The organism is Rhizobium binxianense (assembly GCF_028994275.1).
Lineage (GTDB): Bacteria > Pseudomonadota > Alphaproteobacteria > Rhizobiales > Rhizobiaceae > Rhizobium > Rhizobium binxianense.
Genome location: NZ_CP118713.1, coordinates 2,649,320 through 2,874,174 on the forward strand (window position 1 = coordinate 2,649,320; position 224,855 = coordinate 2,874,174).

General features: G+C 61.5%; 214 protein-coding genes, 1 tRNA gene, 1 other RNA gene and 10 pseudogenes (1 of these 226 cut by a window edge). 83 read left to right on the forward strand and 143 right to left on the reverse strand.

The window, feature by feature from the left end; all coding sequences use genetic code 11:
• Positions 1 to 25 precede the first annotated feature (25 nt).
• The 3 genes from PO860_RS13155 to PO860_RS13165 all read left to right on the forward strand — a co-directional run bounded on the left by PO860_RS13155 (position 26) and on the right by PO860_RS13165 (position 1,113).
• Complete coding sequence (locus tag PO860_RS13155) at positions 26 to 541, forward strand: SspB family protein (RefSeq protein ID WP_047610856.1); 516 nt, start codon at positions 26 to 28, stop codon at positions 539 to 541.
• Between the two features lie 51 nt (positions 542 to 592).
• Positions 593 to 787: a DUF4169 family protein gene (locus PO860_RS13160; protein ID WP_275037873.1), complete on the forward strand. Its 195-nt coding sequence runs from the start codon at positions 593 to 595 to the stop codon at positions 785 to 787.
• Between the two features lie 107 nt (positions 788 to 894).
• Entirely contained in the window at positions 895 to 1,113 is a 219-nt protein-coding gene (locus PO860_RS13165) for a ribbon-helix-helix domain-containing protein (RefSeq protein ID WP_183608235.1), read from the forward strand.
• 12 nt (positions 1,114 to 1,125) lie between these two features.
• On the opposite strand, the gene PO860_RS13170 is transcribed toward PO860_RS13165, so the two are convergent.
• The 3 genes from PO860_RS13170 to PO860_RS13180 all read right to left on the reverse strand — a co-directional run bounded on the left by PO860_RS13170 (position 1,126) and on the right by PO860_RS13180 (position 7,736).
• The gene (locus PO860_RS13170) at positions 1,126 to 4,818 is read right to left on the reverse strand and encodes an AsmA family protein (RefSeq protein WP_183608234.1); all 3,693 of its coding nucleotides are present in this window, start codon (positions 4,816 to 4,818) and stop codon (positions 1,126 to 1,128) included.
• A gap of 203 nt (positions 4,819 to 5,021) precedes the next feature.
• Positions 5,022 to 6,434: an FAD-binding oxidoreductase gene (locus tag PO860_RS13175; RefSeq protein WP_273881095.1), complete on the reverse strand. Its 1,413-nt coding sequence runs from the start codon at positions 6,432 to 6,434 to the stop codon at positions 5,022 to 5,024.
• Between the two features lie 267 nt (positions 6,435 to 6,701).
• Positions 6,702 to 7,736: an aldo/keto reductase gene (locus tag PO860_RS13180; protein ID WP_183608232.1), complete on the reverse strand. Its 1,035-nt coding sequence runs from the start codon at positions 7,734 to 7,736 to the stop codon at positions 6,702 to 6,704.
• A gap of 93 nt (positions 7,737 to 7,829) precedes the next feature.
• Here PO860_RS13180 and PO860_RS13185 point away from each other — a divergent pair, with 93 nt between their 5' ends.
• Both PO860_RS13185 and PO860_RS13190 read left to right on the forward strand, forming a co-directional pair.
• On the forward strand, positions 7,830 to 8,732 hold the full coding sequence (locus tag PO860_RS13185) for a LysR family transcriptional regulator (RefSeq protein WP_183608231.1): 903 nt from the start codon (positions 7,830 to 7,832) through the stop codon (positions 8,730 to 8,732).
• Between the two features lie 210 nt (positions 8,733 to 8,942).
• Entirely contained in the window at positions 8,943 to 10,037 is a 1,095-nt protein-coding gene (locus PO860_RS13190) for an AbrB family transcriptional regulator (RefSeq protein WP_273884227.1), read from the forward strand.
• Here PO860_RS13190 and PO860_RS13195 read toward each other — a convergent pair.
• Entirely contained in the window at positions 10,034 to 10,912 is an 879-nt protein-coding gene (locus PO860_RS13195; RefSeq protein ID WP_272782130.1) for an AraC family transcriptional regulator, read from the reverse strand. The genes PO860_RS13190 and PO860_RS13195 overlap by 4 nt on opposite strands.
• 35 nt (positions 10,913 to 10,947) lie before the next feature.
• Between PO860_RS13195 and PO860_RS13200 the strand changes: the two genes are divergently transcribed.
• The gene (locus tag PO860_RS13200) at positions 10,948 to 11,355 is read left to right on the forward strand and encodes a DUF2000 family protein (protein ID WP_183608228.1); all 408 of its coding nucleotides are present in this window, start codon (positions 10,948 to 10,950) and stop codon (positions 11,353 to 11,355) included.
• Between the two features lie 229 nt (positions 11,356 to 11,584).
• On the opposite strand, the gene PO860_RS13205 is transcribed toward PO860_RS13200, so the two are convergent.
• The 11 genes from PO860_RS13205 to PO860_RS13255 all read right to left on the reverse strand — a co-directional run bounded on the left by PO860_RS13205 (position 11,585) and on the right by PO860_RS13255 (position 26,129).
• The gene (locus PO860_RS13205; protein ID WP_049733608.1) at positions 11,585 to 12,250 is read right to left on the reverse strand and encodes a YiaD family glycine zipper/OmpA-like lipoprotein; all 666 of its coding nucleotides are present in this window, start codon (positions 12,248 to 12,250) and stop codon (positions 11,585 to 11,587) included.
• 419 nt (positions 12,251 to 12,669) lie between these two features.
• Positions 12,670 to 13,668 (reverse strand): flagellin N-terminal helical domain-containing protein, encoded by a 999-nt coding sequence (locus tag PO860_RS13210; RefSeq protein ID WP_273881102.1) that lies wholly within the window; start codon positions 13,666 to 13,668, stop codon positions 12,670 to 12,672.
• Between the two features lie 269 nt (positions 13,669 to 13,937).
• Entirely contained in the window at positions 13,938 to 17,093 is a 3,156-nt protein-coding gene (locus PO860_RS13215; RefSeq protein WP_273884228.1) for an efflux RND transporter permease subunit, read from the reverse strand.
• Entirely contained in the window at positions 17,090 to 18,313 is a 1,224-nt protein-coding gene (locus PO860_RS13220) for an efflux RND transporter periplasmic adaptor subunit (RefSeq protein WP_183608225.1), read from the reverse strand. Before PO860_RS13220 ends, PO860_RS13215 begins: the two co-directional genes overlap by 4 nt.
• A gap of 255 nt (positions 18,314 to 18,568) precedes the next feature.
• On the reverse strand, positions 18,569 to 19,501 hold the full coding sequence (locus tag PO860_RS13225) for an adenylate/guanylate cyclase domain-containing protein (protein WP_273884229.1): 933 nt from the start codon (positions 19,499 to 19,501) through the stop codon (positions 18,569 to 18,571).
• Positions 19,502 to 19,679: 178 nt separating this feature from the next.
• Complete coding sequence (locus PO860_RS13230) at positions 19,680 to 20,093, reverse strand: type II toxin-antitoxin system VapC family toxin (RefSeq protein ID WP_272782126.1); 414 nt, start codon at positions 20,091 to 20,093, stop codon at positions 19,680 to 19,682.
• The gene (locus PO860_RS13235) at positions 20,090 to 20,353 is read right to left on the reverse strand and encodes an antitoxin (RefSeq protein ID WP_272782124.1); all 264 of its coding nucleotides are present in this window, start codon (positions 20,351 to 20,353) and stop codon (positions 20,090 to 20,092) included. The genes PO860_RS13230 and PO860_RS13235 overlap by 4 nt, the downstream gene beginning before the upstream one ends.
• Positions 20,354 to 20,477: 124 nt before the next feature.
• Positions 20,478 to 22,028 carry a SpoVR family protein gene (locus tag PO860_RS13240; RefSeq protein WP_273884230.1) on the reverse strand — a complete coding sequence of 517 codons (1,551 nt, stop codon included), beginning with the start codon at positions 22,026 to 22,028 and terminating at the stop codon, positions 20,478 to 20,480.
• Positions 22,025 to 23,299: a YeaH/YhbH family protein gene (locus PO860_RS13245; RefSeq protein ID WP_183608222.1), complete on the reverse strand. Its 1,275-nt coding sequence runs from the start codon at positions 23,297 to 23,299 to the stop codon at positions 22,025 to 22,027. The genes PO860_RS13240 and PO860_RS13245 overlap by 4 nt, the downstream gene beginning before the upstream one ends.
• A 12-nt stretch (positions 23,300 to 23,311) precedes the next feature.
• On the reverse strand, positions 23,312 to 25,255 hold the full coding sequence (locus PO860_RS13250) for a PrkA family serine protein kinase (protein WP_183608221.1): 1,944 nt from the start codon (positions 25,253 to 25,255) through the stop codon (positions 23,312 to 23,314).
• A gap of 397 nt (positions 25,256 to 25,652) precedes the next feature.
• Positions 25,653 to 26,129 (reverse strand): VOC family protein, encoded by a 477-nt coding sequence (locus PO860_RS13255; protein WP_183608220.1) that lies wholly within the window; start codon positions 26,127 to 26,129, stop codon positions 25,653 to 25,655.
• 231 nt (positions 26,130 to 26,360) lie between these two features.
• On the opposite strand from PO860_RS13255, the gene PO860_RS13260 reads away from it, so the two are divergent.
• Positions 26,361 to 28,838: an ATP-dependent helicase gene (locus PO860_RS13260; RefSeq protein WP_183608219.1), complete on the forward strand. Its 2,478-nt coding sequence runs from the start codon at positions 26,361 to 26,363 to the stop codon at positions 28,836 to 28,838.
• Positions 28,839 to 28,877: 39 nt separating this feature from the next.
• On the opposite strand, the gene PO860_RS13265 is transcribed toward PO860_RS13260, so the two are convergent.
• Positions 28,878 to 29,225, reverse strand: coding sequence for a hypothetical protein (locus tag PO860_RS13265; RefSeq protein WP_273884231.1), 348 nt, complete (start codon positions 29,223 to 29,225; stop codon positions 28,878 to 28,880).
• A 396-nt stretch (positions 29,226 to 29,621) separates the two neighbouring features.
• Between PO860_RS13265 and PO860_RS13270 the strand changes: the two genes are divergently transcribed.
• Positions 29,622 to 30,122, forward strand: a complete 501-nt coding sequence (locus PO860_RS13270; protein WP_183608217.1) for an EF-hand domain-containing protein — start codon at positions 29,622 to 29,624, stop codon at positions 30,120 to 30,122.
• A 315-nt stretch (positions 30,123 to 30,437) separates the two neighbouring features.
• Positions 30,438 to 31,064 carry a bifunctional nicotinamidase/pyrazinamidase gene (gene pncA, locus PO860_RS13275; RefSeq protein WP_273884232.1) on the forward strand — a complete coding sequence of 209 codons (627 nt, stop codon included), beginning with the start codon at positions 30,438 to 30,440 and terminating at the stop codon, positions 31,062 to 31,064.
• A 72-nt stretch (positions 31,065 to 31,136) separates the two neighbouring features.
• Here pncA and PO860_RS13280 read toward each other — a convergent pair whose 3' ends face one another.
• Positions 31,137 to 31,400 (reverse strand): DUF2164 domain-containing protein, encoded by a 264-nt coding sequence (locus PO860_RS13280; protein WP_273884233.1) that lies wholly within the window; start codon positions 31,398 to 31,400, stop codon positions 31,137 to 31,139.
• A gap of 132 nt (positions 31,401 to 31,532) precedes the next feature.
• Here PO860_RS13280 and PO860_RS13285 point away from each other — a divergent pair, with 132 nt between their 5' ends.
• Together PO860_RS13285 and PO860_RS13290 are read left to right on the forward strand one after the other, a co-directional pair.
• A complete protein-coding gene (locus PO860_RS13285; RefSeq protein ID WP_273884234.1) occupies positions 31,533 to 32,264 on the forward strand; it encodes an AzlC family ABC transporter permease in 732 nt (243 codons plus the stop codon).
• A 3-nt stretch (positions 32,265 to 32,267) separates the two neighbouring features.
• On the forward strand, positions 32,268 to 32,576 hold the full coding sequence (locus PO860_RS13290; RefSeq protein WP_183608213.1) for an AzlD family protein: 309 nt from the start codon (positions 32,268 to 32,270) through the stop codon (positions 32,574 to 32,576).
• 31 nt (positions 32,577 to 32,607) lie between these two features.
• Here PO860_RS13290 and PO860_RS13295 read toward each other — a convergent pair whose 3' ends face one another.
• Positions 32,608 to 34,443: an aminopeptidase P family protein gene (locus PO860_RS13295; RefSeq protein ID WP_273884235.1), complete on the reverse strand. Its 1,836-nt coding sequence runs from the start codon at positions 34,441 to 34,443 to the stop codon at positions 32,608 to 32,610.
• A gap of 279 nt (positions 34,444 to 34,722) precedes the next feature.
• Here PO860_RS13295 and PO860_RS13300 point away from each other — a divergent pair, with 279 nt between their 5' ends.
• Complete coding sequence (locus tag PO860_RS13300; RefSeq protein ID WP_183608211.1) at positions 34,723 to 34,896, forward strand: hypothetical protein; 174 nt, start codon at positions 34,723 to 34,725, stop codon at positions 34,894 to 34,896.
• 434 nt (positions 34,897 to 35,330) lie between these two features.
• On the opposite strand, the gene PO860_RS13305 is transcribed toward PO860_RS13300, so the two are convergent.
• Positions 35,331 to 36,209, reverse strand: coding sequence for a 50S ribosomal protein L11 methyltransferase (locus tag PO860_RS13305; protein ID WP_273884236.1), 879 nt, complete (start codon positions 36,207 to 36,209; stop codon positions 35,331 to 35,333).
• 68 nt (positions 36,210 to 36,277) lie between these two features.
• Positions 36,278 to 36,880, reverse strand: a complete 603-nt coding sequence (locus PO860_RS13310; RefSeq protein WP_183608209.1) for an SCO family protein — start codon at positions 36,878 to 36,880, stop codon at positions 36,278 to 36,280.
• Positions 36,881 to 37,200: 320 nt separating this feature from the next.
• Here PO860_RS13310 and PO860_RS13315 point away from each other — a divergent pair, with 320 nt between their 5' ends.
• A complete protein-coding gene (locus PO860_RS13315) occupies positions 37,201 to 37,671 on the forward strand; it encodes a chemotaxis protein CheW (protein ID WP_085737779.1) in 471 nt (156 codons plus the stop codon).
• 260 nt (positions 37,672 to 37,931) lie between these two features.
• Here PO860_RS13315 and PO860_RS13320 read toward each other — a convergent pair whose 3' ends face one another.
• Together PO860_RS13320 and PO860_RS13325 are read right to left on the reverse strand one after the other, a co-directional pair.
• On the reverse strand, positions 37,932 to 38,423 hold the full coding sequence (locus PO860_RS13320) for a CreA family protein (protein ID WP_183608208.1): 492 nt from the start codon (positions 38,421 to 38,423) through the stop codon (positions 37,932 to 37,934).
• Positions 38,424 to 38,500: 77 nt separating this feature from the next.
• A complete protein-coding gene (locus PO860_RS13325; protein WP_097620909.1) occupies positions 38,501 to 39,091 on the reverse strand; it encodes a 3'-5' exonuclease in 591 nt (196 codons plus the stop codon).
• Between the two features lie 271 nt (positions 39,092 to 39,362).
• Between PO860_RS13325 and PO860_RS13330 the strand changes: the two genes are divergently transcribed.
• Positions 39,363 to 39,899: a GNAT family N-acetyltransferase gene (locus tag PO860_RS13330; protein WP_183608206.1), complete on the forward strand. Its 537-nt coding sequence runs from the start codon at positions 39,363 to 39,365 to the stop codon at positions 39,897 to 39,899.
• Between the two features lie 34 nt (positions 39,900 to 39,933).
• On the opposite strand, the gene ligA is transcribed toward PO860_RS13330, so the two are convergent.
• From ligA to aqpZ, 10 genes are all read right to left on the reverse strand, one after another.
• Positions 39,934 to 42,090 carry an NAD-dependent DNA ligase LigA gene (ligA, locus tag PO860_RS13335; RefSeq protein WP_273884237.1) on the reverse strand — a complete coding sequence of 719 codons (2,157 nt, stop codon included), beginning with the start codon at positions 42,088 to 42,090 and terminating at the stop codon, positions 39,934 to 39,936.
• 110 nt (positions 42,091 to 42,200) lie between these two features.
• Positions 42,201 to 42,728 (reverse strand): DUF6886 family protein, encoded by a 528-nt coding sequence (locus tag PO860_RS13340; protein WP_183608204.1) that lies wholly within the window; start codon positions 42,726 to 42,728, stop codon positions 42,201 to 42,203.
• A gap of 91 nt (positions 42,729 to 42,819) precedes the next feature.
• Positions 42,820 to 44,493: a DNA repair protein RecN gene (gene recN / locus PO860_RS13345; RefSeq protein WP_273884238.1), complete on the reverse strand. Its 1,674-nt coding sequence runs from the start codon at positions 44,491 to 44,493 to the stop codon at positions 42,820 to 42,822.
• A gap of 5 nt (positions 44,494 to 44,498) precedes the next feature.
• A complete protein-coding gene (locus PO860_RS13350) occupies positions 44,499 to 45,368 on the reverse strand; it encodes an outer membrane protein assembly factor BamD (protein ID WP_183608202.1) in 870 nt (289 codons plus the stop codon).
• Between the two features lie 268 nt (positions 45,369 to 45,636).
• The gene (lpxC, locus tag PO860_RS13355; protein ID WP_183608201.1) at positions 45,637 to 46,593 is read right to left on the reverse strand and encodes a UDP-3-O-acyl-N-acetylglucosamine deacetylase; all 957 of its coding nucleotides are present in this window, start codon (positions 46,591 to 46,593) and stop codon (positions 45,637 to 45,639) included.
• Between the two features lie 260 nt (positions 46,594 to 46,853).
• Positions 46,854 to 48,587, reverse strand: coding sequence for a cell division protein FtsZ (gene ftsZ, locus PO860_RS13360; RefSeq protein WP_183608200.1), 1,734 nt, complete (start codon positions 48,585 to 48,587; stop codon positions 46,854 to 46,856).
• 55 nt (positions 48,588 to 48,642) lie between these two features.
• Positions 48,643 to 49,974: a cell division protein FtsA gene (gene ftsA / locus PO860_RS13365; RefSeq protein WP_003565034.1), complete on the reverse strand. Its 1,332-nt coding sequence runs from the start codon at positions 49,972 to 49,974 to the stop codon at positions 48,643 to 48,645.
• A complete protein-coding gene (locus tag PO860_RS13370; protein WP_183608199.1) occupies positions 49,971 to 50,903 on the reverse strand; it encodes a cell division protein FtsQ/DivIB in 933 nt (310 codons plus the stop codon). Before PO860_RS13370 ends, ftsA begins: the two co-directional genes overlap by 4 nt.
• Entirely contained in the window at positions 50,891 to 51,817 is a 927-nt protein-coding gene (locus PO860_RS13375) for a D-alanine--D-alanine ligase (protein ID WP_273884358.1), read from the reverse strand. Before PO860_RS13375 ends, PO860_RS13370 begins: the two co-directional genes overlap by 13 nt.
• Before the next feature lie 272 nt (positions 51,818 to 52,089).
• Positions 52,090 to 52,776: an aquaporin Z gene (gene aqpZ / locus PO860_RS13380; RefSeq protein ID WP_275037874.1), complete on the reverse strand. Its 687-nt coding sequence runs from the start codon at positions 52,774 to 52,776 to the stop codon at positions 52,090 to 52,092.
• A gap of 203 nt (positions 52,777 to 52,979) precedes the next feature.
• Here aqpZ and PO860_RS13385 point away from each other — a divergent pair.
• Positions 52,980 to 53,744: pseudogene (locus PO860_RS13385) on the forward strand (MFS transporter); the annotation flags it as partial.
• Between the two features lie 53 nt (positions 53,745 to 53,797).
• Here PO860_RS13385 and PO860_RS13390 read toward each other — a convergent pair.
• The 6 genes from PO860_RS13390 to PO860_RS13415 all read right to left on the reverse strand — a co-directional run bounded on the left by PO860_RS13390 (position 53,798) and on the right by PO860_RS13415 (position 57,793).
• The gene (locus PO860_RS13390) at positions 53,798 to 54,676 is read right to left on the reverse strand and encodes an SDR family NAD(P)-dependent oxidoreductase (protein ID WP_183608197.1); all 879 of its coding nucleotides are present in this window, start codon (positions 54,674 to 54,676) and stop codon (positions 53,798 to 53,800) included.
• Entirely contained in the window at positions 54,673 to 55,458 is a 786-nt protein-coding gene (locus tag PO860_RS13395) for a hypothetical protein (RefSeq protein WP_183608196.1), read from the reverse strand. The genes PO860_RS13390 and PO860_RS13395 overlap by 4 nt, the downstream gene beginning before the upstream one ends.
• A gap of 10 nt (positions 55,459 to 55,468) precedes the next feature.
• Complete coding sequence (locus tag PO860_RS13400; protein WP_183608195.1) at positions 55,469 to 56,062, reverse strand: protein-S-isoprenylcysteine O-methyltransferase; 594 nt, start codon at positions 56,060 to 56,062, stop codon at positions 55,469 to 55,471.
• Positions 56,063 to 56,135: 73 nt separating this feature from the next.
• Positions 56,136 to 56,720: a hypothetical protein gene (locus PO860_RS13405; protein WP_272782102.1), complete on the reverse strand. Its 585-nt coding sequence runs from the start codon at positions 56,718 to 56,720 to the stop codon at positions 56,136 to 56,138.
• Positions 56,721 to 56,874: 154 nt separating this feature from the next.
• Positions 56,875 to 56,994: a hypothetical protein gene (locus tag PO860_RS13410; protein ID WP_018243378.1), complete on the reverse strand. Its 120-nt coding sequence runs from the start codon at positions 56,992 to 56,994 to the stop codon at positions 56,875 to 56,877.
• Positions 56,995 to 57,163: 169 nt separating this feature from the next.
• Positions 57,164 to 57,793 (reverse strand): L,D-transpeptidase, encoded by a 630-nt coding sequence (locus tag PO860_RS13415; protein WP_409518673.1) that lies wholly within the window; start codon positions 57,791 to 57,793, stop codon positions 57,164 to 57,166.
• A gap of 175 nt (positions 57,794 to 57,968) precedes the next feature.
• Between PO860_RS13415 and PO860_RS13420 the strand changes: the two genes are divergently transcribed.
• Together PO860_RS13420 and PO860_RS13425 are read left to right on the forward strand one after the other, a co-directional pair.
• Entirely contained in the window at positions 57,969 to 58,724 is a 756-nt protein-coding gene (locus PO860_RS13420) for an SDR family NAD(P)-dependent oxidoreductase (protein WP_183608192.1), read from the forward strand.
• 337 nt (positions 58,725 to 59,061) lie between these two features.
• Positions 59,062 to 59,991: a UDP-glucose 4-epimerase family protein gene (locus PO860_RS13425; RefSeq protein ID WP_273884240.1), complete on the forward strand. Its 930-nt coding sequence runs from the start codon at positions 59,062 to 59,064 to the stop codon at positions 59,989 to 59,991.
• Between the two features lie 3 nt (positions 59,992 to 59,994).
• Here the strand turns inward: PO860_RS13425 and murB are convergent, their stop codons facing one another.
• From murB to PO860_RS13515, 18 genes are all read right to left on the reverse strand, one after another.
• Positions 59,995 to 60,969 (reverse strand): UDP-N-acetylmuramate dehydrogenase, encoded by a 975-nt coding sequence (gene murB / locus PO860_RS13430; RefSeq protein WP_183608190.1) that lies wholly within the window; start codon positions 60,967 to 60,969, stop codon positions 59,995 to 59,997.
• A complete protein-coding gene (gene murC, locus PO860_RS13435) occupies positions 60,966 to 62,381 on the reverse strand; it encodes a UDP-N-acetylmuramate--L-alanine ligase (protein WP_273884241.1) in 1,416 nt (471 codons plus the stop codon). The genes murB and murC overlap by 4 nt, the downstream gene beginning before the upstream one ends.
• Positions 62,378 to 63,502 (reverse strand): undecaprenyldiphospho-muramoylpentapeptide beta-N-acetylglucosaminyltransferase, encoded by a 1,125-nt coding sequence (murG, locus tag PO860_RS13440; RefSeq protein ID WP_183608188.1) that lies wholly within the window; start codon positions 63,500 to 63,502, stop codon positions 62,378 to 62,380. Before murG ends, murC begins: the two co-directional genes overlap by 4 nt.
• A 6-nt stretch (positions 63,503 to 63,508) precedes the next feature.
• Positions 63,509 to 64,663 (reverse strand): putative lipid II flippase FtsW, encoded by a 1,155-nt coding sequence (gene ftsW, locus PO860_RS13445; RefSeq protein ID WP_097620895.1) that lies wholly within the window; start codon positions 64,661 to 64,663, stop codon positions 63,509 to 63,511.
• 1 nt (position 64,664) lies between these two features.
• On the reverse strand, positions 64,665 to 66,077 hold the full coding sequence (gene murD / locus PO860_RS13450; protein WP_183608187.1) for a UDP-N-acetylmuramoyl-L-alanine--D-glutamate ligase: 1,413 nt from the start codon (positions 66,075 to 66,077) through the stop codon (positions 64,665 to 64,667).
• Between the two features lie 7 nt (positions 66,078 to 66,084).
• Positions 66,085 to 67,185, reverse strand: a complete 1,101-nt coding sequence (gene mraY / locus PO860_RS13455) for a phospho-N-acetylmuramoyl-pentapeptide-transferase (protein ID WP_003593357.1) — start codon at positions 67,183 to 67,185, stop codon at positions 66,085 to 66,087.
• A 22-nt stretch (positions 67,186 to 67,207) separates the two neighbouring features.
• Entirely contained in the window at positions 67,208 to 68,641 is a 1,434-nt protein-coding gene (locus PO860_RS13460) for a UDP-N-acetylmuramoylalanyl-D-glutamyl-2,6-diaminopimelate--D-alanyl-D-alanine ligase (protein ID WP_183608186.1), read from the reverse strand.
• Complete coding sequence (locus tag PO860_RS13465) at positions 68,638 to 70,158, reverse strand: UDP-N-acetylmuramoyl-L-alanyl-D-glutamate--2,6-diaminopimelate ligase (protein ID WP_183608185.1); 1,521 nt, start codon at positions 70,156 to 70,158, stop codon at positions 68,638 to 68,640. The genes PO860_RS13460 and PO860_RS13465 overlap by 4 nt, the downstream gene beginning before the upstream one ends.
• 6 nt (positions 70,159 to 70,164) lie before the next feature.
• On the reverse strand, positions 70,165 to 71,922 hold the full coding sequence (locus PO860_RS13470; protein ID WP_272782084.1) for a peptidoglycan D,D-transpeptidase FtsI family protein: 1,758 nt from the start codon (positions 71,920 to 71,922) through the stop codon (positions 70,165 to 70,167).
• Positions 71,922 to 72,452 carry a cell division protein FtsL gene (gene ftsL / locus PO860_RS13475; protein ID WP_183608183.1) on the reverse strand — a complete coding sequence of 177 codons (531 nt, stop codon included), beginning with the start codon at positions 72,450 to 72,452 and terminating at the stop codon, positions 71,922 to 71,924. The genes PO860_RS13470 and ftsL overlap by 1 nt, the downstream gene beginning before the upstream one ends.
• A gap of 1 nt (position 72,453) precedes the next feature.
• Positions 72,454 to 73,479, reverse strand: coding sequence for a 16S rRNA (cytosine(1402)-N(4))-methyltransferase RsmH (gene rsmH / locus PO860_RS13480; RefSeq protein WP_273884242.1), 1,026 nt, complete (start codon positions 73,477 to 73,479; stop codon positions 72,454 to 72,456).
• Between the two features lie 17 nt (positions 73,480 to 73,496).
• On the reverse strand, positions 73,497 to 73,934 hold the full coding sequence (gene mraZ / locus PO860_RS13485; protein ID WP_273884243.1) for a division/cell wall cluster transcriptional repressor MraZ: 438 nt from the start codon (positions 73,932 to 73,934) through the stop codon (positions 73,497 to 73,499).
• Positions 73,935 to 74,362: 428 nt separating this feature from the next.
• An RNA gene (rnpB, locus tag PO860_RS13490) (RNase P RNA component class A) lies at positions 74,363 to 74,760 on the reverse strand.
• A 55-nt stretch (positions 74,761 to 74,815) separates the two neighbouring features.
• Complete coding sequence (locus PO860_RS13495; protein ID WP_273881121.1) at positions 74,816 to 75,991, reverse strand: NAD(P)/FAD-dependent oxidoreductase; 1,176 nt, start codon at positions 75,989 to 75,991, stop codon at positions 74,816 to 74,818.
• A gap of 10 nt (positions 75,992 to 76,001) precedes the next feature.
• Positions 76,002 to 77,189, reverse strand: coding sequence for an NAD(P)/FAD-dependent oxidoreductase (locus tag PO860_RS13500; protein ID WP_273884244.1), 1,188 nt, complete (start codon positions 77,187 to 77,189; stop codon positions 76,002 to 76,004).
• Positions 77,190 to 77,307: 118 nt separating this feature from the next.
• A complete protein-coding gene (locus tag PO860_RS13505) occupies positions 77,308 to 77,835 on the reverse strand; it encodes a lytic transglycosylase domain-containing protein (protein WP_273881122.1) in 528 nt (175 codons plus the stop codon).
• A 261-nt stretch (positions 77,836 to 78,096) separates the two neighbouring features.
• Positions 78,097 to 78,858 carry an N-acetylmuramoyl-L-alanine amidase gene (locus tag PO860_RS13510; protein WP_273884245.1) on the reverse strand — a complete coding sequence of 254 codons (762 nt, stop codon included), beginning with the start codon at positions 78,856 to 78,858 and terminating at the stop codon, positions 78,097 to 78,099.
• The gene (locus PO860_RS13515; protein WP_097620884.1) at positions 78,855 to 79,562 is read right to left on the reverse strand and encodes a J domain-containing protein; all 708 of its coding nucleotides are present in this window, start codon (positions 79,560 to 79,562) and stop codon (positions 78,855 to 78,857) included. The genes PO860_RS13510 and PO860_RS13515 overlap by 4 nt, the downstream gene beginning before the upstream one ends.
• A 514-nt stretch (positions 79,563 to 80,076) precedes the next feature.
• Here PO860_RS13515 and PO860_RS13520 point away from each other — a divergent pair.
• The 3 genes from PO860_RS13520 to PO860_RS13530 all read left to right on the forward strand — a co-directional run bounded on the left by PO860_RS13520 (position 80,077) and on the right by PO860_RS13530 (position 83,029).
• Positions 80,077 to 81,288: a pyrophosphate--fructose-6-phosphate 1-phosphotransferase gene (locus PO860_RS13520; RefSeq protein ID WP_183608176.1), complete on the forward strand. Its 1,212-nt coding sequence runs from the start codon at positions 80,077 to 80,079 to the stop codon at positions 81,286 to 81,288.
• A 57-nt stretch (positions 81,289 to 81,345) separates the two neighbouring features.
• Positions 81,346 to 81,981 carry a LysE family translocator gene (locus PO860_RS13525; RefSeq protein ID WP_183608175.1) on the forward strand — a complete coding sequence of 212 codons (636 nt, stop codon included), beginning with the start codon at positions 81,346 to 81,348 and terminating at the stop codon, positions 81,979 to 81,981.
• Positions 81,982 to 82,096: 115 nt separating this feature from the next.
• Positions 82,097 to 83,029, forward strand: coding sequence for a transglycosylase SLT domain-containing protein (locus PO860_RS13530; protein ID WP_273884246.1), 933 nt, complete (start codon positions 82,097 to 82,099; stop codon positions 83,027 to 83,029).
• Between the two features lie 46 nt (positions 83,030 to 83,075).
• On the opposite strand, the pseudogene PO860_RS13535 reads toward PO860_RS13530, so the two are convergent.
• Positions 83,076 to 84,498 (reverse strand): annotated as a pseudogene (locus PO860_RS13535) (serine hydrolase domain-containing protein).
• 214 nt (positions 84,499 to 84,712) lie between these two features.
• Between PO860_RS13535 and PO860_RS13540 the strand changes: the two are divergent.
• From PO860_RS13540 to PO860_RS13560, 5 genes are all read left to right on the forward strand, one after another.
• Positions 84,713 to 85,957 (forward strand): BtaA family protein, encoded by a 1,245-nt coding sequence (locus PO860_RS13540; RefSeq protein ID WP_273884247.1) that lies wholly within the window; start codon positions 84,713 to 84,715, stop codon positions 85,955 to 85,957.
• Positions 85,954 to 86,628 (forward strand): class I SAM-dependent methyltransferase, encoded by a 675-nt coding sequence (locus PO860_RS13545; RefSeq protein ID WP_272782078.1) that lies wholly within the window; start codon positions 85,954 to 85,956, stop codon positions 86,626 to 86,628. Before PO860_RS13540 ends, PO860_RS13545 begins: the two co-directional genes overlap by 4 nt.
• A gap of 125 nt (positions 86,629 to 86,753) precedes the next feature.
• Positions 86,754 to 87,551: a glycoside hydrolase family 25 protein gene (locus PO860_RS13550; RefSeq protein WP_183608170.1), complete on the forward strand. Its 798-nt coding sequence runs from the start codon at positions 86,754 to 86,756 to the stop codon at positions 87,549 to 87,551.
• A gap of 81 nt (positions 87,552 to 87,632) precedes the next feature.
• Entirely contained in the window at positions 87,633 to 88,850 is a 1,218-nt protein-coding gene (locus tag PO860_RS13555; RefSeq protein ID WP_273884248.1) for a lytic murein transglycosylase, read from the forward strand.
• A 144-nt stretch (positions 88,851 to 88,994) separates the two neighbouring features.
• Positions 88,995 to 89,882 carry a DMT family transporter gene (locus PO860_RS13560; RefSeq protein ID WP_273884249.1) on the forward strand — a complete coding sequence of 296 codons (888 nt, stop codon included), beginning with the start codon at positions 88,995 to 88,997 and terminating at the stop codon, positions 89,880 to 89,882.
• A 458-nt stretch (positions 89,883 to 90,340) separates the two neighbouring features.
• On the opposite strand, the gene metF is transcribed toward PO860_RS13560, so the two are convergent.
• The 4 genes from metF to PO860_RS13580 all read right to left on the reverse strand — a co-directional run bounded on the left by metF (position 90,341) and on the right by PO860_RS13580 (position 94,918).
• Positions 90,341 to 91,243: a methylenetetrahydrofolate reductase [NAD(P)H] gene (gene metF, locus PO860_RS13565; protein ID WP_183608167.1), complete on the reverse strand. Its 903-nt coding sequence runs from the start codon at positions 91,241 to 91,243 to the stop codon at positions 90,341 to 90,343.
• A 1-nt stretch (position 91,244) separates the two neighbouring features.
• A complete protein-coding gene (locus tag PO860_RS13570; protein WP_183608166.1) occupies positions 91,245 to 92,270 on the reverse strand; it encodes an ArsR/SmtB family transcription factor in 1,026 nt (341 codons plus the stop codon).
• A gap of 159 nt (positions 92,271 to 92,429) precedes the next feature.
• Positions 92,430 to 94,079, reverse strand: a complete 1,650-nt coding sequence (gene ettA, locus PO860_RS13575) for an energy-dependent translational throttle protein EttA (protein ID WP_183608165.1) — start codon at positions 94,077 to 94,079, stop codon at positions 92,430 to 92,432.
• Positions 94,080 to 94,177: 98 nt separating this feature from the next.
• Positions 94,178 to 94,918 carry a ribonuclease T2 family protein gene (locus PO860_RS13580; protein ID WP_273884250.1) on the reverse strand — a complete coding sequence of 247 codons (741 nt, stop codon included), beginning with the start codon at positions 94,916 to 94,918 and terminating at the stop codon, positions 94,178 to 94,180.
• A 159-nt stretch (positions 94,919 to 95,077) separates the two neighbouring features.
• Between PO860_RS13580 and PO860_RS13585 the strand changes: the two genes are divergently transcribed.
• Genes PO860_RS13585 through PO860_RS13600 form a run of 4 tightly spaced genes read left to right on the forward strand, consistent with a single transcriptional unit; the run spans position 95,078 to position 99,856 of the window.
• The gene (locus tag PO860_RS13585; protein ID WP_273884251.1) at positions 95,078 to 96,007 is read left to right on the forward strand and encodes an alpha/beta fold hydrolase; all 930 of its coding nucleotides are present in this window, start codon (positions 95,078 to 95,080) and stop codon (positions 96,005 to 96,007) included.
• 17 nt (positions 96,008 to 96,024) lie between these two features.
• Entirely contained in the window at positions 96,025 to 96,981 is a 957-nt protein-coding gene (locus tag PO860_RS13590; RefSeq protein ID WP_183608162.1) for a DMT family transporter, read from the forward strand.
• A 17-nt stretch (positions 96,982 to 96,998) separates the two neighbouring features.
• Positions 96,999 to 98,201, forward strand: a complete 1,203-nt coding sequence (gene caiB, locus PO860_RS13595) for a succinate--glutarate CoA-transferase (protein WP_273884252.1) — start codon at positions 96,999 to 97,001, stop codon at positions 98,199 to 98,201.
• Complete coding sequence (locus PO860_RS13600; protein ID WP_273884253.1) at positions 98,198 to 99,856, forward strand: thiamine pyrophosphate-binding protein; 1,659 nt, start codon at positions 98,198 to 98,200, stop codon at positions 99,854 to 99,856. The genes caiB and PO860_RS13600 overlap by 4 nt, the downstream gene beginning before the upstream one ends.
• A gap of 50 nt (positions 99,857 to 99,906) precedes the next feature.
• Here PO860_RS13600 and PO860_RS13605 read toward each other — a convergent pair whose 3' ends face one another.
• The 3 genes and pseudogenes from PO860_RS13605 to PO860_RS13615 form a co-directional block, all read right to left on the reverse strand.
• Complete coding sequence (locus tag PO860_RS13605; protein ID WP_273881130.1) at positions 99,907 to 100,251, reverse strand: RidA family protein; 345 nt, start codon at positions 100,249 to 100,251, stop codon at positions 99,907 to 99,909.
• A gap of 72 nt (positions 100,252 to 100,323) precedes the next feature.
• Complete coding sequence (locus tag PO860_RS13610) at positions 100,324 to 100,662, reverse strand: protein tyrosine phosphatase family protein (protein ID WP_138330492.1); 339 nt, start codon at positions 100,660 to 100,662, stop codon at positions 100,324 to 100,326.
• Positions 100,663 to 100,733: 71 nt separating this feature from the next.
• A pseudogene (locus PO860_RS13615) lies at positions 100,734 to 101,572 on the reverse strand (DUF4432 family protein).
• Positions 101,573 to 101,824: 252 nt separating this feature from the next.
• On the opposite strand from PO860_RS13615, the gene PO860_RS13620 reads away from it, so the two are divergent.
• From PO860_RS13620 to PO860_RS13635, 4 genes are all read left to right on the forward strand, one after another.
• Positions 101,825 to 103,225 (forward strand): L,D-transpeptidase, encoded by a 1,401-nt coding sequence (locus tag PO860_RS13620; protein ID WP_273884255.1) that lies wholly within the window; start codon positions 101,825 to 101,827, stop codon positions 103,223 to 103,225.
• Positions 103,226 to 103,415: 190 nt separating this feature from the next.
• A complete protein-coding gene (locus PO860_RS13625; RefSeq protein WP_183608156.1) occupies positions 103,416 to 104,384 on the forward strand; it encodes an aliphatic sulfonate ABC transporter substrate-binding protein in 969 nt (322 codons plus the stop codon).
• A 21-nt stretch (positions 104,385 to 104,405) separates the two neighbouring features.
• Positions 104,406 to 105,245: an ABC transporter permease gene (locus PO860_RS13630; protein ID WP_273884256.1), complete on the forward strand. Its 840-nt coding sequence runs from the start codon at positions 104,406 to 104,408 to the stop codon at positions 105,243 to 105,245.
• Positions 105,245 to 106,000, forward strand: coding sequence for an ABC transporter ATP-binding protein (locus PO860_RS13635; protein ID WP_273884257.1), 756 nt, complete (start codon positions 105,245 to 105,247; stop codon positions 105,998 to 106,000). Before PO860_RS13630 ends, PO860_RS13635 begins: the two co-directional genes overlap by 1 nt.
• A 54-nt stretch (positions 106,001 to 106,054) precedes the next feature.
• Here the strand turns inward: PO860_RS13635 and PO860_RS13640 are convergent, their stop codons facing one another.
• From PO860_RS13640 to PO860_RS13665, 6 genes are all read right to left on the reverse strand, one after another.
• Positions 106,055 to 106,753, reverse strand: a complete 699-nt coding sequence (locus tag PO860_RS13640) for a ParA family protein (protein ID WP_097620860.1) — start codon at positions 106,751 to 106,753, stop codon at positions 106,055 to 106,057.
• Positions 106,754 to 106,982: 229 nt separating this feature from the next.
• On the reverse strand, positions 106,983 to 108,137 hold the full coding sequence (locus tag PO860_RS13645; RefSeq protein ID WP_183608152.1) for an iron-containing alcohol dehydrogenase: 1,155 nt from the start codon (positions 108,135 to 108,137) through the stop codon (positions 106,983 to 106,985).
• Positions 108,134 to 109,519, reverse strand: coding sequence for an aldehyde dehydrogenase family protein (locus tag PO860_RS13650; protein WP_273884258.1), 1,386 nt, complete (start codon positions 109,517 to 109,519; stop codon positions 108,134 to 108,136). The genes PO860_RS13645 and PO860_RS13650 overlap by 4 nt, the downstream gene beginning before the upstream one ends.
• Before the next feature lie 264 nt (positions 109,520 to 109,783).
• The gene (locus tag PO860_RS13655) at positions 109,784 to 111,151 is read right to left on the reverse strand and encodes a glutamine synthetase family protein (RefSeq protein WP_183608150.1); all 1,368 of its coding nucleotides are present in this window, start codon (positions 111,149 to 111,151) and stop codon (positions 109,784 to 109,786) included.
• A 146-nt stretch (positions 111,152 to 111,297) separates the two neighbouring features.
• Complete coding sequence (locus tag PO860_RS13660) at positions 111,298 to 112,860, reverse strand: amino acid permease (protein WP_273884259.1); 1,563 nt, start codon at positions 112,858 to 112,860, stop codon at positions 111,298 to 111,300.
• A 120-nt stretch (positions 112,861 to 112,980) separates the two neighbouring features.
• On the reverse strand, positions 112,981 to 113,751 hold the full coding sequence (locus PO860_RS13665; RefSeq protein ID WP_273884260.1) for an N-formylglutamate amidohydrolase: 771 nt from the start codon (positions 113,749 to 113,751) through the stop codon (positions 112,981 to 112,983).
• 176 nt (positions 113,752 to 113,927) lie between these two features.
• Here PO860_RS13665 and PO860_RS13670 point away from each other — a divergent pair, with 176 nt between their 5' ends.
• The 6 genes from PO860_RS13670 to PO860_RS13695 all read left to right on the forward strand — a co-directional run bounded on the left by PO860_RS13670 (position 113,928) and on the right by PO860_RS13695 (position 119,418).
• The gene (locus PO860_RS13670) at positions 113,928 to 114,800 is read left to right on the forward strand and encodes a MurR/RpiR family transcriptional regulator (protein ID WP_183608147.1); all 873 of its coding nucleotides are present in this window, start codon (positions 113,928 to 113,930) and stop codon (positions 114,798 to 114,800) included.
• Between the two features lie 188 nt (positions 114,801 to 114,988).
• Positions 114,989 to 116,092: an ABC transporter substrate-binding protein gene (locus tag PO860_RS13675; RefSeq protein WP_183608146.1), complete on the forward strand. Its 1,104-nt coding sequence runs from the start codon at positions 114,989 to 114,991 to the stop codon at positions 116,090 to 116,092.
• A gap of 72 nt (positions 116,093 to 116,164) precedes the next feature.
• The gene (locus PO860_RS13680; RefSeq protein ID WP_183608145.1) at positions 116,165 to 117,058 is read left to right on the forward strand and encodes an ABC transporter permease; all 894 of its coding nucleotides are present in this window, start codon (positions 116,165 to 116,167) and stop codon (positions 117,056 to 117,058) included.
• Positions 117,055 to 117,843 carry an ABC transporter permease gene (locus tag PO860_RS13685; protein ID WP_273884261.1) on the forward strand — a complete coding sequence of 263 codons (789 nt, stop codon included), beginning with the start codon at positions 117,055 to 117,057 and terminating at the stop codon, positions 117,841 to 117,843. Before PO860_RS13680 ends, PO860_RS13685 begins: the two co-directional genes overlap by 4 nt.
• Before the next feature lie 12 nt (positions 117,844 to 117,855).
• Complete coding sequence (locus tag PO860_RS13690; protein ID WP_273884262.1) at positions 117,856 to 118,917, forward strand: ABC transporter ATP-binding protein; 1,062 nt, start codon at positions 117,856 to 117,858, stop codon at positions 118,915 to 118,917.
• Between the two features lie 195 nt (positions 118,918 to 119,112).
• Positions 119,113 to 119,418, forward strand: coding sequence for an NIPSNAP family protein (locus PO860_RS13695; protein WP_183608142.1), 306 nt, complete (start codon positions 119,113 to 119,115; stop codon positions 119,416 to 119,418).
• A gap of 69 nt (positions 119,419 to 119,487) precedes the next feature.
• Here the strand turns inward: PO860_RS13695 and PO860_RS13700 are convergent, their stop codons facing one another.
• The 5 genes from PO860_RS13700 to PO860_RS13720 form a co-directional block, all read right to left on the reverse strand.
• Complete coding sequence (locus PO860_RS13700) at positions 119,488 to 120,489, reverse strand: ABC transporter ATP-binding protein (protein ID WP_273884263.1); 1,002 nt, start codon at positions 120,487 to 120,489, stop codon at positions 119,488 to 119,490.
• 10 nt (positions 120,490 to 120,499) lie between these two features.
• On the reverse strand, positions 120,500 to 121,513 hold the full coding sequence (locus PO860_RS13705; protein WP_430523306.1) for a Gfo/Idh/MocA family protein: 1,014 nt from the start codon (positions 121,511 to 121,513) through the stop codon (positions 120,500 to 120,502).
• 41 nt (positions 121,514 to 121,554) lie between these two features.
• Positions 121,555 to 122,394: a carbohydrate ABC transporter permease gene (locus PO860_RS13710; RefSeq protein WP_028755805.1), complete on the reverse strand. Its 840-nt coding sequence runs from the start codon at positions 122,392 to 122,394 to the stop codon at positions 121,555 to 121,557.
• A 9-nt stretch (positions 122,395 to 122,403) separates the two neighbouring features.
• On the reverse strand, positions 122,404 to 123,351 hold the full coding sequence (locus tag PO860_RS13715; protein WP_273881135.1) for a carbohydrate ABC transporter permease: 948 nt from the start codon (positions 123,349 to 123,351) through the stop codon (positions 122,404 to 122,406).
• 214 nt (positions 123,352 to 123,565) lie between these two features.
• On the reverse strand, positions 123,566 to 124,825 hold the full coding sequence (locus tag PO860_RS13720) for an ABC transporter substrate-binding protein (protein ID WP_183608138.1): 1,260 nt from the start codon (positions 124,823 to 124,825) through the stop codon (positions 123,566 to 123,568).
• A gap of 126 nt (positions 124,826 to 124,951) precedes the next feature.
• Here PO860_RS13720 and PO860_RS13725 point away from each other — a divergent pair, with 126 nt between their 5' ends.
• The 3 genes from PO860_RS13725 (at position 124,952) to PO860_RS13735 (ending at position 127,000) form a co-directional block, all read left to right on the forward strand.
• On the forward strand, positions 124,952 to 125,230 hold the full coding sequence (locus PO860_RS13725; protein ID WP_183608137.1) for a hypothetical protein: 279 nt from the start codon (positions 124,952 to 124,954) through the stop codon (positions 125,228 to 125,230).
• Between the two features lie 124 nt (positions 125,231 to 125,354).
• Positions 125,355 to 126,239 (forward strand): glucosamine kinase nucleotide-binding domain-containing protein, encoded by an 885-nt coding sequence (locus PO860_RS13730; protein WP_272782052.1) that lies wholly within the window; start codon positions 125,355 to 125,357, stop codon positions 126,237 to 126,239.
• Positions 126,236 to 127,000 carry a GntR family transcriptional regulator gene (locus PO860_RS13735; protein ID WP_183608135.1) on the forward strand — a complete coding sequence of 255 codons (765 nt, stop codon included), beginning with the start codon at positions 126,236 to 126,238 and terminating at the stop codon, positions 126,998 to 127,000. Before PO860_RS13730 ends, PO860_RS13735 begins: the two co-directional genes overlap by 4 nt.
• Positions 127,001 to 127,003: 3 nt before the next feature.
• Here the strand turns inward: PO860_RS13735 and PO860_RS13740 are convergent, their stop codons facing one another.
• The 3 genes from PO860_RS13740 to metH all read right to left on the reverse strand — a co-directional run bounded on the left by PO860_RS13740 (position 127,004) and on the right by metH (position 131,608).
• Positions 127,004 to 127,405 carry a type II toxin-antitoxin system VapC family toxin gene (locus PO860_RS13740; RefSeq protein WP_183608134.1) on the reverse strand — a complete coding sequence of 134 codons (402 nt, stop codon included), beginning with the start codon at positions 127,403 to 127,405 and terminating at the stop codon, positions 127,004 to 127,006.
• Complete coding sequence (locus PO860_RS13745) at positions 127,402 to 127,635, reverse strand: type II toxin-antitoxin system Phd/YefM family antitoxin (protein WP_183608133.1); 234 nt, start codon at positions 127,633 to 127,635, stop codon at positions 127,402 to 127,404. The genes PO860_RS13740 and PO860_RS13745 overlap by 4 nt, the downstream gene beginning before the upstream one ends.
• A 199-nt stretch (positions 127,636 to 127,834) precedes the next feature.
• Entirely contained in the window at positions 127,835 to 131,608 is a 3,774-nt protein-coding gene (gene metH / locus PO860_RS13750; protein ID WP_183608132.1) for a methionine synthase, read from the reverse strand.
• 168 nt (positions 131,609 to 131,776) lie between these two features.
• On the opposite strand from metH, the gene PO860_RS13755 reads away from it, so the two are divergent.
• The gene (locus tag PO860_RS13755) at positions 131,777 to 133,036 is read left to right on the forward strand and encodes an AGE family epimerase/isomerase (protein ID WP_183608131.1); all 1,260 of its coding nucleotides are present in this window, start codon (positions 131,777 to 131,779) and stop codon (positions 133,034 to 133,036) included.
• 3 nt (positions 133,037 to 133,039) lie between these two features.
• Here the strand turns inward: PO860_RS13755 and PO860_RS13760 are convergent, their stop codons facing one another.
• From PO860_RS13760 to PO860_RS13795, 8 genes are all read right to left on the reverse strand, one after another.
• Entirely contained in the window at positions 133,040 to 133,663 is a 624-nt protein-coding gene (locus tag PO860_RS13760) for a DUF2799 domain-containing protein (protein WP_273884267.1), read from the reverse strand.
• Between the two features lie 147 nt (positions 133,664 to 133,810).
• Positions 133,811 to 134,308 (reverse strand): heme-degrading domain-containing protein, encoded by a 498-nt coding sequence (locus PO860_RS13765; RefSeq protein WP_028756352.1) that lies wholly within the window; start codon positions 134,306 to 134,308, stop codon positions 133,811 to 133,813.
• 97 nt (positions 134,309 to 134,405) lie between these two features.
• The gene (locus PO860_RS13770; RefSeq protein ID WP_183608129.1) at positions 134,406 to 135,017 is read right to left on the reverse strand and encodes a flavin reductase family protein; all 612 of its coding nucleotides are present in this window, start codon (positions 135,015 to 135,017) and stop codon (positions 134,406 to 134,408) included.
• Between the two features lie 3 nt (positions 135,018 to 135,020).
• Positions 135,021 to 135,764, reverse strand: a complete 744-nt coding sequence (locus PO860_RS13775; RefSeq protein ID WP_183608128.1) for an aspartate/glutamate racemase family protein — start codon at positions 135,762 to 135,764, stop codon at positions 135,021 to 135,023.
• A gap of 1 nt (position 135,765) precedes the next feature.
• Complete coding sequence (locus PO860_RS13780) at positions 135,766 to 136,587, reverse strand: ABC transporter permease (protein WP_183608127.1); 822 nt, start codon at positions 136,585 to 136,587, stop codon at positions 135,766 to 135,768.
• A 1-nt stretch (position 136,588) separates the two neighbouring features.
• Positions 136,589 to 137,503 (reverse strand): ABC transporter permease, encoded by a 915-nt coding sequence (locus tag PO860_RS13785; RefSeq protein ID WP_183608126.1) that lies wholly within the window; start codon positions 137,501 to 137,503, stop codon positions 136,589 to 136,591.
• Positions 137,504 to 137,778: 275 nt separating this feature from the next.
• Positions 137,779 to 139,077: an ABC transporter substrate-binding protein gene (locus tag PO860_RS13790; RefSeq protein ID WP_183608125.1), complete on the reverse strand. Its 1,299-nt coding sequence runs from the start codon at positions 139,075 to 139,077 to the stop codon at positions 137,779 to 137,781.
• A 53-nt stretch (positions 139,078 to 139,130) separates the two neighbouring features.
• The gene (locus PO860_RS13795; RefSeq protein ID WP_275038333.1) at positions 139,131 to 140,219 is read right to left on the reverse strand and encodes an ABC transporter ATP-binding protein; all 1,089 of its coding nucleotides are present in this window, start codon (positions 140,217 to 140,219) and stop codon (positions 139,131 to 139,133) included.
• A 267-nt stretch (positions 140,220 to 140,486) separates the two neighbouring features.
• Between PO860_RS13795 and PO860_RS13800 the strand changes: the two genes are divergently transcribed.
• Positions 140,487 to 141,197 (forward strand): GntR family transcriptional regulator, encoded by a 711-nt coding sequence (locus PO860_RS13800; RefSeq protein ID WP_183608123.1) that lies wholly within the window; start codon positions 140,487 to 140,489, stop codon positions 141,195 to 141,197.
• 64 nt (positions 141,198 to 141,261) lie between these two features.
• On the opposite strand, the gene PO860_RS13805 is transcribed toward PO860_RS13800, so the two are convergent.
• Positions 141,262 to 141,675 (reverse strand): DUF4174 domain-containing protein, encoded by a 414-nt coding sequence (locus tag PO860_RS13805; protein WP_183608122.1) that lies wholly within the window; start codon positions 141,673 to 141,675, stop codon positions 141,262 to 141,264.
• 123 nt (positions 141,676 to 141,798) lie between these two features.
• Positions 141,799 to 142,182: a BRA0787 family protein gene (locus PO860_RS13810; RefSeq protein ID WP_097620834.1), complete on the reverse strand. Its 384-nt coding sequence runs from the start codon at positions 142,180 to 142,182 to the stop codon at positions 141,799 to 141,801.
• Between the two features lie 356 nt (positions 142,183 to 142,538).
• Between PO860_RS13810 and PO860_RS13815 the strand changes: the two genes are divergently transcribed.
• The 3 genes from PO860_RS13815 (at position 142,539) to PO860_RS13825 (ending at position 143,590) form a co-directional block, all read left to right on the forward strand.
• Positions 142,539 to 142,745 (forward strand): hypothetical protein, encoded by a 207-nt coding sequence (locus PO860_RS13815; protein WP_097620833.1) that lies wholly within the window; start codon positions 142,539 to 142,541, stop codon positions 142,743 to 142,745.
• 25 nt (positions 142,746 to 142,770) lie between these two features.
• Positions 142,771 to 143,010: a DUF2934 domain-containing protein gene (locus PO860_RS13820; protein ID WP_183608121.1), complete on the forward strand. Its 240-nt coding sequence runs from the start codon at positions 142,771 to 142,773 to the stop codon at positions 143,008 to 143,010.
• Positions 143,011 to 143,293: 283 nt separating this feature from the next.
• On the forward strand, positions 143,294 to 143,590 hold the full coding sequence (locus PO860_RS13825) for a GIY-YIG nuclease family protein (RefSeq protein ID WP_183608120.1): 297 nt from the start codon (positions 143,294 to 143,296) through the stop codon (positions 143,588 to 143,590).
• Between the two features lie 585 nt (positions 143,591 to 144,175).
• Here the strand turns inward: PO860_RS13825 and PO860_RS13830 are convergent.
• Positions 144,176 to 144,370, reverse strand: a complete 195-nt coding sequence (locus PO860_RS13830) for a hypothetical protein (RefSeq protein WP_183608119.1) — start codon at positions 144,368 to 144,370, stop codon at positions 144,176 to 144,178.
• A gap of 123 nt (positions 144,371 to 144,493) precedes the next feature.
• Between PO860_RS13830 and PO860_RS13835 the strand changes: the two genes are divergently transcribed.
• The 3 genes from PO860_RS13835 (at position 144,494) to PO860_RS13845 (ending at position 146,290) form a co-directional block, all read left to right on the forward strand.
• Complete coding sequence (locus PO860_RS13835) at positions 144,494 to 145,219, forward strand: LuxR family transcriptional regulator (protein WP_183608359.1); 726 nt, start codon at positions 144,494 to 144,496, stop codon at positions 145,217 to 145,219.
• A gap of 217 nt (positions 145,220 to 145,436) precedes the next feature.
• Entirely contained in the window at positions 145,437 to 146,102 is a 666-nt protein-coding gene (locus tag PO860_RS13840; protein ID WP_273884268.1) for an acyl-homoserine-lactone synthase, read from the forward strand.
• Positions 146,099 to 146,290 (forward strand): hypothetical protein, encoded by a 192-nt coding sequence (locus tag PO860_RS13845; protein ID WP_097620357.1) that lies wholly within the window; start codon positions 146,099 to 146,101, stop codon positions 146,288 to 146,290. Before PO860_RS13840 ends, PO860_RS13845 begins: the two co-directional genes overlap by 4 nt.
• Before the next feature lie 120 nt (positions 146,291 to 146,410).
• Here PO860_RS13845 and PO860_RS13850 read toward each other — a convergent pair whose 3' ends face one another.
• On the reverse strand, positions 146,411 to 146,779 hold the full coding sequence (locus PO860_RS13850) for a response regulator (RefSeq protein WP_275037875.1): 369 nt from the start codon (positions 146,777 to 146,779) through the stop codon (positions 146,411 to 146,413).
• A gap of 200 nt (positions 146,780 to 146,979) precedes the next feature.
• Between PO860_RS13850 and PO860_RS13855 the strand changes: the two genes are divergently transcribed.
• Positions 146,980 to 147,055: transfer RNA gene (locus PO860_RS13855), tRNA-Ile, on the forward strand.
• 567 nt (positions 147,056 to 147,622) lie between these two features.
• On the opposite strand, the gene PO860_RS13860 is transcribed toward PO860_RS13855, so the two are convergent.
• Positions 147,623 to 147,934, reverse strand: coding sequence for a hypothetical protein (locus PO860_RS13860; RefSeq protein ID WP_273881139.1), 312 nt, complete (start codon positions 147,932 to 147,934; stop codon positions 147,623 to 147,625).
• Between the two features lie 295 nt (positions 147,935 to 148,229).
• Between PO860_RS13860 and PO860_RS13865 the strand changes: the two genes are divergently transcribed.
• Together PO860_RS13865 and PO860_RS13870 are read left to right on the forward strand one after the other, a co-directional pair.
• Positions 148,230 to 148,502, forward strand: coding sequence for a BON domain-containing protein (locus PO860_RS13865; RefSeq protein ID WP_272782038.1), 273 nt, complete (start codon positions 148,230 to 148,232; stop codon positions 148,500 to 148,502).
• A gap of 187 nt (positions 148,503 to 148,689) precedes the next feature.
• Positions 148,690 to 148,977 (forward strand): DUF1236 domain-containing protein, encoded by a 288-nt coding sequence (locus tag PO860_RS13870; RefSeq protein ID WP_273884269.1) that lies wholly within the window; start codon positions 148,690 to 148,692, stop codon positions 148,975 to 148,977.
• A gap of 208 nt (positions 148,978 to 149,185) precedes the next feature.
• Here PO860_RS13870 and PO860_RS13875 read toward each other — a convergent pair whose 3' ends face one another.
• From PO860_RS13875 to PO860_RS13885, 3 genes are all read right to left on the reverse strand, one after another.
• The gene (locus PO860_RS13875) at positions 149,186 to 149,812 is read right to left on the reverse strand and encodes an outer membrane protein (RefSeq protein WP_273884270.1); all 627 of its coding nucleotides are present in this window, start codon (positions 149,810 to 149,812) and stop codon (positions 149,186 to 149,188) included.
• A 137-nt stretch (positions 149,813 to 149,949) separates the two neighbouring features.
• Positions 149,950 to 150,180, reverse strand: a complete 231-nt coding sequence (locus tag PO860_RS13880; protein ID WP_246718322.1) for a hypothetical protein — start codon at positions 150,178 to 150,180, stop codon at positions 149,950 to 149,952.
• Positions 150,181 to 150,352: 172 nt separating this feature from the next.
• Positions 150,353 to 150,517: a hypothetical protein gene (locus PO860_RS13885; protein ID WP_272782034.1), complete on the reverse strand. Its 165-nt coding sequence runs from the start codon at positions 150,515 to 150,517 to the stop codon at positions 150,353 to 150,355.
• 251 nt (positions 150,518 to 150,768) lie between these two features.
• On the opposite strand from PO860_RS13885, the gene PO860_RS22255 reads away from it, so the two are divergent.
• Positions 150,769 to 150,978 carry a hypothetical protein gene (locus PO860_RS22255; RefSeq protein ID WP_097620350.1) on the forward strand — a complete coding sequence of 70 codons (210 nt, stop codon included), beginning with the start codon at positions 150,769 to 150,771 and terminating at the stop codon, positions 150,976 to 150,978.
• 300 nt (positions 150,979 to 151,278) lie between these two features.
• Here the strand turns inward: PO860_RS22255 and PO860_RS13890 are convergent, their stop codons facing one another.
• The 4 genes from PO860_RS13890 to PO860_RS13905 all read right to left on the reverse strand — a co-directional run bounded on the left by PO860_RS13890 (position 151,279) and on the right by PO860_RS13905 (position 153,188).
• A complete protein-coding gene (locus PO860_RS13890; protein WP_246718305.1) occupies positions 151,279 to 151,470 on the reverse strand; it encodes a hypothetical protein in 192 nt (63 codons plus the stop codon).
• Positions 151,471 to 151,934: 464 nt separating this feature from the next.
• Positions 151,935 to 152,486, reverse strand: coding sequence for a hypothetical protein (locus tag PO860_RS13895; RefSeq protein ID WP_336314506.1), 552 nt, complete (start codon positions 152,484 to 152,486; stop codon positions 151,935 to 151,937).
• A gap of 70 nt (positions 152,487 to 152,556) precedes the next feature.
• Positions 152,557 to 152,712 carry a hypothetical protein gene (locus PO860_RS13900; RefSeq protein ID WP_273884271.1) on the reverse strand — a complete coding sequence of 52 codons (156 nt, stop codon included), beginning with the start codon at positions 152,710 to 152,712 and terminating at the stop codon, positions 152,557 to 152,559.
• Between the two features lie 14 nt (positions 152,713 to 152,726).
• Positions 152,727 to 153,188 carry a GNAT family N-acetyltransferase gene (locus tag PO860_RS13905; protein ID WP_273884272.1) on the reverse strand — a complete coding sequence of 154 codons (462 nt, stop codon included), beginning with the start codon at positions 153,186 to 153,188 and terminating at the stop codon, positions 152,727 to 152,729.
• Positions 153,189 to 153,370: 182 nt separating this feature from the next.
• On the opposite strand from PO860_RS13905, the gene PO860_RS13910 reads away from it, so the two are divergent.
• Positions 153,371 to 154,111 carry an SIMPL domain-containing protein gene (locus tag PO860_RS13910; protein ID WP_273884273.1) on the forward strand — a complete coding sequence of 247 codons (741 nt, stop codon included), beginning with the start codon at positions 153,371 to 153,373 and terminating at the stop codon, positions 154,109 to 154,111.
• 368 nt (positions 154,112 to 154,479) lie between these two features.
• Here the strand turns inward: PO860_RS13910 and PO860_RS13915 are convergent, their stop codons facing one another.
• The 7 genes from PO860_RS13915 to PO860_RS13945 form a co-directional block, all read right to left on the reverse strand.
• Positions 154,480 to 154,833, reverse strand: coding sequence for a hypothetical protein (locus PO860_RS13915; protein WP_183608356.1), 354 nt, complete (start codon positions 154,831 to 154,833; stop codon positions 154,480 to 154,482).
• A 167-nt stretch (positions 154,834 to 155,000) separates the two neighbouring features.
• On the reverse strand, positions 155,001 to 155,303 hold the full coding sequence (locus PO860_RS13920; RefSeq protein ID WP_097620343.1) for a hypothetical protein: 303 nt from the start codon (positions 155,301 to 155,303) through the stop codon (positions 155,001 to 155,003).
• 127 nt (positions 155,304 to 155,430) lie between these two features.
• The gene (locus PO860_RS13925; RefSeq protein WP_183608110.1) at positions 155,431 to 155,853 is read right to left on the reverse strand and encodes a secondary thiamine-phosphate synthase enzyme YjbQ; all 423 of its coding nucleotides are present in this window, start codon (positions 155,851 to 155,853) and stop codon (positions 155,431 to 155,433) included.
• A gap of 75 nt (positions 155,854 to 155,928) precedes the next feature.
• Positions 155,929 to 156,282, reverse strand: coding sequence for a DUF1428 domain-containing protein (locus tag PO860_RS13930; RefSeq protein WP_273884274.1), 354 nt, complete (start codon positions 156,280 to 156,282; stop codon positions 155,929 to 155,931).
• 95 nt (positions 156,283 to 156,377) lie between these two features.
• Entirely contained in the window at positions 156,378 to 156,950 is a 573-nt protein-coding gene (locus PO860_RS13935; protein ID WP_210305792.1) for a DUF922 domain-containing Zn-dependent protease, read from the reverse strand.
• 103 nt (positions 156,951 to 157,053) lie between these two features.
• The gene (locus PO860_RS13940) at positions 157,054 to 158,274 is read right to left on the reverse strand and encodes an MFS transporter (RefSeq protein WP_273884275.1); all 1,221 of its coding nucleotides are present in this window, start codon (positions 158,272 to 158,274) and stop codon (positions 157,054 to 157,056) included.
• A 136-nt stretch (positions 158,275 to 158,410) separates the two neighbouring features.
• Positions 158,411 to 159,130: a Crp/Fnr family transcriptional regulator gene (locus tag PO860_RS13945; RefSeq protein WP_273884276.1), complete on the reverse strand. Its 720-nt coding sequence runs from the start codon at positions 159,128 to 159,130 to the stop codon at positions 158,411 to 158,413.
• Between the two features lie 134 nt (positions 159,131 to 159,264).
• On the opposite strand from PO860_RS13945, the gene PO860_RS13950 reads away from it, so the two are divergent.
• Complete coding sequence (locus tag PO860_RS13950) at positions 159,265 to 159,510, forward strand: DUF6894 family protein (protein WP_273884277.1); 246 nt, start codon at positions 159,265 to 159,267, stop codon at positions 159,508 to 159,510.
• A 167-nt stretch (positions 159,511 to 159,677) separates the two neighbouring features.
• Here PO860_RS13950 and PO860_RS13955 read toward each other — a convergent pair whose 3' ends face one another.
• From PO860_RS13955 to PO860_RS14020, 14 genes are all read right to left on the reverse strand, one after another.
• Entirely contained in the window at positions 159,678 to 159,911 is a 234-nt protein-coding gene (locus PO860_RS13955) for a DUF6894 family protein (RefSeq protein ID WP_168255511.1), read from the reverse strand.
• 72 nt (positions 159,912 to 159,983) lie between these two features.
• Positions 159,984 to 160,382, reverse strand: coding sequence for a DUF427 domain-containing protein (locus PO860_RS13960; RefSeq protein WP_273884278.1), 399 nt, complete (start codon positions 160,380 to 160,382; stop codon positions 159,984 to 159,986).
• Positions 160,383 to 160,510: 128 nt separating this feature from the next.
• Positions 160,511 to 161,410 carry a DMT family transporter gene (locus PO860_RS13965; RefSeq protein WP_275037876.1) on the reverse strand — a complete coding sequence of 300 codons (900 nt, stop codon included), beginning with the start codon at positions 161,408 to 161,410 and terminating at the stop codon, positions 160,511 to 160,513.
• A gap of 82 nt (positions 161,411 to 161,492) precedes the next feature.
• A complete protein-coding gene (locus PO860_RS13970; RefSeq protein WP_273884280.1) occupies positions 161,493 to 162,299 on the reverse strand; it encodes an AraC family transcriptional regulator in 807 nt (268 codons plus the stop codon).
• Between the two features lie 78 nt (positions 162,300 to 162,377).
• Complete coding sequence (locus PO860_RS13975; protein WP_273884281.1) at positions 162,378 to 163,175, reverse strand: APH(3') family aminoglycoside O-phosphotransferase; 798 nt, start codon at positions 163,173 to 163,175, stop codon at positions 162,378 to 162,380.
• 102 nt (positions 163,176 to 163,277) lie between these two features.
• Positions 163,278 to 163,439 carry a hypothetical protein gene (locus tag PO860_RS13980; protein WP_273881145.1) on the reverse strand — a complete coding sequence of 54 codons (162 nt, stop codon included), beginning with the start codon at positions 163,437 to 163,439 and terminating at the stop codon, positions 163,278 to 163,280.
• Between the two features lie 101 nt (positions 163,440 to 163,540).
• Positions 163,541 to 164,638, reverse strand: coding sequence for a DUF930 domain-containing protein (locus PO860_RS13985; RefSeq protein ID WP_273884359.1), 1,098 nt, complete (start codon positions 164,636 to 164,638; stop codon positions 163,541 to 163,543).
• An 85-nt stretch (positions 164,639 to 164,723) separates the two neighbouring features.
• Positions 164,724 to 165,464, reverse strand: a complete 741-nt coding sequence (locus PO860_RS13990) for a DUF930 domain-containing protein (RefSeq protein WP_275037877.1) — start codon at positions 165,462 to 165,464, stop codon at positions 164,724 to 164,726.
• A 164-nt stretch (positions 165,465 to 165,628) separates the two neighbouring features.
• Complete coding sequence (locus tag PO860_RS13995; RefSeq protein ID WP_018242976.1) at positions 165,629 to 165,922, reverse strand: GYD domain-containing protein; 294 nt, start codon at positions 165,920 to 165,922, stop codon at positions 165,629 to 165,631.
• A 242-nt stretch (positions 165,923 to 166,164) separates the two neighbouring features.
• Positions 166,165 to 168,222 carry an RNA polymerase sigma factor RpoD gene (gene rpoD, locus PO860_RS14000; RefSeq protein WP_183608100.1) on the reverse strand — a complete coding sequence of 686 codons (2,058 nt, stop codon included), beginning with the start codon at positions 168,220 to 168,222 and terminating at the stop codon, positions 166,165 to 166,167.
• Between the two features lie 221 nt (positions 168,223 to 168,443).
• Positions 168,444 to 168,638: a hypothetical protein gene (locus PO860_RS14005; protein WP_183608099.1), complete on the reverse strand. Its 195-nt coding sequence runs from the start codon at positions 168,636 to 168,638 to the stop codon at positions 168,444 to 168,446.
• A gap of 50 nt (positions 168,639 to 168,688) precedes the next feature.
• Positions 168,689 to 169,036, reverse strand: a complete 348-nt coding sequence (locus PO860_RS14010) for a GFA family protein (RefSeq protein ID WP_273884283.1) — start codon at positions 169,034 to 169,036, stop codon at positions 168,689 to 168,691.
• 10 nt (positions 169,037 to 169,046) lie between these two features.
• A complete protein-coding gene (gene tdh, locus PO860_RS14015) occupies positions 169,047 to 170,084 on the reverse strand; it encodes an L-threonine 3-dehydrogenase (RefSeq protein WP_273881148.1) in 1,038 nt (345 codons plus the stop codon).
• Between the two features lie 180 nt (positions 170,085 to 170,264).
• The gene (locus PO860_RS14020; RefSeq protein ID WP_273884284.1) at positions 170,265 to 171,452 is read right to left on the reverse strand and encodes a glycine C-acetyltransferase; all 1,188 of its coding nucleotides are present in this window, start codon (positions 171,450 to 171,452) and stop codon (positions 170,265 to 170,267) included.
• 172 nt (positions 171,453 to 171,624) lie between these two features.
• Between PO860_RS14020 and PO860_RS14025 the strand changes: the two genes are divergently transcribed.
• Both PO860_RS14025 and PO860_RS14030 read left to right on the forward strand, forming a co-directional pair.
• Positions 171,625 to 171,867, forward strand: a complete 243-nt coding sequence (locus tag PO860_RS14025) for a type II toxin-antitoxin system VapB family antitoxin (RefSeq protein ID WP_183608096.1) — start codon at positions 171,625 to 171,627, stop codon at positions 171,865 to 171,867.
• Positions 171,867 to 172,073 carry a PIN domain-containing protein gene (locus tag PO860_RS14030; protein ID WP_430523280.1) on the forward strand — a complete coding sequence of 69 codons (207 nt, stop codon included), beginning with the start codon at positions 171,867 to 171,869 and terminating at the stop codon, positions 172,071 to 172,073. The genes PO860_RS14025 and PO860_RS14030 overlap by 1 nt, the downstream gene beginning before the upstream one ends.
• Here the strand turns inward: PO860_RS14030 and PO860_RS14035 are convergent.
• The 4 genes from PO860_RS14035 to dnaG all read right to left on the reverse strand — a co-directional run bounded on the left by PO860_RS14035 (position 172,063) and on the right by dnaG (position 177,254).
• A protein-coding gene (locus PO860_RS14035) for an IS630 family transposase (protein WP_273885870.1) occupies positions 172,063 to 173,011 on the reverse strand; the annotation gives its coding sequence in 2 pieces (ribosomal slippage) (positions 172,063 to 172,674 and positions 172,676 to 173,011; 948 coding nt in all). The two genes, PO860_RS14030 and PO860_RS14035, sit on opposite strands and share 11 nt — an antisense overlap.
• A 99-nt stretch (positions 173,012 to 173,110) precedes the next feature.
• Entirely contained in the window at positions 173,111 to 173,323 is a 213-nt protein-coding gene (locus tag PO860_RS22260) for a hypothetical protein (RefSeq protein WP_342466557.1), read from the reverse strand.
• 56 nt (positions 173,324 to 173,379) lie between these two features.
• Positions 173,380 to 175,245, reverse strand: a complete 1,866-nt coding sequence (recQ, locus tag PO860_RS14045) for a DNA helicase RecQ (protein ID WP_273884285.1) — start codon at positions 175,243 to 175,245, stop codon at positions 173,380 to 173,382.
• On the reverse strand, positions 175,245 to 177,254 hold the full coding sequence (gene dnaG, locus PO860_RS14050; RefSeq protein ID WP_273884286.1) for a DNA primase: 2,010 nt from the start codon (positions 177,252 to 177,254) through the stop codon (positions 175,245 to 175,247). The genes recQ and dnaG overlap by 1 nt, the downstream gene beginning before the upstream one ends.
• 668 nt (positions 177,255 to 177,922) lie before the next feature.
• Between dnaG and PO860_RS14055 the strand changes: the two genes are divergently transcribed.
• Positions 177,923 to 178,810: a hypothetical protein gene (locus PO860_RS14055; protein ID WP_273884287.1), complete on the forward strand. Its 888-nt coding sequence runs from the start codon at positions 177,923 to 177,925 to the stop codon at positions 178,808 to 178,810.
• Positions 178,811 to 178,816: 6 nt separating this feature from the next.
• Here the strand turns inward: PO860_RS14055 and PO860_RS14060 are convergent, their stop codons facing one another.
• Positions 178,817 to 179,269, reverse strand: a complete 453-nt coding sequence (locus PO860_RS14060) for a GatB/YqeY domain-containing protein (protein ID WP_183608091.1) — start codon at positions 179,267 to 179,269, stop codon at positions 178,817 to 178,819.
• A 273-nt stretch (positions 179,270 to 179,542) separates the two neighbouring features.
• Here PO860_RS14060 and carA point away from each other — a divergent pair, with 273 nt between their 5' ends.
• Positions 179,543 to 180,748, forward strand: a complete 1,206-nt coding sequence (gene carA / locus PO860_RS14065; protein WP_097620370.1) for a glutamine-hydrolyzing carbamoyl-phosphate synthase small subunit — start codon at positions 179,543 to 179,545, stop codon at positions 180,746 to 180,748.
• A 227-nt stretch (positions 180,749 to 180,975) separates the two neighbouring features.
• Complete coding sequence (locus PO860_RS14070) at positions 180,976 to 181,296, forward strand: antibiotic biosynthesis monooxygenase family protein (RefSeq protein WP_183608090.1); 321 nt, start codon at positions 180,976 to 180,978, stop codon at positions 181,294 to 181,296.
• Between the two features lie 17 nt (positions 181,297 to 181,313).
• On the opposite strand, the gene PO860_RS14075 is transcribed toward PO860_RS14070, so the two are convergent.
• Together PO860_RS14075 and PO860_RS14080 are read right to left on the reverse strand one after the other, a co-directional pair.
• Positions 181,314 to 182,717 (reverse strand): MATE family efflux transporter, encoded by a 1,404-nt coding sequence (locus tag PO860_RS14075; RefSeq protein WP_183608089.1) that lies wholly within the window; start codon positions 182,715 to 182,717, stop codon positions 181,314 to 181,316.
• Positions 182,718 to 182,859: 142 nt separating this feature from the next.
• A complete protein-coding gene (locus PO860_RS14080) occupies positions 182,860 to 184,104 on the reverse strand; it encodes a TCR/Tet family MFS transporter (protein ID WP_183608088.1) in 1,245 nt (414 codons plus the stop codon).
• Positions 184,105 to 184,475: 371 nt separating this feature from the next.
• Here PO860_RS14080 and PO860_RS14085 point away from each other — a divergent pair, with 371 nt between their 5' ends.
• Entirely contained in the window at positions 184,476 to 185,468 is a 993-nt protein-coding gene (locus PO860_RS14085; protein WP_273881151.1) for an aldo/keto reductase, read from the forward strand.
• Positions 185,469 to 185,512: 44 nt separating this feature from the next.
• Here the strand turns inward: PO860_RS14085 and ypfJ are convergent, their stop codons facing one another.
• The gene (ypfJ, locus tag PO860_RS14090) at positions 185,513 to 186,433 is read right to left on the reverse strand and encodes a KPN_02809 family neutral zinc metallopeptidase (protein WP_183608085.1); all 921 of its coding nucleotides are present in this window, start codon (positions 186,431 to 186,433) and stop codon (positions 185,513 to 185,515) included.
• A gap of 520 nt (positions 186,434 to 186,953) precedes the next feature.
• Between ypfJ and carB the strand changes: the two genes are divergently transcribed.
• Entirely contained in the window at positions 186,954 to 190,442 is a 3,489-nt protein-coding gene (gene carB / locus PO860_RS14095; RefSeq protein ID WP_275037878.1) for a carbamoyl-phosphate synthase large subunit, read from the forward strand.
• A gap of 59 nt (positions 190,443 to 190,501) precedes the next feature.
• On the opposite strand, the gene PO860_RS14100 is transcribed toward carB, so the two are convergent.
• Together PO860_RS14100 and PO860_RS14105 are read right to left on the reverse strand one after the other, a co-directional pair.
• Positions 190,502 to 191,956: a UdgX family uracil-DNA binding protein gene (locus PO860_RS14100; protein ID WP_273884289.1), complete on the reverse strand. Its 1,455-nt coding sequence runs from the start codon at positions 191,954 to 191,956 to the stop codon at positions 190,502 to 190,504.
• Entirely contained in the window at positions 191,956 to 193,188 is a 1,233-nt protein-coding gene (locus tag PO860_RS14105) for a putative DNA modification/repair radical SAM protein (RefSeq protein ID WP_273884290.1), read from the reverse strand. Before PO860_RS14105 ends, PO860_RS14100 begins: the two co-directional genes overlap by 1 nt.
• Positions 193,189 to 193,455: 267 nt before the next feature.
• On the opposite strand from PO860_RS14105, the gene greA reads away from it, so the two are divergent.
• The gene (gene greA / locus PO860_RS14110; RefSeq protein ID WP_003565408.1) at positions 193,456 to 193,932 is read left to right on the forward strand and encodes a transcription elongation factor GreA; all 477 of its coding nucleotides are present in this window, start codon (positions 193,456 to 193,458) and stop codon (positions 193,930 to 193,932) included.
• A 27-nt stretch (positions 193,933 to 193,959) separates the two neighbouring features.
• On the forward strand, positions 193,960 to 195,018 hold the full coding sequence (locus tag PO860_RS14115) for a glycosyltransferase family 4 protein (protein ID WP_273884291.1): 1,059 nt from the start codon (positions 193,960 to 193,962) through the stop codon (positions 195,016 to 195,018).
• A gap of 69 nt (positions 195,019 to 195,087) precedes the next feature.
• Here PO860_RS14115 and PO860_RS14120 read toward each other — a convergent pair whose 3' ends face one another.
• Positions 195,088 to 196,419, reverse strand: a complete 1,332-nt coding sequence (locus PO860_RS14120; protein ID WP_183608081.1) for a dicarboxylate/amino acid:cation symporter — start codon at positions 196,417 to 196,419, stop codon at positions 195,088 to 195,090.
• 225 nt (positions 196,420 to 196,644) lie between these two features.
• On the opposite strand from PO860_RS14120, the gene PO860_RS14125 reads away from it, so the two are divergent.
• Both PO860_RS14125 and PO860_RS14130 read left to right on the forward strand, forming a co-directional pair.
• Positions 196,645 to 198,516, forward strand: a complete 1,872-nt coding sequence (locus tag PO860_RS14125; protein WP_273884292.1) for a sensor histidine kinase — start codon at positions 196,645 to 196,647, stop codon at positions 198,514 to 198,516.
• 4 nt (positions 198,517 to 198,520) lie between these two features.
• On the forward strand, positions 198,521 to 199,867 hold the full coding sequence (locus tag PO860_RS14130) for a sigma-54-dependent transcriptional regulator (RefSeq protein WP_273884293.1): 1,347 nt from the start codon (positions 198,521 to 198,523) through the stop codon (positions 199,865 to 199,867).
• A 6-nt stretch (positions 199,868 to 199,873) separates the two neighbouring features.
• Here the strand turns inward: PO860_RS14130 and PO860_RS14135 are convergent, their stop codons facing one another.
• Entirely contained in the window at positions 199,874 to 200,341 is a 468-nt protein-coding gene (locus tag PO860_RS14135) for an Lrp/AsnC family transcriptional regulator (RefSeq protein ID WP_049736233.1), read from the reverse strand.
• A 231-nt stretch (positions 200,342 to 200,572) separates the two neighbouring features.
• Here PO860_RS14135 and trxB point away from each other — a divergent pair, with 231 nt between their 5' ends.
• The 6 genes and pseudogenes from trxB to PO860_RS14165 all read left to right on the forward strand — a co-directional run bounded on the left by trxB (position 200,573) and on the right by PO860_RS14165 (position 206,637).
• Positions 200,573 to 201,547, forward strand: coding sequence for a thioredoxin-disulfide reductase (gene trxB / locus PO860_RS14140; RefSeq protein ID WP_273884294.1), 975 nt, complete (start codon positions 200,573 to 200,575; stop codon positions 201,545 to 201,547).
• A gap of 22 nt (positions 201,548 to 201,569) precedes the next feature.
• Positions 201,570 to 202,466, forward strand: a complete 897-nt coding sequence (locus PO860_RS14145; protein ID WP_183608077.1) for a LysR family transcriptional regulator VtlR — start codon at positions 201,570 to 201,572, stop codon at positions 202,464 to 202,466.
• Positions 202,467 to 203,017: 551 nt separating this feature from the next.
• On the forward strand, positions 203,018 to 203,311 hold the full coding sequence (locus PO860_RS14150) for an ArsR/SmtB family transcription factor (protein WP_183608076.1): 294 nt from the start codon (positions 203,018 to 203,020) through the stop codon (positions 203,309 to 203,311).
• Position 203,312: 1 nt separating this feature from the next.
• Positions 203,313 to 204,478: pseudogene (locus PO860_RS14155) on the forward strand (MFS transporter).
• Between the two features lie 25 nt (positions 204,479 to 204,503).
• Entirely contained in the window at positions 204,504 to 205,628 is a 1,125-nt protein-coding gene (locus tag PO860_RS14160) for an alkene reductase (protein WP_183608074.1), read from the forward strand.
• Between the two features lie 208 nt (positions 205,629 to 205,836).
• Complete coding sequence (locus PO860_RS14165; protein WP_183608073.1) at positions 205,837 to 206,637, forward strand: aminoglycoside phosphotransferase family protein; 801 nt, start codon at positions 205,837 to 205,839, stop codon at positions 206,635 to 206,637.
• Between the two features lie 120 nt (positions 206,638 to 206,757).
• Here PO860_RS14165 and PO860_RS14170 read toward each other — a convergent pair.
• From PO860_RS14170 to PO860_RS14180, 3 genes and pseudogenes are all read right to left on the reverse strand, one after another.
• Positions 206,758 to 207,342, reverse strand: a pseudogene (locus PO860_RS14170) (Rossmann-fold NAD(P)-binding domain-containing protein); the annotation flags it as partial.
• Between the two features lie 6 nt (positions 207,343 to 207,348).
• Positions 207,349 to 208,297 (reverse strand): IS630 family transposase gene (locus PO860_RS14175; RefSeq protein WP_273885870.1). Its coding sequence is split into 2 segments (ribosomal slippage): positions 207,349 to 207,960 and positions 207,962 to 208,297, totalling 948 coding nucleotides; the frame shifts between segments, so codons are not numbered across the junction.
• An 88-nt stretch (positions 208,298 to 208,385) separates the two neighbouring features.
• Positions 208,386 to 208,829 (reverse strand): annotated as a pseudogene (locus tag PO860_RS14180) (NAD(P)H-binding protein); the annotation flags it as partial.
• Between the two features lie 94 nt (positions 208,830 to 208,923).
• Between PO860_RS14180 and PO860_RS14185 the strand changes: the two are divergent.
• The gene (locus PO860_RS14185; RefSeq protein WP_273884296.1) at positions 208,924 to 209,826 is read left to right on the forward strand and encodes a LysR family transcriptional regulator; all 903 of its coding nucleotides are present in this window, start codon (positions 208,924 to 208,926) and stop codon (positions 209,824 to 209,826) included.
• 189 nt (positions 209,827 to 210,015) lie between these two features.
• Here the strand turns inward: PO860_RS14185 and PO860_RS14190 are convergent, their stop codons facing one another.
• Positions 210,016 to 210,297: a DUF2188 domain-containing protein gene (locus PO860_RS14190; RefSeq protein WP_183608070.1), complete on the reverse strand. Its 282-nt coding sequence runs from the start codon at positions 210,295 to 210,297 to the stop codon at positions 210,016 to 210,018.
• A gap of 229 nt (positions 210,298 to 210,526) precedes the next feature.
• Between PO860_RS14190 and PO860_RS14195 the strand changes: the two genes are divergently transcribed.
• The gene (locus PO860_RS14195) at positions 210,527 to 211,624 is read left to right on the forward strand and encodes a calcium:cation antiporter (RefSeq protein ID WP_273884297.1); all 1,098 of its coding nucleotides are present in this window, start codon (positions 210,527 to 210,529) and stop codon (positions 211,622 to 211,624) included.
• An 18-nt stretch (positions 211,625 to 211,642) separates the two neighbouring features.
• Here the strand turns inward: PO860_RS14195 and PO860_RS14200 are convergent, their stop codons facing one another.
• From PO860_RS14200 to PO860_RS14220, 5 genes are all read right to left on the reverse strand, one after another.
• The gene (locus PO860_RS14200) at positions 211,643 to 212,512 is read right to left on the reverse strand and encodes a 3-deoxy-manno-octulosonate cytidylyltransferase (RefSeq protein ID WP_273884298.1); all 870 of its coding nucleotides are present in this window, start codon (positions 212,510 to 212,512) and stop codon (positions 211,643 to 211,645) included.
• 47 nt (positions 212,513 to 212,559) lie between these two features.
• Entirely contained in the window at positions 212,560 to 213,465 is a 906-nt protein-coding gene (locus PO860_RS14205; RefSeq protein WP_183608067.1) for a glycosyltransferase family 8 protein, read from the reverse strand.
• A 179-nt stretch (positions 213,466 to 213,644) separates the two neighbouring features.
• Positions 213,645 to 214,031 carry a type II toxin-antitoxin system VapC family toxin gene (locus PO860_RS14210; RefSeq protein WP_273881161.1) on the reverse strand — a complete coding sequence of 129 codons (387 nt, stop codon included), beginning with the start codon at positions 214,029 to 214,031 and terminating at the stop codon, positions 213,645 to 213,647.
• Positions 214,028 to 214,294 (reverse strand): type II toxin-antitoxin system Phd/YefM family antitoxin, encoded by a 267-nt coding sequence (locus PO860_RS14215; RefSeq protein ID WP_183608065.1) that lies wholly within the window; start codon positions 214,292 to 214,294, stop codon positions 214,028 to 214,030. The genes PO860_RS14210 and PO860_RS14215 overlap by 4 nt, the downstream gene beginning before the upstream one ends.
• Before the next feature lie 100 nt (positions 214,295 to 214,394).
• Positions 214,395 to 215,597 (reverse strand): pyridoxal phosphate-dependent aminotransferase, encoded by a 1,203-nt coding sequence (locus PO860_RS14220; RefSeq protein WP_273884299.1) that lies wholly within the window; start codon positions 215,595 to 215,597, stop codon positions 214,395 to 214,397.
• 240 nt (positions 215,598 to 215,837) lie between these two features.
• On the opposite strand from PO860_RS14220, the gene PO860_RS14225 reads away from it, so the two are divergent.
• The 4 genes and pseudogenes from PO860_RS14225 (at position 215,838) to PO860_RS14240 (ending at position 219,798) form a co-directional block, all read left to right on the forward strand.
• Positions 215,838 to 217,598: an ArnT family glycosyltransferase gene (locus PO860_RS14225; protein ID WP_430523281.1), complete on the forward strand. Its 1,761-nt coding sequence runs from the start codon at positions 215,838 to 215,840 to the stop codon at positions 217,596 to 217,598.
• Positions 217,599 to 217,834: 236 nt separating this feature from the next.
• Positions 217,835 to 218,107 (forward strand): annotated as a pseudogene (locus PO860_RS14230) (marine proteobacterial sortase target protein); the annotation flags it as partial.
• A gap of 178 nt (positions 218,108 to 218,285) precedes the next feature.
• Positions 218,286 to 218,534, forward strand: a pseudogene (locus tag PO860_RS14235) (class GN sortase); the annotation flags it as partial.
• Positions 218,535 to 218,655: 121 nt separating this feature from the next.
• Positions 218,656 to 219,798 (forward strand): PQQ-dependent sugar dehydrogenase, encoded by a 1,143-nt coding sequence (locus PO860_RS14240; protein WP_273884300.1) that lies wholly within the window; start codon positions 218,656 to 218,658, stop codon positions 219,796 to 219,798.
• Positions 219,799 to 219,802: 4 nt separating this feature from the next.
• Here the strand turns inward: PO860_RS14240 and PO860_RS14245 are convergent.
• A pseudogene (locus tag PO860_RS14245) lies at positions 219,803 to 220,275 on the reverse strand (DUF3052 domain-containing protein).
• Between the two features lie 97 nt (positions 220,276 to 220,372).
• Between PO860_RS14245 and PO860_RS14250 the strand changes: the two are divergent.
• The 3 genes and pseudogenes from PO860_RS14250 to PO860_RS14260 all read left to right on the forward strand — a co-directional run bounded on the left by PO860_RS14250 (position 220,373) and on the right by PO860_RS14260 (position 222,584).
• Positions 220,373 to 221,262 (forward strand): annotated as a pseudogene (locus PO860_RS14250) (DMT family transporter).
• A gap of 487 nt (positions 221,263 to 221,749) precedes the next feature.
• A complete protein-coding gene (locus PO860_RS14255) occupies positions 221,750 to 221,965 on the forward strand; it encodes a cold-shock protein (protein WP_003561293.1) in 216 nt (71 codons plus the stop codon).
• A gap of 142 nt (positions 221,966 to 222,107) precedes the next feature.
• Positions 222,108 to 222,584: a BA14K family protein gene (locus tag PO860_RS14260; protein ID WP_273884301.1), complete on the forward strand. Its 477-nt coding sequence runs from the start codon at positions 222,108 to 222,110 to the stop codon at positions 222,582 to 222,584.
• A gap of 186 nt (positions 222,585 to 222,770) precedes the next feature.
• Here the strand turns inward: PO860_RS14260 and PO860_RS14265 are convergent, their stop codons facing one another.
• Positions 222,771 to 223,643, reverse strand: coding sequence for an oxidoreductase (locus tag PO860_RS14265; RefSeq protein WP_273884302.1), 873 nt, complete (start codon positions 223,641 to 223,643; stop codon positions 222,771 to 222,773).
• A 35-nt stretch (positions 223,644 to 223,678) separates the two neighbouring features.
• Here PO860_RS14265 and PO860_RS14270 point away from each other — a divergent pair, with 35 nt between their 5' ends.
• Complete coding sequence (locus PO860_RS14270) at positions 223,679 to 224,137, forward strand: winged helix-turn-helix transcriptional regulator (RefSeq protein ID WP_273884303.1); 459 nt, start codon at positions 223,679 to 223,681, stop codon at positions 224,135 to 224,137.
• On the opposite strand, the gene PO860_RS14275 is transcribed toward PO860_RS14270, so the two are convergent.
• A protein-coding gene (locus tag PO860_RS14275; protein ID WP_273884304.1) for an ATP-binding protein crosses the window boundary here: on the reverse strand, positions 224,134 to 224,855 show its 3' portion. It continues 655 nt past the right edge of the window; 722 of the gene's 1,377 nt are visible here — the last part of the coding sequence; the start codon falls outside the window, past its right edge — the gene reads right to left on this strand; its stop codon occupies positions 224,134 to 224,136. The two genes, PO860_RS14270 and PO860_RS14275, sit on opposite strands and share 4 nt — an antisense overlap.

Consider the following 224,855-nt stretch of genomic DNA (forward strand, 5'->3'; position numbering starts at 1 on the left):
CGAACCGACGAAAGACAGGAAAAGCATGGGGCAGGATCATATCCGCTACGACATTCTGGCACAGGATGCACTTCGCGGCGTCATCCGCAAGGTTTTGGCGGAAGTCGGAGCGACGGGCCGTCTGCCCGGCGATCATCACTTCTTCATCACCTTCCTCACGGGTGCTGCCGGCGTGCGCATCTCCCAGCATCTGAAGTCGAAATATCCCGAGCAGATGACCATCGTCATTCAGCATCAGTTCTGGGACCTGAAGATCACCGAAACGCATTTCGAGATCGGCCTTTCCTTCTCGGACGTTCCGGAAAAGCTGGTGATCCCGTTCAATGCGATCCGCGGCTTCTACGATCCCTCGGTCAATTTCGAGCTCGAATTCGACGTGCCGCTCGCCGATGGCGAAGAGCTGCCGTCCGGTGAAATCACCGCCTATCCTGTCGATGCGGCCGCAAAGCCCGATGACGCAGCGGGCGCAAAACCCGCCGACGGCGAAGAGAAGAAGCCGGGCTCGGTCGTCTCGCTCGACTCCTTCCGCAAGAAGCAGTGATTTGAAGGGGAGGGCAAGCCTCCCTTTTTCATAGGGAATTCAGGCAACCGCATGAGCGCCGAAATCATCAATCTGCGCCAGTTCCGCAAAAAGCAGGCCCGCTCCGAAAAGGAGAAGAAGGCCGAGCAGAACCGCATTTCCTTCGGCCGCACCAAGGCTGAAAAGCAGCTGACCCGCAGCCTGAACGACAAGGCCGACAAGGCTCATCGCGACGGCCGGATCGAGACGGATGACGACGGCGCGTGAGGGTTTCGCCGACTGCTTGAAGAGCCGGAATGGAGTCTGCGATCAACCACTTGCACGGTCGCCTTGAATCGATCTTTGAGTCCGATCGAAACGCGAAACAGTCCTTCATGATCCGCAAGCATTCGGCGACACTGCACGGCCATCGCACCAGTTTCTCGCTGGAGGATGAGTTCTGGGACGAGTTGAAGACGATCGCCGCAGGCCGTTCGATGCCGCTTGCCACCCTGATTTCCGAAATCGACGACCACCGTCCTGCCGACAGCAACCTGTCCTCGGCTCTGCGGCTCCATGTCCTCGCCTGGGTAAAGGCCGACGGCCGGTCTTGACAGCCGCCTGGCTTATTGCGCCTGAACACCCGGCAACTGGTCGAAGTTGAGTTGGCCCGGCTGGGCCTGCTCGGCGCGCCGCGCCGCCTCTGCTTCCGCGGCGGCTCTCGCTTGCGCTTCAGCCTTCGCCTTGGCTTCCGCCTCGGCCGCGGCCTTTTGTTCGGCCGCTGCCTGCGCCAATGCGCGCAGCCGCTCTTCCTCCGCCTGTCGTTGTCGCTCGATTTCGGCCGCCTTGACTCGCTCGGCGTCGTTGAACCGGTAGAGCGACACCTCGCGGCGCAGCCGCTGCTTTTCGAGCACGATCGCCTGCAGCCGCTCGACGCGCCGCCGCTCGCGCTCGAAGGCGCGCAGCGACAGATAGCTGGTGATATCGGTCACATCCATCGTCTTGCCGGGCGACGGCAGCATGCCGGAAAAATTCAGCCTGAGCGCCGGTTCGGCGCCGGAAAGCGCCTCCGTGCGGGGATTGAGCCCAACGCCCAGCGTGGCGCTGATCCGCTCCTCCGGCAGCACGATCTGCGCATCGGCGGTGATGCGGGCGAGATCGTTGGCGACGGTGACATTCTGCACGCGCAGTGTCCCGTCGGTGATATTGAACGGGATGCCGAGCGGCGGCAGCTTCGCCTCGCCATTGCTGAGCAGTGTCTCGACGATCGGATGCACCTTGCCGGCGTTGATCTGCTCCTGCATCGTATCGGTCGCGGCAAGCAGCGGCGCAAGGATGGCAAGGTTCAGCCCGCGTATGCTGGTATCGCCGAGCCTCAGTTCGCCAGAACCGTTAAGCGAGCTGGCGATTTCGCCGACCGTCTTGCCCGAAGCCTCCATCGAAAGCGACAGGCCGAACTTGCCGTTGGCAATCGGTGCGCCGTCACGCAGCCAGACGACGCCGGCAAGATCGGAATCGGCAAGCGCAAGCTTCGTCTGCAGGAAACCGGTGCCGTCGGCATTGGTGAACAGCAGATTGCCGGAGAGCTTTCCGCCGTCCCAGTTGCCGGCCATATCGTTGAGCTGCAGCTCGTCGCCCTTATAGGCGACGTTGCTGGTGAAGTCGGACACCGCCGTTTCCGGCAGGCCGGGCCAGAACTGCTTGGCCGTCAGTTTCACGTTGACGTCAAGGTCCTTGAAGACCGGCAGCCCGAGGGGCGCCGTCGTCAGCGCGCCATTGGCGGGATCGACGATCTGGCCGAACACCGCCTCGCCAAGCCAGCCGGCATCCGCCTTGGAGAGTGTCAGCTCGCCGCTGGCGGTCGTTTTCGCAGCCTTCCGGTCGAAGCTCAGTGCGCCTGAAAAGTCGTTGTCGGCGGCATGGCCCTTGAGATCGGAAAAGACGATCTTGTCGCTATCGACGCGGGCATTGACCTGCAGACCGAACGGCAGCCCGGTTCCCGTCTGCGGCAGGGCGATCCCGTTCATGATGAGATAGGGGTCGATATCGGCACTGTCGAGCGAAAGCGCGATCTTGCCGTTCATGAAAGTCTCCGGCCGGACATCGACCTTGCCATTGGCGGTGAACGAGGTCCGGTCGGTGGCAAAGGTCAACGCAGCATCGGCGGGATCGTTGTCCGATGCCTTTACCTTCAGCGTCAGGCGGCCGTTGGCGCCGACATCGACCGGCAGCGGGTCGAGCCCGGCCTGGCCGAACAGGATTGATGGCACGGCATTTTCGAGCGTCGCCTCGAGGCTCGTGGTACCGTTACCGGTCAGCGCCAGGAGGTCGGACATGCGGTAATCGAGATTGACGCGGCTGCCGTTCGACACGCCGGCAAGCGTCACCGTCAACGCATTGCCCTCGTCGCCGCCGAGCGTCAATGCGCCGCGCAGCGCCGTATTGCCGTACCAACCCGCATTGCGCACCAACCGATCGAGCACCGGATGATGCGGCAGATGCTCGCGCAGCATGGTGAAAAAGCCGCCGGGATCGGCCGATTTGAAGGTGATCTCACCCGCACCCTTGTAGTCGAGCAGCGAGCCTTCCGCCCTGCCCGTTGCCGTCAGTTCGGCGCCTGCGATATTCTTGATCGACAGCCGGTCGACGGCCAGCGCCCCATCGGCGATAGTGAAGGTGGTCTCGACATTCTCGGCCTCGACGCCGAAGGCCGTGAATTTGTCTGCCTTGAGCTGGGCGGCGATCTTGTGGTCGAGCACGTTGTCGCCGGCATCCTGCCCGGTCATAAGCCCGCTCAGCGCCTGCAGCGCGTCGAGATCGAGCGTATCGCCGTTCAGCGCCACCGACAGGGTCGGGGTCTGGCCGGAGATCGCCTGCCGCTCCAGCCGGCCCTTCAGCGTCGCCGGTCCGATGGCAATCTCGAGATTTTCGAAACGCTGCAATTCATGCGTCAGGCTGACATTGGCGGAAAAACCGGCCTGCCGCAATTGGCGGATGGCGGGATCGACCGAGCCGGCAAGCCAGGAGGCAAGCCCGGTCGGCTGGCTGGAGGCTACCACGATCTGGCCATTGAACGAGGGCTCGCCCTTGAGCAGGAGCTTACCCTTGCCTTCGACCTGGGTGCGTCCCGGCAGCGTACCGGTAGCACTGTCGATCATCCAGCCGGTACCGGCCGGCTCCAACTCCAGCTGGACGTCGCGCAGCGTCGTATCGCCGGCGACGATCGCCGGCAGCTTGACGCTCGCCTTGCCCGGCACCTGCGGGATCGGCACCTGCCCGATGACATCGATCAGTGAACTCAGCCGCTGGCGTGCCGAAACCGCCGGATCGCGCGTCGTCTTGCCGGCCGCGCCCTGATTGCCGAGGCGGTTGACGTCGATCTGCTGCCCGTCGGCAGTCAACAGGAATTCCGGCGCATTGCCGGTATCGAGCGTCGCTTCTCCCGTTATGACATAGGGATCGTCGGTCGGGCCGATCTCCATCCGGTATTCGGGAATCCGGATGCGCTCGTTGGTGAGCTCGAAGCGGCCCTTGACGCGGGGCGGCTGCTCGTTCTTGTTGGCGGGCCTGGCGCTGTTGCGGGTCTCGATCGCGGCCGAAAGCTGGCCCTGATAGTTCGGCTTGCTGTCGACGAGCTTCAGCTCGCCGTCGAGATCGACGCTGACGGGGTGCTTGTCCGGCGAAAGCTTCGTGCGCATGCGCAGCACGCCCTTCTCGTCCGGCTGGCTGCTGGAGATCGAGAAGCTGCCATGCTCGCCGTCGAGCGCCGCATCGCCCTCGATGCGCCAGGGGCCGGCCAGCGACTTGGCCGACATTTCCGCATTGAGGCCAGTGATGCGGCGTGAGCGGCCCGACTGGTCGTCGATGAACTCGACTTCGCCGCCATTGACATGCACGTTTTCGAGAACGACGGTTTTCGCCGGTATTTCGGCGCGGCTGCCGCGCATCCAGTCGAGCGTGCCGTCCTTGAGCAATCTCAGGCGCACCTTCGGATTGACGACGCGCATGTCGAAGATCAGCGCCTCACCCGACAGGAAGGGCGCGAGCTCCGCATCCATGGAGAATTGCTCGACCTTGACGATCGGCGTGCCGTCCGCTTCCTGGCCGACGCGAACGTCATGCAGCGTCACCGACGGAAACGGCAGCAGGCGCGCATCCACCGTGCCGAAGACGGTGACTTTCTTACCGATGATACGGCTCGCCTGATCCTCGAAATTCTTGCGGAAGTCCGTCCAGTCGATGAATAGCGGCGCAAGCAGTGCCATAAACAGCACTACGACGATCACTCCCCCCAGAAAGACGAGGAACCGGCCTACCAATGCAAGGAGTCTCCATTCGGGATTCTGTTGCCGACACTAGAACATGATGCCGAAAAGTGTGCGGGGTTTTCGGACGACATCATGCTCTAACTCTTTAATTGAGAACAGGATTCGGATTTATGCCCGACCAGCCTAAATCCGAATCCTGTTCTAGCGCTATTCATGCCGGGGGCAAGGCCCAACTTCATGAGAATATTCCGCTTTCAGCCACGGTGGAAAATCTTGCCGGGATTGAAGATATCGTCCGGATCGAGCGCCTGTTTCACCTGTCGCATCAAATCCACGGCGCCCCCGAGCTCCTGTTCCAGAAACGCCATCTTGCCTTGCCCGATCCCGTGTTCGCCGGTGCATGTCCCGTCCATGTCGAGCGCCCGCCGGTTGAGCCGCTGCACGAAGCTCTCGGCCATGGCGATGTCTTCGGCGCGTTTGTCGTCGAACAACAGCAGCACATGGAAGTTCCCGTCGCCGGCATGGCCGACGATCGGTCCCAGCAGCCCGTGCGCCTCGATATCCGCCTGCGTTTCGGAAACGCAATCGGCAAGCCTCGATATCGGAACACACACATCAGTCGAAAGTGCGGCAAGCCCGGGCGCCAGCGCCCTTGCGGCCCAATAGGCATCGTGGCGCGCCTTCCACAGCCTCGTCCGCTCCTCGGCATTGGCGGTCCAGAGGAATTCGCCGCCGCCACATTCCGCCGCGATCTCGCCAAAGGCTGCCGATTGTAGCGGCACCGTCTCGTCGGTGCCGTGGAATTCGAGGAAGAGCGTTGGGCTTTCGGCATAGGAAAGCTTGGAATAGGCATTGCAGGCCCGCATCTGCACCGTATCGAGCAGTTCGATGCGCGCCACCGGAATGCCCATCTGGATCGTCATGATGACGGCATCGCAAGCGGCCTTGATGCTCGGAAAGGCGCAGGCCCCGCCGGCGATCTTCTGCGGGATCGCCTGTAGGCGCAGCGTCACCGAGGTCAGAATGCCAAGTGTGCCCTCGGCGCCGACGAAGAGCCGGGTCAGATCGTAGCCGGCCGAGGATTTGCGGGCGCGCCGGGCCGTGCGGATCTCCTCGCTATTGGCGGTAACCACTGTGAGGCCAAGGACATTGTCCTTCATCGTCCCATAGCGCACGGCATTGGTCCCGGAGGCCCGCGTCGAGGCCATGCCGCCGATCGAAGCATTGGCGCCGGGATCGATCGGGAAGAACAGGCCGGTATCGCGCAGATGGATGTTCAGCGCCTCGCGTGTGACACCCGGCTCAACGGTGCAGTCGAGATCTTCTGGATTGACCTCGAGCACCCGGTTCATGCGGCTGAAATCGATTGCGATGCCGCCGTTCGGCGCATTGACCTGGCCCTCCAGCGAGGTGCCGACACCGAAGCCGATCACCGGCACCTTGTGGGCAGCGCAGGCCTTGACCGCCGCCTTCACGTCCTCGGCGCTCTCGGCAAAGAGCACCCCGTCCGGCAGCTGCGGCGGGATATAGGTGGTCGTGTGGGCATGCTGTTCGCGGAAGGACTGGCCGGTCTGGAAGCACTCGCCGAAGCTCTGCTTGAGAATGCCGAGCACGGCAGTGATACCCGCCTCGTTGCGTGTGCCGGCCTTTGCGTCCTTCAGCGCCATCCCTTCGATCTCCCTGCCATTCCGCAGAAACCACATCATGTCCCGCAGGCTACAGCGCCGCGCATCCTTTCAGACGCGCAAAGGACGCTGTAGAACTTTAAAATTGCTGGATAATTTCATCCTTAAATCGATTCCGGTTTAAGGAATTATGCAGCAGGCTGGGTATGCGGCAAGTCAAAGCGGCTGTCCAGTTAAGATTGGCAGAAGATTTCATTCCCCCTTTGTTGTAAACCGGTCGCTATACACAGCTCCGCCGTCCCCGGCACCTCAGACGATCGGCGGGTTGAGCCGCGCAAAACCCTCCTGCCGCCGATAGGGGAAATAGGGATAGGGCGCCGTCACAGTGCTGACGGCGTCGAGCCTCTCGATCTCATCCTTCGACAGGCTCCAGCCGACCGCGCCAAGATTCTGCCTGAGCTGCGCCTCGTTGCGGGCGCCGATGATGACGCTCGATACCGTCGGCCGGCCGAGCAGCCAGTTGATGGCGATCTGCGGCACCGTCCGGCCGGTCTCGGTTGCGATGGCGTCCAGCACCTCGACAATGTCAAACAGCTTCTCATCGTCGACAGGCGGACCGTATTGCGCCGTCTGGTGCAGCCGGCTTGCCTCCGGCAGCGGCTGGCCGCGGCGGATCTTGCCGGTCAGCCGTCCCCAGGCAAGCGGGCTCCAGACGAGGGCGCCGACACCCTGGTCGGCGCCGAGCGGCATCAGCTCCCACTCGTAATCGCGCCCCGCCAGCGAATAATAGACCTGATGGGCGACGTAACGCGGATAGCCCCGGCGCTCGGCCGCGGCGAGCGACTTCATCAGCTCCCAGCCGGCGAAATTGGAAACGCCGACATAGCGGATCTTGCCTGCCGTAACGAGCCCGGCGAGCGTCGACAGCACTTCTTCCACCGGCGTCGAGGCATCGAAAGCATGAAGTTGCAGGAGGTCGATATAGTCGGTTCCGAGCCGGCGCAAGGCAGCCTCGATGGCGCGGATCAGCCGCGCCCGCGACGCTCCCCAATCCTGCGGCCCCTCGCCCATCGGCAGCGCCGTCTTCGTCGAGATCAGCACGGCATCGCGCCGGCCGCGGATCGCCTGGCCGAGCACCTCCTCGGAAGCGCCGCCCGAATAGACGTCGGCCGTATCGAACAGATTGACGCCCGCTTCCAGGCAGATGTCGACCAGCCGCCGCGCCTCTTCGGCATCGGTATTGCCCCAGGCGCCGAATAGCGGGCCGCTGCCGCCGAATGTGCCGGCGCCGAAGCTTAAAACCGGCACCCTGAGGCCGGATGCACCGAGATTTCTGTATTCCATGGATTTGTCTCCTTCGGTTTCCCATCAGATAGACCTTGGTTGCCTGGTGATATAGATTGCCTGTCAGCACTTCATCTGTGACCTGAATTCATCATGAGCCGTCAGGACATCAACCGCTCCGGCGAAATGGAAGTTTTCGTCAGCGTCGTCGAGCGCGGCGGCTTTTCGGCTGCCGCAAGCGCCCGGCGCATGACGCCGTCGGCGGTCAGCAAGCTCGTCGCCCGGCTGGAGACGCGCCTCGGCGCCCGCCTCGTCAACCGCTCGACCCGCAGGTTGCAGCTGACGCCGGAAGGCTGCGCCTTCTATGAGCGCAGCATCGCCATCCTGGCCGATATCGCCGAGGCCGAACGCCACGCCTCGACCGGCGAAGAAGCCGCCGGCCGCATCCGCATCAACACCAGCGGCTCCTTCGGCAACCATGTGCTGGCGCCGCTCGTGCCGGCCTTCATGGCGCTTCATCCCGCCGTGACGCTGGATATTTCTCATACCGACAGGATCGTCGACCTGATGGAGGAGCGCGCCGACGTCGCGATCCGCACCGGCCCGTTGAAGAGTTCCAGCCTGATCGCCCGCAAGCTCGGCGCCACCGGCAAGATCATCGTCGCGTCGCCGGATTATCTCAAGCGTCACGGCGAACCGCTGGCGGTGGCCGATCTACGCCGCCATTGCCGCATCGGCTTTTCCTATGCCCGGGCCGTCGAAGGCTGGCCGCTGCGCGAAGACTGCGAAACGGTGACGATCCCGATCACCCCTGGCGTCCAGGTGGGAGACGGCGAAGCCATGCGGCATCTCGCACTATCCGGCGCCGGACTTGCCCGCCTCGCGGCCTTCACCGTGCGCGCCGACATCGATGCAGGCCGCCTCGTGCCGGTGCTCGAAGAGGCCAATCCCGGTGATCGCGAAGAATTCTACGCCCTCCATATGGGCCAGGGCGGCCCGCTGCCGGCGCGCGTGCGCGCCCTGCTCGATTTCCTCGTCAGCCACGTGCGTCTCTAATAGATACAATGACTTAAAGCGACCGTTTGAATCAAATTCGCATTCCCGGGCGCTACGACGTCAGATTTTGCAATTGACCCTGCGCCTCGCACCTACCTATACAAAACCCGCGCCGGCCGGCCCTTGCAGCCGGCCTCTCCTAGTCATGCCGGAGCTTCCTCCCATCTTCAGCCTCAGGGCTTGGCACCGGCCGGGAAAGATACGGGGATCATGTCATTCAGCGACGCACGCCGCCTGCTGCGCGATGCCGGCCTGCCGAAATGGGCGCTGCTGCTGGCGCTTTCTATAGCGCTTGTTGTCTTCCTCGAACTTTTCGCTCTGCCCGCCTCGCTGCTGATCGGGCCGATGGCTGCGGCCATCCTGCTGGCGCTGACGGTCGGCAAGGGAAAGCTTCGCATTCCCAGCTGGCCGCTGCAGTTCGGCCAGGTCCTCGTCGGCCTGATGATGGCGCGCACCATCACTCCCGACATTCTCGGCACCATGGCGAAGGACGCGCCGCTCTTCCTGCTGTTCATCTTCTCGGTCATCGCCGTCGCCACCGGCCTCGGCTGGCTGCTGACGCGCTGGCAGGTTCTGCCGGGAACGACCGCCGTCTGGGGCTCTTCGCCGGGCGGTGCTTCGGCCATGGTCATCATGTCGGAGGCCTATGGCGCCGATGCCCGCCTCGTCGCCTTCATGCAATATCTGCGCGTCGTCTTCGTCGCTGTCGGCGCCTCGGTGATCTCGCGCCTTTGGGTGGCCGCCGACGGCGCCGCGCCGCCGCCACTCATCCTCTTCCCCGAAGTAGACTGGCCGGCCTTTACGGCGACCATGGCCTTTGCGGCCATTTGTGCCTATGGCGTCCGGCGCCTGCGCATCCAGGGCGGCACGATCATCGCGCCGCTCTTTCTCGGCGCCTTCCTGCAGGGCACGGGCCTCCTGAAGATCGAGCTGCCGATGTGGCTGCTCGCCATCGCCTATGCGCTTGTCGGCTGGAGCATCGGCCTGCGTTTCACCCGCTCGACCCTCAAGCACGTGGCGCGCGCCCTGCCGCGGGTGTCCGCCTGCATCGTGTTGCTGATGGCGCTCTGCGGCTGCATGGCGGCAGCACTGCATGTCTTCGCTGGCATCGATCCGCTGACGGCCTATCTCGCGACCAGCCCCGGCGGCGCCGATTCCGTCGCCATCATCGCCGCCTCCAGCGATGTCGACGTACCCTTCGTCATGGCGATGCAGACCGGCCGCTTTCTTGTCATTCTGATGATCGGCCCGACGCTCGCCCGCTTCATCGCCCGCCGCTCCGGCCTTGCGGAGAACCCGGCCTAAAACGCCGCACATCCGGCGTTGTGCGCCAACGCTACCCACTGGCCTGGCGTCATGCCGTAGGCCTTCTTGAAATGCCGGTTGAGGTGGCTCTGGTCGGCAAAGCCGGTGGCCGCCGCCGCGTCCGAAATCCCCTCGCCCGCGCCGATCATCGCCCGTGCCTGCTGCAGTCGCCGCATCAGGAGGTAGCGGTGCGGGCTGGTGGCGAAGGCCGCCCGAAAGTGCCGCGACAGCGCGAAACGATCGAGCCCCGTCACCGCCTCTAGTTCCAGGGAACGCACCGCCCGCGTTGCGTGCGCTTCGAGATAATCCCGCGCCGCCCGCGCCTGCCGCCAGGCGACGCCTCCGAGAGACCGGCGCGGCAGGTGCGCATGCCGTGACAGCCCGCCGGTCACCTGGCTAACAAAATCGTCGACGAAAAGCTCGTCCAGCTCGCGATCGAGTTCGCCGAGTGCGGCAAGCAGCACACCCGCCAGCGCCGGATCGCCGATCACGGGATCTTCGACGAAAGGCAGGCCGACACCGTCCGCCTCCAGGCATTCGAGAAGCAGCGACGGCTCGAGATAGAGCATCCGGTATTGCAGACCGTCCTCGGTCCCCGCCCCGCCATCGTGCTCCTCATCGGGATGCAGCACGATCACCTGCCCGGGCAGGCTGAAACGCCGCTCGCCGCGATAGCGGAAGGTCTGCACGCCCTTCAGCGTCACGCCGAGCGCATAGGTATCATGCCGGTGCGGTTCGAAGGCATTGCCCGAGAACTGCGCCCCGATGCGCTCGATGCCGGGAAAGGCCGGCGCCGTCATGATGCCGTTGCCGGATCGCACCACGCACAAACGTTCAAGACCTTCGAAGACTTGCGGATGTAGATCCTGGCTCAAACTCCATGTCCCGTTGAGAGGTGAAAGACCATCCGATGTTTGATACCAAAATTGCCGTCGTCCTGCGAAACAATCTTGCCGGTTGGCAGAAGCTGAACGTCACCGCCTTCCTGATGACCGGCGTCGCCGGCGGCCATCCCGAAATCATCGGCGAACCCTACAAGGACCGCGTCGGCAATCTCTACAATCCGCTGTCGATCCAGCCGATCATCGTGCTTTCCGCCGACGATGCGACGATGTCGGCCATCCACCGCCGCGCGCTGGAGCGCGCTGTCACCGCTTCGCTGTTCATCGAGGAGATGTTTGCAACCGGCCACGACACCGCCAACCGCGCCGTCTTTGCCGAATATGCGCCCGAAGACGCCAAGGTCGTCGGCATTGCGCTACGCGCCGAAAAGAGAATCGTCGACAAGATCACCAAGGGCGCAACGTTGCAGCACTGACGTAACGTTGGGCCGGGCAATAACCCGGCCTCAGAATGCCGACGAACTCGGACTCTTACGGCATGCTCGGGCTTGTCCCGCGCATCTGCAGTTGGTGCAGCAGATCCTCGGTACCAGGCAGCACAACGCAGCACAAGGCCGAGGATGACGTCACGTGAAGAACAAGCTCTGTCAACAAATAGAGGCCGGGTAATGACCCGGCCTTCCTGTTGTCTTGAAAAGCCTAGGATCAGCCCTGCGTGATCGGAGCGATCTGGATCTCGACGCGGCGGTTCTGCGCGCGGCCGGCCTCGCTCGCATTGGAGGCAACCGGCTGCGACGGGCCGAAGCCGACGGCGGAGACGCGGCGCTGGTCGATGCCCTGACCGCCGAGATAATCGGCAACCGAAAGCGCGCGGCGCTGCGACAGATCCTGATTGTGCTGCAGGCTGCCGGTCGAATCCGTATGGCCATTGACGTCGATCAGCGTGCGATTGAACTTGCGCAGCACGATCGCCACCGAATTCAGCGTCGGATAGAAGCCCGGCTTCACCGCATCCTGGTCGACGTCGAAGGTAATATTCGAGGGCATGTTGAGGATGATGTTGTCGCCGTTGCGGGTCACCGAAATGCCGGTGCCTTCGAGCTGGGCGCGAAGCTCGGATTCCTGCTGGTCCATGTAGTTGCCGATCGCACCACCGGCGAGTGCGCCGACGCCGGCGCCGATCAGCGCTGCATTGCGCTTGCCGTGGCCGCCGCCGCCGACAGCCACGCCGACGAGAGCACCGCCGAGGGCGCCAAGTGCCGCACCACCCGCCGTATTGGAAACCTTCTGTTCACCGGTATAGGGATCGGTCGTCGTGCAGGCGCTGAGATAGCTTGCGGCAACAGCCAGAAGTACGAATTTCTTGATCATGGACAGGACGGTCTCCGTTCAAAGCTGATGCGAGCAAATGGCAAGGATTGCGGCAAGAAAATGAAGATGCACTCTTGATAGGGGAATTTCAGGCGCCGAAACAGAAGCCATGTTGCGGGAATGCGCAGATATCACCAGTTTTGGCAACTCGACCAAGCTTATGGGCAGCAAGCACAACGATAAGTCGTCATGGTGAGGAACGGCCCGCGGAGCGGAGCAAATCGATCCGGTGAGTCGATTGCAGCGACAAACGCAGCCGTCTCGAACGACGAGGGCGGATGACTGGTGACTGCGGGCTACATGCCGATATCACCTGGGCGCCGGTGGCCGGCCCCGTCCTTCTAGGCCCTTGCGGGGCTCAGGATAGGGCCGGAGGTTGCGGCTCGCCAAACGGAAGACGCAGCTGCAAGGCACAACAATTAGAAATTCTGGAACAGCTGCCTGACCGTGTCGTAGGTCGCATTGGCGATGTTCAGCGATTGCAGCCCGAGCTGCTGCTGCGTCTGCAACGCTTTGAGCTTGCTGGACTCCTCCTCCATGTCGGCATCGACGAGCCGGCCGATGCCGGCGGTGTTGTTGTCGTGCAGCTTGGTGGCGAAGTCGTTCTGCAGGTTGATGCGTTTTTCCAATGCGCCGAAGGCCGAGCCGACCGTCGTCAGCTGCGACAGCGCGGCGTCGACGACGCTGATCATTTCGCTGACCTGGCCCTCCGTCGTGCTTGACGAGAGCGAGATCACCACTTGGCCCGTGGTCGTGCCGTTCTTGCTCGTCATCAGCACGTAGTTCTGCGAGGCGCCGAGTTCGGTGGCGAAATGGTCCGAGGTCAGCACGCCGTATTCGCCCGTACCGGTCGCGCGATCGTCGATCAGGTAACGCGCATCCTTGGAGGACGTGGCACCGACCGGGGTCGTGTCGATGTGGTAGCTCAGCATGCCCACAGAGACCGTGCCATCGGCGTTGCGGATGAAGGAGGCCGGGATCTGGCGCGGCTGCGTCGGCGTCGCGTCGTTGTTGAGGATCACCCAATTGTCGCTGTTGAAGGTCGCCGATTCCGACACGCTGCGCAGCTGCTCCTGCAGCTGGCTGATCTCTTCGTTGATCTTGTTCTTGTCGACCCCGTCTTCGGTCGCGGCAACCAGCTTGGCCTTGATCTCGGAGACGACGTCGATGACGTTCTGAACGCCGGTATAGGCCGTTCCCATCGTCGCCGCGGCCATGCCGAGCGCATCCTGGACCGCCGATATCGCCTTGTTGTCGGTTCGCGCCGTGGTGGCGACCGACCAGTAGACGGCATTGTCGCTGGCTTTTGCAACACGCATACCGGTCGTGACGTGGTTTTGCGTGACCGTCATGTTCCGATTGATATCGCGCAGCACATGAAGCGCCGCGTCCACGGAAACGCGCTGATAAATACTCACAGGAACCAGACTCCAAAAACACAACAGACGCAAACTGTACAAAAATGAACCGTGCCGCGCGGACGCTCATGTCCGGGGTCGCTGGCGCTCCAGCGCTGCGGCCTTCAAGAAACGAAGAAGACCAGTCGGTGTCTGGGACGATCATTGCCGTTTATGCTTAACAAACGGCAAAACTCCAGAAGTAATTCATCGTATTTTTCAAGGTTTCATACACCATAAGAAACGCCGCCGGACGAAGTCGGGCGGCGTTGCAAAATCGGATAAAAGCCTTATTCGGCAGCCTGCAGCTGCTCCTCGTCGGGGGCCGTGCGCGGCCGGGTAGCGACCGCCATCTCCTCGTGCAGGCGCGCTTCCTCGTGGGCATGCGGCTTGGCGAAGCGGGCGAGCAGCAGATAGGCGACCGGCGTGATGAACAGCGTCACCAACGTCGCAAAGCCGAGACCGCCGACGATCACCCAACCGAGCGCGACGCGCGCTTCCGCGCCCGCACCATGGGCAAAGACCAGCGGCACGCCGCCGAGGATGGTGGCGATCATCGTCATCATGACAGGGCGAAGGCGCAGCGCGCAGGCCTTCTCGATCGAGGAGCGCACGTCCTCGCCCCGGTCGCGCAGCTGATTGGCGAATTCGACGATCAGGATGCCGTTCTTCGCCATGACGCCGACGAGAAGCACGAGGCCGATCTGGCTGTAGATATTGAGGCTGGAGCCGGTGATCACAAGCGCGAAGACAGCGCAGGCAAGACCAAGCGGCACTGTCGACATGATGATCAGCGAGGACAGCACGCTTTCGAACTGCGCGGCCAGCACCAGGAAGATGATGACGATGGCAAAGCCGAAGGTCAGCGCCATACCGCTCGAATTCTCTTCAAGCGTTGCCGCTTCCGCCAGTGGCAACAGGCGCGATCCCGCCGGCAGCAGCGGCGCGGCAAGTTCCGTCACCTGTTTGACGGCGTCGCCGAGCGACATGCCATTCTTCAGGCCGGCGGTGATCGCCACGGAAGCAAGCTGCTGCTCGCGGTTGAGCTGCGGCGCGACCGAGCCTTCCTTCATCGTGGCGATGACCGACATCGGCACGATCTTGCCGTCGCCGGTCTTCAGGAACACGTTCTCGAGGTCGGTCGGGTCGTCGATCGGCCGCGTCGTCGAGGTCAGAAGCACGGGATAGGATTCGCCGTCGACAAAGACGTCGACCACCGAGCGCCCTTCGAGCAGCGACTGGATCGCCGTCGAAAGCCCGGTGATGTCGATGCCGAGATCGGAAGCGCGCTCGCGGTCGATCGCCACCGACACCTGCGCCTGGCTGGGCTCGTTGGTCAGGCGCGGCGTGTCGTACTGGCCGGTGGCGTCGAGCGCCTGAACCAGCTTGGCCGCCGCCGCCGTCAGCGCCTCGTGATCATTGCCGATCAGCGCCATCTGCACACCGCTGCCGGCACCGCGGATGCGCAGGCTGTTGGAGGAGATGGCGTTGCCGCGCAGTGCCGGCACCTTGGCGGCCGCCTGATTGATGTCGCCGACGATCTCCGCCTGCGTCCTGTGCCGCTCTCCCCAGGGGGCAAGCGTCAGCACCATGAAACCGCTATTCAAGGAGCCGCCCTGGCCGGAGATCGAGAAGACGTTGCGGATGTCGCCGCTATTGACGAGCGGCTGCAGATATTCCTCGACGAGCTGCATCTTGTCGCGGGTATATTCGAGGCTCGATCCCTGCGGCGTCGTCAGCCGCATCATCACCATCGATCGGTCTTCTTCCGGCGTCAGCTCGCTCTTGACGGTGGAAAAGGCGATAACAGCCGCACCGGCGAAGGTCACCGAAAACAGGATGACGACGAAGGGCGCGTTGAGGCAGCCATGCAGCGCCCATTTATAGAGATCGGCAAGCGCCCCGCCGAAGCGGCCGAGTACGCCGTGATCCTCGAGCATCGGCTTCGTCAGCATGCGCGAGGCGAGCATTGGGCAGAGCGTCAGCGCCACGAGCGACGACAGCCCGACCGAAAAGGCAAGCACGAAGCCGAATTCGCGGAAGAGGCCGCCGACCTGCCCCGGCAGGAAGGAGAGCGGAATGAAGACGGCCGCCAGAGTCGCGGTCGTGGCGATAACGGCGAAGAACACCTCGCGCGTGCCGAGCACCGCGGCCGCGCGCGGCCCCATGCCCTCGGCGCGCCGCCGCACGATGTTTTCGAGCACCACGATCGCGTCGTCGACGACGAGGCCGGTCGCCAGCACGATCGCCAGCAGCGTCAGGATGTTGATCGAGAAGCCGACCATGTAGATCGCCGCCAGCGTGCCGATCAGCGCCACCGGCATGCTGACCGCCGGGATCAGCGTCGCCCGCCAGTCGCGGAGGAAGAGATAGATGACGGCGGTGACGATGACGGCGGCAAGCACCAGGGCCAGCACCACCTCGTGGATCGCCCCCTGGATGAAGACGGCATCGTCGCTGGTGATCGCGATCGTCGTTCCCTCCGGCAGTGTCTTCGACAGCTGGTCGACGGCGGCCTTGATGCCGGTCGAGATGTTCAGCGTGTTCGATTGCGCCTGGCGGATGATGCCTAGGCCGATGCCCGGCTTGCCGTTGGAGCGCAGCGCCGTTTCGCCGTCTCGCGGCCCGAGCGTCACCGTCGCGACGTCGCCGAGCCGGACGCGATCCTGCAGCATGACGTTGGAAAAATCTGCCGGCGTCTGCAGGTTGGCGGTGGCGCGCACCACGATGTCCTGCGTATTGCTCTTCAGCGATCCCGCCGGCACGTCGAGTGCGGCATTGTCGAGCGCCTTCGTCAGATCGCCGATGGTCAGCCCGCGGCTCGCCAGCGCGCCCTGGTCGACATCGACGCGGAAGACCTTCTCCTGGTCGCCATATTCCTCGACGTCGGCGACACCGTCGACGGAGGCGAGACGATCGATCACCTCGTTCTCGACCAGCTGCGTCAGGTCGTCCATGTTGAGCTTGGTGGAGGTGACGGCAAGGCGCATGATCGCCGAGGAATCCGAATCCGCCTTGACGATCTGCGGCGCATCCGCCTCGTCGGGCAGGTTCTGGGTGATGCGGCCGATTGCGTCGCGCACGTCGTTGGCGGCAACCGCGAGATCGATTGCATCCGAGAATTCCAGCGTCACCCTGCTCTGGCCGAAGGACGAGGTCGACGAGATCGACTTCAGGCCGCTGACGCGGGCGACAGCACCCTCGATGACCTTGGTCAGTTCCTGGTCGATCGTCTGCGGCGACGCACCGTCGAAGCTGGTGCGCACGGTGACGACGGGACGGTCGACATCAGGCAGTTCGCGCACTTCAACGCCGACATAAGCCGCAAGGCCGGCGACGACCATCAGCGTGTTGAACACCAGCGCCAGGATCGGCCGGCGAACGAAAAGCGCGGTAAAACTCTGCTTGCTCGAGGCTCTGTCCTGATGAATCTCGGTCACGCTCATTGGGTAGCGACCCCCGCATTCGCGGCGACATCGGCGCTCACCCGCACCGCCCCGCCCTCACGCACACGCTGCAGGCCCTGCGTCACGATCTTGTCGCCGTCCTTGAGATCGGCTTTGACGAGCACGAAATCCGGGTTGCGCTGCACGACGCTGACCCGCACCTTGCGCGACTTGTCGTCGTCGACCAGCCAGACGAAGGACCCTTGAGAATCCCACTGCACGGAAACCGGATCGACGGCCGGATATTTATCGCCGGGAAATTTCATGCTGACGCTGAAGGACATGCCGGCGCGCAACTCATCCGAGCTGTTGTCGATCTTGGCGCGCAGGCGAAGCGTGCGGCTTGCCGCGTCGATGCGGTTATCGACGGCCTCGACCATGCCCGAAAACACCTGTCCGGGCTTTGCCACCGACATCGCCTCGACCGGCTGGCCGACCGACACCGTATTGGCGAAGCGCTCCGGCACCCAGAAGTCGACGAGGATTTCCGACCGATCGTCGAGCGTGACGATCGGAATGCTTGTCGTGACGTTGTCGCCGATGTTGACCGGCACGATGCCGACGATGCCGTCGATCGGCGCGATAATGTTGCGCCGTGCGAGATTGAGCTCGGCCGCCTGTAGCTGCAGCCGCGCCCCCTGCTCGGCGATCTCGGAATCGAACACGTCCATGCGCGACACGCTGGACTTGATGTTGTGATAGAGATTGGATTTCTCGACGGCGGCCTTGACCGCCACATCCGCCTGGCCGCGAGCGATTACCTGCTCCTCACTGTCGAGCTTGGCGAGCACCTGGCCGGCCTTCACCTTGTCGCCCGACTTGATGAGGATTTCGCGGATCGTGCCCGATGCCTGCGCCGTCACCGCGACCGAACGGATCGCATCACCCGTGCCGATGGCGTTCAGTCGGTCGTTGACGACGCCCTGGACCACGGCCTGCGTCGCGACGAGAATGGCGCCGTTGCGCCCGCCGCCATTGCGGCGGTTCTGCCCCTGTCCCGATCCTTGGCCCTGCCCCTCGCCACGCTGCTGCCCTTGCGCCCGGGTGGGCGTGTCGGCATCCGCCGTCTCCTCAGCCTTCGGCGCGATTCTGGAAACGATGCCGTCTGGAATACCTGCATCGCGCATCGTATCGCCGGCGCCGGGCACAAAAAAAACCCACGCGGCAAAGCCGGCAATAATGACGATGAGCGAAAGTATAAACTGCTTCCAGAAGGCCATGCACGTCTCCGGAGGGACTCGAGGTTGGACCAGGGTCGGTCGAAAGAGGCGCTGCGGGATCAAGATTCCCCGTCTGATGCGACAATATCGCGCGTTTACAGCTTACCGGCAAGCATAAGCAGCCGGCATTACCGATTTGTAATATCAGCAAAGAATGGGAATAACCCGGTCGCTCACTTTTGCTTGAACGGACACTCACGCCGCCGCTTTCGGGCGAGATGCGGTGGCAAATCTCTGACGATGCGGGTTGGATGCCTATCGGCGCATCGACCATCGCAGGCCCATGACGGCCGCAATCCCGAGGATCGGCCATACCGCCCAGAACTGCCCCGTCCAGGTCAAAAGGTTGATCCCGACAAGGCCGAGCGCGAGGATCGCCAGCAAGGTGATCTTGCGGTTGAACTGGCTCTGGTCGCGGTTCCAGGCGAGCGCCGCAACGACAGCAAGCGCAAGCACCGGAAACCGCGCCCAGAAAACGCCCTGCCACGATAGAAGATTGATGCCGATTAGAACCGCGGCGACGACGCCGAGCACGCCGTACAGCTTGCGTCCGCCCGGTGCCTGCCTTGCCTCGGCCATATCGCCCAGCATAATCGGCTGCGGCTGCGGCTGCGGCTGCGGTCGCGTCGGACCGTATCCTCCGGCAGGCGGCGTCTCGTCCCTGGCATCGCCGATCTTCACCGCATAGCTCGGCACGCCTTCATCGACGTTCTTCACCATTAGCGGCCCGAGAAACTCGAAACCGACCGCCACCTTATTGCGGACCTGGTCGTAAACGGTGCTGGATATGACGATGCCGCCGGCCGCAGCCGAGGCCTGCAACCGCGCCGCAATATTGACGCCGTCGCCATAAAGATCGTCGCCTTCGACGATCACGTCGCCGAGATTGATGCCGATGCGAAAGAGCATGCGCCCGTCGGCCGGGCGGCGGGCGTTGAAGCCCGCCAGTTCGTTCTGGGTGTCGACGGCCGCGCGCACCGCTTCGACCACGCTCGGGAAATCGGCGATCAGCCCATCGCCCCAGGTATTGATGACGCGGCCGCCATGGCTTTCGATCAGCCGCCCCATCGCCTCCCGGCAGCGCTTCAGCGCCGCAAGCGTCCCCTCCTCGTCAGCCCCCATCAGCCGGGTATAGTCCTGCACGTCAGCACAGAAGATCGTCGTCAGCTTGCGCCGCGTGTCACTCATGGTCTCTCGTCTCCGCGCTATCGGTCCCGGAAAGATCGCTGCAAAGGTTGAAACTGGTCGATAGGAGATCGTAGGCGATTGCAACGGCCGTAAGTTACTAAGCCTTTGTGTTCGTTGCCACCGATAATTGCTGATCGTCGACCCGCGTTTTCCAGGTATGCGAGGCGGCCGGGACGATTCAACTTCCTTCATTCGCCCAGCCATCGAGCTTCAAAGGCTCCGAAACGCGGGCAAAAGCCTTGTCGCGTGTAACGAGGGTTGCGGCAGTCGCGACGGCGTGGGCGGCAATCATCATCTCGAGGGGCGCCAGAGCCACGCCTTTGACTTCGCAAGCAGCGCGCAGATCGCCATAGGCTCGCGTGACGTCGTGATCCCAGGGGAGAACATCGACCCTGAGGAGGAATTGCCTGACCCGCTCGGATAGCGCCTTCGGATAGCCACGCTTGGCAAGACCGTAGAGCAACTCCCCTTCCGTGACCGATGAGATGACGATCTCGTCCATCGGAAGCGCCGCCAGCCTTTTAAGTATCTCCGGCCGATCGCCCTTGATGACATGGCTGGCGATATTGGTGTCGAGCATCCACGCCGTCATTCCCTCCAGCCTTCGAACGGATCATGATCCTGCGAAGGCTGGCTGCGATCGGCCGGCCCCATGAAATCGTCCGGAACCTGATCTCTCCCATGGAGTTCGAAAAGGCCATCCCATGAATCCGACTTGCGCGATAATATGACATCGCCGGTCTTCGGATCGCGACGAACGAACACCTCGCTCTCCTCGAAGCGGAAGTCCGCAGGGAGCCGCACCGCCTGGCTGCGGCCGGTCGTAAAAATCTTGGCCGTTTTCGATGCCACGATAGCCTCCGCATTGCGATAGCTATCGTGATACATACCGCCAGCAGGAAGCAAGCAAGACCTTCCCCGGCCCGCCATCGGCTCCCGAGCCTTCCAAATCCTACACTTCAAGAAAAACGCTGGATCACTGCACGATCTTGCGCGGGCTCGCCGTGTGTTCTCTCGCCACCGTGCTGGAACTGTCGATTTCCTGAAGCAAGACGTCGTAGCCCCAGAGATCGGCGAGATGTTGCAGGACAAGCTTCGTATCGTCTTCCTGGAGATAGCAGCCATTCACGACGATGTGCTGCAGCAACAGACGCCGGTCCCCGGCAAGGTCGACATCGACGATATCGATTGCCGGATCGGTCCAGCCGATATCGTATTCGCGAGAGAGCTGGCGGCGAATGCGGAGATAGCCGCGCTCGTTGTGAATCGCCGAAACGAGCACTCCCTCGGTCTGTTCCGGATCGTCGTAGAGATGGAACAGCCGCAGCTGCCGGATCAGGTTGGGGCTCAGGAACTGGCTGATGAAACTTTCGTCCCGGTAATTGGCCCAGACGTCGCGCAGGACACCCATCGCATCGCCGCGTCCGGCGATATCGGGGAACCACGCGCGATCCTCTTCCGTCGGTGTCTTCACGATCCTCTCGATGTCCTGCATCATTGCAAAACCGAGCGCATAGGGATTGAAGCCCGAGAAGCGGCGGTCGTCGTAATTCGGCTGGAACACGACATTGGCATGCGACTTCAGGAATTCGAGGAAGTTGCCGTCGCTGATCTGTCCGCGTTCGTGCAGCCGGTTCATGATCTGGTAATGGACGAACGTGGCGGTTCCCTCATTCATCACTTTGGTCTGCCGCTGGGGATGGAAATATTGCGCGACATGCCGGACGATGCGAAGGATTTCGCGCTGCCACGGCTGCAGCCGCGGCGCCGTCTTCTCGAGAAAATACAGGATGTTATCCTGCGGAAGGCCGAGGGCGGCGCGGCGCTTTTCGAGGCCTACGTCGCCCGCCTTCTTGGCCTTGCCGACGGGAACCGTGCGCCACAGATCGTTGAACATCTGCTCTTCGTGGGCGCGGCGCTCTTGTAGCCGCTTCTCCTCCTGGCGCAGGTCGAGCGTGTTCTTGCCGGCATATCGATGCACCCCGTGCGACATCAGCGCATGCGCCGCGTCGAGCGTGCGCTCGACGGCCACGTCTCCATAACGTTCCTCGCAGCGTGAGATATAACCCTTGGCGAAATCGAGGTAATCGAGGATGCCTTCCGCGTCGGTCCAGAGCTTGAAGAGATAGTTGTTCTTGAAAAAGTGGTTATGGCCGAAAGCCGCATGTGCGATGACGAGCGTCTGCATCGTCGCCGTATTCTCCTCCATCAGGTAGGAGATGCAGGGCGAGCTGTTGATGACGATCTCGTAGGCAAGGTCGCGCATGCCGCGGCGGTAGAAGGCTTCGTGATGGGCAAAGTGCTTGCCGAAGGACCAATGGCGGTAGAAGAGCGGCATGCCTGTGGAGGAATAGGCATCCAGCATCTGTTCGGAGGTGATGACTTCGATCTGGTTCGGGTAGACGTCGAGGCCGAGTTCACCGAGCGCGATTGCCTCGCAGGCGTCGTGGATCCGCTGCAGCGTTGAAAAGTCCCAATCGGCACCTTCGAACAGAAGCAGCTCTTTCGACCTCAGCATCGTGGTCATGGCGTTACCTTCGACTGGGCTTCACGTTTCTGGAAGAGATCGTGGAAAACCGGAAATATCTCGCTTCGCCGGCAGACCTTGCGTATCGAGAGCGGCAGCGGTTCGGACCGGATCCCGTCATAGAGCATCCAGAGAGGCGAACGGGATACCGAGGAATCGCCGCCTTCTTCCCCGACCTCGATATAGGCGAAATACTGGCACAGCGGCAAAATCTCGCGCACCAGCTGGCCGGTCAGGTTTCCGTCCGAATGGGCGTTGTCGCCGTCCGAGGCCTGGGCGCCATAGATGTTCCACTCAGCCGGATCGAAACGCGCCGCGATAATCGCCCGCATCGCAGCAAGGGCGCTGGATACCAATGTGCCGCCCGTTGCAGGACCGTAGAAGAAAGTTTCCTCGTCGACCTCCTCGGCCCTGTCGGTATGGCGGATGAAGACGATCTCCACTTTCTTGTAGCGCTTCGACAGGAAGAGATAGAGCAGCAGGTAGAACCGCTTCGCCAGGTCCTTCATGTGTTCCGACATGGAGCCGGACACGTCCATCAGGCAGAACATCACAGCCTTTGCCACGGGCTTCGGCTCGTTTTCGAAACGGCGATATCTGACGTCGAGCGGATCGATATAGGGAATGCGCCGGCTTTTATCCGTCAGGGATTTGAGTTTTGCCTCAAGCAGCAGGCGGCTCTCATCGTCCTCGCATTCCTCGATCTGCCGCTGCAGCGCTTCGATCTCTTCGCGGCGCGGGCGGTGAAGCGCAACACGGCGCATCATCGCGAGCTTCGTCGTGCGACCGACGGCAATGTTGGACGGCGATCCGGAGACGGAATAGCCGGCCCGGAACGGCGTTTCCTCCTCGGTTTCGGCCAGCCGCCGCTTGGCAAGGTCCGGCAGTTCCAGATCGTCGAGGAACACGTCTAGGAATTCTTCGCGCGTCAGCACGAAACGGAAGCCGTCCTCACCGTCGCCTTCGCCCGCATCCTTGGGTTTTCCGCCCCGGCTCCCCGGCGGGCGAGGAAGGATGTCGCCTTCGACGAAGGCCCTGTTTCCAGGCAGGATGTGATCGCGGATGCCGCCGCCGCCCCGTCGCAAGTTCGGTTCGGCCATTCCATCGATCGGCAGGCTGATCTCCCCGCCGTCGAGCACGTCGCGGATGTTGCGGTTTTGCAGGGAGCGTTTCACCGCCTGCTGCACGGCGCCCTTCATGCGTCGAAGGAACCGCTGCCGATTTTCCAGACTTTTACCGCGCGGATTTAGCCGCCGGTCGACAATGTGCATAATGGCTCCGCATTAACTTGCCTGTTTGACGCGCATGTACCATTCCACAAGGCGTCGAACCTGCCTCTCGGTGTAACCCCGCGCGGCCATGCGCGAGACGAATTCGCTGTGCTTCTTTTCCGTTTCGGAATCCTTTTTCGACCCGAAGGAAATGACCGGCAAAAGATCCTCGACCTGCGAAAACATCCGCTTTTCGATGACTTCCCGGATTTTCTCGTAGCTGGTCCATGACGGATTCTTTCCGCCGTTGGCTGCCCGCGATCTCAAGCAGAACTTGACGATTTCGTTGCGGAAATCCTTCGGATTGGCGATTCCCGCCGGCTTTTCGATTTTCGTCAGTTCCTGATTGAGGAGCTCGCGGTCGAGAAGCTGACCGGTATCGGGATCCTTGAAGTCCACATCTTCGATCCAGGCATCGGCATAATCGACGTAGCGGTCGAACAGATTCTGTCCGTAGTCCGCATAGGATTCAAGATAGGCCTTCTGGATCTCATTGCCAATGAACTCTGCGTAACGCGGCGCAAGATCGGCCTTGATGAATTCCAGATAACGCTTCTCGACGTCGTCGGAAAACTGCTCGCGGCGGATCGACTGCTCCAGCACATACATCAGGTGAACCGGATCGGCGCCGATATCCGTGGTGTCGTGGTTGAAGGTGGAAGCGAGCACCTTGAAGGCGAAGCGGGTCGATATGCCGTCCATGCCCTCGTCGATACCGGCAGCATCCCGGTATTCCTGAACGCTGCGGGCGCGCGGATCGGTTTCTTTCAGGCTCTCGCCGTCATAGGTGCGCATCTTCGAGAAGAACGTCGAATTCTCATGCTTGCGCAGGCGTGAAAGCACGGAGAAGCGGGCGAGCATTTCGAGCGTCGCCGGGGCGCATGGCGCATTGGCGAGTTCCGATCCCTCGATCAGCTTCTCGTAGATCTTCTGCTCTTCCGTCACGCGCAGGCAATAGGGCACCTTGATCACGCAGATACGGTCGATGAAGGCCTCGTTGTTCTTGTTGGCCTTGAAGGTCTGCCATTCCGCTTCGTTCGAATGCGCCAGCACGATGCCCGAGAAGGGTATGGCGCCGATATTCTCGGAGCCGATATAGTTGCCCTCCTGCGTCGCGGTCAGCAGCGGATGAAGCATCTTGATCGGCGCCTTGAACATCTCGACGAATTCGAGGATGCCCTGGTTGGCGCGGTTGAGCCCACCGGAATAGCTGTAGGCATCGGGATCGTTCTGGGAATAGGTTTCCAGCTTGCGGATGTCGACCTTGCCGACCAGCGACGAGATATCCTGATTGTTCTCGTCTCCGGGCTCGGTCTTGGCGATGGCGATCTGGCGCAACCGCGAAGGCTGAACTCTGACGACACGGAAGCGGGAAATATCGCCGCCAAAGTCGTCGAGCCGCTTCAGGCACCAGGGGCTCATCAGCCCGTTCAGGCGCCGCAGCGGGATGCCGTATTGCTCCTGGAGCAGCGACCCCATCGTCTCAGGATCGAAGAGGTTGAGCGGACTTTCGAAAACGGGGCTGATCTCGTCGCCCGCCTTCAGCACATAGATCGGATGAACTTCCATCAAGAGCTTCAACCGCTCCGCCAGCGACGACTTGCCGCCACCGACCGGGCCGAGCAGGTAGAGGATCTGCTTGCGCTCCTCCAGCCCCTGCGCGGCATGACGGAAGAAGGAAACGATGCGTTCAATCGTCTCTTCCATGCCGTGGAAGCCGGCAAAGGCCGGATAGATCCGAATGGTCCTGTTCATGAAGATGCGGCCGAGGCGCGCATCCCTCGCGGTGTCGACCATCTGCGGCTCGCCTATCGCGGCGAGCAGGCGCTCCGTCGCATTGGCATAGGCGATCGGGTCTTTTTTGCAGAGATCGAGATACTCCTGCACCGACATATCGGTTTCGCGGCGCGCTTCGTAACTGCGCGTAAACGCATCAAATACGGATCCGTTCAGCATGGGCCCTCCAGTAAGGTTATGCCGCAGGCTCAAAGTCTATAACCATCGAGATGGCTACGACGTTCCTAAGAATCAATAATTTCGCAGGTATATTCGACGCTCACCGGCCGTTTCTTGCAACGCACAAAAACGTGCATGCACCGGTTATTTTTACTCTACGAAACTGTTTCTCATGATAGTTGAAAAAAGCACCATTGCGGTATCAGCACATTTCGCGACGTGACAGAAAGATGAAAAGGGTGTGCAATGTCGCCCGTGATTCGAACTCTCGAAAAATCGACGATTGGCAACCAAATCTGCGCAAAGTCGATGCTGGACAGCATGTGCCGATCCGCCCCTGACAGATGGAATCGGGCACATCCCGGCCGCCGCCAATTCGTGCGCCCGCCGACCCGATTCAGCCATTGAACGCCTTTTCCAGCGCAGCGACATCGATCTTGACCATGCCGAGCATCACCTCGGTCACGCGCTTCGCCCGTTCACGGTCGCTGTCGGCGATCATTTCGGAAAGAATACGCGGAACGATCTGCCAGGAAAGACCCCAGCGATCCCTAAGCCAGCCGCAGGCCTCCGGCGCGCCGCCATTGGCGAGGAATGCCCCCCATATCCGATCGATCTCGGCCTGGTTTTCCACAAGAATCGCGATCGAGAAGGAATGGTTGAAGCTGTCGAGCGGGCCGGCCTTCATCGCCAGGAAGGCCTGGTCGCCAAGCGTGAACTCGATCAGCTCGACGCTGCCGGGAGGCCCGCTCGGCGTTTCCGCCGGCAATATAGTGGTGCGGTCGATCTTGGAATTCGGAATGATCGACACGTAGAATGCGACGGCTTCGCGGGCTTCCTCCGCAAACCACAGATTTGAAACGACCTTCGGCATGAACAGCCTCCTTGTTGATGGTTGATCCGGACGTTGTCCCATGATCCAAGGACGGCCGACGTGGATCAGCTCCGACAGGCTGCATCAGGTTTTTTTCAGCCGCCTCCGCTCTATGGACGTCACAGCCGCGACTTCCGAGCCTAGGGAAACCCCTTGGGATTGCGGCAGTTCGGGAATGAAAGCAGAACATCTTTTCTGGTCTTTCCTTCCCGAATCACTACATTACGCGCCATGAGCAATAGTTTCGACGATATTCCCTTTTTCGACGAAGAGCCGGGCGAGATGGCGCGCAAGCCGCAGCCTCCTGCCCCCCCCGCCGGAAGAGCGCCCGCCGGTGGCGGCATTGCTGCGCGCGCCATGGCGGCCCGTGACGGCGGCAAGCGGCCGGATTATCTCGCCGGGCTGAACCCGGAACAGACCGAAGCCGTCGAAACGCTGGAAGGCCCGGTGCTCGTGCTTGCCGGCGCCGGCACCGGCAAGACGCGGGTGCTGACCACCCGCATCGCCCATATCCTCAATACAGGCCGCGCCTTTCCCTCGCAGATTCTCGCCGTCACCTTCACCAACAAGGCGGCCCGCGAGATGAAGGAGCGCATCGCGCTGCTCGTCGGCGGCGCCGTCGAAGGCATGCCCTGGCTCGGCACTTTCCACTCGATCGGCGTCAAGCTGCTGCGCCGCCACGGCGAACTCGTCGGGCTGCGTTCCGATTTCACCATTCTCGATACCGACGACGTCGTCCGCCTGATCAAGCAGCTGATCCAGGCCGAAGGCCTCGACGACAAGCGCTGGCCAGCCAAGCAGTTCGCCGGCATGATCGACACCTGGAAAAACAAGGGGCTCGGCCCCGCCGATATTCCCGAGGGCGACGCCCGCGCCTTTGCCAATGGCCGCGGCCGCGATCTCTATTTTGCCTATCAGGCGCGCCTGACGACACTGAACGCCTGCGACTTCGGCGACCTGCTGATGCATCCGATCGCGATCTTCCGCAAGAATCCGGATCTCCTGAAGGAATATCACGGCCGCTTCCGCTATATCCTCGTCGACGAGTACCAGGACACCAACACCGCCCAATATATGTGGCTGAGGCTGCTGGCCCAGCGCGCCAAGGGCGAGCCGCAGAACGTCTGCTGTGTCGGTGACGACGACCAGTCGATCTATGGCTGGCGCGGCGCCGAGGTCGACAATATCCTGCGCTTCGAGAAGGACTTCCCCGGCGCCAAGGTTATCAAGCTCGAGCGCAACTACCGCTCGACCGAACATATCCTCGGCGCTGCCGCCCATCTGATCGCCCATAATGAAGGCCGGCTTGGCAAGACGCTGTTCACCGATCGCTCCGATCCCGACGACGTCAAGGTGCAGGTCCACGCCTCCTGGGATTCGGAGGAGGAAGCGCGCGCCATCGGCGAGGAGATCGAGCAACTCCAGCGGAACAAGCATCTCTTGAACGACATGGCGATCCTCGTGCGCGCCTCCTTCCAGATGCGCGAGTTCGAAGACCGCTTCGTCACCCTCGGGCTCAATTACCGCGTCATCGGCGGCCCGCGCTTCTACGAGCGCTTGGAAATCCGCGATGCTATGGCCTATTTCCGGCTGGTCGCTCAAGCCTCCGACGATCTTGCCTTCGAACGCATCATCAACACGCCGAAGCGCGGCCTCGGCGATACGACGGTGCGCGCGCTGCACGACTATGCGCGCGCCCGCGATATCCCTATGCTTGCCGCCGCCGCCGACATCATCGAAACCGACGAGCTGAAGCCGAAGGCGCGCAAAGCCCTCTTCGATGTGATACAATCTTTCCGCCGATGGCAGGAACTGCTTGAAAACACACCCCATACCGAACTTGCCGAGCAGATCCTCGAAGAGTCCGGCTATACCGACATGTGGAAGAACGACAAGAGCGCCGAAGCCCCCGGCCGCCTCGAAAACTTGAAGGAACTCATCCGCTCGATGGAAAGCTTCGAGTCGATGCGCGGCTTCCTCGAACACGTCTCCCTCGTCATGGATGCCGAGACTAACGAGAACCTCGACGCCGTTTCGATCATGACGCTGCACTCGGCCAAGGGCCTGGAATTCGACACCGTCTTCCTACCCGGCTGGGAAGAAGGCCTCTTCCCGCACCAGCGCTCGCTGGATGAGAGCGGCCGCGCCGGCCTGGAGGAAGAACGCCGCCTCGCCTATGTCGGCATCACCCGCGCCAAGCATCGCTGCCACATCTGGTTCGTCTCCAACCGCCGCATCCACGGCCTCTGGCAATCGACCCTGCCCTCGCGTTTCCTCGACGAACTGCCGGAAACTCATGTCGAGGTCGCCGAGATGGAGCAGAGCTACGGCGGTTACGGCCGCGGCGGCTACGGCCAGTCGCGCTTCGACAAGGCCGAACCCTTCGCCAATTCCTATTCCACGCCCGGCTGGAAACGCGCCCAGGCCAACAAGACCGACGCCACCCGCGACAATTGGGGCAGCCGCTCCGGCCATGCGGTCGAACGCATCGGCTACGGCGAAAGCGGCCCGAAAGGGCGCACGATCGAAGGCGAGCTGGTGGCGAAATCGACCTCGTCGGAACCGTCGAGGTTCACCCTCGGCGACCGCGTGTTCCACCTGAAATTCGGCAACGGCAACATCACCGGCATCGAAGGTAACAAGCTGACGATCGAGTTCGACCGTGCGGGGCAAAAGCGCGTCTTGGACGGGTTCGTCGAGCGCGTGTGATATCAGGCGGCCGGCATGCAGGCCTCGCCTCCTAAACCTTCACCCGAGCATCCGCATGCTTCCGAGACCAAGAATATCATTCATCAGAGCGATGCCCATTCCCGCGGCGACGATGCTCAATCCGATCAGGAAGAGCCGCCGCGATCGATCATATTTGACGGCAAGCAGCGAGTCGCGCGCCAAAAGATCGGCAAACACCTTCACCTGAATGGCGATGCCAACGGTCAGGAAGGACATCGGCAGCAGGTCGATGCGGCTCCAGTCATTGGGATTGGAAACCCAAAGACTGATGAAGTTGAGGGAAAAACCGAGAATGATCCCGGTCGCCGTCAGCGATCCGTTGCGGAACGTCGCATCGATCTTTTCGTCTGGCCCGGGCTCGGACATTGCTTCGCTTCCCGCTTCTGAGGCAAGAAAGGCAGAAATCGCGGCCGCGAGCAAGATCGATCCGGCATCGCCTGCCGAGCAGATGGACGAAATGCCGCAGCAGCACGAAGCAGGCCGCATCCGCCGCCGCTCGTTCCGCCAGCCGCGCCGGCGCGATCTCATCCGATAAACGGCATAAATTCGCGCGCGCCAGAACATACCGGCGTTCAAAAAATCCAATATTTTCAATGAAATGATTTTGGTAACCGAAAGGTTAACGTGCGTTGCCCCGCCTCGTCAATCGCACTTCTTCCCTGTCAAAACGTCGCTTTGACGCTTTCCGCAAATCAGCTTAGCCCGGAGGCTGCCCCCCCATGAAAGGCGGGCTTCACGACGAACTTTTCGAAGGAGGTTCAAGTGACCAGTGTTTCATCTCTCGGCAGCACATTGACCCAGTACCAGTCTCCGCTTTCCAGCCTCGACAAAAATGGCGACGGCGTGATTTCGCCGGACGAACTCGCCGCCGCTTCGCAGTCCCCGACAGCAAGCACGGCCTCGACCGGCGACAGCGACGACAAGAGCAGCGATATCGTCAAGAAGATCACCGCCGACATCCTATCGCTGATGCTGTCCCTGCAGAAGACCGACGGCAGCGATGATCAGAGTGAGGGCAGCGATCAGAGCGGCGACTCTTCCAAGGGCGTCTTCGCCTCGATGGATACGAATGGCGACGGCAAGTTGACCGAGTCCGAATTCCTCGCCGCCGATACGAGCAGCATCAAAACGTCAGGCGACAGCGATCCGCTCCTCACCAAGGTGTTGAGCGATATGCAGACGGCCCTTCAGGCCTACCACAATACCTACGGCTCTTCCGCTGTGGCGGCAGATACGGCAACCGACGACGTGGCCGCGGCCTGACCGGCTGAGATGAGGCTCCGCCGGGGGAGCCTCGATCCATCGATCTGCGAAAAGCGCCTTGTCGGGCAGCCGAGTTTGACTGCGATCGCCGCCTCTGCCGGCTGGCATCTACCCGCGACCCCGCATCATTGCCGTCCATTTCAACACGAGAACCTCCGGATTCTCTCAATGATTGCATTAGGATATGCTTTTTCAGCCGCTTGCTACCGCTGGCGCCAGAATTAGCACTTGCATGTGCGCTCCCGGAAATTCACTAGTTGATGCGTTCAATGTGCTTGGCGTCTTACACTGAAATAAGCGAAGGGATTGGCCTTGATGAAAGCGCTGCTGCTCGTCGATATTCAGAATGGCTTTTGCCCGGGCGGCAATCTGCCGGTGCCGGATGGCGACAAAGTGGTTCCCATCGCCAACAGCCTGATCGACAGCGGCAAATACGACCTGATCGTCGCCTCGCAGGACTGGCATCCGCCTGGCCATGGCAGCTTCGCCTCTGCCCATCCGGGTGCCGTTCCCTTCGAGATCGGCGAACTCTCGGGCAAGCCGCAAATGATGTGGCCCGACCACTGCGTTCAGGGAACGCTTGATGCCGAATTGCATCCCGCGCTCAAATCCGAAGAGATCGACCTGATCCAGCAGAAGGGCGAGCATCCCCATATCGACAGCTATTCGGCTTTCCGCGACAATGACCGCGATGCCTCGACAGGCCTGTCCGATTTCCTCACGGACCAGGGCGTCACCGACCTCGACGTCTGTGGGCTGGCGACCGATTATTGCGTCAAGTTCTCCGCGCTCGACGCATTGGAGATGATGCCCGATGTCCGCGTACGCTTCATCAAGGATGCAAGCCGCGGCATCACCCCCGAAGGCGTCGCCGCCGCGATTGAGGAGATGCGGGCGCACGGCATCGCGATCGTCGATAGCGCTGAGGTCCTGGCCGGCTGATTCACGAAAACAATGACTTAAAGCGCATTGCATGAATCAAATTCTACGTCCCGTCGCAAGGAATGCTGTAACCTATGCAGCAGTGCCCTTGTTCTTCTCCTCGCGCTCCAACAGATAGATGTCTTCCGCGAGGTCCTCCATCTTCCTGAGAAGGGCGGCTTGCGCATCGCGAAGACCCTGATTGTAATAATGGGCGCCGATCTCGTCTGCGAAGAAATCGAGCAGGAACTCCGCCGGCAGCGCGCCAATCGGCTGGTCGAGTTCCGTCTCGAAATAGCGGCGGATGCTTGAAACGATCGCCGCCTTCGCTTCCTTGGAAAATTCGATCTTCTTCATGGTTTCCTCTTGGCCGAATGCGCTCGGGATTTTGATGGTTCAGCGAAATCGATTGGTCAATCAAGGAAATTCAATTGCCGTTGCAAGCCATAGACCATAAGGGAAACCTGAATTCCAACTGGACAAGATCGCATGAATCGCGCCGACTTTGTTGAAGGTTTGCGGGGCGGCTTTGCCGTTGCGCTGGCATCGGCGCCCTTTGGCGCCCTGTTCGGAGCACTCGCCGTCGAAAACGGCATGTCGCTCTCCGAGGCCGCCTTCATGAGCGCCACCGTCTATGCCGGCGCCAGCCAGATGGTCGGCATCGAACTCTTCGGCCATAATGTCCATGCCTGGCTGATCGTGCTGTCGATCCTCGCCGTCAATTTCCGCCATGTGCTCTATTCGGCGGCGATGGCCCGCTATATCGGCCAGTTCACGCCGGTCCAGAAATTCTTCACCTTCTTCCTGCTCGTCGATCCGCAATTTGCCGCAGCGGTGAAACGCGGCGAGTCCGGCCTGCCGGTGAGCTTCGCGTGGTATTTCGGCTTCGCCATTATCATCTACGTCCCCTGGATACTGACCAGCGTCGCCGGCGGTTTGCTCGGCGGTTTCATCGGCGATCCCAAGGCGATCGGCCTGGATATCCTGCTGCCGGCCTATTTCCTCGGCATCGTCCTTGGTTTCCGCAAGCGCGACAATTTCCTGCCCGTGGCGCTCGTCAGCGCCGTGGCCTCCGTGCTCGCCTATCGCTATGTCGGCTCGCCCTGGCATGTCAGCCTGGGTGCGGCCGCCGGCATCGTGCTTGCCGCCCTGCTGCCATTGCCCCCGCAAGCGCCCGATCTCGAAGCCGGCGCCCTGCAATCCGAAGTGCACGAGGTCTGAGCCATGGAATTCGATCTTCACATGGCGCTCGTCATCATTGCCGCGGCAGTCGCCACCTTCGCCACCCGCATCGGCGGCTACATCCTCATCACCCGGATGAAGAGCATTCCGCCGCGCATGGAGGCTGCGCTGAATGCCGTGCCGGCCGCCGTGCTGACGACGCTGGTCGCCCCCGCCTTCTTTATCGGCGGCTGGGAATCGAAACTGGCGCTGATCGTCGCCCTCTTCGTCGGCCTGCGCGTTTCGCATACATGGATGCTGGTCGCAGCCTGGATCGTCGTCATGACCTGGCGCCACACGATCGGCGCCTGAGCGCGACGGCGCCGGCGCGTCGACGCCCTTTTCAATATTCCAGCGGCAGCGTCGCGTTTTCGAGCCACGCCCTGACGTCGTGATCGTGGATCAGCGGCATCAGCGCCTCGCATGTGCGGCGGTGATAGTCGTTGAACCAGTGCAGCTCGTCATGGGTCAGAAGCTCCGGAATGACGAGGCTGCGGTCGATCGGGCAGAAGGTCAGCGTCTCGAAGCCGAGCATCGCCGCGTCACCGCCCTCGATCTCCTCGGCGCCGCGCACATAGACCAGATTCTCGATGCGGATGCCGAAGCTGCCGGGCCGGTAGTAGCCGGGTTCGTTCGAGAGGATCATGCCGGGCAGCAATTCCTGCGTCGAAAGCCTGGAGATGCGCTGCGGCCCTTCGTGCACGGAGAGATAAGAGCCGACGCCGTGGCCGGTGCCATGGGCGAAATCGGCCCCTGCCCGCCACAGCGCGATGCGCGCCAGCGGATCGAGGTCGCAGCCGCGCGTGCCCTTCGGGAAACGCGCCGTGCTGATCTCAATCATCCCCTTCAACACCAGCGTGAAGAAGCGCCGATGCTCCTCGGAGACAGCGCCGATGCCGACGGTGCGGGTGATGTCGGTCGTGCCGTTGATATATTGCGCGCCGGAATCGATCAGGAAGAGTTCCCCGGCCTCGATCATCCGGTTGGTCTCGGTCGTCACCCGGTAATGCATGATCGCCGCGTGTTCGCCCGCACCCGAAATCGTGTCGAAGGATATGTCCTTCAGCGGGTTCTGCATGCTCTCACCGACGCGGGCGCGCGTCGCTTCGAGACGTTCGGCGGCGGCGATTTCGCTCACTGTGCCGGGTTTTTCCTGCGACAGCCAATAGAGGAATTCCACCATCGCCGCGCCGTCCTGCAGATGCGCCGCGGCCGAGCCGTTGATTTCGACGTCGTTCTTCACCGCGCGCGGCAGCTTGGCGGGGTCGGCGCCCTCCACCACTTCGCCGCCCGCCTTACGGATGATCTCCGCCAGCGCATAGGAGGCGATATCGGGGTCGATCAATATGCGGCCGCCGTCCCTGGAAACCGCAGCCAGTCTCTCCTCCAGCGCCGAGGGCGGCAACTGCGTGCAGATCTGCCCGAGATAGGCTTCCGGCTCGATGCCGGTCTTGCGCTTGTCGAGGAAGAGTTCCGCCCGCCCATCGGCATGGATGATGGCGCGCGCCAGCGGATGCGGCGTGTGCGGCACGTCGGCGCCACGGATGTTGAAGATCCAGGCGACCGAGGAGGGATCGGCGATCAGCACCGCTGCGAGGTCCTTCTTCGAAAGGTCGGCGGCAACAGTCGCGATTTTGTCGCTCGCCAGCACGCCGGCCTGCGCGACGTTCTGGATGCTGACCGCACCGAGCGGTTCGGCCGGCCGGTCGCTCCAGAGCCTGTCGAGCGGATTGTGCGGCAGGAATACCAGCGTCCCGCCGATTTCCGCAACCGCCCTTTCAAGACGGCGCACCTCGGCACCCGCATGCAGCCAGGGATCGATGCCGAGCCGTAGGCCCCTGGCACCGTTTGCGGCCAGCCAGAGATGCGGCGGCTCGTTGACGAGGTCCCCGCCTGTAAAGACCGAGCCGTCGACCTGTTCGGCAAGCTGCGTCACATAGCGCCCGTCGACGAAGACGATTGCCTGCGTGCGCAGGATCAGCGCAATGCCGGCCGAACCGGTGAAGCCCGTCAGCCATGCCAAGCGCTCCGAACATGCCGGAACATATTCGCCATTGAACTCGTCGGCGCGCGGCACGAGGAAGGCGTCAATGCCGAGCGAATCGAAAGCAGCGCGCAGCGCCGATACGCGATCCCTGCCGAAATGCGGCGTGGAGGTGACCTCGAAAGATTGGAACATGCTGGAAAACCCGAATGGTTGAGACGAATCCGGTGAATGGGATGCCGACCATGTTAGCGAAATTTCAACCGATGGGGAGAAAAAGCGACGAAACGAGTCGAAACCCCTGGGGCCGCTCAAGATTTTGACAGAACTGTGACGCCAAAAGTTAATTTGGCACGCTTTATGCATTAGCCGCATGGCTCCCATGAGCGAAACCCTCTGCCTCCGCATTTCAGAATAGCTATATAGACGCCATCGAACGGTTCGCGATGAACCTGCAAACAAGGAATTCTTGAAATGACCGCCTCTCTCTCGCGCTTCGCATATAGCAGCCCGGTGCAGGCTGGCGAACGCCAGACCGTACGTCACGTGATCGGCGCCCGCCGCCCGCAGAATGAGGACAGCCTCAAGCTGCTCGGCGCCGGCCAGCGTGCCGCACGCCACAAGGGCGCCCCCAGCTACGCGTTCTGAGTCTGAAAGCCGGTCCGTCTCCTCCCTCCCGGACCGGCCTATTGGAATGCAGTAGAGCCCGCTCGAGCCTCCTCCCCTTGAGCTCGCGGGCATTGACCGGATAGACCGGTCCAAGGCGGTGCCCTCGGCGCCGCCTTTTTTGTTATTTTGGGAAAGGCTTTCTTGTCTTCAGGCAGCGCAAGGAGCGGCTTCGTTTCCATAGGCGCGCAGACCTTTCCCCACCCTCATCCCTGTGCTCGTCACAGGGATCCAGTGCGCCAAGGTCCTTGGGCGCGGGAAACTCTCTTCAGGGTCACGGAGTCATCCACCGCGCGGACGCGCGGTGGATGACTTCCTATGACAGGTACAGGATGAGGTGAGGTGGAGGAGACGTCCCACCTCAAATAAGGCGTGCGGTGCAGGACAAGCCTCCTGCCTCCCTACTCCAAAAGAAGTCAAGGCCGATCGAAGTGGATCGTCACCCAGCCATTGCGCCAGATCGTCCTGACATGGCGAAGCCGCGCGCCGCTATAGGCGGCAATCACTTTCCAGCGCTGTGCGGCGAGGATGCCTGAAAGAATCACCGATCCACCGGGTGCCAGATGCGTCGCGAGCTTCGGCGCCATGCGGATCAGCGGCCGGGCAAGAATATTGGCGATGACGAGATCGAAGGGGCCATGCTCGGAGAAGGCCGTCGAATGGAAACCCGGCGCGGTTCGGGTGACAATGCCCGAGGCAATGCCATTGCGGCGCACGTTTTCTGCCGCGACCTTGGTCGCGATCGGATCGATGTCGGTGGCAAGCACCGGAATGTTCTTCAGCTTGCGGACCGCAATCGCCAGCACACCGCTGCCGGTGCCGAGATCGAGCGCATTGTGGACGCGGCGCGAGCGCACCACGGCGTCGATCACCTCGAGGCAGCCTGCCGTCGTTCCGTGATGGCCGGTGCCGAAGGCCTGGCCGGCATCGATTTCGATGGCGATATCGCCGGGGCGGACCTTATCGCGGTCGTGCGAGCCGTGCACCAGAAAGCGCCCTGCCCTGACGGGCTTTAGCCCCTCCAGCGATTTCCCCACCCAATCGACGTCGGGAATGACCTCCCGCAGCAACTGAGCATCGGGAAAGGCAGTCTTCAACGCCGTCTCGATGCGGGAGCGTACCTCCGCCTCGTCCTCGGCCATCATGTAGACGGAGGCTTCCCAGATATCCTTCTTCTCGTCGATCTCGGTGGTGCCGATGGCGAAGTCTTCTTCGCCGAAGACCGCGCTCAGTAGGTCGAGGATCTCTTCGGCCTTGCTTTCGGTCGTCGTCACGTAAAGGCGGATTTCACTCACGATAGGCGGTCTTTCCCGTTTCCGTTGCCCGCCACCGATCGAGCCGACGCCCTGTCATGCGCAAGCCCTCATCCCTTGTTGACGAGATTCTCCAGCTTCTTTACCGCCGTGTCCGGGTTTTCGCCATAGGCGATCGTTCCGGAAAACCGCCCGGCCGAATCGAGCAGGAACACCGAGGCGGTGTGATCCATCGTATAGTCGCCGTTCGGATCCTTCTCGTCGACCGGCACCTTCTTGGCGTAGACGCGGAAACCCTTGATGACCTCGGCGATTTTGTCAGGCGCGCCTGAAATGCCGGTGATCCGCTTGGAAACGTTGGAAACATACGCGTTCATGATCTCGGGCGTGTCGCGCTCCGGATCGACGGTCACGAAATAGGCCTGCAGCTTGTCACCTTTGGGATCGACCTTCTCCATCCAGCCATTCAGCTCGAAAAGCGTGGTCGGGCAGACTTCCGGGCAATGCGTGAAGCCGAAGAACAGCGCCGTCGGCTTGCCGCGCAGCGCCTCTTCGGTGATCGGCTGTCCGCTTTGGGAGACCAGCGTGAAGGGCACGCCGAAGGGCGGTTCGGCCACCACGTCCCTTGATTTCATCGGGTACAGCTTGAACGCGCCAAGCAGCCCGGCAAGTATCAGAACACTTGCCCAGACGGCGATGCGGAATGTCTTCATTGGCATGATCCTCGATCCAGGCGGATGTGCCGCCCGCCCCTGCCGGCGTGATTATAGTCTCGACCGAAGGCGCGCAATTCAACAATATGTTTTCTGACCCGTGATTAATTGTCTCACCGATAGAAACCGCCACAGCAACGAAATCCGGCCTCAGGAATCTGCACGGATCAAAAATGCCAGGTGTTTGAATAGCTTGCCTTTGGAGCGACGGGAAATCCGAAAATACATATCGTTAGGAAAGACTTAAGCGGTCACGTCTATATTTAACGGCGGTTCCGCATCGCCGCTCCCACTGGGGACAACTGGGAAGAATTCTGATCATGAACAACAACAATGCCATCAAGCAGTCCGGTGCTTATCTCGAAATCGTTTCGTTCCATCTGGGCGATCAGGAATTTTGCATCGACATCATGGCCATCCGCGAAATCCGCGGCTGGGCGCCGGTGACGCCGATGCCGCATACCCCGCCCTACGTGCTGGGCCTCATCAACCTGCGCGGCGCGGTGATCCCCGTCATCGACATGGCCTGCCGCCTCGGCATGAAGATGACCGAGCCCTCCGAGCGCTCGGCGATCATCGTCACCGACATCGCCGGCAAGCTGGTCGGCCTGCTGGTCGAACAGGTTTCCGACATGATGACCATCAAGAGCGAAGACCTGCAGCCGCCGCCGGAAATCATCCCAGAAGCCCAGCGCGCCTTCTGCCGCGGCATCGTTGCGCTCGAAAAGACCATGGTCTGCTTCCTGAACCTCGACACCGTTATCGCCGACGAGCTGAATCAGGCTGCTTGAGCCGTATTGGAAAATGGAGTTCGAAGGCCCGGCTCGTTCGGGCCTTTTTTGTTCTGTGTGGAGAGTAAAGCCGGCATCGGATCAGCCTTTGGGAAAACCCCTCCCACAAGGGGAGGGACTAACCCGGAGCGCCCACCTCGCTTCTCCTAAAAGGTCGAAGATCTGGAAAACCGGTGCGGCAAGTTAAGCCCCTCCCCCTTGTGGGGAGGGGTTTGGGGCGGGGTCCTTATCCAAAAGCGAAAAATCCCGTCCTCCCGCCCCTACGGCTTCCCATTCTTCCACACAACGTTCTGCCCATAGAGCGGAATCGTCGAAATCGACATCTTCGCCGAGCCATCCGTCAGTTCGCGCGAATGGGCGAGATAGATCAGCGTGTCGTTGGTCTTATCGTAGATGCGGTTGACGACCAGCGTCTTCCAGATCAACGACATACCTTGCCGGAACACTTCGCTGCCATCCTTGGACAGGTCGATATTGCCGATCTCGATCGGCCCCGTCTGCCGGCAGGCGATGGAATTGTTGGACGGGTCTTCGAACCAGTTGCCGTTTTTGAACCGGTCGATCAGGCTTCGGTCGAAATAGGTGACATGGCAGGTGACGCCCTTGACCTCTGGATCGGAGACCGCCTCGACGATGATGTCGTTGCCGATCCAGTCGACCCCGACCTTGCCGACAACTTCGGCCGAGGCGGCGCCGGCGGAAAGGGCGGCGAAGGAAAAGGCGGCGAGGAAAAGATTGCGCAGCTTGGACATGGCGGCTCCCTGAGTGATCCGCATTCTAGATAAGTGCGCCCTGAGGCTTTGCAAGAAATGGCGCCCCGGAGAAGCGATCAGCCTTTCCGGCAGGTGCAGGGCTCATAGGCCCGCGCCGTCAGCCGTCCGGGCCTCATACCGATCATCGCCGGTATGGCGTGAACAGCATTGGCCTTGACCGCCTTCGCCATCTCGATCGCCGCGGCCGCGCAGACAGCGGCATCCTCGGCGGCGTTGTGGTGCACGAAACGCAAGCCGAGATGCTCGGCAATCAGGTTCAGCCGGTGTGAGAGGAAGTGCGGCCAGATCCGCTGCGCCATCTTCAGGCTGCAGAGATAGGTGAGTTCCGGATAGGATTGCCGATAGTGATCGAGGCTCGCCCGCCAGACGCTGAAATCGAAGGCGGCATTATGCGCGATCATCGTCGCGCCGCTGATATCCTCGTGGAATTCGTCCATCACCTCGGGAAACTCCGGCGCATCCTCGACATGCTCCGGCCGGATGCCGTGGATCGCAATGTTCATCCCGGAAAAGCGCATCTCCCGCGGCCGGATCAGCCGTTCCTCGACACGCGTGACCCTGCCCTCCTCGATCCAGGCAAGCCCAACCGAACAAGCGCTGCCGCGCTGCTCATTGGCTGTCTCGAAATCGATGGCGATGGTCTTCAAGGGCAAATATCCGAATCGTCTGCCCCTACCGAAATAATCATAGCCGAATGCAAAGGCAAATTCCGGCCTGTTGACATCTGCACGCAAATGGGGAAGCTTTTATGCATGATCAACTCAGTGACATCAACCATGCATCATATCGCCACGACCCTTCCAGGGTACGCGGGAGCGATGGTGCGTCACTAGCCGTCCGATCATCCCGAAAACCCTGCCGAGGCGAGCAGGGTTTTCGGAAACCAGCTCTCCTCCTGAAACCCAAGGAGGGCATCCCATGTCTGAAAACGAAGAGAACGAAGCTCGCGGCCGAGCGCGCCTGCCGGATGGCGTCCTCGTGCGCGCCGTCCGCCTTTCCGATGCGGAGGAAATCACCGATCTCATAAATCTTCCAGGCTACCGGGCCGGCACCTTGCGGCCGCCCTACCAGCGGGTCGAGGAGGTTCGCAAGCACATGGAAAATCCCTCTCCCGGCGCGCTTAACCTCGTCGTCACCCAAAATGGCAAGATCGTCGGCAATGGCGGTCTCAATCGCCTTTCCGGCCGCCGGCAGCACGTCGCCAGCATCGGCATGGGTGTGCATGACGACTTCACCGGCCGCGGCTTCGGACGCATCCTGCTCGGCGCGATGGTCGACGCCGCCGATGACTGGCTCGATATCAAACGACTGGAACTGACCGTCTATACCGACAACGATGTCGCCATCGGCCTCTACCGGAAATTCGGCTTCGAACAGGAAGGCCTGATGAAGGCCTTCGGCTTTCGATCAGGGGAGTATGTCGACGCCTATACGATGGCGCGGCTCAGACTATGAGCGAGCGGGAGGCTGGCGGTCCGCCGTCAGCCCCTCACCCGCTGATCAGCGCCAGCCACTCGTCCTCATCCATCGTCTGCACGCCGAGCTCGCGCGCCTTGTCGAGCTTGGAGCCGGCGCCGGGGCCGGCAACGACGATGTCGGTCTTTTTCGAGACCGATCCCGCCACCTTGGCGCCGAGGCTTTCGGCCCTCGCCTTCGCCTCGTCGCGGGTGAATTTTTCCAGCGAGCCGGTGAACACCACGGTCTTGCCGGCGACCGGGCTGCCTGCCGTCACCGGCTGTTCGGCCTCCTCAGGCGTCACCGAGGCGAGCAGCCGGGTGATCACCTCGACATTGCGCGGCTCCTTGTAGAATTCGACCATGGCACGCGCGACAACCTCGCCAATGCCGTCGATGGCGTTGAGATCGTTCCACGCATCACCGGCAAGCGTCTCGGCCTCCCGCATCCCGGCTTCGAAGGCCGCATAGGTGCCATAGGAGCGCGCCAGCAGCTTCGCCGTGGTCTCGCCAACATGGCGGATGCCGAGCGCGTAGATGAAGCGGTGGAGCGCAATGCTGCGCCGTTCGTTGATCGCCGCATAGAGCTTGCCGACGCTGACCTTGCCGAAGCCGTCGATATTCTCCAGCTTGGTCAGCGATTGCTGCTGGCGCTTCTCCAGCGTGAAGATATCGGGCGCGGTGCGGATCTGCAGCGACGGATCCTCATTTTCGAAGAAGAAGTCGATCTGCTTCGAGCCCAGCCCCTCGATATCGAAGGCGTTGCGCGAGACGAAGTGCTTCAGATGCTCGGTCGCCTGCGCCCGGCAGATGAAGCCGCCGGTGCAGCGACGCACCGAATCCATCTTGCCGGTCTTCTCGTTGACCTCGCGCACCGCATGCGAACCGCAGACCGGGCATGTCTTCGGAAACTCGTATGAGCCGGCGTCGGCGGCGCGTTTTTCCATCACCACGTCAAGGATCTGCGGAATGACGTCGCCGGCGCGCTGGACGATGACGGTATCGCCTTCGCGGATATCGTGGTCCTCCGGCCGGATGCGCTCACCACTATTGCCGATACCCTTGATGTAATCCTCGTTGTGCAGCGTCGCATTGGTGACGACGACGCCGCCGACCGTGATCGGCTTCAGCCGCGCCACCGGCGTCAACGCTCCGGTGCGGCCAACCTGGATCTCGATCTTCTCGACCTCGGTGAAGGCCTGCTCTGCCGGGAACTTATGCGCGGTTGCCCAGCGCGGCGAACGCGAGCGGAAGCCGAGGCGCTGCTGCAGTTCGAGACTGTCGACTTTGTAGACGACGCCGTCGATGTCGTAGTCGAGATCCGGACGCTCGAGGCCAATCTCGTCATAATGCGCCAGGATATCGGCGACCGAGTTCAACCGCTTCATCAGCGGATTGACCGGAAAACCCCAATCCTTAAAGGTCTGCACCATGGCGAACTGTGTGTCGGCGGGCATGTCAGACATCTCGCCCCAGGCATAGGCGAAAAATTTCAGCTTGCGGCTCGCCGTCACCTTGGCGTCGAGCTGGCGCAGCGAGCCGGCGGCCGTATTGCGCGGGTTGACATAGGTCTGCTTGCCTTCCGCCTCCATCTGCCGGTTCAGCGCCAGGAAGTCGCTTTTGGCCATATAGACCTCGCCGCGGATCTCCACGACCGCGGGCAGGCCCTTCGGCAGCTCGTTGGGGATCTCGGCGATGGTGCGGATGTTGGCGGTGACATTCTCCCCCGTCGTGCCGTCGCCGCGCGTCGCAGCCGTCATCAGCCTGCCGTTCTCGTAACGGATCGACATCGACAGACCGTCGATCTTCGGCTCGGCGGTAAAGGCGATCGACTGATCCGGCAGACGGCCGAGGAAACGATAGACGCCGGCGACGAAATCCTGCACGTCCTCCTGCGAGAAGGTGTTGTCGAGCGACAGCATCGGCCGCGCATGGACGACCGGCGAGAAGGTGACGGAAGGCGCGGCACCGACACGCCGCGACGGGCTGTCCTCACGGATAAGCTCGGGAAACCGCACTTCCAGCGCATCGTTGCGGCGCTTCAGCGCGTCGTAATCGGCATCCGAAATCTCCGGCTGGTCCTTGCCGTGGTAGAGCGCATCGTGATGCGCGATCTCCCTTGCCAGCCGTTCGAGCTCGGCGGCAGCCTCTTCGATCGTCAACGTGTCGACGGCGGAACCTTCGGTGGACATGGAACAGCACTCCAGAGAATCTGGCCAGAAATCTGCATTGTTTTTAGAGCAAAATCACCGGATGAAAAGAGAGGCCGCGCATGCCCTATCGAGAAGATTGGCCAATCGGCCTATTCCCAATCGTGCGCATTGCGCAGCCGGATGCCGCTGACATGGAGGCCGGTGTCCCAGAGGCTCTTCAGCGGCCACAGGCTGTCGACCGCTCTGAGCTCCACGCCACGCGGGGCAAATTCCCGATCGAGCTGTGACATGGCAATATGTTCTAGCGGCGCCACTGTCTTTCGGGCCACCCACATGCCTGCATCGCCGAGATCTTCGAAACCCTCGACAGGCAACTCGTAGCGATGGATCGTCTCCGCTTCCAGCCTTTCCACCCAATGACGCTCGACATAAGCAGCGGCCCGGCAATCGCCGAGCCAGCGCCAACGCTCCGTCTCCGGCGTCTCGGGGATCGCCCAGATCAAGATCCGCGGGCAGTCACGGGGAAAGAGATACATGAAGTCATGGTCGCCATCGATCGCCCAAACGAGCGGACCGTTCAGCCATTCCCGGCCCGTTGGGCGCATCGACGGCACGCGAACCGGGCGCGGTTCGAACACCGCAATGTCGGGATCATCGCTGAAATGGAAAAGGCGCATGGCAACGGATCGTCGCGGATCGGAATGTTACCGATAGCGCAAAGCGAGACGCTCGTCACCGCCGTCGGCCTGACCGACAGCTCAATTGCGATCAACCGTTGCCGGCCAGCAGCCGCTTCGCCGCCGCCCTCGCCTCTTCGGTTACCGAAGCCCCGGCCAGCATGCGGGCGATCTCTTCGGTGCGATCCTTGTGCGCCATCGTCGCCACGCGCGTGGCGATCTTTTCGGATCCCTCGGCCGCCGGTCCCTTGGAAATCAACAGATGCGTCGCCGCCCGGGCCGCCACCTGCGGCGCATGCGTGACCGAAAGCACCTGCACCCGCTCCGACAGCCGCTTTAGCCGCTGGCCGATCGCATCGGCCACCGCGCCGCCGACGCCGGTATCGATTTCATCGAAGACGAGCGTCGGGGCCGATCCGCGATCGGCGAGCGCCACCTTCAGCGCCAGCAGGAAACGCGACAGTTCGCCGCCGGAAGCAACCTTCATGATCGAGCCCGGCCGCGTGCCCGGATTGGTCTGGACATGGAACTCGACGACGTCGATGCCTTCGGCGAGCGCCTCCTGCGCATCCGTGGTGATCTCGACCATGAAACGGGCGCGTTCGAGCTTCAGCGCCGGCAGCTCGGTCATGACGGCCGCAGCCAGCGCGGTGCCGGCGTGATGGCGCTTGTCGGAGAGCGAACGCGCCGCCGCATCGTAATTTTCCCGCGCCAGGCCGACCTCGGCTTCAAGCCGCGCAAGCCTCTCCTCGCCCGCGTCGAGATCTGCAAGATCGGCGATCATGCGGACGGCAAGCGCCGGCAGTTCGGTGACGGGCACGGAATATTTGCGCGAGGCGGCCCTGAGCGCAAAAAGCCGCTCCTCCACCCGTTCCAGTTCTCTCGGATCATATTCGGTCTTCCGCAGTGCTGCCTCGACTTCCATCTGCGCATTGGAAAGCTGGTCGAGCGCGGCATCAAGCAGCATCACAGTGTCTTCGAGCAATCCCGGCGCCTCATGGCTCTTGCGCTCCAGGCGGCGCACCAGCGAGGCTATGTGGGGCACCGGCGAGGCATTGCCGTTCAGGAATTCGGAGGCCTCGGCGATATCACCGGCAATTCGCTCGGCCTTCATCATTTTCTGTCTGCGGTCAGCGAGTTCGTCCTCCTCGCCATCCTGCGGCGAGAGCTTCTCGAGCTCCTCGACGGATGAACGCAGGTAGTCGGCTTCTCGCGCCGCGCTTTCTACTTTCTCGCGGTGCTTCTTCAGCGTCCGCTCGCTGTCGCGCCACAGGCGATAGAGCCGAGAGACCTCCGAAACCTCGTTGGCAAGGCCGGCGAAGGCATCGAGCAGAGTGCGGTGGGCATTGGTGTCGACCAGGGCGCGATCGTCGTGCTGGCCGTGGATTTCGACCAGCATCTGACCGGCTTGGCGCATCAGCTGCACGCTGACCGGCTGGTCGTTGACATAGGCCTTGGTGCGCCCGTCCGCCGATTGCTGGCGGCGGAAGATCAGGTCGCCTTCGTCGTCGATGCCGTTTTCACGCAGGAGCGCGCGAGCGCCGTGGTCCATGCCGACGTCGAACACCGCCGTCACCTGACCCTTGTCCTCGCCGTGGCGCACCAGATCACCGTCTCCGCGCCCGCCGAGCGCCAGCGACAGGCTGTCGAGCAGGATGGATTTGCCCGCCCCGGTCTCGCCCGTCAGCACGGAAAGTCCGGTCTCGAAGGCAAGATCCAGCCGCTCGATCAGGACGATATCGCGGATCGAAAGCTGGATCAGCATTGGACTTATGAACCGAGAAGGAGTTTCTTGCCTGCCGCAGCGATCCACGAGCCCTTGTTTTCCCGCGGCTCGGCGCCACCGGTCTGCAGCAGCTTGTAGGAATCGGCATACCACTGGCTGTCGGGATAATTGTGACCGAGGACGGCGGCCGCCGTTTGGGCCTCGTCGACGATGCCCATCGCGTAATAAGCCTCGACGAGACGTGCCAAGGCCTCTTCGATCTGGTTCGTGTTCGGATATTTCTCGACGACGATGCGGAAGCGCGAGATCGCGGCGAGATATTCCTTCCGCTCCATGTAGTAGCGGCCGATCTGCATTTCCTTGCCGGCGAGCTGGTCGCGCGCGAAGCGGATTTTGGCCTGCGCGTCGTCGACATATTCGGAGTTCGGATAATTGTCGATGACGGCCTGCATCGCCTCGATCGTCTTGGCCGAGGCGCGCTGGTCCTGCGTCACGTCGACGATCTGCTTGGAATAGGTGAGACCGATGAGATACTGCACATAGGCGGCATCCTGGGACTTCGGATATTGCGACATGTAGCGGTTGCCTGATGCAAGCGCATCGTCCAGGCGGCCCTGGCGGTACTTGACGAAGGTGCTCATCACAAGCGCCTTGCGCGCCCATTCGGAGAACGGGTTCTCGCGGTCGATCGCGTCGAACTTGCGCGCTGCTTCCGCCATGTTGCCGGCCTTCATATTGGCAAGGCCCTGGGTGTAGAGCACGTCAGGCGGATCGGTTTCGAGGCCGAGCTTGGTGATGTCGATATCGGGGTCCGACTGGCAACCGGATATCGAGGCGCCTGCGCTGAGCACCAGAAGCGATGCGAACAAAGCACGCGCTGTCTTCATCATACCTTCAGATCCTGCATAACCCATTCGAAAGAACCCCACTGCCGCCGCTCGCTCCACAGCAGCCACGCCTCGCTGGCGTTTCTAGCCACAAATGTGTATCAAGAGCAACGCAATGATAAGGCATTAACGCATTTTTGTGGCAGCAGCCGCCAGAATGACCGGCTTTTCCTCTTCTCTCCAATCTGTGGCAGCTAAGCAACTGCGGTAAAACACCTATCGTCGCAGACTGGGGCCGACATAAAAAAACCGCCTCCGGGAAAGAGGCGGCCTGGTCTTGAGAATAGGCTGGAGGTCATGCCGACCAGGGAGCGAATTCCGAAGCGCTGACTGCGATCAGTTCGCGGGCAGCGACGCGCTGGCGCGGCGTCGACGTCTCCACGACCTCGTAGGCCGAGGGATCGGCGAGCAGCGCCTTCAGCGCATTGGCATTCATCTTGTGGCCGCCGCGATAGGAGCGGTAGCAGCCGATGAACTGGGCGCCGGCAAGCGACAGATCGCCGACGGCATCGAGCGTCTTGTGACGGACGAACTCGTCCTTGGCGTAACGCAGCCCCTCGATATTGATGACGGTGTTGTCGTCCGAAATGACGACGGAGTTTTCGAGCGAGGAGCCGAGCGCGTGGCCAGAGGCCCAGAGACGCTCGACATCGCGCATGAAACCGAAGGTGCGGGCGCGGGAAAGCTCGGTCTTGAAGACGGAAGCGCTCATGTCTCCGGCCCACTTCTGCCGACCGATCAGCGGGCAGTCGAAATCGATCTCGACTTCGAAGCGCGTACCGTCATAGGGACGGAATTCGCTCCAGGAGCCGCCCTGCTCGATGCGCACCGGTTTGGTGATACGGATATAGCGGCGCTTGACGCCGAGCGAAACGAGACCGACCTGCTCGATCGCCTCGACGAAGGGCAACGAACTGCCGTCCATGATCGGCATTTCGGCGCCCTGCACCTCGATCACCACATTGTCGAGGCCGAGCGCATAGATGGCGGCCATGACATGTTCGATCGTCGCGACCGAATGGGCGGGCGAGAAGCCGAGCACGGTGCAGAGGTCGGTATTGCCGACCTGCGAGGAGACGGCCTTGAGTTCGGTGATGTCGCCATTGTCATGCAGGCGCTGGAAAACGACGCCGGTGTCCGATTCGGCTGGGTTCAGGGTGATCGAGACTTCTGCGCCCGAATGAACTCCCGTGCCCGTGAGCGTCACGGGACGCGATACCGTCGTTTGAAAACCCAGCAAGCCAATTGCCATAAATTCTGCCTTTATCTTCCGCACCGGCGGTCTGTCCGATCGGCACGGTCATCATTCATTCTGCACAAGGAGCCTGTCGAAAGGTCTCGTAGTGCAGTTTCCTTGCACAATACTTACGTGCGCCGGCGCTCCAATCCAAATCACTGTTTCTTTCGCTTTGTTACGAAGTCAGGCGATTGAAATCGCTCGCGAATCACAAACTGAAAAACAGCAATGCCCGGGACCTTGATCCCGGGCATGAACGGTGCTGAAGCAGCCCCTCAATTCGACTGGCGGCGCAGGAATGCCGGGATTTCCAGCTGGTCGTCTTCCTGCGTCATCCGGGCCTGCGGAACCGCCCGGCCCTGGTCGTCGAGGTTGCCGCGACGTGGTGCGTAGAGGCTTGCCTCCGGCGACAGCGGACGGCGCTGCTGCGAAGCGGCCGGCGGTGCTGCCGTCATGTCGGCGGCAACCGCGTCGTCGTCGCGACGGCCGAGCGAATTGGTGATTCGCTTCAGCAGGCCCATCGGACCGCGCTCTTCCCCCGCATGCGCGGAGGCCGGTTGCGTGCGGTGGTCGAGTTCGGCCTGAACGACCGGCGGGAAATCCTCGACCTTCGGCATGCGCATCGGTTCGGGCGCCTGGCGGATGATCGGCTCCTGCCGGACCGGCTGCTGCTGGACGGGCTGGCTGACGACCGGTTGGCTCATGACCGGCTGGCTCATGACGGGCGCGGGAGCCTGCTGCTGCACCGGTGCCTGACGGATGATCGGAGCTTCCGGTGCAGGCGCGAAGATCTTGCTCTGCGGACGGAAGGTTTCCTGCTGTGCCACCGGCTGCTGCAGTGGTGCAGCAGCACGCGGGGCCGGGATTTCAAGCTCGCGTTCCATCTCGGCTGCGCGGATGGTCTGCGCGATCGGATCCATGGCCTTCGGTGCCTGCATCACGGGCGCAGGCTGAACTGCGGCCGCTGCCGGAGCAACAGCCGCGGAAGGACGGATAGCAGGCTTTGCGGCCGGCTGGAAGTTGCGCTCGGCGGCTTCGTTCATCGCCCGATCGATGCCGGTGGCGACGACCGAGACGCGGATGATGCCTTCAAGCGATTCGTCGAAGGTGGCGCCGAGGATGATGTTGGCGTCGGGATCGACTTCTTCGCGGATGCGGGTCGCGGCTTCGTCGACTTCGAAGAGGGTGAGGTCGCGACCGCCGGTGATGGAGATCAGCAACCCTTGAGCGCCCTTCATCGAAGTCTCGTCGAGCAGCGGGTTGGCGATTGCAGCCTCGGCGGCCTGCAGCGCGCGGCCGGAGCCCGAGGCTTCGCCGGTGCCCATCATCGCGCGGCCCATTTCGCGCATCACCGAGCGGACGTCGGCGAAGTCGAGATTGATGAGACCTTCCTTCACCATCAGGTCGGTGATGCAGGCAACGCCCGAATAGAGAACCTGGTCGGCCATCGCGAAGGCATCGGCGAAGGTCGTCTTGTCGTTGGCAATGCGGAAAAGGTTCTGGTTCGGAATGACGATCAGCGTATCGACAGACTTCTGCAGTTCCTGGATGCCCATCTCGGCCAGGCGCATGCGGCGCCCGCCTTCGAAATGGAACGGCTTGGTGACGACGCCGACCGTCAGGATGCCCTTGTTGCGGGCGGCCTGCGCGACGACGGGCGCAGCGCCGGTGCCGGTGCCGCCGCCCATGCCGGCGGTGACGAAGCACATATGCGTGCCGTTCAGGTGATCGACGATCTCATCGATGCATTCTTCGGCTGCCGCGCGACCGACTTCCGGCTGCGAACCTGCGCCGAGGCCTTCGGTGACATTGACGCCGAGCTGGATGATGCGCTCGGCCTTCGTCATCGTCAGCGCCTGCGCATCCGTGTTGGCGACGACGAAGTCGACGCCCTGGAGACCGGCGGTGATCATGTTGTTGACGGCGTTGCCGCCACCGCCGCCAACGCCGAATACGGTGATGCGCGGCTTCAGCTCTGTGATGTCAGGCTTTTGCAGCTTGATGGTCATGGTACCTGTTCCTTCTCTCTCTGGCCGCATCGCCACGCCGGCCAATCACTCAATTTCAGAAGCTTTCCTTCAGCCACTGGCCCATCCGGGCTATGCGGCTGTTATTTCCTCCAAGCGACATGAGCAGACCGCTCTGTGACGCATGTGTCTCCATGTCCGCAACCTGCGGATAGATCATCAGGCCGACGGCCGTCGAAAAGGCCGGGCCCTTGGCCGCCGTCGGCAGTCCCGAGACGCCCATCGGGCGGCCGATGCGGACGTTGCGGGCAAGAATGCGCCGCGCCACATCGGCAAGGCCGGTCAGTTGGCTGGCTCCGCCGGTCAGTACGACGCGCTTGCCGACGATCGGGCTGAAGCCGGAGCGCTGGATGCGGTCGCGGATCAGTTCCATCGTCTCTTCGATTCGGGCCGACACGATGCGCGAAACCAGCGCCCGCGGCACCTGCGACGGCTGGTCGCGATCATCCTCGCCGATCGGCGGGATCGAGATCAGTTCGCGCTCGTCGGAGGAATTCGAAAGCGCTGTCGCATGCACGACCTTCAGCCGCTCGGCATCCTCGATGCGGGTCGAAAGGCCGCGCGCCAGATCGGTGGTCACGTGATGGCCGCCGAGGCCGACGGCATCGGTATGAACGAGCTTGCCTTCGGCAAAGACCGAGATCGTCGTCGTGCCGCCGCCCATGTCGATCGCCGCGCAGCCGAGCTCGACCTCGTCGTCGACGAGCGCCGCAAGGCCGGATGCGTAGGGCGTCGCAACAATGCCCTCGACCGACAGATGCGCGCGGTTGACGCTGAGTTCGAGGTTCTTCAGCGCCGAGCGCTCCGCCGTGACGACATGCATGTCGACGCCGAGCGCATCGCCGTACATTGCCAGCGGATCGCGGATGCCGCGCTCGCCGTCGAGCGAGAAACCCGTCGCCAGCGAATGCAGCACCGAACGGTCCTGCCGCAGCGACTGCTGGCAGGCTGCCGACAGCACCTTCTTGAGATCGTTGAGCTCGACTTCCTGGCCGCCGAGATCGATCGTCGCGGTATAGATGTCGCTGCCGAGACGGCCGGCCGTCAGATTGACGATCAGGCTCTCGACGGTCAGCCCGGCCATGCGTTCGGCCGCGTCGACGGCCAGCCGAATGACGCCTTCCAGCGCGTCGAGATCGGCAATGACGCCGGTCTTGATGCCGCGGGATCGCTGGTGGCCGATACCGATGATCTCGATATTGTGCGTTCGGCCCGGCAGGATCTGGCTTTCCTCGCGCGGCGTCAGCCGGCCGATCATGCAGACGACCTTGGTCGAGCCGATGTCGAGCACCGAAACGACATGCGACCGCTTCGACGAAAGCGGCTTCAGGCGCGGCAATCCGAAATGGGATGAACCGAACAAGCTCATATATTCTGCCCCGCCTTCTTCAATTCCTTGGTACGCTCCGTCACAGCCGTCTGCCGGCGGACCGCCGCTTCCGGCGTCAGCTGGATCGCGGTTCTGTCGGACAGCCTGAGATCCACCGCAGCAATGTCCCGCTCCAGGAGCTGGTGCTCCTTGTCGAACTTCGAAAGCGTCGCCAGCGCCTGGTCGATACCGTCTTCCGGCAGCTTGACGACGACGCCGTTATCCATGTGCAGGTCCCAGCGGCGGCCGGATATCCAGACATAGGCCTTCACCCGGGCCTTCACGTCGGGCCACTTGGAGAAGGCGTCGTCGAGTGACGCCGCCGCCGTTTCCGCATCACGGCCGACCACCAGCGGCAGCGCCGAAAACTTGTTGTCGCGCAGCGGCGCAATGACGCTGCCGTTCTTTTCGATCAGCGAAAGCTCCTGCCCGTGCTGCCAGATGGCATAGGCCTGACGCTCCTTCAGCTTCACCTCGATCGTCTTCGGATAGACCTTGCGAACCTCGACGCTTTCGACCCAGGGGAGATGCGCAATCTTCCGGCGGGCGGCATCGACGTCGAGGGCAACCAGCGAGGTCGTGCCATCGAGGCCAATCAGCTGCAGGATTTCGATTTCGGAAGTCTCCGAATTGCCGGAGACCTTCACGTCCTCGATCGCAAAGCCCGCCGCCGTTGTCGTCGCCTGCGCGACGGCTTCCGTGTGGCCGCCGAGCGACATGCCGTAGAGCCCAGTCGCAGCCAGAAAGGCAAGCGCCGAAACCGTGCCCGTATGGGCGGGGATGTAGATGCGGCCGCTGCCAAGGCTGATCAGGAAGCGGGTGACGCGGCGCAACGGACGCGGCAGCACGAACCGCTCTTCGGCTTCCATCATCGGAAGCGCGGCATGACGGCTGGGACGCCCTATCTTCTTGACCGTCAACGCAAACAAGACGCGTCCTCCACCATCCACCGGAGAAACTCACCAAAGGAATAGCCGGCATGACCGGCCATTTCGGGCACAAGCGAGGTTGGAGTCATACCGGGCTGGGTATTGACCTCCAGCCAGATGATTTCGCCGTCTTCGGAGAAACGATCGTCGTAACGAAAGTCGGACCGACTGACGCCGCGACAACCGATTGCCTGATGCGCCCTTAGGGCCAATGTTTGTATTTTTTGGTAAATATTCGGTGAAATTTTCGCCGGGATGACGTGTTTTGAACCGCCCGCCGCATACTTGGAGTCGTAATCATAAAAATTGTGGCCCTGCGGCACCACCTCGGTGACGCCGAGCGCAGTCTCGCCCATGACGCCGCAGGTGAGTTCGCGGCCGTAAACATAGCGCTCGACGAGCACCTCCTCGCCGTAATGCCACTCGGGGGAGCTGACGACCTGCGGCGGATGCGCCTGATCTTCCGTGACGATGACGACGCCGAAGCTTGAGCCCTCACGCACCGGCTTCACTACATAGGGCGGCATCATCGGATGCGCCGAGGGAAAAGCGAAACGATTGATGACCTGTGATTCGGCGACCGGAATGCCGGCAGCTGCAGCAACGAGCTTCGCCTTGTCCTTGTCCATCGCCAGTGCCGAGGCAAGCACGCCCGAGTGCGTATAGGGGATTTCGAGATATTCGAGGATCCCCTGGATCGTGCCGTCCTCACCGAAGGGCCCATGAAGTGCATTGAAGACCACATCCGGCTTCAGCGCGGCGAGCCTCTCGGAAACGTCGCGCGCCACGTCAATGCACGTCACTTCGAAGCCTTCCGCTTCGAGGGCCTCTGCGCAAGCCTTTCCCGAGGAAAGGCTGACCGGCCGTTCCGAGGAAAACCCGCCCATCAGGACAGCGACGCGCTTGCGACTCATCAACACCCCCAAAAATAACTTCCATTCTCGAAATCGACGCTTGCGCCAAGCTGTCGGCGCCGTTTCCGGCCTTTGTCCGACCTGCAAACATTAGAGCACCATTATGGTTAATGAAGTGTTTACTTTCGTTAACTTCCTCTTGCCGCGTCCTTGATTTTTTAACTTTCGCTTCTTCGGACTGCAGGGGCGAAGGTGCCTGCCGATCCATTGACACAGAAAAGCCCGCGCCGAAAAACCGCGCGGGCCCAATGGGATAGGTCGATGTCTTGTAGTCAGTCTGCGTCGTCGAGGAATTTCCACACGAGTCCGCCGAGCGCCCCGCCCGCAAGCGGTGCAATCCAGAACAGCCAGAGCTGCTGCAATGCCCAGCCGCCGACGAAAAGCGCCTGGCCGGTGGAACGCGCCGGATTGACCGAGGTATTCGTCACAGGGATGGAAATGAGATGGATCAGTGTCAGCCCGAGGCCGATTGCAAGCGGCGCGAAGCCGGCAGGCACCCGGCTGCCGGTCGATCCCAGGATGATGATCAGGAAGAACATGGTCAGCAGCACTTCGATCAGCAGCGCCGAAAGCAGAGAATAACCGCCCGGCGAATGATCGCCATAGCCGTTGGCGGCAAAGCCGCCGAGTTCGAAACCCGCCTTGCCGCTGGCAATGAGATAGAGCAGCGCGGCCGCGGCGATGGCGCCGACGACCTGGACGACGATATAGGGAACGAGGCGCGCCCCAGGAAACCGTCCGGCAACCGTCAGACCGAGGGAGACGGCCGGGTTGAAATGACCGCCGGAAATGCCGCCCACGGCATAGGCCATGGTGAGCACGGTCAGGCCGAACGCAAGGGCCACACCCGTAAATCCTATCCCGAGCTCGGGATAGGCAGCCGCGAGCACGGCACTGCCGCATCCGCCGAAGACCAGCCAGAACGTGCCGAGAAACTCGGCAACTAGACTTTTTTGCATGCGCGCCCCTTAACCTCAACCAAGAGTTTAAATGAATCCGTTACAAATCGATTCCGGTCAAGCGCGCGGACATTGCTGCGGCAAGCTTCACGCAAGGATCGCGAAACGGGTGGAGATGCGGCGGATGCGGCGCGAGGAGACGTTTCTCAGACCTGAAATTGCGTTAAGACCTGCCAGCCTCAAGGCGATTCATAAAAATACTGACCATCGAATTCTTCGACTTCTACGTCTACGCGACGGCAGCCGTCCTCGTCTTTCCGCATCTCTTCTTCCCGGCAAGCGATTCGAACGCCGCAACGCTGCAGTCGCTGGTCACCTTCTCGATCGCCTTCTTCGCCCGCCCCATCGGCGCCGTGGTGTTCGGTCATTTCGGCGATCGCATCGGCCGCAAGGCGACGCTCGCCGCCGCGCTGATGACGATGGGGCTTTCGACCGTCCTGATCGGCATGCTGCCGGGCTATGATGCGATCGGCATCGCCGCGCCGCTATTGCTGGCGCTTTGCCGCTTCGGTCAGGGCCTCGGCCTCGGCGGCGAAGGGGGCGGCGCCGTCCTGCTCGCCACCGAAAATGCTCCCCCCGGCAAGCGCAGCTGGTACGCCATGTTCCCGCAGCTCGGCGCGCCGATCGGCTTCATCCTTTCCTCCGGCTTCTTCCTCATCCTGGCGGAAACGATGAGCAACGAGGATTTCCTCGACTACGGATGGCGCATTCCCTTCATCGCCAGCCTCGCCCTCGTCGCCGTCGGCCTCTATGTCCGTCTGAAGATCGCCGAGACGCCGGAATTCCGCAAAGCCGTCGAAAAGCACGAGCGCGTCGCCGTGCCGATCGAAGTCGTCTTTCGCGGTCATCTGCGGAGCCTGATCCTCGGCACCTTCATTGCCGTCGCGACCTTCGTGTTGTTCTACCTCATGACAGTCTTCACGCTCTCCTGGGGCACGACACCCCTGGAAAAGGGCGGGCTCGGTTATAGGATCTCTGCGTGGCCGGCATCATCGGTCGGCTTCACCCTCGTCGACAGCCATTATTTCTGCAGGTTGCTCCGTGCCGGGGAGCGGCTACCGCAACATTCCTTGAGGCTTTTCCCTGAACCGCAAGGACATGGATCTTTGCTCCTGCGCTGCAGGCGGCCGATCAGGGGGAGAATAACTGCGGTCGGCAAGAATGCGGCGACAAGAGTAAACAACTTGGCTGAAATGCCGGGAACGACGCGGCGACGGCCTGAGTTGAAACCGCTCCAGGCCCGCTCAGCGACATATTCAGCGTCCAGCTTGGGCAATATCTTGAAGAGAGCCGCCCGGTTGGCGCCGGCCTTTTCAAGGAATTCGGTGGATACCGGTCCTGGCGCCACACATGTCACGGTAACGCCAAAACGGCGCACTTCCTGATGGAGCGCGTCCGAAAAAGAGCGCACAAAACCCTTGCTTGCGTAATACAATGCCATGTACGGCCCGGGAACGAGACCCGCTATGGAGCCGAGATTGATCACTCCGCCACGTCCGCGCGCCAGCATTCCAGGCAGGAAGCGAAGGGTCATGTCGGTCAGGGCGCGTATATTGACATCGATAATCCCCATCTGATCTTTGACGGGGAGTAACGTTGCTGCGCCTCGCAGACCATACCCGGCACTGTTGACCAAGACGCCGCAGACCAAATCGTTGGCGATTAGAAAAGCCTCAAGGCGCGCCGACGCATCGGCCGCAAAGAGATCCAGCTGCAGCGTGAACGCCTCCCCGCCGGCCTGCTGTACGTCGACCGCCGCCGCGGCGAGGCCCTCAGGCGAACGCGCGACGAGTACGACGACATTGCGTTCACGTGCCGCAACCTTTGCGATTGCTCGTCCAATGCCACGGGAAGCACCAACCACGACGACAGCCAAACGGGGCTCACTGCGCGACGTCATTTCGATGTCCCTGCCGCCGACATGATGGCAGGGGTACCGCTCTGGGCGATGCGTGTTACTTCGTCCGCGACCTCGCCGTTCAAGATCCTTTCGAACCGTTCCAATGCCCGAGCGACATTCGCTCCATCCATGACCCTGTGGTCGTAGTGGATGCGGACAGCAACCGATCCATCCTTGCCGATTGGACCGTAGTTGAGAAGTGTGGTCAGTGGGGTAAGGGGGTTGAGGGACTCCGCTCCAAGGCCCGAATAGACGGACAATTGGAACGTGCCGAAATAGCGCGCACGCTTCCGCCCGATATTGAGCCCGAGCCACATGAGCAGCCACCTCACAGGGGCAGGTGCGCGAGCAAGCTTCAGAGAGCGCCGAAACTCTTTAATCTCCAGAACCGGAAGTGACCTCGCTGCGCGGATCAGCGTTTCCAGCTGGGAAATGGAGCGTTGCTCGGGACCTTTGATGATGCTCAGCAGAACGACCCTCTCTCCCTCATGCTCGCGCTCATGGGCAATAGAGGCCACACTGGCCGGATATTCATAGAGCTGCGGCCATGGAAACTTGATATAAGCGCGCCGCAATTCGGGAATTTCTTGAGAAAGCAGGGCGTATCCCTTCAAGAAAAGCACGGTCCAGGACGGCCGGGCATCCGGTCCGTCTCTGGCATCGAGGAGGGGCCGAAGGTTCATTTGCCGCTGGACCGTCACACGCGGTACCCCGATCGAGAATCTCATCAGATCTCCGACAAGTCGTCGCGATGCCGAGAGCTTGATCGTTCGTCCTCTCATCTTGCCACCTCTAGTAAAGATAAGGGATGATGCGCTTGGTTTTCGCCATATATGCGCGGTATTGCGGGCCGAAAACTTCCAACATCATACGTTCTTCCTTGTCCACCCTCAGGAAGAATAGAACGGCGAAGCCGATCAGGCCCGCCGTGCCTGCCACCCAGTTCGACAGCAGAAACGCTTGTGAGAGCCCCATCAGAAGGAACGACGTGTACATGGGGTGGCGGACAAGGGAGTACGGGCCAGCGCATATCAATTCGTGCTGCTGGCGGATCTCCAGCGTAATCGACCAGTTTCGTCCTAATTGCTTGTGGGTTCTTCGAAAGACCCACATTGCGGCGCAGAAGAATATTGCCCCGATCACGACGGCCCACAAATGAGGTGTATAGTCGGCGGCTTCAGGAATGCCGGTCGCGACGTAGAATCCCGGCACGATCGCAAGTCCGGCGAGAGCTGCCGCAAGCCCGACCACCTCAGAACCGGTGCGGCGGTTGCTGATAACAGGCACTCGCTTTGCGCGGCGCTCAAAAGGGTATCGAATGATGTACCATGCAACAATTCCGAGAACCCAGACGACCTCGCCGACGACGGCTGCTGATAAGTTCAAATCAAGTCACCAGAACCTTTCCATGATCCGCCTTCCGTGATCGCCAACGCGTATCTTGGATGCCCGCACGCAATCAACCTGTATTCATCTCCCGCAGGGTTGCAATGAATTGTTGCGGCCTTAGCCAAATGCCGGGCGCCTTATAACCCATGTGCCGTGCGATATCCGCCACAAAGGCATTGCAGTTATATACCGATGCCTCCCAGAGATGAGAGGTTGCCTGCAGTTTGCGTATATACGCAACTGTGTCGTTATATTCACTATCACTCAGCATCACACGCCAGCTTGCCGACCTGTACTGCTCTTCCAGGTCACCATCCGTAGCTCCGGTCGTGGCCGGAACCGGTATGAAGTGGCCGATTACATACTGGGCGGCATCGGGAGAAGCTGGGGCAAGCCCTGCGACTTCGGGATTGATCATATTTCCGTTTTTATCCGCCCGCCCAAAAACGACATAGGTGTGGCCGTAGGTCAGCGCATAGCGTGAGCGGAATTCGATGAAATACCGATTTGATTTGTTTTCAGCCGCATTGGTTGGAGCTACACCTCTGCCAGTCGACGTATAATGCGGTAAAGGCCTTTTGTCTTCTGTCTGGCATGACGATGCCACGACCGCCAACATAACAACTAGCGACCTACCGCCTCTTCCAAGCGCCATCACTAAGCTCCATATGCAGGCCCTGACGAATGGGAGCCCGACGTCAGCAATGCCACTCGTGCGCTGTGAGTTGCGAAGGAGCGCAAGCCTGGGGTTTATGGTGTAAGAAGCGGAAGGGTCTATGTGACCCTTCCTAAATATCAAACGCGATATGCTACTTGTAGACTGCTTCTGCCGGCGGTGGGGCTTTCCCCTTGCCTTTGCCAATCGACCCGCAAGCACTCAGATTGGCCACCGCAAACATTGCAACGATTACGATTAGAATTCTGCTCATCAGGAAGTCCTCTCTCCTCATCATGGGATAGCTTTTTGAGGGCTACACCTTACAGTTTAGCGACAATCAGCACCCTGGATAGGGCAGACATGATGCAACATGCAACGAATCTACATTAGCAGATACGTATTGTTATGACCAACCCAGCGATTGCAAATGGTAAACGCCGTCAGATGACAACCACGCGCGTGCCTACGCGTGCACGAGAGTAAAGGTCGAGGATGTTTGCGTTCGTCAAACGAATACACCCATTCGAAACTGCACGGCCTATCGACCAGGGGGCATTCGTTCCGTGCAACCGGAACAGGGTATCTTGTCCGCCTTGGTAGAGGTAGAGGGCCGCTGCACCGAGAGGGTTGAGTGGTCCTCCCGGTATTCCATCGGCATATTGGGCCAGCCGGGGCTTGCGCTGAATCATGTCACTGGTGGGTTTCCACGAAGGCCACTCTGCCTTATAGCCGATGGTGGCCTCGCCCTTGAAACTCAGCCCTTCCTCTCCGACCGCAACGCCATAGCGAGTCGCCTGTCCGCCAGCCTCCACGAAGTAAAGGTAGCGGCTCGCCGTATCGACGACGATCGTTCCGGGCGGTTCACTCCCCGTATACGCAACCTCTCGTCGTCGATAGCGGGGATCGAAATCAGGATCCATCGCAAACCCAAACCGGTAGCCCAGCGGCGGCCCATCGCCTGAAGTACATGCAGAAAGCATCAGAGCCAAGCTCCCCAGCACGAGCCCCCGGCGTGTAATATGGTGTTTGTCCATTCCCACCTGCCAAGTAATTCCGTCGATCCCGTTCATTCCAAATTAGAGTGCGACATCTTTTGACAAAGACACTCAACGCTGTGGAGGATGAGGTCGCAACACTGGCAACATCCGAAGCTGCGCAATACCATGCGCTTCTATTAATCCGGGAAACCCCTTGCATCAATAAACGCGCCGATCGAATATTAGCATAGCAATAAGGACAGAGACGATGAAGCTTTGCCTGGAGGGAAAAATCGCGATTGTGACGGGCGCAGGTTCCGGAATTGGTGCCACCGTTTCCCGACAACTCGCTGAGGAGGGTGCCGAGGTTGTTGTCGCCGATATCAATGCTCACGCAGCACGTACAATTGCCGCCGCAATCAGATCAGAGGGAAGCCTCGCCCGTGAATTTGTCGTTGATGTCAGTGACAGTGGGAGTGTGCAGAGACTTGTCGATTTTACCGTCGAGACATGTGGCGGCTTGGATCTGGCGGTCAACAATGCGGGAATCGATGGGGTGCGCGCAGCGGTCGCAGACTATCCGCTCGATCGTTGGCACGAGGTGATGAACGTCAATCTGAACAGCGTTTTCTATAGCATGAAGTCCGAAATTGGCGCGATGCTTAAGTTGGGTGGCGGCGCAATCGTGAATATGACTTCCACTCTCGGGTCCGTTGGATTACCCACCGCGGCGGCCTACACCGCAGCCAAGCACGGGGTTGTTGGACTGACGAAAGTCGCTGCGATGGAGTATGCGCGATTGGGTATCCGCATAAATGCCGTCGGTCCCGGCTGGATCGAAACGCCACTTTTGTCAGAGCACCTTGAAGCGGCGAGTTCGCGTCGCATGGCATCGCTTCAACCAATGGGCAGGCGTGGAAAACCGGAAGAGGTCGCGGCTCTTGTGTGTTTCCTCTTGTCCGAGCAGGCCAGTTTCATCACTGGGGCGCACTATTTGGTGGACGGGGCCTATACCGCTCACTGAAGAAGGGGCTGGGAAGTAGGCGGTGATTTCCAGACTACCTCCATTTTGCCTCATGCTGTGCTGCCGACTGGGGGACCGGTGTTCTGCCCCATATTGCGGTCTCTCCACTGAGCTGTGTCGGCTGTCGGGCCGCGAGAAATGAACAATAAGCCGAGACGGCTAGCGCATCGGCCCGAAAATCGGAATCGACTTTCGGGCCGATGCGTAGATTCAAAGTGCTAGAGCGTCCTTTGTGCGTCCGAAAGGACGCACGGCGCCCTAACGTCGCGGCTTTTTGATTGATGCCGTGAGCACTTCCGGTTAACCGGAGCACTCACGGTAGAACGGGGGAAAGATCATGCGATGCCTCATTACCGGCGCAGCCGGCTTTGTCGGTAGGCCTCTCGTCGAAAGACTGCATAGAGAACGGATATGCGAGCTTGCGGTGACGACGCGATCTGCAACCGCCAGCTTCCCGGCATCTATGCGGCATTTCCCCATCGAGATAACAAGCGAAACCGATTGGACAGCAGCTCTCGAGGGTATTGATGTCATCGTCCATCTCGCCGCTCGTGTTCACATCATGAACGACCGCGCAGCCGATCCTCTTGCGGATTTTCGTCGGATCAACACCGCCGCCACGTTGAACCTCGCCGAGCAGGCCGCCCGCGCTGATGTAAAAAGGTTCGTCTTCACCAGCAGCATCAAGGTCAATGGCGAGGAGAACGATAGGCCCTTCCGGCACGACGATACGCCAATGCCGATCGATCCCTATGGCATCTCGAAGCTGGAAACTGAAATCGGGCTACATGAAATCGCCGCCCGAACAGGCATGGAGGTCGTCGTCATTCGCCCGCCGCTCGTCTATGGACCCGGTGCGAGGGGCAACTTTGCTCTGCTCGTCGGACTTGTCCGGAAGAAGATACCGCTCCCTTTCGGGTCGTTGAAGAACCGCCGAACACTGGTCGCGCTTCCAAATCTCGTCGATCTGATCATCACCGGGATGAAGCATCCCGGGGCAGCCGGCGAGACCCTTCTCGCAGGTGATGGAGAAGATCTTTCGACGCCAGGGCTTATTGAAGGGATTGCCGCGGGGCTGGGTGTCAAACCGATCCTGCTCCCCTTCCCCCCCGCCTTGTTGCAGATGGGCGCGAGAGTCACGGGAAAGGACGCTGTCTACCAACGTCTTTGTGGCTCCCTCCAGGTCGACATATCCCAAGCGCGCGACGTTCTCGGCTGGTCGCCCATCGTCACGCCGCGCGAAGGTCTGAAGCTGGCCGTGAAGTAAACTTTATTCGCTTGTGACGCCGTGGAACGGGCGCACTTCGCGGCCTGGCATGAAGACGCCGAGGCGCTTGATTTCCCATTCGAGCTTGATGCCCTCTTTTTCGAAGACCTCGCGGCGCACCTGTTCGCCGAGATATTCGAGATCGTAGCCGGTCGCCTGCCCCATGTTGATCATGAAGTTGCAGTGAAGCGACGACATCTGCGCACCGCCGATGACGAGGCCGCGGCAGTCTGCCTCGTCGATCAGCTTCCAGGCCGAATGGCCCGCCGGATTCTTGAAGGTCGAGCCGCCGGTCTTTTCGCGAATCGGCTGCACCGTCTCGCGGTGATTGCGAACGGCATCCATCTCGGCGCGGATCTGGGCGCGCTCTTCCGGATAACCCTCGAACAGCACCGAGGTGAAGATCAGGTCGGCGGGTGCTGCGGAATGCCGGTAGGAATAGCCCATCTCGGCATTGGAAAGCACATGCTTGTTGCCCTGGCGGTCGACCGCGTTGACCTCGATCAACCGCTCGCGCGTCTCTACGCCGTTCGCCCCGGCATTCATGCGCGCCGCGCCGCCGATGCTGCCCGGAATACCGTAGAAGAAATGAAAGCCGCCGATGCCGTTATCCATCGCCATCGCCGCCACATGTTTATCGGGGCAGATGGTACCGGCCAGGATGCGGTTTTCGCCGGCAAGCTCGACGAAGCCGAACCCCTTGGCCGACAGGCGCAGCACGACGCCGGGAATCCCGCCGTCGCGCACCAGGATGTTGGAGCCGACGCCGACCACCGTCAGCGGCACCTCTTCCGGCAAGATCTTCAGGAAGGCGACGAGATCGTCGATGTCATGTGGCTGGAACATCAGCTCGGCCAGGCCGCCGGCCCTGAACCAGGTAACACGGTCCATGGGGGCATCCGGCGTGATACGGCCGCGGATATCCTTTACACCGTCTCCGAGAGACGCGAGAAGCTTTTCCCCATTCACCTGTTTCATGCGGACTTTCCCGATAGGCCTTCCAGTTGCTTGGGCAGCGCCGCTGCCCAGGATGTGATGCTCCCAGCCCCCAACAGAACCACGAAATCACCAGGCTTTGCAACCTCCGCGACCATCTGCGGCAAAAGTTCCGCCGAGGTGAGAAAACGGGCGTCGCGATGGCCGCCGGATTTGATCCGCGAGACGAGTGAGACGGAATCGATGCCTTCGATCGGATCTTCGCCCGCCGCATAGACCGGCGCCAGGAAAATGCTGTCGGCATCGTTGAAGCAGGCGGCGAATTCCTCGAACAGGCTGGCAAGGCGGCTATAGCGGTGCGGCTGATGGACCGCGATGATCCGGCCCTTGCAGGCTTCGCGGGCAGCGCGCAGCACCGCCTTGATCTCGACGGGGTGGTGGCCGTAATCGTCGAAGATCTGCACCCCGTTCCATTCGCCGGTCAGCGTGAAACGACGCTTGACGCCGCCGAAGGAGGCAAGCCCTTTGGCGATATCCGCATTCGATATGCCGAGCCGGTTGGCAACGGCGATCGCCGCCGTCGCGTTGGAAATATTATGGCGGCCGGGCATCGGCATGACCAGCCCTTTGAGCTCGATCACCTGGCCGGTGCGGCGGCGGCGGATTGCGACATCGAAGATCGAGCGCGTGCCGTCGATGCGCACATTGGTGAAGCGTACGTCGGCCTGCGGGTTCTCGCCGTAGGTGATGATCTTGCGATCCTCGATGCGGCCGACCAGCGACTGCACTTCGGGATGGTCGAGGCACATGACGCCGAAGCCGTAGAACGGCACGTTCTCAACGAACTGCCGGAAGGCGGCGCGCACCGCATCGAAATTGCCATAATGGTCGAGATGCTCGGGGTCGATATTGGTGATGACGGCGACATCAGCCGGAAGCTTCAGGAAGGTACCGTCCGATTCGTCGGCCTCGACCACCATCCACTCGCCCTCGCCCATTCGGGCATTGGTGCCGTAGGCGTTGATGATGCCGCCGTTGATGACGGTCGGGTCAAGCCCGCCGGCTTCGAGCAGTGTGGCGACCAGCGAAGTGGTCGTCGTCTTGCCATGCGTACCGCCGATGGCGATTGCATTGCGGAAGCGCATCAGCTCGGCGAGCATCTCGGCGCGGCGCACCACCGGCAGCAACTTTTCGCGCGCGGCGATCAGCTCCGGATTGCTCTTCTTGATCGCCGTCGAGACAACGACGACTTCGGCATCACCCAGGTTTTCCGCCCGGTGGCCGACGAACACCTCGATGCCCTTGTCGCGCAGGCGCTGGACATTGGCGCTGTCGGCCTGGTCCGATCCCTGCACCTTGTGGCCGAGATTGTGCAACACCTCGGCGATACCGCTCATGCCGATGCCGCCAATGCCGATGAAATGGACGAGACCGATCGCCTTCGGCAGTTTCATGCGCGTGTCCTCTTGAATTCCGCTATTGTCCGTTTGGCGGCAATAGCCTCAACCATGTCGGCAAGCAAGTTCGCGGCATCGGGTTTCCCGGCGAGTTTCGCAGCCGCTGCCATATGTGCAAGCTTTTCCGGGTCGTTCATGACGGCCGTCAGGATCGCTGCGATCTTCTCCGGCGAAAGCTCCGACTGGGCGATCACCTTGGCCCCGCCGGTGGCCGCCAGTGCCGCCGCATTGGCCGCCTGGTCGTGATCGAGAGCGTGGGGGTAAGGCACGAGCACTGCCGGCCGGCCGATGACGGAAATTTCCGAAACCGTCGAGGCGCCGGAACGGCAGATGACAAGGTGAGCTTTCGCCAGCCGCTCGGCCATGTCGGTGAAGAAGGGGGCGATATCGGCGCCCATCTCCAGTTTGGCGACACAGCCGCCGACCATTTCCATATCCTCGGGACGCACCTGCTGGGTGATGCGCAGGCGCAGGCGAAGCGCATCGTCGAGCAGACTGATCGCCGTCGGCAGCGCCTTGGAGAAATATTGCGCGCCCTGGCTGCCGCCGAAGACGACGAGATTGAAGGCTTCACCGGGATGCGACGGCGTGTAAGGCACCTCGGCGGCTGCGATGATCGCCGGGCGAACCGGGTTGCCCGTCGTTACCGTCTTCTCGGGAAAAGCGGCGCCGCCTTCCGGCAGGAAACCGCCGGCAATGCCTTGCACGCGGCTCGCCAAGGCCTTGTTGGCGCGGCCCATCACGGCATTCTGCTCATGGATCATCGAGGGCACGCCGAGCCGGGTGGCGGCAAGCAGCGGCGGCACGGTGGGATAACCGCCGAAACCGACGACGATGGCGGGTTTCAGCCGCTGGACCAGTTTCTTCGCCGCCCGCATGCCGCTCCAGAGCGTCCACAGCGAGCGGGCGACGGCAACCGGGTTCTTCGAACCGATCGTCGCCGACGGCACGACATGGATTTCCTCGGCCGGGAACTTGCCGGCATAACGCTCCGCCCGGCTGTCAGTGACGAGATGCACCGAATAGCCGCGCTCCTTCAGCTTGAAGGCGAGCGCCTCCGCTGGAAACACGTGGCCGCCGGTTCCCCCGGCGGCAAGCAGCACGATGCCTTTGCTCATGGTCCTTTACTCCGCCGGCATGCCGTGCGGGACGCGGAAAAGGCTCCGGTCCTGCGCACGTTTTTCCGGCCGATGGCGCGTCAGCGCCAGAATGAAGCCGGCGGTGACGCAGATCGCCACCATGGACGAGCCGCCGTAGGAAATCAGCGGCAGCGTCATGCCCTTTGCCGGCAGCAATTCGAGGTTGACGCCGATATTGATGATCGACTGGATGCCCATCTGCAGCACCAGGCCGGCGACCGCGAAGCGGTTGAAGTCGTTGCGCTCGCGATAGGCATGCGAGAGGCCACGCAGCACCAGCACGGTGAACAGCGCAACCAGCGCCATGCAGAAGACGATGCCGAACTCCTCGGCCGCGACCGAGAAGATGAAATCGGTATGCGCATCCGGAATAATGCGCTTGACGATGCCCTCGCCCGGTCCCTGGCCGAACCAGCTGCCGCGGATGATTGCCTCGCGCGCAGTGTCGATCTGGAACGTGTCGCCCTCGCCGGTCATGAACTTGTCTATTCGCAGCGCCACGTGCGGGAAGACGTAATAGGCGCTGAGCAGGCCGCCGGCGCCGCCGATGCCGAGCAGCATGATCCAGATCCACGGCATGCCGGCCATGAAGAACATCCCGCCCCAGACGGCCGTCGTCAAGATGGTCTGGCCGAGGTCCGGCTGCGCGACGAGAAGAGCGGCGACGATGGCAAAGAGGATGATGGCGAAGAGATTGCCGGGAATCTCCGGCTGGCGCGCATGTTCGGCAAACAGCCAGGCGCAGACCACGACGAAGGCGGGCTTCATGAATTCCGACGGCTGGATGGAAAGGCCGGCGATCCAGATCCAGCGCCTGCCGCCCTTGACCTCCTGGCCGACGAACAGCACCAGCACCATCATCGCAAGCGAGATGATCAAAAGCAGGATCGCGGTTCGCCGCACCTGGCGCGGCGTCAGGAACGACAGCCCGAGCATGACGGTGATCGAAGGGATCATGAAGGCTGCGTGGCGTTTGACGAAGTGGAAGGGCTCAAGCCCGATGCGCTCGGCAACGGCTGGAGACGCAGCAAACGACAGCATGAAGCCGATGCCCATCAGGAAGATGAACATCGCCAGGAAGAAGCGGTCGATGGTCCAGAACCAATCGGCCAGAGGCCCACGTTCCGCGCGGCTTACCATGTCATTTCTCTCCTGTAGCCGAACCGATCAGCATCGTCATTCCGTCAAGGGCCGCCACGTGGCTGACGAAGGCATCGCCCCTGACTTCGAAATTCTTATACTGGTCGAAGCTTGCGCAAGCCGGTGATAACATGACGGCCGAAGAGCCGCTCTCGTCGCACTCGGCGTCGGCTGCCGCATGCACGACCGCGCGCTCCAGCGTGCCCGAGATTTCGTAAGGCACGGCCTCGCCGAGCGTCGCTGCAAATTCCGCCGCTGCCTCGCCGATCAGATAGGCCTTGGCGATGCGCGGAAAATAGGGCGCAAGCGTCGTGATGCCGCCTGATTTCGGCAGGCCGCCGGCAATCCAGTAGATGCGATCATAGCTCGAAAGAGCCGGTGCTGCGGCATCCGCATTGGTTGCTTTGGAATCATTGACGAAAACGACGCGGCCACGCTGTCCGACCGGCTGCATGCGGTGCTTGAGGCCGGGAAACGAGGCAAGGCCGGCGCGGATGTCGTCGGCGGAAACCCCGACAGCGAGGCAGGCGGCAACGGCGGCTGCGGCGTTCTGGGCATTATGGCTGCCGCGCAGCGTCTGGATGCCGTCGAGATCGGCGAAGGGCAGCATGGCGCCGCCGGCGGCCTGAACAAGTTTGGTCCCTTCGGCATAGATGCCTGATGCCACCACGTTGCGGCGCGAGATGCGAACCACCGTGACGCCCGCCCGCTCGACGCGGTCGGCAATCAGCGCCGAATGGCTGTCGTCGATGCCGACGATCGCGACAGCGCTGCCGGCGACCAGCCGCTCCTTGACGTCGGCATAATGCTGCATCGTGCCGTGACGGTCGAGATGATCGGGCGTCAGGTTGAGCAGGATGCCGGCGGACGGGTTCAGCGTCGGCGCCAGATCGATCTGGTAGGAAGAGCATTCGACGACATAGTAACGCTCAGCCTTCGGCGGATCGAGCGTCAGCACCGCCGTGCCGATATTGCCGCCGAGCTGCGTGTCGTAGCCTGATGATTTCAGGATATGGGCGATCAACGCCGTCGTGGTCGACTTGCCGTTGGTGCCTGTTATGGCGATGAAGGGGCAATCCGGCGCATGGGCGCGGCGCTCGCGCACGAAGAGCTCGACGTCGCCGACGATATCGACGCCGGCGGCGCGCGCGAGATCGACGGTCCAGTGCGGCTTCGGATGAGTGAGCGGCACGCCGGGCGACAGCACGAACAGAGCCTGCTGGCCCCAATCGATGTGATGCAGGTCTTCCGTCCTGATGCCTTCGGCGGAAGCCTTGGCGACGCTGTCGGGATTGTCGTCCCAGGCGGTCACCTCGGCGCCGCCTGAAACCAGCGCCCGCGCGGTGGCCAAGCCGGAGCCGCCGAGGCCGAAGAGCGCGACCTTCCTGTCCTTGAGCGTCGTGATCGGGATCATCGCCGCCTCACCGCAGCTTCAGCGTCGACAGGCCGAGCATGGCAAGGCCGACGGCGATGATCCAGAAGCGGATCACCACCTGGCTCTCGGTCCAGCCCTTCTTCTCGAAGTGATGATGGATCGGCGCCATCAGGAAGACACGCCGGCCGGTCATCTTGAAGAAGCCGACCTGGATGATGACCGAGAGCGTCTCCATGACGAAAAGGCCGCCGATGATCGCCATGACGATCTCGTGCTTGGTTGCGACGGCGACGGTGCCGATCGTGCCGCCGAGCGCCAGCGACCCGGTGTCGCCCATGAAGATGGCAGCCGGCGGCGCGTTGAACCAGAGAAAGCCGAGTCCGGCGCCGATGACGGCGCCGAGCACGACGGCGAGTTCGCCGGTGCCGGGCACGAAATTGATCTGCAGGTAGTTTGCAAACACCACGTTGCCGGCGAGATAGGCGATGACGCCGAAGGAGGCGGCGGCGATCATCACAGGCACGATGGCAAGTCCGTCGAGACCGTCCGTCAGATTGACGGCATTGCCGGCGCCGACGATGACGAAGCCGCCGAAGACGACGAACATGATGCCGATATTGATCATGAAGTCCTTGAAGAACGGAAAGGCGATCGAAGAACCGAAGGTCGAGCCGGCAACGCCCGAGGCAAGGGCGGTGCGCATCATGAAATAGACGGCGATGCCGGCGATGACGAATTCGATGCCGAGACGCGCCTTGCCGGAAAAGCCCATATGGCTCTGCTTCGTGACCTTGAGATAATCGTCATAGAAGCCGATTGCGCCGAAGCCGAGCGTCACCAGCAGAGTGGCCACGACATAGACGTTGGAGAGATCGGCCCAGAGCAGTGATGCACCGACGATGCCCGCGAGGATCATCAGCCCGCCCATGGTCGGCGTGCCGGCCTTCTTGAAATGCGTCTGCGGCCCGTCGGCGCGGATCGGCTGGCCCTTGCCCTGCCGGATGCGCAGCGAATTGATGATCGTCGGCCCGAACAGGAACACGATCAGTGCTGAGGTGAAGAGCGCGGCCCCTGTGCGGAAGGTAATATATCTGAACAGGTTCAGAAATTTGAAATATTCCGACAGTTCGACAAGCCAGATCAGCATTCAGGGCTCCTTGTTTACCCGATCAAAGTTCGCGTTGCGTGTCGGAAAATGGTGGGAACTTGTCAAGGAGCGCGGCGACGATCTTGCCGAAACCGATGCCCAGAGACGATTTCACCATGAACACGTCGCCTGGTACGACCGAGTTCAATACATAGTCCGTCAATTCGCCGGTGTTTTCGCGATATTCGACATGGACGCTTTCCGGCAACGATTCCTTGAGCGCAGCCATCTCTGCTCCTGCGAGCCAGACATATTCGATGCCGGCCGCAAGCAGCGGCACGGCGAGATCGCCATGAACCTTCTGCGCATACTCGCCCATCTCCAGCATGTCGCCGAGCACGGCGATACGGCGTCCGCGGCCGGTCGGCTCTGAGGCCGCCAGCAGCGCGATCGCCGCGCGCATCGAAGCCGGATTGGCATTGTAGCTCTCGTCGATCAGCGTGAAGCTGCCGCTGCCGATCGAAAGCCGGTGGCGTTTGCCCCTGCCCTTTTCCGGCTTCAGCGTCCCAAGCGCGTCGATCGCCTTTTCCATGTCGGCGCCGACGATCCTGACGACGCCGAGCGCTGCCAGAGCATTCTCGGCGATATGGCGGCCGGGGGCGCCGATCGCGACCTCCAGCGTCTCGCCGCCGATCGTCAGCCACAACGTCGAATTCTCGTCCGAGCCGTTGAATTCCGCCAGCCGGAATTCGGCCTTGGCATGCTGGCCGAAGGAGTGGATATGTTCGATGCCGAGCGACTGCGCCGTGCGGTCGAGGAAATTGAACTGGTCGTTGTCGCGATTGAGCACGACATGGCCGCCCGGCTCCAGCCCCTCGAAGATCTCCGCCTTGGCGGCGGCGATTTCCTTGATGTTCTTGAAATTGCCGAGATGCGCCGGCGCGATCGTGGTGATGACGGCGACGTCGGGACGGATCATCGCCACCAGCGGCCGGATCTCGCCTGGATGGTTCATACCGACTTCGAAGACACCGTAATCCGTATCCTCAGGCATGCGCGCCAGCGTCAGCGGCACGCCCCAATGATTGTTGAAGGAGGCGACAGAGGCATGCACCTTGCCCGACGGCGACAATACATGCCGCAGCATTTCCTTGGTGGTCGTCTTTCCCACAGAACCCGTCACCGCAATGATCCGAGCCCGCGAGCGCTCGCGCGAGGCAAGGCCGAGCCGGCCGAGGGCGGCGAGCACGTCTTCGACGACGATCATCGGCACCGTCAGGCGGCCCATGGCGGGAAGCCTCGCCTCGCTGACGACGAGAAGGGAGGCGCCGTTTGCCGTCGCCATCGATGCGTAGTCGTGACCGTCGACACGGTCGCCCTTGATCGCGAAGAAGGCCTCGCCCGGAGCAATCGAGCGGCTGTCGATGGAAATGCCGGTGATGCCTTCGGGCAGAGTGCCGAAGGGGCGCCCCGCCATCGCTGCGATCATGTCTTCGGTCGTCCAGAGCCAGCTCAAGATTTCAGTTCCTCCAAGGCCTTGCGCACCTCCGCATGATCGGAGAACGGCAGCGTGATGCCGCCGATCGTCTGTCCTTCCTCATGCCCCTTGCCGGCAACGATCAGCGTATCGCCGGATCTCAGCATGCCGACAGCTTCGCGGATCGCCGCGGCGCGATCGGCAATTTCCGAGGCGCAGCTTGCTGCCGCCATGATCTCGGCGCGGATCGAGGCCGGTTCCTCCGAACGCGGATTGTCGTCGGTGACGATCACGACATCGGCAAGCCGGCAGGCGATTTCGCCCATGATCGGCCGCTTGCCGCGATCGCGGTCGCCGCCGCAGCCGAAAACGACGATAACGCGGCCTGTCGTGAAAGGCCTGACCGAGCCCAGCACATTTTCCAGCGCATCCGGCTTGTGGGCGTAGTCGACATAAGCGAGCGCGCCGTCTTTCGTATGGCCGACCAGTTCGAGACGGCCGGAGGCGCCGACGAGCTTCTCGAGTGCGGCCATCGCAACCCTAGCGGCCACGCCGGTCGACATCGCAAGCCCTGCCGCAACAAGGGCGTTGGCGACCTGGAAATCCCCCGCCAGCGGAATATCCACCTCGAAGATCTCGCCGCCGATATGGATCTCCGCCATCTGCTTGTGGCGGAAGTGCTCGACGCGTTTCAAGGAGAGGTAATCGCCCTTGCGCCCGACGGTGCGGACGTCGTGACCGGCATCGGTCGCGGCCTTGATTGCCTGCGCCGACCACGGATCGTCGGCAAAAATCACCGCCGGCGACCCCTTCGGCAACAGCGTATCGAAAAGCCGCATCTTGGCGGCCATATAGTCTTCGATCGTGGGATGATAATCCATGTGATCGCGGCCGAGATTGGTGAAGGCGGCGGCCGCAAGCTTGACGCCATCGAGCCGGCACTGGTCGAGGCCATGGCTGGAGGCCTCCATCGCCGCATGCGTGACACCTTCGTCGGCGAGTTCGGCCAGCAGCTTGTGCAGCGACACCGGATCGGGCGTCGTCAGCGCGCCATATTCGTTGCGCGTCGGCGAGACGACACCCGTCGTGCCGATCATCGCCGCCGCATGCCCCGCATGCGCCCAGATCTGCCGGACGAAGGAGGCGACGGAGGTTTTGCCCGCCGTGCCGGTGACGGCAACCATCGTATCGGGCTGCCTGCCGTGGAAGCGCGAAGCGGCGATGGAAAGGAAACGCCGCGGCTCTTTGACCGCAAGAACCGGAATGGAGGCATCGATGGCTTGGGAGGCGACCGCCACCGCAGCACCGCGGCCGGCGGCATCCGCAATGAAGCCCGCGCCATCAGCCTTGGTGCCGGCGACCGCGACGAAGGCATAACCCGGCGCCACATGGCGGCTATCCGAAGACAGGCCTGAAATATCAAGCAAGCCTGCCGGGCCTTCGAGCTGTGCTTCAAGTTCCGGAAACTGATCTCCGGCCAGGTCTCGCAATTTCATCGCACGCACTTTTCTCTGTTGAAGCCGGTTCACCCCTCGCGAATCGGCGTCGATATTCATTCACACTCAATAAGACACCAGCAAGGCCGATCCGCCCTCCCCGAATTTCGGCTCGATGCCGAGAATGGGGGCCGCGCGGCGGATGATCTCACGGGCAATCGGGCCGGCGGTACCGGCGGAGATCGTTCCGCCATATTGCTTTTCGCCGGTCTTCGGCTCGTCGCAGAAGGTGATCACCGCATATTTGGGATCGTTGATGGGGAATGCGGCAATGAAGGAATTGAAGTTCAGTGTCGCCGAATACCGCCCGTTCACCACCTTGTCGGCCGTCCCGGTCTTGCTGCCGACGGCAAAGCCCGGCACGCGGGCAACACGCCCGGAACCCTTGTACCCGTTGAAGTCAAGCAGATAGCGGATCTCGTCGCTGGTCGTCTTCTTGATCACCTGCGTGGCGATCTCATCGGCCTGTTCGCGCGTGCGCGGTAGGAATGTCGGCTCGATCAGCTTGCCGCCATTGACGAGAGCGGCCGCCGCCACCCCTGTCTGCAGCGCCGTCGTCGAGACACCATGGCCGAAGGAGATCGTGATCGAATTGATCTTCTTCCAGACGCGCGGCTGGCTCGGCATCTTCACTTCGGGCAACTCGGTCTGCATCTTCGTCAACAGGCCGAACTTGGTCAGATAGTCCTTCTGCGCGTCGATGCCGACGATGTCTATGACGCGCGCCGTGCCGATATTCGAAGAATACTGGAAAATCTCGGGAACGGTCAGCCAGCGGCGCTGTCCATGAAAATCGTGGATGGTGAAGCCGCCGATATAGATCGATTTGCTGGCATCGAAACTGTCGGTCATCTTCACTTTGCCGGTGTCGAGCGCCATCGCCAGTGAAAAGGTCTTGAAGGTCGAGCCCATTTCGAAGGTGCCGTTGGTCATTCGGTTGAGCCAACCGTCCTTGGCGCCTTCCTGCGGCTCGTTCGGATCGAAATCCGGCGCCGACGCCATCGCCAGCACCTCTCCCGTATGCACGTCGATAACAGCGGCACCCGCCCCCTTGGACTGGAAGTTGTTCACGGCGTTGACGACCGCATCCCGGACGATATTCTGCACGCGCAGGTCAATCGAAAGCCGCACCGGCTCGAGCGGCTGGTCGCTGGTCATGCCGACCGAAGCGAGGTCGGCAAGTCCCTGATCGTCGATATATTTCTCCATTCCGGCGACGCCGCGGTTGTCGATATTGACGTAGCCGAGGATGTGCGCGGCAGTCGAGCCGCCCGGATAGAAGCGGCGCTTCTCCGGCCGGAAGCCGATGCCGGGAATGCCGAGCGCCAGGATCTGGCTCTGCTGCTTCGGCGTCAGCTGCCGGCGCAACCAGGCGAAATGCGAGGTCTTGACCGAAAGCTTCTTATAGGTGTCCCTCACATCGAGTTCGGGCAGCACCGTTGAAAGCTTCTCGACCGCCTCGTCGGCATCGACGATCTTGTTGGGCTCGGCAAACAGCGAGACGGTGCGGATGTCGGTCGCCAGCACTTCGCCGTTGCGGTCGAGAATGTCGGGGCGCGAGGCCATCAGCCGATCGGGCGGCAGGATGCTGGAGACGACTTCCTGATCCTTCATCGCATATTCGACGAGGCGGCCGCCGATGATGACGTAAACCCCCATGAAGCCGAGGATCAGCAGGCCGACGCGGCTTTTTGCCTGCCCCGATTTTTTCTTGCGCGACCCCTCGATCGCCAGGCCGGCGGAGGGACCGCCGAAACGGTTATAAACGCCGGCGGAAAAATGCGCCTGGCTCTTCAAAACCATGATGCGGGAAAGAAACGACATTATTCCACCGACCCCGTTTCGATCTCGTCTGCCTCATCCTCCGCCCCGCCATCGAGCGTCACTGCGCCGTGCGGCTCCACTGCGCCGCGCGGCGCGGGCGTCGGAACGGGCTGCCCCTTGCCGGTCGCGCCTTTGGCGCTGGCCTCGGTCGCGCCTTTGGCGCTGGCCACAGTCGCACCCTTGGCGCCCGCCCCGGCCGCACCGTTGGCTTTGGCCTCAGTCACATCGGGCACGGGAACCTCGGATTTCAACATCGGCAATTCCTTGGCATGCACCAGCGCCGTCGATTCCGTCGGCTGCAGCTGCAGTTCGTCATCATAGGCCTTGACCAGCCGTTCCAGACGGTTCGGCTGCGATTGCAGCGCCCAGTCGGCCTTGAGAAGGTCGATCGTGTCCTCCTCGAGCTTGATCTCGGCTTCGAGGCGATGAACCTCCTCGAGCTTCAATTCGGCGCGATGCTTGATCGTGTAGGTGACGGCGGCGGTGGCCGTCATAACGCCGATAAGCACGAGATCGAACGTTTTCAGCATATCAACCTCCAAGCTTTCCGAGACTGGCGAGATTGGGAAAGCCGAAGAGCGACATATCCGCAGCTTCGGCAGCGGCATCCGTCCTCAGGCCGGCGCGCAGCTTGGCGGAGCGGGCGCGCGGATTGATCTCCGCCTCCGCCTCGCTTGCCGAAACCATCGGCTTGCCCACAGCCGCAAACGTTGCCGCCCGCTCATGCGCGACCGGCAGATGCCGCGACCCCGACGCCTTGCCGGCACGGTCGGAGAAAAATTTCTTGACGATGCGGTCTTCGAGCGAATGAAAGGTGACGACGACGAGCCGGCCGCCCGGCTTCAGCACCGCTTCCGCCGCAAACAGCGCCTGCGCGAGTTCACCGAGCTCGTCGTTGACGAAAATCCGCAAGGCCTGGAAAACGCGCGTTGCCGGATGGATCTTGTCCTTCATCTTGCGCGGGGTGACGAGCTCGATGAGACCGGCAAGATCGCGCGTCGTTTCGAACGGCTTTTCCTCTCGACGCTTCTCGATCGCATGCGCGATGCGCGGCGACTGGCTTTCCTCGCCAAGGAAATGAAAGATGCGGATGAGGTCGGCGACCTTGGCACGATTGACGACATCGGCGGCCGAAACGCCTGTCGCCGACATGCGCATGTCGAGCGGCCCGTTCTTCTGGAAGGAGAATCCGCGCTCGGCCTCATCGATCTGCATGGAGGAAACGCCGATATCGAGCACGACGCCGTCAAGTCCCCCTTGCGGCGCATGATCGGCGAGATGTGAGAATTGCGAATGAACGAGCTTGAGACGGCCGCCATGGGCGGCGACCATTGCCTGGCCAGCGGCAATCGCGCTGGGGTCGCGGTCGAGCGCGATCACCTCGGCGCCGGCCGCGAGGATGGCCGAGCTGTAGCCGCCCGCACCGAATGTGCCATCAAGGATGAGCTTGCCGGGTGCGGGCGCCAGCGCTGAAAGCACTTCGTCGAGAAGAACCGGAATGTGACGAACCGGTCCGCCACCGGCATCAGTTGAACCTCCGCCAGGATTCGCCGCCATTCCGTTCCCTCGCTCTTTCAGGAACGCTTGCCCGCCAGCTTGCGCTCCCCTCGTGCCTGCGCCTGCGCGGCCACAAAAGCCTGCGGCTGCCAGAGCTGAAAATGATCCGCCCGACCGACGAAGGTCACTTCGTCCGAGATGCCGGTAAAGTCGCGAATGAAATCCGTGACCATCAGCCGCCCCTCGGCGTCGAGCTTCATGAAGACCCCGCCCCCATGAATGAGAAGCGACATCTCGTTCGCATCCGGCGAAAACGGGTCCTCCGCTGCAATCTGCCGTTCGAATCTTTCGAGAAGATCCGGACCGCCGACGCTGATCGCCGGAAACACAAAGTCCTGAAAGCAATAAAGCTCCTGAACGTTGCGCTGCGCCAGCACGGAACGAAATGCCGAAGGCACGGAAACCCTGCCCTTGGCATCGATCCTGTTGGTCGCGTTCGAAAGGAAGCGGCTCATCACACGAAACATCCGTTCCCGCAGGGATCCGGACCAAAAGTCGCCCGAAACTCCCGATATCAGGCACAGCTTCGCAAGCCGGATGAGCAAAAACCCCTCCGACGCTTCCGGAGCGGAAGACGCCTTTGCTTTGCGATGAACGGGCAGGTGATTGCCCCGGTGCAGTGCACATTTGGGATAGCATGGGACCATATGGGCGTCAATGGGATACGCCCAGTTTGCAATGGACGCATGATCAAAAATTTATAAGCCGTTAAGTTTAACAAAGGGTTAGGATCACCACTCGCACGAGGCGTAACGACGGCACTTTCACAAAAACGAATTTCCGCCCGAAGGGATGCATCAGCATCTCCTTGAAAACATTTTGTTTCAGCGGCTTATATGGAAATTATCCCGCGATTCGGCGGCTGATCGCGCCACAAATGTTAATCGCCAGTTGGCCTGTAAGCCGGGTTCTGTATGGCTCCGGCGTGAACCGGAACGTGGCAGCCATTCCTCTGGGACAGCGCTCGCACGCTGCCTCACGCAACCCACCCGGATGACTGGCCTGGAAACCAGCCGGAGAGCCTTTCGGCTCGCCGCGTCATCCCTATTCGGTCTTGCTCCCGGTGGGGTTTACCGTGCCATTTCCGTTGCCGGAGATGCGGTGGGCTCTTACCCCACCCTTTCACCCTTACCTGTCATGACAGGCGGTTTGCTTTCTGTGGCACTTTCCCTGAGGTCGCCCTCGCCGGACGTTATCCGGCACCGTGTTTCCGTGGAGCCCGGACTTTCCTCACCCTACCGCCTTTCGGCATTGGTAAAGCGCGGCTGCCCAGCCAACTGGCAGGGCTCCCATAAACGAGAGAGATGGCAATTGCTATCGAAATAAATGATATGGCTTAGCGAAATTGCGGTGTGAAATCCGTGGAGTAGCCCTGCGCGCTGATTCCGCCTGACAAAAGCAGCTCGGCTCCGAGCCGGCCGATTTCATCCGAGCTCTTGGCGGATGTGCCGGCACAGCCCGTCAACACGGCGATTTCTGGCGACGAGGTATAACCGATCATCGGGTAGCCGCTTTCCGTCTCCGACACGATGCAGGCCGCCGTCGAGATCGAGAGCGGCACCATGTCGGGCACGAGACCTTCGACGATGCGGGTGAGATGCGCGCGTACGCTGTCGCGCCCCTCGGTCTTGAACCAGGCGCGCATCGCCGCCTCGTCGCGGAGGACCAGATCGTCCGGGTCGCCGCCGATCTTCAGGTAGAATTTGCTGTCGGGATAACGGATCGGTGGCAGCAGATAGATATGAATGTCAGGTGTTTTGAAAATCAGTGACGGCATCCCGGCCAGGCGCGCCGCATCGGCCTCGCTGACCTCGAACAGCGTCACGGTCCGGGCATAAACCGTCATGGCAACAGGCCGCGGCAACAGATTCTCCGCAATGGAAAATCCGCCCGCCGCCAGCAGCACCTTTTCAGCGCGATAGCTCTGACCTCCCGATGTCTTGACGACCGCCGACCCGCCCTCGCTGCCGATTGAGACGACATAGTCGCGGATAACCGCCGCACCCGCCTTTTCGGCCAGCAGCGACTGTGCCTTGACCAGCTTGCGCGGGCTGATATGCCCGGCCCCCTTCGCCTCGAAGACGCCGGCGCCGCCGTCAGGAAAGGCGAAGAAAGGAAAGGCGGCCTTCAGCCCTGCCTCATCGAGAAGGCTGGTTTCGACGCCGAGCGAAATAGCCGCCTTCCGAGTGTTTTCGAGATAGTCGCTTCCATCCGGCGCGACGACGACGCAGCCAACCTCGCGGTAGAAGTCGATGCCGCTGTCGCGGGCGAGCTCGTCATAACGGCCGATCGAGCGGTTGGCGAGCAGCGCCCAGTTGCGGTCGGGATCGATGGTGCGGGTGATGCGCCCCTCGTCGTAATGGCTGGCGAAGACGCCCTGATGCGCCTTGCGATCATCAGGCTCATCCGGGCCGATCACCGCCACGCCATCGGTCTGCCGCGCCAGATGCCGCGCGGCGGCGGCTCCCATCAGCCCGCGGCCGACGACGATATATTTGAAATCGACTGCCATGTTATCCCTCTCAAGCGAAGACCGGCGTCAGCGCGCGGCCGAAATCCTCATCCAAGAGCCGTCCTTCCGCCAGAAGCACGGCGCCGAGGCGCCCGAGTTCGTCGGAAGATTTGGCTGCCACGAAATTACCGCCGGTGAGCACGCCGATGCGCGGCGACTGCGTGAAGCCGACATAGGGGTAGCCGGTCGGCGTGAAATTCGCCACACATGGGCCTGAAGTAACCGGGCAGCCGGCAAGCTCCGGCATCAGCTGCAGGGCGATGCGCGAGAGGTGATCGCGTTCGGCCGCACTGCCGTCGGAACGGAACCACGCGCCGGCATCCTCCAGCTTCTGGAAGGAAAGCGCCTCGGTATCGCCGCCGAGTTTTAGATAGGTCTTGCCGTCGGGATAACGCACCGGCGGCAGAATATAGATGTGGTCCTCTTCCCGATCGCCGAGCACGATGGTCGACGGCATATCGCCGAAGATCGCCATCTCACGCTCGCCCATTTCGTAAAAGACGACCGTGCGCGCCATCACCCTGGTATCGATGGGACGCGGCAGCAGGCTATGAAAATTGCTGAAGCCGCCGGCCGCGACCAGTACGCGCTCGGCGCTGTAGCTTCTGCCGCCGGCCGTCACTTCGACATGCGAACCCGCGTCGCGCACGGACGTCGCGGTTGCCTCGATCAGCGAGACGCCGCCCAGTTCGGCAAGCCACGCCTGCGCCCGCACCAGCGCCCGCGGGTTGATGTGGCCGGCGCGCTTGCGCTCGAAATATCCCGTGAAATCAGGATCGACGGCAAGATAGGAAAAACGTTGGCGAAGTTCCGACGGCGCGATGGTCTCGATATCGCTGCCGAGCGTCCGGCTGATCGTCAGCGCCCGGTTGATATAGTCCTGCTCATCCTTTGGCGTCGGACCGGCAAAGAGGCAGCCAACCTCGGAATAAAAGGAAATGCTGCTCCTTGCCTCAATCTCACGGTAACGGTCGAGCGCACGGGCGGCGAAGGTTCCCCAGGCCAGACTGCCGTCGAAGGTGCGGGTGATGCGCGCTTCGTCATAATGGCTGGCGAAGACGCCATCATGGGCCTTGCGCTCCTCCGGCTCGCGCGGGCCGATCAGCGCAATGCCGTCGGCCATCGAGGAGAGATGCCGCGCAGCCGCCGCGCCCATCATGCCGCGCCCGATAACGATGAACCTGAAATCGACTGCCATATCCCACCTCATTGCGAGGTGGTCCACCTCGTTTCAAGCCGGGATATCATGGCAAGCAGGCTGATTCATATCGCAAAATTGCCGCAACGGCATCTTGCCCAGACGCGCGTCACTGTACTCAGTCGAGCATCGCCAGGACCTTGCCGCAATAGGTCTTCGACACCGGGTTCATCCGCGTTGCGGCATGGCCGGCATTGTATTTGAGGATGGTGTTGCAAGTCTGCCCGCCACCGAGCTGATGGGCGGCGGCCAGATATTTCATGCCGTATTTGATGTTTGTTTCGGGATCGAATAGGCCTTTGCGTGTGCCGGAATATCCCATCATCCTGGCCGTTGCCGGCTTGATCTGCATCAGGCCCACTTCGCCGGCGCTGCCGCGTGCTTTCGGATTGAAATTGCTCTCGACGCGAATGACGGCCTGGGCGAGCGCGACAGGCACGTTGTATTCGGCGGCATATTTATTGATCAGCGCGGCATAGGGAACGGTGGTGGAGAAGTCCGGCATGGCATAGCCGCTCTGGCGATCGACGGTCTTCAGCGAAATGGTTTGCGCCCTGATACCCCAGTCATCATTCGCCGAGGCAAAGTTATACCCTGCCAGCAGCATGCCGAAGCACGCCGCAGCGCCAACAATAAAATTCTTCATATAGTCTCTTCACTCCGACCCAAAGAATTGCATGACTGCGCGCCTCGCCGTCATCCGGTCATACGCGATCAAGGACTGATCGCATTCCGCAGCAATTCTTATCGTTTCATTTGGCGCCCATCATTACACTTGAAAAAGCTGTGAGCGCTGTTCAGCGGGCGTCCTTAGACCATCGCAATGAGGAGATAATAGGGAAATGATGTGGCGAGACGGTTTTCCCGCCGGTCGCGAGAAATCCGCCCTGATACCTGGCTCTTCCGATCAGGAATAACGCGGCAGCGCCGACAGCAGCCGGTGCAGCGTGTCGATCGTCGAGAAATCGGCGATTCCGTCAACCCGTTCGGGCCGGAAATGGCGCTGGAAAGCTTCCACGTCACCCGCCGTCTTTTCCGAAAATTGGCCTGTGATCTCAGTGCCATAACCATAGAGCGACAGCATCGACTGTAGGGCTTCGACAGGTTGGCCGGCATCGCCACGCTGGAAGAAGCGCCCGCCGGTGATCCTTGCCGGCTCGACCCAGTGCCCGACGCCCGCCCGGTGGAGCTCGGCCCACGGGAATTTTTCGCCCGGATCGACCTTACGGATCGGCGCGACATCGGAATGCCCAAGCACCCGTTCCGGCGCGATCGACCAACGTTTGACACAGTCGCGACACAATTCAATCACCGCGCCGATCTGCTTTTCCGGATAATCGGGAAGCCCGCCCGGACGGCCAGCATTGGCGATCTCGATACCGATCGACAGCGAATTGATATCCGTTTCGCCGCGCCAACTGCTCTTTCCGGCGTGCCAGGCACGGCGCGTTTCCGGCACGAGCTGCACCACCTCACCGTTCTCATGCACGAAATAATGGCTGGAAACCTGGCTCTCGGCGCGACAGAGCCAGTCGAGCGCGCCATCCGCCGTCGGCATACCGGTATAGTGCAACAGGATCATGTCCGGGCGGCGCCCATCCGTCCGCTCGCCGTGGTTCGGCGAAGGCTGCACGCGGGCGCTCCTGAAGTCGGCCTCGAAAGAGGTCATGCGGCGCGGCGTTCCTTCTCGATCGCCGCATAGGCGGCGTTCAACGCCGCCATGCGTTCATTGGCGATCACATGGAATTCCTTCGGCACGCCGCGTGAGATCAGCCGATCAGGATGATGTTCGCTCACGAGGCCATGGTAACGGCGGCGGATCGTCGGAAAATCATCCGAAGGCGAGACGCCGAGCACCTTGTAAGGATCGCCGCCGGATGAGACGTGGCGGGCGGCGATCTGCTCGAAGCGGGTTTCGCTCATCTCGAAGATCTCGCCGATATGGCGCAGGAAATTCAGTTCCTTCTCGTGGATCAACCCGTCGGCCTTGGCGATATGGAAGAGGCCATCGAGCACGTCTTCCAGCACCGTGCAATTGGCCGCGCAGGTGACGCAAAGCGTCGAGAGCCGTTCGGCATAGGCTTCGTAGCCGGCCACATCCTGGCGTGCCAGATTGTACAGCCTGGCGACGTTCTTCGCTTGATCCTCAGGGAATTCGAAGATTTCGCGGAAGGCTTCGACCTCCTTCTCGCTGACGATGCCGTCGGCCTTGGCCATCTTGGCCGACAGTGCGATGATCGCCACAGAGAAAGCCACCTTGCGCCGGGTCTCGGGATCGCCTTCGAAAACCGTTCGGATAGCCTCGACCACCGCGGAGAGCGCATTGCCCGCGGTATTGCCAATGGCATTCAACAGTTTTTCCCAGAAGGACATCGAAAATCTCACACATACTTGTCAACTTATAGCGAACAGCTTGACCAAAGAATCGCAGCCTTTGCAAGGCGACTATTGGTCGTAGGGCCGAACACAGTTTTCACGATTTGGTAATTGTCGCACCGCAGCAAAGGGTCATCACGCTCGCTTGGACCCGCATGAGAGCAAGACTCGGCGCCGCCGAGATGACCGACATCTGTCCAATAGGTTGGCTCCCGAGCGCAGGCGGCCGGCAATTTCCACAACAGTTCTCGACAGTCATAACCGGCTTGAAACGATTATATCAGCTCTTCCAGTCACCACGCGGCAGAAAGGCGCGCTTTTCGTAAATTCTTTACTTTACAGGTCCCTTTCCCTGCCGCATCCATGCGCTCATGCATGTCGCCCGGAAGGGTGCAGCGGTTCCGGAATAACGACATGCATAAAAACAAAGGGCTAAGCGCGTCGCGTGAATCAAATGTGATGCGAAGCGCGTTCGCCGATACCGCCGCACCGAAACGCCATAGGAGGGATCATGGCCAAGCAGAAAGTCGCAATGCTGACCGCCGGAGGCCTGGCGCCCTGTCTTTCCTCCGCCGTCGGCGGCCTCATCGAACGCTACAGCGACGTGGCACCCGACCTCGATATCGTCGCGTACAAGTCCGGCTACCAGGGCGTGCTCACCGGCGACAGCATCGACATCACCCGCGAGATGCGCGAAAAGGCGCCGCTGCTGCATCGTTATGGCGGCTCGCCGATCGGCAACAGCCGCGTCAAGCTCACCAATGCTGCCGATTGCGTCAAGCGCGGCCTGGTCAAGGAAGGCGAGAACCCGCTCAGGGTCGCCGCCGAACGCCTCGCCAATGACGGCATCACCATTCTCCACACGATCGGCGGCGACGACACCAACACCACGGCCGCCGACCTTGCCGCCTACCTCGCTGCCAACGGTTACAACCTCACCGTCGTCGGCCTGCCGAAAACCGTCGACAACGACGTCGTGCCGATCCGCCAGTCGCTCGGCGCCTGGACGGCCGCCGAAGTCGGCGCGCATTTCTTCGACAATGTCGGCAACGAACAGACGGCCGCCCCGCGCACCCTGGTCATCCACGAGGTCATGGGCCGCCATTGCGGCTGGCTGACGGCCGCGACCGCCCGCGCCTATCTCCAGCGCACCAGCCGCAACCAGTATGTCGACGGCCTGATGATGGACGCGCATCTGAAGAGCATCGACGCCGTCTACCTGCCTGAGATGGCCTTCGACCTCGACGCCGAGGCCGCCCGTCTCAAGGAAAGCATGGACCGCAACGGCCACGCCACGGTCTTCGTCTCGGAAGGCGCCTGCCTCGACGCCATCGTCGCCGAGCGTGAAGCCGCCGGCGAGACCGTCAAGCGCGACGCCTTCGGCCATGTGAAAATCGACACGATCAATGTCGGCGCCTGGTTCCAGAAGCAGTTCGCCAGCCTGTTGAACGCCGAGCGTTCCCTCGTGCAGAAATCAGGCTATTTCGCCCGCTCGGCGCCTGCCAACGGCGACGATCTCAGGCTGATCCAGAGCATGGTCGATCTCGCCGTCGAAAGCGCGCTCAACAAAGTCTCCGGCGTCACCGGCCATGATGAAGCGCAAAACGGTAAATTGCGCACTATAGAATTCCCGCGCATCAAGGGCGGCAAGGCTTTTGACCTTTCTACGGGATGGTTTGCCGAAGTCATGGACAATATAGGCCAGAAATACAAAGAAGCGTGATTGACGGATGGTTAATATGATGTCTTTGCTTGTTCCTGAGGAATAGGAGGAGACACCATGTCATTTGAAGCCTGGCTCGCTTTTGCGGCCGCATCCGCCATCATGCTGGCCATACCGGGGCCGACGATACTGCTCGTCGTCTCCTATGCGCTCGGTCATGGACGCAGGACTGCGTTTGCGACTGTCAGCGGCGTGGCGCTTGGTGACTTCACCGCGATGACGGCGTCTCTCTTCGGACTCGGCGCCGTCCTGGCCGCCTCCGCCACCCTCTTCACCGTCTTGAAGTGGATCGGCGGCGCCTACCTGATCTGGCTGGGAATCAAGCTCTGGCGGGCTCCTGTGATCGGGGAACCGGTCGCCGACAACGACAATCTGCCGGAGGAAAAGTCGCTCAAGATCTTCCTCCACGCCTATGTCGTCACCGCCCTCAATCCCAAGAGCATCATCTTCTTCGTCGCCTTCGTGCCGCAGTTCCTCAATCCGGCCCTGCCCTTCGTCGGCCAGATGGCGATCATGGAAGCGACCTTCCTCGTGCTGGCGATCCTTAACGCTTCCACCTACGCATTTCTCGCCCATACCGCGCGCGGACTGATTCGCAAGGCGAGCATCCAGCGCGCCGTAAACCGCACCGGCGGCACCTTGCTGATCGCCGCAGGCGCCGTCACTGCCGGGTATCGCCGTATTGCAGCCTAGAAATATTCCGTGGTTGCCGGAATGCCACGAATAGGTTAATGGGTCGGGCAGGGCTTAAGGTTTTTAGTAACTTTTATACGCTGCCGGGGCGGCGCGATTTCACGAAAGTGGCGGAATGGTAGCGATCGGATTGTCCGGCCTGAAACGCAGTCTTGTCGTTTCGACGATACTCTGCGGCGTGATGACGGGATGCACGAGCGTCGAATACACGTCCCAGGCCAAGCTGACAGCTGCCCAGACCGTCGTGCCGATGCCGAAACCCGGCGAAGACGCCACACTCGCGGCGATCCCGACAGCCGAAGGCGCAGCCGTAGGCGGCGCCACCATTCCCCAGGCATCCCCCTCCCTGACCGCAACGGCGATGCCGACCGTAGCAGCCTCTCAGTCTGCCGATCTCGCCATGCAGGCAGGCATGCAGCCGGCAGCCTATGCGCAAATCCCGCTGACGCCCGAGATGACGGCGATCCAGTCCGTCGTGCCGACGCCGCGTCCGGGAACCCCGGCACAACCGACGACCCAGCTTGCCTTTGCCGCGACACCGCAGAACAGCGCGCTTGCAGCACTTGCGGCCGTCGACACTACGCCGCGTGCCAGCATGGACTACGGTTTCGACGAATCCGGGCCGATCGATCCGCCGACGGCGCCGCCGATGTTCAGCGACGACGACAAAGACGATGCGCCGACGGTCGAAAAAAGCTTCGTCACCAAGCTCATTCAAAAATATTCGAAGGTCTACGAAATTCCCGAGACGCTGCTCCACCGCATCGTCCATCGCGAGAGCCGCTACAATCCGAAGGCCTACAACAAGCGCGGCTATTTCGGCCTCATGCAGATCAAATACAATACCGCCAAGTCGATGGGTTATGACGGCGCCCCGGGCGGTCTCTTCGATGCGGAAACCAACATCAAATATGCCGCCAAATATTTGCGTGGCGCCTGGCTCGTCTCCGACAACAAGGAAGACGATGCCGTCCGCCTCTATGCGCGCGGCTATTATTACGACGCCAAGCGCAAGGGCATGAGCGACATCGCCCAAGGCAATTATTGAAATCGGCAATTCCTGAATAGAATGACGGCTGAAAGGCGGTCGCAGCCTATGGCTGCGGCTGGGCTTGGCTATTGTGATCCGGCCTGCTGTTGCGGTTCCCCCGGTGGCAAGGCCGCCAGGATCGCCTTCAGAAGCGTCTGCGGCTGATAGCCGAGCCAGCCCGGCGTCAGCCCGAGCCTGATGACGACCAGATTGGCGGAAGGCACGATCGCCATGCTCTGCCCGTCATGACCCGTCAGCCAGAATGTATCCTCCGGCAGCCCGAACTTGGCGCTTGAGCCGCCGGGGGAGAGCCAAGCCTGGCCCTGCGTATAGCTCCCATTCGACGCCGCCGTCGGCGTGCGCATGGCGCCGACGAAACCTTCCGGCAGCAACCGCTGGCCGTTCCACACGCCATCCTGCAGCAGGAACTGCCCGAAGCGAGCCCAGTCATGCGCCGTCGCATAGAGATAGGAGCTTCCGGCAAAGGTGCCGCGCGCATCGAGTTCGAACACGGCGCTGGTCATGCCGAGCGGTGAAAACAGCGCGTCGTGCGGATAGGAAAAGGCCGCCTGCGGATTGCCGACCCTGTCCATCCAGATGCGCGACAAGAGCACGGCCGTGCCGCTCGAATAGCGGAAACGCTGGCCGGGTGCGGCCTCCATCGGTGCGTTGGCCGGCAACGATACCATGTCGGGGTCGAGATAGAGCATGCGCGTCACATCGGCAACGTCGCCATAATCCTCGTTGAAGGCAAGGCCGCTCTCCATGCCGAGCAGATCGGAGACCTTGATCCCGGCACGCGCATCGTTCTTCCACTGCGCCAGCAGATGATCATCGTCGAAGGAGATCTTGCCGTCGAGCATCAGCCGGCCGAGGATTGCGGCATTCACCGTCTTCGTCATCGACCAGCCGATCAGCGGCGTCCTTGCCGAGAATCCGGGTCCATAGGCCTCGGCGACGATGCCGCCATTGCGCACCACCACGATCGCCCGCATGGCCGGGCCGGCAAGTCGGGCATCAGCAAGCAGCGCGGCGATCTTCGCATCCGGCTGATCGCCGGCGCCCTCACCTTGCGGCCACACCGCGTCGTTCGCCTCCACTCTGGCCGGCGCTTCGAAAGGCACCGCATTCGCCGCCGCCTCGAAATTGCCGTCCGGCACGCTGGTGCAGCCGAAAGCGCTGCGATAGAGCGCATAACTCGGCGCAAACAGCCCCATGAAGCGCGCCGTCACGCGATCGTTGTCGCGGTCGACGCTGACGCGCACCAGCCGCAGCAGCGGATTTCCGGGCGCCTGGACGTCGTCATGGAGCACATCCCCGGCCTCGCGGCCGGCAATGAAGACGTTGGAGCAGACGATCTTCGCGGCATAGCCGTCGCCGACCCGCAGCAATTCCGGCGGCTGGACGAAGAGCCAGCCGGCGGCGCCGATGACGACGAGGATGATAAGGAGAGCAAGCGCCTTCAGAATACGCAGGACAAATCGCATGGCATTCCTCCATGCCGGGAGAAAAGCAGGAATCGCACCCGCCGGAAAGGGGCCGGTGCGAAGAAGGCGCACCATGCCGATCACTTCCTGAAGAAGTGATCGGGATCACCCTTCATGAAAGCCGCAGCCGCGCGAGCGGGCGCCCACAGCCCACGTCATCAAACTGTAGCAGTGGCGCGCTACACGCCCTGAACGCTAAAAAGGTGACAGACTCATGTCAGAATTTGCACCGGATGCCGGCTTCCGCAAGAACCGGAAACTCAAGGACGCCCTTCTCCGCCACAAGGCTTTTTCGAAGGACGGCTTTTCCGAGCGCCTCTTCGGCCTTCTCTTCTCCGGCCTCGTCTATCCGCAGATCTGGGAAGATCCTGATCTCGACATGCAGGCGATGGAGCTGAAGCCGAACCATCGCATCGTCACCATCGGCTCCGGCGGCTGCAACATGCTCGCCTATCTCTCCAAGGCGCCGGCCTCGATCGACGTCGTCGATCTCAACCCGCACCATATCGCGCTGAACCGCCTGAAGCTCGCCGCCTTCAAGCATCTCCCCGATCATGCCGATCTCGTCCGTTTCCTGGCGATGCCGAACGAGAAGTCGAACAGCCGCGCCTTCGACCGGCACCTCGCCGCCAAGCTCGACGAGACGACCCGCAGCTACTGGAACGGCCGCAAGTTCGGCCGCCGCCGCGTCACGGTCTTCGACCGGAATATCTATGAAACCGGCCTACTCGGCCGCTTCATCGGCGCAGCCCATCTTCTTGCCCGCCTGCACGGCGTCAAGCTGCGCGAAATGACCAAGACCCGCACTATCCGGGAACAGCGCCAGTTCTTCGAAGAGCAGATCGCGCCACTGTTCGAAAAGCCGGTCGTGCGTTGGATCACCGGCCGCAAGAGCTCACTGTTCGGCCTCGGCATCCCGCCACAGCAATATGACGAGCTTGCAAGCCTCGCCGCCGATCATTCGATCGCGCCGGTGCTGAAGCATCGCCTGGAAAAGCTCGCCTGTCATTTCCCGATGCGCGACAATTATTTCGCCTGGCAGGCCTTCGGTCGCCGCTACGGCACCGAAGAGGAAGGCCCGCTGCCGACCTATCTGAAGTCGGAGCATTATGAATTGATCCGCGCCAATGTCGACCGCGTCAACGTCCACCATGCAAGCTTCACCGAGCTTCTGGCGCGCGAGCCGGCCGCCTCACGCGACCGCTACATCCTGCTCGACGCGCAGGACTGGATGACGGACGAGCAGCTGAACGACGTCTGGCGGGAAATCACCCGCACGGCGCGCGAAGGCGCCCGCGTGATCTTCCGCACCGCCGCCGAAAAGAGCATCATCGAGGGGCGCCTCTCTCCTTCGATCCGCGACCAGTGGGATTACTTCGAGGACAAGTCGCGTGACCTGACGGCGCTCGATCGCTCGGCGATCTATGGCGGCTTCCACATTTACGGGAAAAAGGCGTGAGCAAGGTCGGCACCGAGACGGCAGGCAACAGCGACGAACATGCCAGCCTGATGGATGGCATGTACCGCTACCAGCGCCATATCTACGACCTGACCCGCAAATATTACCTTCTCGGCCGCGACAGCACGATCCGTAATCTCGACGTGCCCGAAGGCGGTACCCTGCTCGAAGTCGGCTGCGGCACGGGGCGCAACATGGCTTTCGCCCACCGGCATTTCCCGACCGCCAAGCTGTTCGGCCTCGACATTTCCCAGGAGATGTTGATTTCGGCGCGCAAGACCTTCGCCACTAAGGCGACGATCCCGGACTTCCGCGTCGCCGACGCCACGGCGTTCACGCCGCGCGAATTCGGCGTCAGCGGCTTCGACCGCATCCTGATTTCCTACGCCCTGTCGATGATCCCGGACTGGGAGCGGGCCGTCGATGCATCGATCGCAGCACTCAATCCCGGCGGTCAGCTGCACATCGTCGATTTCGGCCAGCAGGAAGGCCTGCCTGGCTGGTTCCGGCGCATGCTGCAGTCCTGGCTTGCGAAATTCCACGTCACCCCGCGCCCCGATCTGCGCGAGGTTCTGGAGGCGCAAGCCCATGAAAACAACGCGAGATTGTTGTTCGATACCGTTGGCGGCGGTTATGCCTGGCGGGCGGCCATTATCAGCAAGCGCTCATAATTCGCTTGAAACTAACCGATTTTTTACGTTGATATGGTGAAAAGAGGGTTATCCTCTGCTGACTCGTCATTTCCGAAGGTCAAGCTGTGGGGCAAAAAGATCATTCGAGTTACGACGGGACGCCCATGCGCCGGCTTTTGTTTTGCGTTTTGCCCCTGGCCATCTTGCTGGCCGGCTGCACCTCCTCCGGTCATGACTATCTTGAAACGGCGTCGATCAAGCCGAAGACACGCTTTAAGGATACCGATCCGCAGGATTTCGGCCCGAAGCATCCGGAGCAGAACCAGATCCACGGTATCGATATCTCCAAGTGGCAGGGCGATATCGACTGGGCCACGGTCAGGAATTCCGGCGTCGCCTTCGCCTTCATCAAGGCGACCGAGGGCAAGGACCGGGTCGATCCGCGCTTCGACGAATATTGGCGCGAAGCCCGCGCCGCCGGCATCCCGCACGCCCCCTATCACTTTTACTATTTCTGCTCCTCGGCCGATCAGCAGGCCGACTGGTTCATCCGCAACGTGCCGAAGGAGGCCATGCGCCTGCCGCCGGTGCTCGACGTGGAATGGAACGCCGAATCGAAGACCTGCCGCTATCGTCCCGACCCGGAAACGGTGCGCGCCGAAATGCAGCGTTTCATGGACCGGCTGGAGGCCTATTACGGCAAGCGCCCGATCATCTACACCTCGGTCGATTTCCATCGCGACAATCTCGCGGGCTACTTCCAGGATTATCATTTCTGGGTCCGTTCGGTGGCAAAACACCCCGAAGTGACCTATTCCGACCGCCGCTGGGCCTTCTGGCAATATACCTCGACCGGCGTCATTCCCGGCATCAGCGGTCCCACAGATATCAATGTCTTTGCCGGCAGCGCAAAGAACTGGAACAATTGGGTCGCGGCCGTTTCCAAGGATAGAAATTCTTAGTAACGTCTTTCAATGTTTCTTGCTTCCGTCACATTCCTCTGTGAAAGCGACGGTTATCTGTTTGATATAAGGACCGCATCCATGCACCGCTCGCTCGCAAGCCGCTCTGCACTCGCCCTTCTGTTTGCCCTCGCGCTGGCCGGCGGCGCGGCCGCCCAGCAGGCGCCGGACGCAGCCCCGGCTGCCCCTTGCGGCGGCGACCTCTCCGCCTTCCTCGCAGGCGTCAAGAAAGATGCGGTTGCGGCCGGCGCCAGTGCGGCAGCCGCCGACGAGGCCTTCGCCGGCGCCGAGATCGACCCCAAGGTGCTGAGCCGGGACCGTGCCCAGGGCGTCTTCAAGCAGACCTTCCTCGAATTCTCCCAGCGCACCGTCAGCCAGGCCCGCCTCGACATCGGCCGCCAGAAGATGAAGCAATATGCCGACGTTTTTGCCCGCGCCGAACAGGAATTCGGTGTCCCCCCCGGCGTCATCACCGCCTTCTGGGCGATGGAAACCGATTTCGGCGCCGTCCAGGGCGATTTCAACACCCGCAATGCTCTGGTCACGCTGTCGCATGACTGCCGCCGCCCGGAACTCTTCCGCCCGCAGCTGATCGCTCTCGTCGAAATGGTTCAGCACGGCGACCTCGATCCCGCCACCAATACGGGCGCCTGGGCCGGCGAAATCGGCCAGGTGCAGATGCTGCCGCGCGACATCGTCGCCTATGGCATGGACGGCGATGGCGACGGCCATGTCCGCCTGAAGCAGAGCGGCCCGGACGCCATCCTGACGGCAGCAAAATTCATCCAGCATCTCGGCTTCGAGCGCGGTCAGCCCTGGCTGCAGGAAGTGACCCTGCCCGACAACCTGCCCTGGGAGAAATCCGGCCTCGGCGGCACGATGAAGGCTAGCGATTGGTTCGCGCTCGGCGTGAAGCCGCGCGACGGCAATACCGCCTTCGGCAACCTCGAAGGCGACCTGGTCCTGCCGCAGGGCCGCATGGGACCGGCCTTCATCGCTTATCCCAATTTCAAGATCTATCTCGAATGGAACAAGTCGTTCATCTACACGACATCGGCCGCCTATTTCGGAACGCGCCTTTCCGGTGCCCCGACCTATCTGAAGGGCATGCCGGAACAAGGGCTCGCCAACGAACAGATGAAGACGCTGCAGACCAAGCTGCAGTCGCTTGGCCATGACGTCGGCGAGATCGACGGCATCCTCGGCTCCGGCACACGCGTCGCGATCCAGAAGGAACAGCAACGCCTCGGCATCCCCGCTGACGGCTGGGCGACGCCTGCCCTGCTCAACGCTCTCTGATCGCCGCGAAGACCTCGCCGCTGCCCGCTTCGCAAGAAACGGGTGGCGCTGACCGCGGCCTGCCCTCAACATAGGAATCAGGAGCCGACGCCGGTTTCGACAAGACGATACGGCGATCATGCGGCTTGCGGTGGAGGAATCGGCGTGGACAGCAGAATGAATGCCTGGACCTGGGGCCTGCTGGTCCTGCTCGGCCTGATCTGGGGCGGCTCCTTCTTCTTTGCCCGCATCGCCGTCCAGCACGTGCCGCCGCTGACGCTGGTCTTTTTTAGGCTGCTGCTCGCAGCGCTGGCGCTGCATATCTATATCGCCGGCCGTTTCGACTTCTATTCGATCCTCTGGCGCCGCTGGCGCGAATTCCTCATCCTCGGCCTGATCAACAATGCCCTGCCGCATGCGCTGATTTTCTTCGGCCAAACCCGCATCGGCGCCGGCCTCGCGGCGATCCTGAATGCGACGACGCCGATATGGACCGTGCTCATCGCCAATTATTTCACCTCCGACGAGAAGCTGTCCGCGGCAAAGATCGGCGGCTGCCTTGTTGGCCTCGCCGGAACGATCGTGCTGATCGGACCTGGCATCTCGGCCGGTGGCGAGGCGCCGCTCTGGGCGCTGCTTCTGCCGGTGCTTGCCGCCATCTCTTATGGTTTCGCCGCCACCTACGGCAAACGCTTCAGGAATGTTCCCGCCCCGGTCACCGCTGCCGGCCAGTTGACCGCCTCCTCGCTGATTGCGCTGCCGCTGTCGCTGCTGTCAGATCGCCCCTGGACGCTTGCCGCACCGTCGCTCGATGTCCTGCTTGCCATTCTGGCGCTGGCGCTGCTGTCGACCGCCTTCGGCTACATCCTCTATTTCCGCATCATGGCGGCCGCCGGCGCCACTAACGCCTCCCTCGTCACCCTGCTGGTGCCGCCGAGCGCCATCCTTCTCGGCGCGCTTTTCCTCGGCGAATTTATCGGTATGGCGCTGATCGGGTTCGGCCTCGTCATTCTTGACGGCCGCATCTATCGCCTGTTGAGCCGCACCACCTGAAAGCCGGTTGCGGATTCCCTATAATTTCAACCGGTTGCGGGCTCGCCATGTTTTGGGCGCATAGGTAAATGCACAGTCGCCGAATTTAACGGCATGTTAAAATCTGTGAACAAAAATTTATGGAATATAATCGTTTTATTTCAAAAACTTGCCGAAATGCCACTTGACTTATCCACCGCACTCTTCTGCAGCGCAGCATAGAATCTTCTTCCCAACCGACATATTTCAGACATATTATCGGCCGGTTAACGCGAGGAGACAGACATGGGACTCACGCAATCCTTGAATGTTCTGTTGGTCAGTGCAGCGTTTGCTTTCGTCTTGTCCATGCTCTTCATCTGAGCCGGCCAACACGAAGACGGAATGACTGGTAGTACCTGAACTCCCCTGATCAATCCGCCAATGAAAAAGCGCATGTCCCCGCCCGACATGCGCTTTTCCCTTTTAAGGTGGAAAGATCAGGCGGCCGCGCCCGCGCTCTTTGGCGCCCGGCGGGAGAGACCGAGATTGTCGAGCACGGCGGAAACCAGCGGCGCGCGGTTCATCGTATAGAGATGGAACTCGTTCAGGCCGCGCCGGACGAGATCCTCGATCTGCTCGGCGGCGACATCGGCTGCGACCTTCGCCCGCTCCTCGGGCTTGTCGTCGAAGCCGGCGAAGCGCTCATCCAGGAAGGCCGGAATGATGGTGCCGCAGGCGCCTGCGAAACGCTTCAGCTGCGTCAGATTCTGGATCGGCATGATGCCGGGCACGATCGGGATCGAGATACCGGCAGCGCGCACCCGCTCCAGATAACGCTCGAAATTGTCGTTGTCGAAGAAGAACTGCGTCAACGCCCGGTCGGCGCCATTGTCGGCCTTGCGCTTCAGCATCTCGATATCGGCAGCCGTGTCACGGCTTTCCGGGTGTTTTTCCGGATAGGCGGAAACCGAAATCTCGAAATCGCCGATCTCCTTGAGGCCGGCCACCAACTCCGCCGCATTGGCATAGCCGCCGGGATGCGGCTGGTAGGGCGCGCCGGCGCCGCCGGGCGCATCGCCGCGCAGCGCCACGAAATGCGTCACGCCGACCTTACGGAAGGTCTCGATCATCTGATGCGTCTCGTCCTTAGTCGCCCCGACGCAGGTCAGGTGCGAGGCGGTGGCAAGCGGCGTCTGCGACAGGAACCGTGTTACGGCGGTGAGCGTCGGCGCCTTGGTGGTGCCGCCAGCGCCGTAGGTCACCGACACGAAATCCGGAGCCCAGTCCTGCAGCTTGCTGACGGTATCCCAGAGCTGCCCTTCCATCTCCTCCGATTTCGGCGGGAAGAATTCGAAGGAAATCCCGATGTTGCGGCCGCGTACCTCGTTATTCAAAGCCATGTCATACTCTCCCGGCAAATGTAGGTTCGGCGCCTTCGCTCGTCTGCGAAGCCATGAGGCGCCTGGGATCGCGCGCGAGCCAGACGGTGACCGTCAACCCCTGCCCGCTTTGCTGACCCGGATGAAGATCGACCACCTGCTCGACGTCGAGCCCGGCCCTGTGCAGCCAGTCGGATATCGCCTGGTGCGAAAAACCGAGACGGACATGCGCATGCTCGTCGCGGAGATATTCGAGCGTGTGCGGCGCAAGGTCGATGACCACGAGCCGGCCGCCCGGCCGCAGCATGCGCGCCGCTTCCGCGATGGCGATCTCCGGCTGGTCGAAGAAATGCAGCACCTGATGGATCGTCACCAGGTCGAAATCCTGGCCCTCGAACGGCAGGTTCAGGATATCGGCATGGCGCACGGTGGCCTTGGTGATGCGGGATTTGTCGAGATTGGCGCGCGCCACGCTCAGCATGTCGCGGCTGGCATCGACACCGATCGCCCGGCGGTAGAGCCCGGAAAGCAGTTCGAGGATGCGGCCGGTGCCGGTGCCGAGATCGAGCAGCGAATCGATCGGCTGGCTGCCGAGCAGCCGGATGACGGCGGCATCGACTTCCTCGTCGGCCGCATGCAGGCGGCGAAGCTCGTCCCATTCCGCCGCGTTGCGGCTGAAATAGGCCTGTGCCCGCTCGGCCCGCTGGCGCTTGACCGCCGACAGCCGCTCGCCGTCGCGAAGAATGGTCGGATCGTTCTCGGAGACATGCTTCAGCAATGCCCGCACCAGCATGGCCGCCTTGCCGTCCTGCTTGAGGCGGAAATAGGCCCAGGCGCCCTCCTGATAGCGTTCGATCAGCTCGGCCTCGCCAAGCAGCTTCAGATGTCGGGAGATGCGGGGCTGGGATTGGCCGAGAATTTCGGTAAGATCGGTCACCGTCAGGTCGCCGCCGTCGAGAAGCGCCAGAAGACGCAGGCGCGTGGGCTCGCCGGCCGCCTTCAAGACGTCCACCAGCGCATCCAGTCCAAGCTTCAAGGGTTCGCTCATCTTCGGTCCAATCAAGATATAAAGATATCTTTATGTGATTTGGATTGCGGTGACAAGCAGCAATTCGCACTTCAGCGAAATTGCCTGCTCAAATTGCGACAGCGCAGACATGAAAAAGCCCCGGGCGAACCGGGGCTTTCAACACGACAGAAGATGCGATCAGCGCGTCAGGCGTTTATGCGCCTGGCTGCCTGGGTTGAGGGCATCAGGGCCAAGGCGGCGGATCTTGTCCTGTTCATAATCCTCGAAGTTGCCTTCGAACCATTCCACATGGCCCTCACCTTCGAAAGCCAGAATGTGCGTCGCCAGACGGTCGAGGAACATGCGATCGTGGCTGATGATGATGGCGCAGCCGGCAAACGCTTCCAGCGCGCTTTCGAGCGCACCCAGCGTTTCCGTATCGAGGTCGTTGGTCGGTTCGTCGAGCAGCAGAACGTTGCCGCCGGCCTTCAGCATCTTGGCAAGGTGAACGCGGTTGCGCTGGCCGCCCGAGAGATTGCCGACCTTCTGCTGCTGATCGCCGCCCTTGAAGTTGAAGGCGCCGCAATAGGCCCTGGAGTTCATATCGAACTTGCCGAGCTTGATGACCTCAGCGCCGCCTGAGATTTCCTCCCAAACGGTCTTGCTGCCGTCAAGTGCGTCGCGGCTCTGGTCGACATAACCGAGATGGACCGTCTCACCGATGCGGACGGATCCCGCGTCCGGTTTTTCCTGGCCGGTGATCATCTTGAACAGCGTCGTCTTGCCGGCGCCGTTCGGGCCGATGATGCCGACGATGCCGCCCGGCGGCAGCTTGATCGACAGGTCGTTGATCAGCGTGCGGCCCTCGAAGCCCTTGGTGATGCCCTCCATCTCGATGACCACCTGTCCCAGGCGCTCGCTGACCGGGATGATGATCTGCGCGTCGCCGGGACGCTGCTTTTCGGCGGCCTCCACCAGCTGCTCGTAGGACTTGATACGCGCCTTGGATTTTGCCTGACGGGCCTTCGGGCTGGAAGCGATCCATTCCTGTTCGCGGCTGATCGCCTTTTGACGGCCTGCCTCTTCCCGGTTTTCCTGCTGCATGCGCTTGGCCTTGGCGAGCAGGTAAGCCGAGTAGTTGCCTTCATAGGGAATGCCACGGCCGCGGTCGAGTTCGAGGATCCATCCGGTGACGTTGTCGAGGAAGTAGCGATCGTGGGTGATCATCATCACGGCGCCCGGATAGTCGCGCAGATGCTTTTCGAGCCAGGCAATCGTCTCGGCGTCCAGGTGGTTGGTCGGTTCGTCGAGCAGCAGCAGGTCCGGCTGCGACAGTAGCAGGCGGCAGAGCGCGATCCGGCGGCGCTCACCACCGGACAGGCTGGTGACATCGGCGTCGCGCGGCGGGCAGCGCAAGGCTTCCATCGCCATCTCGACCTGGCTTTCCAGATCCCAGAGGTTCTGGCTGTCGATGATGTCCTGGAGCTTCGCGCCCTCTTCCGCCGTCTCGTCGGAATAGTTCATCATCAGTTCATTGTAGCGCTCGAGCACGGCCGTCTTCGAGGCAACGCCTTCCATGACGTTCTCGAACACCGTCTTGCTGGGATCGAGGTGCGGCTCCTGCTCGAGGTAGCCGACCGTCGCTCCTTCGGCGAGCCAGGCTTCGCCGGTATATTCCTTGTCTTGTCCGGCAATGATGCGCAGCACGGTGGATTTACCGGCGCCATTCGGTCCGAGGATACCGATCTTGGCATCGGGGTAGAAGGAGAGGTGGATATTCTCCAGGATCTTCTTGTTGCCATAGGCCTTGTTGAGGCCGGACATATGATAGATGAACTGACGTGCCATGCTGCGCTGCTCCGGGCGGGAAACTTCGATCGTGCCGCTATGTAGGCGAAACAGCGCCTGCGGGCAACGCCGAAACCCGGTTTACTCAGGATTTCCGGTCAAAAGCCCGCAGCGTCGACGACGCCCTCGTCGCAGCCGAAGGAGGTTTTCCCCGCTCCCTGGATCAGATCGGCAAGGCCAGCACTTTTCGCCGACGCCGCTCCGGCGGCCTCCGAAAGCCCGATCGTCAACCCGCTGACCATTTTGACATTGCCGGCCCGCCGGCAGCTCATCTTGACGCGGTCACCGGCACCCGGCCCGAAGCTCTTGTCGAAAGCCGCCTTGATCGCCTCGGCTTTAACCGGCTTGCCGATATTGGCGGCGAAGAGATCGCGCACGGCCGAGGTGTTGAGTGCGCCGAGGAGATGCACGCCGACGCCGAAATAGTCCTCGGCGCTCATTTTCGCGCAGGTGCCGTGCTTTGTCCATTCATGCCGTTCCAGGCCGGATTGCGTGCCGGGCATGGCTTTTGCGAGCGCCGCCTTCGTCTCGGCCGAAAGCGTGACCTCCGGCAATGTGGTCCAGTTGCCGTCCTTGTCGGCGGCCTTCTGCTCGGCACTCACGCCGCAATAATCCTGCCGCATCGGCCAGAGCCCGTGCAGCGAAAAATTCGTCGCATCGGGGCGCTCGCCGGTCTGGCTGGCGCATTCGACCTTCTTCTGGTTCGTCTGGCAAAAGGCGGGCTGCCAGCTTGCCGCAAGAATAAAACGGGTGCGCCCGCCGGTCTCCTGTGCCACGGCGGCGCCGGCAAGAACCATCGATACGGCGAACGTCAAGGTACGCAACTGCATGCTGCTCATTTCAACCCCCAAAAAAGAACAATACAGGAACAAATAAGCACGAAGATCGCAAGCCCGCAACCCTGAATCGCAACAGCAATGCAATTTGTTATCGGATAACCCCGGAACCGATGTTGCTTTTGGGCGGTGATCTGGTCTGTTGCGGCAAGGAGGACCGACATGTTTTCTGAAACGCAGAGGCTCGCCGTGCCCGGGGCGTCGCTCGCCTATCACCATGCCGAAGCCACAGGCGCGGCCCGCGGCATCCTGTTGATATCGCACGGTCTTGCCGAACATTCGAAACGCTATCGCGCCTTTGCCGAGACGATGGCGGCGCGCGGCTATCACGTCTATGCCCATGATCACCGCGGGCACGGCGAAACCACCGCAGCCGACGCGCCGATCGGCCGCTTCGCCCAACGAGGTGGCGTCGAAAAGGTGATCGGTGACGTCCTTGCCATGCGCGGCCATGCCGCCACCCGCCATCCCGGCCTGCCGGTGATCCTCTTCGGCCATTCGATGGGCGGCCTGATCGCCCTCAATGCATCCGTCACGGCGCCGGCCGATTTCGATGCCGTCGCCGTCTGGAATTCGAATTTCGCCGTCGGCCTTGCCGGCCGCGCCGCCCAGGCAATCCTGCTTGCCGAGCGCATGCTGAAGGGCTCCGACGTGCCGAGCGGCCTGTTGCCGAAGCTCACCTTCGGCGCCTGGGGAAATGCGATCCCGGGCCGCCGCACCGAGTTCGACTGGTTGTCGCGCCTACCCGGTGAAGTCGATAAATATATCGCCGATCCGCTCTGCGGCTTCGATGCCTCGGTCTCGCTCTGGCTCGATCTCTTCGAACTGACGTTTCGCGCGCCGCAGAAATCCCATCTCGACCGAGTGCCCCGTGATATGCCGATCCATCTGGTCGGCGGCGGAGAGGATCCCGCCACAGAGCGTGGAAAAGCTATCCGCTGGCTGTCAAACCATTTGAAAGCCCAAGGCTTCTCTCGTATCAGCACTCAGATATATCAGGACATGCGGCACGAAACGCTGAATGAGATCGGCGCGGATGCGGCGACCGCGGCCTTTGCGGACTGGTGCGACGGGGCCGCCGCAAGAGCCTGAGCCATAGGGATTCCATCATGAGCAGCTCCTCCTCCCGTACAGTTTCGTCCCCCTCCGAAGTGACGACAGGGCTTGCGCTGATGTTTCTATCGGTGATGGTCTCGCCGCTCATCGATATCTTCTCCAAGCTTGCCGTCGTCACCATTCCATCCGCCGAGGTCACTGCCGCCCGCTTCGCCATCCAGGCGCTCTGCATGCTGCCGATCGTGCTGTGGCGGCGCAGCTTTACCGATTTCTCCTGGAGCCAGAGCCTGTTCCATGCCATCCGCGGCGCGATCATCACCGTCTCGATGATCTCCTTCGTTACCACCCTAAAATACATGGCGGTCGCCGACGCGATTGCGATCTTCTTCGTCGAGCCGATCATCGTGACGATCTTCGGCGGCATCTTCCTGAAGGAAACGATCGGCTGGCGGCGCTATACCGCCTGCGGCGTCGGCTTCTTCGGGGCGATGCTGATCATCCAGCCGAGTTTTGAGGAGGTCGGCTATGTCGCGCTTCTGCCCGTCCTCAGCGCGCTCTGCATCGCAATCTTCGTGCTGATGACCCGCGTCCTCTCGCACAGGGAAGACCCCTGGGCGATGCAGTTCCAGATGGGCATCTGGGGCCTGCTCTTTTGCGCCATCCTGCTCTATTTCGGCGAGGGAACCGGTTCCGACCTCCTCGATCCCGTCATGCCGCAGGGCAATGTCTGGTTCTACCTCGCCGGCGTCGGCGCCACGGCCGCAATCGCTGGTATCTTCGGGGTTTATGCCTATCGCGCCGCACCGGCCTCGACGCTGGCGCCGCTGCAATATTTCGAGATCGTATCGGCGACAATCTTCGCCTGGCTGGTCTTCGGCGACTTTCCGAATGCGGTCAAATGGCTCGGCATCATGATCATCATGGCGTCGGGCTTCTACATCCTCTGGCGCGAGCGCCGCTTTGCATCCAGACCCGTATCCGATACATCTGAGGCGACGCTGGCGCCGTAACCGCCTTCCGGAGGAATATGACGGAAACCGTGACGAAAAAGCCGCCGCTTGCCCGCATTCGAGTGATCGAGCTTGCCCGCGTGCTGGCCGGCCCCTGGGCAGGACAGATGCTTGCCGATCTCGGCGCCGACGTCATCAAGGTCGAAAATCCCGATGGCGGCGACGATACCCGCCAATGGGGGCCGCCCTTCGTCGAAGGCGCCGATGGCGAAAATCTCTCGGCCGCCTATTATCACGCCGCCAATCGCGGCAAACGCTCCATCACCGCCGACCTAAAGAGCGAGGAAGGCCAGGATCTCGTCCGCCGGCTCGTCGCCACCGCCGATGTGGTGATCGAGAACTTCAAGCTCGGCGGCCTCGTCAAATATGGACTCGATTACGACAGCCTGCGGAAGGTGAACCCGAAGCTCGTCTATTGCTCGATCACCGGCTTCGGCCAGACCGGCCCTTATGCCGGCCTCGCCGGCTACGACTATATCGTCCAGGGCATATCCGGCTTCATGTCGATCACCGGCGAGCCTGACGGCCAGCCGATGAAGGCGGGCGTCGCGATCGCCGATATCTTCACCGGCATTTATGCCGTCTCGGCAATCGAGGCAGCCCTGATCCACGCGCTGAAAACAGGCGAAGGCCAGCTCATCGATATGGCCCTGCTCGACGTGCAGTCGGCAGTCCTCGCCAATCAGAACATGAACTACCTGGTCTCCGGCTCAGCACCGACCCGCCTCGGCAATGCCCATCCCAATATCTCGCCCTATGAGGTCGTGCCGGCGGCTGACGGTTACCTCATCCTCGCGGTCGGAAACGACGGCCAGTTCCGCCGCCTCTGCGCCATCCTCGGCCTGGTGGCGATGTCAGGCGACGAACGCTTTTCCACCAACAGGGCCCGCGTCGCCAATCGCGGCGAGGTGCGCCGCCTCATCTCTACCGAGACGCTGAAATGGCAGAAGGCGGATCTTCTGAAGGCCTGCGAGGAGAATGCGGTCCCATCAGGCGCGATCAACACGATCGAGGAAATGTTCGCCGATCCGCAGGTGCAGGCCCGCGGCCTGCGCATCGACCTTGCGGATGCCGCAGGCACGATGATCCCGGGTGTCAGGACGCCGGTCGTCATGTCCGAGACGCCATTGCGTTACACCAGACCGAGCCCGCGCCTCGGCGAACACAGGGATGAAATTCTGGCGGAACTCGCCGAGTACGAGAGGAAGGCATCGTCATGAAGAAGAGCGGCGGGGAACTGATCGTCGAGGCGTTGAAGGCAAACGGCGTCAAACGCCTCTCCTGCGTGCCCGGCGAGAGCTTCCTTGCCGTCCTCGACGCGCTGCGCGATAGCGATATCGACGTCCTCGTCTGCCGTCAGGAAGGCGGAGCGGCGATGATGGCGGATTGCTGGGGCAGGCTGACGGGCGAACCCGGCATCTGCATGGTCACCCGCGGCCCCGGCGCCACCAATGCCTCCGCCGGCCTGCATATATCAAAGCAGGATTCGATCCCGATGATCCTGTTCATCGGCCAGGTGCAGCGCGAAGCACGCGAGCGTGAGGCCTTCCAGGAGGTCGAATTCCGCCGCGCCTTCACCGAATTCGCCAAATGGGTGGGCGAGATCGACGATGCCGCCCGCATTCCCGAGTTCGTCACCCGCGCCTTTGCGATCGCAACCTCCGGCCGCCCCGGCCCTGTGGTGCTGACGCTGCCGGAAGACATGCTGCGCGACGAAGTCGAGGCGCCCCGCGCCAAGCGCTATGTCGGCGTCGAAGCCCACCCCGGCCGCAGCCAGATCGACGATTTCTACCTGCGCCTGCTCAAAGCCGAGCGGCCGATGGTGATCCTCGGCGGCACGCGCTGGGATGCCGATGCCGTCGCCGATTTTGCAATTTTCGCCGAACGTTTCAAATTGCCGGTCGGCTGCTCGTTCCGCCGGCAGATGCTGTTCGACCATCTGCATCCCTGTTATGCCGGCGATGTCGGCATCGGCATCAATCCGGCGCTGGCAAAGGAGATCAGGGAGAGCGACCTGCTGATCCTGCTCGGCAGCCGCATGTCGGAAATGCCCTCCTCGTCCTACACACTGATCGATATCCCCTACCCCCAGCAATCGCTGGTCCACGTCTATCCCGATGCGTCCGAACTCGGCCGTATCTACCGTCCGGATCTTGCGATCTGCGCCGCAGCTGTCGATTTCGTTGAAGCGCTCGCCGATCTGGAAGCGCCGGCCGAGCCGCACTGGGCGGAGCGCACGGAGCGCATGCACCAGGCCTATCTTGCCTGGTCGAAGCCGCCTTCGACAGGTCCGGGCGCCGTCCATATGGGGCCGATCATGGAGTGGCTGGAGGCCAATACCGGGCCAGAGACGATCTTCACCAACGGCGCCGGCAACTATGCCACCTGGGTGCACCGCTTCCATCGTTTCCGCCGCTTCAACACGCAAGCCGCCCCCACCTCTGGCTCGATGGGTTACGGGCTGCCCGCCGCCGTCGCCGCCAAGCGGCTCTTTCCCGAGCGCGAGGTCATCTGCTTTGCCGGCGACGGCTGTTTCCTGATGCATGGCCAGGAATTCGCCACCGCCATCCGCTATGGCCTGCCGATCATCGCGGTGGTCGTCAACAACGGCATTTACGGCACCATCCGCATGCATCAGGAGCGCGAATATCCCGGCCGCGTCAGCAGCACCGATCTGACCAACCCCGATTTCGCAGCCCTTGCCCGCGCCTATGGCGGCCATGGCGAGACGGTGGAAAGGACGGAAGAATTCGCCGCGGCCTTCGAGCGGGCGCGCGCCAGCGGCAAACCCGCGATCATCGAAGTGAAGCTCGATCCGGAAGCGATCACGCCGACACGCACGCTGTCCGAAATCGCGCAAGCAAAAAGCCGGTGAGTTCGTGAACTGAACTCACCGGCTTCAACCAGTTTAAAAATGAATGGTTTTTAGTCGATCGCAGCCGTGACGATGAACTCGACCTTGTATTTCGGCGCAGCGAGCTTGGCTTCGCTGGTGGCGCGGGCCGGCGGATTGGCCGGATCGATCCAGCCTTCCCAGACGGCGTTCATCTCGGCGAAATCGGCGATGTCGGAGAGGTAGATGATCGTCTGCAGGATCTTCGACTTGCTGCTGCCTGATGCAGCCAGCAGGCGGTCGACTTCGGCAAGCGAGGACTTGCACTGATCGGTGACGCTTTCGCCCTCGCCGACCTGGCCTGCGAGATAGACCGTGTTGCCGTGAATGACGGCGCCGCTCATGCGCGCGCCGATGTCGATACGCTTAATGCTCATTCTAGTCTCCTGAGTGAATGGAAGGTGATGGCGCTGCAGCGCAGCGCCGGAAATCGGCAGCCGGAACGGGACCTAGCTGCGGATATGGTGGGTCTTCTGGTAGATCGCCGTCGAGCGGGCGCCGGAGCGGCAATAGCCGAGCATCGGCCGCGGGAATTCGTCGAGCGCATCGACCATGCCCTGCACCGCTTCCTCGGTCACGCCCATCGGTCCGACAGGCACATGGGCGATCTCGAGACCGAGCTCCTTGGCGCGCGCCTCGATGACGGAGAACGATGTCTGATCAGGGCTCTCATGATCGGGGCGGTGGCAGACGATCGATTTGAACCCGAGCGCCTTGATCTCGTCGAGCTCCTCCAGCGTGATCTGGCCCGAAACCGAATATTCATCGTCGATCTGGCGAATATCCATCGTCTTGTCTCCTCAAAAATCGTGGGCTGAAGGTCTACGACGGAGGTCTGCCAGCGTCAACAACACTTCGCTCACAGGAAGGTAAAGCTCATCGCATAGCTGCGGCTCTTGCCGGGCGCCAGCAGGTTGAACTCGCCGGCTGCCTGAAGCTCATCGCGCAATACCCAGCGATGCGAAACCGGCTCGATGCCGATGATATGGGCCGGCGCCTTCTGGTTTCGCCACACCTGCAGATAAGGCAGCGTGTCGGCGCGGAAGCGCACGCTGAGCGTCCTGCCGCCGATCGCGGCGAGAGGCCCGAGGCGGATTTCCGCGAAGCCCTCCTCCCTTGCCGGGGCCGGCACGCAGAAGATGCCGCCGGGCTCCTCGCCGAATGTCCAGGGGAAACCGCCGTTCTCCAGCATCCGGCCTTCGAGCCGCGTGCCCTCGTCCAGCCATTTGCCGCCGGTGTTGATGTGATACATCAGGAAAGTCGGCACCGTCTGGTCGCTGGTATTGACCACCCGGTCATCGAGCCGCACTTCGCCGGTCGCCCCGTCGATGCGCCACAGCCGCTCGATGCGCTGCGGCAGTCCCTCGACGGTGGTGATGTCGATATCGGCACGGCATTCGGCATTGCCGTTCTCGAATTTCGTCCACAGCACCTTTGCCGCATGGCGGAGGCCGATCCGTGCAGCGGGTAGACCTTGCCGTCGGCCCGGCCGGCGATCGGCTGGCGATGGCGGATATGGTCCGGCCCGCAAGTGAAGAGGAAGCCTTCGAGCGAATGATCGATTCGCGGATCGCCGTCGTCGGGAATGGCACGCTTCGGCGCAATATCGATGCCTTCGATGATGCATCCGCCGATATCCAGCACCGATGTTTCATCGAGCATCAGGCGCGGCCCGCTTGCGGCGGCAAATTCGATCATCGCGGTCTCCTCAAGAGATTATAGCCGTCGTAGCGTTAGGTTTCGCACCGTCTTTCGTCAATTAGCACCGCCGCCATCTGGTGTTTTTGCCGCAAGTGGAGTTTGCGGAACCGACACAGAGACGCAAACGTTTATGAGTAAAAGGAAATCTTAGTGATTTTCATATTTTGTTCAGCACGCTTTCATAAATTCCACACTAGCGTCAAAATTCGCAGGTGTGTGTCTGCCAGTCACTGTTCGAGGTTTTCAGACGTGAATCGCTTTTTGAAGTCGGCATTTTCGCTTGCGGCCGTGCTGGCGGCCATTGCGGCTGCAGCGCCGGAGGCGGGCGCACAGCAGTTCCGCGACCGCCGCCAGAGCGATGTCGTGCTGGTGACGCCGAGCGGCGAAATCCTCGATTATGTCCCGCGCGGCTATATTTACGCCCGCGACCGCAGCGGCAACCGCGTGCTGGTCGACGACTACGGCAACGTCGTCGCCACCGAGATGCGCGCCCGCGGCTACTATCCGCCGCGGCCCGGCCCGCGCGATGTCTATGCCGACCAGAACGGCAACGATCCCTATTATGCCGACGACAATACCTATGGCGACACGCGTTACTCCGAGCGCGGTGCGGTCACCGGCGGCATTCCGCGCGATGCGGCGATCGAACGCCAGCCGCTCGGCGACCAGCCCTATCCCGAGGATAACAGCATCGGCAATCCGCAGCCGAACGACGACTACGCCTCGATCGAGCCCGACCAGCAGATCCCGCCTGCCGACGCGCCGAAGGCAGCACCCGATGAACCCGTCATCACGCTGAAGAACAAGTCGAAGCCCGAGATCGTCGCACTGCAGGTCTTCCTTGATCGCGCCGGCATCTCTCCCGGCGTCATCGACGGCCATATGGGCTCGAACGTCACCAAGGGCATCTATGCCTATGACCAGATGACTGGGTCGAAGCTCGATCCCAACGACACCGATGCCATTCTGGAAGAGCTGCGCATGAACGGCGGCCTGCCCGTCGTCAGCTACACGATCACGCCGGCCGATGCCGCCGGTCCCTTCGTCGCCCAGATCCCGGAAGATTATTCGCAGAAGGCGCTGCTGCCCTCGCTAGCCTATACCTCGACCACCGAAATGCTGGCCGAACGCTTCCACATGGATGAGGCTTTCCTCAAGGAGATGAACCCCGGCGCCGATTTCAGCGTTCCCGGCACCGTCATCAAGGTCGTCAATCCCGGCGAGCCGAAAAGCGGTGAAGTCGCCCGCATCATCGCCGACAAGGGCCGCAAGCAGGTCTTCGCCTATGACGGCGCCGGCAATCTCCTCGCCGCCTATCCGGCATCGATCGGCTCCACCGACACCCCCTCTCCGTCGGGCTTGGTGAATGTCGAGCGTGTCGCCCTCAATCCCGGTTACACCTATAACCCGAAGATCAATTTCCAGCAGGGTGCCAACGACAAGATCCTCAACATCCCGCCCGGACCGAACGGCCCCGTCGGCACCGTCTGGATGGCGCTTTCGAAGCCTACCTACGGCATCCATGGCACGCCCGAGCCTTCTAAGATCGGCCGCACCCAGAGCCACGGCTGCATCCGCCTGACCAACTGGGATGCGACCGAGCTGGCCAAGATGGTTAAGCCGGGCGTGACGGTCGAATTCGTCGACTGACCGCAGTAACGCGTCGTCAGGCGGATTGCCCCTGACACAGCCAAGCCACGTCCGCTTTTTGACACAACAATCTAGCGGCGGCCGCAGCGGCAGTTCAAATTTGCTCTCCCTTTTTCAAAGTTTGGAACCTGAAAGCGCGCAAAAAGCTATCAAATCTGTAGATTTCATCTCCTGACATTTAGGAGGTCGTATGAAATCGTTTGTTCGCTTGGCTTTGAGCGTGTTCGCGGGTTTGGTTGCAATGGGCACGGCACAGGCTGCCGATGTCTCGGAAATTCGCGTGGACTGGGCAACCTATAACCCGGTCAGCCTCATTCTGAAGGATGAAGGCATCCTGGAAAAGGAATTCGAAAAGGACGGGATCAAGATAACCTGGGTCCAGTCCGCAGGCTCCAACAAAGCCCTGGAATTCCTGAATGCCGGCTCCCTCGACTTCGGCTCGACCGCGGGTGCGGCGGCATTGATCGGCCGCGTCAACGGCAATCCAATCAAATCCATCTACGTGTATTCGCGTCCGGAATGGACCGCGCTCGTAACCCGCAAGGATACCGGCATTGCCAAGGTCGAGGACCTCAAGGGCAAGTCCATCGCCGTGACGCGCGGCACCGATCCCCACATTTTCCTGGTACGCGCGCTTGCCGATGCCGGCCTCACCGAAAAAGATGTTTCGCTTGTTCTGCTCCAGCATGCGGACGGCCGCCTTGCGCTGAAGCGCGGTGACGTCGATGCTTGGGCGGGCCTCGATCCGATCATGGCCTCCGCCGAGATCGAAGATGGCGATGTTCTGTTTTATCGCAAGCCGGAGAACAACAGCTGGGGCGTTCTCAACGTGCGCGAGGAGTTTGCCGCCGCGCATCCTGACATCGTCAAACGCGTGCTTGCCTCCTACGAGAAGGCCCGCACTGAGGCTCTGAAAGATCCGGCCAAGCTCAAAGCCGCCCTCGTTGCCGCCACCAAACTGCCCGATACCGTGATTGAGCGCCAGCTGGAGCGCACGAACCTCGGCTATTCCGTGATCGGCGACGCCCAGCGCCAGACGATCGAAGCCGCAGGCCTTGCTCTGCAAAAGGCGGATGTCATCAAGGCGGATGTCGATGTCAAAACAGTTGTCTCCGCGCTGATCGATCCAAGCTTCGCCTCCGCCGCCCTCGGCCAATGAAGCGATAGGAAACACATTCCCATGTCGTTGGTCGACATCGCGCTGTCATGGCGCAATACCGAAACAGAAAGGGAGACCCGGCAGCGCCGGGTCTCGCCTTTCGATCACCCGATCGTCGGGATCGTGTTTCCAATCGCATTGTTTGCCGCCTGGGAGATCCTCGTGCGCACGGGGCTTGTCGGCGGCCGCTTGATGCCTCCGCCCTCGAAGATTCTCTATACGGTCTATGCGCTGGCCGCATCCGGCGATCTGGCTACCCATGTCGGTGCGACACTGCGCAGAGTGGCGATCGGTTTTGCCTTCGGCTCCCTGGCGGGAACCGCGCTCGGGGCGCTGACCGGCTCTTCCAAATTGCTCGCACGCCTGCTCGATCCGACCCTGCAGGCCCTCAGAGCCATTCCGTCTATTGCCTGGGTGCCGCTATTCATCCTGTGGTTCGGCATTTTCGAAGCCTCCAAAGTCGCCTTGATCGGCGTCGGCGTCTTCTTTCCCGTCTATCTCGGGGTCTATGGCGCCGTCGTCGGCGTCGACAGGCGCATCGTCGAGGTCGGCCGCGTCTTCCGGCTTTCCGGGTTCGAGCTCATTCGTCTGATCCTGCTGCCGGCAGTTCTGCCCGACTATATCCTTGCCCTGCGCGCCGGCTTGGGTCTCGGTTGGATGTTTGTCGTCGCGGCGGAATTTATGGGCGCGTCGGAGGGCCTGGGATATCTCCTGGTGGACGGGCAGCAGCTCGGAAAACCGGATCAGATCCTCGCCGCTATCTTGATCTTTGCCATTGTCGGCAAGGCGACCGACAGCCTGCTTCTAATTGCGACCGCGCCGTTTCTGCGCTGGCGCGACAACCATGCGAGCGGGATCTGATGCTCGATATCCGTTCTCTATCCAAGATCTATCCCAACGGAACGCATGCGCTGCAGGATTTTTCCCTGAGCATCGGAAAGGGCGAGCTGATCGCAGTCATTGGAGGATCGGGCTGCGGCAAGAGCACTCTTCTGAGGCTGTTGTCGGGCTTGGAAGCGCCCACCCAGGGCGAAATCAGCCTGGAGGGACGGCGGCTGACGGAGCCGGACGCCCTCGTGAACCTCGTCTTCCAGGAGCCTCGGCTCTTTCCCTGGTTGACGGTCGCCGACAATATCGGTTTCGGCCTGCGTCATCTGGCAAGCGGCGAACGCGAAGAGCAGGTATCGGCGGCCCTGGAGAAGATCGGCCTTGCCGGCTACGAGAAGCGCTGGATCAAGGAACTATCCGGCGGTCAGGCGCAACGCGTGGCCTTGGCGCGCGCTCTCGTGACGAAGCCGGCCGTGCTTTTATTGGACGAGCCCTTCTCGTCCCTCGATGCGATGACGCGTGTCGAACTCCAGGATCATCTGATCGATCTATGGCGTGTGAATACCACGACGATGCTGCTGGTCACGCACGACATCGAAGAGGCCGCGTTTCTGGCAGATCGCGTCGTCGTGATGCGCCCCTGGCCGGGACGCATTCTGGAAGTGGTCGATATAGGCCTGCCGCGGCAACGCAATCGTATGTCGGACGAATTGGCCGGAGTCAAAAGGCGTCTTTCCGGCCTTCTGGCTCATTCCCTCAATGATGGCCGCCGCACGGCAAGCGCCTAAAAACGAAATGCGTCGCGGGCGAACGGGCGCATTCGTCTGAGGATACGGGATATGTCAGGCCGCCGTCGCCATCCGCGCCGATGCGGTCAGCCTGACCGGCAGCTTGCGCATCATTTCCTCGGCAAAACAGGTGGCGTTTTCACGCGCCTTGTCGAGATTGCTGACGCGCGTCGGGTCGATCGTGTGCAGCGTGCCGCCACAGTCGAAGATGTCACGGAAAGCGGAGCGTTCGATAATGGCGGTATCAAGCACCGGCACATGCCGCTCGCTGAGCAGCGACTTGACGACTTGCAGCGCCCGCGTCGTCACCATTGAGTTGACGCGGGTCAGCACCACCGAATGGCCGATCTTGATCCCTGCCTTCTCGTCGAGATACTGCAGCAGTTCGAGCACCTGCGCGCCGCCGCGCGCATCCATCGCACAGCCCTGGATCGGGATCAGCACATGGTCGGAAAGACCGACGGCGGTGGCGAGCAGCGGATTGCGGGCGCCCGGCAGGTCGACGATGAAATAGTCGGTATTGTGCTTGTTCTCGCTGATATGCTGCGGCAGCGAGGCGGTGGTCACGAAATCGATCACCGAAACATTAGGCACGTGACCCGATATCTCGTGCCAGCGTGAAATCCAGTGCTGCGGATCGGCATCGAGAATGGTGACACGATAACCCTTGCGGGCAAGCTCGGTTGCGAGCAGGAGGACAGCGGTCGTCTTGCCGGCGCCGCCCTTGGTATTTGCGAATGTGATAACAGGCATGTTCGGTCCTCGGAAGGAGATGGTGCGAGCCGGAATTGCTCTTTTACGCACCCTCGGAGCATCGTGCGGTTAATCCATCCTTTCTAATCATGGTTAACAAATTCGAAACACGCGCGGCGAAATTGCAGCCGGTATTTTTCACATCCCTAAAATTTGGGATACGGACGGTACAAAAAAGCCTGGAAAACCGAGATCTTCCAGGCCAATTTGCAAGTCCGGTCTTATGCCGTCAGAAGCAATCCCTGAAAAGCGCCTTGGTATTTTCGAGCGTCAGTGCGACCGGATTGCCGCCCGCACTCGGATCCTCGATCGCCATGGCCGATAATTCATCGATGCGATCGTCCGCGATTCCCATTGCCGACAGCGTTTCCGGCACCCCGAGCTCGGAACGGAGCTTCAGCACGTAGTCGTAGAATCCGTCGAAACCGCCTGAGATGCCGAGATAGGCGGCAGCGCGGCCGATCTTCTCCTCGATTGCCTTGCGGTTGAAGCGCAGCACCGCCGGCATCACCACCGCATTGGTCATGCCGTGATGGGTGTTGTAGACGGCGCCGATCGGGTGCGACAGCGCATGGATGGCGCCGAGCCCCTTCTGGAAAGCGACCGCACCCATGGCGGCAGCGGCCATCATATTGGCGCGGGCTTCGAGATCGGTGCCTTCCCTATAGGCGCGCGGCAGGAATTCCTTGACGAGGCGCATGCCTTCGAGCGCAATGCCGGCCGACATCGGATGGTAGAAGGGTGAGGAATAGGCTTCCAGGCAATGAGCGAAGGCATCCATGCCCGTGCCGGCCGTGATGATCTTCGGCATGCCGACCGTTAGTTCCGGGTCGGAGATGACGACGCCGGGCAGGAACTTCGGATGGAAGATGATCTTCTTCACATGGGTTTCGGAATTGGTGATGACGCTGGCGCGCCCGACTTCCGAACCGGTGCCTGCCGTCGTCGGCACGGCGACGATCGGGGCGATGCCCTCAAGGCTCGCGCGTGTCCACCAGTCGCCGATATCTTCGAAATCCCAGACCGGCCGGGTCTGGCCGGCCATGAAGGCGACGCACTTGCCGAGATCGAGGCCGGAGCCGCCGCCGAAGGCGACGACGCCGTCATGGCCGCCGTCCTTGAAAGCCTTGACGCCGGCATCGAGGTTCTTCTCGTTCGGGTTCGGATCGACGTCGGCGAAGATCGCCCGGCCGAGACCGGCATCTTCGAGGATATCGAGTGCGGTCTTGGTGATCGCCATCGAGGCAAGGCCGCGGTCGGTGACGAGCAGCGGCTTTTTGATGCCCAGGCTCTTGCAGGCGTCGGCCAGTTCCTTGATGCGGCCCCGGCCGAGCTTGACCGATGTCGGATAGCTCCAGTTTGCGGTGATGTTGCTGCTGCTCATGCTGTGACTTTCTTCAGATGGAAGGATTTCGGACGCGTCAGATTCTGGAAGCCGATGATCGAGAGCGAGCCGCCGCGGCCGGTCTCCTTGACGCCGGTCCAGCAGAGCGCCGGATCGAGATAATCAGCGCGGTTCATGAAAACGGTGCCGGTTTCGATTTCGCGGCCGAGCCGCGCCGCCCGCTCGACATCTTTGGTCCAGAGCGAGGCGGTGAGCCCGTACTGGCTGTCGTTCATCAAAGCGAGTGCGTCTTCGTCGCTCTTCACCTTCATGATGCCGACCGCCGGGCCGAAAGTCTCTTCGCGCATGAAGGCCATGGAATGGTCGACATTGACGAGAACCTGCGGTGCGAGATAGGCGCCGCCGTCATCCTGAGGGAAAAGCTTGGGATCGACAAGCGCCTTGGCGCCCTTGGAAACCGCGTCGGCGATCTGCTCGCGCACCACTTTGGCGAAGCGCTTGTGCGCCATTGGCCCGAGCGACGTCTCGGGATCGAGCGGATTGCCGAGCTTGTAGTTCGACACCCATGCGACCGATTTTTCGACGAAGGCGTCGTAGAGCGATTCATGCACATAGATGCGCTCGATGCCGCAGCAGCATTGGCCGGAATTGTAGGTCGCGCCGTCCATCAGCGTATCGACGGCCGCCTCAAGATCGGCGTCTTCCATGACATAACCCGGATCCTTGCCGCCAAGTTCGAGGCCGAGGCCGGTGAAGGTGCCGGCAGCCGCCCGCTCCATCGACCGCCCGCCTTCGACCGATCCGGTGAAGTTGACGAAATTGAAGCTGCCGACGGCAATCAAGGCCGACGTCGTCTCGTGATCGAGGAAGACGTTCTGGAACACATCCTCGGGAACGCCGGCCTCCATGAAGGCCTGCACCAGCCGCTCGCCGACAACAAGCGTCTGCGACGCATGTTTCAACACCACCGTATTGCCGGCCATCAGCGCCGGCGCGATCGTGTTGATCGCCGTCATATAGGGATAGTTCCAGGGTGCTACGACGAAGACGACGCCATGCGCCTCGCGCTCGATGCGGCGTTCGAAACGCTCGCTCTCCTCGACGACGAGAGGCGCCAGCGCGTCCGCCGCGATCGAGGCGACATAGTTGGAGCGCTCGTTGAAGCCTTTGTATTCGCCGCCATACCTGACCGGCCGGCCCATCTGCCAGGCAAGCTCAGGCACGACGACGTCGGACATCTCGTTCAGCCGCGCAGCACCCTTCAGCACCAACTGCACGCGCTCTTCGAGCGGCCGTTTCGCCCAGGCCTTCTGCGCCTTGCGGGCACGCGCCACCACATCTTTGGCGGCATCGAGCGAAAGTGCCGGACGCTCGGCATAGACCGAGCCGTCAACCGGTGAAATGCATTGGATCATTGCCATGATCGATTTCCTGTCCTCATATTATTCAAAATTCGGTGGGCGACCGCCCCTCATCCGCCTGCCGGCACCTTCTCCCCGCTCGCGGGGCGAAGGGGATTGCCGCACCTTTTCCGCACTCTCAAGCGATCCGTGCGGCAAATCCCCTCTCCCCGTCAGCGGGGGTCCGTAGGACGGGTCGAGACCAGTGGCTCGACCCCGGCAAGTCTCCTCTCCCCGCAAGCGGGGAGAGGTCGGGGTGAAGGGCAAGCAAACCGCAAATGCCTATTAAGCTCTTTCAAACCCGCGCGCTACTTCCCAGTCGGTGATGCGGCGATCATATTCTTCCTGCTCCCATTCGGCAGCGCGGGTGTAATGGTCGATCACGTCGTCGCCGAAGGCCTTGCGCAGCATTGCCGATTCCGTCATTGCGGTCGTCGCCGCGCGCAGCGTGCGCGGGATTTCGCGAATATCCTTGCCGCCATACGCATCGCCGACGAAGGGAGCTTCGAGTTCCAGCTTGTTCTCGATCCCGTCGATGCCGGCTGCGAGCAGCGCGGCGAAGGCGAGATAGGGATTGAGATCGGAGCCGCCGACACGGCATTCGATGCGGATTCCCTTGGTCTCCTCGCCGCAGAGACGATAGCCGGCGGTGCGGTTATCCTTGCTCCAGATCGCCTTTGTCGGCGCAAAGGTGCCGGCCATGAAGCGCTTGTAGGAATTGATGTAGGGCGCCAGGAAATAGGTGATCTCGCTCGCATGGGAAAGAAGCCCGGCGACGTAATTGTGCATCAGCGGCGACATGCCGTATTTGCCGGCATGGTCGAAGAACAGCGGCTTTTCCTCTAGGCTCCAGAGCGACTGGTGGATATGCGAGGAACTGCCGGCGGCATTGTAGTTCCACTTGGCAAGGAAGGTGATGGCCTTGCCCTTCGACCAGGCGATTTCCTTGCAGCCGTTCTTGATGATCGCATGCCGGTCGGCCATGGCGAGCGCATCGGCATAACGCACGTTGATTTCCTCCTGGCCGGCCGAAGCCTCGCCCTTGGAGTTCTCGACCGGAATGCCGGCGCCCTGCAACCCGGTGCGGATCGCCCGCATAACCTCTTCTTCCTTGGTGGTCTGGAAGATGTGGTAGTCCTCGTTATAGGCGCTGGCGAGCTTGAGGTTGCGGTAGCCGGAAGCCTGCGCCGCCTCGTAGCTCTGGTCGAACAGGAAGAATTCGAGCTCGGAAGCCATGTAGGCCTTCATGCCCAAGTCTTCCAGGCGCTTTACCTGCTTCTTCAAGATCGCGCGCGGCGAATGGGCGACCTCCTCATGCGTGTGATGGTCGAGCACGTCGCAGAGGACGAGCGCGGTGCCTTCGAGCCAGGGAATACGACGCAGCGTCGCCAGATCCGGCTTCATCGTGTAGTCGCCGTAACCCTTTTCCCAACTCGTCGCCTTGTAGCCGGAGACGGTCTCCATCTCCATGTCGGTCGCTTGCAGATAGTTGCAGCTATGCGTTTCCTTCCAGGCGCTCTCGACAAAATATTCCGCCTGGAAACGCTTGCCCATCAGCCGGCCCTGCATATCCACCTGGCAGGCTAGAACCGTATCGATGCGCCCTTCGGCAACATCCTTCCTGAGATCGTCGATTGTGTAGCTGCTGCTCATGATTGATCCGCCTGAAATTTGGAATTGAGAGATCGGGGCAACGAAATCGCATGCGCTCGGCCGGATGATGGCCTGATGCCTTTTCGTTGAACCGGTGATGGGGCCGCAGGATGCGGCCCCGCCATTTGAGAGGGAAGCCTCGATGCTTACTTTTCGCCGCTCTCGCCGACCGCCGCTTCGGCCGCCGCGATCTCGGCCTGGCGCTTTGCCACATCGGCGCCGATCGGCGGACCCTTGAAGCGCCGGCTTTCGAAACCGAACCAGACGATCGCTGTCAGCAAGAGGAAGCCAACGGTAACGTAAAGCGCAGCACCGTTCGGCGGCTGGATGCCGAGAATGAAGATCAGGATCATCGCGATCACAGTCAGCACGGCAAAGAGCTTGAAGACGCCTTCGCCGAGGTTCCACGGGCCCATCTTGTCCCATTTCGACGTGCCCCAGGCGAAGAGGCCGAGCGTGATCGGGATCGCGAAGGAGAAGAACAGGAAGATGACCGTGCACGAGACAACGATCGTGTAAACCGGCGTGTCACCGACTTTCATGAAATCGAGTGAGGTGAACCAAACGAAAAGCACCGACAGGATGGAGCCGGTCCAGATCGCAGCCACCGGCGTGCGATACTGCGGGCTGACCTTCGACAGCGCCTTCGATGCCGGCAAGCCGCCGTCCCGCGAGAAGGCGAAGATCATGCGCGAGACCGAGGTGACGGTGGCAAGGCCGCACAGCCACTGGCTGACCAGGATGGCGAGGTAGAGAATGTCCTTGACGATCGGGTTGACCTGGCTGTCCATCGCCCAAAAGAACACGTTCCATCCCTGTTTTGCCGCGTCGTCCATGTTCGGCAGCATGAGGACGAAGGCGCACAGCATGATGTAGCCGAAAAGCGCCGACCACAGGACGGACGCGACCATGCCGCGCGGCACCGACTCCGCGGCCTTCACGGTTTCTTCCGACGTATGCGCCGAGGCATCGTAGCCGGTGATGGTGTAGATCGGCAGCAGCAGGCCGACGAGGAAGACCCAGGCGCCCGAAGTGGATGGCCAGACATTGCCGCCGGCTTCGCCGGAATAGTTGGCAAAGGTGAAGAGACGGCTGATCTCGTAAGAGGGCGCTGCAATCAGGCAGACGGCCGCCAGCGCGATCGAGGTCGCGAAGATCAAATAGCCTGAAAAGTCGGTCAGCTTCGCGGTCAGCCCGATACCCATATGGTTCACGAGCGCCTGCGCGCCGGTGATGATGACGAGGAAGATGATGCGCACCAACGTCGTGTCCGTCAGCCCGAAATAGCTGGTGCCGAACGATCCCATGAAGAAATAATAGGTACCGACATTGATGGCGCCGAGCACGGTGACGAGACCGAGCAGGTTGAACCAGGCGGTCAGCCAGCCGGTGAAGCGATTGCCGAGGATCGAACCCCAGTGATAGAGGCCGCCGGCCGTCGGATAGGCCGAACTGATCTGCGCCATGGCGACGGCGAAGACGAGTGAGATGAAGCATCCCACGGGCCAGCCGATACCGATGGCGGCTCCGCCGGCGCCCGAGGTCGCCTGCGCCAGCGAATTGATGCCACCGGAAAGAATGCAGATGATGGAGAATGAGACGGCGAAGTTCGAGAACGAGCTCATGCGTCGTTCGAGTTCCTGGGCATAGCCCATGGAATGCAGGATGTGCACATCCTGCTTCTTATCAAGTTCGGTATAGTCCGACATGACTTCCCCCTGTTCACGATCGGCCGCGGGATTGCGTGCCGGTTCAGTGCCAAATTGCCCGCGACATTTGCGCCATGCGGACGTTCGCAGTTAGACTGCTCCCTCGGGTCTTCTTTTTATTCAGGCGTCCAGGCTTTGCTGGAGCAGCCCTTCTAGATAATCGGCCATGACCCCTTGGCCGATATCGTCTGCGATGAGGTCGTTGCGGACCTCGATCATCACATTGCGCAAGCCGTTCGAAAGCCCGTGTAGGATCAGCGTGTGGGTCACGCCATCCTTGGGCCCGTAAGGCTCGTTGCGTTCCGTCCGGTAAAGCGGCGCCTCGGCCGCAGCGTCGAGCATGCGGTCGGCAAACCGGCTATCCTCGTCGTGCAATATGCCGAGTTCGACGCCGCGCTGGTGGCCGTGATAGACCGGCGTGAAGCTGTGCATCGTCACGATGACACTGTCCTGCCCCCTCGCCCGGCGATCGCCGATCAGCCCGCGAATGGCATCGTGGAAAGGCACGTAGAGTGCGTCCGTGCGTGCAAGGCGCTCTTTGTCGGTCAGATCTTTGTTGCCCGGAATGGCGTAGATCTCGCTCGTCTCCGGCATGGCGCCTGGCGAACTCGGAGGACGGTTGCAGTCGTAGATCAGCCGGGAGAAACGCTGATAGACAAGTGTGGCGTCGAGCGCTTTGGAGATGCCGCGCGCAACCGCTAAGGCCCCCGGATCCCAGGCGATATGGCTCGATAGCGCTTCGCTGGACAGGCCGAGATCACCGAACCGGGCAGGAAGCGTGTTCGAAGCGTGCTCGCAGACGAGCAGCACCGGGCTGCGGCCGCCAATACGCTCGATCCCGACGCATTCGCCGTCGGCTTCGCTGAGGATTTTCGGCTGGGCCAGCACCAAAGGCGCCACTCCTATCCCTTAATAAAATATTTATAAGAAAAGAATTCTTCAGCTTTCGGCCGCTGTCAAGCATCCGCTGAAAGTTTCTTTTCATGACAGCAGTTGACATGGATTATGACAGCGTTGTTAACTTTGGGTGGGAAAGTGGCGCTAGACCATCCCGGGGAGCAAAGTCAGTGACAACTGCGTCGAAGACGGTTTCGGACGTCATCCACTCGCATCTTGGGGTGCTGACACGCGCCGAGAAGCAATTGGCGGAAAGCCTTCTCGACAATTATCCGGTTTCCGGCCTCGGCAGCATCACCACCATCGCCGAAAATGCCGGCGTCTCGACGCCGACCGTCGTGCGCATGGTGCAGAAGCTCGGCTTCAAGGGCTATCCCGATTTTCAGGCGCATCTGCATCAGGAGGTCGAGGCGACGATCTCCAACCCGATCGCCAAGCACGATCGCTGGGCGCAGAACGCGCCGGGCACGCATATCCTCAACCGTTTCGCCGATGCCATCATGGGCAACCTGCGCCAGACGTTAACCGATCTCGACACCGCGACCTTCGACAACGTCGCCGCGCTGCTGTCGGACCGCAAGCGCGGCCTCTATTTCGCCGGCGGCCGCATCACCGGCGCGCTCGCCGAGTACTTCTTCACCCATATGCAGGTGATCCGGCCGGCAACGACGCTGCTGTCGTCGAATTCCAGCAGTTGGCCGCAATATGTCCTCAACATGAATGCCGGCGACGTCCTGATCATCTTCGATATCCGCCGCTACGAACAGGAGATGGTGAGCCTTGCCACCGCCGCCCGCAAGCGCGGCGCAGAAATCGTGGTGTTCACCGACCAGTGGGGCTCGCCTGCCGCCAAGCTCGCCAAGCATGCCTTCCGCGTCCGCATCGAGGCGCCGTCCGCCTGGGATTCTTCCGTCGTCACCCTCTTCATCGTCGAAGCGCTGATCGAGGCTGTTCAGAATTCGACCTGGGACGAGACGAAGGAGCGCATGAAGACGCTGGAAGGCCTGTTCGAGCAGACCAAGCTTTTCCGCAAACCGGGTTAGGAGGGCGGCTAAAACAAAGGAAAAACAATGACGGCTTTTCGCGAAAACCGATGGCGCTGTCGCAAATAAACCATCCGTCGCAAACGCTTGCCATTCATGGCAAAATTAACGTCATCCAAGTGTCACACAAGCTTCATGCAAGCTCATTAACAGCATCGCAAGACACTGAAACCCGAAGGAGAACAACAGTGATCTCTAACATTTCTCGACTGCTTTCACTTTCTACTGCGATGATCGTGGCTTCGACCGCGATTGCCGCTGCTGAGCCGAGCGCTGAACTTATCGCTGCCGCCAAGAAGGAAGGCACCCTCACGACGATCGCTCTTCCGCACGACTGGTGCGGCTATGGCGACGTCATTGCCGGCTTCAAGGCCAAGTATGGCCTCGAAGTCAACGAACTGAACCCCGATGCGGGTTCGGGCGACGAAGTCGAAGCCATCAAGGCCAACAAGGGTAACACCGGTCCGCAGGCTCCTGACGTCATCGACGTCGGCCTCTCCTTCGGCCCCTCTGCAAAGAAAGACGGCCTGATCCAGCCTTACAAGGTCTCCACCTGGGATTCGATCCCGGACACCGCAAAGGATGCCGATGGCTTCTGGTACGGTGACTACTACGGCGTTCTCTCGTTCCTCGTGAACAAGGATCTCGTCAAGCAGTCGCCGGCCGACTGGGCCGATCTGAAGAAGAGCGACTACGCAAACACCGTCGCCCTCGCGGGCGACCCGCGCACTGCCAACCAGGCTGTCCAGGGCGTTTACGCTGCTGGTCTTTCCGCTTCCGGCGGTAACGCAGCCAAGGCAGGCGAAGAAGGTCTGAAGTTCTTCGCTGAACTGAACAAGAACGGCAACTTCGTACCGGTCGTCGGCAAGGCCGCTCCGTTCGCACAGGGCTCCACGCCGATCATCGTCGCCTGGGACTACAATGCTCTCTCCTGGGGTCAAAGCCTGAAGGGCAACCCTCCGTTTGAGGTCATCGTTCCGAAGACCGGCGTCGTTGCCGGCGTCTACGTCCAGGCTATCTCCGCCTTCGCTCCGCACCCGAACGCTGCCAAGCTCTGGATGGAATACCTCTATTCCGACGAAGGTCAGCTCGGCTGGCTGAAGGGCTATTGCCACCCGATCCGCTTCAACGATCTTGCCAAGAAGAACAAGATCCCGAAGGACCTGCTCGACAAGCTGCCGCCGGCAGCAGCCTATGAAAAGGCTGTCTTCCCGACGCTCGAAGAACAGGCTGCCGGCAAGGAAGCCATCACCAAGAACTGGGATTCCGTCGTCGGCGCCGCCGTCAAGTAATCTCCGATCCAGCCTCCCCGCCCAAAAGGCGGGGAGGCTTTCTCACTCCGACGCCCCAGGATGAGCTTTTCCATGAGCACCGTGTCAACGCCTATGGTGAGCAGCGCCCCCTTGATCAACCGAGACCGTGTGATCGACTGGCTGGGCATTGCACCCTTCATCATTTTCTCCCTGCTGTTCCTGATCATCCCCACGCTTTATCTTGTGGCGGGCGCATTCCTGACGCCCGAGGGCGACCTTACGCTGAAGAACATCGGCGATCTCTTTACCCCATCGATCATAAGCGCTTACTGGATCAGTATCCGCGTCTCGGTCGCCTCCGCCCTTGGCGGCGCGCTGATCGGCTTCTTTCTCGCCTGGGCCGTCGTGCTCGGCGGCCTGCCCGCCTCCGTGCGCTCGACGCTGCTGACCTTCTCCGGCGTCGCCTCGAATTTCGCCGGCGTGCCACTTGCCTTCGCCTTTCTGGCAACGCTCGGCCGCACCGGCCTCGTGACATTCCTCCTCCGCGAATGGTTCGGCTTCAATCTCTACGGCACCGGTTTCAACCTGCTGTCCTTCTTCGGCCTCACCATCACCTACATGTATTTCCAGATCCCGCTGATGGTGCTGATCCTGACGCCGGCGCTTGATGGCATGAAGAAGGAATGGCGCGAAGCCTCGCAGATATTAGGCGCCACCAACCGCCAATACTGGACGATGGTCGCAATGCCGATCCTCTGGCCGAGCCTGCTCGGCACGACGCTGCTGCTCTTCGCCAATGCCTTCGGCGCCATAGCCACCGCCTTTGCGTTGACCGGCAGCTCGCTGAATATCGTGCCGATCCTGCTCTATGCGCAGATCCGCGGCGACGTCCTGCACAATGCCAACCTTGGCTACGCCATCGCGCTCGGCATGATCGTCATCACGGGCGTCTCCAACATCCTTTACCTCATGCTGCGCATGCGCGCCGAACGGTGGCAGAAATGAAAGCGCAACGTCTCGGAGCCTGGATCGCCGTCGTTCTGGGCGCATCCTATTTCGTCATTCCGTTGATCGGCACAATCGAGTTTTCGCTGCGCATGCGCCGCGGAGAATACAGCTTCGATGCCTATGAATCGGTCTTCTCAGACGTTCAGTTCCGCGAGACCTTCGGCTATTCCATGCTAATGGCGTTGCTGACCATCGTCTTCGGCATGCTGCTCGTCGTGCCGACGGCCTATTGGGTGCGGCTGCGCCTGCCGCAGATGCGCCCCGTCGTCGAGTTCATTACGCTGCTGCCGCTCGTCATTCCGGCGATCGTCATCGTCTTCGGTTACCTCAGGATGTACAACTCCTCGTCCTATCTGCCGCTGACGGGTTCGACGACCGGCACCAACATCCTACTGGTCTTCTCCTATATCACGCTGTCGCTGCCCTACATGTATCGCGCCGTCGATACCGCCATGCGCGCCATCGACGTCCGCACGCTGACGGAGGCGGCCGAAAGCCTCGGCGCCCGCTGGACGACCATCCTGTTCAAGTGCATTTTCCCGAACGTCATGAGCGGAGTGCTGTCGGGCGCCTTCATCACGCTCGCGATCGTCATGGGCGAATTCACCTTCGCCGCACTGCTCAACCGTCCGGCCTTCGGTCCCTACCTGCAGCTGGTCGGCGCCAACAAGGCCTATGAGCCTTCGGCGCTTGCCGTCATCGCCTTCTCGATCACCTGGCTCAGCATGGGCCTGCTCAATCTCGTTTCCCGCTTCGGCAAAGCCGCCCCGGCAAAGGCTTAAGGTATCTGGCTCATGTCTTTTCTCACGCTGACCAACATTCAGAAATCCTTCGGCCCGGTTCAGGTCGTCAAGAACTTCAACATGAACATCGAGAAGGGCGAGTTCGTGTCCTTCCTCGGACCGTCTGGCTGCGGCAAGACGACCGTTCTGCGCATGATCGCCGGCTTCGAAACACCGACCGGCGGCACGCTGACCATCAACGGCAAGGACCAGAGCTCGCTGAAACCGAACCAGCGCAATATCGGCATGGTTTTCCAGGCCTACGCGCTGTTCCCCAATATGACGGTCCACGACAATGTCGCCTTCGGCCTCAAGGTCGCCGGCGCCCCGAAGCCTGAAATCGACGCCCGCGTCAAGGAAATGCTCGGCCTGATCAAGCTCGATCACCTGGCCGACCGCTTCCCCTACCAGATGTCGGGCGGCCAACAGCAGCGTGTCGCCCTTGCCCGCGCGCTTGCCGTCAAGCCGCAGGTATTATTGCTCGACGAGCCGCTCTCCGCACTCGACGCCAAGATCCGCGTGTCGCTGCGCGAGGAAATCCGCCAGATCCAGCAGCAGCTCGGCATCACAACGGTCTTCGTCACCCACGATCAGGAAGAGGCGCTCTCGATCTCCGACCGCATCGTCGTCATGAATGCCGGCAAGGCCGACCAGATCGGTTCGCCCTTCGAAATCTACAACACGCCGGCGACGCGCTTCGTCGCTTCCTTCGTCGGCACGCTGAACCTCATCGAGGCCACGGTCGTCGACCCCAACACGAACCGCATCCAGATCGGCGACCAGGCTGTCACGCTGAAGCAGTCGGTCGCAGCCCACAAGGCCGGCGAGACCATTTCGCTGGCGCTGCGCCCGGAAGCAGGTTCGCTCTCCGACAGCGCCAGAAGCGACACGGCGCTGACCGGTCAGGTCGTCTCGGCGCACTTCCTGGGTTCGGTCATCCGCACCCGCATGAATGTCGGCGGCAACGTCATCTCCTTCGACATGTTCAACAGCCCGGGCACCACCCCGCCGCAGGCCGGCGAAACGGTAACGCTGCGCTTCATGGCAGCCGACCTGCTGATCATCCGCGACTGATTTCGCCAATACTGCTGAGGCAAAAGGCGCCGCGAAACGGCGCCTTTTTCATTTCAGGTCGTCCGACCTGTCAGCAAACGTGATGCAGCCATCACCGCAAAGCACTTGAACTCTCCCAGCTCGGTGCCAGAAGTTGAGCGAACCAAACGAGCCGGGTAGCCCTCCGTCCGGCATTTTACGCGATGGGATATGTCAATGATTACCTGCCACCTGCGTTATGTGATCGATCCACACAAGCTTGCCGAGTTCGAGGAATATGCCCGGCTCTGGATTCCGATCGTCAACAGGATGGGCGGCACCCATCACGGTTATTTCCTGCCATCCGAAGGCGCCAACAACATTGCCGTGGCCTTGTTTTCCTTCCCAAGCCTTGCCGCCTACGAGGACTATCGCACACGCATGGCAAGCGATCCGGAATGTCAGGCCGCGTTTGAACTCGACAAACACAACCGCAGTATCGTCAGCTATGAACGCAGTTTCATGCGGCCCTTGCTCGGCTGATCGAACCGTGCACGACGGGAAATGAAAAGCCCCGCCCGGCTGGCGGGGCTTTTTCGTTCTGTCATGCGCTTAGCGGATCGCCTGGTCGTCTACATCGAAGCGATGCACGTGCGTCTGGTCCGGGGTCGCATAGACGATCTCGTCCGGTTCATACTGGTGCTCTCCGAAAAGACGCGCCGTCAGCAGGCCGCACTGATCGGATTCCAAATAGATGATCGTGTCGGCGCCGAGATGCTCGACATGCACGACCTTCGCAGCCCAAGTCCCCTGTTCGCGCGACAACGTCAGGTGTTCGGGACGCACGCCGATCGTCTTGGCGCTGTGATCGCCAACCTTCTCCGCCGCGATGAAATTCATCTGCGGCGAGCCGATGAAGCCGGCAACGAAGACATTGGCCGGACGATTGTAAAGCTCCATCGGCGAACCGATCTGCTCGATCGCGCCGGCATTCAGCACCACGATCTTGTCGGCAAGCGTCATCGCCTCGACCTGGTCGTGGGTGACGTAGATCATCGTCGCCTTCAGGCTGCGGTGCAGCCGGGCGATCTCGAGGCGGGTCTGGACGCGCAGCGCCGCATCGAGGTTCGACAGCGGTTCATCGAACAGGAAAAGCTCCGGTTCGCGCACGATGGCGCGGCCGATCGCGACGCGCTGGCGCTGGCCGCCGGAGAGCTCGGCCGGCCGCCGCGCCAGATAAGGTTCCAGCGACAGCATGCCGGATGCCTTACCGACGCGCTTCTCGATCTCGTCCTTGGCGGTGCCGGCCTGCTTGAGGCCAAGCCCCATATTGTCCTTGACCGTTAGATGCGGATAGAGCGCGTAAGACTGGAACACCATGGCGATGCCGCGCTTGGCCGGTGGCGTCAGCGTCTCATCGCGGCCGTTGATGACCACCGCGCCCGAGGTGACGTCCTCAAGGCCCGCAATACTGCGCAGCAGCGTCGACTTCCCACAGCCCGACGGCCCGACGAAGATGACGAATTCGCCGTCCTTGACTTCGAGGTCGATGCCTTTCAGCACTTCATGCGTGCCATAGGTCTTGCGGATGGATTTGAGTTGAAGCGATCCCACTGGTTTTCCCTTACAATCTGACCGGCTGGCCGGTACGCACGCTCTCGTCGGCGGCAAGGCAGATGCGCAGCGATGCCACTGCATCCGCCATATGGCGATCGAGGTTCAGATCCTCGCGGATCGCCCTCAGCATGAAGGCCTGTTCCAGGTCGCAGAGCGCCTGATGATCGGGCTCGCCCGTCATCCTCATGTCCTGGTCGGGCCGGATGAACTTGCCGTCAGGGCCGGTCTCGGCCGTGTGCAGACGGATCATCGACGTCTTGGTGTGGGTGTCGATGTCGTCCGATTTGGCGTTCGGATCCATGACGATCGACACCGCGCCCTTCGGCGACATCACATCCTTCACGAAGAAGGCGGTCTCCGAAATCATCGGCCCCCAGCCGGCCTCGTACCAGCCGACCGAGCCGTCCTCGAAAAGCACCTGCAGGTGACCGTAGTTGTACATATCGTCGGCAATCTCCTCCGACATGCGCAGCCCCATGCCGCGCACCTCGACGGCCCTGGCGTCGGTAATCTGACACATGACGTCGACATAATGCACGCCGCAATCGACGATCGGCGAAGTTGTGCGCATCAGCGACTTGTGAGTCGCCCAGGTCGGGCCACTGGACTGCTGGTTGAGGTTCATGCGGAAGACGTAAGGCGGGCCGAGCTTGCGCGCCTCTTCGATCAGCTTCATCCAGGAAGGGTGATGGCGAAGGATATAGCCGATCACCAGCTTGCGCCCCGCCTTCTCAGCCGCCGCCACGACACGCTCGGCATCGGCGACCGTGGTCGCCAGCGGCTTCTCCACGAAGACGTCGCAGCCGGCCTCGAAGGCGGCGACGGCATAGTCGGCATGGCTGTCGGAATAGGTGTTGATCGAGCAGAGGTCCGGCTTCAGCTCGGCGAGCGCCGTCATGAAGTCGGGATGGATCGTATAGGCCTGCAGCGCGGGCTCGAGCTGCGGCGTCGAGCGGTTGACGAGACCGACGATCTCGAAGCCTGGATTGTTGTGATAGGCGAGCGCATGGCTGCGGCCCATATTGCCGAGGCCGGCAACGAGGACACGGATCGGTTTTACGGTCACTTGACGGCTCCTGACGTGATGCCGCGGATCAGTTGCCGCGAGAAGATGACGTAAAGGACGAGGATCGGCAGGATCGCCAGCGACAGCGCCGCCAGGACCGCATTCCAGTTGGTGACGAACTGGCCGATGAAGATCTGCGAGCCGAGCGTGACCGTCTTCGTGGCCTCGGAAGGCGCCAGGATCAGCGGGAACCAGAGATCGTTCCAGATCGGGATCATGGTGAAGACGGCGACCGTCGCCATGGCGGGGCGCACCAGCGGCAGAACCAGGCGGAAGAAGATCGCATATTCGGAAAGCCCGTCGATGCGCCCGGCATTCTTGAGATCGTCCGAAACCGTGCGCATGAATTCCGACAGGATGAAGATCGCCAGCGGTATGCCCTGCGCGGTATAGACGAGGATCAGCGCCGTCAGCGTATTGACGAGGCCGGCCGCGACCATGCCCTGCAGGATCGCCACCGTGCCGAGACGGATCGGGATCATGATGCCGATCGCCATATAGAGCCCGAGCAGCGTATTGCCGCGGAAGCGATATTCCGAGAGCGCGAAGGCCGCCATGGCGCCGAAGAGCAGCACCAGCAGGATCGAGACGATCGTGACGATGAAGCTGTTCTGGAAATAGGTGGCGAAATCGCCCTGCCCCAGCACCGTCTGGTAGCCGACGAGGCTGAAGGTCGACGGCGTCGGGATCATCAGCGGCTCGCGGAAGATCGAGGCGCGATCCTTGAAGGAGTTGACGATGGTCAGAAACACCGGAAACAGCGCGACCAGCGTATAGGCGCTCAGCGCCAGATGCACGAGGCCGGTGCGGATGGGAGATGTGCGTGCCTTGGACATGCGCGCTCCTCAGAACTGGTAGCGACGCATGCGTCGCTGGATGACGAAGAGATAAAGCGAGACGCCGGCGAGGATGATGAGGAACATCACGGTGGCGATCGTCGCGCCCATCGAGCGGTCGCCGAGCTGAAGCTGGAAACCGAAGAAGGTGCGGTAGAGCAGCGTGCCGAGAATGTCGGTTGACATGTCGGGCCCGGCAAGCGCCCCCTGCACGGTATAGATCAGGTCGAAGGCGTTGAAATTGCCGACGAAGGTCAGGATCGAGATGATGCCGATCGCCGGCAGGATGAGCGGCAGCTTGATCTTCCAGAACTGTGCCCAGCCGGTGATGCCGTCGCATTCGGCTGCCTCGATCACCTCTTCGGGGATGCTGAGAAGCGCTGCATAGATCAGCATCATCGGAATGCCGATATATTGCCAGTTGGAGATCAGCGACACTGCAATCAGCGCCGGGCCGGACTGGCCAAGCCAGGGCGCGAACAGGAATTTCAGGCCGATGAGATCGAGCATCCAGGGCGCGACACCCCAGATCGGCGAAAGGATGAGTTTCCAGATGAAACCGACGATGACGAAAGAGAGCAGCGTCGGCAGAAACATCGCCGTGCGATAGAAGGCCACACCGCGCAGCTTCGGCACCGAAAGCAGGGCGGCAAGCGCCACGCCGATCGGGTTCTGCACGCACATGTGGATAGCAAAAAAGATCAGGTTGTTGACGAGCGCATTCCAGAAATCGCGCGCCCAGCGCGGATCGCCGAACAGCACTTTGAAATTCGCCAGTCCGACGAAGGCCGGCTGCCCGTCGACCGTATTGTAGAGCGAAAGCCGGAGCGTTTCGATGAGTGGCAGCACCATGACCGCGGAATAGACGATCAGGGCCGGCAGCATGAAGACGAAAATGTGCCAGCGCACCGGGCGCTTGATCGGAACGATATCGGCCGCGTTGTCGGTTTGGCTCATGGCTTTGCCCGTTCTAGTCGCCTGGCCGCAAGGCGCAGCGCAGATGGATACGTTGCGCCTCACCCTCACCTTCTCTCCCTATACGAGAAGGAACGCGCCCTGCTGGGATGTCATGTCGGGCTGGGAGGTCGCTGCGAGTCTCCCTCTCCCCGCAAGCGGGGAGAGGGTGGCCGGCAGGCCGGATGAGGGGCTGCAAACGCCGCCCCTGATCACATCACTTGGCCGGCTTGTACCAGCTGTCGAGGCCCTTCTGGAGCTTCTCGGCAGCAACCGCCGGCGTATCCGTGCCGTTGATCACGTTGGCCGATTCGACCCAGGTCTCGTTTTCGAGGTTCGGCGTGCCGCGCGACAGGATCTGGTAGGTCGAGCGCACGGTCGACTTGTACGGGCCCCGCCAGGAAACGAATTCCTGAGCCAGCGGATCGGACATCTTGACCGGGGTGGAGTTCAGGCTGAAGAAGCCCGGCAGGGAGTTCGCGTAGATGTCGGCGAACTCGGGCGAAGCGACCCAGCTCAAGAACTTCTTGGCTTCTTCGGCATGCTTGCTCTTGGCATTCAGAGCGACGCCGATATCCGGATGGTCGGAGATATAGCCGGTGTCACCGGCCTTCGGAACCGGCGGCGGGAAGGCGCCCATCTTGAACTGCGCCTGCGTGTTGAAGAGCGCAATTTCCCAGGAACCGGCCGGATAGATGGCGGCGCGGCCGAGCGTGAAGAGGTTCTGGCTGTCCGAATAGGTCTGGGCTTCGAAACCGTCGCCGAGATAGGGCTTCCACTTGGCAAGCTCTTCATAGGGCTTGACCCAGTCGGCATCGGTCAGCTTCTGCTTGCCTGATATCAGGGCTTCGCGGCCTTCCTCACCCTTCCAGTAGTTCGGGCCGATGTTCTGGTAGCCCATGGTGGCGGCTTCCCAGAGGTCCTTCGTGCCCATGGCGAGCGGAATATAGGTGCCGTCGGCCTTGATCTTGTCGAGGGCTGCGAAGAACTCGTCTTCCGTCTTCGGAATGGAAATACCGAGCTTGTCGAAGGCATCCTTGTTGTAGATGAAGCCATGGATGACCGAAGCCATCGGCACGCAGAAGGTCGACTTGCCGTCGTCGGTCGACCAGGCGGCCTTGGCGACCGGAGAGAAGTTCTCCATGCCGGGCAGGCTGGTGATGTCGACGAGCTGCTTCTTGTTGAAGAGTTCGAGCGATGCGTCGAACGGACGGCAGGTGATGATATCGCCTGCGGAGCCGGCATCGAGCTTGGCGTTCAGCGAAGCATTATATTCGGTCGGCGCGGTCGGCGAGAAGACGATCTTGATACCCGGGTTCTTGGCTTCGAAAGCCGGGATGATCTTCTCCTGCCAGATTTGCAGGTCGTCGTTACGCCAGCTTTCGACCGTCAGCGTGACGTCGGCGGCATGGACGAGACCTGCCGACGTCAGTAGGCTTGAGGCAAGCAGGAAGCTTTTCAGAGCAGTGTTTTTCATTTCCCTCTCCTGTTTTCAGGCGCCGGAAGGCGCCGTTTTCGATCTGAAACAAGCAGTTGGCGTGTCTGAGGAAACACCCCAATGCCCCTTGGAGGGCCGTCAGCGGCTGCCGACCCCGAAAGCTCGATGGGACGCAAAGGCGGATCGCCTGCGGCCGGACTATGCGCCTTGCCGATGACCTGCACCGGACGCGCCGAAATGATGGGAAAGCCGATGACGCCTGAATTCCACTACCGCCCCGACAGGCCGGCGGCATTCTGGCAATCATTCCCGAAGCGGTTCCGGCTTGGCTGTGCTGCCGGTTTTCGTGGGCTTCGAAATGCTGTTCCCTTTTGTCGAATTAAGGCCAAAAAAATACCAATTGTCCAGCCGAATTTAACTTTTTCGCCGCCAAAAATTCATTAAAAAATTTTATCAAGCAAAATCAATATGATAAAAAGGTACATTTTCTCAATCATTCCCACTTGGTAAATGGTATTTTTTTGGTATTGTATTCAAAACATGTGGGAACGGCGTATTCGGAGGTCCGATGACGGAGCTTGCAATCGGCATAGATGGCGGCGGAACGAGTTGCCGGGCCGCAGTGGCGGACAGGAGCGGCAATGTCATCGGTCGCGGCAGATCAGGCCCCGCCAACATCCTGTCAGATCTCGAAAACTCTCTTTTCAACATCGTCGAATCCGCCCGCTATGCGCTGCGCGATGCGGGGCTCGACGCTGAAGCGATTTCCTCCGTTGTATCAGTCGTCGGTGTCGCCGGCGCCAATGTCACGGATTACGGCCAGCGAATCGAAAAGGCCCTGCCCTTTGCCGAAGGCCGCGTCGTCACCGATGCGCTGATCGCGCTACAAGGCGCGCTCGGCGATGCCGACGGCATCGTCGGCGCCTTCGGCACCGGCTCGGTCTACAATGCCCGTAGAGATGGCCGGCTGAATGGCATCGGCGGCTGGGGCTTCGTCGTCGGCGACCAGGCGAGCGGCGCCCGCCTCGGCCGCGACCTTATGGAACGCTCGCTCCTCGCCCATGACCAGGTGCGTCCGGCATCGCCGATGACCGAGGCGGTCATGGCGGAATACGGCAACGACCCCGAGCGCATCGTCGAATTCGCCCATTCGGCACGGCCGACGGATTTCGCCCGTTACGCGCCTGTTGTCTTCGAACATGCCGCCAAGGGTGATGCCGTTGCGGCCGGCATCGTCACCGATGCGGCGACGGCGATCGGCGAAAGCCTTGAAGCACTGCTATGGTCCGAATGCCCGTCGATCTGCCTGCTCGGTGGCCTTGCGGGAGCCTATGAGCCGTGGCTTTCCGAACGCTACAGGTCACGGCTTGCCAAGCCGAAGGGAGATGCCCTGCAGGGTGCGGTGGAACTTGCGGTCAAGCTTCTGAACGATCAGCAGAGAGGTGCGGCATGACCGACGATCTCGCCACAATCCTGTCGCTGGAACGCCTGCAGGCGGCCGGCACCGGCCCGCTCTATGTCAAGCTGCGCCGCACGCTCGAAGAAGCCGTGCGCACAGGCACCCTCGGCCATGGCGACGCGCTGCCGCCGGAGCGCGACATCGCCGAACTTGCCGCCGTCAGCCGGGTCACCGTACGCAAGGCGATCGACGAACTCGTCGCCGACGGCCTGCTGGTGCGCCGCCACGGCTCGGGCACCTTCGTCGCCAAGCCGGTCTCCAAGGTCGAGCAGCGCCTGTCGCAGCTCACCTCCTTCACCGAAGACATGGCGCGCCGCGGCATGTCCTCGCGCTCCGAATGGCTGCATAAGGGCATCCACACCCCCTCGCCCGACGAGATGATGATCCTCGGCCTCGCCGCCGACGTAAAGGTTTCGCGCCTCTCCCGTCTGCGCATCGCCGACGACCAGCCGCTGGCGATCGAAAATGCCAGCGTCTCCGGCGAATTCCTGCCGGATCCGGCGGCGGTCACCAATTCGCTCTATGCCGAACTCGAACGCCTCCAGGTCCGACCCGTGCGCGCCGTGCAGCGCATTTCGGCGACCAATATGAAGGAAGCCGACGCCCAGCTTCTCGGCGTCCCCGTCGGCGCCGCCGGCCTGTCGATCGAGCGCATTTCCTACCTCGGCTCCGGCCGCGCCGTGGAATTCACCCGCTCGCTCTATCGCGGCGACGCTTATGACTTTGTCGCGGAGCTGACGATCGCGGTCACGTAGACCTTACCAGAAGCGGGCAATCCAAAGGTCGCGTCCGCTAAGTTCGTCGAAGATCATGTCGGCGGAGATGATTGGTATACCATTATGCATGGCGGTTGCCGCAAGCAGCCGGTCGAAGGGATCTCGATGCTGCCACTCTATGACAGCAGCGGTCAAACATATATCCGGCGTCAGCGCGGCGGTAACGCCGCCCTGTTCATGCAACAGATCTGCGAGCCGCTCGATGAAAGGCTCCATCTCCGGCCATTTGCCAAGACGAACCTTCTGCCCAATTTCAAACAGGGATATTGGACTGACGAGAATAATCTCCGCCTTTTCGATCAAAGCAATCGCCTTGGCCGAGAGCCGCTCGTCGCCGGTCAGCGACCATGCCCAGGCATGGGTGTCGAGCAGAAGCGAATTCACTCGGCCCCTTCCCAGGATGCAAGTTCGCCCTCATCCATGGGTTCGAAAAAGTCCGGCCCACGTCCAACAACCTGCCCTTTGAGCAGGCCGACTTTAAAGGAAGGCTGCACAATCGGAATGATCTTCACGACAGGTTTGCGCCCCTTGGCAATCACCACCTCCTCACCGGAAAGAGCGGCGTCGATCAATTTCGACAGATTGGTCTTTGCGGCATGGATCGTAACCTGCATCGCGGCCCTCATTAGCTAACTTAGCTAATGATATCATTTCACCTCGCATTCTGCCATCAAATTCAAAGGATGTGAAATCGAGCGAATTGTTAAGCCACATCAATATCATAAAGTCGGAAAGTGAATCACCTCCCGGCTTTTCCGCGCATTGAATCAATCTCTGAGTTTGCCGCCTTAAGCGACGAGGATGACTCGGCCATCAGGCCGCGTCGTCGATTTCCTCATCCGCCTTGCGCGGCACGTAGTTCAGCACCGGTCCGAGCCAGCGTTCGACTTCGGAAACCTCCATGCCCTTGCGCTTGGCATAGTCTTGCACCTGGTCCCGCTCCACCTTGGCGACGCCGAAATAGTAGGAGTCGGGGTGGCCGATATAGAGGCCGGAGACCGAGGAACCCGGCCACATCGCATAGCTCTCCGTCAGCTTCACACCGGCCGCTTTTTCAGCGTCGAGCAGCTTGAAGAGTGTTGCCTTTTCGGTGTGATCGGGCTGTGCGGGATAACCCGGCGCCGGGCGAATACCGGCATAGGCTTCGGTGATGAGATCCTCGTTGCTGAGCGTCTCGTCCTTGGCATAACCCCAATAGTCGCGACGCACCTGCTCATGCATGCGCTCGGCAAAAGCTTCGGCGAAGCGGTCGGCGAGCGCCTTGACGAGGATCGAGGAATAATCGTCGTTGGCGCGTTCGAAGCGCTCGGCGATGGCGATTTCCTCGATGCCGGCCGTGACCACGAAGCCGCCGACATAATCCTTTACACCGCTTGTGACAGGCGCGACGAAGTCGGAGAGCGCAACGTTCGGTCGCCCGTCCCGCTTCGAAAGCTGCTGGCGCAGCGTATAGAAGGTCTCGAGTTCCTGTTTGCGGCTTTCGTCCGTGAACAGGCGGATATCGTCGCCGACGGCGCCGGCCGGCCAGAAGCCGATGACGGCGCGCGGGCGGAACCACTTCTCGTCGATGATCTTCTTCAGCATGCTCTGCGCATCGGCCCAGAGCGCACGCGCCGCCTCGCCCTGCTTCTCGTCCTCGAGAATGGCGGGGTAACGGCCGCGCAGTTCCCAGGTCTGGAAGAACGGCGTCCAGTCGATGTATCTGGCAAGCTCGGCGAGATCGTAATCCTCGAACACCTGCGTGCCGAAGAATTGCGGCTTGGTCGGCTGGTAGGCCGACCAGTCGACCTTATGGGCATTCTCACGGGCTCGCGGTAGCGGCAGGCGCACCTTCTCGGCTTCGCTGCGCGCATGGGCGGCCGCCACCTTGGCATATTCGGCTCTGATATCATCAACATAGCTCTGGCGCGTTTCCGGCGAGAGCAGCGCGGAGACGACGCCGACGGCGCGGCTGGCATCGGTGACGTAGACCGTCTGCCCCTTGTTGTAGCCCGGATGGATCTTCACGGCCGTATGCACGCGGCTGGTCGTCGCCCCGCCGATCAGCAATGGGATCTCGAAACCCTGCCGCTCCATCTCGGCGGCGACATGCACCATCTCGTCGAGCGACGGCGTGATCAGGCCCGAAAGACCGATGACATCGACCTTTTCGGCGATCGCCGTTTCGAGGATCTTCGTCGCCGGCACCATGACGCCGAGGTCGACGATCTCGTAATTGTTGCAGGCCAGCACGACGCCGACGATGTTCTTGCCGATATCGTGCACATCGCCCTTGACGGTCGCCATCAGGATCTTGCCGGCCGACTGGCGCTCTTCGCCGCCATTGAGGCGCTTTTCCTCTTCCATGTAAGGCAGCAGCACGGCGACCGCCTGCTTCATGACGCGCGCCGACTTCACCACCTGCGGCAGGAACATCTTGCCCGAGCCGAAGAGGTCGCCGACGACGTTCATGCCGGCCATCAGCGGGCCCTCGATGACATGCAGCGGCCGGGCGGCCTGCTGGCGCGCCTCCTCGGTATCGGCTTCGATATATTCGGTGATGCCGTTGACCAGCGCATGTTCGAGACGCTTCTCGACGCTCCATTCGCGCCAGGAGAGATCCTGGACACGGCCTTCCCTGGCGCCGGCGCCGCGGAAACGCTCGGCCACTTCGAGCAGCCGCTCGGTGGCTTCGGGGCGGCGGTTCAGCACCACGTCCTCGCAGGCCTGGCGCAATTCGGGATCGATATTGTCGTAGACCGCCAGCTGGCCGGCATTGACGATGCCCATGTCCATGCCCGCCTGGATGGCGTGGTAGAGGAACACGGCATGCATCGCTTCGCGCACCGGCTCGTTGCCGCGGAACGAGAAGGACAGGTTGGAAACGCCGCCGGAGATATGCACGAGCGGCATGCGCTCACGGATCGTCCGCGTCGCCTCGATGAAATCGACGCCGTAATTATTGTGCTCTTCGATGCCGGTCGCGACCGCGAAGATGTTCGGGTCGAAGATGATGTCCTCGGGCGGGAAGCCGATCTTCTCGGTCAGCAGCTTGTAGGCGCGCGTGCAAATTTCCACCTTGCGCTCATAGCTGTCCGCCTGTCCCGTCTCGTCGAAGGCCATGACGACGACGGCGGCACCATAATTGTGCAGCAGCCGCGCCTGGGCGAGGAAATTTTCCTCGCCTTCCTTCAGCGAGATCGAGTTGACGATCGGCTTGCCCTGGACGCGCTTCAGGCCGGATTCGATGATCGAGAATTTCGACGAGTCGATCATCACGGGCACACGGGCAATGTCAGGCTCGGCGGCGATCAGGTTGAGGAACTCGACCATCGCCTTTTCGGAATCGATCAGGCCCTCGTCCATGTTGATGTCGATCACCTGCGCGCCGTTCTCGACCTGGTCGCGGGCGACATCGAGCGCTGCCGTGTAATCGGCATTGGTGATCAGCTTGCGGAACTTCGCCGAGCCGGTGACGTTGGTGCGCTCGCCGACGTTGACGAAGGGAATGTCCTTGGTCAGTTCGAAGGGTTCGAGACCCGACAGCGACATGAAGGGGCGATGCTCAGGGATCGGCCGCGGCTTGTATTTCGCCACGGTCTCGGCAATCGCCCGGATATGTTCCGGCGTCGAACCGCAGCAGCCACCGACGATATTGACCAGGCCTTCGCGGGCGAAGCTGTCGATCTGCGCCGCCATCAGCTCCGGCGTTTCGTCATACTGGCCGAATTCGTTCGGCAGGCCGGCATTCGGATAGGCGCAAATGAAGGTGTCAGCGACGCCCGAAAGCTCCTGCAGATGCGGGCGCATCGCATTGGCGCCGAGCGCGCAGTTGAGGCCGATCGTGAACGGGTTGGCATGACGCACCGAGTTCCAGAAGGCCGACGGCGTCTGGCCGGAGAGCGTGCGGCCGGAAAGATCGGTGATCGTGCCGGAGATCATCACCGGCAGGCGCACGCCTTTGGCCGCGAAGCGCTCCTCGCAGGCGAAAATCGCCGCCTTGGCGTTCAGCGTGTCGAAAATCGTCTCGATGAGGATGATGTCGGCGCCGCCGTCGATCAGCCCGTCGATCTGCTCGCCATAGGCGTCGCGCAGATCGTCGAAAGTGACGGCACGGAAACCGGGATTGTTGACGTCGGGCGAGATCGAGGCGGTGCGGTTGGTCGGCCCGATGGCGCCGGCAACGAAGCGGCGGCGGCCGTCCTCGCGTTCGGCGCGCTGGGCTGCCCGGCGGACGATCTCGGCGCCTTCCTTGTTGAGGTCGTAGACCGCGCCTTCCATCTCGTAATCGGCCTGCGCGATGCGGGTCGAGGAGAAGGTGTTGGTCTCGAGAATATCGGCGCCGGCCTTGGCGTATTTGTAATGGATCTCTTCGATCGCATCCGGCTGGGTCAGGATCAGAAGGTCGTTATTGCCCTTCTGGTGACAGGCGCAGCCGATGAAGCGCGTGCCGCGGAACTGGTCTTCGTCATAGCCGAGCCCTTGGATCTGCGTACCCATGGCGCCGTCGAGGACAAGGATGCGCTCGCTCGCGGCTTGTTTCAAAGCCGCGAAAACTTCGCTGCCGTCACGCTTGCCCGTTTCCGGACCAAAGAGGGTGTCAAACACGGGAGGGCTCCTTGACGTCGTAAGACCAGACTTCCAAATCACATAAAGATATCTTTATGTCAATATATGGCTAGTGATTTCGTGCTTTGCAAACCTTCGCCGATGACAGGTTCACTCGACCTCTATATAGGCGTTTGCGACGTTTGTGCACGAAATCGGAGGAGCATCATGGCACCCACAACCGGCAACGCCGTGCTTGGAAACTGGACGACCCACGCCTATCATCGCGGCTGGCTGCTCAACCAGGCGAACGGCCTCTTCGATTTCTTCCAGCACAATTCGGTCAACCCCAAGGGCGGCTTCTACGATCTCGACGATCAAGGCAGGCCGCTCGACGCCGAGGGCCAGGTGCGCGGCATCCATATTGCGGCGCGCGCCGTGCACTGCTTCTCGATCGGCGCCCTGCTCGGCCGCCCGGGGGCTGGCGATCTCGTCGACCACGGCATGGACTATCTCTGGAACCACCATCGCGACCGGAAAAACGGCGGCTATTTCTGGTCGCTTAACAATGACGGTCCGGTCGATTCCAACAAGCAGGGTTATGGCCATGCCTTCGTGCTGCTCGCCGCCTCCTCCGCAAAAACCATCGGCCATCCGCTGGCCGACGGCATGCTCGACGATATCACCGAGATCCTGACCACCAAGTTCTGGGAAGCCAAGCACGGCGCGATCGCCGAGGAATTCACCGCCGACTGGCAGCCGCTCGACGGCGGCGCCTATCGCGGCCAGAACTCTAACATGCACCTGACCGAAGCGCTGATGGCGGCCTTCGAAGCCACCGGCGACAAACACTATCTGACCAAGGCCGAAAGCATCGCCGATCTCGTCATCCGCCGGGCAGCCGGTTCGGTCGACTGGCGCGTTGCCGAGCATTTCGACGCCGAATGGACCCTCGACAAGACTTATTATCACCCGAATGAAATGTTCCGCCCGGCCGGCACGACGCCCGGCCACTGGCTGGAATGGGCCCGCCTGATCCTGCAGCTCTGGGCGCTCGGCGGTAAACGCATCGAATGGATGCCGGATGCTGCCAAGGCGCTGTTTGCCCAATCCATGGCGCTCGGCTGGGACAACGACAGGGGCGGCTTCTTCTACACGCTCGACTGGGACGACAAGCCCGCCAAGCGCAACAAGCTCTGGTGGCCGGCCTGCGAAGGTGCGGCTGCCGCACATTTCCTCAACGAGCACCTGCCGAGCGATTTCCACGAGGAGAGCTACCGCAAGATCTGGAACGTGATCGAACGCGCCTTCATCGACCACAAGAACGGCGGCTGGCACGAAGAACTGACGGAAGATCTCGTGCCCTCGCACTCGCTGTTCCCCGGCAAGGGCGACATCTACCACGCCCTGCAGGCCTGCCTCATCCCGCTCTTCCCGGCCACCGGCAGCCTGACGAAGGGCATCGCCGAGGCCGGCGGCAAGCTCTGAGGTTCAGTAGCCCGGCGCCGGCAGTTCGGCGCTCGGGTTGCGCTGGAACCATTCGACATCCTCGTTGACGCGGTCGAGGTCGTCCTGCACGTAGCGCTGGTCGCGGCGAATGTCGTGCATATCGTCTTCCAGATCCTCGATCCGCCGGCGCAGTTCCGAGCGGTCGCCGTCCTTGGCATCCTTCAGCTTGTCGGAAAGCTCATCGATCTCAGTCTCCTTGGAGCTATAATCGTTCTGCATCGAGGTCAGGCGCTCCTGCAGCCCGTGCTGCTTGCTGCCGAGGTTGAAGCCGCGCAGGAAGCCCGACGCGGCTTCCGGTGGGCAGACATTGGCGTAACCGCTGCCCGCCTGGCCGTGTGCAAGCCCGCTGAGCGGCGTGCAGTAGCGCACCAGGCCGGTCTGGTACCCCTGAAACCAGATTGTCTGGTCGGGCACGATCTTGACCCGCTCGCAGGATTTCGCATGTGCGGCGAAACGCTGTTGCGGCTCGTAACCCGCCGCCCCGTCACTCTCGCCGATCACCCGCCAGTCGGCGGCGACACATTCCTCCTTGGACAGCGTGTTGCAGGAGACAAGGAAAAGGCCGAAGCCGACAGTGGCGGCAAGCGCAAAGAACAGGCGGATCATGGCGTCCCGGGTAAAATGAGGAGTGCAATGACCGCAGCTTAGCCGCAGGACAAGCCCGCGTCACCGGAGCGGTGACACGATTTTGCAGTTTTCATGGCTTTTTTCTGTCAAAATTACGGCGAAAGCGACGATGTCAGAGCAACCGCATCACAGCGGTGGGGCAAGCCGCAGCGTATCCAGATCCTTCGCCAGCATCAGCGCCAGCGCCTCGACGGCGAGATTGTGGTCGTCGCGCTGCGGCAGGCCGGAGACGGTGACGGCGCCGATGCAGCCGGTGCCCTTGACGTTGATCGGAAAACTGCCGCCATGCGGCGCATAGTCGGCGCCATCAAGCCCGTTATCCTCAACCGTCTTGCCGTCCTTCTGCAGCTTCAGGCCGGAGGCATAGCTGCTGCGGAAATAACGCAGCACCATGTTGCGCTTGCGGCGGACCCAGTTGACGTTGTCGGGCGTAACACCTGGCAATGCCGCGTAAAAGACCGGCATCGAATGCAGGGTCACATCGATCGCAATGCCGAGGCCGCGCTCGGTGGCGAGTTCCTGCAGGAGCTTGCCGAGCTGCCATGCCGTCGTCAGGTCGAAAGCGTCGAAGCTCAGCGCCTTCTCCTGCTCCGCGATCCGGCTGAGATCGTTCTCGATTGTCATGGGTAAGCGCTCCTCTGCCGCGATAATCCGTGCAGACCATTCGCGCGGGAGCCGAAAAAGTAAAGCAAAAACTTGGACCTATGGCCTATCCCACCCGTCAGAGCTTCGGCGTCAGCATCTCGAAACGGTCGCGGATGGTGGCGCAGGTGTCGCCGCCGAGCCTCGCAATCGCATCGACCGCGGCCGGATCGACATGCAGCCTTTCCGGATCGACGACGCCGTCGCGGTAATGCGCATAAACGATCTCGCCCATGACGATCTGCCGCGAGCGTCCGAGCTCCAGCGTCACATGCCGCCGGCATTCGAAGGCGGCCGGCGCCTCGGCGATCCAGGGCGAAGCCACCTTCTCGCCCGGCATCGCGGTCAACCCCGCCTCCTTCAGCTCGTCGACGCCGCGCGGATATCTGGCGCCGCAGACATGCATCGCCTCGGCGATGGCAAAGGAGACGATGTTGACGGTGAAGACCTCGGTCATGCGGATATTGTGACCGGTGTCCTTGAACGACATATCGGCATTGTTCTCGACCCCGATCGCCAGGATCGGCGGATCGGCCGACAGGCAGTTGAAGAAGCTGAAGGGTGCGGCGTTGATCCGGCCATGCTCATCGACCGTCGTCACCAGCGCGATCGGCCGCGGAATGATCGTGCCGATCATCAGCTTGTAACGCTCGCGCTCCGAAAGCTGCGTGAAGTCGAAGGAAATGGCCATGGGTCAGCCGAGCTGCCCAGCCGGCGAGAAGGGGTTCATCGCGCCGGTAAAAGGTTTCGGCAGCGGCGAGGCATAGGAGCCGCGCTTGCTGGTGGAAAGCCCGAGCGATACCAGCGCTTCCGCCTGCTTGACGGCGGCCGCGACGCCGTCGACAACAGGCACGCCATAGATCTCCTGCAACTCGCGCGCCAGATCGGTCATGCCGGCGCAGCCGAGCACGATCGCCTCGGCGCCGTCTTCTGAAAGCGCCCGCTCGATCTCGGCCCTGAGCTTGCCGATCGCGCCCGAGGCCGCATCTTCCAGCTCCAGCACCGGGATGTCGGAGGCGCGCACCTTGGCGCGCTCACCCATGCCGTAGCGGCGTACGAGATTGTCGATCAGCACCCGTGACCGCTCCAGCGTCGTCACCACGGTGAAGCGCTGCGCCAGGAAGCCCGCCGTGACCACGGCGGATTCGCAAAGCCCGAGGATCGGCACATCGGCAAAGCTTCGTGCCGCCTCGAGCCCGGTATCGTCGAAGCAGGCGATAACAGCCGCGTCATAGCCCACCGCCTGCCGCTCCCTGAGTTCTGAGAGCAGACCGGGGATCGCCAGCGCGCCGTCGTAATGTCCCTCGATGGAAACCGGCCCCATGCGCGAGGTGGCGGCGATGATCTCCGTGCCGGCGGCTGCCACCGCGCGCGCGGCGGTCGCGGCCTTCTCAGTCATGGAGGCCGTGGTGTTCGGATTGACGATGAGAATGCGCATATCAGTTGATCTTTGCCTGCCGCCGGCTGAGCATCGTCATGATGCCGAGCGCGATGAGAATGATGGTGAACGAAAACAGCGTCGTCACCGTGCCGAGGGCATAGAGCACCGGCGTCGTCACGTTGGTCGTCATGCCGTAGATTTCGAGCGGCAGCGTATTGTAGCTGCCCGATGTCATCAATGTGCGCGCGAATTCGTCATAGGAAAGCGTGAAACCGAACAGGCCGACGCCGATCAGGCTCGGCGCGATCATCGGCAGCACGACATGGCGGAACGTCTGCCAGGAGCTGGCGCCGAGGTCGCGCGCCGCCTCTTCATAGGCCGGCGAAAAGCGGTTGAAGACGGCAAACATGATCAGCACGCCGAAGGGCAGCGTCCAGGTGAGATGCGCGCCGAAGGCCGACGAATACCAGGCGGGCTTCAGCCCTCCCTCCTGGAAGACGACGCCGATCCCGAGCGAGATGATGATCGACGGCACGACAAGGCTTGCGACGGTGGCGTAGAACAGCGCGGTCGAACCTGGGAAACGGCGGCGGAAGGCAAGGCCGGCGAGCAGCGAAACGACGACCGTCACCACCATCACCATCAGCCCGAGAGTGAAGGAACGACGGAAGGAAGCGCCGAAATCGCCGACCGCCTGCTTCTCGAACAGGTTGAAGAACCAGTGCGTGGAAACGCCGTTCATCGGGAAGGTCAGGCCGCCATCCGGCCCCTGGAAGGACAGGATCAGGATCGCCGAAAGCGGGCCGTAGAGGAACAGCACGAAGATGAAGAAGAAGATCGCCAGCAGGTAGAATTCGAGGCCGCGTTTTTCGTGGTTCATCTCAAAGCTCCTTGCGGATGTCGACGACGCGCAGAATGGCCGCGACCATCAAAAGCACGACGGCGAGCAGCACCACGGCGTTGGCCGCAGCCGCCGGATATTGCAGCAGCGACATCTGGTTCTTCATCATCAGCGCCACCGAGGCGCTCTGGCCGCCGGACATCACCTGCACCGTCGAAAAGTCGGCCATCACGAGTGTCACCACGAAGATCGTACCGATCGCCATGCCGGGTTTGGCGAGCGGAATGACCACGTTCCACAGCACCTGCCAGCCCGAGGCGCCGGCATCGCGCGCCGCCTCGAACAGCGACCGGTCGATGCGCATCAGCGTGTTGAAGATCGGCGTCACCATGAACAGCGTATAGAGATGCACCATGGCGAGCACGACGGCGAAATCGGAATAGAGCAGCCATTCGATCGGCTGCGGAATGATGCCCATCTTGATCAGCGCCGAATTGACAAGGCCGTTGCGACCGAGCACCGGGATCCACGAGATCATGCGGATAATGTTCGAGGTCATGAACGGCACGGTGCAGACGAGGAAGAGGATCATCTGCGTCGAGGTCCTGCGGATGTGGAAGGCCAGGAAATAGGCAACCCAGAATCCGATGACGAGCGTCAGCGACCAGACGATGGCGGTGAATTTCAGCGTGTTGAGATAGGTCTTCCATGTCACCCACGAACCGAGCGTATCGGTGTAGTTCATGGTGAGAAAATCGGGATAGAGACCGGCGAAATCATAGTCCCAGAAGCTGACGACTGATATCATCGCAATCGGCAGCAGGAAGAAGAAGCCGAGGATGACGAACAGCGGCGTCGCCTGGAGATAGGAGATCGCGGATGGGGAAAGCCTCAGTCCACGCCCGCCGCGCGCGCCATGGCCGTCCTCTTCCGTTTCCGCCGCGATGGTGGCCATATTCGCTTTCTCCGTTCTGATTACGTCGGGCGGGACGCCTGCCGGCACCTTTGCCTGGGTCGAGCCACTGGTCTCGCCCCGTCCTTCGGCCCCCTGCTGGGGAGAAGAGAATCGCGGCGGCGCCTGGGCCACCGCGAACCTTGCTTTTTGGCAGCGAGACTGAGAAGTCCCCTCCCCAACCCTCCCCACGAGGGGGAGGGAGTTTCACTGCCGCACCGCCTCCGGACTCCCTCCCCTTGTGGGGAGGGTTAGGGAGGGGAAAAATGGCAGTCGCCTTAGGCCGCGATGAACTCGTTCCAGCGGCGGACCATGTAGCGGTCCTCGTCCATGACGGAGTTCCAGCAGGCAACCGCGCCCATGCGGGCTTCGAAGGAACCGCCGTCGCGGACCGCACCGGCCTTCTCCATGACCTTGCCTTCAGGAGACAGAATGTCACCGGTCGCAGCCTTGCCTTCGATCCAGTAGCCCCATTCGTCTGCCGTCATGAAGTTCTTGGCGGTCTCCATGCAGGCGGAATAGTAGCCCTGGCGGTTGAGGTAGCCGCCGACCCAGCCTGACGTGTACCAGTTGATGTATTCGTAAGCCGCATCGAGCTGCGCGCCCTTGAGGTGCGAGGCAAGGCCGAGGCCGCCGCCCCAGGCGCGGTAGCCTTCCTTGAGTGGCTGGAAGGTGCAGGCGATGCCCTTGGAGCGAACGGCGGCGACAGCCGGCGACCACATGGACTGGATGACGACTTCGCCCGAGGCCATCAGGTTGACGCTTTCGTCGAAGCTCTTCCAGAAAGCGCGGAACTGGCCGTCGCCCTTGGTCTTGATCAGGAAGTCGATCGTCTTGTCGATTTCGTCCTTCGTCATGTTGCCCTTGTCGGCATATTTGATCTTGCCGGCGGCTTCCATGATCATAGCCGCATCCATGATGCCGATCGACGGGATGTTGAGGATCGCGGTCTTGCCCTTGAAAGCCGGATCGAGAATATCGGCCCAGCTGGTGATCGGACGGCCGGTGAGGTCGGGGCGGATGCCGAGCGTATCGGCATTGTAGATGGTGGGAACCATCGTCATCCACTGCGTCGGCTCCTTGGCGAACTTCTTGGAACCTTGCGCCTCAACGAAGCCGACCGTGTGCGGCGCCGTGCCCTGGGCAATCACGCTATCTGCCTTCAGCTTGCCGTTGATGAACAGCGGCACGATCTTATCGTAATATTTCAGCTTCTTGACGTCCATCGGCTGCAGCGCGCCTGTTGGAAACACCTTCTTGGCGATCCAGTATTCGATGTCGGCAATGTCGTAGCTGTCGGGCTGGGTGACGGCGCGCTGGGCGGCGGCGTCGGAATCGGTCGCCGTCATCTCCAGCGTGATGCCGAGATCGGCTTTGCACTTCTCGGCAATGGCATTGATGTTGGAGACGCCGGTGCCGAACTGGCGAAGCGTGATGTTGGTCTTCGCCCAGATGGTGGGAAAGCCGGTGATGGCGCCGGAGCCGGCGATGGCGCCGACGGCGGCAGCACCCGTCTTCAGCAGCGTGCGGCGGGAGAGACCCTTCTCCGCCTTGGTCGATGTTGTCTCAGTCGTCATGTCAGTTCCCCTTTTCTTGATATAGAAGGTTCATGGTTCTTGATGGTGATGGTCTATGCGGAAGGTCGGCCGAGAAGCACTGCATCTTCAGGCGCCCAGCTGAGCGAAACGGCGTCGCCGACGGCAACCGGCCGAGCGAAATAGTCGCTGTCGTCGGCGATGACCGTGAAGTCGTCGCTGCCGGCGCCGAGAACGGTGATCTTCACGGAGGAGCCGCGATATTCGATGTTGGAGACGACGCCATCGAAGCCGAGCGTCCATTCGGTTGCCACCTGCAGCCGCACCCGGTCGGTGCGGATGCCGATATCGACGGGCTCGCCGACCGCCCTGCCCGTCCCGCGCACGGAAAAGCTCTGCCCCTCCGGCACCGTCATGACGAGCACGCCGTTCTCGCTTGAGGTCACCCGGCCTGACAGCACGTTGTGATCGCCCATGAAGCGGGCGACAAAGGCGGTTGCCGGCTTCTCGAAGACCTCGCGCGGGGCTGCCGCCTGCTCGATCCGGCCGTCATTCATGATGACGATGATATCGGCAAGCGCCATCGCCTCTTCCTGGCTGTGGGTGACATGCACGAAGGTGATGCCGAGCGACTTCTGTAGTTTCTTTAGTTCGGCGCGCATGCGGATCTTCAGGAACGGATCGAGCGCCGACAGCGGCTCGTCGAGCAGCAGCGCCTCCGGATCGGTGATCAGCGCGCGCGCCAGCGCCACACGCTGCTGCTGGCCGCCGGAAAGCTGGGCCGGGCGCCTGTCGGCATAAGGCTCCATCTGCATCAGCTTCAGCATCTCGAGCGCCTTGGCCCGCCGCTCGGCCTTGTCGACGCCTTTCATCTTCAGGCTGAAGGCGACGTTATCGATCAGATCGAGATGCGGGAACAGCGCATAGGACTGAAACATCATCGCCGTGCCGCGCCTGGCCGGCGGAAAATCGGTGACGACGACATTGCCGAGCCTGATATCGCCCGACGAGATGCTTTCGTGGCCGGCAATCATGCGCAGCGTCGAGGTCTTGCCGCAGCCCGACGGCCCGAGGAAGCAGCAATAGGAGCCGGCCGGAATCTTCAAGCTGATCGCCTGGACCGCGGTCGTCGCCCCATAGACCTTAGAAACAGATACTATATCGATCTCTGCCGCTTTCGACATCATGCCTTCCCCTGTTCGGACAAAACGATGCATCTGCCGTGCCAACTCCGCGGCGGAGCCAAAACCCTTATGAATCTGGGATGTCCACGGCTAGAGATGCGAGTGGGCAAATTATAGGCGCAATGATGTCTGCACATGATTTAGGCTATTGTCTGCGATTAATGCAAATGATCGTATACAATTTACGCGCTGCTTCGAGCACAAATTCCGTTTAACTTTTTCGGGGAAGCCGGATATGGTTTGCCGATCACCAGGAAATTGATTTTCATGAAATCCGTTGCCAAGGCCACGCAGGCCGAAGACTCCGCCGAAACCAGCGCACAACTGATCCGTGATTCCATTCGCGAGGCAATCGTCGAGCGCAGGCTTTCGCCGGGCACCAAACTTTCGGAAAACGATGTCGGCAACCTCTTCAACGTCAGCCGCACGCTAGCCCGCGCCGCACTGCAGGCGCTCTCCTATGAAGGCCTCGTCAGCGTCGAAAAGAACCGCGGGGCCTTCGTCGCCTACCCCTCGCCCGATGAGGCCCGGCAGATCTTTGCCGCCCGCCGCCTGGTCGAACCTGGCATATTGCGCGAGGCGGCGGCACGAATGACACCCGGTGACATCAGCCAGCTGAAACAGCTTCTGCTGGAAGAAGGCCGCCTGATGAGCGAGCGCGGCCAGACGGCACGGCGCGCCGAGATCAAGGCATCAGGCGATTTCCATCTGAGGCTGGCGGAAATCTCCGGCAATGCGATCATGCAGCGCTTCATGGAAGAGCTCGTCGCCCGCTCGTCGTTGGTGATCGCGCTCTACGGCCAGTCGACCGTATCGAGCTGCGGCCATTCCGAACACGGCGACATCATTGCGGCGATCGAAAATGACGAACTCGACCGCGCCTGCCGGCTGATGCTGCATCACATCGCCCATATCGAGGCCGACCTCGACCTGCGTGAACGCAAGAGCCTCGGCCTCAAGGAAGCCTTCGAACTTTAAAGCTGAAAAAGGGCGGGTGCCGCCTTCGCTGCCCGCCCTATCGATTCAACGGACATCCCAAATATTACCACGGCGTCTTCTTCGGCAGCACCTCGAAGGCCGCGAAGATGTCCTCCGCACTCATCGGCTCGCTGGAGCGCAGCTTCACCCGTCCGTCACGCCCGATCAGGATCAGCCCGAATTCGCCGGACGGCGGCCCTTGGAGCCGCTCCCGGATATCATCGGCATCGAGGTCCCAGTCGTCGTCGAACAGCGCAAACGCGCCGCCGCCGGCGATGCTGAACACCTCGACGTCCTCCTCGATGAGGCGCATATGCGCCTTGCGCAGCCATTCGTCCTGAATGTCGGCGCGGTCGTCCTGCGCGTCGGCGAAGATGATCAGCACCCGCTTCCTGTCGCGGAACTGCTCAAGCGATTGCGGAAGCTCAGGCTCGCGCCTGGGCGTGCCGATGAGTTCATGAACGATGGATTTCAGCATGGCATTCATTCCTCGCCCGTCTCTGGCGGCGGGCTGTGCATGCCGAATTAAACGGCTGGGAATGAGCGAGGTTCCGCCGGCAAGCGGAAAAGGATCGCAGCCATGGCCGCGATCCTCACTTTGTCAGTCGCGGCTCTGGTCTTCGGCCGCGTGGGCCGAAACAGCGACGAGATCGGCCGTGCCGTTGGCAAGAAGGCGCTTGCGCACCAGCACGCGCATGACGCGCGCCGCCGTCGAGAAAGTCATCTGGTCGAGCGGGCCTTCGCCTTCCCACGGCTTGGTCAGCCGTTCGGTGACCGCGCCGACGATATTCATCGGCACGATGTCGGTGCACGTACGCATGGCTTCGAAAACGAAGCTGATGGGGATGACCCGTCCTTCGTGCGTGACGATCGGCTCGGTCAATTCGCTGTCCCATTCCTCGAAGGCGTAAAGTGCTTCGCGAAACAGCTGCTGGAGGTTAAACGGCGCGTGGCCGTCATGAAGTGGCGGCAGGGCATTCATCATGTCTGTCTCCTCTTGATGGGTTGAAGCCAAAGTCCTCCGGTATCGGTCGCGCCAACGCGGGGAACGAGCGATTTGCTGCCCCTGCGAACCGATTAACACTTTGATTCTATAGAGTAACGCGCCGGGGTAAAGCCCATTTATCGGCCATCTTGGAAGCTAATTCCATAACACGCTGATATTCTTGCATGTTTTAGTCGAAATTTTCTCATCGATCACCGTTCTGGAAAATCCATGCCGCCGGATCCAGATGCCTTCGAACGGCACGATCGGAGGAAAAAACCCAGGAAATTCACGGAACTTTTGCCGCTGTAATTTGTTTTGTTCTCACAATTCGCAAATCAGTCTGGGGTAATCCAATGACGCAAATCCGTGAGCCGGAGCGCCGAAGCAGAATTCTGCGCGGCCGCCCCTATAGCCTTGACGAATTCGCCTCCAAATATGGCCTGGGAGGGGAACAGGCGGAGAGCCTCTTCACCCGGTTTGGGCCCTCTTCGATCGAGCTCGACCTGCTCATGGCGGCCAAGCGCCGTTCGCCGGTTTTGCAGGACAAAATTGCCGAATAACGCTTTTAGAGAATGGACTGGATAGATGAGCAGCCGACGTCACGAATGGATCAGCAAAAGAGCTTACGCGATCTGGGAAGAACAGGGCCGCCCGCACGGCCGTGATGATGAACACTGGCGCCAGGCCGTTGCCGAGCGCGATGAACTGGAGCGAACGCGGGCCTCTTCCGATGGGCGCGAGGTGCTGGTGAAGTTTCGCCCGAAGGCGCAACGGCCCGAGGTGCCGCGCGACGGCTGGGTCAACCCTTCGACAAAGGTCGGCTGAGCCCATCTCGGCAATTCACGGAATATCGATGAGCCCGTTGCCGGAGGAAACTCCGGTGGCCGGCCTCGTCCTTCGAGGCCCCTGCGGGGCACCTCAGGATGAGGGCGGGAGAGGGCGCCGCTTGCCTCACAGCACACTGATCGCCCATCAGCCACGCGGTACCACAACTAGCCCTCGTCCTGAGGCGCTCAGACCGAAGGCCGGAGCCTAACGGGGGCGGTGGCTGGAGCATTCCAACGCCGCCCGATTGCTGCCCATTCACTCCGCATGGTAGTCCCCCATCTTGGACGTTACCGTCTATATCCTCCGCTGCAGCGACGGCTCTTATTATACCGGGCTGACCAAGCAGGAGGTCGAGGCGCGTGTCTGGGAGCACAATGCCGGCACCTATGACGGCTACACCACCAAGCGCCGCCCCGTCGAACTCGTCTTTACCGAAACCTACGACCGCATTATCGACGCCATCGCCCGCGAGCGCCAGATCAAGGGTTGGTCGCGCCGCAAGAAGGAGGCGTTGATCGCCATGGATTATGGAGCTTTGCCTGATTTGTCGAAACGCGGGCCGATCGAGGCCAAGTGAGCGCGTGTGATCGGTGGCCGGCCTCGTCCTTCGAGGCCCCTGCGGGGCGCCTCAGGATGAGGGCGGAGAGAGGGCGCGGCTTGCGTCACCGAAAGCGGAGCGCAGCGGCCAGCCCCGTCCTTCGAGGCCCCTTACGGGGCACCTCAGGATGAGGCTGGAAAGAGGTGGCAGCCCGGCTCAACGGGAAGCTCGCAAGTTATCCCAGGCGGCAGGCACCACAATCAGCCCTCATCCTGAGGCGCGCAGGCCACAGGCCGGAGCCTCGAAGGACGGGGGCGGGTGATGGCCCCTGCCGCCTGGCAGCAATGGCACAGTGAAACCGTCTCCGCCAACGTCCCTGCTCCCGCTGGAGACGCTTCATCAAGCATATCTGCATAAAACATTGGATAAGTGCTTCGCGTCCACCCGCCCGCGACATTGCCGCTCGACACTCTCTGTGCAAAATCGGAAACGGATGAGACTGAAACGTGTTCGTTCGCGAGCACCGATTCACGCGCCGCCAGGGGCGCCGCGGCGTCGATTCCGGGGCCCGGTCGATCCTGTTTATATCGGGGAAAAGCCAGAAACCCGCGGGGGCGGGCCATGTCAGAAGACGTTGTGTTCCTTGCAAAGCGCCCGGTGGACCTCGGTCCAGAACAGCGCCAGCGGGGTGTCGCCGTTGCGTTCGGCAACGAGGGCGCGGATCAGCGCTTCGGAGCCCGCCATGTCCTGCCAACTGGATTTCAGGCCCTTGGCGGCCTGTTGGCATTCGGCAATCTCGAATGGTCTCTTGCTGTCCATATGAGGTCTCCTCGTGGATAGGCGCTAGCAGACGAAGCCCGGATTGTCATTCCCCGCATATGTGGGGATGCCTTGTATTTGTGACGGTCCTCACGGTAGGATTGAGGGAATGGGGCAGTGGAAATGATCGAGAATACCTATAGCGAAAAGTTCGAACCCGCATTCGAGCAGATCAAGGCCGCGGTCAATGTGGATGCCGCCATCCGCATTCTCCAGGCTGAATATGGCCTCGATTTCGTCACGTACCATCTCGCCCAGACGATCGCGAGCAAGATCGATTCGCCCTTCGTGCGCACCACCTATCCGGATGCCTGGGTCTCCCGCTATCTCCTGAACAGTTATGTGAAGGTCGACCCGATCGTCAAGCAGGGCTTCGAACGCCAACTGCCCTTCGACTGGAGCGAGGTCGAGCCGACGCCGGAGGCCTATGCCATGCTGGTCGACGCCCAGAAGCACGGCATCGGCGGCAACGGCTACTCCATTCCCGTCGCCGACAAGGCGCAGCGCCGCGCGCTTCTATCGGTGAATGCCCGCTTACCGACCGACGAATGGGCCGAGCTCGTCCGCCGCTGCCGCAACGAATGGATCGAGATCGCCCATCTGATTCATCGCAAGGCCGTCTATGAGCTGCACGGCGAGAACGATCCGGTGCCGGCATTGTCGCCCCGCGAAATCGAGTGTCTGCACTGGACGGCGCTCGGCAAGGATTACAAGGATATCTCGGTCATATTGGGCATATCCGAGCACACCACGCGCGATTACCTGAAGACCGCCCGCTTCAAGCTCGGCTGCGCCACGATCTCGGCCGCCGCCTCGCGGGCCGTGCAATTGCGCATCATCAATCCCTAGCATCGGCCCGAAAATCAAATCAGTTTTCGGAAAGCACGATGCCTCGATTAACAAAGCCGGAGCGTCGGGTCCTTGCCGCGCCGCGGTTGCACCTGACTCGACTCATCATACTTTTGGGCTAATCCCCTCATTTGAGGGGGCCCATCTGAGGGAATTTCCGATCCGGCCTGCCTGAACCATTCTGCTTTCCACGGACTTGCAAACGCTGGAGGGCAAAATGTTCGTTATCATTCAGGCACATGAGTATCAGAAATACGCTGCCGTACTCGATCAGATGTTTCGCCTGCGCAAGAAGGTGTTCGCCGATACGCTCGGCTGGGACGTTCCCGTCGTCGGCCCTTACGAACGCGACAGCTACGATTCGCTGGCTCCCGCCTATCTCGTCTGGTGCAACGACAGCCGCACCCGCCTTTACGGCGGCATGCGCCTGATGCCGACCACCGGCCCGACCCTTCTCTACGACGTCTTCCGCGAGACGTTCCCCGATGCCGCCGATCTCATCGCCCCCGGCATCTGGGAGGGCACGCGCATGTGCATCGACGAGGAGGCGATCGCCACTGATTTCCCCCATATCGATGCCGGCCGCGCCTTCTCGATGATGCTGCTTGCGCTTTGCGAATGCGCGCTCGATCACGGCATCCATACGATGATTTCCAACTACGAGCCCTATCTCAAGCGCGTCTACAAACGTGCGGGCGCCGAAGTGGAAGAACTCGGCCGCGCAGACGGCTACGGCAAGTATCCCGTCTGCTGCGGCGCCTTCGAAGTGTCGGACCGCGTGCTGCGCAAGATGCGCGCCGCCCTCGGCCTGACCCTACCCCTTTATATCAGACACGTGCCGGCTCGTTCGGTCGTGACGCAATTCCTGGAGATGGCAGCATGAAACGCATCGTTGAAACCGCTACGCAGAAAGACATCGGCATGCTGGAGCGCCATGTTCTCGCATCCCGCGACATCGCCACGCAAATAGGCGATCCCTTCCTCTCCTATCTCCTCTCGATGGCGCTGTTCACGATCTACGAAAAGAAGGCTCATCACGAGAACGAGGCGCTGAAGAGCAGCTTCGGCTGAGGGCGCGACCCCCTCCGCTGCACCCGAAGACGAGCATGTCTCCCGGCGCCTCGCGCGCAGCCGCAAAACCAGTCCCCGTTTTGCGGCTGCGCGCCCCTGTCATGTCATCAGGCAATCCAGTCACGTCATCAGGGAATCGATCGTCGAGATCAGTGCGTCGTGCATATAGGGCTTCGGCAGGAAGGCGGCATTGGCGGGCAGCGCCATGGGGTCGAGCCGCACCATGCCCGATGTGATGATGATGCCGATGTTCGGCCGCATCGCCCGCACCCGCTTGGCAAGTTGGAGACCGTCCATCGAACCGGCCATGTTGACGTCGGTGAACAGAATATCGACATCCTGCCGGCCCTTCAGCACCACCAGCGCCTCATCGGCATTCGCCGCCTCCAGCGCCACATGGCCGATATCCTCCAGCACATCGAGCACATTGAACCGGATCACCGGTTCGTCCTCCACGATGAGCACCACGGCACTGTTCAGAGCCACCATCAGCAATCGACCTTTTCATGCGGGATATGATTCGAATAAGTGTCTTCCGCCCTGGAAGGTTCCAGTGCTTTTGCCCGCGAAATCGGCCTCATCCACAGATCTTGCCCTGCCCGCTTGTGGCTCCCTGCAATTTGGGCTAGAGCGAACCGATGCTGCGGGAACCATTGCCCCGGCATCCAGGTGCCGGCCTCCGGCACCAAGGGCCTGTAGCTCAATGGTTAGAGCCGGCGGCTCATAACCGCTTGGTTGGGGGTTCGAGTCCCTCCGGGCCCACCAACGTTTTCTGCAGGCTCCTGTTTTTCCTGCTGATCTTTGTATTCTAGGTCCCACTTTTCAAAACTTGAACCGCCAAGCGGGATACTTTTGGTCTCGTTTCGATCCGGCAGAAGCAGCTTTGCGCTCGCGCCCGCCAATTTCGTACGACGAGCCGCGCGGGTGTACAGTCTGCCTGTTGAGTCGTCGTCCATCCAAAAATCGCTGACTACTGCTGATAGCTCCCATCCCTACTCGACATCTTGATCTCCTCGCAGTGGAGCTGGTCGGATCCCGACAGGTAGCGCCGCAGGTTGCCCACCTGCATGTTTTTATGCCGCGGGCAATTGCCACTAGTTTCATGCGGCTTGCACAGCCCGCAGGCGGCTTTCCGCGGGCGCTTTCTCTTGTGATGCATGTCCATCTCCGAACGAAGCCGGTGCGCCCCGATGGCGCACGCGTTTCTTTCGGGGATGGATGAAGGTGCTGTTCATCGGCACTCTTGACGACAACGGCAAAAGGCGGAAAAGCCGCCGGCCGGTGATGCCGACGGCGCGCTGGCGCTAGGGTTGGTGTCCGCGGCAATGCCGACTAAAAATCAAAGTACACGGTCACACCTGACCGACGGCGATAGGGGTAATCGTCGCGGTAGCCGTAATAGTCGCGATGGCCGTAATACCGCTGACGGTAGCACGAGCCGTAATACCTGCAGTCGCGGTAGGCGTGTCGCCGTTTCCAGTGGCGATCCGCGTACCATTTATGATGTTTCCGGTGTTTGACCTGCTCGACGTCGCCGGTGTGCACATGTACTGCGTTCGGCACCATGAGCGGCGTGGCGTTTAGCGGCAGAGCGAAAGATGCAGCCAACACTATGGCTGCGAGTGACGAAAAAAGCATCTTCATCGGCGCATCCTTTCAGGCTGCGAACCTGGGTTAACAAGCATTAACCTTCGATGAACGGCCCAGCGGTGCGAAGTCTTCACTTGTATGCCAGTCCGCTATTCCGACCGTTTGCATTGCTATTCATTCCCCATATGGATCGACAATCTGGCGCCCTTCAACAGGGCTGGAGAGCATCTAAAGCGGATGATGCCGAGAGAAAGGCGGACTTAAGTCGGACTGGCAACTCCAGGCCCTACTGTTCATATTAGCCTTGAGGCATGTTGAAGATCCGTGGAGGGCGGATCAGGAGGAGACTATGAAGTTCGGCCCCGACAACTACAGCCACGAAGAGCGCTGCTCGCAAGGCCACAGTTCAGCATCGACGATCGCAACCATCGAGGCAGCCCTGTCCGCAGATCCGGACATCGACAACAGCGCCATCGAGATCCGGATGCTCGGCCCTGTCGTCCTGCTCGAAGGCTATATCACGAAAGCCGCAGACCGCGACAAAGCCATCTCGCTTGCGGCGATGATCGTCGGCGAGGAGAATGTCCACGACCGGATGCTGAGCCGCTTCCCGACGCAGTAGCGAGCGTTATTCCGCGAGCTCGGACGTACCAAGAGGGATGGCGAAAACCTGCGCCTGCAGAACGCTTCAATCTGACCCGGAAAGTGGATGTGACTATTTAAACATGCCCACAGGCATTCCGTGTAGCGGAGGAACTATATCTTATCGGTGGCGTTTACCGGGACACTCAAGATCCTGGGAGGATAACATGAAAGCGCTGGTCATCTCTGCGGTATCGCTGTTTCTGTCACTCGGAGGAGCGGCGGTCGCGCAGACGACGACGGTCGTCGTCCCTGGCGAGGTCAAGACCTATGTCCAAAAACAGGAAACGCCATCCGTCACCTTTGAAGGTGACGTGGTAGTCGGTACGGCGCTTCCCGACACGGTCGAGATCCACACAATCCCTGATCAACCTGATTACGGTTATGTGGTCGTCAACAAAAAGCGCGTGCTCGTCAATCCGAAGACCCGCGCGGTGATTGAGGTCATCCAATAACTTGAAAGCGTCGCGGGCCTGTTTCCAAGGCCCGCGATGCTTTATCATTCCACCCTCTGCATCAGGTGCCGTTCGCTCGGCGCGCGAGAGTTGAATTCATCTTGGCATCCACCGCAGCGAGCTGCATCAAATGACGTCGTTGCCATGAAACGCAGAAAAAGCCCTGCTTTTTTGTGGGGCTTTTCTACTGCTGCTCGACGGACGGTTCTTAGAACTTCACGCCGATTCCGAACTTGAGTTCGTGCTGGTCGAGGTCGACATCAACGCCGAGAATGTCCTTCTTGCCGAAGTCGTTATACCGGTACTCTCCACGGGCGAAGATGTTGTTGGTGATGGCAAAGTCGACACCAGCGCCGACAGTGTAACCGTTGAAGGTCTCCGTTTCCTTGTCGAATCCGGGCAGGTCCACGTATCCACGCGTGGCGGTCCATCCAGCTGCGCCATAAAGCAGCGCTCTGTCAAAGGCGTAGCCGACACGACCACGCACAGCGCCGACCCAATCGGTCCCAACGTCCGCCCCCAGCGCTTCCTCTTCGTTCCAGTTGTATTCGAGGTTGCCCTCGATACCGACAACGATGTTGTTGTCGAACTGGAAATTGTAACCCGCAAATCCACCAAAGACGCCGCCGTTGAAATCCTGAGAATCGCTGGCGCCGCCGACGCTGAAGTCACCGTTCAGCCAACTGGCGCCGCCATCGATACCAAGATACGGGCCTGACCAGCTGAAAGCTGGCGCAGCCGCAACAGGTGCGGCCGGGACGTCCTGCACGGCATCCGCTGCAAACGCGCTCGTTGCGACAAGTGCTAGTAAAGTGGTGGCGATCGTTAGCTTCATTTTCGTTTACCCCCATGTATTGCAACATACTAGATACGGCCCAACTCAACAAATAGCGGTAACGCTAAAGACACACTCGCAAAACTATAGGGTAGAAAACATATGCGCCAAAGTGGGCATGGCAAGTATCGCGCCCGCTAATAACTGCAGAACCGCCCGTCGCTGGGTCTAAACCCGTCCGCGCAGGCCGGGTTCAGTGGGCGACCCTCATGATAGTAGCCGCCGCCGATCGATGAAGTCTGATCGAGACTTCCGGACGAGGCGCAGGCCGAAGTGATCGTGGCAAGGCTGATCAGCGTTCCGGTCGCGATAAAGGCGAAAAATCGGTTCGTCTGAACTTCCCCTTGGAAGGGGCATGGCTGTAGCAGCAGCCAGACGCCGGGCAGAAGGGCTCAAAGGGTGCATGTGGCAAACGATCAGCGTTACAGAGCCAAGCTTCAATAGTTGCCAAGATTTTTGGAAGCCGCAGACCTCTGCCTTGATTTATCAGGCGGCGAGAACGCCGCTATCTCACACATACTTATATCAAGCCTGTAGAGATTACAGAGTGAACCAATCCGCATGGGCTGGGTTGAGTGGGCGACTTTCCTGATAGTAACCGGCGATCGATAAAGTCTGATCGAGACTTCCGGACGAGGCGCAGGCCGAAGTGATCGTGGCAAGGCTGATCAGGCCGGTCGCGATAGAGGCGAAAAATCGGTTCATCTGAGCTTCTCCCTCGGGGGATGTGGCTTTTCTTCCGCGCAAACAGACTTCTATATTTCGTTGCAAGATCGCACGCGGGACTGCGACAAGAAGTATGCGCCACCGTTGCCAACTATCGGCTATGGAGACTTACCGAGAATGATCGGAAATTTCGCGTTCGTGCGTCAGCCTGATCGTCGAGCTACCTGCCTTTTGATCGCGATTGTGGTAGTTATTAATGGATGTCATTGTTCTCGGGAGGGTAACTATTCATGGTCGTTCACAGGGATATGACTAGCGACGAATGGAAGTGGCTTGTGCGCCTTTGCCAACACGAAGCGGATAGCATTCCTAAGGAAATCGAAGCGCGGTTTACCGAACTTGGGCTCTTGGGGCCGAATGGTCTTTCGGACAATGCCAGGAATTTGGTTCAACATGAACTGCTGGCAGAGCGGCGAAACAGACTGCAAGGGCTTCACTGACTGATCACTTTAGACGCCAAGCAGAAGTCCAAAGCGGTGATGTCGATTGCGTGAGGTTCCAAGCCGGAGATCCGACTGTCTCGGCGGCGGGCGGTTCCTAATAGAGTGGCTATTTCGGCCGGCCGCAGACAGCTGGTCGCAATCGCCCAGCCGCAATTTGGACCTGTGGAAATTCCGTTCGCTCGGTCTAGCCGCTCATCGAGCGGGCCATACGGACGATGTTGAGTCAAACATCGGCTTCCGCGCGATGACAGCACTCGCTGACTTGTCCCACGGCGTCGTGCTGATCAGCCCTCTTTTCTAGTAACTACAAGACCGCCCATCGCTAGGCCTGAATCCGCCTCCACAGGCTGGATTGAGCGGCTGACTTTCGTAATAGTAATCGCCTCCGATCGACGAAGTCTGATCGAGGCTGGTGGACGTGCAGGCCGAAATGATCGTGGCGAGGCTGATCAGCGTTCCGGTCGCGATAAGTGCGAAAAATCGGCTCATCTGAGGTTCTCCTTCGCAGGGGCATGGCTTTGCCCCGGCCAAGCAATCTACCACGCCACAGCGAATGCAGGCATTGATTGATGCCAATCGACTGCTCTCGGCGGCCTCTCGTAACGCTAAAGTGATCGTCTTTCCGCCGATCTTTTCAAGCCCATGCACCGTCACATAACTGTCATGCAAAATTGCCCATTGTTATGGCAGGTTGAGCAAAATATATGCTGCCGGCTAACAAAAAAAAGAATGAGTGAACTGCTATGAGTGCCATACAGAAACTTTTCAATCGCCGGCTCCTGAGCCGTTTCGTCAGCGGTCTCGGCGCTGTTCCCCAGCGTTTTCGCGACGCGCGCGAAGAACGTAAGCCCGCCATCCATCCATCCTTCATGGATGATTTCGGCGCCTAGTCGCCAACGCCTCCGCTGACCACCGGGTAAGGCAAACGACCTTATCCCGGCCGGCCCTCCTCCTCAGTTCACGACAGGTGCAGCCGGTTCGCCCCAGCTGGAAATCGGGTGGCCGCCCTTGGTCGCCACCCTGATATCATAGAGCGCGAGCGAGGCCTGGAGCTGCCGCATGTCGTTGCAGCGATTGATGATGCCGCCGATATATTGCACGCAGTCGCTGGCGCTGCCCTGCACGGAGCCCGTGGCCCAATCCTTGACGATCCCGTCGGCGCCCACCAGGAAATAGGAAAGCCGGTTATTCTCAGAAACGGTGGACCTGCCGACCAGGCCGGCGAAATTCGTGCCGGTCTCGGTCCTGGCGGCCGGCGCCATATGCCGGTAGATCGTCATGCCGTTTTTCAATGGCGTCGCGCCGATCATCGGCCCGAAGGTCGCTTCGGAACCGGAAAGCCGCGCCATCGGCGACTGGCCGAGATTGGCGATCTCCGCATAGGGTTTGCCCAGCGCATAGCTGGTGTAAGAGCGGTTGGCGGCGTTCTCAGCCTTTTCCGCCACTTGAGAGCACCCCGCCAGACCGATGGTGAGGCTGATCGAAAGAATTGCCATGAATCGCATGCTGCCCCCTTGCCGGCCACACCGTGTGCTCTGCGGCCGCCGCTTGTTCCTTAACCCGCCATATTTGCTATCAGGTTTGCGGGATTTGGGAAGCGGTCGCCTCGCCACGTTGGTTTATGCAATTGTTTGCTTGCAGCTTTACCGGTGTGCCGCGGCCACACCTATCGAGCCAGATGATGGAATCGAGCACGCCGATCTCTAGCGCACGTTCGCCGGCATCGGTCATGCCAGCGGTCCTGATCAGGCTGCGACGGAGAGTTCCTTGCGGAACCAGATCCGGTCGACAGGCCGGCCTGCGGCGTGCCCGCTGATCCTGCCGAATTCGACATATCCAAGTTTCGGGTAAAAGTCCGGCGCCTGGGTCGAGAGCGTGTCGACGCAGGCCGTTACAGCGGCGCGGCGGCGCCCTTCTTCTTCCGCCGCCGCCATCAACTTCGTGCCGATGCCGCTCAACCGCAGCGATTTTGCCACCCACAGATTGCCGATGAAAAGAATCGAGAAGGAAACGGACGCCGTTATTCCGGCAGTAAGCCCTCCATTCTCTTGCCAGACGATGGCGAACGCCTCACGTCTGATCTCAGCGCTCTCGTTGAAGGCAGTCAGGCCGTCGGAAATCGCAGTTGCGATCTCAGGCGGAACGGGATCAAGGGTTTCGAACATGGTTTCCTCATCATCGATGATCGCCGTAGGATAGCGACCCATCGGTTCCGGTCCAGCCGTTTTCAGCTTTTAAGGATCAGCCGACGCCCTTCCGGCGCAAACTCCAACGCAGGCATCTCAGACATTTTTCTCGCGATGCGCATGCGCCTATCTTCTCCGCCGCAATAGCTTCACAATCAACCGACAGAAAGTTCATCCGGGAAACGACAACTAGGGAATGAAACATGGCGCCGATTCTTTCCAAGACACTTCTGATGACTGCCCTTCTGGCCCTGCCGCTTGGCAGCGCAGCGCCTGTTTTGGCGCAGGAGGCAAAACCGCGCGAGGCGGTGATTTCGGTGACGGGCGATGGCGAATCGGCCGTGGCTCCGGATATGGCCATCGTCAATCTCGCCGTCGTCAAGCAGGCAAAGACCGCCCGCGAAGCCCTCGATGAGAACAACAAGGCGATGAACGAGGTGCTGAAGGCGCTGAAGGACGGCGGCATTGCCGAGCGCGATCTGCAGACTTCCGGCTTTTCCATCCAGCCGCAATATAATTATCCGCAGCCGGTCGACGGCCAGCAGCAGCAGCCGCAGCTGATCGGCTACCAGACGATCAATTCGGTCACCGTTAGGCTGCGCGATCTCGCCAAGCTCGGCCAGGTCATCGACCAATCCGTCACGCTCGGCATCAACCAGGGCGGCGACATCCAGTTCACCAACGACAAGCCGGAAGCGGCGATCGAAGAGGCACGCAAGAACGCCGTCGCCGAGGCGGTCAAGAAGGCGAAGACGCTGAGCGAAGCCGCCGGCGTCAAACTCGGCCGCATCATCGAAATCAACGAGAATGTGCCGCGCGCCATGCCGCAGCCGGTCTATCGCGCCACGATGATGAAGGAGGCCGGGGATTCTGCCGTTCCCGTCCAGAGCGGCGAGAACAATTACAATGTCAGCGTCACCGTGACTTTCGCAATCGAGCAGTAAAATGGAGGCGCCGCGTGTCGATGCTGTTCGCGCCAGCTGCTACCCAAGACCCCTCCCCACAAGGGGGAGGGGCTAACGTGGCGCACCGCTTCACATAACCTCTATCGTCGCAATCCGTAGAACGGAAACAGCCGGCAAAACCTCTGCTTTTGATCGCCGCCGGGGACCAGAGCTTAGCCCCTCCCCCTTGTGGGGAGCGGTTGGGGAGGGGTTTTGCATTGGTACAGCCCGGGACAATGCCGGAAGAAAGAGCGCAGTCAAACCGAGCGCAAACCAATCCCAAAAGAGAAAACCGCCCTTGCCGATCGGGAGACCGGCAAAGGCGGCTTTTGCAGCGGCGCACGTCGTTTAGACGTGCAGGCGGTATTCTATTGATATCCGCGGCGCAGCGCGGGGCAACCGCGGACGTTGCCGAAGCTCATCTCGCCGGGGCCGCGACGTGTCCAGCCCTGGACGATGACGCGGCGCGGGGTGATATCGACGACGCGCGCGCGGCGGAAGCCGTAGTCGCGGGCCATATCTTCGGCAAGACGCGGATCGCAGCCGCGGCCGCGACGTTCGAAGCCCGGCGGCGGAAGCGGACGGCGGTAGTCCCGCGGCGCATCACGGTCCTGATCGCCGATAATGATATTCAACTGGGCGGCGGCAGGCGCCACCGTGCCGGCAAGCGTGCCGGCTGTCAGCATGACGGCAAGACCCGCCTTTGCCAAAAACTGCATCATCGAAAAACCTTTCGTTCTATAGTCGGTGCGGTCGAGCCGCGCTCCCCCCGCATCACGCCGAAGCGTCATTGGGAATCACTCATACGGATTAGAGAAGAGACGGCGGAAAGTGGCGCAGTCAAGGCAAAACGGCGGCAGGGCTCGTCGGCGCTTGCCGCCTTAATATCTTAGCGGCGGATCAGCGGGCAGCCGCGGACATTGGCGAAGACCATTCTGTCCCAGCCGCGACGGTCGCGCCCGGCAACGACGACGACGCGCGGCGACATACGGGTGACATGCGCTCTCCGCAGGCCGTAATCACGCGCCTTGTTCACGGCATGCATCGGCGAGCAGCCGCGGATCGGCCGATGGTATTGCGCCTCGACGACGAAGTTCGTCTGCGGTCCCGCGGCTGCCGTGGAAACGGTGGCCGGAACGGCGCCGAGGGCGAGCACTGCGGCGAGGCAAGCCTTGGTGAGGAAATGCGTCATGAGTATCTCCGTCGGTTTGTTCTTGTCTTTGCGACTCTCCCTTCAGGGATTGTCTCGACAGTAACCGCGGCAAACTGAACGGTGTTCGAACCGCACATTCAGTTTGCGTTCAGAAGGATTGATCCTCTCAGGCGCCGAGATGCAGCACGATTTCGCGCCGGTGCGGGCGGTCCCGATGTTCGAAGAGATAGAGGCCTTGCCAGGTGCCGAGCATCAGCCGGCCGCGCGCGACTGGAATACCGATCGAGACCTGAGTCAGCGCCGCCTTGATATGCGCCGGCATATCGTCCGGCCCCTCGGCCCTGTGCACGACCCAGCCCATCGAGGCATCGGAGGCCGGCGGCACCAGGCGGCGGAAAAAGGAAAGAAGGTCGGTGCGCACATCGGGATCGGCATTTTCCTGGATCAGCAGCGAACAGGATGTGTGGCGCACGAAGACGGTGAGCAGCCCCTCCTCCGGCCCCGCGGCGTTGACGAAGGCCTCCGCCTGGTCGGTGAATTCGTAAAGGCCCTGTCCGCGTGTGGGCAGGGTAAGGATCGTTTGGGGCAAGGCGCTCTCCCATCTCGGAATCGTATCGCCGCGAGTTGGCGCGCCATGACCGACAAGTCAACGCTGAACACCGCGTCAGAGCTTGATCAGCGTCTCGAAGCCGCCATAGATCATCCGCTTGCCGTCGAACGGCATCTGCCATTGGTCGCCCTTGAGCCTCGGATCGTCCATCACCTTGGCATTGATATCGTCACGTTCCTGGCGCGAGCCGTAGACGATCCAGGAAAACACCACCACCTCGTCCTCCTTCGCCTGCACGGCGCGGGGAAAGGAGGTCAGCTCGCCATAGGGCACGTCGTCACCGATGCATTCGACATATTCGAGCGCGCCATATTCCTTCCAGATCGTGCCCGCGAAGGTCGAGAATTTCTTATAGGCCTCGACATTTTCCTTCGGTACCGCGACGATGAAACCATCGACATAGGACATTGCACTCCTCCTCTCGCGTGTCTGTGATTGCGGAGGAGATAGGAAGCCGGCCGGGCCGGTCCAGGGATGAAGCGCCGGGAGCCTCTTTCAGGCAATCAGGGCCCATTCACCAGCTTGAGGATGAGCTGCTGGATATTGCCGCCGTCCCCCATTTCGATCTTGTCGAAGTCGCGGCCGCGCTGGCGCTGCTTCGCGGAGATCTCGCCGAGGCGGCGGGTGAGCTCGATCCGGATCTTCTTGCAGTCGGGGTCGTCGGCAACGGTGAGGCCGATGCTCGTCGCCTCGATCTCCTTGACCATCTCCTTGATGGTTTCACCATGCACCCGCTCATGGGCCGCAACGCCTGATATAAAACTCTCCCAACTGCTCTCGACGGCCGCCGGCAGTGCAGCCGCCGGTTTCGGCAGCGTATAGGTGATGATGAGCTTTGGCCGGTTGGTCGTGATCACGCAGGCATTGCCCTGCGGTTCGTATTTCCGGGTCCAGGTCAGCTTGAAGGTCGTATGCGCGATCACCCGGCCGGTGACCCCGGCCTTGGGGCCCCGCGCCCCGATCGATTCGTAGAGCTCGGCGCCCGTCTTGCCGGAGATCGAATAGGGCCGCACCTCTTCGATCGCCTGCCATTCGGCCAGCGCGGCGGCCGGCGCCAAGGCGAAAACCGCCGCCATTGCATAGGTTAGAAAAGTTTTCGTCACGCGCGGCCCCCGCCGGTTAATGGTTCGCGCGGACCCTAGCGGGACCGTCTTCCACTTTCAACGCGGCGTGCATGTTTCAGCCTTGCAGCGTCTTGACCTTGGTGAGATCGGGGAAAAGCCGCATCCACAAGAGCACGACGACGATGGTCCCGAGCCCGCCGACGAGACCGGTGGCGACCGGTCCGAGCACGGCCGCCATCATACCGGATTCGAATTCGCCGAGCTGGTTGGAGGTGCCGATGAACAGCGAGTTGACGGCACTGACGCGGCCGCGCATCTCGTCCGGCGTCAGGAGCTGCACCAGCGAACTGCGCACGACGACGCTCACCGTATCGGAGGCGCCGACGACAAGCAGTGCGGCGACCGAAAGCACGATATTGGTGGACAGCGAGAAGACGATGGTGGCGACGCCGAACACCGCGACGGCGACAAGCATCTTGCGCCCGACATTGCTCTCGAGCGGCCGGCGGGCAAGCACGATCGACATGGCGAGCGCGCCGATCGCCGGCGCGGCGCGCAGCAGGCCGAGCTCCCACGGGCCGGCATGCAGGATATCCCTGGCAAACATCGGCAGCAGCGCGGTGGCGCCGCCGAGCAGCACCGCGAAGAGATCGAGCGAGATGGTGCCGAGCATGACGGGCCGGCTGCGGATGAAGGAGACGCCGGCAAAGACCGAGGCTAATGTCACCGGCTCGCGCCTGGCAGGCGCCCACTGCATGCGGATCGAGATGACGTTGAAGCTCGCAACGGCAAACAGCAGCGCCGCGATGGCAAAGGGCGCGACAGGGTTCAGGCCGTAGAGCAGGCCGCCGAGCGACGGGCCAATGATCAGCGCCGTCTGCATCATCGAGGTTGAGGTGGCGACCGCCTTCTGCAGCATCGAGGCCGGCACGATATTCGGCAGCAGCGCCGCCATGGTCGGCCGCTCGAAGGCGACGACGGCGCCGAGCACCGTGACGGCGGCCAGGATGCCGGCCGGCGTCAGCCATTGCTGCCAGGTGGCGATCGCCAGAACCAGCGCCGTCACCGCCTCGATCAACTGGCAGACGAGACCGATGCGCCGCCGGTCGAACCGGTCGGCGACATGGCCGACGACGAAGGTCAGCACCGCCATCGGCAGGAACTGGCAGAAGCCGACGAGGCCGAGCGCAAAGGCGCTGTGCGTCTGATCGTAGATCATCCATCCCATGGCGATGCCAATGGACTGGAAGGAAAGCGAGGAAAAAACGCGGGAGGCAGCGAAGTTCAGATAGCCGGGGTGGCGAAGAACGCTCCCCGGTCCTTGGGATATGTCCATTGCGATGTCACCGGCCGGCCACGGTCGCGCCAGCCTTCATAAGAGTTTTCAAGAGGATCGGAGCGGTGTTCTGCCCGAATGGACGAATTGTCAATCGCAATGAGCTGGTGTCACCGGATTGTGTGATACCTCGGTCTTAGCGCGGCTCCCTGGAGATGCTGAGATAGCCGGGATCGAATTCGGCAATTTCCTGCAGGCGCTCCCAGTCGACGATGGTGATCGTCCGGTTTTCCCAGGTGAACACACCCTCCCGCCGCAGCGCCTGCAGCGTCTTGTTGAGATGGACGACGGAAACGCCGAGCACGTCGGCCATCTCGATCTGCGTCAACGGAAACTGGAAGCTTGCGCCGCGCGTCCGCTTCACCACCTGCAGCCGCACGAAGAGTTCGCAGACGAGATGAGCGATATGGGCGCGTTTGGAGCGCCGGCCCATGGCGACGATCCATTCCCGATGGATGGCACCATCGACCAGCGTGTCGAGCCAGAGCAGCCGGGTCAAATGCGGCATGCGCTCGGTGATTGCCCTGAGGTCGGCGTGATCGGCAAAGGCGACATGGCAGGACGACAGGGCCACGATGCCGTGATCCATCTTCTTGATCGGGAAAGCGTGCAAATCGACAAAATCGCCGGCAACATGCAGTGCGGTGATCTGTCGGCTGCCATCGGCCATCACCTTGTAGCGCGCGGCAAAACCATCGAGCAGCAGCGTGCTATGGCCAGGCCGGCTTCCTTCGGAGACGAGATCCTCTCCGGCAGCAAAATACCTGTCTTTGACGATAATCGCTCTGAGATGGCTTTCCTCCTCGGCCGACAGCACATCACGGCTTCCAAGGTTGAGCAGCAAGGATTCAATCACGGGCTTGCCCGCCAATATCGCAGGCGGCCTGACCGATTTCGATGCGACCTCGTTTTTTCTATAAGAATCAATGCCTAGCCTCGGGAACAATTGTCTTCATCTGTGATTTCTCCTGTGACGCGCAGGGAAAAAACATGGCTCGCTACTATTTCGATCTACACAACGGGGAAGGTCCGACGCGCGATGAGCACGGCACCGAGCTCAGATCTCGTGAAGACATTCCGAAAGAAGTGACCCGCATCCTGCTGGATGTGGCCCGTGACGAACTGCCGGCGGGTGATCGCATGACGATCGCCATCACCGTTCGCAACGAGAAGGGCGATCCGGTCACGGTCGCCAGCCTCGTCTTCAACAATGAATGGCTCGACGTCTTGCAATAGCGGCCGTCGTTTAAGGGCTGCCGCCGGTCACATACGCACCAATCCGACTCGGTCGATTGTGACGCGACGCTAAGACCCGCCTTCATAACCGGCAATTAAATTTGACATAGTCTTTCGATTGCCTTGGCAGATCGACAGGCATTCACAGGCCGGCATGCCTGTGGCTGCTATTTCGCAATTTCTTCGAGAATCAGCCGGATTTCCGCGAGCGGCCGCCGGCTTTCATCGAAGAGTTCCACCGACATCATATTCAAAGGCGCAGTCGGCAGGCCTTCGGCGGCCATCTCCGCGAGCACGCGCCGCGCTTCCGCTTTGGCAGCCTCGATAGAGTCGAAATCATATCCCGTCTCGGTCGCCCCGACACCATCCCGATCGAAGAGTTGAAAGTAGAATTTCGGCACGACACATCCCCCGCTAGACGAGCCTAACGGCCCGGCGGCAAACATGTTCCGCCGGAACGGGTTCAATGCGCGTCAGAAGGTGCCGGCTTCCGGAGAGGCGATTTCCTCGATGCCGTCGACGCGATCGGGATAGAAGGCGAGATGGTCTTTGATATTGCTGACCGCGGCGTTCGGCGCCTCGTAGGTCCAGACGGCATTCTTCGAGCGCTCGCCGCCGGCAATGATGCTGTAATAGGAGGCATCGCCCTTATAGGGGCAATGACTCCTGTGGTCGGTGCGCTGAAGCAGCGACATGTCCACGTCCCTGCGCGGGATATACTGCACCGGCGGATAGGAGGCCTCGCGCAGCGTCAGCGCATCGTGAGTGTCGGCGATGGTCTTGCCGCCAAGCGTGACGACGACGCGGGAGGGGTTGTACTCGACGGTGATCGGATGGTCCGGTCCCGGGATCTTGATCGTCTTGTCTGACATGGTGGTTCGTCTCCAGGAGATATCGGCCCCATGGAGATAGGGCGAACATGCCGCCGGCCCAAGGGCACGTCGGCGCGAAGTTCGTGAAAGACCTGCCATATCGCATCGCAATGGCTGAACCGCACCGTCTACCCTCCGCCTGTCGCTTTCATCGCAGCACGGCGCCCGGCAAGGGCCAGGCCGAGCACGGCGGCAAGCACGCAGGCGATGCCGGCGATCTGGTTAAGCTCGACCGGCTCGCCAAGGATGGTGAAGGCAAGCATGACGGCGGAAACCGGGGCAAGCGCGGTGAAGAGCGCGGCCTCCGTGCCGCTCACCCTTTCGGCGCCGGCATACCAAAGCAGAAATCCCCCGACGGTCGGCACCAGCGCATAATAGACGACGGCGGCGACAGCACTTCCGGAAATACCATGTGAGAAAGGCGCTTCGAAAATAGCCGGGATGTCGGCGACGAGGAAGCCGATACCGGTCATCAGCGTCGACTGGGCAAGCGGCGCAATCTCCGTCTTCAGCCTTTTGTTCAGCAGGATGAACAATCCCTCGCAGACGACTGCCAGGAAGATCAGTGCATTGCCGGAGAGCGATCCGCCGGCCGCCTCCGGCGAGAAGGCGATCGACAGCACGCCTGCCGTCGCCAGCGCCACGGCGAAAAGCAGGCCACGCTGCGGCCGTTCGCCAAGCAGCAGGATGGAGATTGCCGCCGACACCACCGGCAGCGTGCCGATGATGACGCCGGCATCCGCTGCCGAGGTCAGGCTGAGGCCGGAAATCAGCAGCGTCGTATAACCGACGCTGCCGGCTCCGGCCTGAATGATGAGGATGAGGCCGTCATGTCTGGAGAGCTTCGGCAGCCGCGCCTCGGCCGCCCGCATCAGCACGAGAAAGACCGGAAAGGCGATGGCGAAGCGCAAGGCGGTGGCGCTGAACGGCGGCAGGCCTGATGCGATGAGCTTGCTGGCGATGACCGTGCTTCCCACCGTCAGCATCGCCAGCGCCAGATAGAGATAACCTTGAACCTGTCTCGACATTCGGCGTCTCCTGTTGGACGCGCCGAGCAAACAGCAGGGATGGATCAGGGTCTTGAACGAAATTGCAGGCGCATGCAGGCGCTCAGAGAAAGCCGCCGGCATAGAGGCTGGGCGACAGGCCATATTTGCGCACGAAAACGCGCGTCATGTGGCTTTGGTCGGCAAAGCCGCTGGCAAAGGCCGCTTCAGCCAGCGGCATGCCCTGAGCGATCAGCCGCCTTGCGATATGGATGCGGGCCTGGACGAGATAGGCATGCGGCGTCAGGCCGGTCGCCTTGGCAAAACCGCGCAGCACCTGGAAACGGCTGAGTCCGCTTTGCCGGGAAAGATCGGCAAGCGAGACGGCGGCAAGCGGATCGTCATCGATCAGCTCTCGGGCCGCGCGGATCGACGTCGGCACTGCTGGCCTCGCTTCGAAACCGCCGCGCTCGCGCATGACATCGGCGACAATTTGCAGAAGTAATTCCTCGCTGAGGAGCCCGTCGGCCGCTCCATCGCCGGTCACCGCACTAAACAGCCTTTCGAAGCGGGCGGCGATCGCGCGGTTGCGAATGACGGGACGCGGAATTTCCGATCGCCCTGCCCCGCCTTGGCCGATCTCTTGCGCCAAACCGGTGACGATGGCGGGATGGAAATAGAGGATGCGCCATGATCGTCCCTTTCCGATCGGCGCGCCGTCATGCACTTCGTTCGGATTGACCGTGATGATGTCGCCGGCCTCTGCCTCCACCATGCCGCGGCCGCTGAGCGACGACTGCGCACCGGCGGACATCAGGCCGATGCCGAATTGCTCATGCGTGTGCCTGCTGAAGCTGTGATGCGTTTCCGCTTCCACCGCCTCGACGCCCGTCAGCGCCGAGCGCAACATCCTGAACTGGTTTTTCGCCATCGTCTGTCCGCAGGTCCGATCACCAAGCACTCTGCCAGCCGCCGTGAGATGACGCAATCGTGCGGCTAGGATGCCTGCCTAGAAGAATTCGTCGAGCAGCTGATAATAATCAAGCCTTGCCGGATCCGTGGCCGGCATGCCGTAGCGATCCAGGAAGGGCTGCACCAGCGCCTCGCCGAAATTGTGGGCGATGCTGCGGCAGGCGAGTGCGATGTCCTGATAGCGGTCGGCGACACCGAGGCGGCTGCAGTCGATATAGCCGGAAAATCCCTTTTCGGAGGCAATGAAATTCGGCAGGCAGGCATCGCCATGGGTAACGACGAGATCCTCGCGGCCCAGCCTTCTGCTTTCGAGTTCGGCAAACAGGGCTTCGGCACTCTTTCCAAGCCGCGTCGCATCAAAATCGGTTTCGTCGACGATGCCGGCCTGCATCCGCGCTTTCGCCGCCGCAATGCGTCTCTCCAGACGATGATCGAAGGGGCAGGAAGCGATCGGCAGACGATGCAGATCGAGAAGGGCTGCAGCCAGCAGCTCGACCCGCGCAAGCGGCGTCAGCGCCGATGCACTGGCAAGGTCGGTTCCCGGCAGGGCGCTGATCAGCAGCCGGCTGTACGAACCGTCACTGTCCTCTGCAATGACATCGGGACATGGCAGACCGGAGGCCTTGAGCCAACGAAGCCTGGCTGCCTCGTCGGCGAGTTCGCCGAAAGGGCCGGCCTGTTCGACCTTCAGATAAAGCGTCGGCAATCCGGGAGCTGCCAGCCGGAAGACGCTCGCCGCCGAACGTCCGAGCACATCGCGTTCGAACCGGTAACCGACCAGACTGGCATCAAGCCTGCCCGCTGACGGCGATTGATCTTCTTGTGAAATCGACATGATATCCGTGCCATTGACGCTGCCGCATTATCCGGACAAGGCGATGCTCCGCAAGCGACCCGATCAGACCGCGCATATCCGCGCTGGACGCCCTCTGGGACCTCAATGAACAGTTTCGGGAGGCGCGGCTTCGAGAAGGATTTCAAAAGCCTCTTCCAGAGCCGCCACCAGAATATCGGTCAGCTCGTCGCCTTTGTTTTCCAGGAACAGCGCGCTCATAGCTTCATCCTGGCGCTCGAAAAAATGTTCGATCTCGTTCGACATATCATTTGTCCTCTTCTTCACCGTAACCATCACGGCCATGAGAAGAGGCTAGGTGCGGTTCCTTGCGTGTGGCTTGTTCCTGCAATTCAGGATGGCGAGGACTAGTCACGAATTTCATATTTCGCATACTGACTGCGGGGGATCAATCCGCCAACTTCGTGGGCAAACGACACGACTTTCGTAGCTCCCTCATCCAGCTCGCAGCGGAAACGAACGTGGTACCAGCCTTTCGCTGTGCCAAAGGCTGCATCCGGGACATCAAGGACGGTACCGCTGCGCAACCCGAAACTAGGCAATGCGGATGGGAAATAACTCGGCGAACCGTGAACGAGTTGGCCCTGAAGCTCGGTAGTACAAAGCGTGGCCACCCGCTCTTTGCGCGGAAGGCCATCGATCGCAGTCTGCGCAAGCAAATTGCCATCTCCCATGCGCGAAAACAGCGTTTTTGCCTTCGGCAGATCGTTGTTTTTAGCGACTGCTTTCGGCTTTTCAGCGATCTTCTGCTCCGGCGGTTTGGCCTCCTCGATACTCGTCGTGGCTTCGCCAGACACGTCTGTCGGCGGCCCATTGGGCTTCGGAGAAACGTCTGTTGTCGCAACCTCTGGAAGCTTCACATCATCTGGGACGGGCTTTGAAGCAGGCGTCTCAGTTTCAGGTTTTTCCGCAGCAGCCTGTGTCGGCATCTGCTCCGGTTCCGCATCGTGCTCCGGTGGGGTTGTTGCTGGTTTGGTTTCGCCCTGAGAAGAATTTCCCGCCAACGACTTTTCGGGACCGCTATTCTTGTCGCCAAACTCGATGACAGGGTTCAGGGTTGGCATCGGCTTCGCTTGCTCAGGCACCTTCTTAACCGGCGGTGGAGGAGGTGGCGGCGGAGGCGGAGGTGGTGGCTGCTTCCTGGCTTCTTCCGGCGGCTTCGGCTCCGGTGGCTTTTCCTTGGGCTTGGGATCCGGTTTCTTCTCCTCCGGCGGCGGAACGAGCTCCACCTTGACGCTCTCGTCTTCGGCGGGTTTCGGCTCGATCTTCGGCAGCCCGAAAATGAGAAGAGCAACGATGGGAATGTGCGCAGCAACGGACGCGACGATGCCCCAACGGATTTCAGGCCGCTGCTTTCCCGTTTCGTGCTGCGTTTCCGCTGGTTCCACGTCTTCTTCTGTCACAGCAGCGATGTGGCCTTTAAAACCGGCAGCATCAAGCCACAAAAGAAAAAAACCGCGTGATCGCAGCAGCCATTTAAAGTGCCACAGCGTCCTTTGCGCGTCTGAAAAGACGCGCGGCGCTGTAGTGTCATTGGTCGGCGGCTCCATCGTCGGCCACCAGATTGTGCTGCTGCCATTCCCTCTGTGGAATGGCAGCACCGACGAGAAAGGCGAAGGACGCGACCTTGCCGGAGACGGCATCAAGCCCGCATTTGAACTGAATGTTGTACCACTTGCGTTGGCTGCGGAAGGCGCCTCCCCTCACCTCGACGCTGTTGCCGTTGACCTTCTCCGCCGCCATCGCATAGGGCGCAAGCGCATCGGGGTGCATATCAGGCCGCGCCCGGCGGACCTGCTCCAGCGCCTCCAGGTCGCAGAGCTGCAGATTGCGCTCGCCGTCGGCAAGACCACGCAGCGCTTCGCGGGCGCGCCGGCTGCGCGGATCTGACAACACCATCTCCGAAAACAGCTGGCCCGTCTCAACGAACGCATCAGGCTTCGGGGGCACCGGAGGGGCGGAAGCCACTTCGGGCGACGTCACGACCGCAAGCGCCTTCTCCTGATGCGGCGGAACGATCTCCTGGACCGACGCACTCACATCCGGCTTTGTCGCAATGCGCGCAGGCGTGGCGACCGGCTGCGCTATTGCTGAAGGTTTGGCCACCTCGGGAACGATATCGACCGTAATGCCCTCGTCCTGCAGCGGTGCCGGCGGCTCAGGTCTCGGAAGCAGCAGGAGCAGCAGCGCAAGCATGACGGCATGCAGCCCGAACGAGGCGAAAGCGCCCCGCTCGATGCCTTCATCCCGATTTTCCCACACCAGTGCCATCGCTCAGGAAACAGCTGTCGGGCAATCGAAGGCGGCCATGAAACCCAGGAACGCTTTCATCAAGAGCCTGCCGACGCGCCACCAGGAATTAATGACAGAACGACAGTGCCAGTCTGACGCGCATTGCGCAACGTTTAGGATCGCCGATAGCTCCTTTGTCGCGATCAACCAAGCGAGCCGATGATCTCGCGATAGGCGGCCTCCGGGAATGCTTTCAGTGTCTGAGTGCGGACATTGCCGCCCATCGCCAGCGAGAGGCCAAACCGCGCCATGACGGCATCGTCAGGCGCTTCGCAGACAGCCACCATGTCGTGGCCGCCCATCGTCAGAAAGAACTGGTTGAAGGAGCCGCCCATGTCGCCGAGCAGTTTCTTCGCCGCATCCAGCCGTTTTGACGAGTCGCGAACGTTGCGCACACCTTGGTCCGTCCAGTTGATCAACACAATGTAAGTGGTCATTTCGCACCTCCCACCGGAGGATTCGCCCGACACGGGCATGCGTCGGTCCTCGCTCGCGCATCGCGATCGATTTCTTCCCCCGTGGCCGGACTATAATCTTGTCACCACCGAGCGACAAGAAAGCCGCCGGGATCATTGGTACTAGGCGTGTCGCCCAAAAGTGTGCAGCCGTGGAAAAGGACGAAAAGCAAAAAGCCGGACATGAAGCCCGGCTTTCGCAATCGTAAAGGTTGTATCGCCCCTTAGCTGTCGAGGAACGAGCGCAGCTTCCTGGAGCGGCTCGGATGCTTCAGCTTGCGCAGCGCCTTCGCCTCGATCTGACGGATACGTTCGCGGGTGACCGAGAACTGCTGGCCGACTTCTTCGAGCGTGTGGTCGGTGTTCATGCCGATGCCGAAGCGCATGCGCAGCACACGTTCCTCGCGCGGCGTCAGCGAGGCGAGGACGCGGGTCGTCGTCTCGCGCAGGTTCGCCTGGATGGCGGCGTCGATCGGCAGCAGCGCGTTCTTGTCCTCGATGAAATCGCCGAGATGCGAATCCTCTTCGTCGCCCACCGGGGTTTCGAGCGAGATCGGCTCCTTGGCGATCTTCAGGACCTTGCGGACCTTTTCGAGCGGCATGGCCAGCTTCTCGGCCAGTTCTTCCGGCGTCGGCTCGCGACCGATCTCGTGCAGCATCTGGCGCGACGTGCGGACGATCTTGTTGATCGTCTCGATCATGTGCACCGGAATGCGGATCGTGCGGGCCTGGTCGGCGATCGAACGGGTGATTGCCTGACGGATCCACCATGTCGCATAGGTCGAGAACTTGTAACCACGGCGGTATTCGAACTTGTCGACCGCTTTCATCAGGCCGATATTGCCTTCCTGAATGAGGTCGAGGAACTGCAGGCCGCGGTTCGTATATTTCTTGGCGATGGAGATGACCAGGCGAAGGTTCGCTTCGACCATTTCCTTCTTGGCGATGCGCGCTTCGCGCTCGCCCTTCTGCACCATATGGACGATGCGGCGGAATTCCGAAATCGAGATACCAGTCTCGGTCGCCAGATTCTGGATTTCCTGGCGGATGTCGCGGATCGTCGTGTTTTCGCCGCGGGCAAATTCCTTCCAGCCGCGGGCGGCCAGATTGCCGATCGACTTCATCCAGTTCGGATCGAGCTCGGCGCCCTGGTACTGTTCCAGGAAGCTATCGCGCTTGACGCCGTAGGATTCGGCCAGACGCAGCAGGCGGCCCTCGTTGGAAACGAGGCGCTTGTTGATGTCGTAGAGCTGCTCGACCAGAGCGTCGATGCGGTTCTGGTTCAAGGACAGAGACTTGACCGCCTTGATGAGCTCATCCTTGAGCTCCTTGTAGCGGCGCTCCTGGGCGGTCGACAGCGTGCCGGAAGCCGACAGCCGCTGCTCAACCTGCTGGTCCTGCAGCTTGCGCAGCTTCTTGTAGGTCTCGGCGATCGTATCCAGCGTCTCCATCACCTGCGGGCGAAGCTCGGCTTCCATCGCCGCCAGCGAAAGGTTGGATTCGTCCTCGTCCTCTTCCTCCTCCTCGGGAGGCAGGCCTTCGCCGCCGACATCGGTGATGTCGTCGTCGCCGGAGCGGGCGCGACGGGTCTTTTCCTTCTCTTCGGCGAGCTTGCGGTCGGCCTCGATCTTCTCGGGGCTCTGGAACTGCGGCGCAGCCTTGGCTTCAGGACCGGAATAGGTCGTTTCGAGATCGATGATCTCGCGCAGCAGCGTCGTGCCTTCGTTGAGCTCGTCGCGCCAGATGATCAGCGCCTGGAAGGTCAGCGGGCTCTCGCAGAGGCCTGCGATCATCGTTTCGCGGCCGGCCTCGATGCGCTTGGCGATTGCGATTTCGCCCTCGCGGGAGAGAAGCTCCACCGAGCCCATCTCGCGCAGATACATACGAACAGGATCGTCGGTACGGTCGGTCGGTTCTTTTTTCTTGGCGGTCGCAAGCGCCGTGCCGCTCGAAGGCGCGAGTTCGCCGCCTTCGCTCTCTTCGTCGCCGCCGCTATCGTCGTCATCGCTGCTGCCGGAAGCACCGGCTTCCTCAGCTTCCTCGTCTTCGATGACGTTGATGCCCATGTCGGACAGCATCGACATCGTGTCTTCGATCTGCTCGGACGTCACTTCTTCGGACGGCAGGACTGCGTTGAGCTCGTCCATGGTCACATAGCCGCGCTTCTTGGCGGCCTTGATCATCTTCTTGACCGCGTCGTCGGAAAGATCGAGAAGAGGGCCGTCGCTTGCGCCGTCGCGTTCGACTTCCGCGTCTTCGTTCTCTTTGACCTTGGTTGCCATTTATATCGTCGCCTTCCTGACGCTATCCAATCTCGCTACGGTGAATGGGCCGTCTCAGGGCCTGACGCATCGCACGCGCCGCCCAGAATCACCTTTGCCCACCTAACGGGATGACATTTAAAGCCTGATTAACCACGATAGCCGGCACCGGACAGCAAAGCTTCTTTGCTTTTGGATTTCCGGCCATGGTTGCGCGATCCGCCTTGACCCAGTTCACCGTTTCAACAAGTCGAACGGTGATTCCCACATTTTTTGCTCTCGTCAAGCTTTTCCACAAAAAAAGCCCACGAAAAATCGGAAAAAGCCTTATCCACAGGCTTTGAACCGCGGCAGCGATTGCGAACCTTATTTAAGAGGCGGCGAACAAAAGACAAGGGCAGCAAGAATTTTGCCTGCGCTGCAGTTGTTTCGGCCATTTTTGCAGTCCTGCCGGCGATCTATTCGCCTCTGTCCAGACGAATATTGGCTATTTTGCCTTGCCATCGTAGGCCGTCACCGTCAGCGCGCCGAGATCGACCGCAGGAATACAGCGCAAATTGATCGAGGCCATCGCCGCACCGTTCGGGCCTACGCCCTCGCCGAACGGCGCGATGCCGCAATTGGCGCAGAAGTGATGCCGGATGACATGCCTGTTGAAAGTATAGGTCGAGAGATTGGCCTCGGGCGTCTTCAGCACCAGCTTGTCGCGGGGCACGAAGGCGAGAAGCCCGCCGCGCCGGCGGCAGAGCGAACAGTTGCAATCGAGCGCCTCGGTGAATTCGCCTTCGACCTCGAAAGCCACGTTGCCGCAATGGCAGCTTCCTTCATAAATCATGTCGTCCTCCTCACATCCAATCCATAACCACCTTGCCGGAGTTACCCGACCGCATCGCCTCGAAGCCGTCGCGGAAGTCGTCGATGCCGATGCGGTGGGTGATGATGGGCGAAAGATCGAGGCCGCCCTGGACGAAGGCTATCATCTTGTACCAGGTCTCGAACATCTCGCGGCCATAGATGCCCTTGAGATTGAGCATCTTGAAGATCACCTTGTTCCAGTCAATCTCGAAACCAGCAGGCGCAATGCCGAGAATGGCGATCTTGCCGCCATTGTTCATCTTGTCGATCATGTCGCGGAAGGCCGGGGCCGCTCCCGACATTTCAAGCCCGACGTCGAAACCCTCCGTCATGCCGATCGCCTTCATCACATCGGTCAGGTTTTCCTTGGAGGCATCGACGACATGGTCGATGCCGAGCTTGCGCGCGAGATCCAGCCGGTGCGGATTGATATCGGTGATGACGACCTTGCGGGCGCCTGAACGTTTGGCGACGAGCGCGCCCATGATACCGATCGGCCCGGCGCCGGTGACGAGCACGTCCTCGCCGACGAGATCGAAGGAAAGCGCCGTGTGCACGGCATTGCCGAACGGATCGAAGATTGCGGCAATCTCGTCTGATATATCGCCCGGGATCGGCACGACATTGCTTTCGGGAATGCAGACGAACTCACCGAAGGACCCCGGCCGATTGACCCCGACGCCGAGCGTATTGCGGCAGAGATGCCCCCTGCCCGCCCGGCAATTGCGGCACTTGCCGCAGACGATATGCCCTTCGCCGGAAACCCGCTCGCCGACATGATAACGGGTGACCGCCGAACCGATCTCGGCGATCTCGCCGGAGAATTCATGGCCGACCACCATCGGCACCGGAATGGTCTTCTGCGCCCACTGGTCCCAGTTCCAGATATGCACGTCGGTGCCGCAGATCGCCGATTTCTTCACCCGGATCAGCACATCGTTCGGCCCGACCTCGGGCACCGGCACATTCTCCATCCAGAGCCCGACTTCCGGCTTCGACTTGACCAGCGCCTTCATCATATTCGACATATCTGTATTCCTTGGTCAGTGCCTATTCCTGCCCCTCATTCGCCTGCCGGCACCTTCTCCCCGCAAGCGGGGCGAAGGGGTATGCCGCACCGGTTTCATCAACCCTGGACGCTGCGTTTGGCACGTCCTCTCGCCCCGTTTTTACGGGGAGAGGGTTAGAGTGAGGGCCAAGCCCTATTCTCAAATTACACCCAATTCCCGTCCTGCCTCGGCAAAAGCCGCAATCGCCCGCTCGACATCCGCCCGCGAATGCGCCGCCGACATCTGCGTGCGGATGCGGGCCTGGCCCTTCGGCACGACGGGGAAGGAGAAACCGATCACATAGATGCCCTTCTTCAGCAACAGGCTCGCCATGTCCTGGGCAAGCTTGGCGTCACCCAGCATGACGGGAATGATCGGGTGTCCTTCGCCGGCAAGGGTGAAACCGAGCTTGGTCATCTCCATGCGGAAAAGATCCGCATTGTCGGAAAGACGCCTGCGCAAGGCATCGCCGTTTTCGATGAGGTCGAAAACTTTCAGCGAGGCCGCCGCGATAACCGGCGCCAACGTGTTCGAGAACAGATAGGGCCGCGAGCGCTGCCGCAGCCATTCGACGACTTCCGCTTTCGCCGCGGTATAGCCGCCCGATGCACCGCCGAGCGCCTTGCCGAGCGTGCCGGTGATGATGTCGATCCGGCCCTCGACACCGCAATGTTCCGGCGAGCCGCGGCCATTTTTGCCGACGAACCCGACGGCATGGCTGTCATCGACCATGACCATCGCGCCGTATTTTTCGGCGAGATCGCAGACGCCGCCGAGATTGGCGATGATGCCGTCCATCGAGAAGACGCCGTCGGTGGCGATCAGCTTGAAGCGGCTGCCTTCAGCCTTTTTCAGTTCCTCTTCGAGTGCCGCCATATCATTGTTGGCGTAGCGGAATCGCTTGGCCTTCGAAAGCCTGACGCCGTCGATGATCGAGGCGTGGTTCAGCGCATCCGAGATGATCGCGTCCTCCTCGGACAGCAACGTTTCGAACAGGCCGCCATTGGCATCGAAGCAGGAGGAATAGAGGATCGTGTCTTCCATGCCGAGGAAGGAGGAGATGCGCGCTTCGAGCTGCTTGTGCTCCTCCTGCGTGCCGCAGATGAACCGCACCGAGGCCATGCCGTAGCCATAGCGATCGAGCGCCTGCTTGCCGGCCTCGGCCAGTTCCTCACTGTCGGCAAGGCCGAGATAGTTGTTGGCGCAGAAATTCAGCACCCGCTCGCCGGAAACAACGGCGATTTCCCCGGCCTGCTTCGAGGTGATAACGCGTTCGGACTTGTAGAGGCCGGCATCCTGAAGAGAGGCAAGCTCAGATTGCAGGTGGGAGAGAAATGCTTTTGTCATTGTAAACGCCCTTGTCCCCAAAACGTCCTCCGATGGGCGCTGCAATTAGCACAAAGCAAGTGCTGATGTCGCCGATCCGGTACGAAATATTTTCACAAGGAAAGGTCGGCAGTGAGAGAAATTGAAATGAATATTCAAAAGTGATATCCGTATATGCAGAAGGAATATTACCATGGCCCTTTATATTCGAGACCCTGCAGTAGATGAGCTTGCGCGTGAGCTGCAGCGCCTGACCAAAGCTGCAACAAAAACCGACGCCGTGCGAACGGCCCTCCATCATGAGCTTACGCGCGCGCGGCAAAGCCGGCCGCTGCATGAACGCCTCACGCGCGCAAAATCGCTGGCGGACGCGATGGGAGCAAACGACCCGTCATTCGACCTGAAGAAATTCAGCGACGAAATGTGGGGTAGCTGATGTTTATCGACGCATCAGCAATCGTCGCCATTCTTGCGCGAGAGCCCGGCCATGAAGAACTTGAGAAGGTTCTGGCGGCATCGGGCGATCCCATTATGCACATCTCGCCCCTTGTCCGTTTCGAGGCTATCCAGGCGCTCGCACGGCAGAAGACGCCCACAGGCAGGAAAACGCCACCCGAACTTCTAGAGCGTTTCACGTTTTGACGGAAGCATAGCCAGCGTTTGTGAAGTAGTTTGCGCATTCGTCAGGCTTGATGGTGCCGACGAGGTCTCCGAGATGACGCCAGGTGTCGTCGACGGTTCGCTTTTGGGCCTGGCGCATCCAATGTTTGATCTTGGCGAATGCCTGTTCGATCGGATTAAGGTCAGGGGAATATTTCGGCAGGAACCATAGTCTGGCGCCGGCCGCCTTGATGGCATCGCGGACGGCCTTAGCTTTGTGAGAGCCGAGGTTGTCGAGGATGACGATGTCGCCGGGCTTAAGTGTCGGGATCAGCTGTTGGCGGACATAAGCCTCGAAGCACTCGCCATTGATTGGGCCATCGAAGACGCAGGGCGCAGTGAGCCGATCACAGCGCAGAGCGCCGAGGAAAGTGAGTGTGCGCCAGCGTCCATGTGGGGCAAAGCCGCGCAGCCTCTTGCCCCTCGGTCCCCAGCCGCGTAACGGCGCCATGTTGGTGCGGATCCAAGTTTCGTCGATAAAGACGAGCCGCTTCGGATCGAAGCGGGCTTGCCAAGTCTTCCAGCGCTGCCTGTGCCGGGCAATGTCGGCACGGCCCTGCTCAAGGGCGAATAGCGTTTTTTTTGAAGCTCAGACCTTCACGGCGCATGAACTGCCAAATGGCATTATGGGAGACGGCGATACCGCGGGCGGCCAGTTCGTCCTTCAGCCGATGCAGCGTCAGGTGCGAGATCTGCTCGATCCGCTCGACAATGAAGGCGCGATGCGGCTCCAGCACCCGCCGGCGATGGCCACCCATCTTACCGGGCGAGACGCTGCCGGTTACCCGATGGCGCTGCGACCACTTCACCACAGAGGAGACGGCAATGTCGAACCGTTCAGCCACCACCCGGCAGCTCTGACCGCCTGCAACTGCAGCCACTACGCGTTCACGAAGATCATTCGAATAAGGTCGCGTCATCGATGCTGGCCTCCATTCCAGCACCCAGGATGAATCACAATTCTGCTGATTTGGGAATCCCACCTCGATTCCGATAAGCAATGAACCGCTCTAAGGGCGTCAGCCGAGGCGGTTGACGCATTCGCCGAAGATCTCAATCTCGAAGAAATTTCGATCTCGCATGAGATCGGCGAATATGCACTGTCTGCAAGCATGAGCTATGGAAAAGTCATTGGTCATCGGGCAGACCTGAATTTCGGCGATTGCTTTGCCTATGCTTGCGCCAAAGCGCTGAAAACGCGCCTTCTCTACAAAGGCAACGACTTCCTCCACACAGACCTTGCCTGACCAAAGGCTCCGGGATCGCGACCATCACCGATCTCCGCGGACTACTGGCCGTGCGAGAGGATGATCTCCAGGAAGGCATCGCCGTAGCGTTCGAGCTTCGCCTGCCCGACGCCCAATATGGCGAGCAGTTCCTTGCGGCTGCGCGGCTTCTCCGTGGCGAAGGCGATCAGCGTCGTATCGGGAAAGACGACATAGGGCGGCACACCGAGCGATTTCGCGATTGCCATGCGCTCGGCCCGCAGCGCTTCGAACAGAGTGCCGTCGGCGCCCGATAGGGCCGACTTGCGTTCGCTGCGTTCCGCCTTCTTCGTGCGCCGCTCCGAAGCCGGCCGGTCCTTGCGGAAGAACACCTGCCGCTCGTGCTTGAAGACGGCGCGCGCCTCCGGCTCCAGCTTCAGTGCGCCGAAGGCTTCGTGATCGACGCGAATCAGCCCCATGGCGAGCAGCTGGCGGAAGACCGATTGCCAGACACGCGCCGGAATATCCTTGCCGGCGCCGAAGACCGGCATCTCGGTGTGGCCGAAACGCTCGGTCTTTTCGTTGACGTTGCCGAGGAGCACGTCGACGACATGGCCGGCGCCGAAACGCTCGCCGGTGCGATAGATCGCGGCCAGCGCCTTGATTGCCGCCTCCGTGCCCTCCCAGGTCTCGACCGGCTTCAGGCAGGTGTCGCAATTGCCGCACTGGCCGGCATGGGCCTCGCCGAAATGGGCAAGGATCGCCTGGCGCCGGCAGGAGGCCGTTTCGCAGATCGCCAGCAAGGCGTTGAGCTTGGCGCGTTCGACCCGCTTGATCTCGGCGGCGGCACTGCCCTCGTCGATCATCCGGCCGCGCTGGATGACGTCGGCCATGCCATAGGCCATCCAGACCTCCGACGGCAGGCCGTCGCGCCCGGCTCGCCCGGTCTCCTGGTAATAGGCTTCCACCGAGCCCGGCAGGTCGAGATGGGCGACATAACGCACATTCGGCTTGTCGATGCCCATGCCGAAGGCGACGGTGGCGACTAGGCAGAGATTCTCCTCTTTCAGGAACGCATCCTGATTGGCGTCGCGCACCGCCCTGTCCATGCCGGCATGATAGGCGAGCGCACGGATGCCCTGCCCGTTCAGCCACTCGGCCGTATCCTCGACCTTGGCGCGCGACAGGCAATAGACGATGCCGCTATTGCCCTTGTGACCGGAGAGAAACCGCAGCAGTTGCTGGCGCGGTTGGTCGCGCTCGACGATCTCGTAGGCAATATTCGGACGGTCGAAGCTGGTGGTGAAGATCTCCGCAGCATCGAGCCCCAACCGCTCGATGATGTCGTCGCGCGTATGCGGATCGGCCGTCGCCGTCAGGGCGATGCGCGGGACACCGGGATATTGTTCGCCGAGTCGGCCGAGCTCGCGATATTCCGGCCGGAAATCATGGCCCCATTGCGAGACGCAGTGCGCCTCATCGATAGCAAACAGCGCGATCTTCTCATTGGCGATCAGTTCACGGAACCCATCGGTCAGAATGCGCTCGGGCGTCACGTAGAGAAGGTCGAGCCGGCCCGCCGAAAGCGCGCGGCGAACCTCGATGAATTCCTCGCGCGACAGCGACGAATTGAGCGCGGCCGCCCGGATGCCGAGCTGCTTCATCGCCTCCACCTGATCGCGCATCAGCGCAATCAGCGGCGAAACGACGATGCCCACACCGGCACGGCAGAGCGCCGGGATCTGGAAGCACAGCGATTTGCCGGCCCCTGTGGGGAAGAGCACCACAGCATCGCCACCGGAAACCACATGCTCGACCACCTGCTGCTGCTTGCCGCGGAAAGAGGAATAACCGTAGACCTGCTTGAGGATATCGAGCGGCGCGCGGCCGGTGGAAAACAGCGCATCGGAGGCGGAAAAGCCCGGTTCGTTGCGTTCGGTCAGCGACATCAGTGGTTCGCCGCCCCTTTGACGCGGCCGGAAAGCACCCCGAAGCCATCGATGATCGCCTCCTGGTTCTCAAGGCGCACCCCTTCGAAATGCACTTCCTGCTGCGCCCGCATCAGTTGAACGATCGCCTCGCCGTCGCCGGCTTCGGTCGCCAGCGCGATCTCGCGCTCGAGTTCGATCTTCTGCCGGCGCAGCGCCTTCGCCCGCTTGTGGAAGGCGAGCGCCTGGCGGTAGCCTTCGCGTGCATCCTCCATCGCCGCCTCCTCGGTCGCCGTCCAGAGCCGGGCATTGCGCACCTGCTGATCGAGGTTCTTGATAAGCGGACCAAAACCCTCGAATTCCAGCCGTTCGGTCAGATATTCGCGTGTCAGATGCGGGCCGGCGACGGCAGCGGCGCCTCCCAGCATCGCCGACCAGAGCCGCTGCAGCTCACGGCTGTCATAGTCGATCGCGGCGATTTCGTCATAATCGTCGATCATCAGCGAGGGATGATTGATGACGGTCAGCGCCAGCACGCTTTCGCGCAGCGCCGTATTGTCCCGGTGGCCGCGCACGGGGCCGGAGCGGGCAAGCCGGTCGGAAATGACGCTGGGGCTTTTCGGCCCTGCCTTGCCGGCATTGTCGCGTCCCGCCCGGTAATTGCCGTTGCCGTTGAAGCCGCCGCGGCGTTCGCCATTGTTGCGGTTCTGGAACTGCGGCTGGAAGAAGGCGTTCAGCCGGTCGCGAATATCCTGCTGATAGTGGCGGCGCACATTCTCGTCGGCGATGACGGCGACCAGCTGCTTCAGCCGCGCTTCGAGCTCGGCGCGTGCCTCGGGCGTATCGAACTTGCCGGTGTTGATCTCCCGGCTCCACAGCATCTCCGAAAGCGGCTTTGCTTGGCTCATCACCTTGTCGAAGGGCGCGCGGCCCTCATCGCGCACCAGATCGTCGGGATCCTTGCCATCGGGCAGCAGCGCGAAGCGGACGGAACGGCCAGGTTTCAGATGCGGCAGCGCCAGTTCGGCGGCGCGATTGGCGGCGCGGATGCCGGCGCCGTCGCCGTCGAAGCAGAGCACCGGCTGCGGCACCATCTTCCAAAGCAGCTCGAGCTGGTTTTCGGTAAGCGCCGTGCCGAGCGGTGCAACGGCATTCTCGACGCCGGCCTGATAGAGCGCGATCACGTCCATATAGCCTTCGACGGCGATGATGGTGCCACTCGCAGCGTCGTCCTGAGGATCGCCGCGGCCAGGCCCTTGGATCGCACGGCGCGCGCGGGCGAAATTATAAAGGACATTGCCCTTGTGGAAGAGCTCCGTCTCGTTGGAGTTCAGATATTTCGCCGGCGCATCGGCCGACATGGCGCGGCCGCCGAAGGCGATCACCTTTTCCCGCGATGAAAGGATCGGGAACATGATGCGGTCGCGGAAGCGGTCGTAGGAAACCGGCACGTTTTCATGGACGACCAGGCCGCAGGCCTCGATCTGCTCCTTAGTGACGCCCTTGCCGGCGAGGAATTCCTTCAGCGCATTGCGGCTGTCAGGCGCATAACCGAGACGGAAGGTCTCGATGGTGCGCCCGGTCAGCCCGCGGTCGCGCAGATAGGCGCGCGCTCTCGCCCCATTCGCGGTCTGCAACTGATCCTGGAAAAATTGTGTCGCCATTTCCATGACGTCGATCAGCGAGCCACGCTCCTTCTCGCGCTTCTCGATGACAGGGTCGGCAAGCGGCATCGGCACGCCGGCCATGTCGGCGATCTGCTGCACCGCCTCAGGAAAACTCAAGCCTTCGAGTTCGGTGAGAAAGCGGAAATGGTCGCCGGTGACGCCGCAGCCGAAGCAATGATAGCGGCCCTTCCGGTCCTCGCAATGGAAACTCGGCGATTTCTCACCATGGAACGGGCAGCAGGCCCAGTAATCGCCGCGCGACACGTTGGTCTTTCGCTTATCCCAGCTGACGCGGCGCGCGATCACGTTCGAAATCGGAACGCGGTCGCGGATCTCATCGAGAAAGGTGTTGGAAAAGCGCATTTATACCTCTTGGCCAAGCTCCATATAAGCTGGTTTGCCGCTCCATGCCACGAAACTTGTCATGAAAACCCGCTATTCACAGGCAAGTGCACTGGTTGCCCAAGACGTCGGTTATCCAATCAACAACACGTTATCGCCCCTGCGACAGGGGTGCGACATTATTGTCCTCGCAGATCGGGAAATCCATCGTCGCAAGGGCTCCGCGAAGAGCCGCAGCCTTTGGAAAGGCCGAATTAAAACCTTTAAAAACAGTATCTTATCATTTCCTTCGATTAGACTCCTCCGTCTTCGGGCCCACTGTTCAGCCTCCGCTTTGAGGTCTCTTCAAGCGCCGTTTTCGCCAATCATTATTTTTTTGTAATTTGAATAAGCCGCCAGCCCGCAATAGGTTCGATCTCAACAAAGCGATCCCCGAGCGAAGCACCATCCCTACCCCCGGCGCCGCTTCGCAAGGGTGCCTTTGCAAATACCCTCCGGCTTGGGCCTTGGCCCTGCGTTTGCCGGCGGAAGCAAAGAGCAAGAAGGCAGGAGCGCCCCCAGCTCCTGCCTTCTTAAATTTTGGCTCCCTTTGCGACAACTCTCCTTTGAAATTAACCGCTTATTGACAAAACCGTTGACAGGCGGCGCCTGCATGAAAGATGTATGCGCGGAACTCCTGGACCTCTCCAATGGCTTTTACCGCGGACAATCTTGCAGCAGACGATCGATTTCTTTCTGCGATCCTGCATTGCGCCGATCAGATGCTTTCGATCTACCGCGAGAGCCCGCGTATCGCCTCGATCTTTGCCGCGCAGCAGCGCTGGCTGATGGCCCATGCCGGTTTCGCCCTTCACTACGGTCATCCCGACGACGGCAGGAGGGGGCTCTATTCCGGCCGCTTCATCGATTTCGCAGTCAGGAACGACATTGCAAGCCGCAATACGGCCGCAGCCTTCATGCAGGAAATGCTGGCCTATCGCTTCCTGCGGGCGGTTCCCGGCCCCGACAAGCGCACACGCTATCTGGAACCCACTGAGATCGCCGAACAGCATTTCACCCGATGGCTCGTCACCCATATGATGATCCTCGACAGCCTCGACGGCGGTGAACGCGCCGACAAGATCACCGCCGATCCCTCGGCGATGATGGCAGCGATCCAGCCGCTGATCGCCAGGGCGATCATCGGCAGCGAACGGGTGCGCAGTCCGGGCGCCACGTTCAACCTCTTCAACTGGGCGAACACGGGCGGGCTTGTCATGGACTATCTGATCTCGCGCCTTCCGGAATTTCCCCGGACGGCCGAACACGTCGTGCTCGGTCCTCTGTCGCTGAGAGAAATCCGCGAACAGTTCATGATCTCCAACACCCACCTGAAGCGGCTTTTGACTCAGGCGGCGGCCATGGGGAGCGTCGGCTGGACCGAACCTTCCCGCAAGGGCGACTTCTGGCTGTCGGGCCGCTTCATCATGGAATATTGGAATTATCAGGCGGCGAAATTCGCCATCATCGATGCTGCCGCCGAAGCGGTGCTCGGGCCTGCGGTTCGGGACGAACCGCAGGCGAGACGCGTTAGCTGAGACGCATCAGTTCAGCAGTTCCTTGACGGTCGCCGACGCTTTGGCGAAATCCATCTGGCCGGCATAACGCTCCTTCAGCGCCGCCATCACCTTGCCCATGTCCTTAGCGCCGGCGGCACCGGTCTCGGCGATGATCGCCGAGATATTGGTGCGCACTTCGCCGTCCGAGAGCTGCTTCGGCATGAAATCCTGGATGACGGTGATTTCGGCGCGCTCCTTGGCGGCAAGCTCCGGCCGGGAATTCTCTTCGTAGATCTTCGCTGATTCGTCGCGCTGCTTCACCATCTTGGCGAGGATCTGCAGGATCTCGTCGTCGCTCGCCTGCTCCTTGCCGGTGCCGCGATTGGCGATATCGCGGTCCTTGACCGCGGCCTGAATCAGCCGGACGGTGGAAAGCCGCTCGGCATTCTTGGCCTTCATCGCCTCTTTTAGCTGGGTGGCGAGTTGATCGCGCAGCATGGTCTTCACTCCTGTTTTGATGCCGCTTCATAAACCACGCTGATGCGGCGGATCAAATAAATTGCGCGATCGGTGCGATAAAGCGCAGGAAAACGGCTGAGATCTCGGCTAGAAAGATTGACGCTAAGCGATTGCGTGGCTATTTACCGCCACCTGCACCAAAATTCGTGATCAGGCCTGAAGCGCGCGGCATTGCCGCGTCCACACGCCTGCGAGATCAAAAGGCGGCCAGCCGCGGCAGCGCGCGCACCGGTCGCCGGAAACGGGATGAAGATGACCGCGACAGCACCCTGGACAATCGAAAAGCCGACCGCCCTGCTCGTTCTTGCCGACGGCACGGTCATCGAAGGCAAGGGCATCGGCGCCACCGGCAAGGTGCCGGCCGAAGTGGTCTTCAACACGGCGCTGACCGGCTATGAGGAAATCCTGACGGACCCCTCCTATCTCGGCCAGATCGTCACCTTCACCTTTCCGCATATCGGCAATATCGGCGCCAATGATGAAGACATCGAGGACCTGACCCCTGCCGCCCGCCACGGCGCAGTCGGCGTCATCTTCAAGGCCGACATCACCGACCCCTCGAACTACCGCGCCGCCAAGCATCTCGACCAATGGCTGAAGGCACGCGGCGTCATCGGTCTCTGCGGCATCGATACGCGCGCGTTGACCGCCTGGATCCGTGAGAACGGCGCTCCGAACGCCGTGATCGCCCATGATCCGAACGGCGTCTTCGACATCGAGACGCTGAAGGCCGAAGCCAAGGCCTGGAGCGGCCTCGAAGGTCTCGACCTTGCCAAGGTCGCTTCGTCGGGCCAGTCCTCGCAATGGACAGAGACCCCGTGGGTTTGGAACGAAGGTTACGGTGAACTCGGCGCGGCGGATGCGAAATACCACGTCGTCTGCCTCGACTACGGCGTCAAGCGCAACATCCTGCGGCTGTTTGCCGGCCTCGATTGCAAGGTGACGGTCGTGCCGGCCGCAACGAGCGCCGAAGACGTGCTCGCCATGCAGCCGGACGGCATCTTCCTGTCGAACGGCCCGGGCGATCCGGCGGCAACCGGCGAATATGCCGTGCCTGTCATCAAGACGCTTGTGAAGACCGATATCCCGGTCTTCGGCATCTGCCTCGGCCACCAGATGCTGGGTCTCGCCCTCGGCGCCAAGACCGAGAAGATGCACCAGGGCCATCACGGCGCCAATCACCCGGTCAAGGACCATACGACGGGCAAGGTCGAGATCGTCTCGATGAACCATGGCTTCGCGGTCGACTCGAAGTCGCTGCCCGACGGCGTTGAAGAGACTCATATTTCGCTTTTCGACGGCACCAATTGCGGCCTGCGCGTCCTCGGTAAGCAGGTCTTCTCCGTTCAGCACCATCCGGAAGCCTCTCCCGGCCCGCAGGACAGCCACTATCTCTTCCGCCGCTTCATCAACATGGTGCGCGAGAAGAAGGGCGAACCGGCGCTCGCCGAACGCTGAGTTCAAGCCATAGCGTTTTCCGATGAAGGCTCGCTTACAGCGCCGCGCGTCTTTTCAGACGCGCAAAGGACGCTGTAACACTTTGAATTGCTGCATAATTCCTTAAATCGATTCCGATTTGAGGAATTATGCAGCGGCCGGGCCTTTTCTTTATTCGCCTATTGACCTCAGCTTAACTTGAGGAATTACAGATCTGCCTGCAAACATCCGATGCAGGAGAAAAGTGGATGAGCGGAGCTCTCTACCGTGTCGACAAGTTCATCGTGCCGACGGCGGCGCGCGAGGAATTTCTTGTCAAAGTGATGATGACCCACAAGCTGCTGGAGGCGCAGGAGGGTTTCATCGATCACAGGGTGCTGGAGCAGGTCGCCGGCCCCGGCGAATTCAATTTCGTCACCATCGCCGAATGGGAAAATACCGAGGTCGTCGAACGCGCGCGGGCCACCGTGGCAGCGGCTCATAAGGCGGCCAATTTCGATCCGCAGGAAATGTTTGCGCGTCTCGGCATTCGCGCCGATATCGCCAGCTACAAACCCGTCGCGGCCTGACGGCATCGGCGGCCGGCTCAGGCGCGGGCCAGCTTCGCCTCCCGGCGAAGGAGAAGGTAGAAGCGCGTGCAGAGCATGACGGCGGCCGCTGCCAGCCCGACGAGGAAACCGAACCAGATGCCGATGCCGCCGAAGCCCAGCGGGAAGGCAAAGGCCCAGGCCAGGAAGAAGCCGATCGGCCAGTAGGCGATCAACGCCATGATCATCGGCACGCGCGCATCCTTGAGGCCGCGCAGCAATCCATTGGCGATCACCTGCAGCCCGTCGACGAGCTGGAAAAGCCCGGCAACGACGATCAGCGGCCCGGCATAGGCAAGCACTTCGGGCGCTTCGGGCGAGTTGACGTCGAGGAACCAGCTGCCGAGGAAATGCGGCATGGTGGCAAAGAGCACCGAGCCCACCGCCGAAATGGCGCAGGCGAGGATGAGCACCATGATCGAAGCCCGCACCAGCCCATCATAATCGCCCTGCCCGTGCGCGACGCCGACGCGCACCGTCGCCGCCTGGCTGAGGCCGAGCGGGATCATGAAGGCGATCGAGGCCCATTGCAGGGCAATGCCGTGGGCGGCAAGCTCGAGGGTGCCGATATAGCCCATCAGCAGCGAGGCCACCGTGAACAGGCTGACCTCGGCAAGGATGGTGACGCTGATCGGGAAACCAAGCCGGATGACTTCCAGCAGCGCATGCCAGTCGGGCTTCCAGAACCGCACGAAGATCTCGTAGCGCCGGGTCTCTTCCCGCCGCTGCACGAAAGCCAGGATGAAGAGGAAGCCGGCCGTCTGCACGACGACCGAAACGATCGCCGCGCCCTCGAGCCCCATCGCCGGAAAGCCGAAATGGCCGAGCACGAGCATATAGGCGAAGATGGCATTCATCACCAGCGTGGCGATGGTGACGTTGAGGATGATGCCCGCCTTGCCGATGGCGCTGACCAGCGCCCGCATGACGTTGAAGAGCAGCGCCGGCAACACGCCGAACTGGCCGATCATGATGTAGCCACGGGCGAGCTTGGCCACCTCGGGCTTCTGCTGTGCGAAGAGAAGGATCTGCTCCGAATTGAAGAAGGCCGGCTGCATGATGGCCCAGTATGCGATCACCACCCACAGACCCATGCGCAGCGCCCGGCGCACCGAGATAACGTCGCCGCGGCCATAGGCTTGCGCCACCATCGGAATAACGGCGATGGCAAAGCCCGAGCCGAAGATCAGGATCGTGAACAGGAATTGCGCCGCAATCACCATCGCCGCCAGATGCTCGGCGCCGAGGCGGCCGACGATCATCACGTCCGTGGTGTTGATGCCGAGCTGGGCAAGCTGCGCGCCGATCAGCGGAATGCCGAGCGCCAGCGTTGCACGGAAATGTGCGCCCCAACGATTATCGGTTGTCGGCGCAAGCCTGCGCGCGTCGATCGGCGTGTCCATGACACTAGTCCTGTGATTGAAATCGCGTCGCCGCCGCTCGCGGCAAAATATCATTCCGGACTTAGATCAAAGCCCGGCGAAGAACTACCCCAAAACAGGCAGATGATGAAAAATTCATCATCACATCAGCATTCCTGATCGATCAACCCGCCGCTTCCAGCGCCTCGGCCGACTCGCGAACCCGGACCCGGACGAGGAACACGCCGGCGGCCACCAGGATGAACAGGGCGGCGGTCAGATAGGGCGCACCGGCAAAGGTGACCGGGGCCTCGGGCCGCGTGAAATAACCGAACATCTGCGTGAAGATCAGCGGTCCAAGGATGGTGGTGATGCTGCTGAGGCTGGTCAACGCGCCCTGCAGCTCGCCCTGCGCCGACGGCGGCACCATGCCGGCGGCGATGCTGCGCAACGGCGGATCGGCGACGTTTTCCATAACGGTCGCAACGATGATGACATAGACCACCCAGCCCTCCCAGGCGAAGGCGTAGCCGGTGAGCCCGACCGCCGAAAAGCAGAGGCCGAGCAAAGCGGTCTTCCACTCGCCGAGCACCGGCACGATCCGCGGCAGAACCAGCCCCATGACAACAGCCGCACCGATGCCGTAAATGCCGAGCGACAGGCCGATCTGTCCCTCGCTCCAGCCGTAGCGATAGGTCGAGACGAACGACCAGACCGAGGGATAGACGGCATGCGCCAGGAAGAACAGGAACATCACAAGGCTGACCCAGCCGATGCCGGGATAATGGCGCATCTGGCGCAACGCGCCGAGCGGATTGGCGCGCTTCCACTCGAACCGGCGGCGGTTCTTCGCCTCCAGCGTTTCCGGCAGCAGGAAGCAGGCGGCGATGAAATTGACAAGCGATAGCGCCGCCGCGCCGAGGAAGGGCACACGCGGGCCGAATTCGCCGAGAACACCGCCGACCACCGGGCCGATGGTGAAACCGACGCCGAAGGCGATGCCGATCAGCCCGAAATTCTTCGCCCGGTTCTCCTCCGTGCTGATATCGGCGATATAGGCCGAACAGGTGGCGAAGCTGCCGCCGCTGATGCCGGCAAGCACACGCCCGACGAACAGCATCCAGAAGCTGGTGGCGATGCCGCAGATAAAATTGTCGATCGCAAAGGTCAGTACCGACAGCAGAAGGATCGGCCGGCGGCCGAAACGGTCGGACAGGTTTCCGAGCAGCGGCGCGAACAGGAACTGCATGCCGGCATAGACCAGCATTAGCCAGCCGCCGTCGATCGCCGCATCGCTGACGCTGCCGCCGGTCAGTTGCTCCAGATAGGCGGGCAGCACCGGCATGATGATGGCGATGCCGATAATGTCGAGAAAAAGGATGATGAAGACCAGGAAAAGGCCGCGGCGAACGAATTTGGGATCAAGCATGAGGCATCTCTACAGCGGTTGGTTCTGAAAAGACGATCTCGTCGCCGAGAAAGTGACATAGCTCAGAAAAGAAACCGAAACAATCCGTGAACATTTCAAAGTTTTTGATAATGCTGCACGGGAAGTTCATGAGACGCTTCAACCGCGGAGCGCGCTGTCGTTTCAGCTTCAGGAGACCGGAAGCCGCCCAGCGGATCGCCGGGCGACACGTTCCCTTGCAATTGCCGCGACGGCATCCAGATCACTCGAAGGATCGCTCATTGTGCATTTCCCAGCACAGCCTGTTCGATGCCGTCCGATTATCGCTCGAACGCAAATGCGGTAGAACGGTATCGACAGCGCCGCTCGCGGCGAGGACGAAGGAGAAGACAATGCAGACCTATCGTTTGGGAAAGACCGGACCCGAAGTCTCGGCGATCGGCCTCGGCTGCATGGGCATGTCGGGCATGTATGGTCCCTCCGACCGCGCAGAAAGCATCGCGACGATCCATGCCGCGCTCGATGCCGGCATCAACCTGCTCGATACCGGCGATTTCTACGGCATGGGCCACAATGAGATGCTGATCGGCGAGGCATTGAAAGGGCGCAAGCGCGAGAATGCCGTCATCAGCGTCAAGTTCGGCGCGCTCCGTGATCCCGCAAGCGGCTGGAGCGGCATCGATGCCCGCCCGGTCGCGGTGAAGAATTTCCTCGCCTACACGCTGCAACGCCTCGGCGTCGACCATATCGATATCTATCGCCCGGCTCGCCTCGACCCGAACGTGCCGATCGAGGACACGGTCGGCGCCATCGCCGATATGGTCAAGGCGGGCTATGTCAGACATATCGGCCTGTCGGAAGTCGGCGCCGAGACGATCCGCCGCGCCGCCGCTGTTGCCCCGATCGTCGACCTGCAGATCGAATATTCGCTGATCTCGCGCGGCATCGAGGAGAAGATCCTGCCGACGACCCGCGAACTCGGCATCTCGATTACCGCTTACGGCGTGCTCTCGCGCGGCCTGATCAGCGGCCACTGGCAGAAAGGCAAGGCCACGGCCGGCGACTTCCGTACCCATAGCCCACGCTTCCAGGAAGGCAATATCGAGCAGAACCTCGCTCTGGTGGAGAAGCTGCGCGAGATCGCCGAGGCAAAAAGCGTCTCGGTCGCCCAGATCGCTATCGCCTGGGTCGCCGCCAAGGGCGGGGATATCGTCCCGATCATCGGCGCCCGCCGCCGCGACCGGCTTAGCGAGGCGCTCGGCTCACGCGCGGTCGACCTGTCACCGGAGGATTTCGCCGCCATCGAACGTGCCGTCCCGAAGGATGCGGCGGCGGGTGGGCGCTATCCCGAACATATGCTGCAGCATATGGACAGTGAGAAGTAGGCAGCAGGCGAATTGACGGGACTGCACGGCAAAACGCTACCCCCTCAAACCGGCCCTGAAAACGTATCGCAGGCCGTCAGCTGTCCGCTGTCGAAGCCGCGCTTGAACCACCTGACGCGCTGCGCCGAGGTGCCGTGGTTGAAACTTTCGGGCACGACGTAACCCTGCGACCGCTTCTGCAGCGTATCGTCGCCGATCTGCTGGGCGGCGTTCAGCGCTTCCTCCAGGTCGCCGCTCTCCAGCAGTCCCTTCTGCTGGGTGTATTTGCCCCAGATGCCGGCGAAGCAATCGGCCTGCAATTCGACGCGCACCGACATCTTGTTGGCTTCCTCCTCGCTCATGCGTTGGCGGGCCTGGTTGAACTTCGGCAGAATGCCGAGCAGGTTCTGCACGTGATGGCCGACCTCGTGGGCGACGACATAGGCCTCGGCGAAATCGCCCGACGCGCCGAAGCGGTCGGAAAGCTCCTGGAAGAATTCGGTGTCGAGATAGAGCTTATGGTCGCCCGGGCAGTAGAACGGGCCTGTTGCCGATGATGCGGAGCCGCAGGCCGATGCCGTCGAGCCCGAGAACAACACCAGGCGCGGCTCCTCGTAAGTCCGGCCCTGCGCCTGGAAGATTCCCTGCCAGGTATCCTCGGTCTCGGCCAGAACGGTACGCATGAAAGCAGTCATCTCGTCATTGGCGGGCGCGCGCGTTCCGCCCGACTGGCTCTGCTCGTAGCCGGGGCCACTCGTCACGCCGCCGGTGTCGAGCACCTGCATCAGGTCGATGCCCATCGCCTTGAAGATGAAATAGATGACGACGAGGAAGATGATCGTGCCGATGCTCAAGCCCCCGCCGGCGCGGCGAACGCCGCCGCCGGAGGGAAAGTTGAAACCGCCGCCGCGGCCGAAACCGCCGCCGGTCGGATCGCCGCGGCGATCCTCGATATTGTCGGACTGACGCCGGCCTCTCCATTCCATCTTCGCTCTCCCCGGCAATGCCTCTGCTTGCACTTTAAGGATTCTATATATCCGTCGGCGGCCGGAATTCCAGCAACTTCATCAGGGCAATCGGCCCCCCCCCGCCTCCGCGAGGACCGTGGACCGCTGCAGCGCTCTTGCGCCAGGAGCATTGCCCGCGCCGGTATCAGCAGCGGGAAACCGGGACATCCTGAAGGAAACCGCCGCGCCGCCGATCTCATCGCCTCCGCCCAGATCAAGGTCGAGCCGCGGATATCCGGCGGATCGGGCTGGAGGAGGCCGCAGTCGCCATCGTCAATCCGGCGCGTGGCGGCGAAATCCGGCGGCCGGTCGTGCCCGACGGGGAATAGGCTTTCGCGGCGTGTTGGATTCCTGTCGATTCCGCGATTTATGGGGTTCCGTTTGCAAATACATTTGCCTATAAGCCGCTTCTAGCCTGAAAAGACCCTCAATGCGCGACCCGACCCGGTGATCTCCCACCCTGGCCGGCTTTCTGCGCAGCTAGAAATGGATATCGCCCATGCCGAAGCGCCAAGACATCAAATCGATCCTCATCATCGGCGCGGGACCGATCGTCATTGGCCAGGCTTGCGAGTTCGATTATTCCGGCACCCAGGCCTGCAAGGCGCTGAAGGAGGAAGGCTACCGCGTCATCCTCGTCAACTCCAACCCGGCGACGATCATGACCGATCCGGGCCTGGCCGACGCCACCTATGTCGAGCCGATCACCCCCGAGGTCGTCGCCAAGATCATCGCCAAGGAGCGCCCGGACGCGCTGCTGCCGACCATGGGCGGCCAGACGGCGCTGAATACCGCGCTGTCGCTGAAGCGCATGGGCGTGCTCGATCGCTACAATGTCGAAATGATCGGCGCAAAGCCCGCCGCCATCGACATGGCCGAGGACCGCGCGCTGTTCCGTGAGGCGATGGGCCGTATCGGCCTGGAAACGCCGCGCTCGATGCTGGCGAACGCCACCGATATCAAGGATCTCGACCGCAAGACCCACGAAGCCGAGCGCAGCAAGCTGCGCGAAAGCCTTTCCGGCGCAGACCTCGACAAGGCGCTGGACGAGCTGGAAAACCAGTGGAATCTCGGCGAAAGCGACCGCAAGCAGCGCTACATGAACCATGCCGTGGCGATCGCCGCCCAGGCGCTCGACCATGTCGGCCTGCCCGCCATCATCCGCCCCTCCTTCACGCTTGGCGGCACCGGCGGCGGCATTGCCTACAACCGCTCGGAATTCTTCGAGATCGTCGGCGGCGGCCTCGACGCGTCGCCGACCACCGAAGTGCTGATCGAAGAATCGGTGCTCGGCTGGAAGGAGTATGAGATGGAGGTCGTCCGCGACAAGGCGGACAACTGCATCATCATCTGCTCGATCGAGAACATCGACCCGATGGGCGTCCACACCGGCGATTCGATCACCGTCGCCCCGGCGCTGACGCTGACCGACAAGGAATACCAGATCATGCGCAACGCCTCGATCGCGGTGCTGCGCGAGATCGGCGTCGAGACCGGCGGCTCGAACGTCCAGTTCGCCGTCAATCCGAAGGACGGCCGTCTCGTCGTCATCGAGATGAACCCGCGTGTGTCGCGTTCCTCGGCGCTGGCCTCCAAGGCCACCGGCTTCCCGATCGCCAAGATCGCCGCCAAGCTCGCCATCGGCTATACGCTTGACGAATTGGACAACGACATCACCGGCGGCGCCACGCCTGCCTCCTTCGAACCGTCGATCGACTACGTCGTCACCAAGATCCCGCGTTTCGCTTTCGAGAAATTCCCCGGCGCCTCGCCGGTGCTGACGACCGCGATGAAGTCAGTCGGCGAAGTCATGGCGATCGGCCGCACCTTCGCCGAATCGCTGCAGAAGGCGTTGCGCGGTCTCGAAACCGGCCTGACTGGCCTCGATGAGATCGAGATCCCCGACTCCGAGGAAGGCGAATCCAGCCACAACGCCATCCGCGCCGCCATCGGCACACCGACGCCGGATCGCCTGCGCATGGTCGCCCAGGCGCTGCGCATGGGTCTCAGCATCGAAGAGGTGCATGAGGGCTGCAAGATCGATCCCTGGTTCATCGCCGAACTCAAGAACGTCGTCGACACGGAAGCCCGTATCCGCGAGCATGGCCTGCCGGAGGATGCCGCCAACCTGCGCATGCTCAAGGCCATGGGCTTTTCCGACGCGCGCCTGGCAACACTGACCGGCAAGCGCCCGAAGCAGATCGCCGAGTTCCGAAACAGCCTGAACGTCCGCCCGGTCTTCAAGCGGATCGATACCTGTGCCGCCGAATTCGCCTCGCCGACCGCTTACATGTATTCGACCTATGAGACGCCCTTCGTCGGCGCCGCCCGCTCCGAGGCCGAAGTGTCCGACCGCAAGAAGGTCGTCATTCTCGGCGGCGGCCCGAATCGCATCGGCCAGGGCATCGAGTTCGATTATTGCTGCTGCCATGCCGCCTTCGCATTGAAGGATGCCGGTTATGAAGCGATCATGATCAACTGCAACCCGGAAACCGTCTCGACCGACTACGACACGTCAGACCGCCTCTATTTCGAGCCGCTGACGGCCGAAGACGTGATCGAGATCCTGCGCGCCGAGCAGGAAAAGGGCGAAGTCGTCGGCGTCATCGTCCAGTTCGGCGGCCAGACGCCGCTGAAGCTTGCCGAAGCGCTCGAAAAGAACGGCATCCCGATCCTCGGCACCGCGCCCGATATGATCGACCTCGCCGAAGACCGCGACCGCTTCCAGAAGCTGCTGATGAAGCTCGACCTCAACCAGCCGAATAACGGCATCGCCTATTCGGTCGAGCAGGCCCGCCTGGTCGCTGCCGAAATCGGCTTCCCGCTGGTCGTGCGCCCCTCCTACGTGCTCGGCGGCCGCGCCATGCAGATCCTGCACTCGGAAGGCCAGCTGCAGACCTACCTGCTCGATACCGTTCCGGAACTGGTGCCGGAGGATATCAAACAGCGTTATCCGAATGACAAGACCGGCCAGATCAACACCCTGCTCGGCAAGAACCCGCTGCTCTTCGACAGCTATCTCAGCCACGCCATCGAAGTCGACGTCGACTGCCTCTCTGATGGCACCGACGTCTATGTCGCCGGCATCATGGAACATATCGAGGAAGCCGGCATCCATTCCGGCGACAGCGCCTGCTCGCTGCCGCCGCGCTCGCTGCCCGTCGAACTGCTCGACGAGCTGGAGCGCCAGGCAAAGGCGATGGCCAAGGCGCTCAATGTCGGCGGTCTGATGAACGTCCAGTTCGCCATCAAGGACGGCACCGTCTACGTTCTCGAAGTCAATCCGCGCGCCTCGCGCACCGTGCCCTTCGTCGCCAAGACCATCGGCGCGCCGATCGCCAAGATCGCCGCCCGTGTGATGGCCGGCGAAAAACTCGACGCGACCTTCGCCGCCTATGGGCAAAAGCCCGATCCGCGCAAGCTCAAGCATATCGCCGTCAAGGAAGCCGTCTTCCCCTTCGCCCGCTTCCCCGGCGTCGACACGCTGCTCGGCCCGGAAATGCGCTCGACCGGCGAAGTCATCGGCCTCGATACCGATTTCGCGCTCGCCTTCGCCAAGTCGCAGCTCGGCGCCGGCGTCGAACTGCCGCGTGACGGAACGGTCTTCGTCTCCGTGCGCGACGAGGATAAGGCGCGCGTACTGCCGGCGATCCGCATCCTCGTCGAACAGGGCTTCAAGGTGCTGGCAACCGGCGGCACCGCCCGCTTCCTCGGCGAAAACGGCATCACCGCCACCAAGATCAACAAGGTTCTGGAAGGCCGTCCGCATATCGAGGACGCGATCCGCAACCGCCAGGTCCAGCTCGTCATCAACACCACCGACGGCAACAAGGCAATCTCGGACTCAAAATCGCTGCGCCGCGCGACGCTGATGCAGAAGGTGCCCTATTACACGACGATGGCCGGCGCCGAAGCCGCCGCCCAGGCGATCAAGGCGCTGAAGGCCGGCAATTTGGAAGTCCGGCCGCTGCAGAGCTATTTCGCCTAAGACAGGACAGCATCACCGCTCGATGAGCGGTGATGCTGCTCCGAAGCTCCGGAATCAATTTATCCAGCTATTGCCATAAGCCGCTGGATTTTCAGCATATCGTCGCGAAATCGCGCCAACTCCTCCGCCTTCAATCGTTCGTCAGGAATACGCAGCAGATAGGACGGATGGACCGTCACGAACAGCTTCCGCCCCGCGTCGATCGCCATTGCCTGCCCTCTGATATTCTGGAGAGGCTGTTTGACGTCGGTCAGCGCCGCCAGCGCCGTCGCCCCCATGGCAACCACGAGCTTCGGCTTGACCAGCGTCATCTCCAGATTGAGCCACCAGCGGCAATGCGTCACCTCACCCATGTCAGGCTTCTGATGGATGCGGCGCTTGCCGCGCGGCTCATATTTGAAATGCTTGACGGCATTGGTGACATAGAGCCTCGAGCGGTCGATGCCCGCCTCTGATATCACCTGGTCGAGCAACCGGCCGGCCGGACCGACGAAGGGGCGTCCTGATATGTCCTCCTGATCGCCCGGCTGCTCGCCGACGAACATCACCTCGGCATCGCGCGGCCCCTCCCCGAACACCGTCTGCGTCGCATTGGCATGAAGTGGACAACGTGTACAAACCGCGGCTTCGGCCCGCAACGCTTCCAGCGTGCCTGCGGGTGCTTCAGGCTCGGCGGGAAGGTTGCGCGCCGCCTCCTGCAACCGGTCGTGAAAAGGCAGCGATTGCGTCGCCTCCCGCGCGGCCATGGCCCGCACCTTGCTCTCTGCCGATGCGATCAGCCCGGGAATGAGATCGGCCTCCGGCAGGTTCTTCCAATATTTTTTCGGCATCTCCGCCTGCATCGCCTTCACTTTCAACCGCGCCGGATTGAAGATACTGGCGTAGTAGGTGCGCCACAGTTCATCGGTGGCATCGGTGAGGTTGGGCTTTTCGCACGGCGCGTCGTTTATCGTCAGCCGTTCACCATCCCAGGCGGCCGACCCTTTGGGCGTGGCGATCAGCCAGTCCATGTCGGTGAAGCGCCGTTGGAAGAATGGCGCTGTGCGCCCGACGATATGGTGGTCCGGCTCGAACCAGGCGAGGAATTTTCGGCGGTCCGCAGAGACGGGCCCCACCTCCTTGAAACGGACGAAGGCCGTCATCTTATGCACATCGCGTCGGACGTTTTTCTCCATCAGCCGAGCACGGGCGACATCCTCGTCGGATGCCACTTCGAGCACTTGCCGGTCCAGCTGCAGTCGCCAGAGCAGGCGGTAAAGCAGGGAAAACCGCGCCGGATCGGAATGGCAGAGAACGGTCTCCGCCAGCTCGATGAAGGCCGGCGGCACCGTCATCGGCTTGCGTGTCGCCGCGGGCGGTGGCGGCATGGCGTCGCGTTGGAATGAAAGATCCGCCTCTGCGTCTTTTTCGCGCCAATCGATCTCTTCCGGCAAGATGCCGGCGACCGCGAAAGCGCGAGCGGCATCCCGCCATTCGGCAAGATCCCCGCGTCCTGCCAGCACGACCCGGCGCATCACAGCAGCGACAATTGTTCGGGTTGCGGCTCGAACATGGTGCGAAGGTCCGGCCGGTCGATCAGCCGGCGCGGCGACCAGCCTTCCGCCGAGATGAAGGATTGGACCTTCTTGATCGAAACGCCAAGCCGCTGGAGATCGTCGAGCCGCAGACGACGAAACCGCCGCGCCGAAACGATCGCCTTGACCGTCTTGGTGCCGAGGCCGGGCACGCGCAGCAGCCGTTCACGCTCGGCCTTGTTGATATCGACGGGAAATTCGCCCCGGTTGGCAAGCGCCCACGCAAGTTTGGGGTCGAGGCTGAGATCGAGCATGCCTCCCGCCTGGTTCGCCGTGATCTCGTCGATGCCGAAACCGTAGAAACGATAGAGCCAGTCGGCCTGATAGAGCCGGTGTTCACGCATCAACGGCGGCTTGATCAATGGCAGGTTTTTCGACGAATCCGGGATCGGGCTGAAGGCGGAATAATAGACGCGCTTCAGACCATAGCTGCTGTAGAGCCGGCCGCTGGTCGCAAGGATCGTCGCGTCGTTGGCGCCATCGGCACCGACGATCATCTGCGTGCTCTGGCCGCCGGGTGCGAAACGCTGGCGCTTCTTCGTCTGCAGCGTCGGTTCGCTGGCGGCCTCGATCTTCAGCCGCAGATCCCCCATCGATCGCCTGATATTGGCAGGCTTCTTTTCCGGTGCGAAGCGGGTGATGCCGTGATCCGTCGGAAGCTCGATATTGAGCGACAGCCTGTCGGCATAAAGCCCCGCCTCCTCGATCAGACGCGGCGACGCCTCGGGGATCGACTTCAGATGGATATAACCGCGAAAATTATGCGTCGCTCGCAGTTCGCGAACGATGCGGACCATCTGCTCCATCGTGTAATCGGACGACCGAATAATGCCGGAGGAAAGGAACAGGCCCTCGATATAGTTGCGGCGATAAAATTCCAACGTCAGCCAGATGACCTCCTCTGGCGTGAAACGCGCCCGCTCTACATTGCTCGACGAACGATTGACGCAATAGGCGCAGTCGTAGATGCAGAAATTGGTCAGCAGTATCTTCAGCAGCGAAATGCACCGCCCGTCCGGAGCATAGGCATGACAGATGCCGGATCCCTCGGTCGAACCGAGCCCGCCGCTTGCCTGAGAATCGCGTTTCACCGTGCCGCTGGACGCACAGGACGCGTCATATTTCGCTGCGTCGGAAAGGATGGCCAAGCGTTCTGTTAGTGACTTCTTCATTAGTTTGTTCACTATATGTTCCTTGGCGCAAAGTCAATCCAAGCAATCCCACTCTTGCCCATTTTTCAGACGCACCATCGGACGCCGGGGCGGGTTGCGTTTCGTTCATGCGAATTTTCTGGAAATCGGCCTTGGCGATCTGCTATAAGCACTCAACTAGGATTGTGGCACGGTTCCGAAGCTCCCCTTCGGGACCTGTTTTCTTTTGTGTGTACCTGACTTTGCTGATGCAAGGACCGGCGGATACAAGGATTGAAGGACAGAAAAATGGTTGAAAAGGTACCGATGACACCGGGTGGTTTCGTCAAGCTGCAGGAAGAGCTGCGCTGGCGTCAGCAGGAGGAGCGTCCCCGAATCATCGAGGCGATCGCCGAAGCCCGTGCGCATGGTGACCTTTCCGAAAACGCCGAATACCACGCCGCCAAGGAAGCCCAGAGCCACAATGAGGGCCGCATCAGCGAGCTGGAAGACCTGACGGCGCGCGCCGAGGTCATCGACCTCACGAAGATGTCGGGCGACAAGATCAAGTTCGGCGCCAAGGTGAAGCTCGTCGACGAGGACACCGAGGAAGAAAAGACCTACCAGATCGTCGGCGACCAGGAAGCCGACGTCAAAGCCGGCCGCATCTCCATTTCTTCGCCGATCGCCCGCGCGCTGATCGGCAAGGAAGTCGGCGATTCCATCGAGGTCAATGCGCCGGGCGGCTCCAAGGCCTACGAAATCCTCCAGGTTTCCTGGGGCTGATCGCCCGCCACAGACGAGACCCATCCCTTGCCTGATATGCGTGACGTCGAGATCATCGCGCCCAATTTCAAGCGCCGGCTCTCCGGCGTCACGTCGACCATCGTCCAGCTCATTCCCTGCCAGATCGGTCTCGGCATTGGGATCGCGACCCTCGGCCCTGGCCTGCCGGAGGGCCTGCCGAAACTTCGGTGGCGCCAGCTCCTTGGCCTCTGGCGCCCGCCGGCGCGCCGCCGCCGCCGTGTCTGGCACGCCCGCCGCAACAATGAAATGGCCGTCGGCATCCTGCTTCGGCATCTCCTGCGCATGCCGCTGAAGCTGCTCTTCACCTCGGCCGCGCAACGCCGCCACACCGCCTATACCAAATGGCTGATCCGCCGCATGGACGCGGTGATTGCGACCAGCGACCGTTCCGGATCGTTCCTTGAGGTGCCGCACACGGTCATCCAGCATGGCGTCGACCTTTCCCTGTTCCACCCGCCGGAAACGGCAGAGGACGGCATCGCCGCCACCGGCCTGCCGGGCCGCCATCTCATCGGCTGTTTCGGCCGCGTGCGCCATCAGAAGGGCACCGATCTTTTTGTCCAGGCGATGATCAAGCTGCTGCCGCAGAATCCGGAATGGACGGCTGTTGTCTCCGGTCGCGTGACGGCGGAGCACTCGGCATTCGGCGACAAGCTCAAGGCCGATGTTGCCGCCGCCGGGCTCAGCGACCGGATCCTCTTCCTCGGCGAAGTGCCGGATATCAAGGTCTGGTATCGCCGCCTGACCCTCTACGTCGCCCCCTCCCGCAACGAGGGCTTCGGCCTGACGCCGCTCGAAGCCATGGCTTCGCGCACGGCGGTGGTGGCATCGGACGCGGGCGCCTACGCCGAGCTCATCGTCACGGGTGAGACGGGTTCGGTCGTCGCGGCCGGCGATGGCGAGGCGCTGACACGGGCAATCGCGCCCTATATCGCCGATCCCGCTCTGGCGATCACGCATGGCGAGAATGCGCTGCGCCATGTCACGACGAATTTCGCGCTGGAGAAGGAAGCAAGCGCGATCGGCGCCGTCTATAACAGGCTTCTCGGCGACAACCACGGCTGAAGCGGAAAAAGAAGCGGCCCGTTGGAGAACGGGCCGCTGCAGATTTTCAAGACCATGAACACTGGCCGATTATTCCGCCGGCTGGAGCCCGGCAGCCGACGTGTCGTCGGCCTGGCCGCCCAACGCTGCCGCAAGCTGCGCCGTATCCAGCTCGTTTTCCCAACGTGCCACGACGATCGTTGCGACCGCATTGCCGACGAGGTTGGTCAGCGCCCGGCATTCCGACATGAAACGGTCGATGCCGAGGATCAGCGCCATGCCGGCGACCGGCACGGAGGGCACGACGGAGAGCGTTGCGGCAAGCGTGATGAAGCCGGCGCCGGTGATGCCTGCGGCACCCTTGGAGCTCAGCATCGCCACCAGGAGCAGCAGGATCTGGTCACCCCAGGAGAGCTGAATGCCGGTTGCCTGGGCAATGAACAGGGCCGCCAGCGTCATGTAGATGTTGGTGCCGTCGAGATTGAAGGAATAGCCTGTGGGGATGACGAGGCCGACGACCGAACGCTTGCAGCCGGCCTTTTCCATCTTGTTCATCAGGCCCGGAAGGGCTGCTTCCGAAGACGAGGTGCCGAGAACCAGCAGCAGCTCTTCCTTGATGTAACGCAGCAGCGCCAGGATCGAGAAGCCGTTGTAGCGAGCGACGGCGCCGAGAACGACGAGAACGAAGAGCAGCGAGGTGATGTAGAAGGTGCCGATCAACATGGCGAGATTGGCGATCGAGCCGATGCCGTACTTGCCGATGGTGAAGGCCATGGCGCCGAAGGCGCCGATCGGGGCGGCCTTCATCAAGATGGCGACGAGCTTGAAGACCGGAGCCGTCAAGGCATTGAGGAAATTGACGACCTGTTCGCCCTTTTCGCCGACCATGGCGAGTGCGATGCCGAACAGCACCGAGAAGAACAGCACCTGCAGAATGTCGCCATCGGCAAAGGCGCCGACAATCGTCGTCGGGATGATGTTGGTGAGGAAGCCGACAATGCTCTGCTCATGCGCCTTCGAGGCGTAGGTGGCAACGGCGGTGGGATCCAGCGAGGCCGGATCGATGTTCATGCCGGCGCCGGGCTGGACGACATTGGCGACGATCATGCCGATGACGAGCGCCAGCGTCGAGAAGGTCAGGAAGTAGAGCATCGCCTTGCCGGCGACGCGGCCGACCTTCTTCAGGTCGCTCATGCCAGCAATGCCGGTCGCCACCGTCAGGAAGATGACCGGAGCGATGATCATCTTGACGAGCTTGATGAAGGCGTCGCCGAGCGGCTTCAATTGCGCGCCGAGTTCCGGGTAGAAATGGCCGAGCAGGATGCCTGCGGCGATGGCCGCGAGAACCTGAACGTAAAGATGGGAATAGAAGGGCTTCTTGCCCTTGCTGTCTGCGACTGCATCGAATGGTGCTGCGATCATGATGTCCTCCTAAAGGCTCGTCCGGAACGAACTCCGGCCTCCCGAGCCGTTCGCTTCAAGTCCAACAGCTCAGCCGTTGTTGCCATCCCATTTGCAATCACCGTGCCAGTTTTAACCAATCAACTTAAATCATTGATTTTATGATATAATTATTTCCAGAGCCATGGGCGGCGCATTCATAAATGCGGAAACCCACACAAACACAATTGCGTCTCGTGCGGAAAAATGCACAAATCCTCCATGACTTTGTCCCTGTCGCCGCCGTGGTCTTCGTTGCCTTTGCAGCACCGCATCCGCCGGATGTGGTGGGCCTATGCGGTGATCGCGCTTCTTACCGTCGCTGCGAGCCTGTGGGCGAGCGGCGAGATTGGACGGCGCCATGCCGAGGCGGCCCTGGAAGAACGGGCCCGCATGGATGCGAGGCTGAATGCGGCTTTGCTGCGCACGGTTCTCGAAAAATACCGGGCGCTTCCCTTCGTGCTGTCGCAAGACGCAGCACTCGCCTCGGCGCTGACGGGAAACGATGCCGGCACGTTCGAGCGGCTCAGCCAGAAGCTGGAAATGCTGGCAGCGGGCACGAAGGCTGCCGTCATCTATGTCATCGACAAGGAGGGCATGGCTGTTTCGGCCAGCAACTGGCGCGAACCGACAAGCTTCGTCGGCAATGACTATCGCTTCCGGGAATATTTTCAGGGGGCGGTCGCGCTGGGACAGGCCGAGCACTTCGCGCTCGGCACCGTCAGCAAGAAACCCGGCCTCTACATTTCCGAGCGGATCACCGGCAGCAGCGGGCTGCTGGGTGTCGTCGTGGTCAAGGTGGAATTCGACGACGTCGAGGCGGATTGGAAAGCCTCGGACGCGCCGTCCTACGTGATTGACGATCGCGGCATCGTCCTCATCACCAGCGTCCCATCATGGCGGTTCATGACGATCGGCCGGATCGCCGACGATCGGTTGACGGCGATCCGCGAAAGCCTGCAATTCGGTGATGCGCCGCTTCAGCCGCTGCCGCTCGATACGGTCCGAAGCCTCGGCGACAGACTTGACGTCGTCGAGATCGTCATGCCGGGCAGCGCCGGGAAAACCAGGTTTCTCGATGTCGGAATGCCGGTTCCCGCCACAGCATGGCATTTACAGCATCTGGTGGCGCTGGGGCCGTCCGTCGATGCGGGCATTCGCGAAGCCCGGATGTTGGCATTGCTGATGCTCCTGCCGCTGCTATCAGGCGCAGCCTTCCTGCTGCGCCGCCGCCAGACCGTCACCCTTAAAATTTTCAGGGAACAGCAGGCGCGAGAGGAACTGGAACGGCGCGTGGTCGAGCGGACCCTCGATCTCAGCCAGGCGCGCGATCGGTTGCAGGCTGAAATCACAGGCCATAGGAGCACGGAGCAGAAACTGCAGGCGGTGCAGCAGGATCTGGTGCAGGCCAACCGCCTGGCCATTCTCGGTCAGGTGGCGGCTGGCGTCGCCCATGAGATCAATCAGCCGGTGGCAACCATCCGCGCCTATGCGGACAACGCCCGCACCTTCCTCGATCGCGGCCAGACGGCGCCCGCTGGCGAAAATCTCGAAAGCATCGCGGCGCTGACGGAGCGCATAGGTTCAATCACCGAGGAGTTGAAGACCTTTGCCCGAAAGGGCCGCGGCAATGCCGAACCGACGGGATTGAAGGACGTCATCGAGGGTGCGGTGATGCTCTTGCGCAGCCGGTTTGCCGGCCGCATGGATACGCTCGACATCGACTTGCCGCCTGCCGAGCTGCAGGTGATGGGAAACCGGATCCGTCTCGAGCAGGTGCTCATCAATCTGCTTCAGAACGCCCTGGAGGCGGTGGCGCCGAAAGCCGAAGAGGGCCGCGTCGAGATAAGGACATCAGCCGATGCCGGCATAGTCACGGTGACGGTCGCCGACAACGGCCCCGGCATTTCGCCCGAGATCCGCAAAGGCCTGTTCACGCCGTTCAACACCTCGAAGGAAAGCGGCCTCGGCCTGGGACTGGTCATCTCCAAGGATATCGTCGGCGATTACGGCGGCCGGATGGAGGTGGAGAGCGATGACAGCGGCACCCGCTTCATGGTTCATCTGAGGAAGGCTTGAGATCATGGCCACACCGATGCCCGTTGCGCTGATCGACGACGATAGGGATTTGCGCCGCGCCACCGCCCAGACGCTCGAACTCGCCGGATTTTCCGTTTCAGCCTATGACGGCGCGAAAGCTGCCCTGGCCGACCTGCCGGCGGACTTTGCCGGCCCCGTCGTCACCGATATCCGCATGCCGGAGATCGACGGGCTGCAGCTCTTCGCTACCCTGCAAGGCATGGACGCCGACCTGCCGGTGATCCTGATGACCGGCCACGGCGATATTCCGATGGCCGTTCAGGCGATCCAGGACGGCGCCTATGATTTCATCGCCAAACCCTTCGCGGCCGATCGGCTCGTCCAAAGTGTGCGTCGCGCCAGCGAGAAGCGCCGGCTTGTCCTGGAAAACCGCATGCTGCGCAAGGCTGCCGAAGACGCGCAGGAGAATTCGCCGCTGATCGGCCAGACGCCGGTGATGGAAAGCCTGAGAAACATTCTTCGCCATATCGCCGATACCGATGTCGACGTGCTCGTCGCCGGCGAAACCGGCAGCGGCAAGGAAGTGGTCGCTCAGATCTTGCATCAATGGAGCCACCGCCGGAAGGGCAATTTCGTGGCGCTGAACTGCGGGGCGCTCCCCGAAACCGTCATCGAAAGCGAGCTGTTCGGCCATGAGGCGGGCGCCTTTACCGGCGCCCAGAAGCGACGCACCGGCCGCATCGAACATGCAAGCGGCGGCACGCTGTTCCTCGACGAGATCGAAAGCATGCCTGTCGCCACCCAGGTCAAGATGTTGAGAGTGCTGGAAATGCGCGAGATCACCCCGCTCGGCACCAACGAGGTGCGCCCGGTCGATCTGCGCGTCGTCGCCGCCGCCAAGATCGACCTCGGGGATCCCGATCTGCGCGGTGATTTTCGCGAGGATCTCTATTACAGGCTGAATGTGGTGACGATCTCCATTCCGCCGCTGCGAGAGCGCCGCGACGATATTCCGCTGCTATTCTCTCACTTCGCCACCCGCGCCGCCGAGCGTTTTCGCCGCGATGTCCCGCAACTCTCAGAGAATGTTCGCCGCCACCTCGCCACCCATGCATGGCCGGGCAATGTCCGCGAGCTCTCCCACTATGCCGAACGCGTGGTGCTGGGCGTGGAAGGCGGCGGAGCGACATTAGTCCCCCCGCAGCCGACGGGCGGCACGCTGCCCGAACGGCTGGAGCGCTACGAGGCGGAGATCATCCGTGACGCGCTTGCGGCCAATGACGGCGACGTGCGCCGCACCATCGAGGCGCTCGGCATTCCGAGAAAGACCTTTTACGACAAGCTGCAGCGCCACGGCATCAACCGCGGCGGTTATGCCGCGCGCAAATAGGCTGTTTCAGACTTCCACCAGTCCGAGCTTCTTCACCTGGCGGATCGTCAGCATGGTGCGCACGGTATCGACATGTTCATTTGCCGTCAGCACTTCGATAACGAAATCCTGGAAGTGGGTGAGATTTTCAGCCACGCAATGCAGCAGGAAATCACTGTCGCCGGAGACCATCCAGGCCTGGCGCACCAGCGGCCATTCGGCGGTCGCCGCGGCAAACGCCTTGAGATTGCCTTCCGACTGGTGCTTGAGGCCGACCATGCAGAAAGCGACCAGATCGAAGCCGAGCCTCGGGCTGTTCAGCATCGCGTGATAGCCCTCGATGATGCCGGCTTCCTCAAGCTTGCGCACCCGGCGCAGGCAGGGCGGCGCCGAGATGCCGACGCGGTCGGCAAGCTCCACATTGGTCATGCGGCCGTCGGCCTGCAATTCCCGGAGTATCTTTATGTCGATGACGTCGAGCTCGGCGCGACCCACATCATGGCCTTTCTTTAATTCTCCGCGGGGAGCTTCTATATAAAGCGGCGGAATACGCAAGAATGTTTCACGCCGATGACGGATTCTTGCACATCCGGGCGATTTGCCTTGTTGGTAACGCAAGGCTGCCCTTGAATAAAAGCATTGGACGTTCATAAATGGCGCATGGACCGCGAAACGGCCGCAATCGCCATCTAGCCGCCGCCTCCTGCCCAGTCGAAAGGAAATGACATGCCCGCCCGCCATACCAAGGTGCTCATCATCGGTTCTGGACCCGCAGGCTATACTGCCGCGGTCTATGCCGCGCGCGCCATGCTGAAACCGGTTCTGATCGCCGGTCTCGAACAGGGCGGCCAGTTGATGATCACCACCGATGTCGAGAATTATCCGGGCTTTGCCGATCCGATCCAGGGTCCCTGGCTGATGGAACAGATGCTGCAGCAGGCAAAACATGTGGGCGCCGAGATCGTTAACGACGTCGTGACCGAAGTCGACATGAACCAGCGTCCCTTCGTCGTCCGCACCGACAGCGGTCAGGTCTGGACCGCCGATACGCTGATCATCGCCACCGGCGCCAAGGCCAAGTGGCTCGGCATCGAGAGCGAGCAGCATTTCCAGGGTTTTGGTGTTTCGGCTTGCGCCACCTGCGACGGTTTCTTCTATCGCAACAAGGATGTGATCGTGGTCGGCGGCGGCAACAGCGCCGTCGAGGAAGCCCTCTATCTCTCCAACATCGCCAAGTCGGTGACATTGGTGCATCGCCGAGATTTCTTCCGGGCTGAGAAAATCCTGCAGGAACGTTTGTTCGCCAAGGAAAACGTCAAGGTCCTGTGGAACACCGAAGTCGCCGAAATCACCGGCGCGCCGGCCAAGCCGCCGATGCCGCAATCCGTCTCCGGCGCCCGGCTGCGCGACGTCAGAACCGGGGTGATCACCGAGATGCCGATCGACGGCGTCTTCGTCGCTATCGGCCATGCGCCGGCCACCGAGCTTTTCAAGGACAAGCTGAAGCTGAAGGACAACGGCTATCTCTGGACCGCGCCGGATTCGACCGCGACCAGCCTGGAGGGGGTCTATGCCGCGGGCGACGTGACGGATGATACGTTCCGCCAGGCGATCACTGCCGCCGGCCTGGGATGCATGGCGGCACTTGAAGCCGAGCGATATCTGACGGGCCACATGCCCGTCGCCGTGGCAGCGGAGTAAGATCGGCATGAGGGGTGGGGGAATGCCATTGGATTGGGACAAGCTGCGTATTTTTCACGCAGCTGCCGAGGCGGGTTCGTTCACGCATGCGGCGGATAAACTGCATCTGTCCCAATCCGCCATCAGCCGCCAGGTCAGCGCGCTGGAGCAGGATGTCGGCACCAAGCTGTTTCACCGCCATGCGCGCGGCCTGATTCTGACGGAACAGGGCGAGCTGCTTTACCGCACCGCCCATGACGTGCTGCTGAAGCTCGAAACCGTGAAGATGCAGCTCACCGAGACGAATGAGACGCCGTCCGGCAGGCTGCGCGTCACCACCACGGTCGGCCTCGGCCAGGGCTGGCTGACCGACAAGATCCAGGAATTCCTGCAGCTTTATCCCGATGTGCAGATCCAGCTGATCCTCGACAACGAGGAAGTGGATGTGAACATGCGCCATGCCGACTGCGCCATCCGCCTGCGCCAGCCGCAACAGTCCGACCTCATCCAGCGCAAGCTCTTCACCGTGCACATGCACGTCTATGCCGCTCCCTCCTACATCAACCGCCATGGCGAGCCGCAGAAGATCGAGGATCTCGACAATCACCGCATCATTACGTTCGGCGAGCCCGCCCCGAGCTACCTGCTCGACGTCAACTGGCTCGAGGTCGCCGGCCGCTCATCCGACAACAAGCGTATCCCGCATCTACAGATCAACAGCCAGACCTCGATCAAGCGGGCCGCCCTGCTCGGCATCGGCGTCGCCTGCCTGCCGGATTACATCGTCGGCCGCGACCCTGGCCTGATCCAGCTGGCGATCAATGCCGACGTCCCCTCCTTCGATACCTATTTCTGCTATCCCGACGAGATCAAGAACGCCGCCAAGCTGAAGGCCTTCCGCGATTTCATCGTCAGCAAGGCCAGAAACTGGAACTTTTAAGCCGGTTTTGTCGACGTTTTGCATACTATGCAGAAGGCGCATGACTGGCATGCGCAAATAAGGGTTGCCGTTTGCCCAATAAACCACCATATCGCACATAGCTGATGCACATGGTGGCTTTTCCTCCCAGTTCCACCGCATTAGCTGTTCCCCTCTGGAGGTTTTTGACCTTCACACTTATAAGGGCCCTGGTTTTCCAGTGGCCCTCTTTTTTTGCCTTGCTCGCTCAGGGAAATGCCGCACCGCAAAAAAATTGTGCGACGCATAGCAGACATGCACAAAAAAGCATTGAAACCTGCCTAGGGAAGCACCATATCTCTCATAGCTGATGCATCTTGTGGTTTCTCTCCCAGTACCACCGCATTAGCTGTTCCCCTCTGGAGGTTTTTGACCTTCACAATTACAAGGGCCCTGGTTTTTCGGTGGCCCTCTTTTTTTGCCCAAATTTTGCTCATTCGATAAAATTCGCCCCTCACGCCTCCGTGATTTGCATATCGAAGCCCGGCGATCGATATATCGATCAAACACGATCTATAGTTCGGCGAACCACGATGGACAAAGACGAGATTATTAAGGCACTCGCCCACCCTACCCGGATGGACATTCTGAGCTGGCTGAAAAATCCGGAGAAACATTTTCCCTCGCAGGAGCACCCTTTCGAAATGGGCGTCTGCGCCAGCCAGTTCGAGCGCTGCGGCCTGTCGCAGTCGACGGTCTCGGCTCATTTGGGAACGCTGCATCGCGCCGGCCTCGTCACCACCAAACGCGTCGGCCAGTGGATCTTCTACAAACGCAACGAACAAACGATTGCCGCCTTCCTGAAGCAACTGACGCAGGATCTTTAGAATGCCCCTCGCCCTCCTCGTTCTCGCCTTGAGCTCGTTTGCGATAGGCACCACCGAATTCGTCATCATGGGTCTGTTGCCCGAAGTCGCGGCCGATCTCTCCGTCAGCATCCCGCAGGCCGGATGGCTGGTCACCGGCTATGCGCTGGCGGTTGCGATCGGCGCCCCCGTGATGGCTATTTCGACCGCGAAGCTGAAGCGCCGCACCGCCCTGATTGCGCTGATGGCCTTCTTCATCGCCGGCAACCTGCTGTGCGCTCTGGCGAGCGACTACTGGGTGCTGATGATCGCCCGCATCGTGACCGCACTTTGCCACGGTGCCTTCTTCGGCATCGGCTCGGTCGTCGCCGCCGGCCTCGTCGCCGAAGACCGCAAGGCCCGCGCCGTGGCGCTGATGTTCACCGGCCTGACGCTTGCCAATGTTCTCGGCGTGCCGCTCGGCACCGCGATCGGCCAGGCCTATGGCTGGCGCGCCACCTTCGGCGTCGTCACCATCATCGGCGTCGTCACCATCTCAGGCCTGATCGCCATCCTGCCCAGAGATAGGCAGCAGGAAAACGGCAGCATCCTGCGCGAGATCGCAGCACTGAGGAATGGCGGCCTGTGGCTGGCGCTTTCCACCACCGTCTTCTTCGCCGCCTCGATGTTTGCCCTCTTCACCTATATCGCGCCGCTGCTGCGCGACGTCACCGGCGTTTCGCCGGAAGGCGTCACCTGGACACTGTTCCTGATCGGCCTCGGCCTGACCGTCGGCAATCTCATCGGCGGCAAGCTTGCCGATTGGCGCCTCGGCACAACGCTCGCCGGCGTCTTCGCCGCGATCGCCGTCACTTCGATCGCCTTCAGCTATACCAGCCGCTTCTTCATCCCGGCTGAGATCACCCTCTTTCTTTGGGCACTAGCAAGCTTTGCCGCCGTGCCGGCGCTGCAGGTCGGCGTCGTCGGCTTCGGCAAGGACGCTCCCAACCTCGCCTCGACGATCAATATCGGCGCCTTCAAACCGGCAATGCGCTGGGCGCCTGGGTGGGCGGCCTGGTTATCGACGCCGGCTTCGATCTCACCCGCGTTCCGCTCGCCGCAGCCCTGATGGCTCTCATCGGCCTCGGCGCGACGACGCTCACCTATCTCTCCGCCAGGGGCCGGGCCACCCTCGCCCCCGCCGAGTGATCCTCCCGCAAAAGAAAGGACCATCATGGCCAAGCTTTTTGAACCCACCAAGGTTGGCGACATATCAGTCAAGAACCGCATCGTCATGGCGCCGCTCACCCGCAACCGCTCGCCGGGCGCAATCCCCAACGACCTCAATGTCGAATATTACCGCCAGCGCGCCACCGCGGGCCTGATCATCACCGAAGCGACCCCGATCACCCATCAGGGCCAAGGCTATGCCAACGTGCCTGGCCTCTATACCAAGGAAGCGCTCGACGGCTGGAAGCGCGTCACCGATGCCGTCCACGCCGGCGGCGGCAAGATCGTCGTTCAAATGTGGCATGTCGGCCGTATCTCGCACACGACGCTGCAGCCGAACGGCGGCAAGCCGGTCTCCTCGACCAATCGTACCGCAAAGTCCAAGACCTATCTGGTCAATGCCGACGGCAGCGGCAGCTTTGCCGACACCTCCGAGCCGCGCGCGCTCGAAACGGCTGAAATTCCCGGCATCATCGAGGATTACCGCAAGGCCGCCCGCGCCGCCATCGATGCCGGTTTCGACGGCGTCGAAATCCACGGCGCCAACGGCTACCTCCTCGACCAGTTCATGCGAGACGGCATCAACGACCGCACCGACCAATATGGCGGCTCGATCGAAAACCGTGCCCGCCTGACTTTCGAGGTCGTCGATGCCGTGGTGAAGGAAATCGGCGCCGGTCGCACCGCAATCCGCATTTCGCCGGTCACGCCATCGAACGATAGCTACGATTCCAACCCGCAGGCGACCTTCACCCACGTCGTCGAGAGGCTGGCCAAATACGACCTCGCCTATATCCACATCGTCGAAGGCCAGACCGGCGGCGACCGAGATTACAAGCAGGGCGACAACCCCTCCTTCGACTATAAGGCGCTGCGCCAGGCCTATGAACAGGCCGGCGGCAAGGCCAATTGGATGGTCAACAACGGCTATGACCGCGATCTGGCAATTGATGCCGCCGAGCGTGGCCGCGCCGATCTCGTCGCCTTCGGCAAGCCCTTCGTCGCTAATCCCGATCTCGTCGAACGGCTGGCCAAGAACCTGCCGCTCAACACGCCCGATCAATCGACCTTCTACGGCGGCACCGCCAAGGGCTATATCGACTATCCCACGCTAGAAAAGGTCGCCTGAGTCTTTCGACCCGAACTACGAAATCCCGCCTTTGGCGGGATTTCCCAGATTGCTGGCAAAGTCGGCCAACTCCTCTTCCGTCATGCTCGGGCTTGTCCCGAGCATCTGCCGCCCGTGCAGTAGATCCTCGGCACAAGGCCTGTCAACAAACCGCAAAATCCCGGCGAAGGGCGGGATTTCTGCATTCGGGATCCCTATGTAGGACGCCATGTTCGCTCACTATCTCGATCGCTGGTCGCTCATATCAGACGGCGACCCCATCCTCACCCATTCAAGCCGCCTGCTGCCGGTCCTCTGGCAGGAGAGACCCGCCATGTTGAAAGTCGCCACCGATATAGACGAACGATATGGCGCGCTGCTGATGCAATGGTGGGACGGCGACGGCGCAGCTGATGTTTATGCCCACGAAGGCGACGCCGTATTGCTGGAACGGGCAACCGGTAAACGCTCGCTGCTTGCCATGGCGATGGACGGCGAGGATGACGAAGCAAGCCGCATTCTCTGCCGCACGGCGGCACGGCTGCATGCGCCGCGCGAAAAGCCGATTCCCGATCCCATTCCCCTCAGCCGCTGGTTCCGCGATCTCGAACCGGCCGCCGGCCAACATGGCGGCACGCTTGCCGATTGCGCAGCGATCGCCAATGCCCTGCTTGCCGATCCGCGCGACCTCGCAGTCCTCCACGGCGACATCCATCACGACAATGTCCTCGATTTCGAGACGCGCGGCTGGCTGGCGATCGATCCGAAGCGGCTTTACGGCGAGCGCGGCTTCGATTTCGCCAATATCTTCGCCAACGAGGAATTACCGACCATTACCGACCCCATCCGTTTCCGCCGCCAGCTGGCCATCGTCTCTGCCGAGGCCCGGCTCGAGCCGAAGCGGCTGCTGCAATGGATCGCCGCCTATTCCGGCCTTTCCGCCGCCTGGTTCCTCGGTGATCCCAATGTCGAGCAGGCAGATAAAGCCCTGACGGTCGCCCGGATCGCGCTGGCAGAACTGCAGTCCTAGAGCATTTCCGTTTTTCTGCGAATCACGAAAATGCTCACTCTCTTTGTTTTCACGCGATTCCCGGCAAAAGCGTTTCACCCTTTGCCTGGCAAAGCCGCGACTCACTTTTGCTGAATTGCTCTAACCGGCATTCTCAGGCGAATGCCCGATAAAGGCAGCGGCCGTGGCGCGACGCGGTTCGGGCAGGCAGCCGAGCGCTGCGAGCGAAGCCCTGACCGCCTCGTCGATCGGCGTCTGCGGTTCCTTGCCGAGTTCGGCAACAAGCTTGTCGTTTCGCATTCGCAGCGGCACCTTCCAGAGATAACGCATCTCGTTGATCTCGCGCATCATCGGAATAAAGGGGGCGGCGAGCGCTATGATCCACCCGGGAAAACGGCCGATCTTCGCCTTGCCACCGGCAACGCGCTTGATCGCTTCGGCCATCTGCATGCCGTCTGCATCCCAGAAACCATCCATATGATAGACGGCAAAGGACGGCAGCCGATCGGCTCGGTCGATCAGCTGGGCAATGGTTTCCGCCATATCGGGCAGATAGGTCCACTGATGGCCGACGCCGCGCCGCCCCGGATTCTTGATCGTGCCGACCGGCTTGCCCGGCGTGACGAGACCCGATGAGAACCAGCTGTTACCGGTCGCGCCCGGACCGAAAACATCTCCGGCCCTGACGATGATGGCGCCGGCACCGGCCTGCGACGCCGCCTCTAGAGCGTTTCACGTTTTGACGGAAGCATAGCCAGCGTTTGTGAAGTAGTTTGCGCATTCGTCAGGCTTGATGGTGCCGACGAGGTCTCCGAGATGACGCCAGGTGTCGTCGACGGTTCGCTTTTGGGCCTGGCGCATCCAATGTTTGATCTTGGCGAATGCCTGTTCGATCGGATTAAGGTCAGGGGAATATTTCGGCAGGAACCATAGTCTGGCGCCGGCCGCCTTGATGGCATCGCGGACGGCCTTAGCTTTGTGAGAGCCGAGGTTGTCGAGGATGACGATGTCGCCGGGCTTAAGTGTCGGGATCAGCTGTTGGCGGACATAAGCCTCGAAGCACTCGCCATTGATTGGGCCATCGAAGACGCAGGGCGCAGTGAGCCGATCACAGCGCAGAGCGCCGAGGAAAGTGAGTGTGCGCCAGCGTCCATGTGGGGCAAAGCCGCGCAGCCTCTTGCCCCTCGGTCCCCAGCCGCGTAACGGCGCCATGTTGGTGCGGATCCAAGTTTCGTCGATAAAGACGAGCCGCTTCGGATCGAAGCGGGCTTGCCAAGTCTTCCAGCGCTGCCTGTGCCGGGCAATGTCGGCACGGCCCTGCTCAAGGGCGAATAGCGTTTTTTTTGAAGCTCAGACCTTCACGGCGCATGAACTGCCAAATGGCATTATGGGAGACGGCGATACCGCGGGCGGCCAGTTCGTCCTTCAGCCGATGCAGCGTCAGGTGCGAGATCTGCTCGATCCGCTCGACAATGAAGGCGCGATGCGGCTCCAGCACCCGCCGGCGATGGCCACCCATCTTACCGGGCGAGACGCTGCCGGTTACCCGATGGCGCTGCGACCACTTCACCACAGAGGAGACGGCAATGTCGAACCGTTCAGCCACCACCCGGCAGCTCTGACCGCCTGCAACTGCAGCCACTACGCGTTCACGAAGATCATTCGAATAAGGTCGCGTCATCGATGCTGGCCTCCATTCCAGCACCCAGGATGAATCACAATTCTGCTGATTTGGGAATCCCACCTCGATTCCGATAAGCAATGAACCGCTCTAGCCGCTTCTCCATCTCGACGCGGATCGCCCCCTTCTTCGTTAGCGGATGCTGCGGACTTTCTTCCGCCGGCGCCGGCAGGGCATCGGGACCGAAATTATAGACGTTGCCCGGCAGCACGATGCGCGCATCGACGGCGCGGGCAGCGGCGATGGTATTGTCGAGCATCGGCAGCACCAGCGTTTCCCAGTCGCGGTAGCCGGGCGGATTGACGGCATGAACGATCAGGCCGACCCCGTCGGCCGCCCTCAGCACGTCACCGGCATTCATCGCATCGCCCTGCACCCATTCGAAAGCCGGCTCGCTCCTCGACGCCTTGGCGGCGTCACGGTTGAGCGCCCGGATACGCCAGCCGCGCGCCAGCAGCTTGCGGGCAACCGCGCCGCCGATACCGCCCGTCGCCCCGAGTACCAGTGCCGTCGTCTTCATGTCTCGGCTCATGACAATCATCTCCTTCGACCGGATGAGATGAGTATGTCCTCGGAAGGCGATAAACGAAATTGACGAAATAAGTGCAGTCATTATACAAAAATACATGAAGCCTGAACCGAACTGGGATTTCTACCGCAGCTTTCTAACCGTGCTCCAGCAAGGGTCGCTTTCGGCCGCCGCCCGTGAATTGGGGCTGACCCAGCCGACCATAGGCCGCCATGTCGACGCCCTGGAACGGGCGGTCGGCGCCGAGCTCTTCATCCGATCGCCGAACGGCCTGTTGCCGACCGACGCCGCGCTGGCACTGAAGCCCTACGCCGAAACGCTGGCGGCAACCACCGCCGCGCTTTTGCGCACCGCATCCGGCCAGCGCGAGCGCGTGGCCGGAACCGTCAGGATCAGCGCCAGCGAGGTCATCGCCGTCGAAGTGCTCCCTGGAATTCTCGGACCGTTGCAGGAGACCTATCCCGAGCTCCAGATCGAGCTCTCGGCATCGGATACGATCGAGGATCTGGTGAACCGGGAGGCCGATATCGCCGTGCGCATGGCCGAGCCGCAGCAGGATGCGCTGATCATGCGCCGCATCGGCGATATCCCGCTCGGCTTCCACGCCCACCGCCGCTATCTCGAACGGCACGGCATCCCCGAAACCATCGCCGATCTCGCAAACCATCGCCTCATCGGCTTCGATCGGCAGACGGCTTATGTCCGCATGGTGATGAAACGCTATCCCGCGCCGGAGGGCATCAAATTCTCCTACAGGACCGACAGCAATCTTGCCCAGCTTTCGGCGATCCACGCCGGCGTCGGCATCGGCATCTGCCAGACCGGCCTCGCCCGGGAACATCCCGACCTGCTTCGCATCCTGCCCGACGCATTCGAGATCCCGCTCGGCACATGGGTGGCGATGCATGAGAGCCTGAAGACTTCGCCGCGCTGCCGCGCCACCTTCGACGCGCTGGTCAAAGGGCTCCAGGACTATCACCGATATTGCACAAGCGCATGACCCCATAAGCACATGACTCGGCATCCGGCCCGACCGGTGACGGCACGTATCGAAGGAGGAAGGATTCGGGATTGTGTCATCGCGCATCCGCAAGCGGCGGCCGATTATGCCGCGCTCAAATGAAGGTGGCAGCCGGATTCGGGATGAATGGCGAACGTCGCGCGAGCATTTGATGGGCGATGGTTCGCGTCACATACCCTGCGAAGCCTCGGCCGCGCGGCCCTTCCACTGGCTGTCCACCACTTCGGTTTCGGGCCGATCGCCGCCCTCGGCATATTCCTCATGCCACTTGCCGTTCTCGTCCTGCCAACTGATCTCGGCGGAATCGCCGCCGACCTGCTGTTCGTCCGCGACGATACGCGCGGCTTCGAGCGCCTCGGCGTGGGTCGGGAATGCCTCGGAATAGACGCCTCCGAGCCTGTAGGCCCAACCGCCGTCATGCGGCACGACTTCGTAGACCACCTTGATCATGCATCCGTCTCCTCATCTTTATTGCGCATTCGCACGCTTCCGGACAGGATCCGGATCATCGCGGCCGCTTGACGAGAATTCGAGGACGCCGCGATCTGCTTTCCGGCCCCGATGACATTCAGTATTCCATTAAACGCCGAAGACTGCAAATGAGACTGAATGGAGGCTTGCTTGATATGCGAAATCAGAGGCTTAGATAAAACGCATAAATCCGGACAGGAGCTAAGTCTTGGAGTTTGCGTCACGCTTGAGGGAAGAGACGTTTCTGGTCGCCGCACTTGTCGTTGCAGCGATCGCCTATTTCTTGGAACATGCAGTGATCGAGATGGGACGCGGCGTCGCGCTGATCGCAGCCGCCGCCCTGGTCGGCACCATCGTTCTCGCCTCGATCCGTGTTGCCCATCATGCCGAGCTGCTCGCCGTCAAGGTCGGCGACCCCTACGGCACGATGATCCTGACGCTTTCGGCCGTCGCGGTCGAAGTCATCATCCTCGCCATCATGATGAGCGGCGAGAGTTCGCCGACGCTGGTGCGCGACACGATCTATTCCGCGCTGATGCTCGATATCAACGGCATTCTCGGCCTGGCAGCTTTGCTCGGCGGCCTCAAGCACGGCGAACAGCCCTATAACGACAATTCAGGCAAGACCTACGGCGTGATGATCCTCACCGCCATGGGCATCTCGATGATCGTCCCAGAATTCGTGCCCGCCGACAGATGGCACTATTATTCCGCCTTCACCATCGTCGCGATGATCGCGCTCTATGGCCTCTTCCTGCGCATGCAGGTCGGCCAGCACAGCTATTTCTTCAGCTACAGCTATCCGCGCTCCGAACGGAAGAAGGAAAGTCCGGAGGAGCACGGCCCCGACGAGTCGGCCGCGATGTCGATCGCGACCATTCTCGTCGGCGTCGTCATTATCGGCCTGCTGGCGGAGTTCATGGCCGCCTTCATGACAGAGGGTCTGCGCGACAGCGGCGCGCCGATCGCCGTCACCGCCGTCGTCGTCGCAGCGATTTCAGCCGCCCCCGAGATCCTGACCGCCTTGAGGGCTGCACTCAGAAACCGCATGCAGGCGACGGTCAACATCGCCATGGGCGCCTCGCTGTCGACGGTAATCCTGACCGTGCCCGTCATGGAGGCGATCGCACTCTATACCGGCCAGCCCTTCATCATGGCAATGACCCCGGTGCAGACGGTGATGGTGACAATCACCTTGATTGCCGCCGCGATCAACCTCAATGACGGCGAGACCAACGCCATCGAAGGCATGACGCACTTCATCCTCTTCGCCACCTTCGTCATGCTGACGGCGCTGGGGCTTTAAAGGCTTGCCTTGCGACAGTCATTCCTTCGACTTTTCGAGGAAACGCTCTTTCCGGGTTTTCGGCTTGAAGCGCCGGAAGAAATTTTCGATCGCTCGGATGGATTTGGTGACGGACATCAGCCGGTCGATCTGACCGTTGGCATTGTGGAGCCGCTCGGACAAGACCTCGGCAGCCGTCATTGCAATCTCGATCGGCGGCACCTGCGGAAACCGTTTGGCGAGTGCCGCATAGGGGCTGGCATCGACGCCGCCCATCATCGAGATCGCCCCCATCCGGGCAAAGAGACGCAGGAAGATCTGTTCGAACGTCCAATCATGCACATCGAAGACCTTCCACTTCTCGCTTCTCTTTGCCGAAAAGCCGGCAAGCAGGATCTTGCCCGGCAGTTGAAGGTCGGCGAGCCAGAGCGCCATCGCAAAGCCGCTCGTCGCAATCTTGCCCATCGGATAGAGATCGCCGAGCATTTGCGTCAGATCGAGGTGGCGGGCTCTGACGCCTTTGAAGCGGCTCTCCTCACTGAAGTTTTCCTCAGCCGAGACGCGAATATTGACGACGCCCAGAAAATCGTTGCCGGCAAAGAAGCGCAGGACATCCCCCACTTCGCGCCGGTGAACGATATTGGCGCCCATCACGCCGCTGCGGGCCACCAGCACCGCATGTCCGGCAAAGGGCTCGTCGAGCACCTTATAGACATTGTTGAAGAACACGTAGAGCGCCGTCTCCGGCAATTCGTTTCGCAGCCGCTCGAAATCAACCGCCTCGCTGTTTGCCACCAGCACGACGTGGGAATAGCGCGACAGCAGCGCCTTCCACGCGTCCGGCGTCAAGACATTGAAGCCGCAATCCGCGGTGGCCGTGGTTTGTGTATCGCTGGGAATTGATTCCATATCGGCTCACATGCACTTTCCAAGGACGATGCGCTCGGCCCGCCTCACTAGCTGTTGCTGAAATAGGCGCGCATCCGTGCAAGCCGCGTCAGCCCGCCGACCTGCTTTCCCACATGCGAGAGGAAGCCCGCGAGCCGGCCCGTCATTGACGGCTGCCTGCAGAAGGAGGCCCAGGGCGTGTTGCGGAGATCCTCGGCATAACGTTCGGCCATCCGCCGGTGAACCCAGGGAACGGTCGCCTGCCACGGTTTCTTGCGGCCGGTGAAATGAAAGATGGCCGGCCGATCGACGAAAGGCAGCAGGCCCGTCTGCGTATTCCAGCGCGGATCGAGCACCAGCCAGTCGCGATCGAACGTGACGTTCAGCGCATCCTGGTCGTTGTTCTCGAAGAGATGCGACCGCTCCTCGAAGATTTCCCGCGTCCTGGCGAAAAGCCCCCTCGTCCGGCAGGCCGACCAGTCGAACAGCAGCACGCCGGCATTGAAGTATCGGCCGCCATCGCCCATGCCGATCTTGCGCTGCCGCGCGCCTGATTTCTCGGGGAAAGCCATGACGTAATCGTCGACGGCGGCAAGCGCCTTGCCTTGCAGATCTCTCGCAAAGAGTTCATCGACGGGCGCCACCGCGAGCACATCGGCATCGAGGTAAAGCAGGCGCTCGACAGTCTCGGGAATGTGCAGATCCATGTAAAGCCGCGCCAGCGTCGCGGCGGACCAGCGGCCTCGCGCCTGTCGCGCCGTCTCCGGCGTAGCATAAGGCAGCACCTTGATCGCCATGCCGTGCAGACGCGCGAAATTGCCGACCTCGGTGATCTCGTTCGGCTTGAGATCAATGCCGAGAAGCAGGAACTCTATGCCGGCGTTCGTGAGATTGCGCTTGACAGAAAGCAGGGTGCAGCAGGCGGCCGGCAGCATGTTGACATCCGAACAGACGATGACGGCACTCTGCTGCAAAATCCGGCCTCCCGAAGCGGTAATTAAACTTGATGCCGGATATCTAGTTGGTTTGGCGTCCGCCCGCAACCGCAGACCGCCCGTCCCGTCGGCGCTCGCTCTCACGTTTTGAATCGGAATTCAACGACTTGCGAGGCAAAGCGGAATCAATGCGGCAACGCGTTGAATCGGCATATGAGCTATAGCCGCAATGCCAGCGGATGATCGACGAGCAGCCGGTCGACGGTCGCAAGCTGCAACCCTTCAACCTTGCACTGTGCCAGCAGCAGCCGGTCGAAGGGATCGCGCGCTCCCGGCTCGGGATCGGCGGCGGTGATGACGTGCCGAATTTCGATCCCCAGCAGGATCAGTCCTATTTCCTCAAGAGACCCGGCAATGTCTTCGAGCGGCATGCCGGGATCCAGCTTTCCCAGACGAGCCTTGATTGCCGTTTCCCAAAGGCTTGCGACGCTGACGAAGCCCACGGTTTTGCTGTCGCCAAGCAGCGAGGCGATCTCGGGAAATCGCTCGCCGGCGTCCTTCCGCAGGATCGCCAGAACGATGTGAGTATCAAGAAGAAGTCTCATGACTCCGGCAGGGGCCTCAGGAAAAAATCCTCAGGCAGCGGATCGTCAAAATCGTCCGCGATGAATGGCACCGGATTGGTAATACCCCGAGCACGAAGATAAGCCTGACCGGCCTCCAAATTCAAACCGCCGCGTTTCTGATGTGGCACGAGATCGAACACCGGGCGTCCGTTCCGCGTCACGATAATGGTTTCGCCTTCCTCGACCTCGCGGGCGAGCTCGGTCAGGCGGTTTTTCGCATCGCGGATCGAAACGGTCTTCATAGTCTCAAATGTAGCCACATGCAGCCACATCGTCAACGCCGCACAAGCAAAAGGCCCGCCGTCACCGGCGGGCCTTCGATCGATATTATCGCAGTCCGATTTACTTGCAGGCGCCGCAGAAGCGCTGGATGCGGCGGCAGGCTTCCTCGAGAAGCGTTTCCGAGGTCGCGTAGGAGATGCGGAAGTTCGGACCGAGGCCGAAGGCCGAGCCATGAACGACGGCAACGCCTTCGGTTTCCAGCAATTCGGAAACGAAATCCTCATCTGTCTCGATGACCTTGCCCGAAGGAGCCGTCTTGCCGATCAGGCCCTTGCAAGAGGGATAGACGTAGAAGGCGCCTTCCGGAACCGGGCAGACAATGCCCTTGGCCTGGTTCAGCATGGACACGACGAGATCGCGGCGGCCTTCGAAGATCTTCTTATTTGCGGGGATGAAATCCTGCGTGCCGTTCAGCGCTTCGACAGCCGCCCACTGAGCGATCGACGTCGCGCCCGAGGTCTGCTGCCCCTGGATCATGTCCATAGCCTTGATGAGCTGGATCGGGCCGGCGGCATAGCCGATACGCCAGCCGGTCATTGCGTAGGCCTTGGAGACGCCGTTCATCGTCAGCGTCCGATCGTAGAGGCTCGGCTCGACCTCGACGGGCGTGACGAACTTGAAGTCGCCATAGGTCAGATGCTCGTACATGTCGTCGGTCAGAACCCAGACATGTGGATGCTTGACCAGCACGTCGGTCAGTGCCTTCAGCTCGGCATGCGTATAGGCTGCACCCGTCGGGTTGGACGGCGAGTTGAAGATGAACCACTTGGTCTTCGGCGTGATCGCCTTTTCGAGATCCGCCGGCTGGAGCTTGAAGTTATGCTCCTGGGTGGCCGAAACGAAAACCGGCGTGCCGCCGCACAGCGCCACCATCTCCGGATAAGACACCCAGTAAGGCGCCGGGATGACGACTTCGTCACCCGGGTTCAGCGTCGCCATGAAGGCGTTGAACAGGATTTGCTTGCCGCCGGTGCCGACGATCGTCTGCTCCCAGGAATATTCCAGGCCGTTCTCGCGCTTGAACTTGGCGGCGATCGCCTTGCGCAGCTCGGGGATGCCGGAAACAGGCGTGTACTTCGTCTCGCCGCGGTTGATCGCGTCGATGGCCGCCGTCTTGATATTATCGGGCGTATCGAAATCCGGCTCACCCGCGCCGAGGCCGATGACGTCACGTCCTTTTGCTTTCAGCTCGCGCGCTTTCTGAGAGACGGCGATGGTGGCTGAAGGCTTCACACGAGAAAGAGCATCGGCAAGGAAGGCCATGATATCGGTCCTATTGGTTGAAACGGGCAGAAAGCCGGGACCGGAGTTCTGCGGTTAGCTCTATGTCCAATGTATGACGGCATTTCAAGCGCAAAGGCGTGATGGGGGCAATGATTCTTATTGATCGTTTCGCCGCACCGGCGAGCCGGCCCGCCGTCCTCTTCGGCAAGGCTTGCGGCGCGTAGTCAATAATCAATCTGGGTGAATTGCTTTTTAAGGTATTGCTGATGAACTGCCGCCATGACAAAGCCGCCCCGCAAGCCTTCCAAGCCGCTGCTCGGTGAAGCCTACGAGCGGCTCCACAACCGACCGCGCCGGCGGCGAGATCCCGCTCAGCCTGATCCTCCTCTCGATCCGATGCCCGCACGTATCGCGCCAGACGACCCGGAATTGAATCAGGCCGACGGTCGGCAATACCCTCAGACGACCTGCCGGAACATGGCTGTTCGCAACTACCTGAACCTCAACACGGCGATCTTGCTGGGGATCCTGATTATTGCGATCGTCTTCAGGCTCCACAAGATTACCTTGCCGCTGGTCGACGGCTTCAGCTGGCGCGAGATAAGCACCGCAATGATGGCCGACAATTTCCAGCAGCGCAGCTGGAACATCTTCTTTCCTGAGGTCAGCTGGACCGGGCCTGGGCCAAGCTATCAGGGCCGCGAATTCCAGATCGTCAGCTATCTTACAGCCCTGCTCTATCAATTCTTCGGCTGGCACGACTGGTTCGGCCGCGTGGTTGCGGCCTTCTTCGGTCTGGTGACGGTGTTTTCGTTGCACAGGCTGACGGCGCAATGCTGGGGGGAGATGCACGCCCACGCAGCGGCACTGGCCTATGCGCTGATGCCGGCGGCGATCATGATCGACAGCTCGTTTCTTCCCGATCCCGCGATGCTGGCCTTGGTAACTCTCGGCGTCTGGCTGTTCGTCAAATACTGGGCCGGCGGCAGCGGCTGGCTCTTGCCGCTCGCCACGGTCAGCTTCACGCTCGGTGTCCTGTCAAAGCCACCAGGCTTGGCCGCCGGTGCCGTCATCTTCTACCTGATGGTCTTCTGGATTTTGGAAAAGAAACTAGAACAGGCGGCCGGGGTCTTCCTGTCGGGGCTCGTGAGCCTGGCCGTCATCGGCGCTTATTTCAGCTGGGCGATTTATCTCGGCCGCAGCTATCCGCCGTTTCATGTCGCCGGCACCGGCGGCTATATCTGGGAATCCGGCTTCCGGACATACGTCAGGGACAGGTTCTACTTCCAATCCGCGTGGAACACCTCGCTATTGTGGTTCTACGGCTATCCGTTCATGATCCTGCTCGCGGTCGGCTTGTGGATGCCGCCCAGCCCCCCCGAAGACCGTAGGCAGTGCACCCTTTCGGCCATCCCCTATGTGTGGCTGGCTGCGGCCATGGTCGTCTATCTGGCGGCGGCGGGCGAGATCACTAGCAATGTGTGGAACTTCCACATCTTCCATGTGCCGGTCGCGATGTTGTGCGGCCGCGGCGCGCTTCTTCTGGCGACGCTTGCATCGCGAACCGTTTTATCGCCGGTGGTCGTGCTTCGCGCGATCTGCATTGTGGCCGTCACGCTTGTCTGGTCGACCCTTCCCCTCGTCAGGACGATGAAGAAGCCAATCGCCATGAAGGGCAAGCTGCTGGGCGAGGAACTGGCGCGGTTGGCGCAGCCCGGCGAGCTTGTCGTCGCCATCGCGCCCGAGGTCGGCGATCCCGTCGCAGTCTACTACAGCAGGGCGCGCGGCTGGGTGTTCCCGCCTGGCGGAGGCGATACCGAATGGTCGAAATTCGTCGCCGACGATGCCACCGCGATCGCCCAACTCGAGGAACTGCGCGCGCAAGGCGCGGATCTGTTCGGCGTGGCCAAGAACGCCACCGACAAGCAGGACCTGCTGTTCGTCGAGCATCATGACGGGGTCATCGACTATCTGGAAAGGACCGCAACCAAGCTTGTCGATTCGGATGATTTGCTGGTCTACAGGATCACCCGTCCATGAGAGCCGCGACCGTCCGAGGCCAGGGGTCTCGGACAGGATATGGCCCCGACCCCGGCACTTTCGCGGTGGCGACGATCGCATTTTTCGCCTTTTGAAATCAGCAAGATCGCCGGACTTCGTCATCGCCACCAATAAGCCGCAACAAATGCCGTGCGTCGCCGCAATTCGGTCGTGAGCGCGCCGAGATCGAAGCAGCATTATTCCGGTCTCCGAAATTGGTTATTGAGGGTGCGCCAATGTTTCTGGAAGATGAGCTTGCCGTCGGGCGCATGCGCATGCGCCGGATTTCCGTTTCACTTTTTGTCGCGGTCACCGCCCTTGTTGCCTGCATCGCCGCAATAGTGGGGTTTGCCTCCGCCGCCCGCGCCGAGACGCAACAGGCATCCAACCAGCTCGCAGCACTTGTCCGGCCGAACGGCGTCAACAGCGGCTCGCCGGCGGGCTTTTATGTTGAAGCACCATGGCTGAAGCCCGACGTCGCCATCGATGTCTCCGGCCCGATCGCCAAGGCCGCCACGATGGTCGCGCAGAAGTCCTCGACCATGAACCTGACGCAGACGGCAACGCAGGCCGAGGAGCAGATCATCCGCGGGCTCACCATGCTGCTCCTGGCGCTGACGGCGGCAAGCGGGCTGGCAGTCTGGCGTCGTCGCCTCAAGGGCATTGTCTTGATCGGAGCCAAGCCCGATGGTCGTTAGGCCTGCTGCAAGCCAGAATGAGGGAGCGACTGAATTCGAGCCGCTTCCGACCTATCTGGAACTCGCCCTTGCCGCCGCCACGGCCCACGATGTGCCGAAGGCGCGGCGAAGGAAAGGCTTTTTCCTCTGGCGCCTTTCCTCGACCGAACGGGCGATCGCCTTTGCCATTGCCGGTCTTGCCCTTTACGGCCTGGCGCTGATCGGCGATGGCTTCCTGCTGAAGGCGAAGGCTGGGCTGATCGACCAGGCGACGGGTTCCGTTCAACCGGCAAACACAAAGCCGTTATTGCGGACCGAATGAGGTTGAAGCGACCCCCTGCCCGCTCCACGTTCGAACTGGAGAGACGACGGGAAACAAGATGAAGAGACTGTCCGCCTTCCATTTCGCAGCAGCACTAGCCCTCTTCAGCGCGGTATCCGCCGATGCCGCCGATACTGTCAACACGCAGGGCCCGACCGTCCGTGTCGACAAGCTCGCCGACGGACTCGAACATCCCTGGGCTGTCGAAATCTTGCCCGACGGCGCCTATCTCGTCACCGAGCGGCCCGGCCGCATGCGCATTATCCGCGACGGCAAGGTCTCCGATCCGATCGCCGGTGTTCCGAAGGTCAGTGCCCGTGGCCAGGGCGGCCTGATGGACGTGGCGCTCGCTCCGGACTTTGCCAAGAGCCGCAGGCTGTATTTCACCGCCGCCATCGCCAATCGGCAGGGCTCCGGCACCGAAGCCTTCAGCGCCACGCTTTCCGCTGACGAGAAGAGACTGGACGCCGTCACGCCTGTTTTCACGATGCAGCGCTTCACCTCGGGCAACATCCAGTATGGCTCGCGCATCGCGATTGCCCCCGACGGCAGCCTGTTCATCAGCGTCGGCGACCGTGGCGACCGCGACCGCTCGCAGGACTGGCGGGACGACGCCGGCTCGATCATCCACATCAACGCCGACGGCAGCATCCCCGCCGACAATCCTTTCAAGGACGGCGGCAAGGCGCTGCCGGAAATCTGGTCGAAAGGCCACCGCAATCCGCAGGGTATCGCCTTCGATAGCAAGGACGACAAACTCTACACTGTCGAACATGGTGCGCGCGGCGGCGACGAGATCAATCAGCCCGAGGCAGGCAAGAATTACGGCTGGCCGATCATCACCTACGGCCGCGATTATTCAGGCGCCGAGATCGGCGAAGGTACCGCCAAGAAAGGGCTTGAACAGCCGCTGCATTACTGGGATCCGTCGATCGCCCCCGGGGCGCTCGCCGTTTATCGCGGCGCTATGTTCCCGGAATGGGACGGCAATTTCCTCGTCGCGGCGCTGAAGTTCCAGCTGCTCTCGCGCATGCAGCGTGACGAGAGCGGCGCCTTCGTGGCCGAAGAGCGCCTGTTCGAGGGCGAATACGGCCGCATCCGCGATATCATCGTGGCGCCTGACGGCGCGCTGCTGATGGTGACGGACGAGGATGACGGATCACTGCTCAGGATCTCGCGCGCCGAGGCCAGTAACGGCTGAAAGATCACAACGCGCCGCGTAGCTCTTTGCGGATGCGAATTTCAGTCCGGACCAGATCTCATCGACGGCGCAGACCTTGACGTCGACAAGACCGGTCGGAAGGAGAATCTCTCGCAACACATCCTCGGTGACATCGGTCGGCACCCGCGAACGTTTCTTCGGCCATGAGATCCAGAGCATGCCGTCCGGCTTCAGAACACCGAGGAGCGTAGGCGCGATCGCCTCCAGCGCCTCTCGTTCAGTCACAAACAGATGCATATAGTCGAACGCCCGCCGAGGTATTTCTGGAAGCGCAAGGGCGACCGAGGCAAAACCGTCGAAGCCATGGATGTCGTTAATCGCCTTTGGAACGCTAAGAAGGGCGGCCGCCTGCCCGCGCACAAGGCCGAGCTTCCTGGCGAGCGGCGTGCCTGAATAGCCTGCCGTCCCGGGCGTTGCCGCCATGTCGCCGGCCGGCCGGCCTTCTTCGCGTCGCATGCCCTACCTCCATCGTCAGGTGTGAAGTGTTCACCCTTGCCTAGAAGAAACGCAACTGCTAACCGATTGGGCACATCCCTTCCCCATCGAGGACGACATGACGCGCGCTCAGGCGAACCTCCTCCTATTGCTTGCGGCCGCCATCTGGGGCGGCGGCTTCGTCGCGCAATCGACGGCGATGAAGGCGATCGGTCCCTTCTGGTTCATCGCCCTGCGTTTTGCCGTCGCCACATTGCCGTGCTGCCCTTCGTCGTTTTTGAAGCGCGCAAAACCAAGGTGAAGACAAGCCGACGCCATGCGAAACTCTATGTCCTGACCGGCCTTGCCCTTTTCAGCGGCGCGGCCACGCAGCAGGTCGGGCTGCAGACGACGACGGTGACGAATTCCAGCTTCATCACCGGCCTCTATGTCGTCTTCGTGCCACTGATCGCCGTGTTCTTCCTGCGTCGTGCCCCGCATTGGGTCATCTGGCCGGGCGCGCTGATGGCTATCGCGGGTATCTATCTTCTGTCCGGCGGTCATCTCTCGGCCCTCACATCAGGTGATCTCCTGACCGTCGTCTGCGCCGTCTTCTGGGCAATCCAGATCACCCTGGCCGGCACGACCGTGTCTGCCACCGGAAGGCCGCTCGCGCTCTCGGCCACGCAATTCGCCATCACCGCGGTCTGCGCGCTTGCCATTGCCGCAGCCGTCGAACCGATCACCCTATCGGCGATTTGGGCCGCAGCACCTGAGATACTCTATGTCGGCATCTTCTCCTCCGGCCTCGCCTTCGTGCTGCAGGTGATCGCCCAGCGCTACACCACGCCCTCGCAGGCCGCGATCTTCCTCTCGTCCGAGGCATTGTTCGGCTCATCACTCGCCGCCCTTCTGCTCGGCGAGACGATGCCGGCGACAGGCTATGCGGGTTGCGCGCTCCTGTTTACCGCTATGCTTGTGGTCGAACTCGTGCCCGGGCTCGCCCGGCGACGCGTGCCGGCCGCCTGAACACGCGTCCAAATATGGATTGGTCACGCATCGGAAAAAATTTTGCCGGAGGCGTGTGAAGACGCGCTCACGTTGCATTTTTGGGAAAATCTGCTCGCAACTTATATTGCAGACGATATAAAACGTTAATCATTCCCTATCTTCGAAGAAAATTTTGCGTTTTTGCGCAAACTGGATATCCGCAGGGGTCTGCCCCACCCGGCACGCTAAAAACTTTTGCTTGCCAAAATCCTTTAAACGCAGCACTCTCAGCGCGTTCGGGCATTTTGCGAGCATGGGAAGTCCTTAAGTATTTGCGCGCCGGGAACGCTAATATTCCGGTCAGCCGGTTCCGAAAATGGCGGGCGAAAGTCCTGCCTGGAGCAGGCAGAGGTAGAGGGGACCTTTTTCTCACATTTCAAGAATTGCCTGCCAACACCTCCCGCAAGGAGGCAATGCTATGATGCTGCCCGTGTGGATGGCGGGCAGAGAGAAAAGGACCTGACGCATGGCCGAGACTGGCACTGTAAAATTCTTCAATACCGACAAAGGCTTCGGCTTCATCAAGCCGGACCGGGGCGGCGCCGATATCTTCGTTCACATTTCTGCCGTTCAAGCCTCCGGGCTGGCCGGTCTGACGGAAAACCAGAAGGTAAGCTTCGACACGGAGCCGGATCGCCGTGGCAAAGGCCCGAAGGCCGTCAATCTGCAGATTGCGGGCTGAACCCTTAAACAAGGCTGTCGAATTCGAGTTGAAGCCCGGCAGCAATGCCGGGTTTTGTCGTTCAGCCTTCGTTCAGCTAAAAATCTGTACGACTGTGACCATCGAGAAAGGAACCGGCGTTCGGTTCCCGGGATTAGGATTTATGCCAATGAACAGGCTCGCCAAGACACTTCTGCTGACGGCAACCGCTGCGGCGCTCACCCTTTCCGCCATTGGTGAAGCCTCGGCCCGCGACGGCCACTGGCGCCATGGCAATCATCATGGCAACAACGATGCGTGGGTTGGCGGCGCCGTCGGCCTTGCCACCGGCCTGATCGTCGGCTCTGCCATCGCCAATGCCAATAACGGTCCGGTTTACGAAGAGCGCCGCTACATCGACCCGGCCTACGAACCGGATTATTACGAGCCCGCTCCGGTCTATCGCGCCCCGCGCCGCGTCTATGTCGAGCAGCCACAATATGTCGAGCAGCCGCAATACTACGCGCCGGTCCGCTCGTCAGTGGAGCCTTGGTCGCCGCAATGGCAGCGTTACTGCTCGTATCGTTACCGGTCCTTCGATCCGCGCAGCGGCACCTATATCGGCAATGACGGCCGCAGCCACTTCTGCACCGCCGGCTGATCGCTCAATATCCCCGATGCCAAGCGCCGCTTTTCAGCGGCGTTTTTGTTTTCAGAGCAATTCCAGCAAAAGTGTGCAGCGGTTTTGCCAGGCAAAGCGTGAAACGCTTTTGCCGGGAATTGCGTAAAAACAAAGAGATAGAGCATTTTCGTGATTCGAAGAAAAACGGAAATGCTCTACCCCTGTTCAACCCGCCTTCTGTTCCCGGGACGTCGGCTCCGTCTCGCCATCCGGCTCGAAATCGGTCGAGACACTGACGGCGCGCCATTCCCGATCAGCTTCGATACGCGCAGCATCCGCTTTCTCGACATTGCGCACGGCATCGCTGCCGAGCAGCAGCCGGAGCGGCGGCGCATCGAGGCCGGCGATATGGATGATGACCGCAGCCGCTTTGGCAGGATCTCCGGGCTGGCGACCATTATACTCACGCTGGAAGCGCACGGTCGCGCCGACCGTCTCCGCATAGTCCTGCCGCCCTTCGGCAAGCACCGTCGAGGCGCCGGCGAAATCGGTCCTGAAGCCGCCGGGCTCAATCACCGTCACTTTGATGCCGAATGGCGCAACCTCTTTCGACAACACCTCGGAAAAGCCCTCGACAGCGAATTTCGCCGCCGAATAGGCGCCGCGCCCGGCAGGTCCGATCCGGCCGCCGACGGATGAGAACTGGATGATATGCCCCGCCCGCTGCCCGCGCATCAGAGCGATGACCGCCTTGGTCATGATGATCGTGCCGAACAGGTTGGTCTCGATCTGGGCGCGGAAATCGGCAAGGCTGGCATCTTCGATCGAGGAGACATTGCCGTAACCGGCATTGTTGACAAGCACGTCGATGCGACCAAACCTCTTCACGCCAGCCTCGACCGCGGCCGCGGCCGCGGCCTCGTCCGTCACGTCGAGGGCCAGCGTCAAAACCTGGCCGCCATACCGTTCGGAAAGATCGGCAAGCTGGGCAGGATCGCGCGCCGTCGCCACCAGATTGTCGCCAGAGGCCAGAACCGCCTCCGCCAGTGCTCGGCCGAGACCGCGCGAACTCCCCGTAATCAACCAGACCTTGGACATCGGAAACCTCTCCTTCTTTGGTTCCCGGCTCATGTATGGTCTATTGTATCCGATCGAAAGAAGGTACCCGGACGATCCATACACACCTTGAGGTAACTGAAGTGAGCAACGACATGTTCGATTTCTGCCGCAGTATCACGGACGAACAGGATGCGCGCGCCCGTGTTCTGATCGAGCGGGCGGCGGCGAAATGGCCGCTGCGCATCCTGCATGTACTCTCCGATGCCGGCGCCCCCTTGCGCTTCTCGCGCCTCTTGGAACGGGTCGAGGGCATCAGCCAGAAAGTCCTGACGCAGACTCTGCGCACTCTCGAAAGCGACGGCCTCGTCATCCGCACGCTCTATCCCGAGGTGCCGCCACGCGTCGAATATGAGTTGACACCGCTCGGCCGCGACCTCCTCATGCAGGTCGCTGCGCTCTGGCGCTGGATCGTCGAACACCTGGACGATTTCGATGCGCGCAAAGCCGTGAAACTGACTGCAACAGGCATCTAGGCTGGAATGCGGATCGTAGCTCTCAGTCCACCGAGCGGGCTATCGCCAAGGGTGACGTTGCCGCCGTGGCTGCGGGCGATGTCGCGGGCGATCGCAAGGCCGAGGCCGGTGCCCGACGCATCGAGGTTGCGCGCCATATCCAGCCGGAAGAATGGCTTGAACACGTCCTCGCGGTTCTTTTCAGGAATGCCCGGCCCGTCATCGTCGAAAACCACCGTCAGCCATTTGGCATTGTGCTTGGCCTCGATGTCGAGCCTGTCGGCATAACGGCGTGCGTTCGAGGCAAGGTTGGTGACCAGACGCATGAAGGCGTTCGGCCTGACCGATATGTCGTCGTCGCCTTCGATCGAATAGCTGAGTTTTTTGCCGTGCAGGGCGAAATCCGATTCCAGCTTCGCGAAGATCTCGCTCAGTTTCAGCTCTCCGACATCCTCTTCGACCTCGCCGCGCGCGAAGGCCATATAGGCCTCCAGCATGGTCTGCATGTCGTTGACGTCGTCGTTCAGCCCATTCAGGTCGGGATTGTCGCCGGCCAGCGCCAATTGCAGCTTGAAGCGGGTCAGGATGGTGCGCAGATCATGACTGACGCCGGAGAGCATCGCCGTTCGCTGCTCGATCTGCCGTTCGATTCGCTCGCGCATCAGAATGAAGGCAAGACCGGCGCGCCGGACTTCGTCGGCGCCGCGCGGATGGAAATTGTCGGGCTTCTGCCCCTTGC

What these genes read in the sequence shown, in the direction of transcription:
- PO860_RS13155 (WP_047610856.1), top strand. Translation starts at nt 26, where the DNA reads ATGGGGCAGGATCATATCCGCTACGACATTCTGGCACAGGATGCACTT.
- PO860_RS13160 (WP_275037873.1), top strand. Translation starts at nt 593, where the DNA reads ATGAGCGCCGAAATCATCAATCTGCGCCAGTTCCGCAAAAAGCAGGCC.
- PO860_RS13165 (WP_183608235.1), top strand. Translation starts at nt 895, where the DNA reads ATGATCCGCAAGCATTCGGCGACACTGCACGGCCATCGCACCAGTTTC.
- PO860_RS13175 (WP_273881095.1), bottom strand. Translation starts at nt 6,434, where the DNA reads ATGGCGCTGAAGGACGCAAAGGCCGGCACACGCAACGAGGCGGGTATC.
- PO860_RS13180 (WP_183608232.1), bottom strand. Translation starts at nt 7,736, where the DNA reads ATGGAATACAGAAATCTCGGTGCATCCGGCCTCAGGGTGCCGGTTTTA.
- PO860_RS13185 (WP_183608231.1), top strand. Translation starts at nt 7,830, where the DNA reads ATGAGCCGTCAGGACATCAACCGCTCCGGCGAAATGGAAGTTTTCGTC.
- PO860_RS13190 (WP_273884227.1), top strand. Translation starts at nt 8,943, where the DNA reads ATGTCATTCAGCGACGCACGCCGCCTGCTGCGCGATGCCGGCCTGCCG.
- PO860_RS13200 (WP_183608228.1), top strand. Translation starts at nt 10,948, where the DNA reads ATGTTTGATACCAAAATTGCCGTCGTCCTGCGAAACAATCTTGCCGGT.
- PO860_RS13205 (WP_049733608.1), bottom strand. Translation starts at nt 12,250, where the DNA reads ATGATCAAGAAATTCGTACTTCTGGCTGTTGCCGCAAGCTATCTCAGC.
- PO860_RS13215 (WP_273884228.1), bottom strand. Translation starts at nt 17,093, where the DNA reads ATGAGCGTGACCGAGATTCATCAGGACAGAGCCTCGAGCAAGCAGAGT.
- PO860_RS13220 (WP_183608225.1), bottom strand. Translation starts at nt 18,313, where the DNA reads ATGGCCTTCTGGAAGCAGTTTATACTTTCGCTCATCGTCATTATTGCC.
- PO860_RS13225 (WP_273884229.1), bottom strand. Translation starts at nt 19,501, where the DNA reads ATGAGTGACACGCGGCGCAAGCTGACGACGATCTTCTGTGCTGACGTG.
- PO860_RS13230 (WP_272782126.1), bottom strand. Translation starts at nt 20,093, where the DNA reads ATGACGGCGTGGATGCTCGACACCAATATCGCCAGCCATGTCATCAAG.
- PO860_RS13240 (WP_273884230.1), bottom strand. Translation starts at nt 22,028, where the DNA reads ATGACCACGATGCTGAGGTCGAAAGAGCTGCTTCTGTTCGAAGGTGCC.
- PO860_RS13245 (WP_183608222.1), bottom strand. Translation starts at nt 23,299, where the DNA reads ATGCACATTGTCGACCGGCGGCTAAATCCGCGCGGTAAAAGTCTGGAA.
- PO860_RS13250 (WP_183608221.1), bottom strand. Translation starts at nt 25,255, where the DNA reads ATGCTGAACGGATCCGTATTTGATGCGTTTACGCGCAGTTACGAAGCG.
- PO860_RS13255 (WP_183608220.1), bottom strand. Translation starts at nt 26,129, where the DNA reads ATGCCGAAGGTCGTTTCAAATCTGTGGTTTGCGGAGGAAGCCCGCGAA.
- PO860_RS13260 (WP_183608219.1), top strand. Translation starts at nt 26,361, where the DNA reads ATGAGCAATAGTTTCGACGATATTCCCTTTTTCGACGAAGAGCCGGGC.
- PO860_RS13265 (WP_273884231.1), bottom strand. Translation starts at nt 29,225, where the DNA reads ATGTCCGAGCCCGGGCCAGACGAAAAGATCGATGCGACGTTCCGCAAC.
- pncA (WP_273884232.1), top strand. Translation starts at nt 30,438, where the DNA reads ATGAAAGCGCTGCTGCTCGTCGATATTCAGAATGGCTTTTGCCCGGGC.
- PO860_RS13280 (WP_273884233.1), bottom strand. Translation starts at nt 31,400, where the DNA reads ATGAAGAAGATCGAATTTTCCAAGGAAGCGAAGGCGGCGATCGTTTCA.
- PO860_RS13285 (WP_273884234.1), top strand. Translation starts at nt 31,533, where the DNA reads ATGAATCGCGCCGACTTTGTTGAAGGTTTGCGGGGCGGCTTTGCCGTT.
- PO860_RS13290 (WP_183608213.1), top strand. Translation starts at nt 32,268, where the DNA reads ATGGAATTCGATCTTCACATGGCGCTCGTCATCATTGCCGCGGCAGTC.
- PO860_RS13295 (WP_273884235.1), bottom strand. Translation starts at nt 34,443, where the DNA reads ATGTTCCAATCTTTCGAGGTCACCTCCACGCCGCATTTCGGCAGGGAT.
- PO860_RS13300 (WP_183608211.1), top strand. Translation starts at nt 34,723, where the DNA reads ATGACCGCCTCTCTCTCGCGCTTCGCATATAGCAGCCCGGTGCAGGCT.
- PO860_RS13310 (WP_183608209.1), bottom strand. Translation starts at nt 36,880, where the DNA reads ATGAAGACATTCCGCATCGCCGTCTGGGCAAGTGTTCTGATACTTGCC.
- PO860_RS13315 (WP_085737779.1), top strand. Translation starts at nt 37,201, where the DNA reads ATGAACAACAACAATGCCATCAAGCAGTCCGGTGCTTATCTCGAAATC.
- PO860_RS13320 (WP_183608208.1), bottom strand. Translation starts at nt 38,423, where the DNA reads ATGTCCAAGCTGCGCAATCTTTTCCTCGCCGCCTTTTCCTTCGCCGCC.
- PO860_RS13330 (WP_183608206.1), top strand. Translation starts at nt 39,363, where the DNA reads ATGTCTGAAAACGAAGAGAACGAAGCTCGCGGCCGAGCGCGCCTGCCG.
- ligA (WP_273884237.1), bottom strand. Translation starts at nt 42,090, where the DNA reads ATGTCCACCGAAGGTTCCGCCGTCGACACGTTGACGATCGAAGAGGCT.
- PO860_RS13340 (WP_183608204.1), bottom strand. Translation starts at nt 42,728, where the DNA reads ATGCGCCTTTTCCATTTCAGCGATGATCCCGACATTGCGGTGTTCGAA.
- recN (WP_273884238.1), bottom strand. Translation starts at nt 44,493, where the DNA reads ATGCTGATCCAGCTTTCGATCCGCGATATCGTCCTGATCGAGCGGCTG.
- PO860_RS13350 (WP_183608202.1), bottom strand. Translation starts at nt 45,368, where the DNA reads ATGGGTTATGCAGGATCTGAAGGTATGATGAAGACAGCGCGTGCTTTG.
- lpxC (WP_183608201.1), bottom strand. Translation starts at nt 46,593, where the DNA reads ATGGCAATTGGCTTGCTGGGTTTTCAAACGACGGTATCGCGTCCCGTG.
- ftsZ (WP_183608200.1), bottom strand. Translation starts at nt 48,587, where the DNA reads ATGACCATCAAGCTGCAAAAGCCTGACATCACAGAGCTGAAGCCGCGC.
- ftsA (WP_003565034.1), bottom strand. Translation starts at nt 49,974, where the DNA reads ATGAGCTTGTTCGGTTCATCCCATTTCGGATTGCCGCGCCTGAAGCCG.
- PO860_RS13375 (WP_273884358.1), bottom strand. Translation starts at nt 51,817, where the DNA reads ATGAGTCGCAAGCGCGTCGCTGTCCTGATGGGCGGGTTTTCCTCGGAA.
- aqpZ (WP_275037874.1), bottom strand. Translation starts at nt 52,776, where the DNA reads ATGCAAAAAAGTCTAGTTGCCGAGTTTCTCGGCACGTTCTGGCTGGTC.
- PO860_RS13390 (WP_183608197.1), bottom strand. Translation starts at nt 54,676, where the DNA reads ATGACGTCGCGCAGTGAGCCCCGTTTGGCTGTCGTCGTGGTTGGTGCT.
- PO860_RS13395 (WP_183608196.1), bottom strand. Translation starts at nt 55,458, where the DNA reads ATGAGAGGACGAACGATCAAGCTCTCGGCATCGCGACGACTTGTCGGA.
- PO860_RS13405 (WP_272782102.1), bottom strand. Translation starts at nt 56,720, where the DNA reads ATGGCGCTTGGAAGAGGCGGTAGGTCGCTAGTTGTTATGTTGGCGGTC.
- PO860_RS13410 (WP_018243378.1), bottom strand. Translation starts at nt 56,994, where the DNA reads ATGAGCAGAATTCTAATCGTAATCGTTGCAATGTTTGCGGTGGCCAAT.
- PO860_RS13415 (WP_409518673.1), bottom strand. Translation starts at nt 57,793, where the DNA reads ATGAACGGGATCGACGGAATTACTTGGCAGGTGGGAATGGACAAACAC.
- PO860_RS13420 (WP_183608192.1), top strand. Translation starts at nt 57,969, where the DNA reads ATGAAGCTTTGCCTGGAGGGAAAAATCGCGATTGTGACGGGCGCAGGT.
- PO860_RS13425 (WP_273884240.1), top strand. Translation starts at nt 59,062, where the DNA reads ATGCGATGCCTCATTACCGGCGCAGCCGGCTTTGTCGGTAGGCCTCTC.
- murB (WP_183608190.1), bottom strand. Translation starts at nt 60,969, where the DNA reads ATGAAACAGGTGAATGGGGAAAAGCTTCTCGCGTCTCTCGGAGACGGT.
- murC (WP_273884241.1), bottom strand. Translation starts at nt 62,381, where the DNA reads ATGAAACTGCCGAAGGCGATCGGTCTCGTCCATTTCATCGGCATTGGC.
- murG (WP_183608188.1), bottom strand. Translation starts at nt 63,502, where the DNA reads ATGAGCAAAGGCATCGTGCTGCTTGCCGCCGGGGGAACCGGCGGCCAC.
- ftsW (WP_097620895.1), bottom strand. Translation starts at nt 64,663, where the DNA reads ATGGTAAGCCGCGCGGAACGTGGGCCTCTGGCCGATTGGTTCTGGACC.
- murD (WP_183608187.1), bottom strand. Translation starts at nt 66,077, where the DNA reads ATGATCCCGATCACGACGCTCAAGGACAGGAAGGTCGCGCTCTTCGGC.
- mraY (WP_003593357.1), bottom strand. Translation starts at nt 67,185, where the DNA reads ATGCTGATCTGGCTTGTCGAACTGTCGGAATATTTCAAATTTCTGAAC.
- PO860_RS13465 (WP_183608185.1), bottom strand. Translation starts at nt 70,158, where the DNA reads ATGAATATCGACGCCGATTCGCGAGGGGTGAACCGGCTTCAACAGAGA.
- PO860_RS13470 (WP_272782084.1), bottom strand. Translation starts at nt 71,922, where the DNA reads ATGTCGTTTCTTTCCCGCATCATGGTTTTGAAGAGCCAGGCGCATTTT.
- ftsL (WP_183608183.1), bottom strand. Translation starts at nt 72,452, where the DNA reads ATGCTGAAAACGTTCGATCTCGTGCTTATCGGCGTTATGACGGCCACC.
- rsmH (WP_273884242.1), bottom strand. Translation starts at nt 73,479, where the DNA reads ATGGCGGCGAATCCTGGCGGAGGTTCAACTGATGCCGGTGGCGGACCG.
- mraZ (WP_273884243.1), bottom strand. Translation starts at nt 73,934, where the DNA reads ATGAGCCGCTTCCTTTCGAACGCGACCAACAGGATCGATGCCAAGGGC.
- PO860_RS13495 (WP_273881121.1), bottom strand. Translation starts at nt 75,991, where the DNA reads ATGGCAGTCGATTTCAAATATATCGTCGTCGGCCGCGGGCTGATGGGA.
- PO860_RS13500 (WP_273884244.1), bottom strand. Translation starts at nt 77,189, where the DNA reads ATGGCAGTCGATTTCAGGTTCATCGTTATCGGGCGCGGCATGATGGGC.
- PO860_RS13505 (WP_273881122.1), bottom strand. Translation starts at nt 77,835, where the DNA reads ATGAAGAATTTTATTGTTGGCGCTGCGGCGTGCTTCGGCATGCTGCTG.
- PO860_RS13510 (WP_273884245.1), bottom strand. Translation starts at nt 78,858, where the DNA reads ATGACCTCTTTCGAGGCCGACTTCAGGAGCGCCCGCGTGCAGCCTTCG.
- PO860_RS13515 (WP_097620884.1), bottom strand. Translation starts at nt 79,562, where the DNA reads ATGTCCTTCTGGGAAAAACTGTTGAATGCCATTGGCAATACCGCGGGC.
- PO860_RS13520 (WP_183608176.1), top strand. Translation starts at nt 80,077, where the DNA reads ATGGCCAAGCAGAAAGTCGCAATGCTGACCGCCGGAGGCCTGGCGCCC.
- PO860_RS13525 (WP_183608175.1), top strand. Translation starts at nt 81,346, where the DNA reads ATGTCATTTGAAGCCTGGCTCGCTTTTGCGGCCGCATCCGCCATCATG.
- PO860_RS13530 (WP_273884246.1), top strand. Translation starts at nt 82,097, where the DNA reads ATGGTAGCGATCGGATTGTCCGGCCTGAAACGCAGTCTTGTCGTTTCG.
- PO860_RS13540 (WP_273884247.1), top strand. Translation starts at nt 84,713, where the DNA reads ATGTCAGAATTTGCACCGGATGCCGGCTTCCGCAAGAACCGGAAACTC.
- PO860_RS13550 (WP_183608170.1), top strand. Translation starts at nt 86,754, where the DNA reads ATGCGCCGGCTTTTGTTTTGCGTTTTGCCCCTGGCCATCTTGCTGGCC.
- PO860_RS13555 (WP_273884248.1), top strand. Translation starts at nt 87,633, where the DNA reads ATGCACCGCTCGCTCGCAAGCCGCTCTGCACTCGCCCTTCTGTTTGCC.
- metF (WP_183608167.1), bottom strand. Translation starts at nt 91,243, where the DNA reads ATGGCTTTGAATAACGAGGTACGCGGCCGCAACATCGGGATTTCCTTC.
- PO860_RS13570 (WP_183608166.1), bottom strand. Translation starts at nt 92,270, where the DNA reads ATGAGCGAACCCTTGAAGCTTGGACTGGATGCGCTGGTGGACGTCTTG.
- ettA (WP_183608165.1), bottom strand. Translation starts at nt 94,079, where the DNA reads ATGGCACGTCAGTTCATCTATCATATGTCCGGCCTCAACAAGGCCTAT.
- PO860_RS13580 (WP_273884250.1), bottom strand. Translation starts at nt 94,918, where the DNA reads ATGAGCAGCATGCAGTTGCGTACCTTGACGTTCGCCGTATCGATGGTT.
- PO860_RS13585 (WP_273884251.1), top strand. Translation starts at nt 95,078, where the DNA reads ATGTTTTCTGAAACGCAGAGGCTCGCCGTGCCCGGGGCGTCGCTCGCC.
- PO860_RS13590 (WP_183608162.1), top strand. Translation starts at nt 96,025, where the DNA reads ATGAGCAGCTCCTCCTCCCGTACAGTTTCGTCCCCCTCCGAAGTGACG.
- caiB (WP_273884252.1), top strand. Translation starts at nt 96,999, where the DNA reads ATGACGGAAACCGTGACGAAAAAGCCGCCGCTTGCCCGCATTCGAGTG.
- PO860_RS13600 (WP_273884253.1), top strand. Translation starts at nt 98,198, where the DNA reads ATGAAGAAGAGCGGCGGGGAACTGATCGTCGAGGCGTTGAAGGCAAAC.
- PO860_RS13605 (WP_273881130.1), bottom strand. Translation starts at nt 100,251, where the DNA reads ATGAGCATTAAGCGTATCGACATCGGCGCGCGCATGAGCGGCGCCGTC.
- PO860_RS13610 (WP_138330492.1), bottom strand. Translation starts at nt 100,662, where the DNA reads ATGGATATTCGCCAGATCGACGATGAATATTCGGTTTCGGGCCAGATC.
- PO860_RS13625 (WP_183608156.1), top strand. Translation starts at nt 103,416, where the DNA reads ATGAAATCGTTTGTTCGCTTGGCTTTGAGCGTGTTCGCGGGTTTGGTT.
- PO860_RS13630 (WP_273884256.1), top strand. Translation starts at nt 104,406, where the DNA reads ATGTCGTTGGTCGACATCGCGCTGTCATGGCGCAATACCGAAACAGAA.
- PO860_RS13635 (WP_273884257.1), top strand. Translation starts at nt 105,245, where the DNA reads ATGCTCGATATCCGTTCTCTATCCAAGATCTATCCCAACGGAACGCAT.
- PO860_RS13640 (WP_097620860.1), bottom strand. Translation starts at nt 106,753, where the DNA reads ATGCCTGTTATCACATTCGCAAATACCAAGGGCGGCGCCGGCAAGACG.
- PO860_RS13645 (WP_183608152.1), bottom strand. Translation starts at nt 108,137, where the DNA reads ATGAGCAGCAGCAACATCACCGCAAACTGGAGCTATCCGACATCGGTC.
- PO860_RS13650 (WP_273884258.1), bottom strand. Translation starts at nt 109,519, where the DNA reads ATGGCAATGATCCAATGCATTTCACCGGTTGACGGCTCGGTCTATGCC.
- PO860_RS13655 (WP_183608150.1), bottom strand. Translation starts at nt 111,151, where the DNA reads ATGAGCAGCAGCTACACAATCGACGATCTCAGGAAGGATGTTGCCGAA.
- PO860_RS13660 (WP_273884259.1), bottom strand. Translation starts at nt 112,860, where the DNA reads ATGTCGGACTATACCGAACTTGATAAGAAGCAGGATGTGCACATCCTG.
- PO860_RS13680 (WP_183608145.1), top strand. Translation starts at nt 116,165, where the DNA reads ATGAGCACCGTGTCAACGCCTATGGTGAGCAGCGCCCCCTTGATCAAC.
- PO860_RS13685 (WP_273884261.1), top strand. Translation starts at nt 117,055, where the DNA reads ATGAAAGCGCAACGTCTCGGAGCCTGGATCGCCGTCGTTCTGGGCGCA.
- PO860_RS13690 (WP_273884262.1), top strand. Translation starts at nt 117,856, where the DNA reads ATGTCTTTTCTCACGCTGACCAACATTCAGAAATCCTTCGGCCCGGTT.
- PO860_RS13695 (WP_183608142.1), top strand. Translation starts at nt 119,113, where the DNA reads ATGATTACCTGCCACCTGCGTTATGTGATCGATCCACACAAGCTTGCC.
- PO860_RS13705 (WP_430523306.1), bottom strand. Translation starts at nt 121,513, where the DNA reads ATGGGCCGCAGCCATGCGCTCGCCTATCACAACAATCCAGGCTTCGAG.
- PO860_RS13710 (WP_028755805.1), bottom strand. Translation starts at nt 122,394, where the DNA reads ATGTCCAAGGCACGCACATCTCCCATCCGCACCGGCCTCGTGCATCTG.
- PO860_RS13715 (WP_273881135.1), bottom strand. Translation starts at nt 123,351, where the DNA reads ATGAGCCAAACCGACAACGCGGCCGATATCGTTCCGATCAAGCGCCCG.
- PO860_RS13720 (WP_183608138.1), bottom strand. Translation starts at nt 124,825, where the DNA reads ATGAAAAACACTGCTCTGAAAAGCTTCCTGCTTGCCTCAAGCCTACTG.
- PO860_RS13725 (WP_183608137.1), top strand. Translation starts at nt 124,952, where the DNA reads ATGGGACGCAAAGGCGGATCGCCTGCGGCCGGACTATGCGCCTTGCCG.
- PO860_RS13730 (WP_272782052.1), top strand. Translation starts at nt 125,355, where the DNA reads ATGACGGAGCTTGCAATCGGCATAGATGGCGGCGGAACGAGTTGCCGG.
- PO860_RS13735 (WP_183608135.1), top strand. Translation starts at nt 126,236, where the DNA reads ATGACCGACGATCTCGCCACAATCCTGTCGCTGGAACGCCTGCAGGCG.
- PO860_RS13745 (WP_183608133.1), bottom strand. Translation starts at nt 127,635, where the DNA reads ATGCAGGTTACGATCCATGCCGCAAAGACCAATCTGTCGAAATTGATC.
- PO860_RS13755 (WP_183608131.1), top strand. Translation starts at nt 131,777, where the DNA reads ATGGCACCCACAACCGGCAACGCCGTGCTTGGAAACTGGACGACCCAC.
- PO860_RS13760 (WP_273884267.1), bottom strand. Translation starts at nt 133,663, where the DNA reads ATGATCCGCCTGTTCTTTGCGCTTGCCGCCACTGTCGGCTTCGGCCTT.
- PO860_RS13765 (WP_028756352.1), bottom strand. Translation starts at nt 134,308, where the DNA reads ATGACAATCGAGAACGATCTCAGCCGGATCGCGGAGCAGGAGAAGGCG.
- PO860_RS13770 (WP_183608129.1), bottom strand. Translation starts at nt 135,017, where the DNA reads ATGGCCATTTCCTTCGACTTCACGCAGCTTTCGGAGCGCGAGCGTTAC.
- PO860_RS13775 (WP_183608128.1), bottom strand. Translation starts at nt 135,764, where the DNA reads ATGCGCATTCTCATCGTCAATCCGAACACCACGGCCTCCATGACTGAG.
- PO860_RS13780 (WP_183608127.1), bottom strand. Translation starts at nt 136,587, where the DNA reads ATGAACCACGAAAAACGCGGCCTCGAATTCTACCTGCTGGCGATCTTC.
- PO860_RS13785 (WP_183608126.1), bottom strand. Translation starts at nt 137,503, where the DNA reads ATGGCCACCATCGCGGCGGAAACGGAAGAGGACGGCCATGGCGCGCGC.
- PO860_RS13790 (WP_183608125.1), bottom strand. Translation starts at nt 139,077, where the DNA reads ATGACGACTGAGACAACATCGACCAAGGCGGAGAAGGGTCTCTCCCGC.
- PO860_RS13795 (WP_275038333.1), bottom strand. Translation starts at nt 140,219, where the DNA reads ATGTCGAAAGCGGCAGAGATCGATATAGTATCTGTTTCTAAGGTCTAT.
- PO860_RS13800 (WP_183608123.1), top strand. Translation starts at nt 140,487, where the DNA reads ATGAAATCCGTTGCCAAGGCCACGCAGGCCGAAGACTCCGCCGAAACC.
- PO860_RS13805 (WP_183608122.1), bottom strand. Translation starts at nt 141,675, where the DNA reads ATGCTGAAATCCATCGTTCATGAACTCATCGGCACGCCCAGGCGCGAG.
- PO860_RS13810 (WP_097620834.1), bottom strand. Translation starts at nt 142,182, where the DNA reads ATGATGAATGCCCTGCCGCCACTTCATGACGGCCACGCGCCGTTTAAC.
- PO860_RS13815 (WP_097620833.1), top strand. Translation starts at nt 142,539, where the DNA reads ATGACGCAAATCCGTGAGCCGGAGCGCCGAAGCAGAATTCTGCGCGGC.
- PO860_RS13820 (WP_183608121.1), top strand. Translation starts at nt 142,771, where the DNA reads ATGAGCAGCCGACGTCACGAATGGATCAGCAAAAGAGCTTACGCGATC.
- PO860_RS13830 (WP_183608119.1), bottom strand. Translation starts at nt 144,370, where the DNA reads ATGGACAGCAAGAGACCATTCGAGATTGCCGAATGCCAACAGGCCGCC.
- PO860_RS13835 (WP_183608359.1), top strand. Translation starts at nt 144,494, where the DNA reads ATGATCGAGAATACCTATAGCGAAAAGTTCGAACCCGCATTCGAGCAG.
- PO860_RS13840 (WP_273884268.1), top strand. Translation starts at nt 145,437, where the DNA reads ATGTTCGTTATCATTCAGGCACATGAGTATCAGAAATACGCTGCCGTA.
- PO860_RS13845 (WP_097620357.1), top strand. Translation starts at nt 146,099, where the DNA reads ATGAAACGCATCGTTGAAACCGCTACGCAGAAAGACATCGGCATGCTG.
- PO860_RS13850 (WP_275037875.1), bottom strand. Translation starts at nt 146,779, where the DNA reads ATGGTGGCTCTGAACAGTGCCGTGGTGCTCATCGTGGAGGACGAACCG.
- PO860_RS13860 (WP_273881139.1), bottom strand. Translation starts at nt 147,934, where the DNA reads ATGAAGATGCTTTTTTCGTCACTCGCAGCCATAGTGTTGGCTGCATCT.
- PO860_RS13865 (WP_272782038.1), top strand. Translation starts at nt 148,230, where the DNA reads ATGAAGTTCGGCCCCGACAACTACAGCCACGAAGAGCGCTGCTCGCAA.
- PO860_RS13870 (WP_273884269.1), top strand. Translation starts at nt 148,690, where the DNA reads ATGAAAGCGCTGGTCATCTCTGCGGTATCGCTGTTTCTGTCACTCGGA.
- PO860_RS13875 (WP_273884270.1), bottom strand. Translation starts at nt 149,812, where the DNA reads ATGAAGCTAACGATCGCCACCACTTTACTAGCACTTGTCGCAACGAGC.
- PO860_RS13885 (WP_272782034.1), bottom strand. Translation starts at nt 150,517, where the DNA reads ATGAACCGATTTTTCGCCTCTATCGCGACCGGCCTGATCAGCCTTGCC.
- PO860_RS22255 (WP_097620350.1), top strand. Translation starts at nt 150,769, where the DNA reads ATGGTCGTTCACAGGGATATGACTAGCGACGAATGGAAGTGGCTTGTG.
- PO860_RS13890 (WP_246718305.1), bottom strand. Translation starts at nt 151,470, where the DNA reads ATGAGCCGATTTTTCGCACTTATCGCGACCGGAACGCTGATCAGCCTC.
- PO860_RS13895 (WP_336314506.1), bottom strand. Translation starts at nt 152,486, where the DNA reads ATGCGATTCATGGCAATTCTTTCGATCAGCCTCACCATCGGTCTGGCG.
- PO860_RS13900 (WP_273884271.1), bottom strand. Translation starts at nt 152,712, where the DNA reads ATGACCGATGCCGGCGAACGTGCGCTAGAGATCGGCGTGCTCGATTCC.
- PO860_RS13905 (WP_273884272.1), bottom strand. Translation starts at nt 153,188, where the DNA reads ATGGGTCGCTATCCTACGGCGATCATCGATGATGAGGAAACCATGTTC.
- PO860_RS13910 (WP_273884273.1), top strand. Translation starts at nt 153,371, where the DNA reads ATGGCGCCGATTCTTTCCAAGACACTTCTGATGACTGCCCTTCTGGCC.
- PO860_RS13915 (WP_183608356.1), bottom strand. Translation starts at nt 154,833, where the DNA reads ATGATGCAGTTTTTGGCAAAGGCGGGTCTTGCCGTCATGCTGACAGCC.
- PO860_RS13920 (WP_097620343.1), bottom strand. Translation starts at nt 155,303, where the DNA reads ATGACGCATTTCCTCACCAAGGCTTGCCTCGCCGCAGTGCTCGCCCTC.
- PO860_RS13930 (WP_273884274.1), bottom strand. Translation starts at nt 156,282, where the DNA reads ATGTCCTATGTCGATGGTTTCATCGTCGCGGTACCGAAGGAAAATGTC.
- PO860_RS13935 (WP_210305792.1), bottom strand. Translation starts at nt 156,950, where the DNA reads ATGGCGGCGGTTTTCGCCTTGGCGCCGGCCGCCGCGCTGGCCGAATGG.
- PO860_RS13940 (WP_273884275.1), bottom strand. Translation starts at nt 158,274, where the DNA reads ATGGACATATCCCAAGGACCGGGGAGCGTTCTTCGCCACCCCGGCTAT.
- PO860_RS13950 (WP_273884277.1), top strand. Translation starts at nt 159,265, where the DNA reads ATGGCTCGCTACTATTTCGATCTACACAACGGGGAAGGTCCGACGCGC.
- PO860_RS13960 (WP_273884278.1), bottom strand. Translation starts at nt 160,382, where the DNA reads ATGTCAGACAAGACGATCAAGATCCCGGGACCGGACCATCCGATCACC.
- PO860_RS13965 (WP_275037876.1), bottom strand. Translation starts at nt 161,410, where the DNA reads ATGTCGAGACAGGTTCAAGGTTATCTCTATCTGGCGCTGGCGATGCTG.
- PO860_RS13970 (WP_273884280.1), bottom strand. Translation starts at nt 162,299, where the DNA reads ATGGCGAAAAACCAGTTCAGGATGTTGCGCTCGGCGCTGACGGGCGTC.
- PO860_RS13975 (WP_273884281.1), bottom strand. Translation starts at nt 163,175, where the DNA reads ATGTCGATTTCACAAGAAGATCAATCGCCGTCAGCGGGCAGGCTTGAT.
- PO860_RS13980 (WP_273881145.1), bottom strand. Translation starts at nt 163,439, where the DNA reads ATGTCGAACGAGATCGAACATTTTTTCGAGCGCCAGGATGAAGCTATG.
- PO860_RS13990 (WP_275037877.1), bottom strand. Translation starts at nt 165,464, where the DNA reads ATGGCACTGGTGTGGGAAAATCGGGATGAAGGCATCGAGCGGGGCGCT.
- PO860_RS13995 (WP_018242976.1), bottom strand. Translation starts at nt 165,922, where the DNA reads ATGACCACTTACATTGTGTTGATCAACTGGACGGACCAAGGTGTGCGC.
- rpoD (WP_183608100.1), bottom strand. Translation starts at nt 168,222, where the DNA reads ATGGCAACCAAGGTCAAAGAGAACGAAGACGCGGAAGTCGAACGCGAC.
- PO860_RS14005 (WP_183608099.1), bottom strand. Translation starts at nt 168,638, where the DNA reads ATGGCCGAAACAACTGCAGCGCAGGCAAAATTCTTGCTGCCCTTGTCT.
- PO860_RS14010 (WP_273884283.1), bottom strand. Translation starts at nt 169,036, where the DNA reads ATGATTTATGAAGGAAGCTGCCATTGCGGCAACGTGGCTTTCGAGGTC.
- tdh (WP_273881148.1), bottom strand. Translation starts at nt 170,084, where the DNA reads ATGTCGAATATGATGAAGGCGCTGGTCAAGTCGAAGCCGGAAGTCGGG.
- PO860_RS14020 (WP_273884284.1), bottom strand. Translation starts at nt 171,452, where the DNA reads ATGACAAAAGCATTTCTCTCCCACCTGCAATCTGAGCTTGCCTCTCTT.
- PO860_RS14025 (WP_183608096.1), top strand. Translation starts at nt 171,625, where the DNA reads ATGGCCCTTTATATTCGAGACCCTGCAGTAGATGAGCTTGCGCGTGAG.
- PO860_RS14030 (WP_430523280.1), top strand. Translation starts at nt 171,867, where the DNA reads ATGTTTATCGACGCATCAGCAATCGTCGCCATTCTTGCGCGAGAGCCC.
- recQ (WP_273884285.1), bottom strand. Translation starts at nt 175,245, where the DNA reads ATGTCGCTGACCGAACGCAACGAACCGGGCTTTTCCGCCTCCGATGCG.
- dnaG (WP_273884286.1), bottom strand. Translation starts at nt 177,254, where the DNA reads ATGCGCTTTTCCAACACCTTTCTCGATGAGATCCGCGACCGCGTTCCG.
- PO860_RS14055 (WP_273884287.1), top strand. Translation starts at nt 177,923, where the DNA reads ATGGCTTTTACCGCGGACAATCTTGCAGCAGACGATCGATTTCTTTCT.
- PO860_RS14060 (WP_183608091.1), bottom strand. Translation starts at nt 179,269, where the DNA reads ATGCTGCGCGATCAACTCGCCACCCAGCTAAAAGAGGCGATGAAGGCC.
- carA (WP_097620370.1), top strand. Translation starts at nt 179,543, where the DNA reads ATGACCGCGACAGCACCCTGGACAATCGAAAAGCCGACCGCCCTGCTC.
- PO860_RS14070 (WP_183608090.1), top strand. Translation starts at nt 180,976, where the DNA reads ATGAGCGGAGCTCTCTACCGTGTCGACAAGTTCATCGTGCCGACGGCG.
- PO860_RS14075 (WP_183608089.1), bottom strand. Translation starts at nt 182,717, where the DNA reads ATGGACACGCCGATCGACGCGCGCAGGCTTGCGCCGACAACCGATAAT.
- PO860_RS14080 (WP_183608088.1), bottom strand. Translation starts at nt 184,104, where the DNA reads ATGCTTGATCCCAAATTCGTTCGCCGCGGCCTTTTCCTGGTCTTCATC.
- PO860_RS14085 (WP_273881151.1), top strand. Translation starts at nt 184,476, where the DNA reads ATGCAGACCTATCGTTTGGGAAAGACCGGACCCGAAGTCTCGGCGATC.
- ypfJ (WP_183608085.1), bottom strand. Translation starts at nt 186,433, where the DNA reads ATGGAATGGAGAGGCCGGCGTCAGTCCGACAATATCGAGGATCGCCGC.
- carB (WP_275037878.1), top strand. Translation starts at nt 186,954, where the DNA reads ATGCCGAAGCGCCAAGACATCAAATCGATCCTCATCATCGGCGCGGGA.
- PO860_RS14100 (WP_273884289.1), bottom strand. Translation starts at nt 191,956, where the DNA reads ATGCGCCGGGTCGTGCTGGCAGGACGCGGGGATCTTGCCGAATGGCGG.
- PO860_RS14105 (WP_273884290.1), bottom strand. Translation starts at nt 193,188, where the DNA reads ATGAAGAAGTCACTAACAGAACGCTTGGCCATCCTTTCCGACGCAGCG.
- greA (WP_003565408.1), top strand. Translation starts at nt 193,456, where the DNA reads ATGGTTGAAAAGGTACCGATGACACCGGGTGGTTTCGTCAAGCTGCAG.
- PO860_RS14120 (WP_183608081.1), bottom strand. Translation starts at nt 196,419, where the DNA reads ATGATCGCAGCACCATTCGATGCAGTCGCAGACAGCAAGGGCAAGAAG.
- PO860_RS14125 (WP_273884292.1), top strand. Translation starts at nt 196,645, where the DNA reads ATGCACAAATCCTCCATGACTTTGTCCCTGTCGCCGCCGTGGTCTTCG.
- PO860_RS14130 (WP_273884293.1), top strand. Translation starts at nt 198,521, where the DNA reads ATGGCCACACCGATGCCCGTTGCGCTGATCGACGACGATAGGGATTTG.
- trxB (WP_273884294.1), top strand. Translation starts at nt 200,573, where the DNA reads ATGCCCGCCCGCCATACCAAGGTGCTCATCATCGGTTCTGGACCCGCA.
- PO860_RS14145 (WP_183608077.1), top strand. Translation starts at nt 201,570, where the DNA reads ATGCCATTGGATTGGGACAAGCTGCGTATTTTTCACGCAGCTGCCGAG.
- PO860_RS14150 (WP_183608076.1), top strand. Translation starts at nt 203,018, where the DNA reads ATGGACAAAGACGAGATTATTAAGGCACTCGCCCACCCTACCCGGATG.
- PO860_RS14160 (WP_183608074.1), top strand. Translation starts at nt 204,504, where the DNA reads ATGGCCAAGCTTTTTGAACCCACCAAGGTTGGCGACATATCAGTCAAG.
- PO860_RS14165 (WP_183608073.1), top strand. Translation starts at nt 205,837, where the DNA reads ATGTTCGCTCACTATCTCGATCGCTGGTCGCTCATATCAGACGGCGAC.
- PO860_RS14185 (WP_273884296.1), top strand. Translation starts at nt 208,924, where the DNA reads ATGAAGCCTGAACCGAACTGGGATTTCTACCGCAGCTTTCTAACCGTG.
- PO860_RS14190 (WP_183608070.1), bottom strand. Translation starts at nt 210,297, where the DNA reads ATGATCAAGGTGGTCTACGAAGTCGTGCCGCATGACGGCGGTTGGGCC.
- PO860_RS14200 (WP_273884298.1), bottom strand. Translation starts at nt 212,512, where the DNA reads ATGGAATCAATTCCCAGCGATACACAAACCACGGCCACCGCGGATTGC.
- PO860_RS14210 (WP_273881161.1), bottom strand. Translation starts at nt 214,031, where the DNA reads ATGAGACTTCTTCTTGATACTCACATCGTTCTGGCGATCCTGCGGAAG.
- PO860_RS14215 (WP_183608065.1), bottom strand. Translation starts at nt 214,294, where the DNA reads ATGAAGACCGTTTCGATCCGCGATGCGAAAAACCGCCTGACCGAGCTC.
- PO860_RS14220 (WP_273884299.1), bottom strand. Translation starts at nt 215,597, where the DNA reads ATGGCCTTCCTTGCCGATGCTCTTTCTCGTGTGAAGCCTTCAGCCACC.
- PO860_RS14225 (WP_430523281.1), top strand. Translation starts at nt 215,838, where the DNA reads ATGACAAAGCCGCCCCGCAAGCCTTCCAAGCCGCTGCTCGGTGAAGCC.
- PO860_RS14240 (WP_273884300.1), top strand. Translation starts at nt 218,656, where the DNA reads ATGAAGAGACTGTCCGCCTTCCATTTCGCAGCAGCACTAGCCCTCTTC.
- PO860_RS14255 (WP_003561293.1), top strand. Translation starts at nt 221,750, where the DNA reads ATGGCCGAGACTGGCACTGTAAAATTCTTCAATACCGACAAAGGCTTC.
- PO860_RS14260 (WP_273884301.1), top strand. Translation starts at nt 222,108, where the DNA reads ATGCCAATGAACAGGCTCGCCAAGACACTTCTGCTGACGGCAACCGCT.
- PO860_RS14265 (WP_273884302.1), bottom strand. Translation starts at nt 223,643, where the DNA reads ATGTCCAAGGTCTGGTTGATTACGGGGAGTTCGCGCGGTCTCGGCCGA.
- PO860_RS14270 (WP_273884303.1), top strand. Translation starts at nt 223,679, where the DNA reads ATGGTCTATTGTATCCGATCGAAAGAAGGTACCCGGACGATCCATACA.